Genomic DNA, 227,400 nt, shown 5'->3' with positions numbered 1-227,400 from the left:
GCGTGCGACGCTGCCCCATGCTCAAAGCACGCTGCGTGACGATTTGAATCTGCTAACTTGAACGCCAACCTCTCATTTGCCAAGGCTTAGGACAGGGTCCATACCAATGACATCTCCGCCAAAGGAATCACCCCATGTCAAAGCTCTATCCAAGTATTGATCCTGAGGGGCTGGTCGAGTACTCGGTGGTCTACACCGACCGCTCGCTCAATCACATGTCGCAGACATTTCAAGGCGTGATGAAGAACATTTCCAGGACCCTTAAACAGGTCTATAACGCCCAGGCTGTTGCAGTCGTGCCGGGCAGCGGTACATTCGGCATGGAATCGGTAGCGCGACAGTTTGCCACCGGCCAGCAGTGCCTGGTGGTCCGCAACGGTTGGTTCAGTTATCGCTGGAGCCAGATCCTTGAGATGGGCAACATCCCGGCGGCCACCACGGTGCTGAAAGCCCGACCGGTCGACACGGCTCGCCAGGCAGCCTACGCGCCCCCGCCTCTGGACGAAGTGCTGGCCGCCATTGAGGCGCACAGGCCGCAGATTGTCTTTGCCCCCCACGTTGAAACCTCATCCGGGATTATCCTGCCCGACGATTACTTGCGGGCCATTGGCGACGCCGTGCATGCAGTGGGTGGGCTGTTCGTGCTGGACTGCATCGCCTCAGGCACGCTGTGGGTTGATATGCAAAAGTGCGCAGTCGACCTGCTGATCAGCGCACCGCAAAAAGGCTGGAGCGCCTCCCCTTGCTGCGCGCTGGTGATGCTCAGTGCCTTGGCACTCGAGCGCATCGAGCAGACGCAGAGCAGCAGCTTTGCCTGCGACCTGAAAAAGTGGCTGCAGATCATGCAGGCCTACGAACAGGGCGGGCATGCTTACCATGCGACCATGCCCAGCGATGCTCTGGCGCGATTCAACGACGTGATGAACGAGATGCACGCCTACGGTTTCGACAAGCTCCGCGGTGAACAACAGGCCCTGGGCGATCGGGTGCGCGCCCTGTTGACCGGCAAAGGCATCAAAAGCGTGGCCGCAGCCGGCTTTCAGGCCCCCGGCGTCGTGGTGAGCTATACCGATGATGCCGACATCAAGAACGGTAAGAAATTTGCAGAACACGGCCTGCAGATAGCCGCCGGAGTGCCGTTGCAATGTGACGAACCGGCCGACTTCCAGACCTTCCGTATCGGTCTGTTCGGGCTCGAAAAACTGCACAATATCGAGCGCACGGTCAGCACCCTTGAACAGGCATTGGACGAAGTGATAGTGAACTAAGGCCTCCTCTTGGCTGCAGCGCGGCTGGGGCTGTCCGCTATGGGTCAATAGCAGTTATTCACATCTGGCGGCATTCGATCCATAGCTGCCAGTCGTGTCTGAGGTGATCTCTGTGGGAGCGGGTTTACCCGCGAACACGGGCGAAGCCCGTGCCATCCTCCGCGTTGCCTGCTTCGCGGGTAAACCCGCTCCCACAGGATTTTCGCCGGCCTCGGAAAATGAGCAAGCGCAGTACTGTCGCAGTGGCAGCTATGGGTTGATAGCAGCCGGTCGTTGAGGGCTGCTATCGAGCCATAGCGGTCCGCCGTGACCTTTAAACATGGCAGCCATGATGGGTGCGCGCTTTGCCTTTGCTCGGTTCTATAATCCGGATCAGCTAATCCAGATCACGCTTCGCATGAGGGAAACCTTTGTCTACAGACCCGCTATGTCTGATTTTCATACCTGCGCTCGTCACCCTGCTCAAGGCGGCGGAAGATCGCAAAGGCTCCCCGCTCAGCGAAGCGGAGGTGCTCGAGATTCGAGATAATGCCACCGCGATGGCAGTGCCCTTCAGTGCCGCCTTTGCGATGGAAAAAGAGCGGGGTTATGAAGACATCGTTCCAGAAAAGTGCTGGGAGGAATGGCTGCGAGTCCGCTCATCATTCTGATCACCATCGTTCACAGCAGAGCCTTGGGACAAGGAGATCAGTGTCTGCTATTTGCACCCAAAGTGGTCGGCGCCGCCCACTATCCCTTTTATTCTCACTGGCGAATACGGGCGTTTGCATGCGCCGAACGTAGCCCCCTCTCCCGTGAACGTGCCAGCCATCGCGTTGCCTGCATCAATCGTCCACAAGCCGTACTGGTCCTTTGCACAATCATAGGCCGCACCCGCATCGGTCAGCGGCGCCTTATCGAACGGCGCGGGGCTATTGATACAGAAGCTGAGCTCGATATCGAAATCGCAGACGTTGTAGAAACGGCTATCGCGATACACCACGCAGTTCGGCAAGGCATGGGCCTTGAGTGACGCAATCAGCTCATCCTGGCTCCCGGCACGGGCTGGCTCGGAGGATTGCCCGGAACGCATCGAGGCAGATTCTTGGGTATCGCTCGCCGCATAGGATTGATGGGTAGCAACTGCCGTTTCCTCACTGGCCACTGCAGGGCTCGCGGAGTAGGTGTCGGCCGATGCCTCCACGGCTGTGGCGAGACTTTCCATGTCGTCATCGTCCAAGGTGTTGCCCAAGGTGAAGACGTCCATGACAAGCATGAAGGGCAGGGTGGCAGTCATGAGCCCCACGCCTATGACATCACCGTCCTTGGCGGAGTCGGCGATCATCTCGCCGGTCTGCCCGGTGTGGGTGGAGCAGCCGGAAAGCGCCAGCAGGGCCATGATCGTCGCAGTTTTGCGCATGTGTGATTCCTGTAGGGACGGGAGAGTGGTTGCTGGGTTAATGGCTGCGCTTCCCCGGGCAGGGTTTGGCGCCGGTTCCGCGCTCAGGCTTTCCGGTGCTCTGTCCGCTTTTCGGGGGGTACATTTCAAGCAATCCAAGGCACGTATCCTGGTAAGCCATTGAACGGCCCCGGATACACTGCGATCTTCTCTAGCAGCATAGACTGAGCCAATAAATATTCACGATCGAACTCAGCCCGAATGCAACTTGAAACAGCGCTGAAAAGGCCACCCTGACGACGCGTGAAGGGTGGCCTGCCGCTTAGTGCGCCATGCCCAACTCGGCATCATCCAACAGCGCCTTGGCCAGTGCGCTCAGGTAGTGCGATGCCCACACCAGTTGCGGGTTGTCTTCCATCACGCCGGTGATGGTCAACTCCCGGACAACGCCGAGCAGTTCCGAGGCTTGCTCACGGGCATGTTGGCAAGGGATGCCGGGCTCGATGCAGAACAACGGTTGGGTCATGCCTTCGCCCTGGTAGAACCGGGTTTTGCCGACGGTGGTGTTGGGTGTGTTTTCTTCTGTGCTCATGGGGCACTCTCCCTGAAATCATCAGTGCCTGACCGGGCCCTATCGCGGGCAAGCCCGCTCCTACAGCGCGCGCGCGATGCCAATGCTTGCGCTGCCCCTGTAGGAGCGGGCTTGCCCGCGATTGGGCCCGAACAGACGACACATCACGTGGGCCTCAGTGCACCGGCCGCGGCGCTGCCGGCACCTGCACCTGGATCAACGCCGACTCGAGCAGCATGCGCAGCGTCTCAAGCTCATGCGTCACCGCCATCATCAGCACCGAAACGGGTGATCTGGGCTGCAGCATGATTGCCTGATGGGCGACGGTCTGCGCGCACAGCGCGTACTCGGTGGCCTGGAGGATTGTGTCTTCGAGGGAGTGAGGACTGTGGGGCGGATCGGGAACGATCTTCAGCATGACGATTTACCTTTAAGGTGCAATCACCTGCCTGCTGTCAAACAGAAGGGTGGCAGCTGTACGTGGGTTGACAGACCGGCGGAAATCGTAAAGTTCCGGCGCACGCAAGCGTGCCCGCACGTACAGCCGCCATAAAGGCGAGCCGCACACGATTTACCGTCACAGCCTGTCAAAGCTGTATCGTTGATGAGCAACGACCCGCCGAGACTAGAACCCAGCCAGAGCGACCGCAACGGAAAAAAGGCGGCAGAAGTATGTTTGGGAAATGGACTACAAGGAAGGGGGGAAATCTGATTTTTCAGCCGTCTGTTGGGCGTAGCCATACGTTCAGCCAAGCGGCACATATTCCGCTCAGCCCACTCTGATGAACTTCTTTTAGCAGGGCCACTTAACCGCGCATCTACGCGCGAGATGCCGCCATGCGAACTTTTCAAGACGTCCTTACCGATTCACAACGCCTCAAACTCAATGCGTTGGCCGTTTGGTACGGCATTTTAGACAACAGAAAATTGCGCATGAATGCGCCGGATGAATATCACGAGGATCTTCTTCGCCAAGCGGATGAAATGGACCGGCAAGGCATCATCACTTGGCAAGAGTGGCGTGATTTACGTATCCGTGCAGACGCCGCTTATTTGCGCGCAGTCGCCGGGGAGGATTATCGACCCCGCGTGCGTTGATAAATCACACGCCCGCCGCTTGTTTTCGTAGTAACGCCGCTTAATTGATCAGGGTGCGCTAATTAATGGGGCGCGTTATTACGGGATTAATTTAATTTCGCCTTTCGTCTGCCACTCGGCACGATCTCATCATCGCTTCGCTCCCACAATAACGCACGGCAGATAATAGTATTTACCGCGCTGTATTTGTCGTGGAGGCAACTATGTTTATTCATAACAAACGCTTGCAATATACCGTTCGCGTGGCCCAGCCCAATCCAGGCTTGGCCAACCTGCTGCTGGAACAGTTTGGCGGCGCTCAAGGAGAACTGGCTGCCGCAGGTCGATATTTCACCCAAGCCTTGGCCGAAGATGACCCGGGACGTAAAGACCTGCTCATGGATATCGCCACGGAGGAGTTGAGCCATCTCGAGATCGTCGGTTCGATCATCGTCATGCTCAACAAGGGGGCCAAGGGCCGCCTGGCTGAAGGGGTCGAAGAAGAGGGCGAGCTCTACCGTGCCATCAACGGCGCGGGCAACGACTCGCACATCACCAGCATTCTTTATGGTGCCGGCGCGCCGCTGACCAACTCGGCCGGGGTGCCTTGGAGCGCGGCCTATATCGATACCATCGGCGAGCCTACTGCCGACTTCCGTTCGAACATCGCTGCTGAAGCGCGGGCCAAGATCGTCTACGAGCGGTTGATGAATGTGACCGATGATGCCGGCGTCAGAGAGGCCTTGGGCTTTCTCATGACCCGTGAGATCGCCCACCAGCTGTCATTCGAAAAAGCGCTGCACGCCATCCAGCCAAACTTCCCGCAGGGCAAGCTGCCCGGCGTGCCCGAGTTCACCAACAAGTATTACAACATGTCCGGTGAGCCCAACGTGCGCGGCCCGTGGAACGAAGGCAGCGAGTGGGACTATGTCGAGGATCCCGCCCCAGCGGTGGACGGAGGTGATGGCAGCGCCTCGGTGACCCTGTCCCGGATGGAGTCCGAAGCCGTGGAGGCGATGAAACGGCGTACCACGTCTCAGCCAGACAGCAACCCGATTACCGGTGCCGACCTGGGTTCGGGGCTGGTGCAAGGCCGCGACAGCGAGTAGCCCACCATGCCCACTCCGGTAAAGCGTGACAAAGCCAAACAGGGCCTCGAACAGGTGTTGTGCGAGGCCCTGGCGGATTTTGAAATGGAGTCGCGCCTGGCGTGCAGGGCATTGCGGGTAAGAGCCGCATTGACCGTTTTCGGGGTCGGGACATTGCTTGCCAACGACTTGCCCGAGCCTTCGCGATCCTCCAGTGCCACTGGCAACACTCCTCCAAGGCGGACAGCCCAATGAATATTCAGGCGCAGCCTCAATCGATTTCTTCATCTCCCTTGGCCAATGCTCGTCCGCGCACGGCGGCGGCTCGTCCGACACTGTTGTGCCTGTCCCACCTACGCTGGGGCTTTGTCTACCAGCGACCGCAGCATGTGATGTCGCGGTTGCGCCACAGCTACGATGTCGTGTTTTTCGAGGAGCCGGTGTTCGGTAGCGTGGCCCTGCACCTGGACGTGTCTTCACCGGTCCGCGGTGTCCACGTGCTGGTCCCGCATTTGCCACACGGGCTGAGCCCGCAGCAGATCACAGCGGCCCAGCGCGAACTGCTCGATGGATACCTGGCCCGCCAACCCTTGAGCGAATTGCTGCTGTGGTACCTCACGCCCATGAGCCTGGTGTTCACCGACCACCTGCAGGCGCAGGTGACCGTCTTCGATTGCATGGATGAGCTGTCGGCCTTTCTTGGCGCACCGCCGGAACTGATCGACAACGAGCGACGCCTGATGGCCCGGGCGGATGTGGTGTTCACCGGGGGCTATAGCCTGTGGGAAGCCAAGCGACGCCAGCACGGCAATGCCCACGCGATGCCCAGCAGTGTCGATATCGAGCACTTCGCCGCGGCGCGCGAGGGTCTGCCGGAGCCGGCTGACCAGGCCTCGATCGGCCACCCGCGGCTGGGTTTCTTCGGGGTGATCGATGAGCGTTTCGACATCGAACTGGTGGCCGAGCTGGCGCGGCAGCAGCCGCAATGGCAGGTCGTGCTGATCGGGCCGGTGGTCAAGATCGACCCGGCGAGCTTGCCCCGCTACGCCAACATTCACTACTTGGGGGCGAAGTCATACGCGCAGTTGCCTGCCTACCTGTCTGGTTGGGAGGTGGCGTTGATGCCCTTTGCCCTCAACGCGTCCACCCGTTACATCAGCCCGACCAAGACCCCGGAGTACCTGGCCGGCGGGTGCCCGGTGGTGTCCACGCCCATCCGTGACGTGGTGAGCCGCTACGGCGACTGTGCAGTGGTCACCATCGCCGAGGACGCACCGGCGTTTATCGAGGCCGTGGAGTGCGCCCTGGCCGCCAAGGCCGACGGCCACGTGGCGGCGCACGCCGACGCGGCGCTGAAGGGCATGTCATGGGACGCCACCTGCAATGCCATGAAGGAGCAGGTCGAATGTTTCAGATCACGCTAGAGCGTCTGCAAACCACAGCCTGCGAGCCCTATGACTATCTGATCGTCGGCGCCGGTTTTGCCGGCAGCGTCATAGCCGAGCGGCTGGCCGCCGGGGCCGGCAAGCGCGTGCTGTTGATCGACCGTCGCGATCACGTCGGGGGCAACGCCTACGACCACCTCGACGCGGCGGGGGTGATGGTGCATCGCTATGGCCCCCATATCTTCCACACCAATGCCCAACGGATTGTCGATTACCTGTCGCGCTTCACCCAGTGGCGTGTCTATGAGCATCGCGTGCTGGCCCAGGTGGACGGGCATCTGTTGCCGATCCCGATCAACCTGGACACGCTCAACGGGCTGTTCGGCCTGTCGATGAACGAAGCCGAGGCCGAGACGTTTCTGGCCCAGCGCGCGGAGCCGGTGAGCATGATCCGCACCTCCGAGGACGTGGTAATCAACCAGATCGGCCGCGAGCTGTACGAAAAGTTCTTTCAGGGTTATACCCGCAAGCAATGGGGCCTGGACCCTTCACAACTGGACAAGTCGGTGACCGCCAGGGTGCCCACGCGAACCAACCGTGATGACCGGTACTTTACCGATAGCCTGCAGATGATGCCGCTGCACGGTTACACGGCGCTGTTCGAGCGGATGCTCGACCAACCGGGCATCGAGGTGCTGCTGGGGGTTGATTTCACCACGGTGCGTGAGCGCTCGCGCTTTCGCCACGTCATCTTCTGCGGTCCCATCGACGAGTACTTCGGCTTCTGCCTGGGGCGCTTGCCCTACCGATCATTGCGGTTCGCCCATGAGACCCTGCCGCAGTCACAGTTCCAGCCGGTGGCGGTGGTCAATTACCCGGACCCCACAGTGCCCTACACGCGGATTACCGAGTACAAACACCTGACCGGTCAGGTCCATCCCATGACCAGCATCAGCTACGAGTTCCCCTGCGCCGAGGGCGATCCGTACTACCCCATCCCACGCAAGGCCAACGCCGAGCTGTATCAGCGCTACAAGGCGCTGGCCGATGCCACGCCAGGAGTCACGTTTCTGGGCCGGCTGGGCACTTACAAGTACTACAACATGGACCAGGTGGTGGGGCAGGCGCTGGCGCTCTACCAGCGCATCGAGCAGGCGACGCTGGCTGAGGAGCAGGTCAGCGTGGCCGCCGGCAAATGACCGCCGAGAGCCCATTCCGCTCGTTTTTGATGGCTGGTTACGAATGCGCCAGCCAGCGCCGCGGTGACGGCCAGCGGGTCGATGTGCTCGCCAGCACCGGGCACGCTCGCTGGGCCCTACAGGATTACCAGGGCCTGGCGGCCTTGGGTATCGGCTGCGCCCGTGACGGTTTGCGCTGGCACCTGATCGAACCCCGTCCCGGGCATTACGACTGGAGCAGTTTCCTGCCGATGTTACGGGCGGCCCGGGCGTGCAATCTGCAGGTGATCTGGGACCTGGCGCATTACGGCTACCCGGACGGTGTCGACGTCTGGAGCCCGAGCTTCGTCGAACGCTTCGCGCGGTTTGCGGGGGCCGTGGCCCAAGTGATGGTGTCGGAAGGCGTGGCGGTGCCGTTTTTGTCGCCGATCAATGAGATATCGTTCTGGAGCTGGGCGGGCGGCCAGGTCGGCTACTTCAACCCTGGTGCCCACGGGCGCGGGCAAGAGCTCAAGCATCAATTGGTGCGGGCCAGCATCGCCGCCATCGACGCCGTACGCCGGCATGCGCCTCAGGCGCGGTTCGTCCAGTGCGATCCGTTGATCAATGTGCTCGCGGCTACGAGCAGGGCAGACGAAATCAAAGCAGCCGAGGCCTACAGGCTGTCCCAATTCGAAGCCTGGGACCTGCTGGCAGGGCGACAATGGCCGGGGCTGGGCGGAAGGGAAGAGTACCTGGACATTCTGGGCGTCAATTACTACCCACAGAACCAGTGGTTCCTCGATGGCGAGCGAGTGTGTCGCGGCGAACCGGGCTATCGGCCGCTGGTGGGCATGCTGGCCGAGGTCTGGTGGCGTTACAAGCGCCCGCTGCTACTGGCCGAAACCGGGGCGGAGGGTGATCAGCGGGTGCCGTGGCTGGCCTATGTGGCCGAGCAGCTGGCCTTTGCCCGGGCGCGGGGCATTGCAGTGCATGGGCTCTGCTGGTACCCCTTTTTGGATTATCCAGGCTGGGATGACGGCCGTTACTGCCCGGCGGGGGTGTTTGGCTACGCCGACGGGGAAGGGACCCGCGCGGCCTTTCATCCGCTGAGCCAGGCCATGCAAGCTTTGCAGGTTCCATAAGCCTAGGGGGGGGTGTGAATGCGCCGCGTATTTTTCGAAGGGCAGCTTTGGGTCGAAAGCGGTCACCATCAACTAATGAATTTGGCCATTTCCGATGTCCCCGCCCAACCGCTTTGCTCATACACCGGTTTGCCCGTCTCGGTGGCGTGCAAGACTGCGAAGGTGATGCCTCGGCGAGCGAACTCGGCGTCAGCAGCTTGCATCAAGGCCGACGCCAGGCCTCGGCGGCGGTAGGCCGGCTGGACGAACACATTCAACACGTACCCACGCTTGTCCAGGGTTGGGTGCGATGGATGGGGAGGCCAATCAATGCTCATCAGGCCAATGGCTGCGACCGGTTGATCGCCGTCCAGGAGTTTGAATCCGTAATACCGACCATCACCGAGCCGCTCCTCCAGCCAGGGGCGAAAGTGCTGAGTCATGAGCTGCAGGTTTTCAGGATCCCCACCCGCCTCAAGGAACATTTCCTGGCGATGCGCGCTGATCATTTCTGCGTCCGAAGGCCCAACAGGCCGACACTCCAGACCGGAAAACCCTACACATCCTTGTGATTCGCTCATCGTTTCTCCAGCGTCAGTAGCATCGGTCGAAAGTAAGCAGCCTATGGCACCTTCAGACGTCTTTGCAATGGCTTGGCCGTGACGGCGTAGGTGCCTGTTCATGTGTTATTTTGATTGAACTCACTGGCTAGCGACTCGAGTATTCATTGCATGGATGAGCTGCGCAGAATCGACCTCAACATGCTGGTAACGCTTCATGCGTTATTGGCTGAGAAACACGTCACGCGAGCCTCTGTCCGGCTGCATAAAAGCCAGCCTGCCGTCAGCCATGCACTCGGGTTGCTCAGAGCCCATTTCGACGATCCATTGCTCATTCGGCGAAACGGGGCGATGGTTTTGACGGCGAGGGCGCAAGCGCTGGCTCGGCCGCTCGAGGATGCCTTGGGCCATCTGAACTCGCTGCTGGGCGCCCCGGCATTCGAGCCAGCGACGGCGAAGGGCCGTTTTCGATTGTCGCTCTCGGACTATGCAGCAAAAATCCTTTTGCCCGCGCTGACCCGCAAGATCCGCAACGAGGCACCGGGTATTGATCTGGCTATCAGCCAGGCCAGTCGAGAAATGATGATTTCTCAGCTGTTGGACGGTGAAGTCGACCTGGCGCTGGGCCTCTTTCCCGAGGTTCCGCCTGCCATTGCGCTTCAGGATCTATTTTCAGAGGGCTTCATCAGCCTTGCTGATAAACAGGTACTGCCAGCGCAGGGTGGTCTGTCACTGGACGATTGGTTGTCGCGCCCGCATGTGATGCTCGCGCTGCGCCCCGATGCGAACGATGAGATCGAGCAGGCGTTGGCCAGTCGGGGGTTGAAGCGTCACATTGCCCTGGCATTGCCGCACTGGAGTGCGGCGGTTGAAGTGCTTGCGGGTACCGATCTGATTCTCACGGTTGCCAGCCGCGCAGTAGGCCCGATGCGTAAGCATAAATCGCTGCGCCAGTTCCAACCGCCCATTGATCTCCCGCGGTTCGCCTATCGACAAGCCTGGCACGCCAGGAAAGCGGGTGATGCCGCGCACCGCTGGCTGCGGGAAGCCGTGTTCGAGTGCGCTCAGCTCAGCTGACATCACGCTGAAGTTTTACGAAGTTCATCTTGTATCGCCTGCCTTGAGTCTGAACCGTTCCAGTTCTTCATGAGCGGGTAGGGCGTATTACTGACTGATCTGGCTAGCGCTGCTCGCAACTGTTGGCGTGCCAAGGCCCTGAACCAGCCACACACCCGCAAAGATGAGCACCACACCTGCCAGTCGCGTGAACGTGATCGGTTTGTTGGACAGCCCCATCAACCCGAAATGGTCAACCAGGACAGACGCCACGATCTGTCCCGCGACAACCAGCATCAGGAATCCGCTAGCCCCCAGCTGGGGCGTGATTGCCGTTGCGCTGCCGACATACACGGCGCCCAGAATGCCGCCGATCCATAACCACCAGGATCCCTGCAAGGCCTTGTGCACATCAGGCGCGGATACCCGCAGGACCAACAGGGCAATCACCACCACGACGGCGCTGACCATCAACGAGGTCAACGCCCCCCAAAGCGGGTGCCCCAAGGCCCGGCCCACTGCTGCGTTACTGGCGGCCTGGAAGGGCAGGATTGCGCCTGCCAGCAATGCGGTCCCCACCGGGACAAGTGCGAGCGCTACTGCCTTACTGAACATGGCATTCCCCTTTGGAGATGACTGATTTCGATAGGCAAATAGTCTCTAATCCACAGTGGCTATGGAAATCACATGTCTGCACATGCGTTATTCGTTTGCTGGATGACTGAGAGAACCGAGCCAGCAACTGGCCCGCAGGGCATCGATATTCGTCCGATGCAGCCAGGTAGATGAAGTACTGCTTGCCGAGTCGGCCTTCCGCTTTGCTGCTCGATGCACATTTTTCGGAGCGCGTCGTTTTCGTGAAGCGCTGACCGCTCGATAGCAGGAGAGCCTCCGGCTATTTCAGACCATCCCTAGGCAAAAACCGTTATCGAGCCGAAGACTACGGCCGCGACGAACATGACCAGGCAGGTACCAATACTCCACCCAATCGAGGCGCGTTGGTTATCCCCGTAGTCCACGTTGAGCAGGCCGCACAGTAGGTAGGTCGATGCAACCAACGGGCTCAGCAGGTGCACCGGCTGGCCAATCAACCCTGCGATGGCCATCTCTTTTCCATCAATCCCGTAGTGCGCGGCAGTCTCTGCCAGAATCGGCAGGATGCCGAAATAGAAAGCATCATTGGTCAGGATATAGGTGAATGGCATGCTGATGAAGGCGGTGAAGACCGACATGTAATGGCCGGTAGACTGAGGAATGATCTGCACCAGGCTGTCGGAAACAGCCTTGACCATCCCGGTGCCTGACATCACCCCGACAAAGATGCCCGCTGCAAAGATCAGCAAGGTGACCGACAGGACGCTCCCCGCATATTTGTCGATGACCTCCTTCTGCGCCTGCAAGGTGGGGTAGTTGATTAGCAGCCCGAGGCCGAAGGCGACCATGAACAGGATCGGCAGCGGCATGATGTTCAGCATCATCAAGGCAATCAAGGCGACGGTCAGCAGCGCACTGAAGCCAAAGCGCCAACCGGTGAGCTTGGACTGCTCCAGTTCTGCCAGCAACTGATGCAGATCGATCTGCGCTACGCCGAGCCGTTTACGCTCCTGGCGGCCCAGCACAGTCGCTGCCACCAGGACCCAAGCCAGCCCCGCCAGCATGATGGGCAGCATCTCCACGAACAGCTCGGTGATGTCCACATGCATGGCGCTGGCAGCGCGCGAGAACGGGCCTGCCCAAGGCAGGATGTTCATGACGCCGATCGTCAGCAACAGCACTGTCGCCATCACTTGTGGACGGATCCCGGTGCGCCGGTAGAGCGGCAATAGGGCGGCGGTGGTGATGATGTAGGTGGTGGCGCCGTCGCCATCCAGGCCAACGCAAATGCCCAGTACCGCAGTGCCCAGGACGATCTTCAGCGGGTCCCCTTTGACCATCCGAAGGACGGCTTCGATGAGTGGGTTGAACAGCCCGGCGTCGGTCATCATGCAGAAATAGAGGATCGCGAACGTCAACATGATGCCCGTTGGCGCGAGCATCTTGAGGCCATCAAACATCATCGGGCCGAGCTCGCCTGCATGACCGGCGACACAGGCAAACGCAATGGGTACGACGATCAATGCCACCAGCGGTGAGAGCCGCTTCGACATGATCAAGTACATGAAGCAAACGATCATCGTGTAGCTCAGGATCGTGATCATCAAGTCCCTCGTTTTATCTGTTTTATAGTGAAGACTTTTGCGCCCTCAACCTCTCGACGAGCGAACGCCTACGCGGTTGCGCATAGGTGTGCTGACGGGTTCAGTTCAGGTGTGTGAGAAGAGCGTTTTGCCTGCGTGAGGCAGGGTCACTTTCAGGATGTGGCCAGTGGCCGATTCGGTGATAAACAGTGTGCGGTTGTTTTCGCCGCCGAAGGCGAGGTTGGTAACGGTCTTGCCGGCAGTGCAGGCACGGATCCGGTACAGCGGCACGGCATGCGGATCAAAGACCCAGACGCAGCCATTGCCGGCATCGCAGACATACAGATTGCCCTCATCATCGAGCGCCATGCCATCCGCGCCGCTGACCCCGCCTGCCAGGGCGGTGAATACACCGACCTTGGTGGTGGCGCCGTCCTGCTGGATCGGCAGCCTCCAGACCGCATTGCCGCGCGTCATCGCTACCAGCAGGGCGTTCTCGTGCAGATCCATCACCAGGCCGTTCGGGCTTGGTCCGTTATCGATCAGGCAGTCCAACCGCTGCTGTTGCAGATCGTAGCGGAACACCCGACCGGACGGGTCATGCATGCCTGTCTGGCCCTGATCCGTGAAGTACAGATGCCCAGCCTGATCGAAGAACAGGTCGTTAACCCCCTTGAAGCCCTCGCTGCGGCGATGGGTCAGGAACGGCTCGATAGTCTTGCTCCGAGGGTCGAGCACGAGAATGCCGCGTTTGTAGTCGGCGACAAAGACTCGGCCATCCGCATGGATTTTCAACCCGTTTGGCCAGCCGTCGTACTCGACCACCAGCTCCCAGTGTCCCGCTGGGGAAATGCGGAAGATCCGACCGTACGGGATATCAGTCACGTAGAGATTTCCGGCGTTGTCGAACGACGGGCCTTCCAGGAAGCAACTGATGCGCTGGCCAGGTTTGTTGGCCCGCACCCAATCTGAGTCACCCTCGCGCCAGAATTTCTCCGGCATGCGGCTGAACACTTCGGTTTGCAGGTCCTGGGGAGGGGCGTACAGGCTCATTGGCTGCTCCAGCAAGGGGTGTAGCACTGCAACCATCTTAGGTGACGGCTGACCATGCAAGACACGATTTCTTGTAATCACCGTTCCATCTGATAGAACAGTGTTGCTTTGTGCGAAACACTTTTTCAAAGTTCATTGGCTGATGTCAAGCCGTATTCGCCCACAGGCATCGCTCGCGGCAAGGAATGTGATCGCAGACGTGCGGGGATTGACAGCATGAGAAATCGGCGCGAATACTATTAACAGAACGACATTCTGCCTGACAGAACAATCATAAGAATACGGATCTGTGCCACCTGATGGCCTGCCGCGTGAATGTTCCAAAGGCTCTCCAGCCGATGAGGAGAACCTCCAATGCACCACGGTCAAGATATCGATGTGTTAGTCAGTGAAGTCGCCCCCCGCGATGGCCTGCAAAGCATCAAGGCGACGATGCCGACCCCACTGAAACTGCGCTGGATCTCCGCCCTGGCCGATGCCGGCCTGCGTGAGATCGAAGTGGGATCATTCGTACCGGCCAAGCTGCTGCCACAGATGGCCGATTGCGCTGAGCTGGTTGCTCACGCACGGCAGATTTCCGGCCTGTTCGTCACCGCGTTGGTGCCAAACCTCAGAGGTGCCCAGGCAGCGTTCGAGGCTGGCGTGCAGAAGATCACCCTGCCGATCTCTGTCAGCGAGCCGCACTCCCTTGCCAATATCCGCAAGACCCACGCCCAGGTCTTTGAAGAGGTCCAGGCGGTCGTGGCACTGCGCAATGAGCGATTCCCGGGTGTCGAGATCGAGGCCGGCCTTTCCACGGTCTTCGGCTGCACCCTCCAGGGCGTGGTCACTGATGACCAGAGCCTGGCGATGGCCGTGAAAATGGCAGAGCTGGGCGTCGACGAAGTCGGGCTGGCCGATACGGTCGGTTACGCCAACCCTGCGCAGGTGCGTCGGGTATTCACTCGGCTGCGCAATGAGCTCGGAGCGCTGGCCGGGAGTGCCCACTTTCACAATACGCGCGGGCAGGGCTTGGCCAACGTCGTCGCCGCGCTCGAGGCAGGTGTGACTACCTTCGACGCTTCGCAGGGCGGCATTGGCGGCTGCCCCTACGCGCCGGGGGCATCAGGCAACATCGTCACCGAAGATCTGGTGTATCTCCTCGAATCCATGGGCCTGCGCACCGGCGTCGACATCGATCGCCTGGTGGCTGCGCGCGAGTGGTTGCGTCAGGGCCTTCCGGGCGAGGCCTTGTATGGCTTCATTCCCGATGCCGGCGTCGGTAAGAACTTCACCTACGCGAAGGAGGCAGTATGAGCCAGCCCGCGGAAAAAGCCCTGCCGCTTGCCGGCATCCGAGTGATCGAGTTCGTGCACATGGTCATGGGACCTACCTGCGGCCTGCTGCTTGCCGATCTGGGCGCCGAAGTGATCAAGGTAGAACCCGTTGCCGAAGGCGACAACACACGCCGTCTGATGGGGTCGGGCGCCGGTTATTGGCTCACCTACAACCGTAACAAGAAGAGCTTCGCGGTCGACATCAAATCAGAACAAGGCATGGCAGCGGTCAAGCAGCTGATCGCAACCGCCGATGTGGTCACCGAGAATTTTCGCCCAGGTGCCATGGAAAAACTGGGGCTGGGCTACGACCAGGTCAAAGCGATCAAACCCGACATCATCTACAGCTCGATGAAAGGCTTTTTGCCCGGTCCTTACGAACAACGCACCGCGCTCGATGAAGTGGTGCAAATGATGACCGGGCTTGCCTACATGACCGGCCCGGTTGGCCGTCCGCTGCGTGCAGGAGCCTCCGTCAACGACGTCATGGGCGGTATGTTCAGTGCGTTTTCGGTACTGGCTGCATTGCTCCAACGCAAAGACAGCGGCAAGGGCCAGTTCGTCCAGACCGGCCTGTTCGAGAACTCCGCGTTCCTGGTTGCCCAGCACATGATGCAGAAGGTCGTCACCGGTGCCGCCGCCGCACCGATGCCGAGCCGACTCTCTGCCTGGGCGATCTATGACGTGTTCGAAACGGCTGAAGAGGGCCAGCAGGTGTTCATGGGCGTGGTCAGTGACAGCCAGTGGGTCGCGTTCTGCACAACCTTCGATTTTCCCGAGTTCGCCCACGATCAAGCCCTGGCGCGCAACAACCAGCGTGTGCAGGCACGTGAACGGATCATGCCTATCGTGCGTGAACGCCTCCTGTCCATGAGCAAGCAAGCCGTGATGGCGCTGTGCGAAGCGGCCGGGCTGCCGTTCTCGCCCATTCAGCGTCCAGAAGACCTGTTCGATGATCGACACCTGAACGATTCCGGTGGGCTGACTGAACTGCTGCTCAGTAACGGTGAGACCACCAAGGTCCCGATGCTGCCATTCGAGATGGACGGGCAGCGCTTTGGTGCCCGACTGCCCGCGCCGGACCTAGGCAGTCATTCGCGCGAGCTGCTGTGCGAGCTGGGCTACGAGGGTGCTGCAATCGACGCCTTGGCATCCGCCGGGGTGATTCGAACCTGAGCGCTGCGCGCAAGGATGCCGCACATGAATGTGGGTAGCCGGCGCCCCTGGGCGTTGGCCAAGCATCGACTTTGACGACACCGTCTGGCCACAAATAAGAACAACATCGAGGAACCTGTCATGGCTAACGTCACGACTCCAGCAAGTACTGCCCCGCTGGCGCAACCCCTTGCGCTGTCCGAGTTGCAACAACGCGCGCTGCGCAAAGCGGCCTGGCGGCTGATCCCGCTGCTGGCTCTGGCCTACTTTTTCAACTACCTGGACCGTACCAGCGTTGGCTACGCTGCGCTGCAGATGACCGATCAGTTGGGCCTGACCGCGGCGCAGTTCGGGCTCGGTGCGGGGATCATGTTCGTCGGCTATTGCCTGTGCGAAGTGCCCAGCAACCTCGCCATGTACCGGTTTGGTGCCAGGCTCTGGATGGCTCGGATCATGATCACCTGGGGCCTGGCGGCAGCCGCCACGGCGTTTGTCGTCGGCCCGTACAGCTTCTATGTCATTCGCTTCATTCTCGGCGTTGCCGAGGCGGGCTTCTTCCCGGGGGTCATCTTCTTCCTGACGCTCTGGTTCCCGCTGCAGTACCGCACCCGGGTGCTGGCCTGGTTCACCGTAGCGACGCCGATTTCGTTTCTGGTCGGTGGCCCACTGTCCATCTGGCTGCTGCAGATGCACGGTACGCTTGGCCTGGCCGGTTGGCAGTGGATGTTCGTCATCGAGGGGCTTCCGGCATGCGTGCTCGGCCTGATCACCTTGAAGGTACTTGCCAACCGCCCCAGTGAGGCCAAGTGGCTCAGTGCTGATGAGCGCAGTGCCCTGGACGATCTGCTGGCCTCAGAGCAGGGCAAAGCCCAGAAGAGCCATGCCTTCAAGGCCGCGCTGAAAGACCCTCGCGTCTGGGTGCTCAGCTCCATTACCTTCAGCTTCACCATCGGTACCTACGGGATCGGTATCTGGCTGCCGCAGATGCTCAAGGCGCAGGGCGTTGAGTTGGGCATGATCGGGTGGGTTGCAGCCGTCCCTTACTTCTTCTCGACGATTGGCCTGCTGTTCTGGGCCAGGCATGTGGACCGGACCGGCAAAGGCATTCTGAACCTCGTGATTGCCTTGCTCCTGGCCGGCCTGGCGCTGCTGTTCGCACTGCAGATGAGTACCTTGGTGCCCGCCATGATCGGTATCACCCTGGCGCTGGTCGGCACCATTTCGGCGAAAACCATCTTCTATACGCTGCCTGCCAAATTCCTCAGCGGCCAGGCAGCTGCGGGGGGGATTGCCCTGATCAACTCGATTGGTGCGTTCGGCGGTTTCGTAGGGCCTTACCTGATGGGCTACCTGAAGGAAACCACCCACTCGTTTACCGCCGGGCTCATGGTAATGGGCTGTGTCCTGTTCTTCGCGGCCGCCATGGCGCTGGTGCTGAAATTGTTCATGCGAGAAGCTTGATCAGAACACTGTTCTGTTGCGCGAATAGCCAGGACTCTTTATTTTTGCAGGCAAGTAGCTCTGGTTGGCCTGCTTTCGAGCAGGCCTTTTTCACGCAACAGAAGTGACGCTATGCCAATCAACAGCACACAATCCACTGATGACGGCCCGCAGGAAGCAGCAGGGGGTGTTGCCGCTGTAGACCGCGCATTTGCGATTCTCGCGGCCTTCGACGCTAGCCGACCGAGCCTGCCCCTGGCAGAGCTGTCAAGGCGCACGGGGTTGTATAAAAGCACGATCCTGCGCCTGATGACGTCGCTGGAGCGTGCAGGCTTCGTCCGTCGTCTGGCGGATGGTCAGTTTGCTGTCGGCCACGAGCCCCTCCGGCTCGCCCAGCTCTACCAGGGCGCATTCAACCTGCGCGATGCGCTGATGCCAATCCTTGAGGCGTTGTCCCAGGAGTGCGCGGAAACCTCATCGTTTTATGTTCCGGAAGGGGCGAGCCGGGTGGTCTTGCTGCGAGTCGAGCCTAAACGCTCGGTACGGGTGTCCATTCATGAAGGCGACAGATTCCCCATCAATGCAGGTGCGTCGGGCAAAGTGCTTCGAGCGTTTGGCGCAGCGCAAGAGCCGTCCCTGCAATCGGTGCGCGAGCAGTGCTGGGCCGCCTCATTCGGCGAGCGCGACCCAGATACCGCAGCAATTTCCGTGCCCGTCTTCAGCGCAGGAAACGTACTGGTTGGCGCATTGACATTGTCCGGGCCAGCGGATCGATTCAACGCGGAACAAATCAAGCGCGTGCGCGCCACAGTGTTGCAAAAAGCGTCGCAGGCGACCGCTGCGTTAGGAGGCCGCACCGAAATTTTCCTCAGCGCGATCAATTCAGCAGAGACCAGTGGCGCATAACTGCGGCTGCCAGAATGGGGCCGATACCTAAAGTCCGGATTTTATGAGACAACTGAATGCCAGGGGCTGTTGGGCCGGAGGACAAACCTGTCATTCGTCGACCGGCCTAGACGACTGGTCTAATTTGCTCTAGGCTACGCCCACTATGAAGAAACCAGCCAACGAAATGCGCGAGCACATCCTCGATGTCGCCAGGGCGCTGATGACCCATAAGGGCTACACCGCGGTCGGCCTCAATGAAGTCTTGAGCACGGCCAATGTGCCCAAAGGGTCGTTCTACCATTACTTCAAATCCAAAGAAGAATTTGGCCAGGCATTGCTCGATGTGTACTTCGACGAGTACCTGTCACGCATCGAACCGATCCTCAAGCTGCAGGCCAATGGCGCGCAGAGCCTGCTGAAGTATTTTCAGTACTGGAGCGAAACCCAGCATGACGACGCCGTCGACAACAAATGCCTGGTAGTGAAGCTCGGCGCTGAGGTGTGCGATCTCTCTGAAGTCATGCGGCAGGTGCTTGAAACTGGCACCACGCGGATCATCACGCTGATCAGCGATAGCATCGAACGCGGTGTCAGCGATGGCAGCATCGTGACCCAAGACAGCCGGGCGCTGGCCGAATCGCTCTATCAACTGTGGCTCGGCGCCTCGTTGATGGCGAAAGTGAACCGCTCCACCCAGCCCTTTGCATCGGCATTCGCCATCACTAAAAGCCTGCTCGGTTGAGCGGCTTTTTTTTACCTGATTACTAGACGACCGGTCTACTTATCTGAGGTTCTCATGATCGACAACAGCACCCGTACCGACCTGTTCGAGCCCACCCGCCTGGGTGCGATCGAACTCAGCAATCGCATCGTCATGGCGCCGGTGACCCGCAGCCGTTACGCCGAAGACGGTATCCCCAACGAGTTGCACGCGACCTACTACGCCCAGCGCGCATCCGCCGGCCTGATCATCGCCGAAGCCACCAACATCTCCGCTCAGGGCCGCGGCTATGCGGCGACGCCCGGTATCTGGAACGAGCAGCAGACGGCGGGGTGGAAGACCGTCACCGACGCCGTGCACGCCAAAGGCGGCAAGATCGTCCTGCAACTGTGGCATGTCGGGCGCTTCTCCAGTGTCTTGCTGCAGCCGGACGGGCAGGCCCCGGTCGCGCCGTCGGCGATCAAGGCCGAGGGCAGCACCTACACCGCCGACGGTTTCGTCCCCGTGTCCACCCCGCGCGCGCTGGAAACGGCGGAAATCCCGTGCATCATCGAGCAATACCGGGTGGCCGCACGCAACGCCAAGCGGGCAGGGTTCGACGGTGTTGAAGTGCACTCTGCGAACAGCTACCTGCTCGACCAGTTCCTGCGCGACTCGACCAATCAGCGTAGCGACGCCTACGGCGGCTCGATCGAAAACCGCGCCCGCCTGACCCTGGAGGTCACCCGCGCGGTGATCGAGATCTGGGGCAGCGAGCGGGTGGGCATACGCCTCTCGCCGGTGACCCCGGACGCCGGCAACACGCCACCCGACAGCAACGTCATGGGCCTGTTCGGCTACCTGGTGCCGGAGCTGAACAAGCTCGACCTGGCGTATCTGCATTTCGTCGAAGGCGCCACGGCGACCAGCCGCGAGGTGCCTGCCGGGGTTGATATGGATGCCCTGAGCGGGCTGTTCACAGGGCCCTACATCGGTAACAACAACTACGACCTGGAAATGGCCATCGAGCGGCGTGGGCAAAACAAGATCGACGCCGTGGCTTTCGGCCGCCTGTTCATCGCCAACCCCGACCTGGTCGCGCGCCTGCGCCATGGCGCCGACCTGACGGTCGCTGAAAGAGAGACTTACTACGGCGGTGGCGCCAAAGGCTACCTCGACTGGCCGCAGGGCAACTACTGAACACCGTACGGCTGACTCACCCCCAACCACGCTTCTCCATGCTCACAACAGGAAACCACCAATGACCAAACCTACTTATGTGCAGGAATACACCGCCATCGTCGACGTGCTGAACCAGTACAACGAAGGCGGCAAACAGGCCAACAGCAGCATCATGAAACCGGCGTTCAGCGAGCAGGCGACCATTTTTGGTGTCGACGCTGACGCCAAGCTGGTAGGCGGCGCGATCCAAGGCCTGTTCGACACCATCGACGGTCCACTTTTCCGTCCTTCTCCTGAGGCCCAGGGGGTCATCGTCAGCATCGATATCGTCGGCACCGCCGCCAGCGCGCGTGTCGATACCAACGATATCTCGGGCTTCTGTTTCACCGACTTTTTCAACCTGCTGAAAGTTGAAAACCAGTGGACGGTGGTCAGCAAGATCTACCACACGCACGTTGCTGGGTAGTCTGCACGGTTTGCGCGGGCGCCGGCCGAGGCACTGCGTCAGCCGTTCACCTCGCCGGCATTGACGCGTTGTCAGGGTGTCGCTGATCCAGCAGCCGAACCATCAGGCAGGCATACAGCGTCACGCAGATGAACAGCCCCATGCGCACGGCAAATGCCGTATAGACGTCCTTGCCGGCACTGCTGTCCTGGACTGACTGGCCCAGCAGAATGATCAACGTGATCAGGCTGTTGAGCCAGAACCCCGGGCTTAACCGCGTCGGGCTCAGGCCATAGAGTTTGCGTGCCAGCACCAGCGCGAACAGCAGCATCCACAGGAAGAACATCCACAGGTGCACAAAGAGGCTCAGTGCACACCAGAACAACACCGCCAGCAGACCGCCTGACAGCGTCGAGCCGAGCAATTCACGCGCTGCATGGCGTGACGTGGTGGTGCAACTCTGCTGACCCAGGCTGGCGGCTTTCAAGATGATCGGCAGGTAACCTGCCGGATCGATCAGCGCCAGCACAAACGCCGGCAACACGATCAGCGCTGCTCGCAGCGCAACCCTGTCGATTGCCGCTGCAGGCAGGCGCGGGGCCGCGGTGTGGGGCGGCACGTTGGCAGGCTCGGGAAACAGCCAATGACTGACCGCCAGCACGATGACGGCGAGAAGCAAGCCTTTGATCAAGGCCACGATGATCATCATCGCCACGTCAAAATCAGCCAAGCCGGCCGAAGAAATCATGGTCAGGCCGATCACCAGAAACGTCACGATCAGGTTGCTGCTGCCGCGCAGGCCCGAGCGAAACACGAGGAACAGACACACGCCGATCAGCCCGATGGCGCTGAGCGGGTAGTAATGCAGGAGGGGCACCAGCAACAGGCCCGTCGCGGTGGTGAGCATGGCGGCCACGGCCAAGGTCAAGCCGGCCTTCACGTTCAGCGGGCGATTGAGCGCGGCAATCAGTAACACCGCAAACACCGGCGCAAAAAAAGCGATCGGCAACGCCAGCGCGAAACTGGCGGCCACGCACAAGGCGGTGCCCGTCGCCAGGCGCAGCGCCCGCTGCACCCGGGGGCTGCGCTCAATAGACATACGACAGCCAACTCATCAGCCTGACAAACAGGTGGCCCAGCAGATTCAGCGGGTTGCCTTGCGTCGGGAAGGCCATGACCTCGGCCTGGCCGCCGGCACGGATGGCGCGGCTGTCGCGCAGCCGCGCCATCGAGTCAGCGGAGAACTCGATGATCACCGGAAACCGCTGGGCTGGACGCAGCCAATCCCGGCTGTTCTGCACCGTTGGCAAGGTGCCCGGCGCGGCTGTCTGGCCCACGCTGACGCCGTAGCCGACACTGCGTACGCGCCCTTCGAACACTTCGCCGGGGACTGCATCCAGGACGATCGAGACCGGCGTATCGAGCTCGATCCGGCCGAGGTTGTTTTCGGTCATGTCCGCACTGATCCACACATCGTGGAGGGCGATCAGGGTCATGACCGGGCTGCCAACGGCCGCGAACTGCCCTGCATCGGTGCGCAGATCAGTGATCAAACCCGCCGAACGGGCGCGGATCTGCGTATTCGCCTGATCCAGTTCAGCTTTCGACAGGGCGGTGGCAGCGCTGCGCAGCAAGGCGTTGTTTTCCGCGCTGCCGCCCTCTTGCTCGCGCGCCCGCTGGACTTCGGCACGGGCAGCGGCGACCTGGCTCAGCGCCTGTTGATGGTTGGCGCGGGAAATTTCCAGCAGGCGTACGGAAATCGTCCCGGGGTCGTCACGGTACAAGCCTTCGAGGCGCTGGTTATCCTGCCGCGCCTTGAGCTGGTTGGCCTGCGCCGCGCGCAAATTGGCTTGTGCCGCGGCGATGCCGGCGGTGCTGGCGCCGATCTGCCGGCGGGTGGATTCAAGGTCTGCCCGCGCGCGGTCGACGGCGATCTGGTAGGGCTGCGGGTCCACTTCGAAGAGCACGTCACCCGCTTTCACGTCCTGGTTGTTACGCACGTTGACGCGGATGACCCGACCGGCCACTTCCGCCGCCACCGGGATGACGAAGGCGCCGACCCGAGCCTGTTGCGTATAAGGCGTGAAACGGTCGGCCAACAGGTACCAGAGCAGGCTCAGGGCAATGGCCAGCAACACCCACTTGATGCCTTTTGCGGCGGGGTCCGCAGTCGCCGCGGGTGGCTCGGGAGGCGGGGCGGCGGGTTGCGAGGCTTCACTCATGATTGATCACCTTTTCTCGGGTGTCGCTGCGGCGGGATCATCCAGCGACTCGCCCCAATCCGTGCGTTGTTCCATTTGCTGGCGAGTGGCTCGGTCGACGGTCGCTCGGGTGCTGTACCAACCGCCGCCCAGCGCTTTGTACAGGGCGATCAGATTACTCACGGCGTTGCTCCGGCTGACCAGGTAATTGTCCTGTTGCTGGAGCAATGCGCGTTGCGCGTCGAGCACCCGCTGGAAGTCCGAGTAGCCTTCACGATACTGAGCGCTGGCCAGCACCAGTGCGCGCTTGGCAGCGACCTCCGCCTCTCCCAGGATGGCCTCGCGCTCGAGGGATTTGAGCAGCCCATTGGCGGCGTCATCGGCTTCGCGTGCCGCTTGGCGAACCTTGTCCCGGTACGCTTCGATCAACTGTTGCAACCGCACGTCCTGGACGCGCACGTTGTTACGGATCTGGCCGTGGTCGAACAGGTTCCAGCGCAGGCTCGGGCCACCGACCAGGTCCAGGCTCCTGGGCGTGCCACTGAGCGTGTCGGTCGACCAGACGATGCTGCCGAGCAAGCTCAGCGAGGGGTAGAAATCGGATTCGGCGACTCCGATCAGTGCCGACTGGGACGCGACCTCGAGTTCAGCCGCGCGCACATCGGGCCTGCGCAGCAGCAGGTTGGCCGGTATGTCCTGCAGCACCGTGCGCTGCACCAGCGGGATCATCCCTTGGTTTTCGGCCAGCGGCGGCAGCGCACCGGGCGGCTGCCCGATCAACGCCGCCAGTGCATTGCGGGTCCGCAGGACCTGATCTTCAAAATCAGGAAGGGTACTGAGGGTGCCCAGGTATTGGGTTTTGGCTTGCTGCAGGTCGAGCTCTGCCTGCTGGCCACTGTTGAACAGCTTCTCGGTGATCTCGAAGTTGCGCTTTTGCTGTTGGGCGTTTTGCTGGGCCACGCGCAAACGGGCTTCGCTGGTCCGCAGTGCAAAGTAGGTTTCAGCCAGTTGAGCGTGCAGCAGCACCAGCACGTCCTGGTAATTGGCCTGGGTGGCGAAGTATCGGGCATCGGCTGATTCGATGGCGCGACTGAAACGCCCCCAGAAGTCCAGCTCCCAGCCAATGTCAAAGCCGGCACTGTATTGCCAGAAATGGCGATTCTGCGGATTACTGCCGCCGTATTGCCTTCGGTCGAAGTACACGCTGTCGGCGCTGGCTTGCTGCACTTGCGGGTAGCGCCCGCTTTGGGCGATACCCAGTTGGGCGCGTGCCTCGATTACGCGCAGACCGGCAATCTTCAGGTCGGCATTGTTGGCATCGGCCAGGGCGATCAGACGCTCGAGCAGCCGATCGTCGAACACTTGCCACCATTGAGCAAAATCCGGGGTTTGGGCGCGCTGGCTGGCGTGCTCGAGGGCAGGGGTGGTCCAGTGCTCGGGCCAGGCTTGCCGCGGTGATTGAAAGTCCGGCCCCAGGCGCACGCAGCCGCTCAAGCCGAGCAGCCCAAACACCAACAGTTGGCCCGAGCGCGTCAGGTGCATGGGGGGGTCCCATCAAGCAATATCACAGCAGCATAGACGCCCTGATCGGCCACAGACTGCTAAGCTCTCAGGCACCTTCGCACGTGCTACGACCCGTCATAAAGGGACAACGCCATGAATGCACCGCACACCGCGAGTTGGCGCTTCAAACTGGGCATCGCGATTATAGGCCTGATGCTGGGCTCCTGGCTGATGGTACCGGTCGCGGCGGCGCTCGACGTGCCGGGTTCAAAGATCGCTGCGCTCACCGGGGTGTTGTTTATCAGCAACAAAGTCCTGCTGATTCTCGTCATCGCGGTCATGGGCAAGGCAGGTTTCCAGCAGCTCAAGCGCAGCGTTTTCGGTTACGTGTCGGGGCTTGTGCCGGCGCTGGACAACGACGTGGGCCCGGTTCGGCATCGGATTGGCATCGTCATGTTCTGCTTGCCCTTGCTCTCTGCTTTTCTCGAGCCGTACATCGATACCTTTTGGCCCGGTCTGAGGCCAAACCTCTGGCAAGTTCAAGTGCTGGGTGATGTCATGTTGATTGGCAGTTTCTTCGTGCTCGGGGGGAATTTTTGGGAAAAGATCCACGCGCTTTTCATTCGCACCGCACGGGTCTCGGACGCCCGCACGCCCTGAGACCTGGTCCATCACCCGCTGGCATTAGCCAGCGGCGGAGCGCGACGCCCATTGTGGGTCAGGCTTTTCGCGCCCAGCTGGTAAAGATCACGTCGCCGATATAGATGCCAGGAGAGCTTGATCGCTCCAGGTCCAGGCGCGCTTGCAGTGTTTCGATTTCGACATCATCTGCACTCGCTACCCCCAGTGCAATGATCCGCGGCAAGCAGGCTCGAACAATGCTGCCCAGCCCTGAAGGCGTATCAGGGGTTTGTACCAGGCAGTCGGCCCGCACGGTTTCAACGGCGAGGCCTGCTCGGGTAAAAATGCGGTGCAGGTTGAAACCGATGTGCAGGTCGGCCCCTTCACGCGCAATCATTGCTTGTATCCAGGCCTGCGCTTTCTGATGCAGAGGGAAGGGGTCGAGGCAGGCGGGTGCCATCGTCGTGTCGTGTTCCTGAAAGGCAACGATGCCACGGGGCCGCAAAGACTTCGACAGCGCACGGACCGTTGCTACCGCATCCTGCTGATACATGAGGACGCGCCGACCGACGATGGCGTCAAACGTACCGAGAGTGTCCGGCAGCTCTAGCAGATCGCACTGCGCAAAGGTCAGGGCAGGGTGGTCTTGCGTTGCACTGCGCTGGCGGGCGAGGGCAATGGCGCGGGCGTCATGATCGACCCCGACGACCTCTCCGTCCCTCCCCACCAGGCCGCACAACAGCAAAGAAACCTCACCCGAACCGCAGCCCACGTCCAGGACGCGCATCCCTGGTACGATCCCCGCGTCGGTGAGCAAACGGGTGGTGACATCCGGTATCGTGTTCGACATTACACAGCCTCATTGAGCAGCATCTCATCCTTTGTCACCGCACGTTTAAAGGCGTCGCGGCTCATCAACTTTTCCGCGTAGGCGAGAAACGCCGGCCTGGGCGGCAAGGTTTGCAGGCCAAGCCCCCAGCCGATGTGCGAGCCGACATAGACGTCGGCAGCGGTGAAGCGCTCACCGGCAACGTACGGATGCGCCAGCACGGCGCGTTCGAGTTGATCCACGGTACGCGCGTAGCTTCCGTAACCCAAGAAAAACTCCTGATCCGCCGTCGGCTGGAAACCGGCGCGGTGGTTTGTCACCGCCTGCTCCAGAGGCCCCGCGGCAAAAAACAGGCAACGGTAATAGGCTGCCCGTTCCGCGGCCTCAGGCGCCAACCCAGCGTGGGGAAACGCCTCCGCCAGGTACGCACAGATGGCGGCGGTTTCTGTTATGGTTTGCCCGTTGTGCACCAGCGCAGGGACCTTTGCCATCGGGTTCACATCGCGGAAAAAGCCAACCCGTGGATCAGCAGGGTCGTCCATCGCCGGCACAGCCAGGGCCGCACCCCCCCAGCGGTCAGCCTCGCTGCTGGGCTGGTAATCCAGAATGACCGTGTCATACGGGCAGCCGATTTCTTCAAGCATCCAGCGCACCATGCGGCCGCGAGAGTTGGGGTTGGTATAGAACGTCATCGTCATCGGGAGCACCTTTGAGCTCAATTCGGTGCCGACAAGGGTAAGCGCGAAGCGGCATCCGGCCGTGGGCGGTTTACGCCAAAACACTAGCGAAGTGCGCCACCAACGCGGCGCTGCATCAGGCACTGCCGCGCACCGGCGGCGCGGAGTATCGACATGCCCCACCCCCAGACCGGCACCGAGCGGTGCAAGTTACCCCGAGCATTCTGGCAGGCGGTCGAGCAACTGGGGCTCAGTCCTTCGTCGATTCAACAACACGCTCGACTGCCCCGCGACCTTCATCTCAACGAAGCAGCCATGGTCAGTACGGGTGAGCTGTTCGCCGTCTGGAACGCCATCGAGGCGCTGTCTGCAGACCCGGCGTTCGCCATCAAGATGGTCCGCGACACGCCCACTGCCAAACACAAACTGGCGTTCCTGGCGGCGTTATATGCAGCCGACTTTCGCGATGGGCTGGCGAGGTTGTCGCGCTTCAAGCGCCTGTGCAGTCCCGACCGCCTTTGCGTGGACGAGCGCAACGGCACGGTGTCATTGACCATCCAGTGGCCCGCCGGCACCGGCCCGGAACCGTATCTTTCGGTGGAGGCCTGTTTTGCCTTGATACTCGAGCTAGGCCGCCGAGGCACCGGCAAACACCTGGTGCCCCTGGCGCTGCGCTTGAGACGCCCGCGGCAGACACTGGATACCCATGCGGGTTATTTCGGCTGCGCGATTCGCTACGGCGCAGCCCATGACCAGTTGATACTGAGCACGGCCGACATCGACCTGCCGTTCAATGGCCACAATCCGGAAGTGCTGCACTTCATGACCCCCGGCCTGACAGCCGCCGTACAAGAGATCGAAGCGCCCGTGGGGTTCCGGGAGCAGGTCATCGGCGTATTGAAGCGCGCGCTGGCAGGCGGGCGGCCGAGTGTGCAACAGCTCGCACGGACGCTGTTGCAGAGCGAGCGGACGTTGCAACGTCGCTTGGCGTCGCACGGTACAACGTTCAGCGAACTGCTCAACGAGGCCAGGCGCGAAGTGGGTTTTCAGCTGCTGGCTGATCAGTCCCTTGAACTCAAAGAGGTGGCGTATCTGCTCGGCTACCAGGACGTCACCTCTTATCACCGGGCTTTTCGGCAGTACGAGAAGGTGTCGCCCGGTGAGTGGCGACGGCTCAATGGCTGAGAGGGCTGGCAGCCCGCAAAGAAAAGTGTCCATCGTTGGCGGATTGGCGCTCAATCGGTTGCTGCTGCGGACCGCGCCGTGCTACAGCGCACATGAGCTTCTTGTCCCCGACGCGCTCGGGATCCTAACGTAACGCAGCATTTTTCCAGGACTGAAGATGCAGAACGAACTCAGCTTCACCGATGTAGTGCGCGAGATTCTTCGCCAGCGCCCGGAGGGACTAACACCCCAGCAGATCCGAGAGATCGTGAAGGTTGAATACCCCCAGCACGTCGGCACCGCAAGCCATCTCAAGAATGTCGCGGCAGGAAACTACAAGGACGTGGACCATGCGGTTCTGGCTCGAATTTATCTGGCTTGCAGAGGCGCATCAGACATCGCTGCAGATAAGAGTCGTAAACCTCACTTAATGACGCTCTTGGCGGACGCGGCCTCAGTCGAGATCAAGGACGATGAATTCATCGAGGGGGAAGACCTTGCCAAGTTGGAGGCGGATTGGCACGTTATACGTACTCTCTACCGGTCTCTATACCGCTGACCAGGTCGAGATAGTCAAGATTGGGATCACCACCGGCCCCGTAGACAAGCGCATCACCCAGCTCTATACGACCGGGGTGCCATTTCGCTTCACGGTCGTCAGTCAGCTGGAAACTACAAACTATTCAAAGCTGGAGCAGGCCTTGCACTGCTTGCTCGATAGGTACCGGATCAATAAATCCCGAGAGTTTTTTACCGCTCATTGCCTGAAGTTTCTGCCGGATCTAATCGCTATACACCGGCAAATCGAGGAGATGTGAGAAGGTCGGTTATTCCTGATAAAGCTGGCAGGTGCGTGGGTATCAATCCCGACGCTAAATCTGCGCTCCAGGAGTTCTGGTGCTTGGCATTACGTGATGCCGGGCCGCCCTCCGGGTCGTCAATCTGCTGCCAGCCTCTTAGACAAAGCACACGCTCTGGTTCGATCCTGCAGCTCGGCAGGCGGGCCGCAAGCACCGCTAGTGCTCCAACCAGCGGTCATAGATCAGCGGGAGCTGTTCACGCACCCAGTCGACAAACACCGCCACCTGGGGTGCCAGGTGAGACTTACTCGGGTACAGGACCGAGACGGGGCGAGCCTGAGGGCGGAACGGCTGCAGAATTTCGACCAGTGAGCCCTCCGCCAAAAAGCGATCGAGGGTAATCCCCGGCGCCTGAAGAATGCCGAATCCGGCAACCCCGCATTCCACGTAGGCGTTGGATTCGTTGACCGTGATGCCCTGTCGACTGATGTAGCTTTGTTCGCTACCGCCCTGCATGAACTGCCACGGCAGCGGGCGTTGGTTTTGACCGGACAAGAACGTGATGCCGGGGTGCGTATTCAAGTCCTCCAGCGTTTTCGGTTCACCGTGCTCTTGAAGGTAGCGGGGGGCTGCGCATGTCACCATCGTGGCCTGACCGATACGCCGAGCGATCAGGCTGGAGTCGGGCAGCTCACCAATGCGCAGTACGCAATCGACACCCTCGGCAACCAGATCAACCGTTCTGTCCGTGACGCCGAGTGCGAGTTCGACGGCCGGATAGCGCGCGGTAAAATCCTTCAGGCCCTGGATGAGCCCAGGCTGCGAAAATGCGGTCGGGATGTCGACGCGTAAACGCCCACGCAGTGTCGAGCCAGCGACACCAAACATCGACGTGGCCTCAGCGACATCACCCAGAATTGCACTCACACGCTGGTAGAAACGTTCGCCCTCGGACGTCAGCCGAACCGTGCGCGTGGTGCGCTGGAACAGCCGAACACCGAGTGAGGCTTCCAGCGCCTGGATGGCTCGGGTCACCTGCGGGCGGCCTATCTGCAGGGCGTCCGCGGCACGCGTGAAGCTGCCGAGATCGGCCACGCGGGCGAACACTTGCATGGATTGGAGTAGCTCCATAGCGCTCCCTTTCTACGCTGGTTTGTTTCAGTCTGCTGGGCATTGAGTTGTTTTATTGTTGCTTTCTAGCATAACAATCCTGTGCCTGGTCGGGCATTTATCGTGTCCTGTCCTTGAGCAAAACTGTCGCCAGTTGATTTGCTACCCCCCTGGAGATAGGCACATGAAAGCATGGCTTCTGCACGATTTCGGTCTCGACAATCTGGCACTCGGAGAAACACCCACCCCGGTACCCAAGGCAGGCGAACTGCTGGTCAAGATCGGCGCGGTATCGCTTAACTTCCGCGACAAAGCCATCGTCGAGGGGTTCTACGAACCGCACCTCGTGCCAAAGCCACTGATCCCGGTCAGCGATGCGTCGGGCACCGTGGTGGCAGTGGGTGATGGCGTAAGCCGGTACAAGCTGGGTGACCGCGTCAGCTCGCATTTGTACTCGCGCTGGATCGACGGCGAGCCGGGCCCGGACGAGCCTGCGTACTGCTTCGGCATGCCGCTGCCGGGTGGCTTGGCCGAATACATGATCATCCATGAAGACAGCGCGGTGCGTACGCCAGACAAGATGTCTGACGAAGAAGCCTCGACCTTGCCGATCGCCGCGCTGACAGCGTGGTACTCGCTGGTCGATTACGGCCAGATCCAACCCGGTCAGACGGTGCTGGTGCAAGGTACGGGGGGTGTCTCGATTTTCGCCGTGCAGCTTGCAACCGCCCTAGGCGCCAAGGTGATCGTCACCTCCAGCAGCGATGCCAACCTGGAGGCGGTGAAAAAGCTCGGGGCAGTGGCTGGGGTGAACTACCGAACCTTCCCGCGCTGGGAAGAAGAAGTGCTCAAGCTTACCGACGGCAAGGGTGTAGACCTGCTGCTGGATGTGGCCGGAGGGGAGGGCTTGAACCAGTCGATCCTGGCGACCAAAGCGGCCGGCAAGATCGCCCAGATCGGTTTTCTGACCGGGCAAGTGACAACGCTGGGCTTGATGCCGCTGATCTTCCGCCAGACCACGATCCGTGGCATCGCGGTAGCGCCTCGCTCGTCGTTCGATCGCATGAATGCCTTCTTGAACGAGCACCAGATTAGCCCGGTGATCGAGCAGGCCTATGCGTTCGAAGATGCGCAGCTGGCCTTCCAGCACTTGGCCCGTGGCGCGTTTGGCAAGGTGGTCATCAAGGTGTCGTGATCCGGGGCAATCAACCCTGCTCCAACACCGTCACACGGCCAAGGTGGTTGTCGATGAGTTGCGCGACAGCTTTGGCATGAGTACTGCCGAGGTCATGGCCGGCCTCGGCAAACACCTCCAGCCGGGTATCGGGTATCAGTTGCGCCAGCCGCTGACCCACCGAGATCGGGCTGATCGGGTCCGTGCCTCCCCACAACAGCAGGACCGGCAGTTGCAGTTCGTGCAAGCGCGCAGAAAGGTCGGTGCGATCGTCCAGGAACCAGCGTGGGAGGTTCGGGTTCTCTGATTCGAACGCCGCGCGCCAGTCCATGGCGCCCAACGCCGGGAGGTTCAAGCCGCCCGAGGTGACGGCGAGGACCAGGTGGGTGACCAGGTCGGGGCGCTCAAGTGCAATGTGTACTGCGACAACGCCGCCCATCGATTGCGCCACCAACGCCACGGGCCTGTCGATTTCTGCAATCGCGAGAGCGGCTAGATGCTCCAGGCGGGTGACATTCGGATCGGCTGGCGTATTGCCAAAACCGGGCCAGCCCATGTGTTGCACAGCCACTGACGTTTCGAGGGCTTCGGCGACCGGGTGCCAGAACTGGGTGTTGCCGGACGCACCGGGAAGGAAAAGAATCTTTTCGGGGGAAGTCGTCACGGCTCGGTCCTTGAGTCAGGGGTACAGCAACTTAGGATTATATGCAGTGCAAATGATGGCCGCTTAGGGTCAGCCCCTTCAAGGTGATTTGAAATTGCGCTTGGCGTGAGCTCGCCGGGGCCGCTGCGCAGCCCTTTCGCGACACAAGGCCGCTCCCACAGGACCGCGCAAGCCGTGAAGCCGACGCCGTAACTTGTGGGAGCGGCCTTGCCGGGGCGCCGGACCGGTCGGAAAGGGGCGCGCAGCGGCCCCAGCGAGCTCAAGCCAAAGATACATTCAGGACCAACCGAGGCCTCGAAAGGGATGCCACTTTTGGCCCAAGCGGACGAGCGCGACAGGTGCTTTCGGCCAGAGCCGTCACGGCGTGTTCACGGGAAAAACAGCGATTCATCCTGTTTCAGCTGATCTCGAGCGCGGTATGGCATATCCTTGCACCACGCAATCAATGTCGAAGCAGTGAATTTAACGATGGGTTTTGAACAACTAGCTGAGCTACGTGACCGTCTACGGGCGGAAAAAGAGCAGGTAAAGGCCGAAAGCGCCAAACCCCTGAAGCGTAAATCCGCCCCGCAGGCGAAGCCGCGGGACAAGGATCCGGCGGTGGATGCGATCTGGCCATTGCAGAAGCATTTTCCATTGGCCTTCCCGGTCAACCCGGCCCCCAAGGTGCCGCTCAAAGAGGGCATCTTCAAGGATGCCGAGCAACACCTTGAGCTGCTCGGGCTTACCCGTGAACAGCTCAAGCTGGGCATCTCTACCTGGTGCCGGGGCGCTCGCTACTGGGCAAGCATGGTGGAAGACGCGCCGCGCCTTGACTTGACTGGTCAGCCAGCTGGCATTGTGACCGCCGCCCAGGCGATTCATGCCAAGCAACAAGCCGCACGGCAACGCGGCCAAGACCGCCGCAACCGCGCGAAGGCGAAAGCGGCTGTCCCGGCCCCGGCCGCCGATACCACTGCGGAGCAGACCGCGGACTGATTTCAGTCCCGCTCTGCCGTGCTGTCCGCCTATTGGCGGCGCACGGTGCGCAGAGAACATCGGGGCCAGGCACACAACCTCGCCCCGTCGCACCGACTGAGAAACTACCCAGGGATGAAGCACATCAGGCATGCCCGTTGCCTGAGCACCATGGACCCAGAAGCATGAAAGCAGCCCGGATCGCCACACTACGGCCCATGATGCCCGTCGAATCACTTGCCAGCGTGATGGGCAAGAAGTGGTCATCACCTGACGGCTACGGCCGCGTACCCGGTACGCACACCCGAGGCTTTGGCGCGCAGATCGATGCCGCCGGCAGGCTTGGGAGGGTGAGTTTCTATCGGAACTTCCCAGCAACGGAGATGATTGAAGGCCTGCACATCGGCATGTCGCTGGCTGATGCCCTGGCTACACGCCCTGGCCTGCATCCGTTGCCCCACACCCCCGAACTCGGCGAATGGTCCGAGTACACTGAGGCAACGCGCGAAGGGTTCGTGCTCTTGGTGCGGATCCTCGACCAGCACATCGGCGCGCTGGAGATCAGCCAGCCGAACGCCCTTTACCCCGAGCCAGAAAAACTACTGGCCGACCCTCACCTGAAAACCGCCTACGACTTGCTCCGCGCCCCGCAATGCCTGCTACCCAAGACCGGTCGCGGCGAGCATTGGTCGGGCGGCTGGAGCCTGGGCCTGCCGCCAGGTATCACCCCGCACCAGTGGCCGCTGAGCGAGCGCCTCGGCTACCCGCTGCGCCATGCGTTCACGCTGCAACTGCCGCGCGAATACCGCACTCAAGGCGACGAGTACGTGGCACTCAGCGTGTTCGTGGACGATCAATTCGAGGAATTGCCATCCAGCGCCGCGATCGAGGCGTACTTCGCCAGCGAGCTGTCGGATCAGCCGCCAGGCGATGAAGCGTTTCTGCCCTTTTGGGAGCATCGGCGGGCGCGCCACCCGATGCGGTTTGACCTCACTGACCTCCTGGGTACGCAGTACGCAGCGATATGGCTGACCCAGGCGGAGTTCGAAGGGGCTATCTGCCCGGTGCCCAGGCTGGAGGGCAACCCCTTGCTGGGCCAGGCCCCTGCTTGGTTTGACCAGAGCTATGCCCAGTACCTGGCCTACGACAAAGTCCGCAACCCGGCGAGCCCCGCCTTTGACTGGCTGCCCGGTGATGGCCCGGCAGCGGGTCTCGACACAGCGTTCGCAATCCGCACGCAGGTTCGCGAAGGCGATCCAAACGTCGGCAAGCCACCCCGGGAGTATGAGGAAGACTGCAAGGACAGCGGCTACGTACCCGCCTTCAGCGGTGAGCAGAGTGAGGCGCTGACGCAGTTTGATGGCCGCAATCATCTGGGCGGCACGATGTTCCCGATACAGAACTATCCAGCGTTCGGCCCGTTCTACCTGGAGTTCGAGGAGCATTTTGGCGGGTTCAATTTCGGCAGCGGCAATGCGCAGTTGGACCTGGTCGAGATGAAACTGGACTGGGCGTGTGGCTGAGGGTGCTACCGCCATTGCTGGCGGTGGCCAGCTTGCGCCTCTCGAAACCGATCGATACGCCAAAAAAGAGGATGCCAAGCACTGCCAAGCCGGCGCCTACCCAGCCAGTGGAGGCCCAGCCAAGCCCGCTGGCGATGGACAGGCCGCCCAGCGTGGCACCCACGGCATTGGAGATATTGAAAGCGCTGTGATTCAGTGCCGCTGCGAGGGTCTGAGCCTCACCTGCGACATTCATCAATCGAACCTGAAGCGCAGGTACCAGCGCGAACCCACAGCCCACCATGAATAACACCACCAACATCCCGATCGTCGAAGACGCGAAGATCGAGAAGAGCGACAGGAAGATCACGTTCCAGATCATGATGGAGAAGATGGCGGGCACCAACGCTCGGTCTGCAAGCCAACCGCCGACCAGGTTGCCCACGATCATGCCCACGCCCCAAAGTGCCAACACCATGGGGACCTGGCCGGGCGCAAGCCCCGTGGCTTCAGTCAATGTGGGTGTGATGTAGCTGTACACCGAGAACATGCCGCCAAACCCGATTGATGCAGTGGCGAGGGTCAACCACAACTGGGGTTTTTTCAGCCCGCTCATTTCCGCTGCAGGGCTCGCCGATTCATCCTTGGGCATCGCCGGAATGAGCAACCAGAACAGCGCCATGACCAGCAAGCCTCCAATGGCGAGGGTTGCGAAGGCCCCGCGCCATCCGAAAAGCTGCCCAATCCACGTGGCAGCGGGCACCCCGATGACGTTTGCGGCTGCGAGCCCCGCCATGACATACCCGGCTGCTTGCGCCTTGCGGTGCTCAGCCACCAGGGTCGCCGCAACCAGGCAAGCGACCCCGTAGTAAGCACCGTGGGGCAGTCCAGCCAGGAAGCGTGCGGCCAACAGTGTCGTGTGATCCCACGCCACCGCACTCGCGCCGTAGCCAATACAGAACAGTGCGAGCAGAGCGATCAACAACGATTTTCGCGGCCACCTGGCGGCCAGGATCGCAATGAGCGGCGCCCCTGTCACCACACCGAGCGCATAGGCGGTGATGTAGCCGCCGGCAATCGGGATCGACACATCAGTGCTCGCTGCAAGACCAGGCAGCAAGCTCATCGAGGCGAACTCGCCCGTCCCGATGAAGAGCCCGCCGAATCCGAGAACAGTGATCGCCGTTGCGACGCCATGAGGTGCGTGAATGTGCTTGGCATCGTACGCAGTTGCAGAGGTATCTGCTGTTGAATGACTCGTCATTTCATACATCCCTTACAGGCTTGCGAGCGCAGCCCCGTCTCAATTGATAAAGAACCACGGTTGGAAACTCGTCAGGCAGCGCTTTTGACGCTGCATCGAGGGCTGACTTGTCCGCGATCAAAAAGCACTCCCAGCGCGCAGCACGATCTCCGTGATTTCCGAAGGCACGCCCAAGCGAATCGGAAATCCGTTCCAGAGCGCGGTACCGTTGCTCACATAGAGATGCATGTCTCCCACCTCATAGCGCCCGGAGACAAAGCCTTGGTTGGCAAATTTAGCGACTTGGCCGAGGCCGGAAATCATGCCGCCGTGGGTATGCCCGGAAAGCTGCAGGCTGACTCCGGCTTGAGCCGCTTGATGGGCGCCCATGGGCCGATGTTTGAGGAGCACAACTGGGGCACCTGGGGAGACACCTTCGAGTGCCCTGGAAAGGTTGGGTCCCTCTTGGCCGTAGGTGGGTGCTGACTCGTCTGTGGTACCTGCGACCACTAATGAGCCCGAGCCTTTGGTCAGCACGGCATGCTGATTTGTCAGTACGCGCATCCCAAGTTTTCGGAGTTCGGCAGCCCACGCTCGGCCGTCGAAGTAGTACTCGTGGTTTCCCGGTACAGCGATAACGCCCATCGGTGCACGGAGGCCGCTCAGCGGTGCCACATCCTTGCTTCTGGCCTCCACTGTCCCGTCAATCAGGTCTCCAGTGATCAGAACAACATCGGGGCTCAACGCATTGGTGCGAGCGACCACCTCGCTCACCCAGCCGGCCTGGAACAGACGACTGATGTGCAGATCGGTGAGATGAACGATCTTCAGGCCGTCCAGTGAAGGCGGCAGATCCTTGATCGTGAACTCCACCTGCCGCACGGCTGGCACTTGGACTGCCTGGTGGACCCCGATCGCAGCCAGGGCCATTGACAGCGACGCGATCATGGTCCGCGCACGGACACCGAACATGCGCCTGACCGGGGACCTGCACAGCAGTGAAAGCATCACCGATGCCAGGTCGACGATTGGCGTGAACACCAGGATGAACACGAACGTGCAGAACAGCCAACCGGCAACGAGCACTAGCGGTCGTGGGAACTCCGGCGAGAACATTGTCCCGTACACGCCGATCAGGATCAGGTGGTACTTGGACACCAACAGCAGAACGACTGCTAGCGCCGCTCGGCTCCAGCCACTGAGCGGCAGAGGCATGACAAAGCGCCACAGGACATAAAGGTAGGCGACGGCAAGATACGTATGGAACACCAGAAACTCTCTCTCGCGGCAGTGGACAGCCACACCGATTGTTGAATTAAATCGATGTTACACGCGCACAAGCCCGAGATTGATTAGCTTTATCCCATACACTGTTGAATTAGGCTCAACCATTGGAAGCCCCCATGCCTGCACTTCCTACGACCCGGCTGTCCCGCGCTGATCTCGCGGATCTGAACGCGTTTCTTGCGGTAGAGCGGCTTCGCAGCTTTACCCGAGCAGCGGTCGAACTAGGGATTACCACCTCCGCACTTAGCCACTCGATGCGCAATCTCGAGGCAAGATTGGGTGTGCGATTGCTCAACCGCACCAGTCGTACAGTCTCGCCAACCGACGCGGGTGCAGCGCTCGCCAAACGACTGACCGTAGGCTTTAGCGAAATCAGTGGCGCGTTGACGGCACTCGACAGGCACCGCGACCGTCCCTCCGGACGACTTCGGTTGAACGTACTGAGTGATGCTGCGCGGCTGCTGTTCACTCAGTATTTGCCCCGGTACCTGGAAGCGTATCCCGAGGTATCGGTGGAGGTGGCGGTCGACGACAAAATGGTAGACATCGTCTCAGCCGGCTTTGATGCTGGCATACGTTTTGGTGACACCATTGCGGAAGACTACATCGCCGTACGCATCAGCGAAGCGTTGCGATGGGTGGCAGTGGCGTCGCCTAAATACCTCAACGCGAACGCCAGAATTCTGGTTCCTGAAGACCTCAAAAGCCAGCAGTGCATCCAGATCCGCACAGGAAACGGAACTGTCTACCGCTGGGATTTTGAGAAAGACGGCGATCATCAATGCATTGATGTGCCAGGGCAGCTATGTGTGAACGAAACCACCTTTGGCATCGAAATGGCGCTGGCGGATTGCGGAATCACATATTGCCTGGAAGACCGTGTAAGGGGTTATCTGGATCGAGGTGAGTTGCAGGAGGTTTTGCCTGACTGGGCGCCCATGGAGCCGGCATTCCATATTTATTACCCGGGGCGCAGGCAAATGCCCCCCGGGCTTCGGGAGCTGATCGACCTGTTCAAGGCCGGCTTGCAGGCTTAATTGCTCAGAGACTGAAGGCGTGCGCTTTGGCTCAGCGCACCCTTGCCGTCAGTGTGCGCCGTCAACCGCGTGTGCGCCAGCCACCGCAATCGGATCATCGTGGGCACCCACCGGCGTGCTCACGCCCACCGCACCAATCACCTTGCCCTCCACCAGGATCGGCTGGCCGCCGGCCAGGGTGGTGACGTCCAGTGCCAGCAACGCCGGATGGCCATCGTTGACCCGGTTTTCAAAGTTCACGCTGGGGGCGCCGAACAGGGCCGAGGCCTTGGCCTTACGGATGGCAAGGTCGGCGCTGATGGCGGTGGCGCCGTCCATGCGGCGGACCACGATGGGGTAGCCGGCGTTGTCGACCACGGCGATCGAACCCACCCAGCCTTGTTGCTTGGCGTACTGATCGGCGGCCTGAGCGATGCGCTCGGCGGCGGCCAGGTCCAGTTGTTTGATCGAAGGCAGGGCAACCGAATCGGCGGCCTGGGCGGCACCGGCGACGCCCAGGGCGAGCACGGCGGACAGCAGGAATCGTACGGACATGAAGTTCTCCTGACGATTTAGCGAAAGCACCCGGCAAGCCGGGTGCGTGAGTGAAGGGTGTCAGCGCAGCTTGGCGACTTCCGCTGCGGTGACCTGTACCTGCGAATTACCAAACTGCTTGAACAGGAAGGTGCTCAAGGTCGCCAACTGGGCATCGCTCAGGTTGGCGAAGCCAGGCATGAACACCTCCTGGCCATCGACCTTGCGGTGCACGCCGCGCAGCAGTACCGACACCAGGTTGGTCGGCTCGACGGCGCCCAGCACGCTGTTGCCGAACAGCCGCGGGTATTCGCCCACGCCCTTGCCGGTGACCGCATGGCAGGTGGCGCAGTTGGCGTTGAACATCACTTCGGCGCCCAGCGCGTCGCTGTCCGGGTCGTACTGCGGATGGCTGGCGCGCAGCGCCGTGGTGCCGGTGTACGCCTGGCCCTGGCCGGTGCGGGCGGGTACAAGGCTCGGCGTGCCGGTGACGGGCAAGTCGCGCAGGTAGGCCACCATGGCGTGCAGGTCGGCATCGGGCAGGTGGTTCAGGCTGTTCTCCACCGCCTCGGCCATGGGCCCTGCGGCGTTGGCCTTGCCATGCACGGCACCGGTCTTGAGGTAGGTGAACAGCTCGGGATCACTCCAGGTGCCGATACCGCTCTGGCCACTGGTGATGTCGTAGGCCCTCCAGGTCACCAGGTTGCCACCGCCCAGGTTCGGATGGCTAAAGCCCTGGATGAAGTTGCGCGGGGTGTGGCATTCGCCACAGTGCTCCAGGCTCTGCACCAGGTACGCGCCGCGGTTCCATTCATCGCTCTTGCCGGCCACTGGCAGCTGGCGCCCGGACTGGAAGTTCATGACGTTCCAGAAGGCCATGGCCCAGCGCTGGTTGAACGGGAAGCCCATGGTGTTTTCTGGCGGCTTGCTGTCGATCGGCTTGATCGTGCGCAGGTAGGCGACCAGTGCCAGGGTGTCGTCGTCGGACATGCCGGTGTACGAGGTGTACGGCATGGCCGGGTACAGGCGCCTGCCGTGCTGGGAGATCCCGTTGCGCACCGAACCGACGATCTCGGCGTCGGTAAAGGTGCCGATGCCGTTGACCGGGTCCTGGGTGATGTTGGTCGAGTACAGCCTGCCGAACGGTGTGTCGAAGGCCATGCCGCCCGCATAGGGTTTGCTCGCCTCGGAGGTGTGGCAGGCCACGCAGTCCGAGGCCAGGGCCACGGCGCGGCCGCGTTCGATCAACGCCGCGCTGTCCTGCCCAGGCTTGGCCACCGGCATGTCGATCTTTGCTTGCTTCCAGATCACGCTGCCGGCGCCGATCGCCGCGGCGACCGCCACGGCAACGCCGCACCAGACCAGCGCCTTCAAGCGAGCGCGCGCCTTTGTCGATCCTGTTTTCATCAACATGCGTAGCCCCTCACAGCGAAGCCTGGATGATGCTGTCGGCGGCCAGCAGCGACAGCGCCACCCCGGTCAGCGTCGAGTTGACCAGCGCAGCGGTGGGCATCACGCCGGTGCCGCCGAAGTACAGGTTCGCGTGGTCGTGGGCCTGGGCCAGCTTGTTGCACACCGAGGTGTGCGGGTCGCTGCCCATGCTCAAGGTGCCGGTGATGTGCTGGCTGTTGGTGTACTGGCCGCGGTCGGAGTACTTCACTTCGCTGCCGCCGGAGGCCTTCACGCAGTCGGCGAACAGTTCGCGGCAGGTGTCGTAGCCACGGTGCACGTACTCGGGGAAGCGGTAGTGGATCTCCATCTTGGGGATGCCCCAGGCGTCCTTCTGGTCGCTCAGGACGATGCGGTTTTCCGGGTCCGGGAGCATTTCGAACATCGACTTGAGCAGCACGAAGCGTTCGCCATCGCGCTTGATCTTCTCGTTCAGTTCTTTGCCGTAGTAACCCTGGGCCAGGTACTTTTCGGTCAGGTAACGGGTCGGGTTGTCGTTGTGCACATCGATGCGCAGGGCAGAGCGCTCGCTGCGGAAAGCCCCGTCGCGGGTATTGTTGATGCTGCCCGGGCACATCGGGCCACGGCCGATGTACAGCGGCTCGTCGGCCAGGTACTCGACGGCGCTGGCCGGGTGGTCCATCAGGCGGCGGCCGACCTGGTCGGTGGCGTTGGCCACGCCATTGGGGTTGCGCTCATCCTTGGACATCAGCAGGATCTTGACGCTTTCCATGGCATTGGCGGTGAGCAGGAAGTGCTTGCCGGTGACCCGGTGGACTTCCTTGTTCTGGTCGATGAAGTGGGCGGCGACGATGCGGTTGCCTTCGCCGGTCTCGAGCTTGAACACCACGGCGTTGCTGATCAGGTTCAGGCCCAGCCCTTGGGCTCGGCGCACCGACATGCTGCCGTTGTACTGAGCGCCGATCGGGCAGATGGGCATGCAGTTGTTGTTGCCGCAGCAGGCCGGACGATCGTCGTAGGCGGTGCTATTGCGCGCTTGCGGGCCTGGCAGCAGCTCCAGGCCGACCGACTCGTAGCGCTGGCGCAGGCGCTCGAAGCCGTAGGGCAGCGGCAGGACGTCCATGGGGTACGGCATCGAGCGCGGCGAGCCGTAGTCACCCGCCAGCGCACCGCCGCCGGAGACGCCCATCTCGATCTCCGCTTCGCAGTAGTAGGGCTCGAGTTCGTCGTAGCTGATCGGCCAGTCGACCGATTGGCCATACAGGGTCTGCATGCGGAAGTCGTTGGGGATCAGCCGCCACGCCTGGCCCGCCCAGTGCCAGGTGGTGCCGCCCACGCCGCGGATGTACTGCGCGGTATACGGGGCAGGGCCCTTCTGGATGAGGTAACCGTTGTCGTGGGGGACGAAGTTCGGCTGAGGCGCCCAGGGCATCGTCGGGTACGGCGCCATGTGGTTGTTCTTGTACGCGCCGTTGCGGTAGTTGGAGACCAGCATGCCTTGGTCCAGCGGTGCGCCGGCCTCGAGCATCAGTACCGACAGGCCCTTGCGCAGCAGCTTGACGGCAGCGGCGCCGCCAGCGGCACCGGCGCCGATGATGACCACGTCGGCCGACAGGGGGGTGGAATTCGAATCAGGCATGGCGTTCGGTATCTTCTTGCAGGGCGTAGGCAGGAGGGTTGACCCAGAAATTCGGGCTTCCGGTGCAATAGCTCGGGGGCTCGACGAAGTCCGACACGGCCTGGTAGGCCGCCACGCTTTCGAAGGCCACGCACTCGCGCACGCCTTCAGCGTCCTCGACGGTGCCCAGGTACAGCGCGGTGTTCACCCGCAGGAACAGGCTTTTGAGATCCGGCGCTTTGCTGGCCAGCAATTGCAGTCGGTCGGCCGGGGCATTCACGGCGGACACTTCAGGCAGCGCTGCCAGCAACTGCTCGACCAGCGTGTCGAGGCCTGGCAGCGTCAGCTGAAGTTTCTGATGCACGATGTTGACCAGTTCGCGATCTACACCGATCTGGCCGGAGAGTTGGTCAGCCAGGGCTATGAATGGTGCCGGGGCAACAGGCACTTCGAGAGCGCCGCTGGCCGCCAGGGCCTTGGGCAGAAGTGTGGGTGCGCCCAACGTCAGCAGCATCACGCCAGCGCCGCTGGAGACAAAAAATTCTCGTCTACTAAGCATGGAAAGTTCCAGTGAATGGGAAGCTGCCCAGCTGGAACAGGCACAGGTCCCCCCCGCTGGGCGGCGGCACCGTAACACATGTAACTAAATGTGTAGTTAACTTTTTCGTCGGCTGAAAGTACCGATTTAGAGCGGTTTTATGGAGCGGCGTTAGACTTAAGGTGGGTGGTTTTTGATGAAGTAATCAGCTAGCGCGCAGACTTGATGAAGCGTCAAATGTGGCGCAAATGAGCGCTTCATTTCAGGGTTTTGACACCTGGCGGAGCACTGGCTCGGCCCCGCCTGAAATCCCGTAAACGTAGCGATACCGCGCTCTAGGCGCTGATTTTTCGAGAGACTGAAACCGCTCGCAGGGTAGCGATAAGCGGTGCGATGGCGTGCGCGTGGCGGACAGCACAAACCTTCCATGCTGTGCGTCCAGGGTGGCCGTCATCAGGCTGCTGGGCATCGGAGCTGACGCGCTGGGTGCGTTCGATAACCGCCCGGTTTCTCGATCTTGCCACCCATTCAGTGCGCGCGTCAGCTCAACGCAACGCCGGTTGAGCCGTATATGCTTAGCGCACTTTCGGAGTCATTTTTTCAACGCGACACTGTTCACCACCAGGGGGCACAGTGCCTGGATCTTCTTGAAGTCTTCCTGCGCTTGCGCTTTCTGGCTCCCGTCAGCCGTTGTCATGCAACTGATCAGGAAGGCCTTGTCAGACGTATAAAATGCATTGAGACGGCCAGCGTGATAGAACGTCTTGCCACCCCGTTCAGTGCTGGTCGTATAGTCCAGCCAGTAGCCTGGCAGCGACTCGACCGATTGCACGCCGCCAGCGGTGACTACGCTTCCAGACGGGGCTACCGTGCCGAGTTGGCCCGCGTCGATCATCCCCTTGATCTCCTCCTGCGTAACCTTGGCCTCGGCGTTGTGGACTTCGAGGGTAATCATCTGCTGCCCGTAGCCCGCCATGCTTTGCCATTTCTGGACGATATGTGCAGGCTCGACTTCAGCCGCGCCCCACGAGGCGGGGAGCGCCACGGCCAGGTTCAAGCCGAGGGCTTTGGGGTGCCCCTGGGTATTGAACCGTTGAAGCCGGTCAGCCGAGAACTCAGCGGCGGGCTGACCCTTGTAGGTGGTCGCCAGCAAGTACGGGAGGATAGTGCCGTCTAGCTTGCCTTTCGCTCGGTTGTTCACTTCGGCGATAAATTCGACAGCCTCGTCATAGGGCATGGAGGCGGACATGATCTGGTCGTGCGTGCTGGACTTAATTTTAGCGGCCACCTGCCGAAACGTGTCGCCGCCCACGCCGGCGGTCAACTCCCCGCTCAGTTGATCCATGATCGTCGCACCGTAGGCGCTGGCGAAATTAAGCTGTGCGTCTCTGATGGGTGCCTGTAACGCGGGGTACAGCTGGGCTATGCGTTCCAGTGCGTAGTCTTGACCGAGCAGATAACCGTAGCTGCGGATGAGCCCGCGCATGGCGGCTTCACTTCGACCAAAGCTGAAGTCCGCCAGTGCAGGAGAAGAGAGGGCCAACACCGACACGCTGATCAGTGACGTTGCACACGGGCGAAGCTTGAGCATAAAAATCCGTTTTCAAAAGAAGCTGACATTTCAACCGGAGCAGCCCGTAGAGCAAGGCTACGGACAGCGCGGTAGCAGGGCGTTTGAGGTAAAAACGGCAAAAAATAGCATCAAAATGCCACCCATGAAACCCTGAGCAGGTTTGAATTACGCAGCGGTCTAAGCGGGGATGGCGCTATCTACCTCAGCACCCGAACTGGAGCGTTGAATGAGAATGTACGACGCTGGAAGGCGAAGAAGCACCTCCCGAATTGGAGGATGAGCTTGATGCAGGGATTGCTGATGTCACAAAAGCAACCGGTCATTCGTGACAGTCAGACTGGGTCTTAGGCCCCACGGTGTGTCCGGCGCCGAGCGGCCCATTTGGAGCGGGGCGTCAAGATGGCCAGGGCGACCGCCACGATGAAGAGCGCTGGCACGTCCCCTGCCAAGTGACCCATCTGCCCCGGCTGGGTGATTGCCTGGAGGGCCATGATTCCTCCATGTACGGCACTAGACCACACGGTGAACCAGATCAGGCTCAGATTGGCCAATGGATCACGCGCGGCCAGGATCAGAAAAACCCCAAGTGTGGCGTAGATGCCCACGATCATCATCGGGTAGTCCGAGTGACCGGCGTGCCAGGCCCAGCCAGACGGCCAGTACAACATAAGTGGGTAGAGGGCAAGGCACGCGAGGCCAGCCGCAACCAGAACGACGCGCAGAAACCTGAGGCGATCGGATACGGTCATGGCCGGCTCATCGTTGGGTCTGACTCCAAATTGCCCCGAGTGGGATGCTCTCGCTGAAGAGCTCTAGACATTACGGACGCCAAGCAATGCTGCTCACCGACCGTGGCAAGGCGGGTGACCATTGCAAGAAAGGCGAGGAACTTATCCTGGCAAGCCCTTGTACGGCCCTGGATACACTGCGATCTTCTGTAGCAGCATAGACTGAGTCAGCACACCCCAAGGACACCTATGAAATACGACGATGCAAGTTGGCACTATGGCAACGACTTTCCAGCGGGTCAGCCACAGGAAAATGGCGGAACCCACATCGCGCTTTTTCTTAGATGGTGCTTTATCAAAGGCTGGGCGGGCGAGTTTTACATCGAGGAAGAGCCTGAAGCCCTCGCGCGCGTGATCAGTGGCGAGCTCTCCGCCACCGAGTTTTTATTCAGCTATTGCGATGGCAAACTCACGGACGATGACCTGAGCGATGAAGGGAACGTGTTCGCGCAGCAGTACTACGGGAAGGATGGGCTGTACCTTCAAGACTACGCCGACCACTTCCAGAGCCTGATGTATGTTGCGCCAGAGTCCGCGCACGACTTTGACACGTTCTGCGCAATGCTGGACGCGCGCTTTGAAAGCGGCATCCTGGTAACGACGCAGCTGTGATTTTCAAATCGCGGCGCTGGCCTCCCACAGGGTTGTGCAATGCTGATGAAATCTGGTGGTATGCATGACGTCAGCAAACACGCCCTGTACGCGCAATGGACAAGGACTTCATCATGACCGCAACCCTACGCCTGGCCTCGCCCAGCGATATCGATCTGCTGTTCGACATCCGCACCAGCGTTCAGCAAAACCATCTTTCGCGTGAGCAGATGCAGGCGATGGGGATCACTCCAGCCGCCATCGGCGACGCCATCCGCGCAGCGCCCTGCGTGTGGATCGCCGAACTGCAGGGTGAAGCCGCCGGGTTTGCCATGGTCGACATCGACGACGGCGAGCTCTTTGCGCTGTTCGTGCGTCCGCACCTCGAGGGGAAAGGGGTAGGGCGGTTGCTCTTGCAGCAGGCAGAGGAATCTCTGTTCCAGCGGCATGAGACCATTCACCTGACCACCGATGCCGATGAGGCCATGCGCGCGGTCGGCTTCTATCGGCGTCATGGGTGGGCATGGGCCGGAGCGGTCGATGATCGTGATGCGCGATTTGAAAAACGTCGGGTAACCAGATGACCGTGTGCATGGAGATTCGACTGACGACAGCAGACGACTGGCTGCGCTTGAAGCACGTCCGGCTTGCCGCACTCAGGGACTCACCAACAGCCTTTGGCGTGAGTTACGAGGCGGCCTCTGGTTACACCGACGAGGCGTGGAAAGTGCGCGCCTCATCGACGGGCACGGCATTCTGGCTGGCAATCCTCGATGGCCAAGCGGTTGGGATGATCGGGGCTGCAGTCAGCGACGCGGGGCGCTTCAATCTGATCGGCCTGTGGGTCGAGCCCGCGGCACGAGGCTGCGGTGCGGCGGCTGGCCTGGTCGAGTCGGTCAAGGCACGCGCGCTGGAGAGTGGCCATGACCGCGTTTTCCTGGATGTCTCACCCGAGAATGTGGACGCTGTGAGGCTCTACCAGAAGCATGGGTTTTCGTTCTTGGATGAATGGGAAAACCTGCAGAGTCATCCGCATATCAGGGTGCAAACGATGGTTTGGCGGGTTTGATGGCTACCGCGTTCTGGTTGAGTGGGCTCGAGCGCCGGAAGTGGCCAAATCCATTACAAATACATCGCAATCACGCTGTGAGGACGTTTCTTTCACTCAATTTTCACGCTGCCCTGTAGAGACTGAAGCCATCCCTACGTGATAGACCTTGGCCCGCCTAGCAGCGGGCTTTCTTTTGCCCGTAACTCGGGCTTAGACCCAGCCCTTTCAAGGTCTTTGTATTTTCCTGAATCTGTCCTTGGCTTGAGCTCGCCGGGGCCGCTGCGCAGCCCTTTCCGACCGGTCCGGCGCCCCGGCAAGGCCGCTCCCACTTGGACGGCGCCTTGCAGTAATTTGTCGCGTGTTGAGCAAAAAATTGGCACCACGCCCTCCTGTGGGAGCGGCCTTGTGTCGCGAAAGGGGCGCGCAGCGGCCCCAGCGAGCTCACGCCACGCGCAATTTCAGAACACCTTGAAAGGGATGGGCCTTCGACCCAACGCTGACCGGATCACACCTCTGAAGGGATCCCACTACCTGCGTGAAACAAGACCACAGATCAAGAGGCTTAGCCGCAGTGCTTGCGGCTGGCAGTCAAATGCAGAGCCCCGGCGCAGCATTGACGCCCTCTAGCGTCGCAAATGAAATGTCTTTTGCCGTGAGCAGAAAATCAATCATGTAAGGCACTTCGAGCATGTCGCTGCGAACCGCCGCGAACAGCGTAGCCTGCAACCCGTTCTCCCCCAGGCGCTTGGCGATGACATAGCCACGCGAGGTGTACTCATGCACGGCCCAGTTGGGCAGGCAGCAAACACCGCGACCGCTGGCCACGAGCTGCATCATCATGACGGTCATTTCCGAGGTGCGCACCTGAGCCGGCTCGATGTCGGCCGGATCGAGGAAGCGGGTGAAGATATCCAGGCGGTTTCGTTCGATCGGGTAAGTGATCAGGGTCTGACTGGCGAGGTCGGCGGGTTCCATAAACGGCTTGTCACGCAGCGTATGATGCTTGTCGATGGCCAGCAGGGCCTCGTAACCGAACAGCGGCACGTAGGTGATCCCCGGCAGGCTTACCGGGTCGGAGGTCACCACCAGGTCGAGGTCGCCGCGCTCCAGGGCGGGCAGTGGGGCGAACGACAACCCGGACGCCAGGTCCAGTTCCACCTCCGGCCAGTTGCTGCGGAACTCATCCACCGAAGGCATCAACCACTGGTAACAGCTGTGGCACTCGATGGCGATGTGCAGCCGATCGGCCGTGCCGCCCGCCAGTTTGCTCAGGTTGCGCTCCGTGGTGCGGATCAGCGGCAGCACCTGGTCGGCCAACTGCAGCAGCTTGAGGCCAGCAGTGGTGAAGCGCACTGGCTTGGACTTGCGCACGAACACGGGCATGCCCACGCGATGTTCCAGCTCGCGAAACTGGTGCGACAGCGCCGACTGGGTCAGGTGCAGGGACTCGGCGGCGTCGGGCAGGCTGTCCGTTTCGCGCAGGGCATGGAGTGTACGTAGGTGTCTCAAGTCGATCATGAGAAGTCGGCCAACGCTCAAGCCGCGCGATGCGCGGCGACAAGCGCGAAGGCTCGACAGCGGTAACTGGGAAGTGACATGAAAAATCCTGACGTTTGCCGGCCGTTAACGGGCCGAGAGTTCTCTGCGGACGATATCTGCGCCTGCACTCAGGGCGCTAAGCTTGCCTCTGGCTACCTCACGCGGTAAGGGCGCCATGCCGCAGTTGGTGCACGGGTAGAGCTTGTCGGCCTCTACGAATTGCAGGGCTTTTCGCAGGGTGTTGGCCACTTCCTCGGGGGTTTCGATAGTGTGGGTGGCCACGTCGATGGCCCCGACCATCACCTTCTTGCCGCGGATGAGTTCGATGAGGTCCATGGGGACGTGCGAGTTGTGACATTCCAGCGAGACGATATCGATACTGGATTGCTGCAGCTTGGGGAACGCCTCTTCATACTGCCGCCACTCTGACCCCAAGGTCTTTTTCCAATCGGTATTGGCCTTGATGCCGTAGCCATAGCAGATATGCACGGCCGTTTCGCACTTGAGCCCTTCAATGGCCCGCTCCAGGGTGGCTACCCCCCAATCGTTTACCTCGTCGAAGAAGACATTGAAGGCCGGTTCGTCGAACTGGATGATGTCGACACCGGCAGCTTCGAGTTCGCGGGCTTCCTGATTGAGGATCCTGGCGAATTCCCATGCCAGTTTTTCGCGGCTTTTATAGTGGCTGTCGTACAGCGTATCGATCATCGTCATCGGGCCAGGCAGCGCCCATTTGATGGGTTGCGTGGTCTGCTGGCGCAAGAACCTGGCGTCTTCGACGAACACCGGCTTTTGCCGGCTGACAGCGCCCACCACCGTCGGTACGCTCGCCTCATAGCGATCACGAATTCGGACGGTCTCACGCTTCTCGAAATCAACGCCGCTGAGGTGCTCGATAAACGTGGTGACGAAGTGTTGGCGGGTTTGTTCACCATCGCTGACGATATCGATGCCGGCGTGCTGTTGTTCCTGCAGTGCCAGCCGTAATGCATCGTGCTTGCCTTCGATCAATTCATCACCGTGCAACTTCCAGGGCGACCAAAGTGTTTCGGGCTGAGCAAGCCAGGCGGGTTTGGGCAAGCTGCCGGCAGTTGAAGTGGGTAGCAGTTTTTTCATGGGGGATGGCCTTGTGTATTAGGAAGATCAGCGCGCGTGGTTGGACGACCACTGTTCAAGCTTGGCGTGATAGGGCTTGATGAAATGCTCTTCGGCAAATCGTCCTTGTTCAATGGCCAGGCGACTCCGTTCTTCGCGGTCATACACAATGCGTGTCAATGAATAGTCCTGGTGCTTCAAACTGGGCTGATAGGATCTTCCTGCGGCAGAGTTGGCATTGTAGATTTCAGGGCGGTAGATCTTCTGGAAGGTGTCCATGGTGCTGACGGTGCTGATCAGCTCAAGGTTGGTGTAGTCAGCCAACAAATCACCGGTGAAATAAAACGCCAACGGCGCCGCGCTGTTCGGCGGCATGAAATAACGCACCTTCAAGCCCATCTTGTTGAAGTAGGCGTCCGTCAGCGAGTATTCATTTTGCTGGTACTCGATGCCCAATACCGGGTGCTGGTTTTCTGTCCGGTGGTAGGTCTTGCTGCTCGACACGCTGAGGCAGATGACCGGCGGCTTGTTGAAGTGCTGCTGGTAGGCGCTTGAGTTGACGAAACACTTGAACAGCTTTCCGTGCAGCTCGCCAAAGCCCTCTGGCGTGCTGAATGCCGGCTGGTGCTGGTTGTGCCCGAGCAGCAGCACGCTGAAGTCATAATCGCGAACGTAGGAAGAAAAGTTGTTTCCGACCATGCCATCAATGCGTTCATGGGTATGTTGGTCGATCACCGTGGTTTTCAATATTTCAATCAACGGCAGGGGCGTACCGCTGTGTTCCCCCTCTAGCGTCATCTCGGCCGTGATGATGTCGAGCTGAACCGAGTAACGGTCGCCGCGGGGATTGTCCCAGTGCGCCAACGCATTGAAGCGGTTGTCGATCATGCTCAAGGTGTTGCGCAAATTCTCTTGGCGGCTGCTGCCCCTCGCCAAGTTGGCAAAGTTGGTGGTGGTGCGGGTGTTTTCCGAGGGGCGATAGTGTTCATCGAAACGTATGCGCTTGATGGCAAATGTAAATTCAGTGCTCATTGTGATGAGGTGCCCTAATGCCTGATAGTTTACAGCGTCATGTGATTGTCGAGTGCTCGATGTATCCGTGTTTGCGCTGTTATTGGCAGGCATTCTAGGGCGCGCCCTTTCGTGGACCCTAATGAATTGATTTCGCAAAATCGTTAGTCATCTTCATGACGGCCGTGATAAACCTGCCTGCCTCTGCACCGCTGGCTAATACGTAAGGAAACACGCCATGTACGCACTACTGATCCTCGACATGCAGGTCGGCCTTGTCCACGGCCCGGAAAAACCCTGGCGCGGTGAAGCACTGATCGACACCTTGAATGGCCTGATGGCTAACGCTCGCGAGGCCGGCGCGCCGATTTTTCTGGCGCGTCACTTTGGCCCCGTCGGCTCGCCCATCGAGCCCGGCAGCCCGCTGACCGCGTTGATCGAAGAGCTGAAGCTCAACGGCGAGGAAGTGATCTTCGAAAAGACCCGACCCAATGCCTTCGCCCAGACCAGCCTTGCAGCGCAGCTACGCGATCGCGGTTGCGAGGGCGTGGTCATCACCGGCATGAAGACCCAGTACTGCGTCGACAGCACCACCCGCGCAGCGCGCGACGCAGGCTTCGAGACGGTGTTGATCGCCGACGGCCACACCACCTCGGATACCCCGCTACTCGATGCCGGGGCGGTCGTGGCCCATCACAATGCGACCTTGGCAGGCCCGTTCTGCCGGCTCGTTGAAGCCAAGGACTGGGCGTTCTGATGGCGTAGGCTGATCGACCCCAGCCGAGGCGATCAGCCTTGTGATCAAGCCGGTCACTGATAGCGAGACACGGGTTTGCTCAGCCCAAGATGCTCGCGCAAGGTACTCCCCGCATACTCCCGCCTGAACAAACCACGGCGCTGCAGCTCCGGCACCACCTTGTCGAGAAACCGCTCGGCACCGCCCGGCATGTACGGCGGCATGATCACGAAGCCATCCGCGCCTTGCTCCTCGAACCATTGCTCGATCTGGTCCGCGACCGTCTTCGGCGAGCCGATCATCTTGGCAAACGCCAGGCTCGATGCATACCAACGCCCCAGTTGCTCGAGCGTCCAGCCCGCCTCGATGGCATTGCCGATCACTACGTCGAAGCGGCCCTTGCTCCCGCGAATCTGCGCCCGGATATCCGGCACCCGCGCGTTGGGGTCATGCTGTGAAAGGTCATAGTTCATGCTCGCCGACATGAACGCCAAGCCACTGACCGGCAAGATCAGTTCGTCCAGCTCAGCCGCCAGGTCCTGCGCCTGCTGATCACTGTCAGCCACGATCGGATATAGCCCCGGCAACACCTTCACGGCATCTGCCGGCCGCCCAGCCGCGACCACCTGGCCCTTGAACTGCTTGTAGAACGCCTGGGCCTTTGCCAGCGTCGACTGCACGGGGAAAATCACCTCTGCATTGCGCGCTGCCAGCGACTGAAATGCGTCCGACACCCCAGCCTGGATCAGCACCGGATGCCCCTGCGGCGGGCGCGGCAGGTTGAGCGGCCCGCGCACCTTGAACCAGTCGCCTTGATGGTCCGCGTAGTGCAACCGGCTGGCGTCGACATAGCGCCCCGAGGCCTTGTCCGCCAGCACCGCGTCGTCCTCCCAGGTGTCCCACAAGCCGCGCACCACATCGAGAAACTCCGCCGCCTTGGTGTAGCGCTCGGCATGCCCCAGGTGCTGGTCGAAGCCAAAGTTGCGCGCCTCGCCGTCATTCACCGAGGTCACGGCGTTCCAGGCCGCGCGTCCTGCGCTGAAGTGATCGAGCGTGGCCAGCTGCCGGGCGACATGGTACGGCTGGTGATAGCTGGTCGAGACCGTCGCGCCCAAGCCGATGCGCTGGGTCAGGACGCTCAATGCCGAGAGCAACGCCAACGGCTCGGGCGAGCCGGTAGGGCGCCAGGTCACCGCCGTATCGAAGTTGCCACCGTGGATATCGTCCAGGGCCAGCTTGTCGGCGACAAACAGCATATCCAGCTTGGCCGCCTCGGCATGCTCGGCCAGGCGCTGGTAATAGCGGATGTCCAGCGCATTGCCACCCTGCGTCAGAGGGTGACGCCACCCGGCCAGGTGCGATCCGGCATGGCTGACGAACAGCGCAAGGTGCAGTTGCCGCGGCATCAGCCAACCCGCCCTGAACGCACGCGATGGGGGATGTCACCGCTGGCGGCCAGCAGCGCATCGACGGCGTCGATGATCGGCTGCGCTTCGGTCCGTACCAGCCAGTCGGGGCTGACCTGGGCGTAGTGCACCCGGCGATCGCGGCCAATCACCAGCACGGTCGGCTGCGGCAGCTCCCAGGTGCCGGTACCGGTGACCTCGCCAATGCCCGGGCCTTTGGCCAGTGAGGCCTGGCGCGAGGCGTCGTCGAAGCTGTAGAGGATGCCCAGGTGGCGGCCGAGGGCATTGTTGCGGTCACTGGCCACTTGCAACGTCAGCTGGTGACGGTCTCGGATCTCCACCAGCCGCCCGGCCACCTGCGGGCTCAGCGCCACCAGCGGCACGCCGCGCTTGCGCAGGGCCGGTTGCAGGTTGCGCTCGTAGTAGGGCAGGGCGATGTTGCAGGCCGGGCAGCCGGCGAAGCGGAAGAACACCAGCACGGCCGGGCCGTTGTCGATCAGCTCATCAAGGCCGAGCAGGCCGCCTTCGACGGTCTTCAGTTCGAACGCCGGCAGCAGGTCGCCGACCTTGACGAAGTGGCGCTGCGGGGCCTCGTCGACCAAGCGCTGGCGCTGGTCGATATTGACTTGCAGGGCGGCCGGGTCCCAGCTGCGCAGGCGTTCCGCGTGCAGGTCGGCGAGCAGTTGGTTGAGGGATTCTGGGTGTGGCTGCGGGTGCTCGCTCATCGGTGGACTCCTCGGGGCTGATCAACGTGCAGGCTCATCGTGAGGCCTGCGAAGGGGTGCTGGCGGCGCCTTGGGCACGGGCGGCGTTGAAGCTTTTGTCGAAGCCGTTGGAGACGTCTACCGGGCGGCTGAGCACGCCTTCTTCACGGTAGATATCGGCGGTCTCCTGCAGGTTGGCGATCACCGCGTCGGTGATGTCCACGCGCTGGAAGTCAGTGTTGCTGGCCGAGGTCAGGTGCACCTCCAGCGGCAGCCCGGTGACCTTGGCCTGCGCTTGCGCATACTCGCGCGGGTGGCCGTTGGCCCAGCGATAGGCGCGCTCGATGCGCTTGACGAAGTCTTCCAGTTGCGGCCGTTTGGCCTCTATCGCCTGGGCCGTCGCGGCGAGGTACAGGTTGTTGGTCAGCAGGTCGTCACCCCGGCGCAGCACGCGGGCGCCGTTCTGGGTGATGGCGATGGTGGTGTACGGGTCCCAGGTCGACCAGGCGTCGGCATTGCCGCTTTCCAGGGCGCTGCGCGCATCGGTGGGCAGCAGGTTGACGAAGGTCACGTCCGAGGTGCGCAGGCCGACATCGCGCAGGGCCTTGATCACCAGAAAGTGGCCGATCGAGCCGCGGTTGGTGACGATGCGCTTGCCCTTGAGGTCGGCGGCGCTGTGCAGCGGGGAGTCCTTGGGCACCAGAATCGACGTCGAGAAGCGGCCGTCGGCGTGGGTAATACTGATCACCTTGAGCGGCGCACCGGCACCCAGGGCGAACACATACGGGGCATCGCCCAGGCCACCGACGTCCACTGCGCCGGCGTTTAGTGCTTCGCCCAAGGGGGCGGCAGCAGGGAATTCCGAAAAGTCGAGGGTGTAAGGGACGTCAGTCAGCTCGCCGGCGGCTTGCAGCAGCAGCTTGATGCCGGACTTCTGATTGGCGACGCGAAGCGGCTCGAGTGGCGCGGCACTGGCGAGGCCGGCGAACAGCAGGTTGCTGCCAAGGACCAGGGCGAGGATGGATCGCTGGGGCATGGAGGTACTCCTGGAGAGGTCGTGGTTGACGGCCTCCGCCAGGAATGGGGTCGGTTGCTAGTGAACTTAGCGTTATGAAGAGGGCTTGTGAAAGGCTTTATGGTTCTAAGCTAATTATGTGATTTGTATATTTATTGCGCTTTTCTGAATGCGCTAAGCGCATAGTGTGCCGTCAGCGGCGATAGTACCGGTGGTCGGCTTCATAGCGGTGGCGCATGGCGCGATCATGCCGGCGTTCCCAGTCCCGACGGCGTTCCATTTCGCGATGGTGCTGTTCACGGCGCCATTGTTCACGGCGCCAGTTGTCACGCCGCCAGTCGTCTCGGCGATCGTGCCAATGGCGGTCGTCGCGGTCGTCATGGGCAAGCAATGGCCCGGACGGTACACCGCTGCTGGCCAGGCTCGGCCATGGACTCTCGGCAACCTCGGCCGCCGCCGGCGCGGGCGCTGCCTGGGTTGCACTGACAGGCTTCATCTGTGCGGCGGATGCCGCGCCCATGGCCATGAACGCGAACAGGCCCAGCAGGAGGCTGCGTTGGACATTGAAATTCATGAGCGAAGACATCTCCTGGTCAACGATTGGACATGCGCTGGGGTAGGTTTCAGGACGCGCCTGACAGGTCCTCCCTGCGTATCCAGATAGACCGGTTAATAGGCAAAAGTTCTATCGGCGCCCGGATAAATAGCAAACAGCTCCAAGCTGCCATAGTGGCTCTTTCACCTGCCGCCCGGCTAAGATGACGCATCTCCCGTCCAGGGTCAGCCCGGGTTATCCCATGCAACAGTCACCTCCAGACGAAACCATCCGCGCGGCGCTGCAGAAGTCCCATGCCAGGCTGCGCAAGCAGCATGAACTGGTGGTCGAGTTCGGCGTGCGGTCGCTCAAGCTGTCCGATCTCGATGAGCTGCTGACCCTGGCCTGCTCAACCGTGGCCAGCGGTATGCAGACCCGCTTCGCCAAGGTGCTGACCCCCGTTGTCGATGAGGGCGACTTCCTCTTGTCGCATGGCGTGGGCTGGGATGACTCCGACATTGGCAGCGCCCGGGTGGGCGGCGATGAGGCCAGCCCGGCGGGTTTTGCTATTTCTACTTACCGGCCGGTGCTGTCCAATCACCTGGGCCAGGAGCACCGCTTCAGAACCCCCTCGCTGCTCAAGAAGTACGGCATCGAGCGGGCGATCAACGTGCCCATTCGGGGGGCGTCAATACCCTTCGGCGTGCTCGAAGCCGACAGTAGCGACGGTGATGACTTCATCGAGAGCGACCTGGTATTCATGGAAGGAATCGCCAACGTCATTTCCATGTCGGTCGAGCGTCTGGCGGCCGGCGCTGATGCGCACAAGCCCAATCCCTACTCAGAGAGCGTGCTCAACGCCAGTCCGGATTGCGTCAAGATCCTCTCGGCCAGCGGCGACATCGAGTTCATGAACGAAGCCGGGATGTGCCTGATGCACATCGGCGACCTGGCGCTGGTGCAAGGCAAACGCTGGTCGCGGCTCTGGCCCGAGGTGTCCACGGCGGTGGTGACGGAGGCCATCGACAAGGTTGGGTGCGGTGAATCCACCCGCTTCGAAGCGTTGTGCCCGACCGCGCAAGGTGAGCCGAAGTGGTGGGACGTCACCGTGGCGCCGATCTTCGCCGCCGACGGCAGTGTCGAGAAGATCATCGCGGTTTCTCGGGACATCACCGAGCGGCATCATCATGAAGCGCAGTTGCGCTCGCTGATCGATGCGCAGCACAGCAAACTCAGCGAAAGTGATTTCCACCTCGAAGAAATCCACCACCGGGTCAAGAACAGCCTGCACCTGGTCAATACCCTGCTGTTGCTGCAGGCCAACCTGGCGGCGGATGAGGCGGTCAAGCTGCAGCTCGAGACGGCCGCCGGGCGGGTAGTGACCATCGCCAGCGTGCACGAGCGGCTTTACCAGAATGCCGCTACCCAGGAGGTCCGCGCCTGTGATTATCTCGCCGCCCTGTTGGGCGACCTCGGTAAAGCGTTGGCCGACCGCACCATCCTCCTCGACGCAGACCCCTTCATCCTGCCGCCCGAGCGCATGGCCCCGCTGGGCCTGGTCATCTCCGAGCTGATCACCAACGCCCTCAAGTATGGCAAGGGGACCATTGGCGTCAGCGTCAAAGACGCGTTGGACCACGCGCTGATCACCGTGACCGATGAAGGTGACGGCTTCCCCGAGACCTATCCCACGCCCAGTGGCACCGGGCTGGGCATGCGCCTGGTCAAGAGCTATTCCGGCTACGGCAGCACGGCCATTACCGTCGATCGCCAGGTCGAAAAAAGCACGATCCGGGTCCGTTTCAAGCTGTGATCCACCCGCCGCGCCCATGCGTCGTGCCCCGTTGCCTGGCGCCCCCTGTATACCCCGCGCAAGCCATTGGTGCGGGGCCTATCGGTCACCGATCCAGCTGACTGAACTCCCGGCATCTGCGCTACGTCCCCCGAATGAATGACACACGATTCGGCACCTGCCGGGTCTTCATCATCGAGGAACACGACCATGGAACAGCGCGATCAAAGCCAGGGTTCGGCGCCGAACAGCACCCAGGATCATCTGCACGCCCTTACCGACGAAGCCGGTGCCCTGCTGGGGGAGGCCAAGACCCAAGGCACCGAGCACTTTGAGCACTACCGCGACACCGCAGCCGACCAGCTCGACTCGTTGAAGGAAGGGGCTCGCTCCGCCGCGTCGGCGTTGCAGGGCAACGATACCCTGGGGGTGTCCCACTACCTGAGCGAGGCGGCCGAGCACATCGGCAGCTTTGCCGAGCGCATGCGCCACGAGAGCGCCGAAGACCTGTTGCGGCGCGGCTCGCGGCTGGCACAGGACAACCCCGGGTTGTTCCTGGCGGGGAGTGTGGCGATCGGTTTCGCCTTGTCGCGCTTCCTGCGGGCCAGCGCCAACCACGCGCCGGCCGCTTCGGCGTCAGCGGCCCCCACGCCGGAGTTCGGTGCCAGCGCGCCCTACCAGAGCACACCGCCCAGCCCCGACCGCGCCAGTGACGTGTCGACCCACAAGCCCTACACCCCGGTCGACTCGGTCGGCATGGGCGGCGGCACGCCGGTTGGCGGCAGCCCATTCGAGCGTGACCCGCTCAAAGGAGGTGAGTGATGAACAAGGACCCTCTCCAAGTGACGCCTGCGCTGCACACACCGGCTGAAGATCCGGTCGGCGTCGGCGGCCTGCTGCGCCAATTGATGCGAGAAGTGCCCGAGCTGTTCAGCAAGGAGCTGGCGCTGGCCAAGGCGGAATTGCAGCACAACCTCACGGCCTTGAAGGCCGGCACTGCCGCCGTGGCGGCGGGCGCCATCGTGCTGCTGGCGGGGTTCATCATCTTGCTGCTGGCGGCGGTGTATGGCCTGTCGATGTTCGTCGAGCCCTGGCTGGCGGCAGTGATCGTCGGCGGGGTAACGGTGGTCATCGGCATGATCATGCTGCAGTCCGGCAAGAAGCAGTTCGACCCTGCGCAGCTGACACCCGATCGCACGCTGCATGCCATGCAGCAGGACAAGGACGCGTTGAAGAGGAAACTGCCATGAGTACCTCCTTTGAACATGACACCCACAAGGACCCCGACCTGCTCGAGCAGGAGATCAACGCCAAGCGTGAACACATCAGTGACCTGGTCGATGCCTTGGAGCAACGCCTGAGCCCGGGCCAGCTGATGGATCAGCTGCTGGCCTACAGCAAGGGCAATGGGGGCGAGTTCCTGCATAACCTGGGCACCACCCTGAAAAACAATCCTGTGCCCGCGACCTTGACGGTGCTAGGCCTGGCCTGGCTGGGCCTCAACCAGAATCGGCCGTTCAACCCAGGGCCGGCAACCGCTGGGCCTGGCATCGGGGAAAAACTCGGCGAGGCGGTGGACAGCGTCAAAGGCGCCTTCGCCCATGCTGGCGAAGCGCTGCACGATGCTGGCCACAGCGTGCGCACCCAGGCGCATGACCTGCGTGAGCGGGCCGGCGAGCTCGGGCACGGTGCCCGTGACTCGCTGGAGGGCTCTGCTGACAGCCTGCGCGGCGGCGCCCGGCAGATCGGCGCTCAGGCCTCGGCGCTGAAAGGGCAGTTCGATCATCTGCTCAAAGAGCAACCGCTGGTCCTCGCCGCATTGGGCATCGCACTGGGCGCAGCGCTGGGCGCGGCGTTGCCCGGCACGCAGAAGGAAGATGAGTTGCTCGGGGCCAGCAGTGACCGCTTGACCGACACCTTGAAGGCCAAGGGTGAGGAGGCCAAGCAGGCGATCACCGAGACTGTTCGGCAGTCGACTGCAAAGCCGGCGCCGGAGGGGACGCACCGGGCAGGGGAGAGTGATCCTTCTGCGGGGTTGGTGTTGCCGTCGTAGGTAAGCGCGGCATATAGCCTGAATCGGCTGGGGCGGCGAGACAGCCCCAGCCGGCTCACGCCAGCCGCAGCCGCATCAGCTTGGCCGCTTGCCGGACGCGTAGCGCTCGAGCAGCGGTTGAACGCTCAGGCCATGCACGACAATGCTCAACGCCACCACCGATAACGTCAGGTTGGTACTCGAGGCCGCGACCGCCGGCATCAGGTCGTGGTTGAGCGAGTAGAACAGGTAGTACAGGCTGCCGATGCCACGGATCCCGAACCAGCCCAGCAAGCCGCGCTGGCGCATGTCCAGCAGCCGTCGCCAGGGCACCATGAGGATGCTCAGCGGACGAATGAACACAAACAGCGCCCCGGCCACGATCAGTGCGCGCCAGTCCCAGTGCTCGAGCAGCACCACGCCTAGCAGGGTCACCAGAAACACTTCCATCGCCCGCTCCACCAGGCCGCCAAACGACAGCATGTCGCCGAGCATGATGCCCGCCGCGACCTGGGTGTCTTCCAGCGTTGTCACATCGCCTTTGACGGCATGCTCGGGCGCCACGTGCTGGTGGCCGACCACCGGCTGCACCAGGTGTTCGGCGGGTTTATGCGAGCGGGTACTGGTGTGCACTTCGGCTTGCCGCAAACCCAGGCCTGCGGCAAATACCGCGAGAAACCCATAGCCATGGATCAGCTCGGCCACCACGTAGGCCATGGCGATCAGGGCCAGGGTCAGGTAGTCGTTGGGCGAGACGGTGCTGTCGTCGTGCTGGATACGCAGGTACAGGGTCAACTTGCCCAGGCCGCGGCCCATCCAGTAGCCGCACAGCAGGCCCGCCGGCACCGCCCAGAGCACGTCCTGCAACAGCCAGTCAGTGAACCACGGGGTGCCGCTGGCCTGATTCTGCAGCAACAGGCCGAGGATCACGAAAGGGAAGGCCACGCCATCGTTCAGGCCCGCTTCCCCCGACAGGCTGAAGCGCACCCGGTCATAGTCCTGGGCGTCGCTGACCTGCACCAGGGTGGCCAGCACCGGATCGGTGGGCGCCAGAATGGCCCCGATCAGCACCGACACGCCCCAGCCCATGTTCAGGCCGTAGTGCAGCAGCAGGCTGACCCCGCCGATGCACAGCAGCATCACCGGCCCGGCCAGGCAGAACGCCACCCGCCAGCTGTGGCTGCTCAGCGGCAGGCGCAGCTTGAGGCCGCTGACAAACAGCGAAAACAGCACGGCGACTTCGGTGAGGTGCTCCATCCAGCCGCTCGCCTGGGCCAGGTCCAGTTGCAGCAGCCCCAACCCTGCAGGGCCAAGCGCAACTCCCAGGCCCAGGCAGACCACCGAGGTGGTGACCGGTATCCAGCGCAGGTAGGACGAGGTCAGCGCCAGCAGCAGCAAGACGGCACCGAGCATGGCGACCCAGACGATGAAGCTCATGTGCGGCCGCCTCTGAATCATACGGTTGTGGGTCTTAGATTCAGACTCTCGGCAACCTTGACGCGTTCCTTTGTCTTACCTGGCGCAAAGAAGCTCGGATTTAAAAGTCATAGCGCAGATTGAGCGTTGCGTTTCTAGGCGCCCCATAGTGCCCATAGTTGCCCGCCAGGCCCGCGTAGTAATGCTTGTCGAAGAGATTTTCAAGATTCAGCGTCGCCGCGAGATTTGCGTTGAGCTTATAGCGCGCCATGAGGCTGGCGACGGCGTAGTCGTCCTGAACGATGCGGGTGTTGTAGCTGGTCTTCATCGACTGCTGCGCGTTCCAGTTGACCCCGCCGCCGACGGTCAGGCGGTCCCACTCGGCGGGCAGGCGATAGGTCGTCCACAGGCGGAAGGTGTCCAGCGGCAATTGTGGGGTCAGACGCGTGCCGCTGGCATCTTCGGTGCGCGAATGGCTGTAACCGGTATGCACGTTCCAGCCCGGCAGTACTTCGCCCGCCAGCTCGAGATCGATACCTTTGGTTTTGGCACCGCTGACCGCGCGGTAGGCATTGTCGGTGCTGCCGGACACCAGGAAAAGTCCATCCCGTTCCGCCAGGTTGTCCCGTTTGATCAGGTAGACCGCCGCGCTGCTGTTCAGGCGGCCTTCCAGGAACTCACCCTTCCAGCCCATCTCGTAGTTCAGGCCCACGACCGGGTCGAGTACCTTGCCGGTGCGATCGCGAGCAGTCTGCGGTTTGAAGATGTCGGTGTAGCTGGCGTAGATCGATTGTTCCGCTGTCAGGTCATACACCAGGCCGGCATAAGGCGTGACTTCGCCGCGCTCGTGCAGGGCCGACGGGCTGCTCCTGCCGCCGGGGGTGAGTACTACCTGGATGGAGTCATACCGGTAGTTGGTACCGCGAGCCCCGAGGATCAGGTGCAGATCGTCGGTGAAGTTGAGCCGGGTAGCCAGGAAGTAACCGGTCTGGCGAATGAACACGTCGTAGTCCAGCAGGGGCGAGTAGCTGCTGGGCTCGCTGATGCGGTTGTCCCAGGTATAGAAATTGAAATTGGCGGGGCCGGCGGTACCGGTGAAGTGGTTGTTTTCGTAGTCCAGATAGTCGAACCCGGCGATGACCTCGTGCGACTGACCAAGCAGCTCGAACGGCCCCTGCAAGGTAACGTTGAGGCCTTTCTGCACTTGGTGGGCAGACACCTGCAGCAAGTCAGCCATCGCGCTGCCAGTCGCCTGGTCGAGGGTGGAAACGCCGGCGCCGGTCCGGTAAAACGCCGACAGCGAGTCCCGGTCGACGTCCATGTAGTTAGCGGCCAGCTTCAGTTGCCAGCCGTTTGCGAGTTCCTGGTCCAGGCCCAGCGAGTAGTTCTTGGTGGTCAGGTCTTCATACATCCAGCGCGGGCCGGAACTGGTCGAACGGGAAAAATCGGTGGCCGCGCCGTTGCTGAAAAACAGCGGAACACCGGGCGCGCCATCGGCATCGTACGTCTGGTAGTCGACGCCAAGGCGCAGGGTAGTGGTGTCGCTCAGGTCTGCTTCGAGTACCCCATACAGCAGGTCGCGCTCCTGTTTGTACCAGTCCATGAAGCTGTGGTTGGTCTGTTTGGCGGCGACCATTCGGCCACGCAGTTTGCCGCTGTCGATCAGTGGGCCGGAGACGTCCGCCTCGGCGCGGTAGTAGTCCCAGGAGCCGATCCCAGCCTGAACGTAGGACTGGAACTCGCGCGTCGGCCGCTTGCGCACCAGGTTGACCACGCCATTGGGCTCACCCGCGCCGGTCATCAGGCCGGTGGCGCCGCGGACGATTTCCACGCGGTCGAACAGGGCCATGTCGAGCAGGGTGCTGGGCATGTTGCGGGTCAGGTATTCCTGGGTGGTGTTGACGCCGTCGAGTTGGTAGGTGCTGATCTCAGAGCCACGCGAGTAGATATGAAAGCGCTCGCCGCCGTCCTGGGACATGGTGATACCCGGGTTCTGCTTGAGCACATCGGTCACGCTTGCGAGGTGCTGGTCGTCCATCTGCTGACGGGTGATGACACTGATGCTCTGTGGCGTTTCGCGAACCGAAAGGTTCATGCGGGTTGCAGTACTGGTCACGCCGGTGGTGTAGGAACCGGTGCCTTCGGTGGTCGCTCCCAGGCCGTGGGCATCGACGCGGGTCGCGTCGAGGGCGAGGGCCTCGCCACGCGGTGCGCTTTCCAGGGTCAGCACGCCTGGGCCGGTGCGGCGCCAGACGATGCCTGTGCCTTGCAGCAATTGGTCAAGCGCCTGGGGCAGGGTGTAGCGACCTCGCAAAGCGGGGGCCGAGTGGTGCTCGAAGACCTGGTCGTTGGTGTATAGCAACTGCTGGCCGGTGGCGATCGACAGCGCCGTCAGGCTTCGGGGCAATGCACTGGCAGGCAGGTCGAGTGAGTACTGCCGTTGATTGCTGGTGACCGCACTCGCCGCCGGCTCGGCTGCGTGCGCGAAGAGCGGTGCTCCCAGCAGAAACACATAGCTGATGGCCGCAGCCTTCACGTAGCGGTCTGTCGACAGCCGTTCAGTGGCAATAACACCCATTCCCCGGTACTCCCTTTCCATCGTGTCGTGCGCAAATGCAATTCATTCACGTTCGCATGGATAACGAAGCATGGTTGGGGTTACCCCCAGTGGCTGAGCAAATATTTTTCGCTTTGAATTCGTATTGGCTGTTCTGGGCCTGCTTTGCAGCCCTTCGCGGGCAAGCCCGCTCCTACAAGTATTGCGCTGACCCTGAGAGCGGCGCGCTTCCTGTAGGAGCGGGCTTGCCCGCGAAGGGCCGCAAACCGGCCCCAGGATCTGGAGTAGCCAGGGCTGTTTGTGCCTCAGCGCAGCAGCACCACACCCAAGCCGATTTCCTGCACCTCCACACCCAAGGTGTCATGCAACGCCCGCAACGCCGCGCCGCGTTCGCGGGTGCTGAACACCCCGGAAACCGGCAGCTCGGCCAATGCCGGGTTACGAATGAAAATGTACCCGGGGTGATAGCGTTCCAGCTCGCTAATAACCGCCTTGAGCGGCGTGCGGTAGAACACCAGTTGGCCCTGGCGCCAGGCGTCCACCGTCTGCGCATCGAACGCGTCAGGCGGCGTCAGGCCATCGGCCAGCAGTCTGCTCTGCTGCCCAGGTTCGAGTACCGCGACCTGGCCGGCGCCGCTCAGCTCGACGCGCCCTTCGAGCAGGCTCACGGTGGCCTGTTGCGCTTGCAGGCGAACGTTGAAGCGGGTGCCGGTGACTTTCACCTGGCCAAACGGCACGCTGACGATGAAGGGCCGGTTCGGATCTTTGTGCACCGCGAACCAGGCTTCGCCGCGGATCAACCGAACCGTGCGCCGACCCTCACTGAAGTCCACATCGATGGCGCTGTGGGTGTTGAGTTCGACGCGGCTGCCATCGGCCAGCTCGACGCTGCGACGTTCGCCCACGGCGGTGTGATAGTCGCTGCCCAGACCGTCCAGTGCGTCTTGCTGCCAGAGCGCACCGAGGGTCACGCTCGCAACCAGGCAGGCGGCCAGCGCCAGTTGCTTGAAGCGCCGGTGTGCGCCATGGCGGCTGTGCCAGCGGGCCTGTTGTTCGGCGCGCACACGGGCCACCGGCATCGCCAGTTGCCCCCATAACTGCAGCGTCTCGGCCCAGGCGTGGGCGTGTAGAGGGTCGGCGGCGAGCCAGCGGCGATGGGCATCACGCAGCGCGTCATCGGCGTCGGCTTCGCGCAGCCGCACATGCCACAGTGAGGCTTGTTCGTAGAGGGCTTCGGGGATTTCGGCGCGCTGATTCATAGGCGGCCTCTGGGTGACGATGGGCAAGGCATCATGGCGCTCCTCGCGCATCGGTCAGGCGCTGGCGGCAATGCTGCATCGCCTTGGCGATGTGCTTCTCGACGGTGCTGACGCTGATGTTCAGGCGCTCGGCGATCTCCCGGGCGCTCAGCTCTTCACCGCGGTAGAGCAGAAACACCGCCCGGCACTTTTCCGGCAGGTCGCGCACGGCATCCGCCAACAGTTGCATCTCTTGCTGCACGACGGCTGCCTCGTCCGGCGTGGTCAGTGGGCACTGGCTGGCCTCTAGGTCGGCGTCGTCGCTGAAGTAACGGCCATGCATCTGTTCGTGGCGCTGCTTGTCGAGCAACAGGTTGCTGGCGGTGCGGTAGATATAACCCAGCGGGTTGTCCGGCAGCTTGGCGGCATGTCGGGCGACCCGCAGCCAGGTTTCCTGGACGAGGTCCGCCGCCGTGGAGGCGGAGCCGGTCTTGCGCTGCAGGTAGCTTTTGATCTCTTCGTAGTGAGTCTCGACGAGTCGAGTCAGCGGAAGACGTTCGCGGGGGGCCATGATCGGAACTGGACGGTCGCTTGGGAAGTGCGCCGAACTGTATAGAAGTCGATATTGATTCTCAACTACGGGTTGCAGTGTTGTGCGCCAAAGCAGCACGCCGGCGTGCGACGCGGTATTCTCTAGCGCCAGGCGTTAACCGTGCCAATTGCCTGACGATGCTGAGGCCATTGATGAGTCAAGACACCCCGCACTATCCCTCCGGCAGCCAGGCCGCCAGCGCGCAGCAGGAGCCCGAGGCGTTCCCCACCGACGCGGCCGAGCGCTTGCAGTTGGCGCTGGACGCCGGGGCCATCATCGGTACCTGGGTCTGGGACATCCCCAACGACTGCGTCAGGGCCGACGCGCGGTTTGCCCGCTCGTTCGGGCTGCCGGCCGATCAGTGCATGGCGGGTATCAGCCTGGAGCGGGCGTTCTCGTCGATCTATCCGCAAGACCGCGAGCGGGTCGCTGGCGACATTGCCCAGGCCATGGCGCGCGGTGGGGCCTTCCGCTGTGAGTACCGGGTGCGGCAGGACGACGGCGGCTACCGCTGGGTCGAGGCCAACGGCCGTGCCGAGCTGAACAGCGAAGGCCGCGCCGTGCGCTTCCCCGGTGTGCTGATGGACATCGAGTCGCGCCGCGTTGCCGAAGCCGAGCGCGACCGCATGTCGGCCTTGCTGCGCACCTTTGCCGCCGCCGTGCCCGGGGTGGTGTATGCCAAGGACCTCGAGGGGCGGATGCTGGTGGCCAACCAGGGCACCACGCAACTGATCGGCAAGCCCCCCGAATTCTACCTGGGCAAGACGGACCTGGAGTTTCTCGAGGACAAGGCCCAGGCGCGCCAGGTCATGGCCACCGATCAGCGGATCATGCATGGCGGCAAGGCCGAGCAGATCGAAGAGCAGGTCGACATGCCGGATGGCTCGGCGACCATCTGGCTGTCGGTGAAGGCGCCGCTGCTCAGTGACAGCGGGGAGGTCATGGGGCTGATTGGCTCGTCCATCGATGTAACGGCACGGAAAAACGCCGAATCGGCGCTGGTCGAGTTCAACCACACCCTGGAGGCGCGCATCAGCGACGCCATTGCCGAGCGTGAAGCGGCCGAGGCGGCGCTGCGCCAGGCCCAGAAGATGGAAGCCGTGGGGCAGTTGACCGGCGGCATCGCGCATGACTTCAACAACCTGCTGGCGGGGATCACCGGCAGCCTTGATCTGATCAGGCTGCGCTTGAACCAGGGGCGCGTGGCCGACATCGAGCGCTACCTGGCGGTTGCCCATAGCGCGGCCCAGCGTGCCGCCGCCTTGACCCACCGCCTGCTGGCGTTTTCGCGCCGGCAGACGCTGGTGCCGGTGGCCACCGATGTGAATGCCTTGATCAGTGGCATGGAAGAGCTGATCCAGCGTTCGGTAGGGCCGTCGATCGATGTGCAGGTCGAGCTCACCGGTGGTTCCAGCACCTGCCTGATCGACCCCGCACAGTTGGAGAATGCCCTGCTCAATCTGTCCATCAATGCCCGTGACGCGTTACCGGGGGGTGGCAGGATCCTGATCACGACGTCCAATCATCAGCTCGAGCCTGGGCCCGAGCTTGATCCAGAGCTGAGCCCAGGGGCGTACCTGACCATCTGCGTCGCGGATAACGGCGTGGGCATGAGCGCTGAGACCGTGGGCAAGGCCTTTGAGCCGTTTTTCACCACCAAGCCGGTAGGCGCCGGTACCGGGCTGGGCTTGTCGATGATCTACGGTTTTGCCAAGCAGTCGGGCGGCCAGGTGAAGCTCCAGTCCTCGCCCGGCGACGGCACCCGCGTGTACCTGCAGTTACCCAGCCATGCTGTCGCGGCGCCAGCGCCCGGGCAACAGCTGGCGAAGGCCGAGGTGCCGTTGGCGGCGTCGGGCGAGACCGTGCTGGTGGTCGATGACGAGTCGTCGGTGCGCATGTTCGTCAGCGAGACGCTGAGCTGCCTGGGCTATGTCGTGGTCGAGGCGGCGGACAGCCTGGCCGGGCTGCAACTGCTGCGCTCGGATACACGTATCGACCTGCTGGTCACCGACATCGGCCTGCCGGGTCCGATGGATGGCCGACAGATGGCCGAGGCGGGGCGCCTGTCGCGGCCGGGGCTGCCGGTAGTGTTCATGACCGGCTATGCGCAGCCGCTGCCGCACGAACCGCTGCCGCCGTCGACGGCGATGCTGACCAAGCCGTTTGCCCTGGAGTCGCTGGCGTTGCAGGTCAATGCGCTGCTCAGCGCCGCTGTGGCCAGCCGGCAAGACTGACGCCATCGCGGGACAAGCCCCAATGCCAGGCAGTTAAGGCTTCACCGCCTGGCCTGGGGCTGCTTTGCAGCCCTTCGCGGCGGTCCGGCGTCCCGGTAAACCCGCTCCCACAGGGCCCCGCGCCGTTCTAGAGGTAAGCGCTTTCCCTGTGGGAGCGGGTTTACCCGCGAAGGGTCGCAAAGCGGCCCCAGCCTCTCAGGCACCCACTACAGGTACGGTCAGAAGCTGTACTTGAAGCTGGTCATCACATTGCGCGGTGCGCCGTACACGCCATACAGCCCCGACTGGCTGTAGTACTCGCGATCGAACACGTTATTAAGGTTGACCGAGGCACTGAGGTGCTGGTTGATGTCATAGCGGGCCATCAGGTTGGTGACCGCATAGCTGCCCTGGCTGAACGTGTGCAGGTCGGCGCCGACTTTGCTCTGCCAGTTCACCCCGCCGCCCACGGTGAGCTTGTCCAGCGGCCCGTGCAGGCGGTAGCTGGTGAAGGTCTTGAAGCTGTTGCGCGGCAGGTTGGTGTTGATGCGCTGGTCGTCGGCATCTGTGGTCACCGAATACGCATAACCGGCCGAAGCCTGCCAGCCTTCGGCGAGCTCGCCGTTGAGCTCCAGCTCGATACCCTTGGAGGTGGTGTCCTGTTCGGCGCTGTAGACGTTGTCGTGTTGCCAGATCGCCAGGTTGTCCTGCTCGAGCTTGAACACCGCCAGGCTCGAGTTGAGCTTGCCGTCGAGGTGGCTGCCCTTGAGGCCGATCTCGTAGCCGACGCCTTGCATCGGGTCGAGCGGTTGGTTGGCTTCGTCGGTGACCCACGACGCTTGCGGGTTGAAGATCTTGGTGTAGCTCGCGTACACCGACCAGGTCTGGTCGAGGTCGTAGACCACCCCGGCGTAGGGGATGAACACACCGCTCTCTTTACGCTTGACCTGGGTTTCTGCGCCACCGTAAGGGCGGTCCGAGGTGTCGCGTTTCCAGTCGATGACGCGGCTGCCGAGAATAAGGCTGAGGTCGTCGGTGACGCTGAAGCGCGAGGTCAGGTAGGCCGCGTACTGGTCTTCGTCGATCGACGACTTGCCGCTCTCGGTGAAGGCCGCCTTGGCCGAGTCGCCATCCCAGTCGAACAGGTTGTCGATGGCGCCCGCCGGCGAGCCTGCGTAGTCGTAGCGCCAACCGCCCCAGCTCGGGGTGCTCTCCTGGTACTGCGACAGGGTCACACCGGTGATCAGCTCATGCTCGCGCCCGAACAGGCCGAACGGGCCAGTGACGTACACATCGAGATTGTCCTGGCGCGGAGTGCCGGAGAAGCGCACTGGCAGCTGGGTCAGGCCGCTGCCATCGGGGTTGAGATCGCCCATGGCAAAGTTGAACACTTCGTCGAACTTGTTTTCGGCGTGGGTCAGCTCGACCTTGCCGCTCCAGCCGTTGCCCAGTTGCTGCTCGATCGAGGTGAAGAAGCTGGTCTGCTCGTGGTCGTTGTACGACCAGTCTGGCGCGGCGTTCAGGGAGCGGCTGAGGTTGGTGCGCTGGCCAGTGCTGAAGCGCGTGGGCAGGCCGGAGCGCAGCGGCGAGTCGACATCGCTGCGCAGGTAGCTGAAGCCCATGGTCAGCAGGGTGTCTTCGCTGAGGTCGAATTCGGTGATGCCGTAGATCAGCTGCGACTGCTGGTTGTAGCGGTCGATCCAGGCTTTTTCGGTCTTGTAGTCGGCGACGAAACGCCCGCGCACGTTACCGGACTCGGTCAGCGGCCCGGACACGTCAAAGCCCGTGCCGTAGCGGTCCCAGGTGCCTGCTTCGCCGGTGATGCTGGCCTGCGCTTCGGCGGTGGGGCGTTTGCGGATCAGGTTGATGGTCGCCGACGGGTTACCCATGCCGCTGATCAGGCCGGTGGCGCCGCGCACCACTTCGACCCGGTCGTACATGGCCATGCTCTGCGAGTAGTTGTCGAGGCGGGTGCTGGTCGGCACGCCGTCGACCTCGTAGTTCTGGATGGCGAAGCCGCGCGACCAGTAGGCATCGGTCTCCGCGCCGAGGCCATCGCGGATGACGATGATGCCGGGGGTGGCTTCGAGCGCGTCGGTGAGGGTGGTCAGGCGCTGGTCATCCAGGCGCTGGCGGGTCATCACCGTCATCGACTGCGGGGTTTCTTGGGGCGTCAGGTTCAGGCGCGTCGAGCTGCTCGACGAATAGGTGGTGTAGAGCCCGGTGCCTTCGGTGGTCGAGCCCGGCGCCTTGCCGGAAATCGACACCGCGCCCAGCTCCATGGCCGTGCTGTTGCTGGCCTGCAACGAGTAGTTGCCGTTGGCGCTGCGGCTGGCTTGCAGGCCGGTGCCGGCGAGCAGGATGGCCAGGCCCTGGTCGACGTCGAAGTGACCCTGCAGGCCCGAGGTGCTGCGCCCTTCGGTCAGCGACGTGGGGTAAGACAAGAGGATATGTGCGGCCTGGCCGAAGCGGGTCAGGGCAGGCGCCAGCGGCCCGGCAGGGATGTCGAAGTCCTGCTGGGCCTGCTCGGCGGCGGTGGCCCAGGTCGGCAGCATCAGCAGCGGCGCACCCGCGCCCATGCAGGCGATGCCTTGCACCACGGCGACGGCGAGTTTGTGCTTGACCGAAAGGTGCCAGCCCTGGCGTTTGCGAGCGGTGAGATTCACGCGTTTTTCCCCATTGCAGTAAGTGTCTGGGGGTTAAGTCTCGCGAGAAACCAAATCGGACCACCCATGCGCAACTTTTTTTCAGCGTCAGGCCAGCCGCGGTTTCAGGGTCACCCAGTAGCGGGTGAAGTGCTGCACATCGAGCTGCAAGGTGTCGGCGACAGCAAGAAGGATTTTTTCGGTATTGTCCAAGGGGAAGGTGCCCGACACGCGCAGGTCGGCCACGGCCGGGTCGCAGGCCAGGTGACCGCGGCGGTAGCGGCCCAGCTCATCGAGGAACTCCGCCAGGCGCTGGCCCTGGGCAACCAGCATGCCCTGGCTCCAGGCTGGCGGCGCAAGTGCCACGGGCTGCCGGGCGGTGATCTGCTGGCGGCTGAAGCTGGCTTGCTCGCCAGCGTTCAAGGTGACGGGCTGATGGGCGAACAGGGCAGGGCTGATCATCAGCTCACCCTGGTAGACGCTCACCTGGGTAAGCCCGGCCCGCTGCCGCACGCTGAACTGCGCCAAGGCCGATTCGAGCCGGCCCTGGGCCGTTTCGACCGACAGCAAACGGCCATCGGCGAGGGTGTCGCGGGTGACCAGTATCTCGCCCCGCAGCAGCGTGATGCGTCGGCTGTCACGCGCGAAGGCGACGTTGATGGCGCTGTCGGTGTTGAGCTCGACCTGGATATCGGCGGCCAGCGCCAAGCGCCGCTGCTCACCGACGCGGCTGTGGTAGTCGGCGCTCCAGTCCTGCACCAGCGCGCTGTCTTTGAGGTACCAGGCGCCGGCACCCGCCGCCAGCAACACGCTCAACTGCTTAAGTGCGGTGCGCCGCGACGCGCCTGGGTGCAGCGCCGCGCGGGCGAGGGTGCGCTGGCCGGGGCCGCGCATTTCACCCATGCGCTGGGCGAAGACCTCGGCGCGTCGCCAGGCGTGTTCGTGCATCGGGTGGGCCTGGCGCCAGCTCATCCAGGCGGCAAACGTGGCGTCGCTGACATCCTGCTCTTGCAGTTCGAGCAGCCAGTGCATGGCCTGTTCGGCTACCTCGGCGGAGATCGAAGCGGGGCTGGCGGCGGTCATGCCAGGTCCAGGCTGTCATCGAGCATGATGCACAGAGCTCCGGCCTTGCCGATGTAGCGCTTCACCGTGGTGATCGACACGTTGAGCCGCTCGGCGATTTCCCCATGCCCCAGACCCTCCAGCTGCGACAGCAGAAACGCCTCGCGCACCGGCCGCTCGAGGCCTTCGAGGATCGTGTCGAGGGCGATCAGGGTTTCCAGCAGGATGGCCTGGGTTTCCAGGCTGGGCGCGACCTGCTCGGGCATTGCCGCGAGTGCCTCGAGGTAGGCACGCTCGAGTTTCTGCCGGCGGTAGTGGTTGCACAGTACGCTCTGCGCCACCTTGGCCAGAAAGGTCCGCGGCGCATGCAGGTGCGGCACCTGCTCCTTGGCCAGCAGCCGCATGAAGGTGTCCTGCGCCAGGTCCGCTGCGCTCTGCGAGCAGTTGAGCCGGTGCCGGAGCCAGGTCTTCAGCCAGCCGTGCTGCTGGCGGTAGAGCAGGGCCACATCACAGAAGCTGCTGTCAGGGGATGGGAGCATGGTGGGAGGGCGCCAGATGAGTCGATATCGCAAACGATAATACTTATCATATATACAGGCCGGGTATGCCTGCAATATGCGCGTGTCGGGCGCTGCGTTATGATCCGCGCCCGTGAAGGAGGAGCCCCATGGCCAAAGACATCGACAACCCCTGCGTCTCGCTGTGCCAGCTCAACAGCGAGCTGTGCGTGAGCTGTGGCCGCACCCGCGAGGAAATCCGCAAATGGCGGGGCATGAAGCGGCCGGAAAAGATGGCCACCGTGCAGCGCGCGGCAACGCGGATGAAAGCCATCGTCAAGAAGAACGCCAAGCGCCAGACGGGGGAGTGAGGGGCGCCATCAGCGCAGGTAGGTCGGCATGCTCCATGCCCCGTACCTGAACCCGCGGCAGCGGTTGTAGCCATTGCGGTAGCTCAGCACGAAACGCATCCCGTCCCACACCCAGTAAGAATGCAGCTGGCAATCCCCCAGCGCCCGCCGCAGCTGCCATGAGCTGATCTGCGCGTAGCGCCGGTCGAACTGGGTGCCGGCCTCGGTCACCAGTTGCGCCAGGTACGGCGGCCGGTCCTCGACCACCCAGAACCCCGTGGCGGTGTTGAAGCTGTTGGCCGAGCACTGCGTACTGACCACCAGCCGATGTTCGTCGAGCCGCTCGATCGTCAAGGGCTTGGCGCTGTTCCCTGCCTCAAGATCAGGGCAGGGGTGCAGGGTATTGACGGTTTTGGCCAGCGCCTGGCGCAACGCTGGGTCATCCGCCAACTGGGCATCGCCCGGGCGGTTTTCCACCAAGGGCGGATGCTCGACCGCCGGTGGACGAGGGCGGGGCCGGGGGACCCACTCCTCATTCTCGTCGCCCTTTCTGATCGCCGCCCCCGGCGTGCCGAGGCGCTCCTGCAGTTCGTCCATCTTGATCAGTACGGCGGCGGCGCCCGCATCGGACAAGGTCCGTGAGCTGCCCTGGCGATCGACAAAGGTGATCTCGGCGCTGCCGGACAACCTGCCCATCAGTGCCTCGACCTGGTCCTCGGAGAGCGAGAAGCTGGTGTCGCCATCTTGGTTCAGCTCGCCCAGGTCGGCGCCGTCGATCATCAGCCTGACCGGCACCACCGGCGGCTCGGCCTTGATGTCGGCGTACAGCAGATAGCCACTGATCGGCGCATCGGGGCCCGCCTCGCGTTGCAAGGCCAGGCTGACGCCATCGATGCCGTCGCCCGGCGAGTAGCCCATGGCCAGGCATTCATCGGTCTTGTTGCAGGCCAGGTCCCAGTCCTTGTGCGAGAACTGCAAGCCCTCGTCAGGCACCTGGGCGTGGCCAAGCGCGCTCATGGCCAGCAGTGGCCAGAACAGAAAATGCGGTTTCATCGACGTCCTTGTAATGCCCATGGAGCGGTTGCTCAAGCGACCTGCATCACTGCTCGGCAGTGCCCGTCGTGTCCTGTGCGGACTCGGCGGCGAGCTTCTCGCGATCCGCCTTGCAGATGTACTTGGGCTTGCTCTTGGGCGCCAGCTTGGCGCTGGCCTTTTTGGCGTTGGCTTTCAGCAACTGATTGATTTTCTTACGACGATTCACGTTTCTCTCCGCTTGCAAAGGTCCAGTCGGCGCGAACAACAGCAACCTTCACCCGATCCGCCAAGATACCAGTGTTGTCGGCAGTCTCCAATTGCTCGGCGCCCGGCATCGACGTTACACTTGCTAATAATTCCTATTAGCAAGCAGGGCTACGCTCTCCATGAATGCTCCTCCCAGCGCTCCTGTTCCGGGTTCTACCCTGGAGGACCTGTACCGTGCCAACCACGGCTGGATGCAGCGATGGCTGCAGCGCAAGCTGGGCAATGCCAGCGACGCTGCGGAGCTGGCCCAGGACGTTTTCGTCAGCCTGCTGAGCACGCCACGGGTGTTCAACGATGCCGAGCATGCACGTGCCTACCTGGGGCGGATGTCGCGCAGTGCCTGCGTGGACTTCTGGCGCCGCCGGCGGATCGAGCAGGCCTACCTCGAGGTGCTGGCCGCGCAGCCCGAGCACCAGGTGCCGTCGCTCGAGCATCAGGCGATCATCCTGGAAACCCTCGGCCAGTTGCAGGCGATGCTCGAACGCATGCCCAAGCGCGTGGCGGAGGCGTTTTGCCTGGCGCAACTGCAGGGCATGAAGCAGCGCGAGATCGCCGAGCAACTGGGCGTCAGCGAGCGCAGCGTCAACAAGTACCTGGCCCAGGCGATGTACCAGTGCCTGCTGCTGGAAGTCGAGCTGGATGTGTCGCTGACATGAGCAAGGCGCCCCTCGACCACCGCGTGTTGCAGGCGGCCGCCAGCTGGTTTGCGCGCCTGCATGCCGCGCCGGATGACGCCGCAACCCAGGCCAAGTGGACGGCCTGGCTGGCAGCGGACGCCCAGCATCGGCTGGCCTGGCGCTATGTCGAGGGGATCAACCAGCGGTTCGGCAACCTCGACCGTGACGCTGACCAGGCGCATCAGGTGTTGAGCAGCCTGCGTCGCGATCAGCAGTCGCGCAGAGCCCTGCTTGGCAGCCTGGGCGTGGCCGGTGTTGGCAGCCTGTTGGCCTGGGCCGGCTGGCGCCAGGGCTGGGTGGCCTCGCCGCAGGCCTGGTTCGCCACCTATCGCACCGGCCTGGGCGAGGTCCGGCCGCTGACCCTGGCCGATGGCAGCCGGCTGTGGCTGAACGGCGGGACGGCGCTGGACGTGCAGTTCGACGACCGCCTGCGCGCGTTGCGCTTGTACCGCGGCGAGCTGCTGATCGAGACCGGCGCCGATGCGCGGCCACTGCAGGTGGTGACCCGTGCCGGCCGCATGCAGCCACTGGGCACGCGCTTCAGCGTGCGTGACCAGGGGTTGCAGACCACCTTGAGCGTGTTTGCCGGGGCGGTGCAGGCCACCTGCGCTGACAGTGGCCGGCGGGTGCGGGTAGAGGCGGGGCAGGCGATGCGTTTCGACGCCCGGCACAGTGCGCCCGTGCAGCCCGCCCAAGCCCAGCGCCAGGACTGGAGCCGCGGCGTGCTGGTGGCCGAGGACATGCCGCTGGGGCAACTGGTGGAGGTGCTCGGTGACTACCGCCGTGGTCACCTGGGCATCGACCCCGCAGTGGCCAGCTTGCGCGCAGTCGGCACCTACCCGCTGCTCGACACTGAGCGCACCCTGGCGATGCTCGAGCGCGCACTGCCGATCCGGGTGGTGCGCACCTTGCCGTGGTGGGTGACGATCGAGGCCCGCTGAAAAAAATCTGCACACAGGCTTCCGGTTTTGCCGCGCTCGTTCGCTGGGTGGGATGACGCTACTTCATCCGCCCTCGGAAAGGATTCATTCATGCTCGTTCGCGATCGCGCTTTCTCGCGCCGCCACCCCCTCGCCCTGGCCATCGTAGTGGCCCTCGCCAGCCAGGCTACGCTTGCCCAGGCAGACAGCGCCGCTGTCGCCGCCCAGCAACAGACCCTGGAGGTTGCGGCGGGGCCGCTGGCCCGTCAGTTGAACCTGCTGGCCAGTCAGGCCGGCATTCTCATTGGCGGCGATGCTGCGCTGACGGCCAACAAGCAAGGCCAGGCGGTGCATGCCTCGAGCGTCGAGCAGGCGTTGGCGCAGATGCTCGCCGGCACGGGCGTCGAGGCGGTGCGCACCGGCGAGCGAGAATTCCAGCTGATCGCGCAGGCCGACGCCTCGGCCAGCGCTCTCACCCTGGGCAGCACCACCATCAGCGGACAAGGCCTGGCCGACGTGAGCGAGGGTACGCATTCGTACGCGACGGGGCGCTCGTCCACCGCTACCAAGCTGCCCATGACCCTGCGTGAAACGCCGCAATCGGTGACCGTCGTCACCCGCCAGCGCATGGACGACCAGAACCTCAAGAACCTCGACGACGTGATGAACAACGCCACCGGCGTGATGGTGGTGAAGAACGGCGGCGAGCGCTCGCTGTACCAGGCGCGTGGGCAGCTGGTCGACACCCTGCAGATCGACGGCGTGCCGACCAACATCAGCAACGCCTACTCGATGGATGCCATCTCCAAGCCCACTACCGACATTTATGACCGGGTCGAGATCGTGCGTGGCGCCACCGGCCTGATGGAAGGCGCCGGCACCCCTTCGGCGTCGATCAACCTGATCCGCAAGCGCCCGACCGCCGAGCCGCAGGCGTTGATCGAGACCTCGGTCGGCTCGTGGGACGACTACAAGACCATGGTCGACCTGTCGTCGCCGCTGAACGAGGCCGGCACCCTGCGCGGCCGCTCGGTGATCGCCTACAACAATGCCAACAGTTACCTGGACACCGCGCAAAAGGAAAACCAGCTATTCTACGGCATTCTCGAGGCTGACCTGAGCGAGTCGACCCTGGCGACCTTCGGCTTCAGCTACCAGAAGGAGCGCAACTCCGGCTACGACTGGTCCGGCCTGCCGATCCACACCAACGGCGAGTTCTACCCACTGTCGCGGTCGACCTCGCTGACCGGCGACTGGAACCACCTGGACAAACGCAACACCAGCGTGTTCGGCGACATCCAGCACACCTTCGCCAATGACTGGAAGTCCGTGGTGGCGGTCAACCAGATGTGGTCCAAGGCGGACTTCCTAGGCAACTACACCTGGCCGGCGGGGGCCACCGACCAGTTCACCCTGAACCCGCGGCACTTTCGCTACGACGACACCCAGACCAGCATCGACGGCTACGCCTCTGGCCCGATGCAACTGTTCGGTCGCCAGCACGAGCTGATCCTCGGCGGCAACTGGCGCAAGGATGACTTCGACTACCATGGCGGGCGCGACGCCGGTTACCGCTACGTCGTCGACATGAACAACCTGGGGGCGTTCGACCCACCCAAGCCGACCGGCCTGAACGTCAACCAGTGGAAGTACAACCGCACCCAGGAGCAGAAGGGCGTGTACGTCGCGGGCCGCTTCAGCCTGACCGACTCGACCAAGGTGATCCTCGGCAGCCGGCTGAGCTGGGTCAGCTATGACGACCTGAACTTCGTCACCAGCGCCCTCAAGCCGCACTATTCCAAGAGCGGCGAGGTCACGCCTTACGCGGGCCTGGTCCAGGACCTGAACGAGCACTTCACCGCGTACGCCAGCTACACCGAGATCTTCAAGCCGCAGAGCAACCAGGCCCTTGATGGCTCGACGCTCGCGCCGATGACCGGCAGCAACTACGAGATCGGCCTCAAGGGCGAGTTCTTCGACAAGCGTCTGCAGGGCTCGGTCGCCGTGTACCAGGCAGACCAGACCGGTCGCCCGGAGCAGATCGCCTGCGCCCAGGCGTGGTCGTGCTACCGCGCTTCCGACAAAGTGCGCAACCGCGGTTTCGAGTTGGAGCTCAACGGTGAGCTCACCCCAGACTGGAACCTCTCGGCCGGCTACACCTACAACCAGTCCAAGTACGCCGGGGGTGTGCAGAAGGGTGAGAACTTCAACAGCGCATCGCCCCGGCACATGTTCAAGCTCGCCACCGATTACCGCTTGCCGGGTAGTCTGAATCACTTGCGGGTGGGGGGCAGCTTTTATGCCCAGAGCACCATGGTCCAGACCGAGTACGGCAAGGACTACAAGATCCAGCAGGACGCCTACCACCTGACCAACCTGCACGCGATCTATGAGATCAACAAGAACCTCGAGGTGCAGTACAACCTGGAAAACGTGTTCGACAAGAAGTACTACCAGACCTTGGGTAACCCCAACTACTGGAGCTTCTATGGTGAGCCGCGCAACTTCAACCTGGCGTTGCGCGCGAAGTTCTGAGCGGGTAGGGCGGGGTTTTTTGGGGGGCTTCGTGGGTTGTTGGGATAGTCGCCGGTGGTGGCGCGTTTCGATTGTTGGGCTTATCCGTTCGCTGTAGTGCGGCCACTGACCCCTTCCGCTTTTACAGCGGGTCACTTTTTTTCTTGGAAAAAAGTAACCAAAAACCGCTTGCTCCTACATCAGTCCCGCTCGAAGCGGGATTCCCTCACTCCGGCCTTGCTCCCGCGAGGACCTCCGTTCGGCCTCCTGAAGTCGCGGTAGATCAAGATCAACCGCCAGGTCAAGGGCCAGATCAAGATCAAGGGCCAGGGCAACGGCTGGCGAATCGCTGCGCTCTCGCGGGTTTATAAGGGCGGCACAGCGCGTCAGCGCCAGAATGTGCATTGGCAGTGCCGGCCTCTTCGCGGGTAAACCCGCTCCCACAGGTTATCTGCTGACTGTAAGGCCACTGCGGTCCCTGTGGGAGCGGGTTTACCCGCGAAGAGGCCAAGCTATCCACCACAAATGTCACTGTCGAAGATAACGCCAGTCCAGGCACCACCCGTAACTTGGCGACCTCAGGAGGCCGGAGTGAGGGAACCCGCAGCGCAGCGGAGGGCCGTATGTGGGAGCCGGCGGTTTTTGGTTACTTTTTTCCAAGAAAAAAAGTGACCCGCCGTAAGGGCGGAAGGGGCCATAAGCGCCAGCAAATCGAATGGATAAGCCCACAATCTGCCAGCCCAAGCCCAAAACCATCTGCCCGCCAATCAGTGAACAACCAAAAAAAAGAGGCCCCGAAGAGCCTCCACGAGGAAACCTGAACCCGCGCTTACGCCGTCTCGATCTTGCGCGGGGCCATGAAGTACATCCAGACCAGCGCGATGAAGTACATCATCGGGATCATGGTGAACAACACCGCATAGTTGTTATGGGTCGCCGTCAGCACGCTGCCGACGATCTGCGTCATGAACATCCCGCCAATCGCCGCGCACATGCTGCCGAAGCCAAACACCGTACTCACCAGGTGCTTGGGCGTGTAGTCCATCACCAGACTCCAGATGTTCGCCGTCCAGGCCTGGTGCGCGCCAACCGCCACGGCGATGGCCAGCACCGCGACCCACAGGCCGCTCGCATGCGCGGCGAAAATCACGCTGAGCATGGTGCAGGCAAAGATCAGCATCGACACCAGCCGCGCGGTGGTAGCGCGCACGCCACGGCCGATCAGCCAGGACGACAGGATGCCGCCGCCGATGCTGCCGAAGTCCGCGGTCAGCCAGATCAGCATCAGCGGGATGCCCATCTGGGTCACGCTGATACCCAGGTCGTACTGCTGGTTGAGAAACGGCGGCAGCCAGTACAGGTAGAACCAGAACACCGGCGCGGTGATCGAGTACGCCACCGCGAAGGCCCAGGTCCCGCGCCTGCGCAGGATGCGGCTGAAGGGCACGCGGGTGGCCTCCGGCTCAACGTCTTGCTGGATGTAGTCGAGCTCGCTCTGGCGGACCCGCGGGTGGTCTTCAGGGTTGAAGTACGTCAGGCCCCAGAAGATTACCCAGACCAGGCCCAGGCTACCCATGGCGATGAACGCTGCCTGCCAGCCCCAGGCCGCCAGGATCATCGGCAGCAGTGCCGGCGTGAGCATCGCGCCGACGTTGGTGCCGGCATTGAACAAACCGGTGGCGATCGCCCGTTCGCCGGCTGGGAACCACAGCCGCGTGGTCTTCACGCACGCCGGGTAGTTGGCCGCCTCGGTCAGGCCGAGGATGAACCGGCAGACCATGAACCCGGCCGCCGACGTGGCCAGGCCGTGGGCACCGGTGGCCAGGCTCCAGAGCAGCACCGCGACGAAGAACGCGCGTTTGACGCCCACCCGGTCGATCAACCGGCCTTGCAACAGGAAGCCGATGGCGTAGCCGACCTGGAACCAGAAGTTGATGTTGGCGTAGTCCATCGCCGTCCAGCTCATCTCCTTGGCCAGCATCGGCTGCATGATGCCAAGGGCGGCGCGGTCGATGTAGTTCAGGGTGGTGGCAAAGAACACCAGGGCGAGCATGCCCCAGCGGGTCTTGCCGACGGCGAAGGCGCCGCGCACTTTGTCGCCGATGGAGCTGTGAGCAATACGGGGTGACGCGGTGTTGCGCGTGGGATCGGTCATATCGAATTCATTTCTTGAAATTGTCGTGAACTGCGGGTGTTGCAAGGTCGCGGTCAATGCCCAAGGCAGTCAGGCTCCGCAAGCGCCGTGAATGGTGCGCAGTCAATCACGGACCGTCAATTCGAGAGTGGGGCTAACGTGCGATCACCGAACACAAGCGCCCCGTGCTGGCCTCGTGGCAGCACTGCGCCGGTTGGCGTTTCGAATGCGCGGCCAACCATTAAAGCGCGAGAGGGGGGCGCCGATATCAAACCATCGACCCCTCCAGGAACTAAAGGTGATGAAACGTATGTAGTGCTGCTGAGCCTGCTCGCCCTGCTGTCGACGAACGTGCTGGCGGCCAAGCTGACCACCGTCGAAGACATCGAGCAGGTCGAAGGATTGATGAACTGCGCAACCCCGGCATCGGCCAAACTGTTGGCTCAAGCATGGACGCAGGGCGGCTACGAGGCAGCCGACGACTTCATTGTCGAACACCGCGACAGTTGCTCATCCGTTCCCCCACGCGAAGCCCTGACCTATTTGATCGACCTCTCAACCGCCCAGGATGGGATCGTCAAACTCGATGCCGAAACGTTACCAACGTCCGTGTGGGTGCCACTCAAGTCGATCATGGCAGACCTCTATGCGAAATTCGGCCAGGACACCGGCGCCGCCACGGATTTTCTGGAAATCGAACTGTTCACGCCCGTCGACGGCCTGTACCTGAGCCGCGGTGTCGTGGACCGCAAGACCGATGTCCTGCAATTCGTCTACCTGCATGGTGGGCGGGTTGATATCCTCTGGTACGACCCGCAAACCAACAAGATCCTGCTGACGCACGAGGCCGAGAACTCCAGCTATGACCCGTCCAGCGGGACGCTGCTGATGGACCAGGCCGGCACCAGCAAACGCTTGACCTACACCTTGAGCGACCGCCACGAGCCGTTGCGGCTGCGGACCAACGATCATCCAGAGATGGGCAAATTCATTCCCACCACCAGCCTGGACCGTTTCAACAACGCGATGCTGCTCCAGACGTTCCCCGCGTCGATCGAGCATCCGATGGCCCGGACCTTGAGGCTGTTCACCCTGACGGCGAACTCCGAGTTGCACCGCTAGGCGCGTTGGAGTGTCGGGCTTGTTCATTGCGGCGTCGTGATCCGGCCGTTATTTTTCGGCGAGTTCAAGCCACGGCGCCATGCCCGCAACGTGCAGGTGTTTTTGCTTGAGGGGCACGAACGGCGTGTCCAGGGTGCCCAGTGCCACTGAAATCCAGTCGGCAAATTCGCCTTCGCTGCGCGACCAGAACAGGGTTGCGCCGCAGTGCTGGCAGAACTCGCGCAGCACCGACTCGGAAGACCGGTACGCCTTGATCTCAGAGCGGCCGTCAACTATCCGCAGAGCGCTGCGTGGGACGCTGGCATAAGAGGCGAAGAGTGCGCCATGGCCTTTGCGGCAATGGCTGCAGTGGCAGTGGCTGACTGCCTTGGGGCTGCTCAGCAGCTCGTACCTGACGGCCGCACACAGGCAGCTCCCTTGATACGTCTCTGTCACACGCCGCTCCATCCGTGAAAAGCCCACAGCTTAACCACCCGGCTGCCATCGGTCGACTGAGCGCCAAGGCGGGCGCTGGCTACAGGCCCTTCAGTGCATAAGCCCCCGCATTCAGCTGGGCAGTCAGAAACTCCAGGCACACATTGATTTTCACCGAGCCCGCGGCGCGTACGCTGGTCACCGCCGAGACGTTCGCCGGTTGCTGATAGGCCGGCAGCACCCGCACCAGCTTGCCCTCGGCGATGCTCGTGGCGACGTCCCAGGTGGAGGCCATGATGATGCCGAAGCCCTCATGCGCCCAGCCGTGCACCACCTCACTGTGATTGGACGCCATGGGCCCGGTCACCTTGACGGTTTCCAGGCCATTGCCGCCGTGCAGCCGCCACACGCCGAAACGCTGCTCGCGTTCACGAAACAGCAGGCAGTCGTGCAGGGTCAGCTCGGCCAGGGTGGCCGGCTGCCCGCGTTCGGCCAGGTAGCTCGGGGCAGCGCAGAGGATCCGCTGGCTGTCGGCGATGCGCCGGGCGATCAGGTTCTGCTCGTTGACCTCACCGACGCGGATGTCGATGTCGAAGTTCTCGGCGATCAGGTCGGTGCGGCGGTCGAGCAGCTCCAGCCAGACTTCGAGCTTGGGGTAGCGCTTGCGCAGCAAGGCCAGGATCGGCGCGATGTGAAAGCGCCCCAGACGATGGCTGGCGCTGATCCGCAAGGTGCCGCGGGGCTCGAGCCGATCACCCAGCGAGGTTTCCAGCATGCCGTTGACGTTGTCGAGGATGGTCTTGGCCCAGACCAGCATCGCCTCGCCCTCGGAGGTGATCGAGACGCGGCGGGTGGTGCGGTTGAACAGCTTGCAGCCCAGAGTCTCTTCCAGTGCCGCAACGCGCTTGCTGACGTGGGCGGGGGAGATCCCCAGCTCGGCACCTGCGGCAATGAAGCTGGCGCGTTTGGCGATGGTCGAGAACAGCAGCAAGTCGCGCAAGAACGGGTCATTGTTCACTACGGGAGAATTCTGATTTTCCATGCTGGCTGATTATGGTCTTTCGCGTTGATAGTAGGCTGGATCCTAGCAGATCGTGTCGTGCCGTCGATGGCTCGACCCGCACATAAAAACAACGCTCGCGAAGATCAGACCATGCGAAAAATCAGCATTGCCGTGGCCGGCGCCGGACTTATCGGCCGGCGTCACATCGAACTCCTGCAAGCCAACCCCGCGTGCGAGCTCGCCGCCATCATCGACCCGCTGCTGGTGCCGGCCGACTACCTGGCTGGGCTGGGCGTAACGCAGTATCCCGACCTCCAGCGCTATTTCGCCGAGCACCGGCCCGACGGCATCATCCTCGCGACACCCAATGCGCTGCACGTCGAACAGACCCTGCAATGCATCGAGGCAGGCGTTGCCGCGCTGATCGAGAAACCGGTCGCGCACAGCGTCGAAGCGGGCAAGCGCCTGCTGGCCATTGCCGAGGCGGCCAACGCCAAGCTGCTGGTAGGCCATCACCGCGCGCACAGCCCGATCCTGGCCAAGGCCCGGGAGCTGGTCAGTGAAGGCGTGCTGGGTGATCTGGTGGCGGTGCAGGGCAGTGCGTTGTTCTACAAGCCGGATGACTATTTTGATGGCGCACTCTGGCGACGGCAGGCGGGCGGTGGGCCGATCCTGATCAACATGATTCACGAAATCGGCAACCTGCGTGCTCTGTGCGGCGAGATCGTCGCGGTGCAGGCCATGCAGTCCAACGCGGCGCGGGGCTTCGCGGTCGAGGACACGGTGTGCATCGGGCTGCGCTTTGCAAACGGCGCCTTGGGTTCATTCCTGCTCTCCGACACCGCGGGCTGTGCGCGCAGTTGGGAGCAGACCTCACAGGAGAACGCCGACTATCCCTGGTATGACGACGAAGACTGCTACGTGATCTCCGGCAAGAACGGCACGTTGTCGGTGCCGACCCTGCGCCTGAAGAGCTACCCCGACGCCAGCCAGCGTTCGTGGTGGAAGCCGTTTCGAACCGCCACCGCAGAGGTCGTTCGGCAAGACCCGCTGGCGCTTCAGCTGGTGCATTTCTGCAACCTGATCCAGGGCAAGGAGGCCCCGCGGGTGACCGTTCGCGATGGCCTGCTCAACCTGATCATCACCGAAGCGATCGCCGAAGCGGCGCGCACCGGGCGCATCGTCGAGATCGACCCACTGTGAGCTGAGCCGTTGCGGCAGTTGAAGGCAGCTTGCGCCTGCTAATTGTGAATGATTATCATAAGCTGATTATCAAGCCGCAGACGCAGGCCAGTCGCCCATGGGACCCTCAAGCTCTTTCGACCTGGATGTCGAAACCCTCTACACCCGGCATCACAGCTGGTTGAAGCGGTGGTTGCACAAGCGTCTGGGCGAGGCGGCGGATGCCGATGACCTGGCCCAGGACACCTTCGTGCGGATCCTCCGCGCGAGGCGTCCGGTCAACGACCTGCACCGCCCGTTGGCCTACCTCGCGACCATCGCCAACAGCCTGCTGGTCAACCGCTGGCGACGCCTGGCGGTCGAGCGCGCGTATGCCGAGGTGCTGGCAGCGCAGCCGGAGCAGTACGAGATTTCCGCCGAGGCCCGGCACCTGCTGATCGAAACCCTGACCCAGCTGGACGAGCTGCTGCATGCGCTGTCGCCGCGGGTGCGGGAGATCTTCCTGCTGTCGCAGCTCGATGGCCTGACCTACAAACAGATTGCCGCGCAGCTGTCGCTGAGTGTCGATCAGGTCCAGCGTGCCATGCTCAAGGCGCTCGACCGCTGCTACGCCAGCCAGTTCGAGTAATGCCCATGCCACCTGGAGCCGCCCCGGCCGAACCTGTTCATCCCGCCATCCGCCAGCAGGCGCTCGCCTGGTATTCGTTGACCCTGTCCGGCGACATCACCGCCGAGCAACTGCAGCAGCTGGAACGCTGGCGCCAGGCCGACAGCGAGCACGAGCGCGCCTGGCAGCGCATGGCCGGCTTGCCGGAGCTGATCCACAGCAACGCCGCGCTGTTGCGCGACCCGCTGGCCAGGGCCGCCTTGCAGCAGACGCGGTATGTCAGCGGCGATCGCCGGCAACTGTTGAAGCTGCTGGCGGGCGTGAGCGTGCTCGGTGCGGTCGGCTGGCAGGGCAGGGACAGCCAATGGTTGCAAGGCAGCCTGGCAGACCTGCGCACCGCGACCGGCGAGCGGCGCCGAGAGGTGCTCGCCGATGGCACTCAGCTGTGGCTCAACACGGCCACGGCAGTGGACATCGCGTTCACCGCCGGCGAACGGCGGATCTCCCTGCGCTACGGTGAAATCAACGTGCTGACCGCCGCCGATTCGGCCAGGCGGCCGCTGCTGGTGCAAACCACCGACGCCGACCTGCGCCCACTGGGCACGCGCTTCACCGTGCGCTGTGGCGACGGCTGCGTGGGCACGCGGGTGTCGGTCAGCAGTGGCCGCGTGGCTGCGAGGCTGCGCCAAGGCCCTGCTGCGCATGTGGTCGAAGCCGGTCAGCAGGCGCTGCTCGAACCCGGTTCACTTTCGGTTGACCCTCGCGCGCCGCTGGACGATGCCTGGGTCGACGGCCTGGTCATCGCGCAAGCCACGCGGCTGGGCGAACTGGTGACCCAACTGGCGCGCTACCGCCCGGGCATTCTGCGCTGCGATCCACGCATCGCCGACTTGCGCGTGACCGGCTCGTACCCACTGACGGACAACGAACGCATCCTCGCGTTGCTCGAAGGCAGCCTGCCGCTCAGCATCCAGCGGCGGACGCGTTACTGGGTGACGCTGGTACCTCGATCCATGGGTTGAAAAATATTTTCAGCCCGGTCGCAGATTTTCATTTCTCGATTGGCCCCTGGACATACCCCGCTCATCACGCGGGCCCTTGGCCCTTTCGGAAGTTTGCCATGACCCACCGTATGACCCCGCTGGCGCGAGCCATTCACCTGGCGTTCGCCACCGGCCTGACCTTCGGCAGCCTCGTCGCTGGCGGCGCCGCGCAGGCGCAGGACGCGAGCGTCGCTCGCGCCAGCATCATCCGTTTCGACGTCGCCGCCGGCCCGCTGGACCAGGCCCTGAGCCAGTTCGGCCGGCAATCGGGTATTCCCCTGTCGATCGATGCCAGCCTGACCGCCGGCAAGTCCAGCCAGGGCGTGCAGGGCAGCTTTGCGATGGAGCAAGGGCTTGCACAGGTGCTGGCGGGTACCGGTTTGCGCGTGGCCCGCACAGACACCGGCAACTACCTGCTGATACCGGCTGCCGAGGAGAGTGGCGCGCTGGAGCTGGACGCGACGTCGATCAACTCGCGGCTGGACGGTGATCGCACGGAGGGGACGGGCTCGTATACCACCTCCCAACGCACCAGCACCGCGACCAAGCTGGGCTTGAGCGTCAAGCAAATCCCGCAGTCGGTCAGCGTCATTACCCGCCAACGGATGGATGATCAGAAGCTCTCCACGGTTTCCGAAGTGCTGGAAGCGACGGTCGGCGTCAGCACGTTCAACCAGGGTATCGGCACGGACCTCGACCAGCCCTACGCGCGAGGTTTTCTGATCTCCAACTACCTGGTCGATGGCCTGCCGCGTACCTCATCGAAGATGTACAGCCTCAACTCATCCACGGCGTTGTACGACCGGGTCGAGGTGGTACGCGGGGCCACCGGACTGATGAGCGGCATGGGCAGCCCGGGTGCGGCGATAAACCTGATCCGCAAGCGGCCTACCGCCCAGGCACAGGCCAGCCTCACTGCCCAGGCGGGGAGTTGGGATCACTATGGTTTCGGCGCAGACCTCTCTGGGCCGCTGAATGAGTCGGGGACCCTTCGCAGCAGGCTGGTGGTTGATCATCAGGACAGCAACAGTTGGTTGGACCGTTACCAGAACCACTCCAGCGTCGCCTACAGCGTGACCGAGTTCGACCTTGACGAGCAGACCTTGTTGAGCGTCGGCTTTACCCATCAGCGCAACGACAACGAAGCACCGATGCGCAGCGGAGTGCCGCTGTTTTACCAGGACAACTACCGCAGCGGGGCAAGGATCAACCTGCCACGTTCTTACAATAATGCCCCGGACTGGAGCTACTACGACACCCAGCAAAGCAGCGTTTTCACGGCATTGGAGCATCGTTTCGACGGTGGTTGGAACGCCAAGGTCGAGCTTAGCCATTCACGCTCCGAGCAGGACGCAATCTCCTACTACCAGTACGGGGCCATCGACGCGCAGACCGGGTTGGGGAGCAGCATCGCGCCTGCAAAGTGGCAACAAACCGACAAACAGAACAGCCTGGATGCCTCTCTGACCGGCCCCTTTGAACTGCTGGGCCGTGAGCATGAGCTGGTCGCGGGCGTGGCGCTGTCACGCATCGACAGCAAGTCGAACAACTACAACTGGCTGTACGCGTGGAACAGCAGCTACGACGGCACGCTCGGCAACATCTGGACCTGGGACGGCAGTGGCGCCAACCGCCCGGTGTTTGACCGAACAGGCAAGACCGACACTGAAGAAACCCAGTACAGCGCCTACCTGACGTCGCGTTTCAACCTGACCGATTCAACGCATCTGATTACCGGCTCGCGGGTGATCGACTGGAAGCGCACAGCCGAGTCCACCTCGTCGGCCGGCGTGCGCAGCACGCAGGAGCGCAAGGAAAACGGCGTGGTGGTGCCCTTTGCGGGCCTGGTCTATGACCTCGACGAGACGTGGTCGGTGTATGGCAGCTACACCCAGATTTTCAACCCGCAAAGCGCGACGGCGCGCGACATCAATAACCAGCCGCTCGATCCCGAGGAGGGCAATGCCTACGAACTGGGGGTCAAAGCCGGTTTCGATGAGGGGCGACTCAACGCCAGCATGGCGCTGTTCAGGATCGAGCAGGACAATGTGGCCGAATACGACGGCACCATCAGTGCCTATCGCATGCTGCAGGGCATCACCACCAACGGCGTCGAACTCGAGCTCAACGGTGAACTGAGTGAAGGCTGGAACATTGCTGGCGGCTATGCCTACAGCGTCAGTGAAGACGCCCAGCACGACCGGGCAATGAGTCGTATCCCCCGGCACAACGTCAAAGGCTTCACCACCTACCGACTGTCCGGGGCGCTGGACAAGGTAACTGTTGGCGCAGGCTTCAACTGGAAGAGCCGGTATGGCTACGAAGGCGACGGGTATCCCATGCAGGGCAGCTTCATGCTGGTCAGCGCCATGACCCGCTATGACTTCAGCAAACAGCTGTCGGCGACGCTCAATGTGAGTAACCTGTTGGACAAGAAGTATTATGCCTCGATCACTGAAAACGGCGTTTATGGCGAGCCAAGGAATGCCGTGTTGTCGTTGAAATACGCGTTCTGACCCACCACTGAGCCAGAACGCGTACGCAACGAATACCTTCAACTCAAGGATGCGACATCCATGCAACTGTCCACTTCCAGCCTGAGCGAGCGCTTGCACGATCGCCGCTTCACCGTAGCCAACAACGCCCAGGGCCTGTCCGGGACAGGCACGGTGTTTCACTATCGTGTTGAGGGCGATGCGATTTCAGGCACCTACCAGGGCGGGCGGATCCGCATCGGCAGCCAAGTCGGTCGGGTGACCGGTCCGGACACCCTCGAACTCCTGTATCAATGCCTGACCACCGAGGGCGAGATGCTCGCCGGCTGGTCGCGTGGCACGGTCGGGGTCGATGACCACGGACGCACCACGCTGGCGTTCGTCTGGGGCTGGTTGTCGGGTGCGACGGGCGGGGGAGAGTCCAGCTACGTCGAACTGCTCGAGTAGCGACCAGGCTCATCGCCGCTTTCGCGCCCGGGCCTTGCGGATCATCCGATCCAGCTCTGCGATCAGTTCATCAGCGTCAAGTGCGTGCCATTCACCGCAGTCCGCCGCGATGATCATCTCGGCGAACGCGGGGCTGCACTCCGTGGGCTGCTCGGTGAGTGCCGTCAGCACCCAGACCCCGGTGATTTCCTGGCCTGCGAGCAGGCCTTTGTTCTGCAGCGACAGCAGTGTGGAAAAGAACTGGCTGTCGGTGAGCCAGGGATACGCGAGCGTTACCTCGCGGCGCATTGCCGGTGCAGCAATGCCACCTGTGGCCAGCTGCAGGACCAGGTTGTCGAGTGCGGTCAGATCGGTCATGGGATGCTCATGTGCAAAGGCGTCGAAGGGGCTGCAAGCCGATAAGCGCTCAGGCGCCCAGGTCGTAGCCACGCATGAACAGGCTGTTCTCCAGGGCCAGGCGGATGTCCATCGGCGGCTCGACCAGGCGCAACGGGCTGTCAGTGCTTCGCGCCAGCTCCGCCACCTGGTTCAGCACCCAACTGGCGCGCAGGTTCCAGCGTGCGTGGTGGGTGCCGGCTCGCAGGCGCTTGAAGTGCAGGCTGCCCGTGCTCGGGTTGCGGCGCTTGGGGGCCACGGCGCCCTGGCCTTCCTTCGCCGCCGCCCAGGGGAAACACAAACCTGCGGGCACTGCCGTCAGGCGATGTGCTTTGCAGTACTCGACCACCAATGCACCCAGGCCTGCCGCGACCCGGCTGTCATAGATGCAGATGCCAGGGCAGAGCAGTGCATAGACCTTGGTCATCCCCGAGTTGAAGCGCAGGTTTTTCGAGCGCAGCACCGGGGCGTTTTCGTCACCCGCCAGGAGTGCCGACTTGACCGCGTGAAGCGTGCCGCCAAGGCCGCGCTGGTTGGCCTTGAGCCAATCCACGTTGTGCGCGGTGACACCGCCCCAGGCCATGACATCGATGCAGGCGCGCAGCAGCAAACGGTCATCGCTACCTGCGGCGATGAGGTCTTGGCGCAACGCGCCGAGCGCGGTTGCGTTGGCGGCGGCACAGGCGCCTGGGTTGTAGCCCAGGCGGGGGTTGCCCGGGAAGTTCCAGTGGTAGGACTGATAGGCATCGAACAGGCCGTCGCACGACCACTCGACGCCGCTGCGGCGGTCGACATACGCGTGCTTGAACAAGGTCTGCGAATCGAGCTCGGCGGCCAGCCAGGTGACGAAAGTAGAAACGTGCGGAAGGCTTGCATAGGCGTGTTGAGTGGTCATCGGATGCTCCAGTAGGTTGGCGCTGTAGGGGAAGATTGCGTGCCAACGAGCAAAGGGTATCTACTGGTAGAGCCACTTTTTGTCCTTATCGAAATCGTACGGGAGTTTTTTACCTTGGCCGGCTCCAAATACACCGCACCCGACCGCGAGCGGCGCCGCAAAGCCTTGCGCATGCTCCTCCAGGACGCTGCCACGCCGCAGCGCACTGAGCAGCTTCATCAGGAGCTCGAGCGACAGTTCGGCGGGTTTTCGATCAGAACCACTCGGCGCGACCTTGTCGCCATGTCCAAACGCCCCAGGCTGGTCAAATCGGTTGAAAAGCCCGAGCATGCCAAGTCGCTGCTGTGGGAAGGCGGGCAGGGCAGTATCGACCTGTCGTTGTCGCCCATTGAGTGCCTGACGCTGACGGCGATCTTCCAGCATGCCGACCGGTTTGGCTTTCGTGCTGACACCGAGGACCTGACCAGGCTGCGCGGCTATGTGGCGTCGGAGTTGTACAAGCACGCCCGACGCGACCTGGTCGCCGAGGGGCGAATCACCACCGGCACCCGCTTCACCGTGCTGCGCCCCGGTGCCTATGACGAGGCGCACCTGCGCCTGATTCAGCAAGCGCTGATCGATGGCAACAGCAGCCTCGACGTCTTGTACCGGCCACGTGACGCAGGTGCCGCTGAAACCTGTGGCTATCGGCTCAAGCCGCTTGCGCTGTCCTACCAGGATTCGAATATCTACCTCAGCGCGCTGGTCACCGAAGAGCACTGGCCCGATGGGCTACAGCCGCCTGCTGACGCGCCCCGTGGCAAGTACTCCAGCAATGGACCGGGGCAGACCTGTGTGTTGATGCTGCACCGGATGCTCGATGTGCAGACGTGCTGGCAGACGATTGCCGAGCCGGTTGGCTACGACGTGCATGCGCAAGGCGTGCAGAAAGACCTCATGACCATTCACAGTGACGGGCCGATAGACCTCGAGCTGCGCCTGAGTGACAACCTGCACAATCGCCTGAGCGAAAACCCTCTGGCGCAGGGGCAGGTGATCATCCAGCAGCCCGAAGGCTGGTTGCTCAGGTGCCAGATCGCCGATACCCAGGGGTTGCGCTTGTTCCTGCTGAGCAATGCGGGCGATATCCAGGTGCTTGCCCCGCCGCAGTTGAGGGCGCACGTACGGGGTGTGTTGCAGCAGGCGCTGGCGCAATACGCTGATGGCGAGGGCCGCTAGCGGCGCCAGTGCAAGGCACCCTCAACGCCGCACGACAGACACCCGATAGCGGGTAGCCCTCACCACCCGCACCGGCAAGGTCGCGCTCAGCGCCTGCTCGGCATGGCGCGGCTCAAAAATGCTCGGATTCATTATCAGTTCATGACGCGGTGTGATCGTTGTGCAGTTTTTCTTCTGCGCGCGGATCGCCGCGACGGATTGACGCAACAGCTCATCAAGAATACATTGTGTATACACACATAATTCAATGTGAAGTCAGGATGACTGGCTGCGCTGATCCGTCCCACTCTCTGGAATGAGTTGATTCAAATGGCAGTTTCAAGAAGAAATGTCCTCATCGGCGCCGGCGTGACCGCCGGCGTAGTCGCCGCCGGTGGCTCTGCCGCATTGCTCTCCGATGGCACCCCGAAAGATCCAGCTTCGTTGCTGCGCATCGGCTCCCTGCCTGCCGACGACGCCTCACCGGGCTGGTTCCACACCAGCCGCGTGCGTCAGCCCAAGGCACCGTTGATCGGCGATGAGCAGGCCCCTTGGGTCGTGGTCGGTGCAGGCTTCACCGGCTTGGCGGCCGCACGCCAACTGGCGCTGAACTTCCCCAATGACAAGGTCATCCTGGTCGAGGCGCAGCAGGTCGGTTTCGGCACTTCGGGCCGTAACGCCGGCTTCCTCATCGATGTGCCGCATGACATCGGCGCACCGGACTACATCGGCGACCAGGCCAACGCGCGTAACGTGCTGGCGCTGAACCAGCGCGGCCAAGGCATCCTTCGTGACCTGGTCGAGCAGCACAACATCGTCGACGCGCAACTGCGCCACTCGGGCAAGTACCAGGCGGCAGTCGAGGACAAAGGCATTGCGGTGCTCAACGCCTACCGCGGCGGCCTGGAAAAACTCGGCCAGCCGTGCCACCTGATCGAAGGTTCGGAGCTGCGCGACCACCTCGGCACATCGTTCTACCGCAAGGCGCTGTACACCCCGAACACCATCCTGGTGCAACCGTCGGCGCTGGTGAAAGGCCTGGCCGATTCGCTGCCAGAAAACGTCAAGCTGTACGAAGACACCCCGATCACCGCGGTCGATTACGGCGTCAAGACCGTGCTGCACCACGCTACCGGGCGCATCACCGCCGACAAGCTGATCCTCGCCAACAACGCCTTCGGCTCGTACTTCGGCTTCCTCCAGGGCCGCATGCTGCCGATCTTCACCTACGGCAGCCTGACCCGCCCGCTGACCGCCGCCGAACAGGCGAGCATCGGCGGCAAGGACTTCTGGGGTGTGATCCCCGCCGACCCGTTCGGCACCACCCTGCGCCGCACCCACGACAACCGCATCCTGGTGCGCAACAGCTTCAGCTTCAACCCGGACGGCCGGGCCAAGCAGAACTACCCCGAGAAGGTTCGCCCGGCGCATCGCCTGTCGTTCGAACGGCGCTTCCCGGAGCTGGCCAACGTGCCGTTCGAGCACACCTGGGGCGGTGGCCTGGCCATGACCCGCAATGGCGCCGGCTTCTTCGGTGAGCTGCGCGAAAACGTCTACGGGGCGCTGGGCTGTAACGGCCTGGGCACCGTGCGTGGCACCGCGACCGGCACGCTGCTGGCCAACCTGCTGGCGGGCAAGCGCGAGAACCTCACCGACTACCTGCTGGCCGCGCCCAAGCCAAGCTGGAATCCGCCGCAGCCAATGCTGTCGATCGGCGTCAACTTCACCTTGCGCACCGGTCAGGCCAAGGCTGGCATCGAAGCCTGAGGCAGCGAGCCTGCTTGAACTTCGTGTCAAGCGTCGACAGCACGGCGTTGCCCGTGCTGTCGGCTCATCGGCGGATCACGTGGCCAGGGCAGATCGGCCAAGACTTCCAACGGAAAAGTCCGGATAATGGCCGCCATTTCGTTTTGCTACTTGGCATGGTAATCCCGCATGGAAATCAAGGTTAATTTTCTCGACAACCTTCGGCTTGAGGCCAAGTTCGATGATTTCACGGTGGTGGCCGATCAACCCATCCGCTACAAAGGCGATGGTTCGGCCCCGGGCCCGTTCGATTACTTCCTGGCTTCGTCGGCGCTGTGTGCGGCTTACTTCGTAAAGTTGTACTGCGAAACACGCAATATCCCCACCGACAATATTCGCCTGTCGCAGAACAACATCGTCGACCCGGAAAACCGCTACAACCAGATTTTCAAGATCCAGGTCGAGTTGCCGGCGGACATCTCGGCCAAGGACCGCCAGGGCATCCTGCGTTCGATCGACCGCTGCACGGTGAAGAAGGTCGTGCAGACCGGGCCGGAGTTCGTCATCGAAGAGGTGGAAAACCTCGATGCCGACGCCCAGGCCTTGCTCATGCTCGACAGCGACACCCAGGCCAGCACCTACATTGCCGGCAAGGACCTGCCGCTGGAGCAGACCATCGCCAACATGTCCGGCATCCTCGCCGGCCTGGGCATGAAGATCGAGATCGCCTCGTGGCGCAACATCGTGCCTAACGTGTGGTCGCTGCATGTGCGCGACGCGCACTCGCCGATGTGCTTCACCAACGGCAAGGGCGCGACCAAGGAAGGCGCACTGGCGTCGGCGCTGGGCGAGTTCATCGAGCGGCTCAATTGCAACTTCTTCTACAACGACCAGTTCTGGGGCGAGGACATCGCCAATGCCGAGTTCGTCCACTACCCGAACGAGCGCTGGTTCAAGCCAGGCCCCAAGGACGCGCTGCCGGCCGAGATCCTCGACGAATACTGCCTGGAGATCTACAACCCGGACGGCGAACTGCGCGGCTCGCACCTGTACGACACCAACTCGGGCAATGTGAAGCGCGGCATCTGCGCGCTGCCGTTCGTTCGCCAGTCGGACGGCGAGGTGGTGTACTTCCCCTCCAACCTGATCGAGAACCTCTACCTGAGCAACGGCATGAGCGCCGGCAACACCCTGGCCGAAGCCCAGGTACAGTGCCTGTCGGAAATCTTCGAGCGTGCGGTCAAGCGCGAAATCCTCGAAGGCGAGCTGGCCCTGCCGGATGTCCCGCAGGAGGTGCTGGCCAAGTACCCGGCCATTGTTGCCGGCATCGAGGGCCTGGAAGCGCAGGGCTTCCCGGTGCTGGTCAAGGACGCGTCGCTCGGCGGTGAGTTCCCGGTGATGTGCGTGACCTTGATGAACCCGCGCACCGGGGGCGTGTTCGCCTCGTTCGGCGCCCACCCAAGCTTTGAGGTGGCGCTGGAGCGCAGCCTTACCGAGCTGCTCCAGGGTCGCAGCTTCGAAGGCCTCAACGACTTGCCCCAGCCGACCTTCGAAAGCCACGCGGTGACCGAGCCGAACAACTTCGTCGAGCACTTCATCGACTCCAGCGGTGTGGTCTCGTGGCGCTTCTTCAGTGCCAAGGCCGACTTCGAATTCGTCGAGTGGGACTTCACCCACGACGGCGCGGACGCCAACGAAGCCGAAGCCGCCACCTTGTTCGGCATCCTCGAGGACCTCGGCAAGGAAGTGTACATGGCGGTCTACGACCAGCTGGGCGCCAACGCCTGCCGTATCCTGGTGCCGGATTACTCCGAGATCTACCCGGTCGAGGACCTGATCTGGGACAACACCAACAAGGCCCTGCTGTTCCGCGAAGACATCCTCAACCTGCACCGCCTCGACGACCGCAGCCTCAGGGCGTTGGTCAAGCGCCTGGACAACTGTGAGGTCGACGAATACACCACCATCACCACCCTGATCGGCGTCGAGTTCGATGACAACACGGCCTGGGGCCAGTTGACCATCCTCGAGCTCAAGCTGCTGGTCAAGCTGGCCTTGAAGCGCTTCGAAGAGGCCAAGGAGCTGGTCGAGGCGTTCCTCCAGTTCAACGACAACACGGTCGAGCGTGGCTTGTTCTACCAGGCCTTGAACGTGGTGCTGGAAGTGGTGCTGGACGACGAGCTGGAGATGGAAGACTACGAGGTCAACTTCCGCCGCATGTTCGGCAACCCGCGGATGGATGCGGTGCTGGGCTCGGTGGAGGGTAGCGTGCGCTTCCATGGCTTGACGCCGACCAGCATGAAGCTCGAAGGCCTGGACCGCCACCAGCGGCTGGTCGACAGCTACAAGAAGCTGCACGCGGCGCGGGCCAGGTTCGCCGGCTGATCACGGCGCCTGTTGGCTCAGAAGAAGCTGCGCTGGGCCTTGAGGGTGACCATGCTTTCGCAATTGCTGTTGATCCCGGCGTAGGCATCGCAGCCGCCGCCGCTGAGGTCGGAATTGCTGTAGATGAGGTTGAGGTCCATGCCAAGCCAAGGGCGTGACAGCTCCAGCGACCAGTCGTTGAAGCTGTCGACCTGGCTGCCGTCGCCGATGGTGTAGGGCGTGCCCAAGCGGTGGTGGGCGACCTTGACGGTCAGCTCGGCCTCGAGCAGCGGCAGTTGGCCGAGGTTGGCGAACAGGGTACCGGTGCGGTTGTCGGGGTTGTCGTTGAAGGCGCCGCCCAGGCGACTGCCGAGCAGCGACAGGCCGCCGTACAGGGCGTAGCTGTCGTTGCCGGCGAGGTTGGGGTAGCTGTAGTGGATCATCCCCACCTCGTAGCCGAGGCTGTTGTCGAAGCGTTGCTTGTAGCCCAGGTAGTTGTCCAGGCGCAGCGTCGAATCGGGCGACAGGCCCATGCTTGGCGCGTATTGACCGACGTACCAGCCACTGGAATGGCTGAGGTCGAGGCCGCCATGAAACGAGCCGACCGCGCTCGGCGAGATCAGCCCCTGGGCCATGCTGCGCGAAGGCGTAGTGCCGAGCTTGAAGTCGAAATCGCCGAGTTGGCGCTGTATCTGCTGGGCCGACAGCAGGGGGCTGAAGAGGCTGGCTGCCCCCAACAGCAATAGCGGCCTGATCATGATCACCGTCCTGGAAAGCCCGCTCTAGAGCGCTAGAGGATACCTGCCTCGGTCGGTTTGGGGGGTACCGTTGGTCAGGCTTGATCGCCTGGGGCCGCCGCCGGCCCCAGGTTTTTCAGTGCCCGACCTACCAGCGGTAGGTGACCGAACCGATCACACTGCGCTCATCGCCGTAGCGGCAGGTGGTGTTGCAGAACAGGTACTTGCGGTCGAACAGGTTCTGCGCCTTGGCCTGCACCTGCCAATGGGCATCGACGTCGTAGCTGACCAGCGCGTCCACCAGGGTGTAGGCGGGGATCTTGCCGTCGTACGCGCTTGGCGTGGTGCGCGTGGTGCCGGTATAGCGGGCGCCCGCGCCAAGGCGTACCTGGTCCAGGCCCAGCGCGCTCAGCCGGTAGCTGGCCCACAGGCTGGCGCTGTGATACGGCACGCCTTCGATGCGCTTGCCGACATTGCTCGCGGTCTGGTCCTCGAGCACGTGGGTGTCGGTATAGGCATAGCCCAGGCTCAACTCGAGCGCGTCCGTGAGGTTGCCCTTGGCTTCCAGCTCAAGGCCCTTGGAGCGAGTCTTGCCGTACTGCACGTAGGTGTTGGTCAGGGTGTCGAGGCTCAGCGAGTTGTCCTGGTCCAACTGGTAGACCGCAGCACTGAACAGCGCTTCGGTGCCCGGCGGCTGGTAGCGCAGGCCGATTTCATACTGCTCGCCTTCGAGCGGCGCAAAGGCATTGCCAAAGGCCGGGTTGCTGACGCTGGCCGGCTGGAACGATTGGCTGTAGCTGACATACGGCGCCAGGCCGTTGTCGGCGAGGTAGACCAGGCCGATGCGGCCGGTGGCTTTCTTGTCGCTGCGGGTGGCGCGGGCGCCGCTGGCAAAGGTGGTGGTGACGCTGTCTGCCCAGTCCTGACGGCCGCCGAGCAACAGTACCCATGTGTCGTCGAAGGTGATCTGGTCCTGCAGGTAGACCCCCATCTGCCGGCTGTGCAGGTCGGAGCCTGAGTCTGCCGCGGTGTTGGCGCCGACCCCGGTGTGCTGCGGGTTGGCCAGGTCCAGTGGTGGCGCCAGCTGGGCGAAGGTTGCACTGATGTAGCGGTGCGAGTCGTAGGTCTTGTGGTAGTAATCCACGCCCAGCAGCAGGTCATGCTGCACCCGGCCCTGGTCGAAGGTCAGGTTGAGGTTGGTGTCGCTGGTCCAGCCGGTCGAGCGTTCTTCACGGGCGCTGTAACGGCGCAACAGTTGGCTGCCGCTCAGCGACACCGGGATCAGGTAGTTCCAGTCGGTGTTGGCCTGGAAGTAGCGCAGGCTGTTGTGCAGGCTCAACTGGTCGTTGAAGCGGTGCTCGAACAGATAACCCAGGGTGTCCATGCGGTTGTTGAAGTGATCGTAGCCCGGCTCGCCGACGAACTGGTTGCGGCCGATCTTGTAGCCAGCGCCGCTGCCGTAGCTGCTCAGCTGGTAGCTCATCGGCGGGGAAAACCCGGTGTAGGTGTCCTGGTGGCTGGCCAGCAGCGTCAGCGAGGTGTCGTCGTCGGGGCGCCAGGTCACGGCCGGGGCGATGTAGCGACGGTCGTCATCGACATGATCGACCTGGGTGCTGCTGTCGCGCCACAGGCCGGTGAGGCGGTAGCTGAACTGGCCCTGGTCGTCGAGCGGGCCAGCGAGGTCGAAGGTGTACTGGCGGCGATCATAGTTGCCCACTTCGACGCCGATTTCGTGCAACGGGGTGGCCGTGGGGCGCTTGCTCACGGTGTTGATCAGGCCGCCTGGCGAGAGTTGGCCGTACAGCACCGAAGACGCCCCCTTGAGCACCTCCACGCGCTCAAGGCCGTACGCCTCGACACTGCCGTCATACGGGTTGGACTGCAGTTTCATGCCATCGCGCAGGATGCCTCCGGTGCCTGCGCCGACATTGAAGCCCCGCAACGTGTAGTCGTCGGCGGCGCGGCTGAAACTGTTCGGTTGGCTGGTGAACCCCGGGGTGTACTTGAGCGCGTCGGAGAGGTTGTCGCTCTTGCGGTCATTCAGTTCGTCACGGGTCACGACAGAGATCGACTGCGGGATCTTTACCAGTTCGGTACGGGTCTTGGTCCCGGCGCTGCTGCTGCGGGCCAGGTAGCCGTCCTGCTGATCCTGCGCCAGCTGGCGGTTGGCGTCGATGCTGGTGGCGTCCAGGGTCAGGCCCGCGCCACTGGCCGCCGCTTGCACACTCAGCGCGCCGCTGGCGGTCACCAGCAGGCTCAGGCCAGTGCCCTCCAGGCTCTGGCGCAAGGCCTCGCGCGCACTGAGCCGGCCCTGCACGGCGGGCGCTCGACGGCCTTCGACGTCGGCCGGAATGAACAGCACCTGGCGGCCGCTCACCTGGCCGATGGCAATCAAACTATCGGCCAGCGGGCCGGCGGCCAGGTTGTAGTCGTGCACGGACTCGGCCGCCACGGCCGAAACGCTGGCCAGGCACGCACTGACCATCAGCGGGAACAGGGTATTTGGATGCATGAAGAACTCGACAAGGTGCTCAGCGGGGCGCGCGTAATGCGCGGTTCTGCCTGGTATGTGACGCGAGCCCGGTTTTTTTTCAGGGGCGCCTGAAAAAATAATCAAGCGAGGTCGATGCGGGTCCACAGGCCCAGGTAGTGATCGACGCGCAGCGGCAGCACATCCTTCAGCGCCGCCAGCGCGGCGAGGCTGTCATCCAGGCTGAACACTCCGGAAATACGCAGCTGCGCAGCCCTCGGCGAAACGCGCAAAACGCCGTGGTGGTAGGGCCTGAGGTGGTCGATGACATCCCCCAGCGTCTGGTCATGCACTTCGAGCAGGCCTTGGGTCCAGCTCCGCTCGTTGGTGTGCCGGGGCGCAATCGCCTGCCAGGCATTGCCGTCGAAGGCCAGCCCCTGGCCGGCGGCGAGGGTCTGGCGATGCTGCGGGGTGCGCAACTCCAGCTCACCGTGCAGGGCCCACAGCTGGGCCTGGTTGCCCTGGCGCGCCATCAGGCACGTGCCGCCCTCGAGCCAGGCTTCACCCCACGGGCAGCTGAGCACGAACAGTCGCTGCGGCTCGCGGTGCACCTCGGCCAGCACCGCGCCACGCAGCAGTTGCACGCGCCGCTGCTGGCTACCAAAGGTCATGTCCACCGCGCTCTCGGCGTTGAGCAGCAGGCGCGAGCCGTCGTCGAGCCGGAATGTTCGGCGTTGTGCCGTGGTGGTGCGCAGGTCGGCGCCCCAGCGCGTGTGCAGCGGGCCGCCGGGCAGCGTCAGCAGTTGCCCGCCGACGGCCAGTGCGCCCAGGCCCAGGGCGCCGCGCAGCAAGCGCCGACGGCTGTGCTCGACACTGCGCAAGGCGTGCGTGGTCGCCTGCTTGTGGGCGAGCGGGGCGAAGGTCCGGTGCAAGTGCTGTTGCAGTGACAGCCAGGCTTCGCGGTGGCTGCCATCGGCCTCGAGCCAGGCTTGCAGCTGCTGCTGCGCCGTGGCGTCGAAGCTGCCCGAGGCTTTGCGCGCGTGCCACTCGATGGCCTCGGCCACCGCCGTAGGCAAACGGCTCAAGACGCCGCCCGGTAGCAGGCGGTGAGCCCTTGCACTACATACTGGTGGACCCGCGTGACGGAAACCCCCAGCTCGTTGGCGATCTGTGCATAGGTCAGGCCGTCGAGCTGGCTGTAGAGAAACGCGGCGCGGGCCTTGGAGGAGAGGCCGTCGAGCAGTCGGTCGATTTCCATCAGTGCTTCCATTACCAGCCAGTGCTCCTGCGGCGAGGGCGCGCAGGGCTCGGGTTCGGCGGCCAGTGCCTCCAGGTAGGCCCGCTCGATATCGCTGCGCCGCCAGCGGGCGAAGATCAGGCGCTTGCCGATGGTGCTCAACAGCGCCCGCGGTTCACGAATGCTCTGCGGGTCGGGCATCGCCACGACCTGGGCGAAGGTCTCGGCCGCCAGGTCGGCGGCGTCTTCGCGGCAACTCAGGCGCAGCCGCAGGCGTTCGAGCAGCCAGCCGTGATGGTCGCCGAACAGGCGGTGCAAGACCTGGCGACGGGATTCGGGAGTGGAGGGGTGACTGACCATCACGACGCGGGGCCTTGGTGAATGACACGTATTCTCAATGGTGGCGATGTTGTGCCGGTATTGCAAGGTTGGCGCCCTCAAACCGTAATATCAGCTGGCCATATTGGGCGACTTTGATTAACCACCCTGGTCGCCCACATGCTCTTCACTCCCCATCGCCTGGCCCTCTGCGTCGCGCTTGCCAGCGCCGCCCTGGCACCTGCCGCACTGGCCAAGAACTACCTGATCGACAGCGCCACCGGCGACACCCTCGAGCTGAAAAAAACCGACACCCTCCAAGTGACCGCCGCAGGCAGCATCGTCGCCACGGCTGACGACGCAGTGATCCTGCCCAAGCACACCAGCGCTGCCACGCTCAGCGTCGACAACGCCGGCACGCTGCGCTCCACCGCTGGCCGTGGCATCGACAGCAAGGATGACGGCGAAGACATCAGTCACTACCGGATCACCAACCGCCAGGGTGCGCTGATCCAGGGCAGCAACGACGGCCTGCGCTTGCAGACCAACCCCAGCGCAGGCGGCACGCTGCTGATCGACAACGCCGGCACCCTCGAGTCCAGTGTCGACGGCCAAGCCATCGACCTCGAGACCCTCGACAACCCGCTGTTCACCACCACCCTGGTCAACCAGGCCAGCGGGGTGATCCACGCGGTTGGCAACGACGCGATCAAGACCGGCTCCAACGCGACCGTTACCAACTACGGGCTGATCTACACCGACACCGCCCCGCAGGATGCCGACGGCCTGGACCAGAAATACGACGGCATCAAGATTGGCGAGTCCACCGGCGTCACCGTGTACAACCACGGCACCATCAGCGCCGACCGCCACGGCATCGACCTGAAGACCGATGCCACGCTCTACAACTACGCCGGCGGGACCATCACCGGCCGTAACGGCTCGGGCTTCGGTTCCGACGGCAGCGGTACCGTGTACAACGACGGCGTCATTACCGGGGCGATCGCCGACGGCAAGCTCAACGGTGATGGCGACGGTGTCGATATCGACCTGATCGGGCATATCTACAACAGCGGCACCATCCAGGGGCTGGGCGCCAAGGGCGTAGACAGTGGCGGCCGGCCGAACAACAGCGAAGGCATCGCCATGGGCGGTGGCACTGTGGTCAACACCGCGAGCGGGGTGATCCGCAGCGTCGACAATGCCATCCTGGTCGACGACGGGGCCGAAGGCGCCGGGGTGGCGGCGACCAGCATCGACAACGCCGGGCGCATCGAAGGCGAGGGTGGGTTCGGTATCAAGCTGATCGGCGACTATGCCGACAGCGTGATCAACCGCGGGCTGATCGCCGGGGGCAATGGTTTGGCGCTGAGCATGGGCGGCGGCGATGACACCCTTGTGGTCGCCACCGGCGGGGTGTTCAACGGGCTGGTCGACGGCGGCGATGGCGTCGACCGGGTGGTCCTCGAGGGCGTCGGCAGCTTCGGCAACAGCGCCAACTTCGAGACCCTGCAGGTGGCCGCAGGCCACTGGACGCTGACCAGCAACGGCGACTTCAGCCAAGGCGGAGAGGTCAGCGACGGCGCCACCCTGATCAACCAGGGCAGCATCCTCGGCGCCTTGCGGGTGGCGCAGGGCGGCACCTACGCCGGCGGCGGCATGGTCGGCGGCCTGGACGTCGAGGGCACGTTGCTGACCAATACCGGGCTGGGCGTGGCCACGGTCAATGGCGATCTCAATCTCGCCAGCGGCGCAACGCTGGTCTATGGCGTCAACGCCGATGGCAGCAGTGCGCCTATCAGCGTCACCGGCAGTGCCAACCTCAACGGCGCCACCTTGCGCGTGCAGCCTACGCCAGGCGAATACCCCTGGCAGAGCCGCTACACCGTGTTGACGGCGGGCGCGGTGACCGGCAGCTTCGCCCAGGTCAGCAGTGACTATGCCTTCCTTACCCCGACACTGACCTACGCGGATACCTCGGTGGCCTTGGGCTACGACCGCAACGACGTGGCCTTCGGCGACTACGCGCGCAGCGGCAATGGCAGTGCCGTGGCCCGCAGCCTGGCCAGCCTGGGCCAGAGCGGCACGCTGTACAACGCGCTACTCGGCACCTCCAGCGCCACCGCAGGCCAGGCCATCGAACAGTTGGCGGGTAGCAGCAGCGCCAACCTTGCAGCCGCCACGTTGAGCGCCAGCGCCCAGGTCGGCGCGACCATGCTCGGTGCCATGCAGTCGATGGGCAGCACAGCGGGCCTGTTGGTGGGCCTGGAGGGGGCCGAAGGGCCTGTGTTGGCCGCCACCGGGGTACCGCCGGCGGCGCGCAACCTCAACGACCCGGACGCACAGGGGCGGTTGTGGCTGCAGGCGCTCGGCAGCTACGGCAAGGTCGACGCCAGCCACGCCAGCGACAGCCTCGAGCAGCGCACCGGCGGCGCGGTGCTGGGGCTGGACTGGGCGTTGCCGGGGGAGTGGCGCCTCGGGGTATTGGGTGGCTACTCGCGCACCCGCCTGGACGCCAGCGGCCTGGACGGCAAGGTCGGCAGCTGGCATGCCGGCGTGTACGCCCTGCGCCAAAGCGGCCCATTGGCCGTGCGCCTCGGTGCGGCGTACAGCCGCCATGACGGCGACAGCACCCGGCGGGTCAGCTTCGACACCTTCAACGAGCGCCTCAAGGGCACCTACGATGCCGACAGCCAGCAGGCGTTCGTCGAGCTGGGTTATGCGCTGGGCAGTGGCCGCTTGAGCGCCGAGCCGTTCGCCAACCTCGGTTACCAGCGCTACCACCGCGACAGCTACCGCGAAAGCGGCGGTGATGCTGCCCTGGCCGTGGACGCCGATACCCAGGACAATTTTTCCAGCACCTTCGGCACGCGCCTGGCGTACCTGGGCCAACTGGGCAATGGCATGAGCCTGACCCCACGCGCAAGCCTGGGCTGGCGCCACACCTATGGCACGCTGGATACCCAGACACGCCAGGCGTTTCTGGCCGGCGGCGATGCCTTCAGCGTCGAGGGCAGTGCCCTGGACCGCGACAGCCTGCTGGTCGAGGCAGGGCTGGACCTGGGCCTCAGCGCGCGGCAGTCGGTGGGGCTGGGGTACAGCGCAGAGCTGGGCAGCAACAGCCGCAACCATGCGCTGATGGGGCAGTGGCAGATGAAGTTCTAGGCCTGCCTTCAGGGTAAGGGGCCGCGGTGCGGCCCTTTCGCAGCAAGGTGGCGCGCTGATCCGAGTGAACTAACCGGCGCGCCCCAGGCTCCTTGTCTTGCACACCCTGCGCGCAAGGAGCCGCGCAGCGCACCCTCCCGGATCGTTGAATGAAAAGGAGCCGCCGTGACCGTTAACCATCCAACCCTCTACCGCTGCACGCCAGGGCCGCTGCATGCGACCTTGCTGGCGGGTACCGTGCCACTGTTTCTCGGCGGCTTGCTGAGCGACATCGCCTACTTCAAGAGCTACCAGATCCAGTGGAGCAACTTCGCCGCGTGGCTGATCGCCGGCGGCCTGCTGTTCTGTGGGCTGGCGCTGCTGTTTGCGCTGGTCAACCTGATCCGCGCCGAGCGCAAGCGCGGGCACCCGCTGCTGTATTTCGGGCTGCTGCTGGTGACCTGGGGGCTCGGCCTGGTCAACGCCTTCGAACACGCCAAGGACGCCTGGGCGGTGATGCCGTCCGGCCTGGTGCTGTCGGTGATCGTCACCCTGCTGGCCATGATCGCGACCTGGGTCGGCCTGACCAACCTGCGATCGGGAGGTGTGCAATGAGCCGGCTACCCGCACTGAGCGTCTTGAGCATGGCACTGTTGTTGAGCGCTTGCGGTGGCGAAGGCGATGCCAAGCAAACCTACGGCGCCGAGCCGAAACTGCCCGACCCGCAACGCGGGCTGCTGCCAAGCATGAAGATCGCCGAGCCGTCGGCCTGGGGCGAGCAGAAACCCACCGTGCCGCAGGGCTACAGCGTCACGGCGATTGCGACTGATCTGCGGATCCCGCGGCAGACCCTGGTCTTGCCCAACGGCGACATCATCGTTGCCGAAGGCCGAGGGGGGAGCGCCGCCAAGCTCAAGCCCAAGGACGTCATCGCCAGTTCGATCAAGGCCAAGGGCAACACCCAGGTCAAGGGTGGCAATCGCCTGACCTTGCTGCGCGACGCCGATGGCGACGGCCAGTACGAGCTGAAGACGGTGTTTGCCGAAAACCTCAATGCGCCCTACGGCCTGGCCTTCGCTGACGGCAAGCTGTACGTGGCCAACCAGGATGCGCTGGTGCGTTTCGACTACGCCGAGGGCCAGACCAAGGCCAGCGGCGCGCCGGTCAAGCTCACTGACCTGCCCGCCGAGATCAACCATCACTGGACCAAGTCGCTGACGCTGAGCGCCGATGGGCGCTTCCTGTATGTCGGCATTGGCTCCAACAGCAACATCACCGAGCGCGGCATGGAGGCCGAGATCGACCGCGCCATGGTCTGGCAGATCGATGCCCAGACCGGCGCGCACAAGCCCTATGCGACCGGCCTGCGCAACCCCACGGCGTTGACCGTGCAGCCGGAGACCGGGCAGTTGTGGGCGGTGGTCAACGAACGCGACGAGCTTGGGCCAGACCTGGTCCCTGATTACCTGACGTCGGTGAAGGAGGGCGGGTTCTATGGCTGGCCATACAGCTATTGGGGCCAGAACGTCGATTCACGGGCACAGCCGCAGAACCCGCAGAAGGTGGCCAGCGCGATCAAGCCGGATTACAGCCTTGGCTCGCATGTGGCGGCGTTGGGCGTCGACTTTTCGGTCGCGGCGATGGGGGAGCAGTTTGCCAATGGGGTTTTCGTGGGCGAGCACGGCAGTTGGAATCGGCCTGATCCGGTGGGCTACAAGGTCGTCTTCGTGCCGTTCAGCGGGGGGAGACCGGCGGGCGAGCCGATTGATTTTGCCACGGGCTTCCGGGGTGACGACGGCAAGACTCGGGGGCGGCCGGTGGGGGTTACGGTGGATCCGCGTGGGGCGTTGATCATTGCCGATGACCTGGCCAATACCGTGTGGCGGGTGACGCGCAATCGGTAGAGCTACTGGGCCTTATCGCGGGGCACGTCGCCTCGCGATAAGGCCCTGCGGTTAGTGCAACCTGTTCCGGGCGATCTCGATGTCGTCCATGAAAGAGGGCTGAAGGTGTTAGCTTTGGACCGTATCATGGCCGCCAGGCGCTAGCCACAGGCTTCTCGGGCGCCCTCAAGATCGAGCGCCGCCCGCGCGGCGCTCGATCTTGAGGGCGCCCGAGAAGCCTGTGGCTAGCACTTCGCGATGCGCCGCGCGAATCCCCAAAGCCCCGCCAAATCCTGTGCCCAGCGCACCCCCACCACGCAAATTTCATTTAGTGGTGAATTTTTTCGTATCCCTTTGTATCTGATCCCTTAGAACCCTGGCCACCAAAACGATGGCAGCCAGGTCGAGGACACGTCAGATACCGAGTGACAGCTATGAAATCACGCAAGAAAAGCGTCAAGCCGATCGGCCTGAAAGACATCACCATCGTCGACGATGCCAAGATGCGCAAGGCGATCACCGCGGCGGCGCTGGGCAATGCCATGGAATGGTTCGACTTTGGCGTCTACGGCTTCGTCGCCTATGTACTGGGCAAGGTGTTCTTCCCCGGCGCCGACCCCAGCGTGCAGATGATCGCCGCGCTGGGCACGTTCTCTGTGCCGTTCCTGATCCGGCCGCTGGGCGGGCTGTTCTTCGGCGCCCTCGGTGACCGTTACGGGCGCCAGAAGGTGCTCGCCGCCACCATCGTCATCATGTCGCTGAGCACCTTTGCCATCGGCCTGATCCCGTCCTATGCCTCGATCGGCATCTGGGCACCCATCCTGCTGTTGCTGTGCAAGATGGCCCAGGGCTTCTCGGTCGGTGGCGAATACACCGGCGCCTCGATCTTCGTCGCCGAGTACGCGCCAGACCGCAAGCGCGGCTTCCTCGGCAGCTGGCTGGACTTCGGCTCGATTGCCGGTTTCGTCTTCGGCGCGGGCCTGGTGGTGTGCATCTCGGCCACCGTCGGCGAGGAGAAGTTCCTCGAGTGGGGCTGGCGCCTGCCGTTCCTGCTGGCCTTGCCGCTGGGCATCATCGGCCTCTACCTGCGCCACGCGCTGGAAGAGACGCCTGCCTTCCAGCAGCATGTCGAAAAGCTCGAACAGGGTGATCGCGAAGGCCTGGCGTCGGGCCCCAAGGTGTCCTTCAAGGAAGTCGCCACCCAGCACTGGCGCAGCCTGCTGACCTGCATCGGCGTGGTCATCGCGACCAACGTCACCTATTACATGCTGCTCACCTACATGCCCAGCTACCTCTCGCACAACCTGCACTACAGCGAAAGCCGCGGCGTGCTGATCATCATCGCGATCATGGTCGGCATGCTCTTCGTGCAACCGGTCATCGGATTGTTGAGCGACAAGTTCGGCCGCCGGCCATTCATCATCTGCGGCAGCGTCGGCCTGCTGATCATGGCCATACCGGCCTTCATGATGATCAACAGTGGCGTGCTCGGGGTGATCTTTGCCGGCCTGCTGGTACTGGCGATCCTGCTCAACTTCTTCATCGGCGTGATGGCCTCGACGCTGCCGGCGATGTTCCCGACCCATATCCGCTACAGCGCGCTGGCCAGTGCCTTCAACATTTCCGTGCTGATCGCCGGCCTGACCCCGACCATCGCCGCCTGGCTGGTGGAAAGCACCAATGACCTGTACATGCCGGCCTACTACCTGATGGTCATCGCCCTGATCGGCCTGGTAACCGGCGTGACCATGAAGGAAACCGCCAACCAGCCCCTGCGCGGCGCGGCCCCGGCAGCGTCGGACCTGGAAGAGGCGCGCGAGCTGCTGCAGGAGCACCATGACAATATCGAGCACAAGATCGAGGATATCGACCAGCAGATCGCCGAGCTGGAAGCCAAACGTCAGCATTTGGTACAACAACATCCGCGCATCGATTAGCGCCCGAGCGAGCAAGTCGGATCAGGCTGTGAGAGGATGGGCGGCAAACCATGTGTCTGGCAGAACAGGACCCAGAATTAAACCTGATGAAGACTCCAAAACGGATAGAACCGCTGATTGAAGACGGGCTCGTCGACGAAGTGCTACGGCCCCTGATGAGCGGTAAGGAAGCAGCGGTCTACGTGGTGCGCTGCGGTACCCAGGTGCGCTGCGCCAAGGTCTACAAAGAGGCCAACAAACGCAGTTTCCGCCAGGCTGCCGAGTACCAGGAAGGGCGCAAGGTGCGCAACAGCCGTCAGGCCCGGGCCATGGCCAAGGGCTCCAAGTACGGCCGCAAGGAAGCCGAGGATGCCTGGCAGAACGCCGAAGTGGCGGCGTTGTTCCGCCTGGCCGGCGCGGGCGTGAGGGTGCCCAAGCCGTTCGACTTCCAGGACGGTGTGCTGCTGATGGAACTGGTCGTGGACGAGGACGGCAACGCCGCGCCGCGCCTGAACGACGTCCACCTGGAGCCGGAGCAGGCGCGCGAGTACCACGCGTTCGTGATTCGCCAGATCGTGCTGATGCTCTGCGCCGGCCTGGTGCATGGCGACCTGTCGGAGTTCAACGTGCTGCTCGGCCCGGACGGCCCGGTAATCATCGACCTGCCGCAGGCGGTGGATGCGGCGGCGAACAACCATGCGTTCAGCATGCTCGATCGCGACGTGGCGAACATGAGCGGGTATTTCGGCCGCTTTGCCCCTGAGCTCAGGGAGACCCGCTATGCGCGGGAGATGTGGTCGCTGTTCGAGGCCGGTGAGCTGTTGCCGGATACGCCGTTGACCGGCGAGTTCATGGATGACGACCACGACGCCGATGTTGGCGGGGTGTTGCGCGAGATCGAAGCGGCGCGTATCGACGATGAACGTCGGCGTGCGGCGCGTGATGATCTGGAGCGTGGCCCGGTCAAAGGCGAAGAGCCGCCTCCGCCTTGGATGCAGTAAGGCTTCTGCCGATGTTCGCTTGACATCCTGGGGCCGCTTCGCGGCCCTTTCGCGACACAAGGCCGCTCCCACAAGTACGGCGGGGTGTCTGGGGGAGATAGCCCAGCATTCAAGGCCGCGGCTTAGGACAGGATTTAGCAACGCCGCCTAAGCCTGTGGAAGCGGCCTTGTGTCGCGAAAGGGGCGCAAAGCGCCCCCAACAATCGCGAAGTCGCCACTGTTACAACGGTCAACTACCAGGACCCCGGGTGGTCGCAGACCGCACGGTCGACAGCCACATCAAGAACCTGCTTCCGCAAGCTGACCCTGCTGACCCTCAGAGCATGCCCAACTGCACATGGGTCTCGCGCAGCCGCGCCGGGGTCACGTCGAACTCGCGCTTGAACCAGTGGATCATGTGCGAGCTGTCGGTAAAGCCGCACTCATAGGCGATCTGGGTGATCGAGCGGCTGCTGTTGAGCACCATCCAATGCGCCGCCTTCAGCCGCAGCCGGCGCCAGTAGTCGGCGGGGGTGGCGCGCAGGTGTTTCTTGAACAGCCGGGTCAGCTCACGCTCGGTGGCCCCGACCTGGCTGGCCAGGACCGCGATGGTGCAGGTCTCGAACAGTCGCTGGCGCATCAAACCCACCGCATTCACCACCCGCGCATCCAGGCAGCGCAGGGCGTTGCCGGAGTCGTCGCGCAGCGCCTGCATCTGGTCCAGGCCGCGGTTCGACAGCACATAGTGCAGCACCTTGTCCGCCCGTGAGCGGCCGCAATGCTCGGCCACCAGGTGGGTCGCCAGGTTGATCGCGGCCAGGCCCCCCGGGCAGGTAATGAAGCCACCGTCGGTGACCACCGGTACATCCGTGACGGTGATGACCTTCGGGTGCACCTGCTTGAACGCGGCCTCCATGGAAAACTGCACCGCGCAGCGGCGGCCGTCGAGCAGCCCCAGCTCGGCCAGGACGAATGTCCCGGTGCACAGCCCGATCACCGGCACATCGGCGCGCACCGCCTGGCGAATGTAGTCGTACAGCTCGGGCGGAAACGGCCGCTGGGTCTGCACGATGCCGCCGTGCACGACGATGTAGTCGTACTCGGTCGGGTCGCCGAACTGGCGGGTGGGCAGTACCGGAAAACCGCAGCTGGAGATGATCGGCGCATCGTCATGCGACAGCAATTCCCAGGCGCAGTAGATCTTGCGGCTGAAATCGCGCTCGTCCGCCGCCAGCCGCAAGCAGTCGACGAAGCAGCCGAGCGACAGAAAGGTGAAGTCGGGCGTCGCGACGATGCCCACCTTGAGCGGAGTGACGGCATCCGGTGGCGGTTTCAGGGGTTCGAGAAACGAATAATCGGCACGCATGGGGCGGGTCACTCCGTCGGGTATTTTCGTACCGCGTTTTGACCGAATCCTACAATCGCACGCTGTCATTTGTCACTAGAGTGGCTCTGTCGCAAAGGCAGATCCAGCGCGTACAACGTCACCCACTCACGTCAACAGATTCAAGTAAATCTAATAAAAACAATAGGTTGCAGTATCGAACACCTGCCTCTAAAAATACAAAGGGTGTAGCACATGGTGCAAACAATACTGAAAAGTGTGGTCACTGACGGCCTCCCCGAGCGTCAGCGCAACAATGTCCTGGTGGATATCCAGGGCCTGGGCAAAGACTACGGTGACACCACCGTTCTCAACGACATCAACCTCAGCGTCAACAAAGGCGAAGTAATCGCCATCATCGGCCCCAGCGGCTCGGGCAAGAGCACCTTGCTGCGTTGCGTCAACCTCCTTGATCCACCCACCCGCGGCACCTTGCGCGTCGGCGACACCTGCATCGATGCCAGCCAGGTCATCAGCAGCCGGCAGACCCTGGAACTGCGCCGGCCGATCGGCATGGTGTTCCAGTCATTCAACCTGTTCCCGCACCTGTCGGTGCTGCGCAACGTGAGCATCGCCCAGGAGCGGGTGCTCAAACGCGATCGCAAGCAGGCCGATGAAGTCTCGCGTCAGTTGCTCGACCGTGTCGGCCTGCTGAACAAGGCCGACCAGTACCCCTCGCGCTGTTCCGGTGGGCAGCAGCAACGTATCGCCATCGCCCGTGCACTGGCCCTGGAACCGAGCCTGATGCTGTTCGACGAGCCGACCTCGGCACTCGACCCGGAGCTCGGCCTGGAAGTGCTCAACGTCATGCAGGAGTTGGCCACCCAAGGCATGACGATGATCGTCGTGACCCATGAGATGCACTTCGCCGAGAGCGTCTCCGACCGGGTGCTGATCATGGCCGATGGCCGGGTCATCGAAGAGGGCCGCAGCCAGCAAGTCATGCGCAAGCCGCAGAGCGAACGCGCGCAACGTTTCCTCAGCGCGGTGATGAACCGATGACCGGCGACATGCTCCTCGCCATCCTTGGCGGCATCCAGTGGACGGTGCTGCTCACCCTGACCTCGCTGGCGATCGGCGTGCTGCTCGGCGCCGGGCTGTGTGCCATGCGCACCTCGGGCATCCGCCTGCTCGACCTGACCGCCTGTGGGCTGATCCTCGGCTTGCGTGCGGTGCCGCCGATCGTCTGGCTGTTCCTGATCTTCTTCGGTGTCGGCAGCGGCATCGTCCAGGTCAGCGCATTCCAGGCAGCCGCTGTCGGGCTGGGGCTGATCACAGCGGCGAACATGGCCGAGATCTTCCGTGGCGCGCTGGCGGCGGTGCATCGCGGTCAATGGGAAGCGGCCCGGGCGCTGAGCCTGCCGGCGCGTTGGCGGATGCTCGACGTCATCGCCCCGCAGTTGCTGCGGGTGTCCTTGCCGTCGATCGCCAGCTACGCCATCGGCCTGCTCAAGGACACCGCGATCGCCTCGACCCTCGGCGTGCCGGAGATCGCCTTCCAGGCGACCCACGTCTCGCAGATGACCTTCCAGGGCCTGGCGACCTTCGCTTTTGCCGGCTGCCTGTACATCGCCCTGAGCATTCCGGTGGCCTGGGCCAGCCGCTGGGCCGATCAACGCATGCGCTCGAGGGTGGCACGATGAACGAGACCTTTGCCTTCTGGCAGCAGACGCTGCCGTCACTGTTGGATGGCTTCTATCTGTCGTTGCAGGTCACCGGCGCATCGCTGCTGCTGGGCATCCCGCTGGGTCTGCTGCTGGCCCTGGGGTTGCGCAGCCGGCAACTGCTGTTGAGGGCGCCGTTGCTGGCGTTGATCGAAGTCGGCCGGGGTGCCTCGGTGATCGTCCTGCTGCAGTTCGTCTACTTCGGCATGCCGACGGCCGGGTTCACCTTCAGCGCCTTCGTCTCGGTGACCATCGCCTTTACCTGGTGCACGGCGGCCTACACCAGCGAGATCCTCCGCGCGGGGATGGAAGCGGTACCGCAAGGCCAGCGTGAGGCCGCCCAGGCACTGCGCCTGAATGGCCTCGACACGCTGCGCCTGATCATCCTGCCGCAGGGCCTGCCGATCTCGATTCCGGCATTGCTCGGCTTCGCCATCCTGATGCTCCAGGCCTCGTCACTGGCCTTCGTGGTGGCGCTGCCAGAGGTGATGAGCAAGGCCCAACTGGTGGGCTCCAACACCTTCCAGTACATGCCGATCTTCATCCTGGTCGCCTTGATGTTCGCCGCCATCTGCATCCCCGCCACCGTTGTGGTGGGGCACCTCGAGCGGCGCCTCAGCCGCCATTTCTGATCCCACGAACGGAGTGACACCCATGCGTATCATCAGCCAGTTTCGTCTCGCCCTGTTCAGCACCGCGTGCCTGCTCGCAGGCCATGCCCTTGGCGCCGAAAGCTGCACGCCGAGCGCGCAGTTCAAGACCATCAAGCCCGGCAGCCTCACCGTTGCCGTCTACAACTACCCGCCGTTCACTACCGTGGCCGGCCCCAACGACATCGGCGGCGTCGACACCGACGTGGTGCGCGAGATCGCCCGGCGCAATTGCCTGACCGTGGTGCCGGTGATCGTCGACCCCTCGGCGGTGATCCAGAACGTGCTCAGCCAGAAGGTCGACCTGGGCATCGGTGACTGGTTCCGCACCGCCGAGCGGGCCAAGGTGCTGGGCATGTCGTGGCCGCTGTACGTCGACCAGATGGCGTTCTACTCGCGTGAGGGCTTCAGCGAAGTCGGCCAGCTCAACGGCAAGCGCGTCGGCGCGGTCTCGGGCTTTCTCTATGCCGGGCAGATCCAGGCCAGCCTGGACAGCCAGGTGGTGCTCTACCCCAATCCGGTCGGCCTGGCCCAGGACCTCGCCGCAGGCCGTCTCGACGTTGCCGTGGACAGCTACGGCACGGGCAAGTACGCCCAGAGCAAGGGCGCCTACCAGGGCATCCAGATCGAGATCGCCAAGCCTGACGCACGGGTGCCGGTGTCGGTCGAGCCCGCGCAGATCGCCTTGCTCTACCACATGAACAAGCCCGAGCTCGGCGCCGCCCTGGACGCGGCAATCAGGCAGCTGCATGCCGAAGGCAAGATCGCCGAGATCCTGCAGAGCAACGGTTTGGCCGCCAGCGGCGCCGACACCGGCGAACCGCGCCTGATCAAGTAAGTCACCCACCGCCCTGTACACACCGCAAAAGGACTGAAAACCCATGGCTCGCAATGTCTTCTTCTGCATCGATTCCCATGCTTGCGCCAACCCGGTTCGCGTCGTCGCCGGGGGTGGCCCGCTGTTGCCCAACGTGCCCATGGCCGAAAAGCGCATGCTGTTTCTTGAGAAACACGATTGGGTGCGCCATGCGCTGATGTTCGAACCGCGTGGCCATGACGCCATGTCCGGCTCCATCCTGTACCCGTCGCACCGCGAGGACTGCGATGTCGGCGTGCTGTTCATCGAGGTCAGCGGCTGCCTGCCGATGTGTGGCGCGGGCACGGTCGGCACGGTCACCGTGGCCATCGAAGAAGGGCTGGTGGTGCCCAAGGTGGAGGGCCGCCTGGCCCTGGAGACGCCGGCTGGGCGGGTCGATATCGAGTACAAGAAGAACGGCGCGTTCGTCGAGGAAGTGCGCCTGTTCAACGTCAACAGCTACCTGCATGACCAGGACATCGAACTCGAGGTGCCTGGCATCGGCACACTGACCGTCGACCTGTCGTACGGCGGCAACTACTACATCATCGTCGAGCCGCAGGACAACTACCCCGGCCTGGACGGGCTCAAGGCCGATGACCTGGTGCGCATGAGCCACGCGGTGCGCGAGGCGGCGCAGAAGAAGCTCAACCCGGTGCATCCCGAAGACGAGCGGATCCGTGGGGTCAAGCATGTGATGTGGTGCGACAAGCCCAAGTCGCCGGGCGCCAGTGCGCGTAACGCGGTGTTCTACGGCGACAAGGCCATCGACCGTTCGCCGTGCGGCACCGGCTCATCGGCGCGGGTGGCCCAGTTGGTGGCGCGTGGGCGGTTGGCGATTGGCGAGACCTTCATCCATGAAAGCATCACCGGCACCACCTTCAACTGCCGGGCGGAGGAGGCCACCCAGGTCGGCCGCTACCCGGCGGTGCGGCCGAGTGTGGCGGGCTGGGCGCGGGTGATCGGCTACAACACGATCATCGTCGATGACCGTGATCCGCTGGCGCATGGCTTTCAGATTGCCTGAGGCATGACGGCTGACGGGTGACTGCAGCGGCCTGTACGCCGGCGCAGTCACCCTCGTGTCACATCCCAGGAGCTGACTGGCGCGCTTGCCCATCGAGCCAGTATTTCGTACGCAAGAGGCCGGGCGCGGCGGCATTTGCGGCCTTTCGTCTGCGCGGATGAATATAAATAGGATTAGCTCGATCGTGGGTGAGTCTCAGATGTACACACAGATTCATCTGTGTCACTCAACGAGGTAGACCATCATGGCTGGTAATCAAGGCAATAAAGGTGGCGACATGGGCAAAGGCGCCCAAGGCAATCAAGGCGATCACGCCCAGGACCAGGACAAGGCGTCCCAGGCTGGACGCCAAGGTGGCCAGATGTCCGAAGGTGGCATGGCCAATGATCCGCAGCGCAAGCCCGACATGGACAAGCAAGGCGGGCAGAAGTCTGGTGGTGACTGGGCCAAGGACACCGATCGTGCTGGCGAAGCCGGTCGTCAAGGTGGCCAAGGCCAAGGGGCAGGCGGCGGTATGGCCGACGACCCTGCGCAAACCACCCAGCGTGATCGCGATGCGGGCCAGCACGGCACTGCCGACCGCAACATGCGAAAAGACGACGAGCGTTAATCTGCCAAGGCATCGACCGGGGCGCTGCGCGCTCCGGTCGACTCGACTGGATGAGACCTCTTGGCAGGCTGGCCCGCTCCTGCGGGGTGTGTGTCGGGTACAGTTGATGTGCCCGACAGGGGCCCCGCAGGGGCTGGCCAGCCTGCCAAGAGGCGCTTTCTGACGCGCGGGATCAGTCCTCTTGCTGGCCGGTCGGCGTACGCAGCGGCAAGTAAGGCAGCAACCGCTCGGTCTCCCTCCTCACCACTTCATAGCACTCACAACTGAGCGCCTCGAGCCGCTTCCTGTCGAGCACCTTGATGTGCCCACGGCTGTACTCGATGATCCCCAGCCGCTGCAGCTTGCCTGCCGCATCGGTAACCCCCTCGCGACGTACCCCGAGCATGTTGGCGATCAGCTCCTGGGTCATGCGCACGTGGTCGCTCTGCAGCCGGTCGAGCGACAGCAGCAGCCAGCGACAGAGTTGCTGGTCGATCGAGTGATGGCGATTGCACACCGCGGTCTGGGCCATCTGGGTAATCAGCGCCTGGGTGTAGCGCAGCATCAATACCAACAGTTCGCCATGGCGATTGAACTCGTCCTTCAAACGCTGCCCGGGCAGGCGATAGGCATGCCCGGCGCTTTGCACGATGGCCCGGCTGGGTGTGCTTTCACCGCCCATGAACACGGCAATGCCGACCAGGCCTTCGTTGCCCACCACCGAGATCTCGGCCGACGCGCCGTTTTCCATCACGTACAGCAGTGAAATGATCGAGTCGGTCGGGAAGTAGACATGGCGCAGGGCATCGCCGGACTCATACAGCGCTTTGCCCAAGGGCAGGGTCACCAGCTCGAGGTCGCCCTTCAGGCGCTCGAACGCCTGCTCGGGCAACGCGGCCAGCAGATGATTGTGGCGCGGCGTCAATGGCATGGTTCTCCCACCCTGACGGGTGCATTGGCTAGGTTGAACAAGCCTAGCTCAAGCGGCTCGGCCGGCGCTACGGTTCCACGGGCAGGGTGGACCGGTGGCACTGGGCAAGCACCTGGTGCACCTGGCCATCATCGACCAGGTGCAGGACGCCGCCGGCCAGCGGCTGGCCATCCAGGCTCAGGTGCAGCTCGCCAGCCTCGCTGTCGCTGCGCACTTCGATCCGGTACTGGCTGCTGCCAACGCGATAAAACAGGGTGTAGCCCGGCCAGTCAGCGGGCAGCAGCGGCTTGATGCGCAAGGTGTCGCCGGTGCGTTGCAGGCCCAGCAGGCTCTCGACGATCAGGCGGTACATCCAGCCGGCGGACCCGGTGTACCAGCTCCAGCCACCCCGGCCGGCATGCGGCGCCACGGCGTAGACATCGGCGGCCATCACATACGGCTCGACCTTGTAGGTGTCGATCAGGGCGTTGCAGCCTTGGCGCACCGGGTTGATCAGGTGCAGCAGCTCCCAGGCCCTGGCCCGGTCGCCCAGCTGGGCGAAGGCCATGCTCGCCCAGATCGCGGCGTGGGTGTACTGGCCGCCGTTTTCACGCACGCCGGGCACGTAGCCTTTGATGTAGCCAGGGTCGAGGCTGCCCTGGTCAAAGGCCGGGTCGAGCAATTGCACGATGCCGATGTCGCGGCGCACCAGCAGCCGGTCGACGGCGCCCATGGCGGTGCGCACGCGCTCTGGCGAGCCGACCCCGGAGAGTACCGCCCAGCTCTGCGCCAGCGAGTCGATGCGGCACTCCTGATTGCTTGCCGAGCCCAGCACCTGGCCATCGTCGAACCAGGCGCGGCGGTACCAGCCACCGTCCCACGCGTGGGCCTCGAGGTTGCGTTCCAGGGCGGCGGCGCGCGTGGCGCACTGCTCGGCGAAGGCGCTGTCGCCCCGGCGCTGGGCGACGCGGGCGAAGGCTTGCAGGACCTGGTGGCCGAAAAATCCCAGCCACACGCTCTCGCCCAGGCCATGCTCGCCGACGCGGTTCATGCCGTCGTTCCAGTCGCCGCTGCCCATCAGCGGCAAGCCGTGCACGCCGCACGGCAAGGCCCGCTCCAGGGCGCGCTGACAATGCTGGTAGAGGCTCTCGACCCGCGTGGCTCGGGCCGGCAGGTCGTAGTAGGACTCTTCGCCGGCGTTCAGTGGGCGGCCTTCGAGATAGCCCACCGGCTCGTCCAGTACGCTCAGGTCGGCGCATACCTCGAGGTAACGGGCAGTCGCCAGTGGCAGCCACAGCAGGTCGTCGGAGCAACGGGTCCGCACGCCGCGTTGCAACGGTGGGTGCCACCAGTGCTGCACGTCGCCCTCCAGGTATTGATGGGCGGCGCAGGTCAGCAGGTGCTGGCGCGCCGCCGCCGGGGCGGCATGCAGCATGGCCATGCTGTCTTGCAACTGATCGCGAAAACCAAAGGCGCCGCCCGACTGATAGAAGCCGCTGCGGGCCCAGAAGCGACAGGCGATGACCTGGTACATCAACCAGCCGTTGGCCAGCACATCGAGCGCCGGCTCCGGCGTTTCGATGCGCACGCTGCCCAAGGTCTGGCGCCAGTAGGTCTGCACCTTGTCCAGTTCGCCCAGGGCGGCGCGCAGCCCCCGGTAGTGCAAGACCCGCTGGGTCGCCGCCGCAGCGTCGGCCTCAGCACCCAGGCGGAACACCAGCTCGCGGCTTTCGCCCGGGGCCAGCAGCAGGCTGACCTGCAGCGCTGCGCACGGGTCCAGGCCGCCGCCGGTCCTCCCCGACAAGCGTGCCTGACGCAGCCCGGCAGGCGCTTGCAGGTGCCCGTTGCGGCCGAGAAACTCACTGCGGTCACAGGTGAGGCTGAGGGCGGGTACGTCGCAATCGAGGTAGGCCACATGCCCGGAAAACTCGATCGAAAAGGCATTGCGAGCAAACAGCGCACCACTGATCGGGTCGGTCTCGCTGACCACGTGCATCGCCGTTTTGCTGCGCAGGTCACCCAGCACCCATTCGACGAACGCGGTGGCGCTCAGGCGCCGCGGCCGGTCCGAGGTGTTGTGCAGGGTGAGCCGGGAGAATTTGACCGCGGCGTCCAGCGCGACATACACCCAGAGCTCGCTGCTGAAGTCCTCTTCGACATACTCGAAGACGCTGTAGCCAAAGCCATGGCGGGTGCGGTAACTGCCCGGGCCGGGACAGGGTTGCGGGGTGGGCGACCAGACGTCGCCGCTGTCTTCGTCGCGCAGGTACAGGGCCTCGCCGCCAGGGTCGCGGACCGGGTCGTTGTGCCACGGCGTCAGGCGATACTCATGGGCGTTGTCGCGCCAGGTGTAGGCGCTGCCGGATTCCGAGATGACCGTGCCGAACTGCGCATTGGCCAACACGTTGACCCAGGGCGCCGGGGTCGCCTGGCCGGGCAGGATGGGCATGACGTACTCGCAGCCGTCGGCGCTGAAACCGCCATAGCGATTGTCCAGCAGCAACGCCGCCTGGGCCGGCGGCGCAGCGGGGTGGGGCAGGCTGGTCGGCACCACCGGCGTGGCGACGAAGACCGCCGGAGCAGGCGGCCCGCGCCGCCGGTGCAGCTGTTCGGCGAGGCTGCCATGGCTGTCGCTGAGCACCAGCCGGGCCACCGCCAGCAGCAGGGTGCGGTCTTCTTCACTGAGTTGCTGCGCCGGGCGCACGAAGATCCCGCCAGAGCGGTCGAGCAAGGCGGCCTCGCTGCCGGAGGCGACGATGCCCATGATCAGGTCCTGCAGCTGCTGGCGATAACCGGCCTGGTCCTCGTTCCAGATCACCAGGTCCAGCGCCAGGCCCTTCTGCCGCCAATAGGCATGCGCGTGGACCATCTGTTTGACCAGCTGGATATTGGCCGGGTCGGCGATCTGCACCAGCACGATCGGCAGGTCGCCGGAGATGCCCTGGCCCCATAGCCCGGACTGGTTACGCCGGTTGCTGACCAGCAGCGCGCTGCTGGCGCGCAGTGTCGCGTGGGCATAAATCACCGAGGCGGCCATCTGCTCGAACAGCCGGGCATCGGCCAGTGAGCCATTGAGCTGGCGCAACAACACCTGGCTGTGCGGCCAGGCCAGGTCGAAGACCCGATCGGCCAGGTGGCGGTCGCGGTACTTGGTGATCAGTTGCAGGCAGGCTTCGCGGCTGCCCGCCATGCCGGTGGCCAGGTCGATGGTCGCACTCTGGCCAGGCTCCAGGCTGATCCGGCAGCGAATCGCGACGATCGGGTCGAGCACCGCCCCCGCGCTGCCGGACAACGCTGCTACATCGGCCTGCAAGGCTGCCGGATCGCGCAGGCTGCGGCCGCGGCCGATGAAGCGGGCGCGGTCGGTCTCGTAGGAAATCGCCTCGACATCCACCCCGTGCACGGCCAGCACGTGGCACAGCCACGGCGCGGCTTCCTGTTGTGAGCGCGGCCTGCGTGTGCAGACGATGGCCTGCAGCGGGCGGATCAGCTCGGTCTGCACGAACAGCTTGCTGAACGCCGGGTGCAGCGCGTCGCTGATGGCCGGTGCCAGCACCACCTCGGCGTAGCTGGTCAGCTCCAGGCTGCGCCGCTGCGGTGCATGGTTGGTCAGGTGCAAGCGCCGCAGTTCGATGTCGTCCTCGGGCGACACGGCGATTTCGCTGTGGCAGTCGAACTCCAGTTCGCGCACGCGAAACTCGGCCCGGCCATCGCTGAAGATCACCTCCTGGCTGTGCGGCAGGTGCAGGGTCGGCTGGTAGCTGGTGGACCAGAAACGGCCGCTGTCGACATCCCGCAGGTAGCAATAACTGCCCAGGCTGTCGCCACTGATGTCTTCGCTCCAGCGGGTCATGGCCAGGTCGTTGCAGCGGCTGTAGCCACTGCCGGCGCTGTTGACCATGACATGGTAACGGCCGTTGGACAGCAGTTGCACGGCGGGGTAGCGGCGGTTCGGGTCGCTGAACACCCGCAGGCGCGATCCGCTGGCGCTGCCGGTGTCGTCCAGGTCGGGGGTTTGCGAGGTGTGCAGGTATTGCGCGGCGGTTTTCGGCACGCGCTCCTGCAATAGCAGCATGCTCGCCTGAAACTGTGGGTCGGCGGCAAAGCGGCGCTGCATGGGTTTGTCCAGCAGCAGTGAGGTCAGGGCGAGAAAGCTCATGCCCTGGTGGTGCGCCATGAACGAGCGGATGACCACGGCGGCTTGCCCCGGTGGCAGGCGGGCCTCGGTGTAGTCGACCGCTTCGTACAGGCCGAAGCGCCCGGCCAACCCCGCCTGGGCCAGCCGTTGCAGGTTGCGGCAGACGGCGGCAGGGGCGACCATCAGTGCCAGGGTACTGGCATAGGGCGCCACCACGCGATCCTCGCCCAGGCCACGTTTGAGCCCCAGGCCCGGCACGCCAAAGGCCCGGTATTGGTAGTTGAAGTGGCTGTCGAGGGCGTTGTACGCCGACTCCGAGACGCCCCACGGCAGGCCCGCATGCTTGCCATGGTCGATCTGCCGGGTGACGGCGGCCTGGCAGGTCTGGTCGAGCAGGGTGCCTTCATAGCTGGGCATCACCAGCATCGGCATCAGGTACTCGAACATCGAGCCGGACCACGACAGCAGCACCGGCACCCCGGCATTGCTGGTCAGCAGGCGGCCCAAGGCCAGCCAGCTTTCCTGCGGGGCCTGGCCCTGGGCGATGGCGACGAAGTTGGTCAGGCGCATCTCCGAGGCCAGCAGGTCGTAGAACGATGCGTCAGGGCGGTGCTCGGTGGCGTTGTAGCCGATCGTGAAGAGGTCACGCTGGCGGTCGTAGAGAAAGCTGAAATCCATGTTCGCCAGGCCGCTGATGTGCTTGGCCAGCTGCGCTGCCATGGCGATCCGCTGTCGTGCCAGGGCCTGCACGGCGGCGACGGCAGGCTGGGCGGCGGGCGGCCAATCGGCGAGTTCGAGGTCGGCCAGCGCGCGCCAGCTGCTCGGCGCCGGCACGGCAGGGTCGTGGCCTGCCGGCAGGGCGAAGCGTTGCAGCTCGGCGGCCATGTCCAGGCACTGCGCCTGCAGCGCCGCCAGCCAGAAGCCACAGTCACTGTCGGCTTCGCTCGCGGGCAGCGCCGTCGCAGGGTCGGCCAGGCCGTGCAGCACCTGCGCCAGCTGGGCGTGCAGGTCGAGCGCAGGGGCCTGTTCACGCACGGCGCGCAGCGCGTCGGTGCTGCGGCCTGCGCTGTCGAACGCGGCAATCAGCAGGTCGAGGGTGTCCAGCAGGCCATGGCTCACACGGCGGTCGAGCAGCGGCGCATCGGGCAGCCCCAGCAGGCCGGGGCGCAAGGTCAACAACAGGCCTGCCAGGTTGCCACTGTCGACGGTCGATACATACAGCGGCGCCAACGGCTGCAGGGTGCGGGTGTCGTACCAGTTGTAGAAGTGGCCTTTATAGCGCTCCAGGCGGCTCAGGCTGTCGAGCATCAGCGTCAGCCGCTCGAGCAGGCGCGCGCCGCTCAGGTAGCCAAAGTCGTGGGCCGCCAGGTGCGCGAGCAGGGCCATGCCGATGTTGGTCGGCGAGGTGCGGTGGGCGACATTGGGGTAGGGCGGCTCCTGGACATTGTCCGGCGGCAGCCAGTTGTCCTGCGCGCTGACGTACTGGTCGAAGAACGCCCAGTTGCTGCGGGCCAGACGCTGCAAGAACGCACGCTCTTCGGGGGTGGGGACGAACACGGTGCGGCTGCGGCTGCGGCTGAGCCACCAGGCCAGCCCCGGGCCAAGCAGCCACAGCGCAAGGATCGGCGCGGCGACCAGCAGCGCCTGCGGTTGCAGCAGCAAGGCCGCCGCCAGCAGCAGGCTGAGGACGGGCGCGATCCATTGCTCCCGGTAGAGGCCGTAGAGCGTGTTGACGCTGGCCCGGGCGTCCTCCCGCGACGGGTTCCATTGCAGCAGTCGACGGCGGCTGACCGCTAGCCGCCAGAGCGTGCGGGTGATGGCATCGAGGCTGTAGAAGGCCTCGAACGGCAGCCAGGCCAAGCCCAGGGCGCAGCGTACGAAGTGCCCGGACGAGGCGCGCATGGCGGCCTGCAGGTGTTGCCCGAGGGGCACGTCCGGGGTGTTGCGCAGCAGCTCCAGGAGGGTGTCCAGCAGCGGTCGGGTCAGCAGCAGGACCAGCACCGCCAGGGTCCACAAGGCCGGCGCCGAAGAGGCGAGCCAGCCCCACAGCAAGACGCTGAGAAACGCCGCCGGTTCCAGGCTGCGGCGCAGGTTATCGGCGACCTTCCAGCGTGACAGCGCGCTGAGGCTATGGCGCGTGGCGTTGCCGGTGCGGGTCCATGGCAGCAGCCACGGCAGCAGTTGCCAATCACCGCGGATCCAGCGGTGCCGGCGCTTGACGTCGGCGCTGTAGTGGCGCGGGTACTCCTCGTACAGCTGGACATCGCTGAGCAGGCCGGCGTGCGCGTAGCAGCCCTCGATCAAGTCATGGCTGAGCACGCGGTTGTCGGCAAAGCAGCCGTCCAGGGCCTGCTCGAAGGCGTCCACGGCATAGATACCCTTGCCGATGAACGAGCCACTCAGGAACAGGTCCTGGTACACATCGGACACCGCCTGGGTATACGGGTCCACCCCGGCATCGCTGCCAAACAGCCGGGCGTAGGCCGAGCGCGCGGCGCTGGGCAGGCTGATGCCCACCCGCGGCTGGAGGATCGCGTAGCCCGCGCGGATGCGCCCGCTGTGGGCATCGAAGCGCGGCTGGTTGAGCGGGTGCTGCATCGCGCCGATAAACTGGCTGGCCGCGTTGCGCGGCAGCTGGGTGTCGGTGTCCAGGGTAATGACGTAGCGCACGCTGGCGAGTTGGGCGACATCGCCGACGATCAGCAGGAAGTGCTCGCGGCCGTGGCCACGCAGCAAGGCGTTGAGGGCCATCAGCTTGCCGCGTTTGCGCTCATAGCCCATCCACAGGCGGTCGTTGGCATTCCACGACCTCGGCCGATGCAACAGAAAGAAGCGCTCGCCGCCCGGCGTCGGGTACTTGCAGTTCAAGCCTTCGATGGCCTCAGTGGCCAGCGCCAGCAAGGCCTCATCCTGCGGCAGGGTCTGCTGCTGAGCATCGAGAAAGTCGGTCAGCAAGGCGAAGTGCAGGTGCGCGTCGCGGTTGGCCAGAAACCGCACTTCCAGGCCTTCGACCAGCTCCTCGACATCGTCGGTGCTGGCCAGCAGGCTCGGCACTACTACCAGGGTACGGGCCTCGGCCGGGATGCCGTGCTTGTAGTCCAGCCGGGGCAGAAAGGACGGTTTGACGGTGAGTGTCACCAGCCAGTTGATCAGGCCGATGGCCAGGCGGCTGGTCATCAGCAGGATCGGCGCGGCGAGCAACGCCAGTACCCAGTACGGCCAACCCTGGTGGTGAATGGCGTCCAGGAACACCCAGGCAAACAGCCCGGTGAGCAGCGCCGAGGGCACCAGGTAGAACGCCAGGGGTGCCCGGTGCAGCAGCCGCTGCCAGCGTTCGCCAAGGCCGATGCGCGCCGCCAGCCGCTGCTCCAGCAGCGCCAGGCCTGGGCCCAGCAGATAAAAGCCGACGTGCTCGCTGGGCTCGCCGGCGCGGGTTGCAGGTGCCTGCGCCAGGTCGATGGCCATGCGCGCCACCGCGTCTTCGCTGAACAGGCTGTGCCGCGCCAGGCGTTCGATGACGTGGCGGTAATGGTCACGGCTGGCAAAATCCATCGCCGGGTAGACCCCGGCCGGGTCCTCGCCGAGGATCCGTTCGACGTGGCTCAGCTGCTCGACGAACGCACGCCAGTCGGTGGTCGACAGCAGGCGCAGGCTGCCAATGCTGTTGCTGATCGAGACCTGGTCGATGGCCTGCTGCTGGGCATCCAGTTGCACATGGCGCTCGATGGTCAGGGCCGACTCGCTGAGCATCTGTTCGATCCACGCCAACGGCTGGGTCAGCGTGGCGCTCTGGCCGTGCAGCCGGCGCGCCAGCTCGGCGACGAACGCCGGGCTGAGCGGCGGCCCTGAGCGGACCATGTCGGCCACCACCAGCACCACGCTCTTGGTATCGCGCTCGGCCATCTCGCTGAGGCGGTCGGCCCAGCTGTTGGCCAGGTCACGGTCGGCCCAGTTGGCCATGACCCGGGCGGCCACCCGGCGCAGGTTTTCGATCAGCGCCAGGCGCAGCATGATGGGGATCGCCCACAGCTCGCCGAGGGTCAGCGGGGTGACCCGCTGGTAGGCTTCGACAAAGCGGCTGAGGCTGTCGCTGTCGACCCGCCCGTCGCCATGGGAGATGGTCTCCAGGGCAATATCGTAGACCCGTGGCAGGCCGCTCGAGGGGCCGTTGTCGAGGCGCGGCAACTGCCGGCTGTAGCCGCGCGGCAAGTGACTGTTGGCGAGGCGGATATGCGCTTCGACCAGGTAGAAGTTGTCCAGCAGCCACTGCGCGGCGGGCATGTCCCGGCGTGACGAGGCGAGCGTCCCGGCGAGGGCCGCGCAGCTGCTGGAGAGGGTCTGCTCGTTGGCGGTCAGGCGGGCGAGCAAGGCATCGTCGGCGGGCAGTTTGCTCAGTCGGTGCTGTCGGGCGAGGATTGTGCCGTATTCGGCCATCTGCTCGCTGCTGAACAGCTCCGAGCGCAACAGGCTCTCGTAGCTGAACGCACGCGGCGCAGCGGCCCATCGACGCAGGGTCGAGGGCAAGCGTCGGAGCATGCTGATCGCGCCAAGCCAGGGATTATCCATGGGGGTCCTTGCTGATACAGGTTCAGTCGCTAGCGCTGATTTTCACGCGTTGCGGGTGTGGGGTCTGTTCGGTAGCGAACAGACCCGCCAGGCCATCGCGCCCACCCTGACTAGACGTTTTCTGACAGGCCGTCGCCGGCTCCCGAGGTAGCTCATGGCACATCTACAGCAAGACCCCTGCGTGTCGAGCGCTGGCTACCGGCTCGGCGAGGCGGGCGCTGAGCACCGGGCGTTGCTGGCCGAGCAGATGCTCGGCATCGTCAGCCATGACCTGCGCAACCCGCTGTTGGCGATCAGGATGGCCGCCGGAATTCTCGCGCGTCGGGCGCAGGAGCCCCGCACCACGCAATTGCTCGCCCAGATCATTCAGTCGACCCAACGCGCCGAGCGGTTGGCGGCTGACCTGCAGGACTTCTGCCAGGTGCGCGGCGGCCGCGGCCTGGCCATCCTGCCGGTGCCGGGCGACTTTCAGCAGGCGGTGGCGAGCTGCCTGGACGAACTCAGGCTGAGCTTTGCCAACGTCACCCTGCGGCATGTCCGCCTCGGTGAGGGGCGGGTGGCCTTCGACCATGATCGGCTTTGCCAACTGATCGGCAACCTGGTCGGCAACGCTGTCGCCTATGGCCACCCCGGCGCGCCGGTGACGGTCACTGCGCACATCGGGGTCGCCAGCGCCAGCGTGTCGGTGCACAACCTGGGCATGCCGATTACCCACGCGCACATCAGCGAGCTGTTCGAGCCGATGGTCCGCGGCTACAGCCAGAACGTCGCCTTACGCAGCGTCGGGTTGGGTTTGTTCATCGTTCGGCAGATCGCCAGGGCGCATCATGGCGAGGTCACGGTGCACTCCTCGTGGCGCGCCGGCACGACCTTCAGCGTGGTCTTCCCGCGCAACTGCAGCTGACCCGCGCGCGGCGAGCGCGCCCTCAATCCTTGCACTTGGCCATCACCACCTGGCAGCTGGCGGGCGTACCGCCGGAGCGGCCGGCGTAACGTATGCACCCCTCCATGGATTTTTTGCGCGCTATGCTCAGGGTATCGCCCCAGGCCAGGCCGCCTTCACCGCTGCTCGGCACCGCCTTGGCGAAGCAGTTCGAGCCACTGGTGACAGGCGTGGCGTGGCGGGTGCTGGAGGTTTTGCCTGCGCAGCCGGCAGTGAGTGCCAGGCAGCCGGCGAGCAGGGTCGGGAGGAGCCATGTGCTGCGGGTCATACCGGTGCCCCTGTCTCGTCTGTGACGTGGTTCTCATTTAAGTCTAGCCCGTTACGGCTGATCCGAAACGCTGCCGGGCAAGAGTCGTGTGCTGTCAGGCCTGGCCTCTTCGCGGGGCAAGCCCGCTCCCACAGGGACCGCGCAAATCTGCAGAACAGCGCCATCCCGGTGGGAGCGGGCTTGCCCCGCGAAGAGGCCGGCCCCGACACCGCAAACCTTCGAGGGAATAGCCGTACATGCTGGTCGTCGAGCAATTGCACAAGTCATTCACCACTGCCCAGGGCCCACTGCCGGTTTTGCAGGGTGTCGACTTGCGCCTCGCCCGCGGCGCCAGCCTGGCGTTGATGGGTGAGTCCGGCAGCGGCAAGAGTACCTTGCTGCACCTGGTCGCCGGCCTCGATGGCGCCGACAGCGGCCACATCCTGATCGACGGCCAGGCGCTCGATGGCCGCTCCGAAGCCGCCCTGGCCCGCTGGCGCCGTGAGGGCATCGGCCTGGTGTTCCAGCAGTACAACCTCATCAGCAGCCTCGACGTCGCCGCCAACCTGGCCTTCCAGGCACACCTGGCCGGGCGCCACGACGCCGCCTGGTGTGCGCACCTGGCCGAACGGCTGGGGCTGACGCCCTTGTTGCAGCGCTACCCCGAGCAGCTCTCCGGCGGGCAGCAGCAACGCGTGGCGATCGGCCGGGCGCTGGCAGGGCGGCCGGCGCTGGTGCTGGCCGACGAGCCCACCGGCAGCCTCGATGAAGCCAGCAGCGATGAAGTGTTGCGCCTGATGCTGCAACTGGTCAGCGAGGCGGGCAGCAGCCTGTTGATGGTGACCCACAGCCGGCGGCTGGCCGAGCGCCTGCAACAGCGCTGCTTTTTGCGCGGCGGTCGCGTGCTGGTCGAGCAGGGCTGATGGGCGTGTTGTCGAGGACCTTGCAGGCGCTGCTCAGCCATTGGTGCCGACACCGCCTGCAGTGCTTCAGCGTGTTCACCGGGTTGTGGCTGGCCACCGCGCTGTGGACCGGCGTACAGGCCCTGAATAGCCAGGCGCGCAGTGACTATGCACGGGCTAGCGCGGTGCTTGCAGGCCCGGCGCAGGCGCAACTGGTGGCGCAGGTCGGCGAGCGCTTCGATCAGTCGGTTTACCTGCAGTTGCGGCGGCTGGGTTGGCAGGTCACGCCGGTGCTCGAAGGGCGCCTGCGGCTGGCCGCTGCGCAGCCGCTGACGGTGCGCCTGATCGGCATCGAGCCGTTGAGCCTGCCGGCGTCGACCTCCGTGGCCGGCGTCGCCAGCGAGGCGTTCGACCTGGGGGCGTTCATCGGCAATCCGGGGCAAACCTGGGTGGGCCCCGACACCTTGCGCCAGCTGGGTTTGCAGGCTGGCCAGCAGGCGCACGGCAGTGATGGCCAGGCCCTCCCGCCGCTGGCCCTCCAAGCAGAGCTTGCGCCCGGCGTGGTGGTGGTCGATATCGGCCAGGCACAACGCTTGCTGCAGGCGCCCGGGCAACTGTCACGGCTGCTCCTGGGCGATGCCAGCAAGCCGTTGCCCGCCGCGATCGCCCAGCAGGTAAGGCTGCAAGCGGCCAGCGACGACGGTGACCTGCAGCGCCTCACCGAGAGTTTTCACCTCAACCTGACGGCACTGGGCCTGCTGGCGTTCGTCGTCGGCCTGTTCATCGCCCACGCTGCCATCGGCCTGGCCCTGGAGCAACGCCGTGGCCTGATCCGCACCCTGCGCGCCTGTGGTGTCAGCTTGCACGTGCTGCTCGCCGGCCTGGCGCTGGAGTTGGGGGTGTTCGCCATCGTCGGCGGGCTGGCGGGTGTCGCCAGCGGCTACCTGCTGGCCAGCCTGCTGCTGCCCGATTTTGCCGCGAGCGTGCGCGGCTTGTACGGCGCGCAGGTCGCCGGGCAGTTGAGCCTGGCGCCGCAGTGGTGGCTGGCAGGCGTCGGCGTCAGTCTGCTCGGTGCAGCGCTGGCGGGCGTCAGCAGCGTGTTGCGCGCCGCGCGCCTGCCGTTGCTGGCCCTGGCGCAAGCGCAGGCCTGGCGCCTGGCGCAGGGCCCTTGGTTACGCCGGCAGGCGATTGCCGCCGGCGTGCTGACACTGGTCGCGCTGGGCTGCTGGCGTTGGGGCAGCAGCCTGCCGAGCGCCTTTGCCCTGCTCGCGGCGCTGCTGCTGGCGGCGGCGTTGCTGTTGCCGGCGTTACTCGACGCAGCGCTTGCGGGGCTGGCGCGGCGGTGCCGGCGGCCGTTGGCGCAATGGTTCATCGCCGACAGTCGCCAGCAGTTGCCGGCGCTGAGCCTGGCGCTGATGGCGCTGTTGCTCGCGCTGGCGGCCAGTGTCGGCGTCGGCAGCATGACCGAGGGCTTTCGCCGGACCTTCACCGGCTGGCTCGACCAACGCCTGTCGGCCGACCTCTACCTGACCCCACGCGACACCGCGCAGGCCCTGCAGATCAGCGACTGGTTGGCACGCCAGCCGGGTGTAGTCGCCGTGCTGCCGAGCTGGCGCACGGAGTGGCGCTTGCAGCAGTGGCCGGCGCAAGTACAAGGGATCGACGATCATCCCTATTACCACGTGCACTGGCCGCTCCTGCAGCAGAGCCCGGATGCCTGGGCGCAACTGGCCAGCGGCGGCGCGCTGATGCTCAGTGAACAACTGGCACGGCGCCTGCGGCTGACGCTGGGCGACAGCCTGCCACTGCCCGCACCGTCCACCCAGCAGATGAAGGTGGTCGGTATCTACGCCGATTACGGCAACCCCAAGGGCCATGTGCTGGTCAATGCCGACTGGCTGCGCGCTCACTGGCCGCAGGCGACACTCGGCAATCTCGGCCTGAACGTCGCCCCTGAACGGCTTGCCGCGCTGAAGCAGGCGGTGCAGCAGCGCTTCGACCTGGAGGACAGCCGGGTGGTCGAGCAGGCGACCTTGAAAGGGTGGTCGAACGAAGTCTTCAGCCGCACGTTTGCCGCCACCGCCGCACTCAACAGCCTGACCCTGGGCGTCGCTGGCGTGGCGCTGTTCATCAGCCTGCTGACCCTGGGCCAGAGCCGGCTGGGCCAACTGGCACCGCTGTGGGCCCTGGGTGTAGCGCGCCGGCGGTTGATCTGGCTGTCGCTCGGGCAAACCTTGCTGCTGAGCACGTTCACGGTGCTGCTGGCGATCCCGTTGGGGCTGCTGCTGGCCTGGTGCCTGGTGGCGGTGGTCAACGTGCAGGCGTTTGGCTGGCGCTTGCCGCTGTATGTCTTCCCCGACCAGCTGCTGCGGTTGGCCGTGCTCGGCCTGCTGACCAGCGTGCTCGCCAGCGCCTGGCCGTTGTGGCAGTTGGCGCGTCGCCAGCCAAGCGACTTACTGAGGCAGTTTGCCGATGAAACCTGAACGGTGGATGTTGCTCGGCTGTCTGTGGCTGGTCGGCTGTGACGCGCCCAAGCCCGAGCCCAAGAGCTTTGCCGGCTTGGGCCAGGAGGCCGCGGCCTTCAGGCAGGTCACGCCCGGCCCGGTGCTGGTGTTTCCGCGTGATCACGGCGCGCACGATGGTTTTCGCATCGAGTGGTGGTACGTCACCGCCAACTTGCAGGATGCCCAGGGCCGCGACTGGGGCGCGCAGTGGACGCTGTTCCGCTCGGCGTTGCGCCCTGGGCCGGAAACCCCCGGCTGGAGCAGCCCGAACCTGTGGATGGGGCACGCGGCGTTGACCGGCCCGGGTGGCCATCAGGTGAGTGAGACCCTGGCCCGTGGGGGTGTCGGCCAAGCGGGGGTCGAGGCCGAGCCGTTTCATGCCTGGATCGATGACTGGTCGCTGCGCGGGCGCGACGGCATCGGCCAGTTGCAGATGACGGCGAAGGGGAAGGGGTTTGCCTATGACCTGCAACTGGTCAGCCAGGGGCCGCTGGTGCTGCACGGGGCCCAGGGCTACAGCGAAAAGTCTGGCAAGGGGCAGGCGTCCTATTACTACAGCCAGCCGTTCTATCGGGTCAGCGGTGAGGTCGAGCGGGACGGGCAGCGGGTGGCGGTCAGTGGCCAGGCGTGGCTGGACCGTGAGTGGAGCAGCCAGCCGTTGGCGGCGGGGCAGTCGGGCTGGGACTGGTTTTCGTTGCACCTGGAGGGTGGCGCCAAGGTGATGTTGTTCCAGGTGCGCGAGGCCGAGGGGGCGCCGTATCGGGCGGGCACCTGGATTAGCGCCCAGGGGCAGGTGCAGGCGTTGCAGGGGGCGCAGATTGCGCTCCAGGTGCTGGCGACGACCCGCCAGGCGAATGGCAAGCAGGTGCCGACGCGCTGGCGGGTGCGGTTGCCGGGGCAGGGGGTGGATGTGCAGGTCGAGGCGCTGGAGAGCAAGGCGTGGATGGCGACGCGGTTTCCGTACTGGGAGGGGCCGGTGCGGGTCAGTGGCAGTGTGGCGGGTAAGGGGTATCTGGAGATGACCGGGTATTAGCCTGCCCTGTGGGTGACTGGACTAGCGCTGGGGCCGCTTTGCGCCCCTATCGCGACACAAGGCCGCTCCCACATGTTGCACCTACCTTGAGGCATGCGCTGTACCTGTGGGAGCGGCCTTGTGTCGCGAAAGGGCTGCACAGCAGCCCCAGGGCCCGCGGCAGCTACACAGGTACCAGCACCCCTTCGCGATCGAGGTGATAGCGCTGCAGGTCGCGCGCCAGGGTCAACTGCCCGCTGTAATGCGCCATAGCTTCCTCACGCACGTCGCTGATCGACGGACTGCGCTGCGGGTTGTCCTGATAGCGCGCACTGAAATGCGTCAACACCAGGTTCGGTACCCCCGCCGCCTCGGCGAACCGCGCTACCGCCGCCGCCGTGCTGTGGCCGAAGCTCGACTGGCTGCGCGCCAGCACCGCCTCGGTATAGGTCGCCTCGTGCACCAGCACATCGGCCCCCTTGGCCACGTCCGCGAGCAACTGCGGTGAGTCGTTGTCGCCACAGACGATAATCCGCCGCGCCGGCCGCGAAGGCCGCAGGTACTCCCGCGCTTCGATTCGCCGCCCGCCATGCTCTACCGCCTGCCCGTGGGCCAGTTCGCCCCACAGCGGCCCACGGGGTATGCCGTCGGCCTGCAGCTTGTCGATGTCCAGCCGTGGCTCAGGGTTGAGCTCGGCAAACACGAAGGCATAACTGGGCACCCGGTGCGATAGCTCGCGGGTACTCACCTCGACCTGGCCACTGCGCCAGTGCGTGAGCGTTTCCACCGCGTGCAGGTGCAGCGCGAAGGGCAGGTAGGTCTGGCTGACGGCGAGGGTCTGGCGGACCCAGTCGTGCAGGGCCAGCGGCATGACCAGCTCGAGCGGCTCGCTGCGCCCGGACATGCCGGCGCTGGCCAGCAAGCCCGGCAAGCCATAACAGTGGTCGCCGTGCACATGGGTGATGAAGATCGCGCGCAGGTCGCGCATCGACAGCGGGGTGCGCAGCAGTTGATGTTGTGTGCCTTCGCCGCAATCGACCAGGTACCAGCCTTTGCCAGAGGCTTCGATCACGGCGGTGGCGCTGACATTGCGGGCCTTGGTGGGCACCCCGGAAGAGGTGCCCAGAAACTGCAGGTCCATTGCAGGATCCTCTACGCTGAAAGCGCCATGTTACCTGCTCGCTCAACCGCCGCCGACCACCATCGAGGTAAACGGTGCGACGTAGGCCTGCAGGGTCACCAGGCAACCGACCAGAATCGCCAGGATCACCGAGTGGAAGAACACATAGCGCAGGATCTCGCCCTCATGCCCGTACCAGCGGGTGGCCGTCGACGCCACCACGATCGACTGGGCATCGACCATCTTGCCCATCACCCCACCTGAACTATTGGCGGCGGCCATCAGCACCGGGCTCAGGCCCAGTTGCTCGGCGGTCACCCGCTGCAGCCCGCCGAACAGGACGTTGGAGGCCGTGTCGGAGCCGGTCAGCGCCACCCCCAGCCAGCCGAGCAGGGTGCCAAACATCGGGTAGAAGATGCCGGTCGCGGCGAACGCCAGGCCCATGGTCGCGTCCAGCCCCGAGTACCGCGTGAGAAAGCCCAGCGCGAGCATCGCGACGATGGTGATCAGCGAGTAGCGCACCACCCAGATCGTGCGCAGGTACTGCCTGGCCAGGGCCAGCGGCGAATAGCCCATCAGCAGCCCGCCGAGCACCGCCGCGAGGAGGATGCCGCTGCCGGTGGAAGTCAGCCAGGTGAACTTGTACACCGCGTCTTCTTTTTTCGGCGCCGGCACTACCGGCGGCACTTTCTCGATCTGTTGGTGAATGGTGTCGAAGGTGATCGCCGGGGCGAAGATCGGGTTGGCCTCGCGCAGGGGCTTGCCCTGCGGGTCGAGCATCACCGCGCCGGTGGCCGGGTCGAGTGCCTGGCGGGTGTCGAACAGGTTCTTGAAGCTGGCGGTGCCCCAGGCGAAGACGAACACGGTGAGGATGATCCACGGCATCCAGGCGCGCCGTACCGTGCGCCGGTCGGCCTGGCCGAACGCCAGGGTATCGGCGGCGGGCGCATTCGGGTCGGCGTCGACCTTGGAGTTGTCGACCCGCCCGCTGAGCGCCGCCGAGGTGTGCACCGTGGCGGGCTTCCAGACGCGCAGGAAGCCCGTCAGGCAGGCCATCGAGATCAGCGCGGCGATCACGTCCACCAGCATTGGCCCGTGGAAGTTCGACACCAGGAACTGCGGTATGGCAAAGCTGACCCCGGCGACCAGGATCGCCGGCCACACTTCGAGCATCTTGCGCCAGCCGGCGAACGCCCAGATCAACCAGAAGGGCACGATCACCGAGAAGAACGGCAGCTGCCGGCCGACCATCATCGACAGCTCCATCTCGTCCAGGCCGGTGACCTTGGCCAGGGTGATGATCGGCGTGCCCAGCGCGCCAAAGGCGACGGGCGCGGTGTTGGCGATCAGCGCCAGGCCCGAGGCGGCCAGTGGCGAGAAGCCCAGGCCGATGAGGATCGCCCCGGTCACCGCCACGGGTGTGCCAAAGCCCGCCGCACCCTCGAAGAACGCGCCAAAGCAGAAGGCGATCAGCAACAGTTGCAGGCGGCGGTCGTCGGTGATGCGCGCGAGCGAGTCCTGCAGCACCTTGAACGAGCCGTTTTCGGTGGTCAGCCGATGCAGGAAGATGATGTTGAGGACGATCCAGCCGATGGGCAGCAGGCCGTTGGCCGCGCCGTACAGCGCCGCAGACCCGGCCATGCCGGCCGGCATGTCGAAGGCCAGCACCGAGATCAGCAAGGCCGACGCCAGGGCGAGCAGGGCGGCGATGTGCGCTTTGATATGGAAGAACGCCAGCGCCGCGAGCATCACCACGACGGGGACTGCGGCGAGGAGGGTGGAGAGCCAGGGGCTCCCGAACGGGTCGTAGATCTGCTGCCAAACCATCTGCCACCTCACATTGTTGTTATCGAGGTTTTGCGGGGGATGTGCGTTCGGCACTGCATGGACGCCACGTGCAGTATAGGAAGGTTTTTATGCCATCGTCGTACCATCGCGGGGCTTGCCCTGATGCCAGTCAGTCAAGAAGCTGGGGCCGCTACGCAGGCCTTTCCGACCGGTCCGGCGCCTCGGCAAGGCCGCTCCCGCGCCGACAGTGTGATGCCCATGTTTTTGGAGTGTGTTCGGTGTAGATGCGTTGGGCTTTGGGGGCTTATCCATTTGATTTGGTGACGCTTATGGCCCCTTCCGCCCTTACGGCGGGTCACTTTTTTTCTTGGAAAAAAGTAACCAAAAACCGCCGGCTCCCACATACGGCCCTCCGCTTCGCTGCGGGTTCCCTCACTCCGGTCTTGCTCCCGCGTGGACCGGGCTGTACGGGCCTTCCTGGCCCGCAGCCCTTGCCGGCCTTCCTGGCCGTCACCTCGCTCCGCAAGACCTCCGTTCGGCCTCCTGAGGTCGCCAAGTTAGGGGTGGCGCCTGCGCTGGCGTTATCTTCGACAGTGGCATTTGTGGTGGATATTCGGGCCCTTTCGCGGGGCAAGCCCGCTCCCACAGGATCTCCGATGACCGAACGAGCGACTCTATCCTGTGGGAGCGGACTTGCCCCGCGAAGAGGCCGGGACTGCCAATGCAAATTCTGGCGCTGACGCGCTGTACGCCCTTATAAACCCGCGAGAGCGCAGCGATTCGCCAGCCGTTGCCCTGGCCCTTGATCTTGATCTGGCCCTTGATCTGGCTTGTGATCTTGATCTACTGCGACTTCAGGAGGCCGAACGGAGGTCTTGCGAAGTGAGGTGACGGCCATGGATGGCCGGCAAGCGCCGCGGGCCAGGAAGGCCCGTCCGGCGCGGTCCTCACGGGAGCAAGGCCGGAGTGAGGGAACCCGTAGCGCAGCGAAGGGCCGGATGTAGGAGCAAGCGGTTTTTGGTTACTTTTTTCCAAGAAAAAAAGTGACCCGCCGTAAGGGCGGAAGGGGCCAGTGGCCGCCCCACATCAACCGGATAAGCTCGATAATCGACACGCCCCTCGATGGCTGTCTGCAATCCTTAAGGCTTGTCAGCCCCCCGCCACACCAGCTCCTTGGTGTCATAGCCTTGCTCGCGGGCGATGGTCAGCAGCTTGTCGCGTGTCTCCTGGCTGACCTCCGGCGTGCGCGACAGCATCCACAGGTACTCGCGGTTCGGGTGCCCGACCAGCGCCACGCTGTAGTCCTGGTCGTGGTACAGCACCCAGTACTCGCCCTTGGTCATGTCCGGCGCCAGGCGGCTGAACCAGTTGTCGAAGCGCACCCACAGCTTGTCGGTCTTGCCCGGCTGCTGGGCTTCGGCAATGCCTTGGGCCTGATTGAGCTGGCCGTCCTTTTCCTGGCAGCGGTTGTCGACGTCGATCCGGCCGTCGTCGCGCAAGGTGTAACGGGCCTCGGACTGCACGCAGTTGCGCTGGAAGAACATCGGCAGCCGGGCCAGCTCGTACCAGGTGCCCTGGTAGCGCTGCAGGTCGACCTGCATGGTGGTGGGCGGTTTCTGATCGTCGTTGGAGCTGGCACAACCGACCAGTGCCAGGGTGAGGCACGAAAGCAGCAACGTGGTACGCATGAGCATGGCAAACCTCCTGGAAGGGCGCGCTGAAGGCGCACCTGAACATTCGATACGGGGACGCTGAAAAAGTTGTGCAGCTTAGCTGTTTGGCCACTTCTCGAGCAGGATGGATACAAATTTTTCCGCGGCCGGCGACAACGATGCACCGCGTCGATACACCAGCCCCAGCGTGCGGGTCACCTCCGGCTCGCTCAACGGCACGCTGACCAGGGTCGGGTGATCGGCGCCCGGCATCGCCAGGCTGGGCATCGCCGACACCCCCAGGCCCGCTTCGACCATGCCCAGCGAGGTCGACAGGTGCTGCACCTCGTAGAACCACTTGGGTCGCCAGCTGAGCCCCGACAGGGCATGGTCGAGGAGCATGCGATTACCGCTCAGGCGGCCCACGCCGATCAGCCGGTATTCGGCAAGCTCGGTCCAGGTCACCGAGGCGCGGCTGGCCAGCTCGTGGTCGCGGCGACAGGCCAGGACGAACTTCTCCTGCACCAACGGCACGAACTCGATGTCCGGGTGTTGGCCGCTCATCATGTTGATGCCGAAATCCGCTTCGCCCCGCAGCACGGCTTCGAGCCCGTCGTTGGCGCTGAGGTCGAGCAGGCGGATGCGGATCTTCGGGTACTGCTCGTTGTACAGGCGGATCACCGACGGCAGGAAATAGAACGCCGCCGTCGGAATGCAGGCGAGGGTGACCTGGCCGGTCTGGCGTTCGGCCAGCTCGCGGATGCTCAGGATCGAGTCCTCGAAGTCATCCAGCAGGCGCCGCGCCTTGGGCAGGAAGTCGCGGCCGACACTGGTCAGGCTGACCCGTCGGGTGGTGCGTTCGAGCAGCGGCGTGCCCAAGCCCTCTTCGAGCTTCTTGATGCGCCTGCTCAATGCCGGTTGCGACAGGTGCAGCACGTCGGCAGCTTCGTGGAAGCTGCCAAGTTCGGCGATTTTCACGAAAGATCTGATGTCTTGAAGCTCATATTCCATGACGATTCTCTTTCAGCAAGCCGCTAGGATATTCATGTGTTGAACGCAATAATAGCTACGATCTTTGCATTGGATTGATTTATCCGCGCCTGTCACTCTTGTTTTCAACACATCAATTACTCCAATTGATCAACAAGAGTCAGTAGTCATGCAACGTATTCCTTGTGTGCTGATGCGCGGCGGTACCTCCAAAGGCCCGTTCTTCCATGCCTGGGACCTGCCTTCCAATGTGGTCGAACGCGATGAGATGCTGATCAACCTGATGGGCTCCGGCCATGAGCTGGAAATCGACGGTATCGGTGGCGGCAGCCCGCAAACCAGCAAGGTGGCGATCATCAGCCCCTCGCTGGACGCCGACGCCGACGTCGACTACCTGTTCGTCCAGGTCATGGTCGCCCAGCGCCGGGTCGACACCGCGCCCAACTGCGGCAACATGCTCTGCGCGGTGGGCCCGTTCGCCATCGAGCAGGGCCTGGTCAAGGCCAGCGACGGCAAGACCCTGGTGCGCATCCGCAATCTCAACACCAACACCTTCGTCAATTCGCTGGTCGAGACCCCAGGCGGCATCGTCCGCTACGAAGGCCGCACCGCGATCGACGGGGTGCCTGGCATCGCGGCGCCGGTGCACCTGACCTTTCTCGATGCCGTGGGCAGCAAGACCGGCAAGTTGTTCCCCACCGGCCAGGCGCGCGATGTGATCGATGGCGTCGCGCTGACCTGCATCGACATGGCCATGCCGATGATGATCGTCGAGGCCAGCCAACTGGGCGTCAGCGGCAGCGAAAGCCCTGCTGAACTGGATGCCGACAGCCGCTTGCTGCAGCGTCTCGAAGCCCTGCGGATCAAGGCCGGCCAGGCCATGGGGCTGGGCGATGTCAGCGGCATGGTCATCCCCAAGCCGGTACTGATCTCGCCGCCGCGCTTCGACGGCACCCTGCAGGTGCGCTATTTCATGCCGCACAGCTGCCACCGGGCGCTGGCGATCACCGGTGCCATCGGCCTGGCAACCGCCTGCGTCAGCCCCGGCACCGTGGCCATGGACCTGCTGGGCGAAGGTGCGCAGGGCTTGACTGAAGTGCGCCTGGAACACCCCAGCGGCGGCATCGAGGTGGCACTGACCCGCAGCGGCGCCGACGGCAAGACCCTGCAGGCCTCGGTGGTACGCACCGCGCGCCGGCTGTTCTCAGGTTTCGTCTACGCGCCCACCGTGCGCCGGCGCGCCGGTTGACGGGCTCGGCGGCCTAGCCAGGGCCGACGTACACTCCCACTCACAATAAAAACAAGAGACCCAGATCATGCTCGCACTCCTCGGCCTGATCATGGTGGTGACGTTCACCTACCTGATCATGAGTAAACGCCTGTCGCCGATCGTCGCCCTGACCGTGGTGCCAATCGTCTTTGCCGTCATTGGCGGGTTTGCCCCGGACACCGGCAAGATGATGCTCGACGGCCTGAAAATGGTTGCGCCGTCCGCCGCCCTGTTGCTCTTCGCCATCCTTTTCTTCGGCCTGATGATCGATGCCGGGCTGTTCGACCCGTTGATCCGCAAGATCCTCAAACGGGTCAACGGCGACCCGATCAAGATCGCCATCGGCACCGCGCTGCTGTCGTTGCTGGTGGCGCTCGATGGCGATGGCACCACCACCTACATGATCACCTGCGCGGCGATGCTGCCGCTTTACAAGCGCATCGGCATGAACCCGATGATCCTGGCGACCGTGTCGATGCTCTCGCTGAGCATCATGAGCGGCCTCAGCCCGTGGGGCGGACCGGCCACCCGAGCCATCGCCGCGCTGGGCCTGGACGCCAGCCACTACTTCATCCCGATGCTGCCGACGATGATCGGCGGTGCCGCCTGGGTGGTGTTCACGGCGTTCTTGCTGGGCCGTGCCGAGCGCAAGCGGATCGGCAACATCAAGCTCGAGTCCGGCGGCGGCAACTGCTACATCAAGGCGATCCTTGAAGACACGCCGCACAAGCGCCCGCGCCTGGCCTACGTCAACCTGCTGCTGGTGATCGCGGTGATGGTCGCGCTGGTCATGGGCGTGATGCATGCGGCGATCCTGTTCATGATCGGCTTCGTCGCTGCTCTGATGATCAACTACCCGCAGCTGGACGTGCAGAAAGAGCGCATCCTGGCCCACTCCGGCAACGCCATGACCGTGGTACTGCTGGTATTTGCCGCGGGGATCTTCGCCGGCATCTTCTCTGGCACGAAGATGGTCGATGCGCTGGCGCAGGCCCTGGTCGACTGGATTCCGCCGTCCTGGGGGCACTGGTTCCCGCTGGTGGTGGCGATCACCAGCATGCCGCTGACGTTCGTCCTGTCCAATGACGCCTACTACTTCGGCGTGGTGCCGATCCTGGCCAACGCAGCGGCGGCCTATGGCATCGACCCGGTGGAAATCGCCCGCGCGTCGGTGCTTGGCCAGCCGGTGCACCTGATGAGCCCGCTGGTGGCCTCGACCCTACTGCTGGTGGGCATGGTCGACCGCGATATCGGCGACTTCCAGAAAGCCACGGTGAAGTGGGCAGTGCTTACGTCACTGGTGATCACTGCCCTGGCACTCGCCACCGGCGCCCTGTCGTTCTTCGTCTGACCCCGGCTGGCGGGCCGCTGCCTGGCGCCCGCGCTACTCCTCAAAAACAATAAAAGAGTCTACCCACATGCCTCCAGTCTCTCTGCGTGCGGCCGCTTGCGGCCTGCTCTGCGGCGGCCTGCCGGTGGCCGGCGCTGCCGGTTTCATCGACGACAGCACGCTCAAGCTGCAACTGCGCAACGTCTACTTCAACGAGAACTTTCGCGACGAGCAGGGCATGAGCGCCCGCGCTGCGGCCACCGCCAAGAGCGAGCGGACCGAATGGGCGCAGGGGTTTCTGCTCGACTACCAGTCGGGCTTTACCCAGGGCACCCTCGGGCTTGGCGTGGACGCCCTGGGGCTGGTCGGGGTCAAGCTCGATTCTGGCCGTGGCCGCAGCGGTACCGGCCTGATGCCGGTGCATGATGACGGGCGCGCGGCGGATCAGTTCGCCAGTGCCGGGGTGACCGCCAAGGCTCGTCTGGGGCGGACCGTGGTCAAGCATGGCAGCTTGCTGCCAAAGAACCCGGTGCTGGTCTACAACGACGCGCGGTTGCTGCCGCAGACCTACCAAGGCACCCAGCTGGTGAGCAGTGACATCGACGGCCTGACCCTCAGCGCCGGGCACCTGGATCGCTTCAAGCAACGCGACTCCACTGACAGCAGCGGCCTGTACCTGGACGGCTATAGCGGCAACGAATCGGATGATTTCAGCTATGCGGGCGCCGAATATGGGCTCAGCAAGCAGCTGCGCCTGAGCTACTTCCATGGCCAGCTGGAGCACTTCTACCGGCAGGATTTCGCCGGTATCCAGCATGACTTGCCGTGGGCGGGTGGGGTGCTGAGCAGCGACGTGCGTTATTTCCGCAGCCACGACAGCGGCTCGGCCTACGCCGGGCGGATCGACAACCACATGCTCAGCGGGCAGGTGGCCTACGCCCATAGCGGCCACACCGTCGGCGCCGGCTACCAGGTGCTCAACGGTGAGGCGGGGTTGCCCTACGTCAGTGGGGCGAGCGTGTATTCGTTCAGCAACGTCGGCATCGGCAAGTTCATCGAGGAGGAAGAGAAGACCTGGATGGCCAGCTACGCCTACAACTTCGCCGCGGCCGGGGTGCCGGGGCTGACGTTCATGACACGCTACCTGAGTGGCGACAACGGGCGTTCGGGGAGTGCCGGGTTGAGCGAGTGGGAGCGCGATGTCGAGCTGGCTTACGTGGTGCAGTCGGGGACGTTCAAGGGCTTGGGGGTGAAAGCGCGCAACTATGTCTACCGAGCGGACTATGCCCGTGGGCGCGACAGCAACCGGTTGTACCTGACCTATGACATCGCCTTGTGGTGAGCGCAGGCGTGAGGTGTCAGGCGCGCGTCAGTCGAATGATCTGCCGCGCGCAGTAGGCGCCCGTCAGGATCACCCCGAACAACCGCAACGTCTGCATCGCCAGTACCAGCCCGACATCGGCATGGGTCTCCACCGCAATGATCGCCATCGCGTCCAGCCCACCCGGGCTGGTTGCCAGGTACATCGACAGGAAGTCGCTGCCGGTCGCCCGCGCCAACAGCCAGGCACACCCCGCGCACAACACGATCAGCGCCACGGCGCCAATGATCATGGTCGGCAGCCGGCGCCACACATAGCGCACGGTCGGCCGGTCGAAACGCAAGCCGATGTAGCAGCCAATCGCGCCATAGGCGAAGGCCAGCAGCCAGGCGGGCAGGGTGATCACCAGCACACCGCCCAGTTGCAGCACGGCGCCGAGCATCAGTGGTACCAGCAGGGCACCGGCCGGGAGCTTGCTGCCGAGGATCACCCCGAGCAGCACCACCGCCAGGCTCAGCAGCAGCTGGCCCAGCTGCATACCCTGCGGGCCGGCGGCCGCGCTGGCCGCCGCGCCGCCTGTGCCGGTGGCACCGAGCAGGTGGCTGACCAGGGCGCCGATCATCACCACGCAAACCACCCGCACGTACTGCATGGTGGCCACGACACGCGCATCGGCGCCGTGCTCTTCGGCCATCGACACCATCGCCGACGCCGCGCCTGGCGCGGTGCCCCAGGCGGCAGTGGTGGCAGCAATGCCGCCAAAGCGCACCGTGGCCAGGCCGACGATCGCGCTCAGCGCGACCGTCAGTGCGGTCGCCAGCAGCATCACGTGCCATGACTGGCCAAGCGCGGCCAGCACGCTCCAGGTCACCGAATGGGCCACCATCAACCCGACACACCCCTGGCCGAAGCGGAACACCGGCTTGGGCAGTTGCAAGCCAGCGCCGCAGACGCCAAAGGCAATCGCCACCAGCATCGGCCCGAGGAACAACCCCGCAGGCACTGCCAAGGCGTGCAACAGCTGACCTGCGCCGCCAGCACAGGCGATCAGCGCCAACCAGCGGCCGAGTTGCGAGGGTGAGGGCATAGGTGAGCCGGGCATCTGCAAGGTGATCAATCTCCTGAAACCCACTGAACATCAGTGGACGGAGAAAATTATCGACGGCGCAATCGATCAAGTCTATTTTCTACTTTCGATGAATCTATAACTGAAATTCATGAATCATGGACCTTCGCGACCTCAACTACTTTGAAACCATCGCCGAGCTCGGCCACCTTGGGCGCGCCGCCGAGAAGCTCAATCGCAGCCAGCCGGCCCTGAGTAAAAGCATCCAGCGCCTGGAAGAGTCGCTCGGCACGCGGTTGTTCCAGCGTGATGGCCGGCGGATCAAACTGACCGACGTCGGCGAGCTGCTGCTCGAACGTGGCCGGCAACTGCAGCTGAGCATTGCCGAGACTGAACGCGAAGTGCGCGACTTCGCCGGGGGCCTGATCGGCAACATCCGCCTGGGCTGCGCCGCGAGCATGGCCGAGTACCTGCTGCCGCAGCTCACCGAAGCGTTGCTGGCGCGTGCGCCGCAGCTGACCTTGCAGTTGTCGATTGCCCAGGACGATGTGCTGCGCGAGTCGCTGCGCTCGGGGCGCCTGGATGCGATCATCTGCCCCTTGATCGTCGATGACCCACGCTTTCGCAGCTACCCGATCCTCGAGGACGAGGCGGTGGTGGTCGCCAGTGCCGACCACCCGCTGTTCGCCTCGCCGGTCACCTTGAAGGGCCTTTGCCAGTACCGCTGGGTGTTGCCCGCGACCAGCGTGACGTCCAGGCGCTGGATCGACAACGTGTTCATCGCGCGCCACTTGCCGGCGCCGCAGGTGCAGATCGAGACCAACAGCATCCCGATGCTGCCGCGCCTGATTGCCCGTACCGGGCTGTTGAGTTTCGTCGCCCGCGAGACCCTCGAGCATGGCCACGGCATGTCACGCCTGCGCGAGGTACCGCTGGCGGAAACCACCATGAGCCGCACGGTGGCGGTGTCCATTCGGGCCGAGGGGTATTTGCCGCCAGCGGCCGCGGCCATGGTCGAGCTGCTGCAGAAAAAGGGCCGCAGCTTCTTGCGCGAGGATTGATCGGTGCGCGGGTCGGCTCAGGCTTGAGCGGTCCACACCGCCAGTTCGTAGCCATCGGGGTCGATGAAGTGGAAGCGGCTGCCGCCGGGGAAGGTAAAGGTCTCGCGGCTGATGGTCGCGCCGGCGGCCTTGAGCCGGCGCTGGGTTTCATCGAGGTCGTGGGCATAGAGGATCACCAACGGTCCGCCCGGGCGCACCGCTTCGCCGGTGGTGAAGCCGCCGGTCAGGCGACCATCGCTGAACTCGGTGTAGCTCGGGCCATAGTCGACGAAGCTCCAGCCGAATGCGCTTCCGTAGAAGGCTTTGCTGCGCGCGATGTCGCTGACGTTGAATTCGATATTGTCGATCTGACGGTCGTTACCGCGAATACTCATGGACGCTTCCTTGCTGGGTGGAGGCTTCTAGCATGCTGCGCGCGCGGTGCGCTGTCCATGAGCAATCAGATGACTTTTACCGCCCGGCCGATGAACTGGATAGGCCCCGTCGGTTTGCCGGTCGACGAACCGCCTGGGTTTTCCAGCGTCAGCTCGAACAGCTGGTTGGGTTGCAGCGGCGGCAGTTTGTCCAGTGGCACGGAGATCTTCTGCCCCGGCTCGACCAGGCCGAGTGAGACCGGGCCCTGCCAGTCGTCGGCCTTGGTCCAGAACTGCAGGGCCTTGTCGTCTGGAATGCTCGACTGGCCGAGGGGTATCAGCTCGACCTCGCGTGGGCTGCTGGCCTGGATCACCCAGCCAGGCGCGCGGTCCTGCGGCGCCACCAGCACCACCAGGTAGCTAGTCTCGGTGGGCGCACCGGTGCCTGTCAGCAAGGCCAGCGCCATCACCAGGCTGGCCGCCAGCCCGGCGCCTGCCAGCCCGCGCCACAGGGGCAGCAGGTCCCACCAGGAACGGGAGGGGGTGCGCGTCGGGGCCGGTGCGGGGGCTTCGAGGTGGTCCAGGCTGCGCCCGATGCGTTGCCACAAGTACGTAGAGGGTTGCTGCGGTTCGGCCAGCGCGGTCAGCTCCAGCAGCCGCTGCTCCCAGGCATCCACGGCGCCACGCAGCGCGGCATCGTGGGCCAGGCGCTGTTCGACTGCGCTGCGTTGTTCGGCCGGCAGCGTGCCCAGCACGTATTCGCTGGCCAAGCTGTCCAGGTCATCGTCTTGGTCATTGTTCATCCCATGCACTCCCGCAAGGCGGCCAGGCTGCGCTTGATCCAGGCCTTCACGGTGCCCAGCGGGGTGTCCAGTTTGCGGGCTATTTCGGCGTGGCTGCAGCCGTCGACGTAGGCGTGCAGGATGCAATTGCGCCGGGCCGGCTCCAACTGTTCGAGGCACAGGTAGACCCGGGCTGAATGGGCGTGCAGATCGAAGCTGTGCATGGCGTGCTCGGGGTCGTGGGCGTGATGCGCGTCCTGCAGATGGGATTCGTCCTGCTCGCTGATCGCCACTTCGCGCGCACCATCGCGGACAAAATTCAACGCCAGGTGGCGGGTAATGCTGTAGATCCAGCCACGCGCCGAGCCCCTGGTCGGGTCGAAGCTGCCGGCCCGGGTCCAGATCCGCACAAAGGCGTCATGCACGATATCTTCAGCCACCGCCCGTTCGCGGGCGATGCGCCAGGCGACGCCGAGCAGTCGCGCGCTTTCCTGGTGGTACAGGTCGCGCAAGGCTTGCCGGTCGCCCTGGGCGCAGGCCTCCAGGCATCGTTGGTAATCAAAGGCGATTTCGGGCAATGACAAAGTCTGTTCAGCCGTCGGCAAGGGGTCATTCCCCGGCCGGCTGGCCGGGGTTTGTCGAACAGCGTAGACGACTTTGCCCGCCGTCACAGGCCTGAACGCCGGGTTATTTGGCGGACCAGAAGATGTAGTCGGCCTGGTATTTGACGATCTGTTTTTCGCCTTTGTTCGAGGCGGCGCACTGGCTGCTCGGGGCGACGCCGCCTTTGGTGGCGACCCGTTGGATGTAGCTCACGCCTTGCATGGCGCCCTGGCCGTCGGCGGGGTTGGCCTTGACCAGCTGATAGGGCAGGTCGCCTTTGTTGGCGGGGGCGACTGCCAGCTGGGTACCGCTGACCTTGGAGCCGTCCTTGGCCTGCCAGGTGGCGGGTGGGCCGAAGTAGCTGCCGACTGCTTTGCCGCTGCGGTCGTTGAGCACGGCCTTGGGCCCGACGAAGAACCACTCGGTCTGGCCGGCGGCGTCGGCTTTGTCGCGGCATTCATAGGTGATCTCGCCGACGCCGACGGCTTCCATCATGACTTTGTTGCCATCGGGGACCTTGACGGCGTCGGGCAGGGTCGACTGGGCGTGGGCGGTCTGCAGGGCCAGTGACAGGGTGCCGATGGCCAGGGTGGCGGTGATCAGGCGCAGGGTGGGTTTGCCATTCATGGTGGTTCTCCTGGTGAGTAGCGCGGTGGCAGCGAGTGGCTGCTACAGGTACTACACGCCAGGTTGTGGTTTGGATGCAGGGAGGGAGAAATATTTTTTGCTGGGATTTCGGGCTTTCGGGCTTGGGGGCTTATCCGTTTTGTGTGGTGCGGCCACTGGCCCCTTCCGCCCTTACGGCGGGTCACTTTTTTTCTTGGAAAAAAGTAACCAAAAACCGCTTGCTCCTGCATCCGGCCCTCCGCTGCGCTGCGGGTTCCCTCACTCCGGTCTTGCTCCCGTGAGGACCGCGCCGGACGGGCCTTCCTGGCCCGCGGCGCTTGCCGGCCATCCATGGCCGTCACCTCACTCCGCAAGACCTCCGTTCGGCCTCCTGAAGTCGCGGTAGATCAATATCACAAGCCAGATCAAAGGCCAGATCAAGGGCCAGGGCAATGGCTGGCGAATCGCTGCGCTCTCGCGGGTTTATAAGGGCAGTACAGCGCGTCAGCGCCAGAATGTGCATTGGCAGTCCCGGCCCCATCGCGGGCAAGCCCGCTCCTACAGGTCGGCGCGGTCGTTGTAGGAGCGGGCTTGCCCGCGATGATCATATATCCACCACAAATGTCACTATCGAAGATAACGCCAGCGCAGGCACCACCCCTAACTTGGCGACCTCAGGAGGCCGAACGGAGGTCCTCGCGGGAGCAAGGCCGGAGTGAGGGAACCCGCAGCGCAGCGGAGGGCCGTATGTGGGAGCCGGCGGTTTTTGGTTACTTTTTTCCAAGAAAAATCTATGGTCACCCCATTTTTTGCAATACTGATTAACGGATGAAATGGGTGGCTTGCTTAAATCTATCCGGCGTCTATTGGGCTCTAATCCCGCGCCACGATGAGTATTCGCACCTGACGATCCTAAAAAAGTGAGCGGCTTCTGTGAGCCAAATTTTCTTCCAGGATCACCGTCAGGCCGATCGGCCGTTTATTTCATCTGTTGTCAGCTATCGCAAAACCTGGTGGTAAAACACTTGCAAAACGGTGCTGTACTGCGGGGTCAGGCGTTGGTGACGTCTGGCTCCGCTTCATATTGCGTGTGCCGAGTGGTGATTGCCCACGCGATACGTGCGAGTTTGTTGGCCAACGCACAGGCCACCACATTGGAGTGTCGCCGCATTGACAGCGACCTCACCCATTCGGCCAAGGGACCTTTTTGGTGCTCCAGGCGCAGCATGTACACCCGGGCGCATTGCACCAACAAGCGCCGTAGATTCTTGTCGCCGCGCTTGCTGATTCCTAGCAGGTTGGGCTTGCCGCCGGTACTGAACTGTTTGGGTACCAAACCGACGGATGCCGCAAAATCCCGACTACAGCTGTATTGCTGACCGTCGCCCATCTGTACGGCCAGCAGGCTGGCGGTGATCGGGCCAACACACGGGATGCTCAACAAACGGCTTCCGAGATCATCGTCAGCCAGCTGGCTTTCCAGCTCCTTGTCCAACACCTTGATTTGCTCTTCCAGATAGACGAAATGGTCGTGCTGGCGCTGCAGCAAAGCGATGAGGCGCACAGGCAGGTCGTGTTCCTCAAGGATCGAGGCTAGCCGTTTGACGACTGCCAGCCCGGTCGGCAGGCTGATGCCGAACTCGAGCAAGAATCCATGCATCTGGTTCACCGTCTTGGTGCGGTCGCGGATCAGCGATTCACGAATCCGGTGTGAGACTGAAAGCGTCTGCTGCTCCACAGTCTTGGCCGCGACGAAACGCATCGTTGGCCGAGAAGCGGCTTCGCAGATCGCTCGAGCGTCGACAAAATCGTTCTTGTTACTTTTGACGAAAGGTCGCACGAACTGAGGGGAAATCAGCTTGGCATCGTGCCCCGCAGCTTTCAGTTCACGCGCCAGGTAATGCGCTCCAGCGCAGGCTTCCATCACCACGGTGCATACCGGATGGTTGGAGAAAAAGCGCATTAATTGCTGTCGTGAGCACTTCTTGCGTAGCACTTCCCGGCCGGACCTATCCTGAGCATGCAGGTGGAAGGTGTGCTTGCCGATGTCGATGCCGACTAATGCCACTTCGCTCATGGTGATGATCTCCGGAGATAAAAACACCCTGCGCAAGCCTAGCCTGCGCAGAGTGCCGGGGTGACCATCTCATTAAGTGACCCGCCGTAAGGGCGGAAGGGGCCATATGCGCCACCACATCAAACGGATAAGCCCCAAAAAACCCAACGTATCTACACCGAACACACACAAAAAAGCGGAACCGCAAGGGCCCCGCTTCTTCTTGTCGCTTGCAGCTTACCGCTTGACGCTTATTGAGCGAGTTTGTAAGCGATGATGTAGTCACCCATCTTGGTGCCCAGCGAGCCATGCCCGCCGGCGGTCACCAGCACATACTGCTTGCCGTCCTTGCCGGTGTAGGTCATCGGCGTGGCCTGGCCGCCCGCAGGCAGGCGGGCCTTCCACAGCTCGGCGCCGTTGTGCACGTCATAGGCACGCAGGTATTGGTCGAGGGTGCCACTGAGGAAGCCCACGCCACCGGCCGTCACCATCGAACCGCCCATGCTCGGCACACCCACCGGCAGGCCGATCGGTATCGGCGTGCTGTCGCGGGTGGTGCCGTTCTTGTGTTTCCACACGACCTTGTTGGTGAACAGGTCGATGGCCGCCACATAGCCCCAGGCCGGCGCCTGGCACGGCACGCCCAGCGGCGACATGAACGGGTGCATGGTCACCGCGTACGGTGCGCCGGTGTTCGGCTGCACGCCGCTGGTCTCGCTTTCGCGCTTGCTGCCGGCGGCAACCTGCTCGCGCGGCACCATCTTCGACACGAAGGCCATGTAGTTCGGCGAGGTGAACATCAGTTGGCGCACCGGGTCGATCGACACACTGCCCCAGTTGAACACGCCGACGTTACCCGGGTAGATCAGGCTGCCCTGTTCCGACGGCGGGGTGTACTGGCCTTCATAGCGCAACTCGCGGAACTGGATGCGGCAGAGCATCTGGTCGAACGGCGTGGCGCCCCACATGGCCTGTTCGGTCAGGTCCGGGCCAAGCAGGTTGAGGTCCGAGCGGGCCTGGGTCGGCGCGGTCCGGTCACCCTTGACCGCGCCCTGCGGGGTCGGGATCTCGCGGATCGGCACGATCGGGGTGCCGTCGCGGCGGTCGAGCACGTACAGGCTGCCCTGCTTGGTCGGCACGATGACCGCAGGCTTGATGCCGTCATCGGTCTTCAGGTGCATCAGGGTTGGCTGGCTGCCGACGTCCATGTCCCACAGGTCGTGGTGGGTGAACTGGTAGTTCCAGCGCGCCTTGCCGGTGGCCAGGTCCAGCGCGACGATGCCGGCGCTGTACTTCTCGGCGCCCGGGGTGCGGTCAGCGCCCCACTGGTCCGGGGTCTGGTTGCCCAGCGGCAGGTAGATCATGCCGAGGTCTTCATCGACGCTGGCGATCGACCACATGTTGGCCGAGTTGCGGCTGTAGGTCTTGCCGGGTGCCAGCGGCTTGGTGTCGTCCGGGTTGTTGCTGTCCCAGTTCCACACCAGGCGGCCGTCGTGCACGTCATAGGCGCGGATCACCCCGGACGGCTCGTTGGTCGACTCGTTGTCGGTGACATGGCCGCCGATGATCACCAGGTCACGGGTGATCGCTGCCGGCGAGGTGGAGTAGTAGCCACCGGCGGTGAACGGCCCGATGCCGGTAGTGAGGTCGATCACGCCCTGGTTGGCGAAGCCCTCACAGACTTTGCCGTTGTCGGCGTTGATGGCGATCAGGCGGGCGTCGGCGGTCGGCAGGTAGAGGCGCCGCGGGCAGGCCTGGGCAACCACTTGGCCTGCGTCGGAGACTTTCGGCGCAGGGCTGCCGTCACGGCTGACATAGCGATTTTCGTCATAGTAGGAAACGCCGCGGCAGGTCATGTGGGCAAAGCCCTTGAACGTGCCGACCGGGCTCTTCACCTGCGGATCGAAGCGCCAGATCTCGGCGCCGGTGTCCGGGTCGAGGGCCAGCAGCTTGCTGTGCGCGGTGCACGCATAGAGCATGCCGTTGACCTTCAACGGGGTGTTCTGGTTGGTCAGCTCGACCGGGTCGTTGTCGGTCGGCAGGTCACCGGTGCGGATGCGCCAGGCTTCTTCCAGGCGATAAGCGTTCTGCGGGGTGATCTCGCGCAGCGGCGAGTAGCGATCACCGTGCTCGGTACGCCCGTAGGCCTGCCATTCGCCGTCCGGCATGGACGGTGCGGCGCTGCCCATTTCGCTGCTGTCGCGGTTCAGTTCGCCGCGGATCTCGCCCGGGTGGGTGAACTGGCTGGCGATGGCGGTGGCGCCCGAGGCGACCACGGCGACGCTGAGCAGGGCGGTGTTGAGCGTAGTGGCCGGGCCGATCAGCGGGCGTCGCGCCCATGGCAGCAGCAGGACCACGCCGATGGCGAACCAGATGGCCAGGCGTGGCACCAGTTGCCACCAGTCCAGGCCGACTTCCCACAGCGCCCAGGCGGTGCTGGCGAGCAGCACCAGGCCGTACAGACCGAGGGCGATGCGCCGCTTGGCCAGCAGCAGGCCGCCGGACACGGCAAAGCCCAGGCCGGCGATCAGGTAATACAGCGATCCACCCAGCTGGCTCAGCTTGATGCCGCCCGCCAAGAGGGCCAGGCCCATCAGCAACAGCAGCACGCCCAGAAGGCGCGGTAGCCAGCGGGTTCCGTTCTTGGCACCGTCAGTGCTCATCGTAGGTACTCCGTTAGGTCAAAGGTTGGGGTCAGAAAGTGCTTTGGATCTTCAGGCCGCCGATCAACGCGTCGTCGACCTGCGACACCCCGCCCGGATGGCGGATGTACTGCAGGTTGGGGCGCACGGTGAGCCAGTCGGCCAGGTGGATGCCGTAATAGAGTTCGGCGCTGTACTCGGTGTCCTGCACGGGCAGGAAGCCTGGGTTTGCGTAGTCGTCGAGGCCCGCCGCCTGGTTGGCCAGGCGGGCGTTCTTGCGGTAGCCGGGGTTGACGTGCACGCGAGCGAGGGCGAAACCGATGTCGTCCTTGGCGCGGGCATCGAACGGCCCCTTGTAAACCACACCTGCCTGAACATAGTTGTCGATGGCATTGGTCTTCTTGTCGTGCAACGTGGCGTTGGCGAACAGGCTGAGGCCGCGCGACTGGTCGGACGCCAGCGCGGTCACCTGCTGCTGGGCACCGAGCCAGAAGCCGTGCTTGCTGGCGCTGCTGCGGTAGGCGGCGCCACTGAGGGCGGCCGGCTGGCCGTGGCTGTCCTTCAACACGTCCTGTGCCTTGGCATTACTGTAGTAGTAGCCGGCCCGATATTCCCCTGCAAGGCCATTGACCCGTGGGCTCCAGACCAGTTCGATCGGCATCACCGCGCCCTGGGTGCCGCTGCCGCTGAGCTTGAAGCCGTTGCCCGTCTCGAGGTTGGAGGGGTTCTGCTCGTAGGCGCCGACCTGGGCGTAGAGGCTGTCGCTGAGGTTGTAGCGCACGCGCAGGGCCCATTGGCTGACCGGCCAGTTGTACCAGATGCCGCCGACCCAGTTGCCCACCTGGGAGCCGCAGAACGCCAGGTTCTGGAAGTCGCAGGGGAAGCTGTTGAAGTCTTCGCCCTCGCCGAAGCGGCCGACTTTGACGTCCAGGGCGCCGTCGAAGTACTTCTGCTTGATCCACAGCTGGGTCAGCCGCCAGGTCTGGCCGCGGCCCCAGACTTCCTGGGCCGAGGTGAAGCCGCCGACCCGCGGGTCGTTGATCCGGTCGTTGCTGATGTTCTGGCCGTGGCGTTCGGTGACCGTCAGCTGCACTTCGGTGGCGTTCCAGCCAAGGATCTTTTCCAGGTCCAGGTGGCTGCCAAAGGTGAACTGGTCGCTGTAGCGCGCGGTGCGGTCGTGGTCGTAGCCGCCGTGCAGGTTGCTGCCCATCTCGCCGGTGTAGCCAAGGGTGAAGTCGTAGCCTTTTTCCAGCAGTTCGGTGCGGGTGCCGCCCCAGTCGCCGAGCATCCACGGCGAGTCGGCGGCGAACAGCTCGCTGGCCCCGGTGATGGGCGACAGGCCGCCAATCAGGGCGGCCAAGGCAAGGCTTGAGTAACGGGTATTCGGCAGCAGGAGCATGAGATAGCGCTATCTTTGAATTATTGAAAAAAACGCAAGCGCATCGAAGAGCGGGCTCTTCAACGGAGATGGCAACGTTAGGTGCGAATGAAGCGATTCAGCTTGCGGCGGGAGGATATAGGGGAAGTTGTAAGAAAAAAAGACAAATTGTCGCAGGGCATTGTTGTCGGTGTTGTAACAATGACGATGAAAGGGGCGCAAGAACGCCCCCAGCGGTCCTCAGAATGTGGTCCGCAGCCCCACCTCGACACTGCGCCCCGGGGCGGGTGCGATGTCGCGCAGGATCGAGCTGGCATAGCGCACGGTCTGGTCGGTCAGGTTCTCACCCCGGACAAACGCCAGCCACTGGCTCTGACCCACCTCGAAGCGATAGCCCACGCTCGCGCCCAGGGTGGTGTAGCCATCGGTGCCGCTCTCGTTCGACGCGGTCCGTCGCTGCGACGCCGCATGCTGCACGTCCACCCGCGCCTGCCAGCGCTCCAGCTCCCACAGCAAGCCACTGTTCAGGCGCAGCGGGGCGATGCGTGGCAGTGGCTCGCCACTGTCGAGGTTCTTGGCGCGGGTGTAGTCACCCGACAGCTCCAGGGCAAAGCTGCCGTAGCGGTTCTTCAGCAGCTGCCAGCGGTCCTGGGCTTCGATGCCATAGAAGCGCGCACGCACGCCCTGGTAAACGTATTCAGGGATCTCGCCATGATCGTGGTCATGGTCGTGATCTTCTTCCTCGTGGTCATGGTCATGCCCCTCGCGCAGGTTACCGCTGCCGATCAGGCCGATGTAGTTACGGAAGTGGCTGTAGAACACCCCGACACTGCCCTTGTGCGTGCCGTTGTCGAAGCGCAGCGCCAGGTCGCCGGAGATGGCCTTTTCCTTGTTCAGGTTCGGGTCGCCCACCTCGTACGCGCCGGTAGCCACGTGCGCGCCGTTGGCATACAGCTCGTAGAAGGTCGGGGCCCGCTCGGTGTAGCCGAGGTTGGCGGCCAGCGACCAGACCGGATCGAGCTGGTACACCGCGCCGGACGACAGGCTGGCGGCGTTGAAGCTGCTGGCGCTGTCGGCGCCGGCAAAGTCTTCGTTGCCCTTGGCGTCCGGGTCTACCCGGGTGTGCTCGAGGCGTGCGCCGAAGCTCAGGTTGAGGCGCTCGGTGGCCTGCCACTGCTCGAGCATGAACAGCGCCAGGCTGTCGGTATCGGTGTGCGGGACGAAGGCTTCTTCGCCCAGGGCGGAGAATTCGTTACGGCTGACCTGAGCGCCGATCACCCCCTCCAGCGGCCCGATCGGCTGGTGGCGGGCCTCGATGCGCGCCTCATAGCCCTTGTTCTTGAAGGTGGTGTGGACCTCGCCGCTTTCGATCTCGCGGTGCTGGTAGTCGGTGTAGCCGGCGTCGACCTTGACCGAGCTGAACGGCCCCTCGAGGTCGCGCAGCTCCGAGGCGAAGGCGTAGTGGTCCTGCTGCATGTCGAGGCGCACGCCGGATTCGGCCACCGAGCCGTAGTTGCTGTCGTAGCGGCTGTAAGACAGGCCGGCGTAGCCATGATCCCAGTGGTAGGAACCGCCGACGGCACCGCCGTCCTGGCGCCCGTCACTGTTTTCCAGGCGGTGGCGGCTGCCCGGCGCGTCGGCGTCGCGCACCTTTGAACTGCGCGCGTAGCCGGGGATGCGCAGGTCGTTGAACTGGCGGCTGTTGGCGTCCAGGTGGAGGGCGAAGACGCCATTGCCCGCTTCCAGCTTGCCGGCGCTGCTGCGGGTGGTGTCGGCGCCGCCGTAGCGCAGTTCGCCGGCGCCCTGGATCCCCTCGATCGGCGTGTCGGGGATGCGGTTGTCGAAGGTATTGACCACCCCACCGATGGCGTTGCCGCCGTATAGGAGCGCCGCCGGGCCACGGACGATCTCGACCCGTTCGACCGTGACCGGATCCAGCGGTACCGCGTGGTCATAGGACAGCGACGAGGCGTCCAGTGCACCGACGCCGTTGCGCAGAATGCGAATGCGGTCGCCGTCCAGGCCTCGAATCACCGGGCGGCTGGCGCCGGGGCCGAACCAGGTGGAGGCGACGCCGGGCTGCTTGTTGAGGGTCTCGCCGAGGCTGCCGTGCTGCTGTTGCAGCAGGGCGTCGCCTTCGAGCACGGTGCTCGGCGCGGCCAGTTGGGTGTTGCCGAGCGGGTTGGCGGTGATCACCTGAGGTTGCAGTTCAACGGCGTGGCTGGGGGCGGAGGCGAGCCACAGCGCGGCGGCGAGGGGGGAGAGGCGCAGGGGTGAGGACAGCATGGGAAGGTGACGTTCCTTGGCAAGGTATTAGTATGGTTACAATATAACATTACTAGTATGGCTTCTGGCCAGAGGATTTTTGGTGGTGCTGCTGGCCTCTTCGCGGGGCAAGTCGCATCGGCGCACCGCCGCTCCCACAGGATTTGCGCTGACCCCAGAATTCGAGCATTGCAGGACCCCTGTGGGAGCGGGCTTGCCCCGCGAAGAGGCCGGCCCTGCTGACAAAGGCATCGAATCGACCGCAAGGCCCTCTACACTCGTGTAATGTGCGCATCTTTTCATCGCGGGAGCACTGGCATGAGCACGGCCAACCACAACGCGCTGCACGGCAAGACCCTGGAGCAGATCCTCACCGAGCTGGTCGCGCACTACCAATGGCAGGGCCTGGCCGAGCGCATCGACATCCGTTGCTTCAAGAGTGATCCGTCGATCAAGTCGAGCCTGGCGTTTCTGCGCAAGACCCCGTGGGCGCGGGAAAAAGTCGAGTTTCTCTACATCAAGCTGCAGCGCAAAGGCTGAATGCCACGCCATCCCTGGCTGACCCTGGCGGCAGTGCTCGGCTGGGCCGGGCTGACCGTGCAGGTCTACCTGGTGCTGATTGCGCGCTGGCAGGAGCAGGCCAGCCTGGTCGGCGGCCTGATCAACGTCTTCGGTTTTTTCACGGTGTTGACCAACACCCTGGTCGCCACGGTGTTGAGCCAGGCGGCGTTCGGCCGTGAGTCGGCGGCCAGGCGCTGGTTTCTGTCGCCGGCGGTCAGTGGCGGGATAGCGGCCAGCATCGCCTTGGTGGCGGTGGCCTACAGCCTGCTGCTGCGCCACTTGTGGCACCCGCAGGGGTGGCAGTGGCTGGCGGACGAGTTGCTCCACGACGTGATGCCGCTGCTGTTCGTCCTGTACTGGTGGCGGGTGGTGCCCAAGGGCAGCCTGCGCGTCCATCACCTGGGGCTGTGGAGCCTGTACCCGGCGGGGTATTTTGCCTATGCCCTGTGGCGCGGGCATGAGATTGGCGTGTACCCGTACCCGTTCATCGACGTGGCCAGCCTGGGGTATGGGCAGGTGATGCTCAATGCCCTGGCAGTGCTGGTCGGGTTCTGGGTGATCGGCCTGGTGTTGCTGATGCTGGATCGCTGGCAGGGTAGGTGGGGTAACTGAGGTGTGTCAGCCACGGCCTCTTCGCGGGTAAACCCGCTCCCACAGGGTTGGTGAGGTTCACACCATTTTTTGATCGACTCAAAAACCTGTGGGAGCGGGCTTGCCCGCGATGAGGCCAGCACCGGCTCGGCACATTACTCGTCGTCAGCGCTACCGTCTTCACGCCAGTAAGCCGCAGCCTTCAGCGCATCCTCCTGCACGCCCTTCTCCAGCAACAGTGCCTTGGCCTGGCGGGTCAGCGCTTTCTCCAGCGCGACCCAGCTGTAGAGCTTGCCAGCCGGCAGGCTCAGACGCTTGACCAGGGCCAGCAGGTCTTCGTCCTGGCGGCGCACCCAGATCACTTCCACCTGGGCCTTGCTCGGCAGTGGCTGGCGCTCCTGTTCGTCTTCGACCTGGATGATCGCCAGCACCTGGCGACCCGCCGGCAACTCGTCGAGGCGGCGGGCGATGGCCGGGATCGCGGTCTCGTCACCGATCAGCAGGTAGCTGTCGAAAATGTCCGGCACCACCAGCGACGCGCGCGGCCCGGCGATGTTCAGGGTATGCCCCGGCGTGGCCTGCGCCGCCCAGGTCGAGGCCGGGCCGTCACCGTGCAGGACGAAGTCGATGTCCAGCTCGCCCGCCGCCAGGTCGAAACGCCGTGGCGTGTACTCGCGCATGGTCGGCCGTACGCCGCCGTCGCGGCCCAGGTTGCGCGCATCGATGGCGGCCTGCTGCTGCGGCGTGACGCCAAACAGCAACTTGATGTGGTCATCGCTGCCCAGGCTGACAAAGCCTTCCAGCTCAGGCCCACCGAGGGTGATGCGGCGCATGCGCGGGGTCAGCTCGGTGACCCGCACGACCTGCAGGCGGCGCTGTTTGATTTCATGGTTGACGCGGTGGATGGTGTCGCTCATGGGGTGGTCTCCGTAACGCGATCGGCCGGGCCGGTGGCGATGGCCTTGGCGGTGTCGTTGAGCAGGTTGCGCACCCGCTCGATTTCTTCAGGGCTCCAGCGCCCGCTGTGCATGTGCAGGGCGTGGCGCAGGTTGCCCACGGCTTCATGGATTTCAGGCGGGCGGTCGTGGCCGCGCAGGGCGCGCTTGCTGACTTCGATGCGCATGCGTACGCCATCGAGGGCGACGGCCTGTTCGCGCAAGGCGTCGCGGCCGGCGTCGGTGATCAGGTAGAGGCGCTTGCTGCCCTGGATCTGGCCGCTGATCAGCTCGGCTTCCTCGAGGAAGTTGAGGGTCGGGTAGATGACCCCAGGGCTTGGGCTGTAGCTGCCGTCGAACAGGCTTTCGATCTGGCGGATCAGGTCGTAGCCGTGGCCGGGCTGTTCGGCGAGCATGGCCAGCAGCAGCAATTTCAGGTCGCCGGGGGCGAACACCCGAGGGCCGCGTTCACCGCGGCCGGGTCGGCGTTCGAAAGGGTCGTGGTCTCGCATGGGAGGGCTCCGTCTTTGACGATATATCGTTAGATATTACTCAAGATATATCTTAAGACAAGCCTTGGATAGTGATGATTATCATCTACATTTTCGATGATGACGCCGAATCGCTCACCTGTGCCAGCCCCGGCGCCTTGCATTCGGTCGAACTGCCCGGCTCAAGATACGGCATGAGAATCGGCGCCATGCCCTTGAGCACCTGTACCGGCAGCGCCGAAGTAAAGGTGAACGCCTCCGCCGTGCGCCCTGGGACGAACGCCGTCAGGGTGCCGAAGTGGTTGTCGCCAAGGAAGAACACGAAGGTTGCGGTGCGGTTCAGCGAGCGCGAGCCGATCAACCGCCCGCCGGCACCGAAACTCTCGATGCGGTTGTCGCCGGTGCCGGTCTTGCCGCCCATCACCAGCGGGGTGCCGTCGTGCAGCTTGAAACTGCCCGAGATGCGCCGCGCGGTACCGGCGTCGACCACCTGCGACATCGCGCCCTTGAGCGCCCGCGCGACTTCCACCGGGAGGATCCGCTGGCCGCGGTCGGGGTCGCTGATCAGCTGGGTTTCGTACGGCGTGTTGGCCGCAAAGTGCAGGGTATCGATGCGCAGGGTCGGCAGGCGCACGCCATCGTTCTGGATGATCCCGACCAGCTCCGAGAGCGCCGCAGGGCGGTCTCCGGAGCTGCCGATGGCGGTGGCCAGCGACGGCACCAGATGGTCGAACGGGTAGCCGACACGCTTCCAGCGCTGATGAATATCGAGAAACGCCTCGATCTCGACCATGGTCCGGATGCGGCTGTCGCGCGCGCCCTGGTGGCGGCTCTTGAACAGCCAGCCATACACCTCCTGGCGCTCGAAGCGGCTGGCGTTGACCATCTCGGTGAGGGTCGCGCCGGGGTGTTTCAGCAGGTAGCCGAGCAGCCACAGGTCGAGGGGGTGGACCTTGGCGATATAGCCCTGGTCGGGCAGGTCGTACTTGCCTGGGCCGTAGCCGTCGTACATCTCCGACAGGCGCCCATCAGTGAGCTTGGCCATGGCTTGCTTGTCGCCCTTGCTGTGCGCACGCACAAAGGCGTTGAAGGTTTCCTGGCCGGCCTCGGGGAACAGGTAGCGGTGCACCGCGGCGAGCCGCTGCGGGGTCACGCGCATGCTGTCGAGGAAGGTGTCGAGGCGCTGCTGCGAGGTCTTGCGCTGGTACTTCTTCCAGAAGCGCATCAGGTAGTTGGTGCCTTCGCGGTCGGCGAAGCGCGCCAGGTACTCCTGGCGGCGCGGGTCGCCGTCGTCCTTGAGCAGCATGGCGCGGTTGAACGGCTGCTGGTAGGTGACGTAGCGGACAATGTCGCGCATCAGGCGAATGAACGGCAGGTTGATCGACTCGCGCAGGGCGTCCTTGAGGGTCGGGTTGCGGCTGTTGTCTTCCTTGCGGAAGTTGTTGAACACATGCATGCCACCGCCGGTGAAAAACGCCTCGCCGGTGTTGGCCGAGTACTTGCGCTCCAGAGCGGCGTCGAGCATGGCGTCCAGGCTCTGGTTCTTGCTGTTGAGCATCAGCCACTCGAGCGACCACTGGGTGATCCGGTCGAGCTCGGCGACTGGCTCTTTCTTCAGCTCTGCCGCCGGTTTGCCGGCGTACTTGTCGTGCAGCTCGGCGATGATTTCCAGGTAGGTGGTGAGCACCCGCAACTTGGCGGTCGAGCCCAGCTCCAGCTTGCTCCCCTCGTTGATGTCGAACGCCTGGTCGGTGCTATCGGTCTGCACCCGCACCCGCGAGCCGTCTTCGGTGCGCTCGAACAGGGTAAAGCTGTAGCGCACCTGGTCGGTGGTCTTGGTGGTCAGCAGGCGCTCGCCGATCAGGCCGATCTGCGCGGCGAAGGCCGGGTCGGAGAGGTTTTTCAGGTACTGGCTGACCTGGGTCTGCAAGTCGGCCTGCAAGGTGCTGGTGGCCGACAGGTCAAGGCGGTCGAGGTCGTACAGCGGGCGGTTGAGCATCCCCGCCAGACGGTTACGCGCCAGGCTGATGCCTTTGTTGGTGACGATCGGGACGATGGTCGGCTGCGCCACCCAGTCGCGGTAGATGGCCTTGCTCGCCAGCGCCGCGTCGGCCAGTGGCCGGGCGATGATGTTGGCGGCGGCAAGCACGCGGATGTGCGAGTCAGTCAGTTCGGCCAGCTCGACGCGGCCCTTGGACAGGTAATGCGAGGGCCGTCGCTGGGCGATCATCAACGACAGCACCTGGCGCAGGGCCAGGCCACGGGTCGCCATGCTCTGCTCATCGCTGGCGGTCGAGGTCAGTGCCTGGTTGACCTGGTCGAAGTCGGCGCCGTACCAGACCCGCAGGCCTTCGGCCATGCCGTGCACTTCGCCGTGCCCGGGCACCGCCGACAGCGGCACGCTGTTGAGGTAGTCACGCACGATGCGCTGGCGCGACTCGGTGGTGTCGGGCCCGCCCTGGTAGGCGCGCACGCTGGCGGCGAACATCTGGCGCAGTTTCTCTGCGCCGGACACGGTCAGGCCGTCCGGCGAGTGCCGGTATTTTTCCAGCTGCGTGGCCAGGGTGCTGCCGCCCGCCGACTGGCCGGGCAGGGCGAAGTACTTGGCCACCTGGCTATAGGCCGCCTTGGCGAAGCGCGGCCAGTCCACCGCCGGGTTGTTGCGCGGGTCGTGGGGGTCGAGCAGGTCACGGTTCTCGATGAACAGCAGGCTGTTGACGATCACCGGCGGGATCGCCGCAAAGTTCGGATACAAGTGTTGCGGGTAGTTGTACTGGTAGAGCATGTCGCCACGGCAGTCGGTGATCGACAGGCCGGCCTGGATTTTCTCCACATAGGGCACGGAAAGGCCGTGATCGACGTAGTTCATCAGCGCCGGCGAGAACTGCACCTGCTGGCTGATCAGGTAGTCGCGCTTGAGCAGCCGCGGGAGGAATTCGCCAATGGCGCTGTAGCCCAGGCGTTTGTCGAACGGGCCTTCGCCGGGGTAGACGATGGCGTCGCTCGGGCCGGCTTCGAGGGTATAGCTGAGGGTGCTGGCGAGGCGGCTGAATTCGCGGGATTGCAGGTTGGACGTCTGCATCTCGTCATACACGGCAAAGCCGATGGCGATGATCGCCACCAGCACGATGAGAAAGATCAACCGCCACCAAAGCCGGCGCTGGCGAGGGGTTTTGGGCGCCGGAGCATCAGCCAGATTTTCTTCAGGTGCTTCCTTTCTTGTGGGTTCCGATTGCCACAGTGCGCCCATAGTCTTCAATCCGGCCAAGTAATTTCGTGTTGCTTGTCTGAAGCTTAGACGTTGACCGGATTTGGTGAAAAATTTGTGGGAAGAGTCGGAAAATTTGGTGAGGGGATGGAGTGGGCTGGCGTTTGAGCCCAGCCAGACTCACGCCATGCGCCAGCCCGTCCTCAAGCCGCAACCTCACTATGCGGTTCAAAGCTATCCGCTCGGGCCAGCTGCCACATCCGCGAATAGAATTGCCCATCGACCTCTCCAGTCAACAACTCCCCTGGCTTGAGAAACACATGCATCTGCGAGAACAACTTGATCTCGGTCGCCGAAATCCGCCGCACCAGGTGCTTGGCATCCAGCTGCGCAGGGTGATCCAGCCCGGCCGCAGCCAGCATTTCAGCCAGCGCTCGCAAGGTGTTGTGGTGGAAATGCAGTACGCGCTGAGCTTTGTCCGGCACCACCAGCGCACGCTGGCGCAGGGGGTCCTGGGTCGCCACGCCGGTCGGGCACTTGTTGGTGTGGCAGCTCTGCGACTGAATGCAACCAATGGCAAACATGAACCCGCGCGCCGAGTTGGCCCAGTCGGCGCCAATCGCCAGCACGCTGGCAATGTCGAACGCACTGACGATCTTGCCGCTGGCGCCGAGCTTGATCTTGTCGCGCAGGTTCAGCCCGACCAGGGTGTTGTGCACGAACAGCAAGCCTTCGCGCAGCGGCACGCCGATATGGTCGGTGAACTCCACCGGCGCTGCGCCGGTGCCGCCTTCCTTGCCGTCGACGACGATGAAGTCAGGCAGGATGCCGGTCTCGAGCATGGCCTTGGCGATGCCCATGAACTCCCACGGATGCCCGAGGCAGAACTTGAAACCGACCGGCTTGCCGCCAGACAACTCGCGCAGTTGGGCAATGAACTGCATCATTTCGATCGGCGTGGAAAACGCGCTGTGGCGCGACGGCGAGATGCAGTCCTCGCCCATCAGGATGCCGCGTGTTTCGGCGATCTCCTCGGTCACCTTGTGCTTGGGCAGGATGCCGCCATGGCCGGGCTTGGCGCCCTGGCTCATCTTGATCTCGATCATCCGTACCTGCGGGTTGCGCGCCTGTTCGGCGAAGCGCTGCGGGTCGAAGCGCCCGTCCGCGGTGCGGCAGCCAAAATAGCCGCTGCCCAGTTCCCAGGTGAGGTCGCCGCCGTGTTCGCGGTGGTACGGGCTGATGCTGCCCTCGCCGGTGTCGTGGGCAAAGTTGCCGAGCTTGGCACCCTGGTTGAGGGCGCGGATGGCGTTGGCGCTGAGCGAGCCGAAGCTCATCGCCGAGATGTTGAAGATCGACGCCGAATAGGGCTGGCTGCACTGCGGGCCGCCGACGATCACCCGGAAGCTTGCCGGGTCGGCCAGTGGTGCCGGGCGCATGGAGTGGCCGATGAACTCGAAGCCCGACTGATACACATCGATCAGGGTGCCGAAGGGTTTGTCTGCCGCTTCGTTCTTGGCCCGGGCGTAGACCAGCGAACGTTGTGCGCGGGAGAAGGGCAGGGCATCGCTGTCGGCTTCCAGCAGGTACTGGCGGATCTCCGGGCGGATCGCCTCGACCAGGTAGCGGATGTTGCCCAGGATCGGGTAGTTGCGCCGCACTGCGTGGCGTTTCTGCAGCAGGTCGAACAGGCCGATCAGGCTGAGCACGGCAGTGGTCAGGGTAAACGGCCAGAGCCATTCGTGGTGCAGCAGTGGCAGGCTGGCCAGGGTGAACAGGACGCATGCGGCAAAAAAGGCATAGCGACTGAGAAGTGACAGGCTCATACGGAATCCTTGCGATGGCTCGGTCAGGCTCAGGGCCTGGGGCAAACCCCGACCATAGCCTCATCGGGCGGCGCATGGCCAGCCTTGAGCGGCTCGCGGAAAATGAAAAATGGGGTATCAAAAACCATTCGCTTTTAGTATGTTATAAAGTATCACTTAGCGAGCGAGGTCTTTGCCATGAAACCTGATATTCATCCTGCCTACCGTACGGTGCTGTTCCATGACACGGCGGCCGATGTGTACTTCCTGATCGGTTCGACGGTGGAGACCGACCGTACCCAGCAGCACAGCGACGGTCAGAGCTACCCGTATGTGGCCCTGGATGTGTCGAGTGCGTCGCACCCGGTGTATACCGGCCAGCAGCGCAAGACGACCGTCGAAGGGCGGGTCGCTGGGTTCAACAAGCGCTTTGCCGGGTTTGCGGGCAAGGCTGGGAAATAGGCCTGGTTCAAGTGGTCTCATCAGCTTTTTCCAGGTGGCTTAAATTGCGCTTGGCGTGAGCTCGCCGGGGCCGCTACGCGACCCTTTCGCGACACAAGGCCGCTCCCACAGTGTCCGCGCATGCCCTGTGAATATGGGCATGACGCGGTCGGCGTGGGAGCGGCCTTGTGTCGCGAAAGGGCTGCGCAGCGGCCCCGGCATTCTTGAGTGAACAGCATTGCGGCGGTCCCCGCGATGAGGCCATCAGCCGCGCAGCAGTTTCTGCCGCCAGGCAGCCTGCTCGGCCGCCGCCTCAACCAGGAACACATACTTCCCGGCCACCCGCGCCGCCACCGCCACGCCATCCCGGTACAGCACCCGGTTACCACTCACCGCAGGCACCTTGGCCCCCGGCAGCAGGGTGCCGACCAGGTTCAGCGGATCACTGGCACTGACCATCACCAGTTCCCCGTCCAGCGCCCTGCGCCTGACCTGACGCAACAGCCCCACCGCCTCCGGCAAGGCAAACTGCTCGCCCGCCAGCCCGGCGATAAACCGCCCGCCGCGGATCTCCCCGCGCGCTTCCAGCCGGTGATAGCAGCGCAACAACTCTCGCCAAGGGGGCAAGGCATCGCTTTCGCGCTCCAGCAAGCGCCAGCAGATAACCCCATAGCGGCGCAGCAATGTCCGGGCAATCTGTTCCAGGCGTTGGTCACTGTCAGGCTCGACATCGCTGCGCCTGAGCAATGCCCAGCGCCCGGCATGGGCCATGCTGGTCGACATCGGCGGGTGCCCCCGGCGGCTGCCGCGCACTGAGCGCTTCGCCGCCGGCGTGATCAGGCTGCGCAAGCCGGTAAAGCTGTCGGCGCCGACCAGCCCCGAACCGACCAGCGCCTGCAAAGCCGTTTCCAGTTCGCTGGGCAGCAGGTGTGCTTCATGGCCCAGCTCATCGAAAAACAGCGCGCCGTGCGCCTTCAAGGCGTCATGCACGCGTTGCGCCCGCGGCCCCAGCTCGCTCGGTTCGGGCGTGGCCGTCAGGCTGCGCCAGATCGCCAATTGCTCACGCGGTAGCAGCACCAGCGGTGTGCTCGCCAGGGTACTGCTCGATACCGTCGAGGCCAGCCGGCTCCAGGCCCACTGCCCGCTGCGGCAGGCGTCGTCCAGCCAGTGCGGGCTGTAGTCGTTGATCCGCGCCGGTAGCACGTCCGCTTCCCACGCACCTGCGGCACTCGGGAACCCCTGCAACTGGCCCAGCACGGCGTTGATCGCCTCCGGCCCGCGCAGCCGCTCGGCGTGCGCCAGATGCTGCCAGTCAAACAGAAAACGCATGAAATCCTGCAGGCTGACCGGCTCGATCTCGCGCCGCAAACGCTTGACCGTGTAGCGGTGAATGCGTGCGAGCAGGTGCCGTTCGCACCACTGCAGCGCCGCTGCGCCGGGGGTGAAGTGCCCGCGCAGCACATAGCCTTGCTGTTCCAGACGGGCCAGTGCCTGCTCGATCTCGGCGTGGGGCAAACCGAGCGGTGCGGCAATCTGCGCCAGGGTCTGCGGGCCAAAGCCGCTGAGGCGGCTGCGCAGCAACTCGGTCAGCGCGGCCTCGGGGCCGAGCGCTTGGTCAAAGCCAGGCAGTACGGTCAGCGCGGGAGCGAGGCGGGCCTGGGGATACAGCGCCTGCAACAGGTTGAGCCGCTCGCGGGCCAGCCACAGCGGCTCGCCGGGCGAATCCAGGCAGGTGCTGCGCCCGGCCTTGGCCAGCGCTTGCAGCAGCTCCTCCCAGCCTGGGTTGTGTTGCACTTCGGCCTGGCTGATGACCCCCAGGCTCATCAGCGCTTCATGCATTTCGTCACTGCTGGTCGGCTGTGGCCAGGCCTCGTCCTGCACCGCGGCGATGGCCTCGAGGTCCAGTGCACCGAGGTCATCGCCACTGTGCACCTCGTTCCAGCGCCGGCTGAGCACGGCCTGGGTACGCCGTTCTTCCAGTGGTGCATCGTCGAGAAAGGCATACGGGCGGGCGTTGAGGATGGCCGCGGCCAGCGGTGAAGGCGCCGGCAGGTCGCGGCTGAGCAGACGCACCTCGCCGCTTTCCATGCGCCGCAGCAGCGCCAGCCAGCCGTCGCTGTCCATGGCCTCATGCAGGCAGTCTTCGAGGGTCTGCTCGACCAGCGGGTGATCGGGGATCTGCCGCTCGCCGACGATGTTCTCCAGGCAGGCGATCTGGTCGGGGAACACCGCGGCCACCAGGTCTTCGCTTTTCATTCGCTGGATCTGCGGGGCGACCTTGCGCCCGCCGACAAAGCGCGGCAATGCCAGGGCCACGGCGGCGTTCCAGCGCCAGCGCACGCCGAACAGCGGCGCGTCGAGCACGGCCTGGATGAGGATCGGCTCGGCCGTCTTGCTCGACAGGTAACGCCACACCTCGTCGAGTTCGAAGCTGTGGCTGGTCGACAGCGACAGGACGATCGCGTCCTCGCTGGCTGCCGCTTGCAGCTCGAAGTTGAAGGTGCGGCAGAAGCGCTTGCGCAGGGCCAGGCCCCAGGCGCGGTTGATGCGGCTGCCGTAGGGCGAGTGGATGACCAGTTGGGTGCCGCCGGACTCGTCGAAAAAGCGCTCCAGCACCAGGGTCTGTTGCGAGGGCAGGGCACCGAGCACCTGCCAGGTGCGGGTCAGGTAATCGAGTAGTTGGCTGACGCAGTCCTCGCTCAACTGATAGGCGTCTTGCAGCCATTGCCGCACCGGCTCGGGGTCACCGTCGCTGGCCTGCAGTTGCTGGTCGATGCGCGATTGCAGCCGGGCGACCGCAGCGGACAGTTCATCGCTGCGCCCGGGCGCTTCACCGAGCCAGAACGGAATGGTCGGCGGCAGGCCCTGGGCATCCTCGACCCGCACCCGACCGGGCTCGACCCGCACGATGCGGTAGGAGGCATTGCCCAACTGGAAGATGTCGCCAGCGATGCTCTCTACTGCGAAGTCTTCGTTGACGCTGCCGATGTTCAGCGCCTGGGGTTCGAGCAGCACCGCATAGTCGGCGTTCTCCGGGATCGTGCCGCCGCTGGTCAGCGCGGTCAGCTGGCTGCCTCGACGCCCGCGCAACATGCCGCTGACGGCGTCGCGGTGGACATAGGCGCCGCGCACGCCCAGGCGGCCGTTGTAGCCCTCGGCGAGCAGCCGCAGCAGCGCCTGGTAATGGCCCTGGTCGAGGTCGGCGAACGGCGTGGCCTGGCGCAGGCACGCGAACAAGGCCTGCTCGGACCACGGCTGGTTGCTGACCTCGGCGACGATCTGCTGGGCGACCACATCCAGCGGCGCCTTGGGGATATGCAGCTCATCGAGCTCGCCTCGGCGTACGCAGTCGAGCAGCGCCACGCACTCGATCAGGTCGTCGCGCGAGGTGGCGAACAGGCGGCCCTTGGGGATGCCGTCGACCTGGTGGCCAGAGCGGCCGACGCGTTGCAGGAACGCCGCGATCGAACCGGGTGACTCGATCTGGCAGACCAGCTCGACGTCGCCGATGTCGATGCCCAGCTCCAGCGAAGCAGTGGCCACCAGCACCTGCAATTCGCCGCCCTTCAGGCGTTGTTCGGCGAGCAACCGATGTTCCTTGGCCAGGCTGCCGTGGTGCGCGGCCACGCCCTCCTTGCCCAGGCGATCGCCGAGGTGGCGAGTGAGGCGTTCGGCCAGCCGCCGGGTGTTGACGAACACCAGCGTGGTGCGGTGCTGGCGGGCCAGCTCGGCCAGGCGGTCGTAGACCAGGCCCCAGACATCGGTGGCCATCACCGCGCCGAGCGGCACCGGCGGTACTTCGATGGCCAGGTCACGCTCCCGCGCGTGGCCGACATCGACGATCGCACAGGGGCGCTGAGTGCCCACCAGGAACTGTGCGACGCGGGCCACCGGGCGCTGGGTGGCGGACAGGCCGATCCGCCGCAGCGGCCTGGCGCACAACGCTTGCAGGCGTTCGAGGGTCAGCGCCAGGTGGCAGCCGCGCTTGTTGCCGGCGACGGCGTGGATCTCGTCGACGATGACCGTGTGCACCTGGGCCAGGCCAGCGCGGCCAGAGGCGGAACCGAGCAGCACATAGAGCGATTCCGGGGTGGTGACGAGGATGTGCGGGGCCAGCTTGCGCATCGCTGCGCGGTCTTTTTGCGGGGTATCGCCGGTGCGCACGGCGGTGGTGATGTGGGGCGCCTTCAGGCCTTGGTCTTCGAGGGCCTGGCGGATGCCTTCGAGCGGTGCCTGCAGGTTCAGGCGGATATCGTTGGACAGCGCTTTGAGCGGAGAAACGTAGATCACCTGGGTCTGCGCGGGCAGCTCGCCGTTGCCCTCCAGGCCCTGGCGGAACAGTTCGTCGAGCACCGCCAGGAAGGCGCTCAAGGTCTTGCCCGAGCCGGTCGGCGCGGCCAGCAGCATCGACTGCCCCGCATGGATCAGCGGCCAGGCGCGGGCTTGGGCATCGGTCACCGTGGCGAAATGCTGGCGGAACCAGCGGCCGACAGCGGGGTGGAACAGGTCCAATGCCGGGTGGTGCAGGGCAGGGAGGTTCATGCACTGGTTATGGCGTGCGTAGGCGAGGTTGGCAAGGGGCCGTTCGTCTGCCAGTGCCGGCCTATCGCGGGGCAAGCCCACGGTCGCGGTGGAGGTTGATCTGCGTGGGAGCTGGCTTGCCCCGCGACAGGGCCGGCCCGGCCATCGCGAACATCAGGTATCCTCGCCACCTTTGCGTGCCCGAGAGCCCCCCATGACCAAGACCATCCGCATCGCCGCCGCCCTGCTGATCGACCCTCAGGGTCGCACCCTGCTGGTACGCAAGCGCGGTACCCAGGCCTTCATGCAGCCCGGCGGCAAGATCGACGCCGGCGAGTCGCCGCAGCAGGCGCTGGTGCGTGAGCTGGAAGAAGAACTGGGCCTGCGGCTCGACCCGAGCCAGGCCGAGTACCTCGGTCAGTTCAGCGCCCCGGCCGCCAACGAGCCCGGCTTTGAAGTGCACGCCGAGCTGTTTCGCATCGACACCGCCGACACCGTGGCACCGGCGGCGGAAATCGAAGAAGTGCACTGGCTCAGTGCTGACCAGACGCCAACGCTGGAGCTGGCACCGCTCACCCGTGACCTGATCCTGCCGCTCTACCGCGAGCTGATCAACGCACCGCGCTGACCCCGTCGAGGGTCGCGAACGAGGTGTCCTTGGCGGTCAGCAGGAAGTCGCGCATGTACGGCGCATCGAGCATGTCGGTGCGCACCGCCGCATAGAGCGTGGCAAACAGCCCTTTCTCGCCCAGGCGCTTGCCCTTCACATAGCCGCGCGAGCTGTACTCGTGCAGCGCCCAGTGCGGCATGCCGCAGACGCCACGGCCGCTGGCCACCAGCTGCATCATCATCACCGTCAGCTCCGAGGTGCGCACGGCGGCCGGCTCGATGTCGGCTGGCTCCAGGAAGCGGGTGAAGATATCCAGGCGATCACGCTCGACCGGGTAGGTGATCAGGGTCTGGTCGAGCAGGTCCTGCGGCACGACGTAGGGCTTGCTCGCCAGCGCGTGCTGGTTGGCCACGGCCAGCATCGCCTCGTAGGTGAACAGCGGCACGTAGGTGATGCCGGACAGGTCCAGCGGGTCGGAGGTCACCACCAGGTCCAGGTCGCCGCGGGCCAGTGCCGGCAACGGGGCGAAGGCGAAGCCCGAGGCCAGGTCCAGCTCGACTTCTGGCCAGGCATCGCGGAACTGGTCGATGGTCGGCATCAGCCACTGGAAGCAGCTGTGGCACTCGATGGCCATGTGCAGGCGGCCCGCGGTACCGCCGGCCAGGCGGGCGATGTCACGCTCGGCGCCGCGCAGCAGTGGCAGGGTGGCGTCGGCCAGTTGCAACAGGCGCAGGCCCGCGCTGGTGAAGCGGATCGGCTTGGTCTTGCGCACGAACAGCGGCAGGCCGAGGCGCTCTTCAAGCTCCTTGAACTGGTGAGACAGTGCCGACTGGGTCAGGTGCAGGCGCTCGGCGGCCTCGACCAGGCTGTCGGACTCGCGCAGGGCATGAAGGGTTTTCAGGTGGCGGATTTCCAGCACAACGAACTCCGGGGGAGAGACAAGCCAGGGAACAGGATGTGTTGAGTTTCGCTCATGTTGGCGGTCCCTGTCGACTTCAGCCTGCGTGACCACTGGGCAGTGTTCATCAAACTGTCACTGAACTGTGGCAGCGCGCTTGAATGAATTTCATCAGACTCGCGCTCTACTGGGGATCTGCATTCTGGTGTTTCTGTCATGCGGGCTTTGCTGCTTTTTTTCTTCTTGTTATTGAACGTGCCGGGTGCCCTGGCGACCCAGCGCTGCGACGCGCAGGTGCCGGTGCAACGGGCCGAGCTGGGTCAGGTCAGCCTGGTTTACCAGAGTGTCGGCTCACCGACCGACCCGGCCCTGTTGCTGGTGATGGGCATTGGCGGGCAACTGATCCATTGGCCCGACGATGTGGTCGAGGCGCTGTGCCGACAAGGCTTCCGGGTGATTCGCTACGACAACCGCGATGTTGGCCTGTCGCGCTGGAACCAGCTGCCGCCGTCGGCCAACCTGACCCTCGAGCTGTTGCGCTACAAGCTCGGGCTGACGGTGGCGGCGCCGTATACCTTGACCGACATGGCCGACGATGGCCTGCGCCTGATGGATGCGCTCAAGGTCGAGCAGTTTCATGTGCTGGGGGTGAGCATGGGCGGGATGATCGCCCAGCACCTGGCGGCTATTGCGCCTGAGCGGGTGCGCAGCCTGACCTTGGTGATGTCCAGTTCCGGTGCTGCTGGGCTGCCGGCGCCGAGCCCGGCGCTGATCCAGTTGCTGGCGCGGCGCAGTGCGCCGAACCGCGAAGTGGCGATCGAGCAGCAGGCCGACCTGCTGGCGGCACTGGGCAGCCCGCGGGTGCACGATGAGCGTGCGGTGTTGTTGCAGCAGGCGGCGTTGGCCTATGACCGGGCGTTCAATCCGGAGGGGGCCAAGCGGCAGATCATGGCGATCCTGGCCGAACCTAGCCGGGTCGAGTTGCTGAACCAGTTGCGGGTGCCGACGCTGGTGGTGCATGGCACGGCTGATCCGTTGTTGCCGGTGATGCACGGGGTGCACCTGGCGGCGCATATCCAGGGCAGCCAGTTACGGCTGATTCCGGGGTTGGCGCATCGCTTTCAGGAGCCGTTCAAGGCGCCGTTGCTGGGGGCGGTGTTGCCCTACCTGAAGGCGCGCCGGCAAGACCTGAGTCATTTGGCTCGGCTTTGATCCTGCGTCGCTCTTTTCGCGGGTGAACCCGCTCCCACAGGATTGACGCTGACCTCATGGTTCACGCGGTCCCTGTGGGAGCGGGCTTGCCCGCGAAAAGGGCGACGCGGTGCTGCTCAGTGCAGCCGCACCCAGACGCTCACGAGCACCGTCGCCGCCATCAGCCAGGCCACCGTGGCCAGGGCCAGCGAGGCCTCCAGGCGCATCCGGTCGACCAGCACGTACAACGTCGCCAGGTAGACGAAATACGGGATGATCGACCACATGCCGAACAGGATCGTGGTCTTCAGGTCCTCCAGCGAGCGCCCCTTGCCGACGATGTAATGGGCGATCAGGGCAAAGGTCGGAAACAGCGGCACCAGCCCGGCAATGTAGTAATTGCGGGTCTTCGACAGCATCGCCAGGAGTACCACCACGCCCGCACCCAGGGCGGCTTTGAATACCAGGTCCACAGTGTTCATCCAGGTTGAGGTTGACGTCAGCCGAGGCCGTATTTCTTCACTTTGTCGAACAGCGTGGTCTTGGCCATGCCCAGCTCCAGGCTGGCCTGGCTGAGGTTGCCGCCGGTGCGCTGCAGGGCATCGCTGAGCAGGTTGCGCTCGAACGCCTCGACCGCTTCGGCAAAGCCCAACCCTTGGCTGGCACCACTGCTGCCGGCTTTCTTGAACGCCGGCAAGCCGAGCGCGTGACGCTCAGCGACGTTGCGCAGCTCGCGCACGTTGCCCGGCCAGTCGTGGGCCATCAGGCGCGACAGGGTCTGGCTGTCCAGCTCTGGCACTTCGCGGTCGAAGCGCAGCGCCGACTGCTGCAGGAAATGCTCGAACAGCTGAAGGATGTCTTCGCGGCGCTCACGCAACGGCGGCAGTTCCAGGGTCACCACGTTCAGCCGGTAATACAGGTCGCTGCGGAACTGGCCGCTCTGGCCCATGGCGTCGAGGTCGGACTTGGTCGCGGCGATCACCCGGCAGTCGACCGGGATGCTCTGGTTCGAGCCGAGCCGCTCCAGGGTGCGCTCCTGCAGCACGCGCAGCAGCTTGATCTGCAGGTTCAGCGGCATGCTCTCGACTTCGTCGAGGAACAGCGTGCCGCCATTGGCGTGCTCGATCTTGCCGATGCGGCGTTTGCCGGCGCCGGTAAAGGCGTTGGCTTCATGGCCAAAGATCTCGCTTTCGAACAGGTTCTCGGGCAGGCCGCCGCAGTTGAGTGCCACGAACGGCTGACCCTGGCGCCGGCTGAAGTCGTGCAGGCAGCGCGCGACCAGCTCCTTGCCGGTGCCGGTCTCGCCTTCGATGAGCACATTGGCCGAGGTATCGGCGACGTTGGCGATCAGCTCGCGCAGGTTATGCATGGCCGGCGAGCGGCCGATGATGCGCCCCTCGAGGGTGCTCTGGCTGGCCAGCTGGCGGCGCAGGGTGAACACCTCGCGGGCCAGGCCGCGCTGCTCGAGCGCGCGGCGCACTACCTCCACCAGGCGCTCGGGCGAAAACGGCTTCTCCATGAAGTCGTAGGCGCCGTTACGCATCGCCCCGACCGCCATGTCGATGTCGCCGTGGCCGGTGATCAATACCACCGGCAGGCTGCGGTCGCGGGCCTTGAGGCGGCTGAGCAGCTCCAGGCCGTCGATGCCTGGCAGGCGGATATCGCTGACGACGATACCGGCAAAGTCATCGCCGATGCGCTCCAGGGCCAGCTCGGCACTGCCCACGCCCTCGCAGGCGATGTCTTCCAGGGCCAGTGCCTGTTGGCAGCCGAGCAACACATGGGGGTCGTCCTCGACGATCAGGACGGTTAAGGGTGCTGGGTTCATAGGTACCCTTTGCTCATGGCAGCTCTGCCGATTCGGTGGGTGCGTCGAGCAGCGGCAAGGCCAGAACGAAGGCCGTGCCGCCGCTGGCGGGGTGCTCGACGCTCAGTGAGCCTTTGGCGGCGGCGGCCAGGCTCGCCGACAGGGTCAGGCCCAGGCCCAGGCCATGCTCGCCCGGTTTGGTGGTGAAAAACGGTTCGAACAGGTGCTTGCGCGTCTCGGCATCGATGCCGTGGCCATTGTCGCGGACCCGCAGGCGGTATTTGTCACCGTGCAGCTCACCTTCCAGCCACAGCTGTGGCGATGGCAGGTTGGCCATGGCGTCGAGGGCATTGCCGATCAGGTTGACCAGGATCTGCTCCAGGCGCGTCTGGTCGATGGCCAGGTGCTGGTCGTCATAGTGATTGTGCAACTGCAGGTGGCAGCCGGCAATACGGTTGCCGAGTACCTGCAGGCTGGCCTCCACTGCCTTGGCCAGCGAGGCCTGGCCGCGGTCGTCGCCGCGTCGGGCGAACGAGCGCAGGCTGGCGGTGATGCGGCCCATGCGGTCGATCAGCTCGTTCATGGTGCGCAGGTTGGTGCTGGCGGTGTCCAGCGCGCCGCGTTCGAGGAAGCGCACGGTGTTGCCCGACAAGGTGCGCAGCGCCGCCAGCGGTTGATTGAGCTCATGCGCGATGCTCGTCGACATCTGGCCGATGGCCGCCAGCTTGCCGGCCTGGACCAGCTCGTCCTGGGCATGGCGCAGGGTCTGCTCGGCATGCCGGCGCTCGCGGATCTGGCCCTTGAGGCGTTCGTTGCTGGCGCGCAGGTCGGCGGTACGCTCGCCAATGCGCCGTTCGAGGTGGCTGTTGGCTTCTTCCAGCGCTTCACGGGCCGCCAGGCGGGTGGCGATCACCTTGCGCCGCTCGTTCCAGGCGATCCCCAGAATCGCCAGCAAGGCGAACGCCACGGCGACCAGCACACCCTGCACCATGGCCTCGCGGCGCAGGTCCTGCAGTGGGGTGAGCAGGGTGAAATGCCAGGGCGTGTCGGCCAGGCGGCGGGTCTGCGCCAGGTAGGCCACTTCATGTGGCTTGCCCTGGGCGGTCTCGCTGTTGGCCGGGAAGGTCAGCTTCTCGACGCCTTCGGTGAGGGTTTCGCGTGCCAAGGGTTGCAGCTCGTTCAGCGGCCACCAGTAGTACTGCAGGCTGCGCGCCAGGCGTTCCTTGGTCTGCGGGCTGAGTGGGCGAACGGCCTTGAGCCGCCGGGCCGGGTCGCTGGAGAGGATGATGATGCCATTCTCGTCACTGACGAAGGCCTCCAGGCGGGCCCGTTGCCAGCGCTCTTCGAGGGTGTCGAGGCGCACCTTGATCACCGCCACGCCAATGATCTTGCCGTGCTCTTCCAGGCCATGGGCGAGGTAATAGCCGGCTTCACCGGTGGTGCTCCCGATGCCGTAGAAGCGCCCCGGCTGACCGCGCACGGCATCCTGGAAGTAGGCGCGGAACGACAGGTCTTCACCGAGGAACGAGTCGGCATCGCGCCAGTTGCTGGTGGCCTGCACCCGGCCGCTGGTGTCGAGCACGAAGATCGCCCGGCTGCGGCTGCGGCGGTTCAGGCCTTCGAGGTATTCATTGACGGTCTGCCGGGCGCCGCCGTCGGAGTCGGTCAGCAGGTGCGAGACGCTGTCTTCCAGCTCGAGCAGGCTCGGCAGGTAGGTGTACTTGCTGATTTCGCTCTCGACCGTGCGCGCATGCAGCTCGAGTTGGCGTTCACCGTTCTCGCTGAGGGCGCGGACGCCGTTGCTGTCGCTGATCAGAAAGCCGACCAGGCCCAGGCCGACCATCAGCAGGATGATCAGGGGCGGCAGCAGCAATTGGCGGATCAGGCGGGATTTCACGGCGGGCTGGGCAGGACGCAGGAGCGAGGAGTCGCATTTCATCACAGTGGCCTTGTCACGACCAGCACCCGCTGCCCGGTGGGGTACCGGACAACGGCTGCTGCGGCCGACTTAGTGTTGCAGGATCTTGCTGAGGAAGTGCTGGGTGCGTTGGTCGCGGGCGGTCTGGTCGCCGAAGAACTCTTCCTTGGTGCAGTCTTCGATGATGTTGCCCTTGTCCATGAAGATCACCCGGTTGGCCACTTTGCGGGCGAAGCCCATCTCGTGGGTCACGCACATCATGGTCATGCCTTCGTGGGCCAGCTGGACCATCACGTCGAGGACCTCGCTGACCATTTCCGGGTCGAGCGCCGAGGTCGGTTCGTCGAACAGCATCACGATCGGGTCCATCGACAGCGCACGGGCGATGGCCACACGCTGCTGCTGGCCGCCGGAAAGCTGGCCAGGGTGCTTGTGCGCATGGGCCGACAGGCCAACCCGCTCAAGCAGGGCGAGGCCCTTCTTGGTGGCTTCTTCCTTGCTCCGGCCCAGTACCTTGATCTGCGCGATGGTCAGGTTCTCGGTAATGGTCAGGTGCGGGAACAGCTCGAAGTGCTGGAACACCATGCCCACCCGCGAACGCAGCTTGGGCAGGTTGGTCTTCGGGTCGGAGATCGACGTGCCGTCGACCACGATGTCGCCTTTCTGGAACGGCTCGAGGGCGTTGACGCATTTGATCAGGGTCGATTTGCCCGAGCCGGACGGGCCGCAGACCACCACCACTTCACCCTTTTTGACATCGGTGGTGCAGTCGGTGAGCACCTGGAAGTCGCCGTACCACTTGTTGACGTTCTTGATGGAAATCATACGGTGATCCTTTTTTGCAGGCGCTTGACCAGCCATGAAGCGGAGAAGCTGACGAGGAAGTAGACGAGACCGGCGAAGACCAGGAACTCGTGCGAGCGTCCGATGATATCGCCGTTGGCGCGTGCCGAGTTGAGGAAGTCGACCAGGCCCACGGTGTACACCAATGACGTGTCCTGGAACAGGATGATGCTCTGTTGCAGCAGCAACGGGGTCATCTTGCGAAACGCCTGGGGCAGGATGATCAGGCGCATGGTCTGGCCATAGGTCATGCCCAGCGCTTGCGCAGCGCCCATCTGGCCCTTGGCGATCGACTGCACGCCGGCCCGCACGATCTCGCAGAAGTACGCCGCCTCGAACATCATGAACGCGACCACGCACGAGGTGAACGCGCCGATCGGCGTGTCTTCGCCGGTGATCCAGCGCAGCACGAACGGCACCGCCAGGTAGAACCAGGTGATCACCAGCAGCAGCGGGATCGAGCGGAAGTAGTTGACGTAGGCACCGGCCACGTTCGACATCAGCTTGTTCGACGACAGCCGCATGAGCGCCAGGATGGTGCCCAGGGCAATGCCGCCGACGACGCCCATGACCATCAGTTGCAGGGTCATGACCATGCCGTTCCACAGGCCTGGCAGGGCCGGGATGATCCCGGAGAAGTCCCATTCCATTACTTACCTCCCACGGAAATCAGGCCCGGTACGGCGACTTTCTTCTCGACCATGCGCATCAGCAGCATCAGGCCCATGTTCAGGGTGAAGTAGATCAGCGTGGCCAGGGTAAAGGCTTCGAACAGGTTGGCGGAAAATTCGGCGGTCTGCTTGGTCTGCGCGAGCAGTTCCATGAGGCCGATCAGCGACGCTACCGAGGAGTTCTTGAAGACGTTGAGGAACTCGGAAGTGAGCGGCGGGATGATGATCCGGTAGGCTTGCGGCAGCAGCACGTTGTTGTAGATCTGCGCCAGGCTGAAGCCCATGGCCCGGGCGGCGGCTTCCTGGCCGCGCGGCAGCGCCTGGATACCGGTACGCACCTGTTCGCAGACCCGCGCCGCGGTAAACAGGCCCAGGCAGATGACCACGCTGATCAGCGCCGAGGTGGTCGGGTTGAGGTCTTGCTTGAACCACTCCTGCAGGCCTTCGGGCAGCAGGTCGGGGACCAGGAAGTACCAGATGAACAGCTGCACCAGCAGCGGTACGTTGCGGAACAGCTCTACGTAAGCGGTGGCGATGCCCGACACCAGGCGGTTCGGCACGGTGCGCATGACGCCGAGCAGCGAGCCCAGCAGCAAGGCGATGATCCAGGCGGTGATGGCGATGGCGATGGTCCAGCCCAGACCGGTGATGTACCAGTCCAGGTAGGTTTCGCTACCGACGCCGGTGGACTTGAAGAATACGCCCCAGTCCCAGTTGTAATTCATCGGGATTTCCCCTCAGACGGTTGTTTCACGGGCACCTTCGAACATCCGGGGGCGGTAGCCGCCCTCGGATGAAAGGTTAGACACTAACGGGTGGCCTGCAGGGTTAATTCATGCTCGGGTTGAGCACCAGGCCACGATTTGCGGCGTCAGGACTTCTTGTCGTCCGCGGCTTTGTCGGTTGGGTTGGCGAACAGTGCCTTGAGCTCGTCGCTCATCGGGAACGCCAGGTTCAGGCCTTTCGGTGGGATCGGCTGGGAGAACCATTTGTCGTAGATCTTGTTGATCTCGCCCGACTTGTACAGCGCGACGATGGCGTCATCGACGGCCTTCTTGAAGACCGGGTCGTCCTTGCGCACCATGCAGCCGTAGATCTCGTAGGACTGCGGGGTGCCGGTGATGACCCAGTCGGTCGGCTTCTTGGCCTTGGCCATTTCGCCGGCGAGCAGGGCGTCGTCCATCATGAACGCGACGGCGCGGTTGCCTTCGAGCATGTTGAAGGCTTCACCGTGGTCCTTGGCGGAAATCACGTTCATGCCCATCTGCTTGTCGGCGTTCATTGCCTTGAGGATGCGCTCGGAGGTGGTGCCGGCGGTGGTCACCACGTTCTTGCCCTTGAGGTCGGCGAAGTCTTTGTAGGCCGGCTGACCGTCCTTGGCCTTGGTCAGCAGGCGGGTACCCACTTCGAAGATGCCGACCGAGAAGCTGACCTGCTGCTGGCGCTCGACGTTGTTGGTGGTGGAGCCGCATTCGACGTCGACGGTGCCGTTCTGCACCAGCGGAATACGGGTCTGCGAGGTGACCAGGTTGTACTTGACGTTGAGGTTCGGCAGCGCCAGGTCCTTTTTCAGGGCCTCGACGATGGCGACTTGAATGTCATGGGAGTAACCGACCGGTTTACCCGAGCCGTCAGCGAAGTAGGAAAACGGAATGGAGGAGTCGCGGTGGCCCAGGGTGATGGTGCCCGACTCCTTGATCTTCTTCAGGGTGCCGGTCAGCTCTTCGGCCATGACTGGCGAAGCGATCACAGCGGCCGCGATGGCGGCGCCCAGCAATTGACGAACGATACGCATCAAATTTTCCTCGACATGTTTGTTTTTTTTATGGAGCCGTTGGCGGACTCTTTCGTTCAACGAATTCAGCTACGAGCGCTGTGCATTCGGCTTCCAAGTGTAGAGCATGACTCGTGCCAAGCCCTGACAATGATCATAACGGCGCGAATTTGCTGGGGATTAACCTTTTTTTACGGTTGCCCGCACGAATGATTCGTTCGTGGTTCCGAACGCGTGTGATTGCACTGTTCGGAAATCCGAATGAATGGCCCTGGCGTTGCCTGCAGGGGGCAGACGTAATTACCGCCGATGGCGAGGCGCGGCGTGGTCTTTTCGGGTTTTCTTCGACAGGACGTACCCATGACCACCGCTGTAACGACCGGCACCCCGCCGGACTCCATCGATGCCCTGATCGCCAGGCGCTTGCCCGACTGGCTGACCGCCGCCTCGCTCGACCGCCTGCGTGCGCTGCACCTTGCCTTGCGAAAACAGCAGGAGGATGCCGAGCGGGTACGTCAATTGCTCGCGCCGATCCCTGCCCCGCAGGATTTTGCCAGCGAACAGCTGCAACACGCCCTGTTGCGCGACTACCGGCTGACCTTCGATGTGCGCAAGGCGCGCCTGCGCAGGGTAGACCAGGTGATTCTGTCGCTGCCCGTGCCCCATACCCCGTCACCCAACATCACGCGGGTATCGACCCAGTCTCTGCTGGCGACCGCGCTGCACAATTTGACCCTGGACGAAACGCGGCCAGGGTATTTCACCCAGTGGTCGGTGGAGGACGCTGCAGGTGACACGCAGGCCCTGTCGTTCGAGGAGTTTGCCGCGCTGTGCCGCAACCTCGACATCGGTGGCCGTTACCAGGCAGGCCTGCGCGCCCAGCTGCTGCCGGCTGACAGCCAGCAGCGCCGCGAGATCGAGCGGCTGATGGAGCAGGCGCTGCGTTCGGAACTGGAGAGCGCGGTGCGGCTGGCACAGCTGCGCGGTGAGATCGACGAACGCAGCTACCTGCAGATGCTCCGGGTGATTTCGCTGAAACCGATTGTGCCTGCGGATACCTCGGTGCTGACCTATCGCCAGCTGTACCTGCTGGGCAAGCGCATCCACGGGGTCGTGGTCATCGAAACGCGCGAACCCGGTGAGGCCTACCTGCAAGGCCTGATCGTCTGGATACCCGGCGACCCGCAGCAGCCCCTTCAGGAATACCCGTCCTGGTGGGCGTTCTATCAGGCACTCGGCTTGCGCCTGCGTGACCCGCACTACGCACGCTTCTTCGAGCGGTTTATCGCTGAGCGTGATCGCGCGGCCTTCTTCGCGGCCTGGCGCCAGTTGCACGCGGACACCGCCCCCGGGGCAGCGCTCACGCTGGATGGCCGCGACCGTACCCTCGGCGGGCCGCTGTTCGCGTATCTGCGCGGGTTGCGCATCGACAAGATGCTCGATGACGCCAGGGTCCTCGCAGTCCCGACCGGGGATGAAGATGCCAAGACACGCCGCGCGCGGCTCGAGGGCTACCAGAGCGCCGGCCTGACGCTGCTCAACCTGGCCGGTCTGTTCGTGCCGGTGCTGGGTGAGGTGATGCTGGCAGTGGCTGCCGGTCAACTCGCCAATGAAGTCTATGAGGGCTATGAAGATTGGCAGTTGGGTGATCGGCATGCGGCGCTCGGCCATCTCTTCGGCGTCGCCGAGAGCCTGCTGCTGGGTGCCGCCGTCGGCGGCGCGGCGGCGGGGGCGGGGCATGTACTGGAACGGCTTGCCTTCGTCGATGAGCTGACGCCCATGGTTACCGAAGCGGGCCAGCTCAAGCTGTGTTCGGCCGACCTGGCGGCCTATCGGGTCGCGCACCAGGATGCCGCCATCGGCGAGCGCGTTCAGCATCAGGGCCTTTGGCAGTTGCGCCTGCACGAGGGCAGTTTCGTCCTGGCGGGTTACAAGGAAGGCGACAATCTGCATATCAGCCATCCCCGCCGTGGCGAGGCCTATCAGCCGATGCTCGAGCATAACGGCCAAGGCGGCTGGCGGCATGCCCTGGAGCGCCCGCAGGAGTGGCAAGGGCGTGCCCTGTTGTTACGCCGCTTGGGTTCGGGCCTGGCCGACTTGACCGAGGAGCAGGTCCAGATCGTCCTCGACTGCACGGGGTTCGACGCACTGCGCCTGCGTCGGCTGCATCTGGAAAACGCCCCGGCCCCTGCTCGGCTGCTGGATGCGGTGGACCGTTGCCGGCTCCACGGGCAGTTTGCCGACCTGCGCGGTGAGGCGTTCGAAGCGCTGCTGGCGGCTTCGCAGCCCGCCGAGGAGGTGGCTGATGCGCTGCTCAGGCGCGACTTTCCGGGGTTGTCGGTACGCGCCGCACAAGCCCTTGTCGAGCACGTCGACAGCCGCCAGGTCGAGCGCATGCTGGCCAGTCAGCGGGTACCCCTGGCGTTGGCGGAACGTGCCCGCTGGCACTTGCGCGACAGCCGGCTCGATCGCGCGTGCGCCGGCTTGCGCCAAGCGCCTGCCGCCAACGCCGACACCGAGCGGTTGGCCCTGGGCCTGGTCGATCATGTGGCGCCCTGGGCCGAGTCGCTGCGCATCGAGCTTCGCGCTGACAGCCCGCAAGGTCCGCTGCAGATGCAGATCGGTGCGCCCGCCGCAGACGAGGTGGTGCGGATCGTCAGGGGCACTGCGGGTTATACCGTGCACACTGCTTCAGGGCAGTTGCTGGCGGGCGCCACCGCGCACGACAGCCTGGTCCGGGCGCTCCTGCTGAGCCTGCGCGATGGCCAGAAACAGCTGCTGGGCGACGCCGAACTCAGCGAACAGCAACTCAGTGACGTCCTGGCCAGCCAGGCCCGGGATGACCGAGAGCTGGCGGCCAGGTTGATCGGCCAGGCACCGATTGCCGGCGGGGTACGCCCTCCGGTACGCCTGGGCGATGGGCGCCTGGGTTATCCGCTCAGCGGGCGCGGCGAGAGCCATGGCCAGGCCAGCCGTCGCGGGATCGGGCAGATCTTCCCGACCCTGGACGCTGCGCAGTTGCAGCAGTACCTGCTCGACCTGATCAACCGCAGGGTTGATCCATGGGCGCATTACCTGGAACTCGACGGTCAGTTGCGCAGCCTGCGCCGGGTGCTGCGCAACTGGCGCGTGGAACAGGCCGGGGTGCTCGATCTGATCAGGCGGGGCCGCGTGGCGACCGCGATTCGCCGCTGCTGGCGGCGTAAAACGGGCCTGCTCGACGATGGCAGCCATGCGCTGGAGATCCGCGGCGAGGCGGTTGGCAGCCTGCCGAGGATCCCGGATGACCTGAGCTTTGGCCACGTGACGCAGTTGACCTTGCGCGATATGGACCTGTCCGAGATCGACGCGCATTTCCTTGCCCGCTTCCCGCAACTGACCGAGCTCGACCTGCGTGACAATCGGCTGATGGCGCTGCCGGAAGGCTTGGAGCGATTGACCGCGCTGCGGGTTTTGCGCCTGGACAACAACCAGATCATCCTGACCGCGGCCGACAATCGCCGGCTGCGGGCGCTGGTCAGCCTGCAACGGCTCGAACTCAACGACAACCCCTTGCGTGCCGCCCCCGACGTCAGTCGGCTGATCCACCTGCGCAGCGTGGGGTTGCGTGCGACAGGCCTCGAACGCTTGCCGGCACGGGTCCAGCAACTGCCTTGGCGGGGGATCGCCGACCTGCGGGACAATCAGATCCGCCAGGTCAACCGTGACATAGAAGGGTTGCGGCTGCGCCTGAACCGCGTGTCGCTGCATGACAATCCTCTGGATGCGGCCAGCCAGCGCTACCTGGATGACCACCCGCGGCAGTCTTCGGCGACCGGGCATCCCCTGCAGGGCACGTCGTCCTACCGCCACGCGGCGCTGCAGGAAGCTGAGCGCTCGCACTGGCTGGCAGGCTCGCAGGGGGCTCAGCGGGTCGAACGCGAGACACAATGGCGCAACCTGTCATTTGAGCCCAACGTGAATGTGTTCTTCCGGTTCCTGCGGGACCTTGCCCATTCACCGGACTTCATCGCCCGGCCGCTGTATTACCGCGAACGGGTCTGGAGCATCATCGAGGCCTGTGAACAGAACACCGAGTTGCGCGCCCAGCTGTTCGAACTGCTAGGCGGCACTGCGAGTTGCGAGGACCGCTTGCTGTGGCTGTTCAGCCAGATGGAATTGCGCGTGCTGATTCACCGGCAGACCGCCAGTGTCTCCCAGGTGCACAGTGAGGTGGTGCTGATGGGCCTGGGACGTTCGCTGTTCCGCCTGGACCGGCTGGACCAGATCGCCGCCCGGCGGATCCAGGCGATCCGTGCAGCGCATCGGGATGTCGACGATATCGAGGTCTACCTGGCCTTCAGGGTTCGCCTGGCCGGGCAACTGAGGCTGCCCGCACAGCCCGTCAACCTGCACTTCGAGGCGTTTTCCGGGCTGACGCCTGCCGATTACAACAACGCCCGCATCGAAGTGCTCAGGGCCGAGAGCAATGACAGCCTGGCCCAGGCGTTGGCCGCTCAGGAGTTTTGGCAGGAGCACCTGCGGGTGAGTTACAACCGCCGCTTTACCGCCCTGGTGGACGTCCAGCGGGCCGCCCTGGAGCGCTATGAAGCGCAAGTGGAGGCTGGCGAGATCACCGAGCAGGCCTACCTGCAAGGCTGCGCGGAGCTGGCCAGTCAGCTCCATGAGCAGGAGCGCGCGCTGATCCGGTCGCTGACGGACGAAGCCTACACGCGTTGGCCGGTCTGAGCCTGCAGAGGACGGCGGCGCGTCAGCGTCGCCGTCCGCTCGGCAGCATCAGGCCGCCTCGACGCCTTTGCGGGTCGGCTCGGCCTGCTCCAGGTAGTCCTTCAGGGCCTGCTGTTCGGCAGCGCTGGTGAACAGCCCAAGCTTGGTCCGGCGCCAGAGGATATCGTCGGCGCCGTGGGCCCATTCTTCACTGCGCAGGTAGTCGACTTCACGGGTGAACAGACCTCCGCCGATGGCCTGGCCGAGGTCGTCCGGGCCTTGCACGCCTTCCAGCAGGCGCCAGACACGGGTGCCATAGGTCAGCGCCCAGCGTTTGGCGATATCCCCCGCGAGCCAGCCGTGACGGGCCAGCAGCGTATCGACCAGGGCCTGCGCGGTGCTCATGTCTTCGCCGCCGGGCAGTGGCGCACTGGCGGTCCAGCTGCCGCGCATCTGGGTGAAGTACGGCTTGAGTTCGGCCATCGCCGACTCGGCCAGCTTGCGGTAGGTGGTCAGCTTGCCGCCGAACACCGACAGCAGCGGAGCCTGGGCGTCGCCGGCCGACAACGCCAGGGTGTAGTCGCGGGTCACCGCGGAGGGGTTGTCGGACTCGTCGTTGCACAGCGGGCGCACACCGGAGTAGGTGTGCAGGATGTCGGCGCGGCTCAGTTGCTGCTTGAAGTGGGCATTGACCACCTTGAGCAGGTAGTCGGTCTCGGTGTCAGTGATCGCCACCTTGGCCGGGTCGCCGCTGTATTCCCGGTCGGTGGTGCCGATCAGGGTGAAGCGCTCCAGGTAGGGGATGGCGAAGACGATGCGCTGGTCTTCGTTCTGCAGGATGTAGGCGTGCTCGCCTTCGTACAGCCGCGGCACGATCAGGTGGCTGCCCTGGATCAGGCGGATGCCGTACGGCGCCTCGAGCTTGAGGTCGTCCTTGATGAAGCTGGCCACCCACGGGCCGGCGGCGTTGACCAGTGCCCGTGCGCGGATGCTGCGCACGCTGCCGTCGGCCTGCTGCAACTCGACCTGCCACAGGCCGTCGACGCGTTCGGCGCGCAGGCAGCGGGTGCGGGTGAGGATATCGGCACCGAGTTCACGGGCGGCCATTGCGTTGAGTACCACCAGGCGCGCGTCATCGACGGCGCAGTCGGCGTATTCGAAGCCGCGGGTGATGCTGGCCTGGAGCGGATTGCCCGAGCCAAAGCGCAGGCTGCGCGACGCCCCGAGGCGCTTGCGCTTGCCCAGGTGATCGTAGAGGAACAGGCCCGCGCGGATCATCCACGCCGGGCGCAGGTGCGGGCGGTGCGGCAGCACGAAGCGCATCGGCTTGACGATATGCGGCGCCTTGGCCAGCAACACTTCGCGTTCGGCCAGGGCCTCGCGCACCAGGCGGAATTCGTAGTGCTCGAGGTAGCGCAGGCCGCCGTGGATCAGCTTGCTGCTGGCCGAGGAGGTGTGCTGGGCCAAGTCGTCCTTTTCGCAAAGGAACACCTTCAGGCCACGCCCGGCAGCGTCAGCGGCAATGCCCACACCGTTGATACCACCGCCGATCACGGCGAGGTCGTAGCAGTCGGCGAGGGTGGGCTGGGACGAAACGGGCTGGGACACGGGCAAGGCCTCCTGAAGGCTGTTCACATCGAATATGAACATCAATGTTCGTTTCCGAAAATACTAGCGCAACAGAACGCCCATCGCCAGTCAGTCCTTATAGAAAAAACTGATCAGATGACCCTAAAGTGAACATTAGTGAACATTTGCGACGAACGTAGGGGCTGCGTGGCAGCCCCAAGGCAAGACGGCACCTGCGATCGGCTTTACACCACTTCGAGCCGCACCTTGTGCTGGGCCAGCAGTTGGCTCAGTTCAGGCGTGGGCGCCAGGTCGGTCACCAGGCAGTCGACCAGGTTGATCGAGCCCAGCCGGACCATGGCGTTGCGGCCGTACTTGCTCGAGTCGGCGGCGAGGATCACCTGGCGGGCATTGGCGATGATCGCCTGGGAAACGCGGACTTCCTGGTAGTCGAAGTCGAGCAGGCTGCCGTCTTCATCGATGCCGCTGATGCCGACCAGGGCAAAGTCGACCTTGAACTGGTTGATGAAGTCGACGCTGGCCTGGCCGACCACGCCGCCGTCGCGGCGCACGGTGCCACCGGCCACCAGCACTTCGAAGTCATCCTTGGCGCTGAGGATCGAGGCCACGTGCAGGTTGTTGGTGATGACCTTGAGGTGGTTGTGGTTGAGCAGCGCGCGGGCGATGGATTCGGTGGTGGTACCGATGTTGATGAACACCGACGCGTGGTCGGGGATCTGCCGCGCCACGCCTTCGGCGATGCGCTGCTTTTCATCGCGCATCTGGTCGGCGCGCATGGCGTAGGCGGTGTTCTCGATGCTCGAGTCGTAGGCCGCACCACCGTGGTAGCGACGGAGCAGGTTGATCTCGGCGAGCTGGTTGATGTCGCGGCGGATGGTTTGCGGGGTGACGACGAACAACTGCGCCATTTCTTCGATACTGACGTAGCCGCGTTCGCGCACCAGTTCGAGGATTTGTTGTTGGCGGGGGGGCAGATTCATGGGCGGTCCTTTGGGGCTGCCGGACAAATGCTGCAATGATGCCGCAGGACGGGTGTGACCACCAGTACAGCAAGCATGCGGCCTTATCGCGGGGTTGCCCCGCGATAAGGCCGTGAGGGCTCACTCAGGCGTCGTGGTCTTCCCAGTCACGGGTGCGCTCGACCGCTTTCTTCCAGCCGGCGTACAACTTCTCTTTCTGCACATCGTCCAGCTGCGGGCTGAACTCGCGCTCGATGATCGCCTTGTCGCGCAGTTCGTCCAGGCTGCTCCAGAAGCCGCACGCCAGGCCTGCCAGGTAGGCCGCGCCCAACGCCGTGGTTTCGCGCATCTTCGGCCGCTCGACGCAGGTGCCGAGGATGTCGGCCTGGAACTGCATGAGGAAGTTGTTGGCCACCGCACCGCCGTCCACCCGCAGCTCGCTGAGGCGCTGGCCGCAGTCTTGCTGCATGGCGTCGAGCACGTCACGGGTCTGGTAGGCGATCGACTCCAGCGCCGCGCGGATGATGTGGTCGACCTTGACCCCACGGGTCAGGCCGAACAGCGCACCGCGTGCGTACGGGTCCCAGTACGGCGCGCCAAGGCCGGTGAAGGCCGGCACCAGGTACACGCCGTTGCTGTCCTTGACCTTGCTGGCGAAGTATTCGGTGTCGAGGGCGTCGTTGACGATCTTGAGTTCATCGCGCAGCCACTGCACGGTCGAGCCGCCGTTGAACACGGCGCCTTCCAGGGCATACGCGACTTCGCCGCGCGGGCCGCAGGCGATGGTGGTGAGCAGGCCATGGGAGGAGGTCACCGCCTTGTCGCCGGTGTTCATCAGCAGGAAGCAGCCGGTGCCGTAGGTGTTCTTGGCCTGGCCCGGCTCGACGCACATCTGGCCGAACAGCGCCGACTGCTGGTCGCCGGCGATACCGGCGATGGCGATACCGCTCTTGGTATGGCCGTAGACCTCGGACGAGGAGCGCACCTGCGGCAGCATCTGGCGCGGCACACCGAGCAGTTGCAGGAGTTTTTCGTCCCACTCCAGGGTGTGGATGTTGAACATCAGGGTGCGCGAAGCGTTGGTGTAGTCGGTGACATGCACCTTGCCGCCGGAGAACTTCCAGATCAGCCAGGTATCGACGGTGCCGAACAGCAGTTCGCCACGCTCGGCACGCTCACGCAGACCTTCGACGTTGTCGAGGATCCACTTGAGCTTGGTGCCGGAGAAGTACGGGTCGGTGACCAGGCCGGTGGTTTCGCGAATGTAGGCCTCGTGGCCATCGCGCTTGAGCTGGGCGCAGATCTCGGTGCTGCGGCGGCACTGCCAGACCACGGCGTTGTAAACCGGGCGGCCGGTTTCCTTGTCCCACACCACGGTGGTTTCGCGCTGGTTGGTGATGCCGATCGCGGCCACCTGGGCATGGCTGATGCCTGCCTGGGCCAGCGCCTCGACCATGGTCGCGCTCTGCGTGGCGAAGATTTCCATCGGGTCGTGTTCGACCCAGCCGGCCTGCGGGTAGTGCTGGGCGAACTCGCGCTGGGAGGTGCCGACCACGTTGGCGTCGCGGTCGAAGATGATGGCCCGCGAGCTCGTGGTGCCCTGGTCCAGGGCGATGATGTAGTTCTTGTCCTGGGTGTCTGTCATGTCGGTGGCCTTGCACAAAATAGGGGAGAGGTCAGGGCTGGCCGGGCGCTGGGCCCGGCATCGGCGTCAGTCAACCGATTCAGGAAACCTGAACATCGCGCTGAGGATTATCGTCTGTTTGCAGGTTCGCCGCAGGCACCGTTGGCAGGTTGCGCGCGATCAGCCCGCGATACACCGCCGCGCCCAGGCAGGCGCCGAGGATCGGGGCGACTATCGGCACCAGGAAATACGGAATGTCGCGCCCGCCGGTGAAGGCGATCTCGCCCCAGCCGGCCAAAAAGGTCATCAGCTTGGGCCCGAAGTCGCGGGCAGGGTTCATCGCAAACGCGGTGAGCGGGCCCATGGCGCTGCCGATCACGGCGATCAGCAGGCCGATCAGCAGCGGCGCCATGGCCCCGCGCGGCAGGCCATTGTTGTCGTCGGTCAAGGCCATGATCACCGCCATGAGGATCGCGGTGATGATCAGCTCGACGAGAAACGCCTGGCCGATCGAGATCGCCGGGTGGGGGTAGGTGGAGAACACCGAGGCCAGCTCCAGGCTGGCTTCGCTGCCCCGCAGCAGGGCGTGGGCCTGTTCGAAATCGAAGAACAGGTTGCTGTACAGGGTGTAGACCAGCGCCGCGCCGCAGAACGCACCGCAGACCTGGGCGAGGATGTAGAACGGCAGCTTGCGCTTGTCGAAGCCGGCGAACAGGCTCAGGGCAATGCTCACGGCCGGGTTCAGGTGCGCGCCGGACACGCCGGCTGTGAGGTAGATCGCCATGCTCACGCCGACCCCCCAGATGATGCTGATTTCCCACAGGCCAAAGCTGGCGCCTGCGACCTTGAGCGCGGCGACACAGCCGGTACCGAAAAAGATCAGCAATGCCGTGCCGAGAAACTCGGCCATGCATTGCCCAGAAAGCGTGGGTTCGCGTAGTGCAGTCGTCATTATGACCTCGATTCTTGTTGTTGTGAGGCGCGGGGCGCTCGACAGCAAGGCCCAGGGTCGTCCGCATTGGCCCCGGGCAGATAAGCGAAAGCGCACTTTAAAAGTGCACCATTTATTCAGAAACGAAAAAATATAGGCAAGAAACGCTCATGTCAAAGGTCGAAAGTGAACGGTCAGCCATAATCTGACCAGCAACTTCGACTTTGACCACTCGGACAGGTACGGCGGATCCTGAGGCAGGCTGGCTGGCGCGCGGGTTTTGACCTAAAGTAGCCGGCGACCCGTCCCTGCTCGGAGCCCCCGCATGACCCCCGCTCTCGATCTGCTGAAGAAGGCCCGCGCCGAACACCGCGTGCTCAGCTACGAACACGACCCCAAGTCGGCCTCTTACGGCCTGGAAGCGGCCGAGAAGCTTGGGCTTGAGCCAATGCGCGTGTTCAAGACGCTGCTCGCCAGCACTGAAAAGGGTGAATTGCTGGTGGCGGTGGTGCCGGTGGTCGGCACGCTGGACCTGAAGGCGCTGGCGCAAGCGGCGGCGGTCAAGAAGTGCGAGATGGCCGACCCGGCGGCGGCGCAGCGGGCCACGGGCTACCTGGTCGGGGGCATCAGCCCGCTGGGCCAGAAGAAGCGCTTGCGCACCTTTATCGATCAGTCAGCGCAACAGTTCGAAACGATTCATGTGAGCGCAGGGCGGCGGGGCTTGGAGGTGGAGCTGGCGGCGGCGGTGCTGGCGGAGCATACCCAAGGCCAGTTCGCCGAGATTGGGCGGGGCTAGTTAGACTGCTGGGGCCGCAAAGCAGCCCCGGCAATCATCAGGTCGCCGAGCTGTAGCGGCGAACCCCATTCTCTTGACGCGGCAGTTGCGCCGCGACACTGCCTGGCACCGCGAACAGCACCAGGTGATCGGCCTTTACCGCAATCCCGACATCCTGGCCGACCTGATGGTCGATATGACTGGCGAAGATCGCCTCAAGCTGGCTACCGGTCGCCAGCTGCAGGCGATAGAGGGTCGAAGCCCCCAGGAAGCTCTTGCCGACGATGGTCGCGCGCAGCTCGCTGTCCGGCGCGTGGATGATGTCGTCCGGGCGCAACAGCACGTCCACCGAACTGCCAGGGGCCATGATATAGGCCCGATCACCGCGCAACTCACCCAGCTCGGTATTGACCGCTTCGTGGCTGCTCATCTGCCCGCGGATGAAATAACCCTGGCCGATGAAGCTCGCCACGAACGGCGTCTGCGGCTCGTGGTAGAGGTTGTAGGGGGTGTCCCACTGCTCCAGGCGGCCTTCCTTGAACACCCCGACATGGTCGCTGACGGCAAACGCTTCTTCCTGGTCATGGGTGACCAGGATGGCGCTGGTGCCACGGCTCTTGAGGATGTCGCGCACCTCATGGCTGAGGCGTCGGCGCAGCTCGACGTCGAGGTTGGAGAACGGCTCGTCGAGCAGCAGCAATTGCGGCTCGGGGGCCAGCGCACGGGCCAGGGCAACGCGTTGCTGCTGGCCACCGGACAGCTCGTGCGGGTAGCGCCCGCCGAGGCCGCCGAGCTTGACCAGCTCGAGCATCTCGTCGACCACTTCGGCCTGGCGCGGGTGCTTGCTGATGCCGAAGGCGATGTTCTGCGCCACGGTCAGGTGCGGGAACAGCGCATAGTCCTGGAACACCATGCCGATCCGGCGTTTTTCCGGCGACAGGGTGAAGCCGGCGCGCGAGATGACCTCGCCCGCCAGCTGGATCTCGCCGTCATGCACCGGCTCGAAGCCGGCGATGGCACGCAGGGTGGTGGTCTTGCCGCAACCCGAGGACCCCAGCAGGCAACCGATGTCGCCTGCATTGAGGTGCAGATTGAGGTTCTGGACGATGCGCTGGTCACCGTAGCCGCAGGCCAGGTTGCGCAGGTTGAGCAGTAGCGGTTGACTCATGCGTGGTGGTAAGCCGGTTCGACAAGGAATTCGAGAAGGGCCTTCTGCGCATGCAAGCGGTTTTCAGCCTGGTCCCAGGCGACCGAACGGGGGTCGTCGAGCAGGTCCTGGCTGATTTCCTCGCCACGGTGGGCGGGCAGGCAGTGCATGAACAGGGCGTCGGGTGCCGCCAGGTCGAGCAATTCGCGGGTGACCTGGTAAGGCGCGAAATGCGCTAGGCGCCGTGCAGTTTCCTCTTCTTGACCCATGGAAGTCCAGACATCGGTGGTCACCAGGTGCGCGCCGGCAACGGCCTGCTTGGGATCACGCACGATCTGCACGCGCTCGCCGGCCAGGGCCAGGAAGCGTGGATCAGGCTCGTAGCCCTCGGGGCAGGCGATGCGCAGCTGGAAGTCGAACTGCTGGGCCGCCTCGATGTAGGAGTTGCACATGTTGTAGCCATCGCCGATCCAGGCCACGGTCTTGCCCTGGATCGAGCCACGGTGCTCGAGGAAGGTCTGCATGTCGGCCAGCAACTGGCACGGGTGCGACTCGTCGGACAGGCCGTTGATCACCGGTACCCGCGAATGCGCGGCAAACTCGGTGAGGATGCTGTGGTGATGGGTACGGATCATCACCGCATCGAGCATGCGCGACATGACGATGGCGCTGTCGGCAATCGGCTCGCCGCGGCCCAGTTGGGTGTCGCGTGGCGAGAGGAAGATGGCCTGGCCGCCGAGCTGGATCATGCCGGCTTCGAACGACAGGCGGGTACGGGTCGAGGACTTTTCGAAGATCATCCCGAGTACGCGGTTCTTCAGCGGCTCGAACAGCACGCCGCGACTACGCAGGTCCTTCAGCTCGATGCCGCGACGGATCACGCCGAGCAATTCGTCAGCAGTGAAATCCATCAGGGAGAGAAAGTGCCTAGCGCTCATGAGTGACTACCTTATCTGCAACGGTTTGCAGGTCGACCGTAGGGTTTAATTGACAACGGGAGTGACCTGCGGCGTAAGCCGCACGGGGCGGACGAAATAGGGGAAAGGCGCAATACTATAATTAAATGTCGCCTGAAACCAAGAGGGCAAACCACGTCTCTGTATCAACGGGTGTCGTAAGCCACTGGTCTTGTACTGTTTTTTATTTACTACAGCGGTTGTACACGGCTCGCAGGGGCGTTGGCAAACCCCCGGTCGCGAATCGTCCGCCTGATGTCGGGTAATTCATGGCGCGAAGCCCAGTGGCCTGTGCCTGGGGGCTGGCGCATAGTCGAAGCTCCCGAACACCTGGCAGAGGCGGCCATGTCCACGACCCTGCATCACCGAGCCTGTCACCTGTGCGAGGCCATCTGCGGCCTGAACATCGAAGTGGTCCATGAAGCCGACGGCCGGGCACGCATCGCCTCGATCAAGGGCGACCCGCAAGACCCGTTCAGCCGTGGCCATGTCTGCCCCAAGGCGGTCGCGCTGCAGGACATCCAGGACGACCCCGATCGGCTGCGCCAGCCGCACCGGCGGGTCGGCGAGCAGTGGCAGCCGATTGGCTGGGACGAGGCGTTCGCCCTGGCGGCGGACAAGCTCTGGAGCGTCCAGCAGGCCCACGGGCGCAATGCGGTGGCGGTGTACCAGGGCAACCCCAGCGTGCACAACTATGGGCTGATGACCCACAGCAACTATTTCCTTGGCCTGCTCAAGACCCGCAACCGCTTTTCCGCCACCTCGGTGGACCAGCTGCCCCAGCACCTGACCAGCTACCTGATGTACGGCCACGGCCTGCTGTTGCCGATCCCGGACATCGACCACACCGACTTCATGCTGATCCTGGGTGGCAATCCGCTCGCCTCGAACGGCAGCATCATGACCGTGCCAGACGTCGAAAAGCGCCTCAAGGCCCTGCGCGCGCGGGGCGGGCGGCTGGTGGTGATCGACCCGCGGCGCAGTGAAACCGCCGCCATGGCCGACCAGCACCTGTTCATCCGCCCGGGCGGCGATGCTGCGTTGCTCTGCGCCATGCTCAACACCCTGTTCGACGAGGGCCTGGCCAAGGGCTCGCACCTGCCGGTGAATGGCCTGGAGCAGGTGCGGGCCGCCATCGCGCCGTTCAGCGCCGAACGCATGAGCCCGCAGTGTGGCGTAGCGGCAGAAGACATCCGCCAGCTGGCCCGGCAGTTTGCCGCCGCCGAGCGCGCCGTCTGCTACGGGCGCATGGGCGTCTCGACCCAGGCCTTCGGCAGCCTCTGCCATTGGCTGGTGCAACTGCTCAACCTGGTCACCGGCAACCTCGACCGCGAGGGCGGGGCGCTGTGCACCGAGCCTGCCGTCGACCTGGTGGCAACGACCTCGGGTGGGCATTTCAATGCCTGGCAGAGCCGCGTGTCGGGCTTGCCGGAGTACGCCGGCGAGCTGCCGGTGGCGGCCCTGGCCGAAGAGCTGCTGCAGCCGGGGCAAGGGCAGGTGCGGGCGCTGGTGACCGTGGCGGGTAACCCGGTGCTGTCGACGCCCAATGGCCGGCAGCTGGAGCAGGGCCTGCAGGGGCTGGAGTTCATGCTCAGCATCGACCTGTACATCAATGAAACCACCCGCCATGCCGACCTGATCCTGCCGTCCACCTCGGCCCTGGAAAACGATCACTACGACACCACGTTCAATTTGCTGGCGGTGCGCAATGTCACGCGCTTCAACCGGGCGATCCTGGCCAAGCCCAAGGGCGCGCTGCATGACTGGGAGATTTTCGTCGGCTTGGCGCACGCCTTTGCCCAGCGCGCGCAGCTGGAGCTGAAGCCCACCGTGGCGCCCGCGCAGATGATCGACCTGGCCTTGCGCAACGGCGCTTATGGCCAGGCGTCGCCCTGGCGGTTGTCGCTGGAGACGCTCGACGGGCATCCCCACGGGCTGGACCTCGGCCCGTTGCGGCCCAACCTGGCCGCACGCCTGCGCACCCCTGGCCAGGCAATCGAAGCGGCGCCGCAGGTGCTCCTCGATGACCTGCGCCGGCTGGCCGAACAGGCACCGCCGATTGCCGGGGAATTACTCTTGATCGGCCGCCGGCATGTGCGCAGCAACAACTCCTGGATGCACAACTTCCATCGGTTGGTGAAGGGCAAGCCACGGCACCAGTTGCTGATGCACCCGGCGGACCTGCAGCAGCGTCAGCTGACCGATGGCCAATGGGTCCGGATCCGCTCGCGCACCGGGGTAGTCGAGGTGCAGGTGCAGGCCAGCGAAGACATGATGCCCGGCGTGGTCAGCCTGCCGCATGGCTATGGGCATGGGCGCCAGGGCGCGCGCTTGCAGATCGCCGATGCCCAGCCTGGGGTGAGTGCCAATGACCTCACCGATGAGCACCTGCGCGATGCCGTGTCGGGCAATGCGGCGTTGAATGGGGTGCCGGTGCACGTAGAGGCGGCCTGAAGCGACGTGTTGCTCATGCCGCCCTCTCCGACCGGTCCGGCGCCCCGGCAAGGCCGCTTCCACGCCGACCGCGTGATGCCCATGTTTTTACGTGTGTTCGGTGTAGAGGCGTTGGGCTTTTTGGGGCTTATCCATTCGATGTGGTGGTGCTGATGGCCCCTTCCGCCCTTACGGCGGGTCACTTTTTTTCTTGGAAAAAAGTAACCAAAAACCGCCGGCTCCCACATCCGGCCCTCCGCTGCGCTGCGGGTTCCCTCACTCCGGCCTTGCTCCCGCGAGGACCGGGCTGGACGGGCCTTCCTGGCCCGCAGCCCTTGCCGGCCATCCATGGCCGTCACCTCGCTCCGCAAGACCTCCGTTCGGCCTCCTGAGGTCGCCAAGTTAGGGGTGGCGCCTGGGCTGGCTTTATCTTCGATAGTGGCAATGGTGGTGGATAGCTTGGCCTCTTCGCGGGTTTACCCGCGAAGAGGCCGGCACTGCCAATACAAATTCTGGCGCTGACGCGCTGTACCGCCCTTATAAACAAGCGAGAGCGCAGCGATTCGCCAGCCGTTGCCCTGGCCCTTGATCTGGCCTTTGATCTGGCTCGTGATCTTGATCTACCGCGACTTCAGGAGGCCGAACGGAGGTCTTGCGAAGCGAGGTGACGGCCAGGAAGGCCGGCAAGGGCTGCGGGCCAGGAAGGCCCGTACAGCCCGGTCCTCGCGGGAGCAAGACCGGAGTGAGGGAACCCGCAGCGCAGCGAAGGGCCGGATGTAGGAGCCAAGACCTTTTGGTTACTTTTGGCTGGGCCGGCACACCGGGCGTTTGCCAAAAGTGACCCGCCGTAAAGGCGGAAGGGGCCGGCAGCCGCGTCACAACGATCGGATATGCTCGATAATCGAAACGCACCAACGCCAGCACCCACAACCAAGAAATATCAGGCCCCCTGCGCCTCAGCAGCCTCATGCGCCTGACGCAGGCGCTCACGGCTGTTGGCCAGGTGCATGCGCATGGCCATCTTCGCCCCTTCGCTATCCCGCCGCGCAATCGCCTCGTAGATCGCCTCATGCTCATGGCTCAACCGGCTCATGTAATGCGCCTGGTCATCATGCGCCAACCGCGCCGAATTCAACCGCGTGCGCGGGATGATGCTGGTCCCCAGGTGGTTGATGATGTCGGCAAAGTAGTGGTTGCCACTGGCCTGAGCGATGCGCAGGTGGAACTGGAAGTCCGCCGACACCGCATCGGACGCATGCGCAACGCCCTCGTTGAGCTCGTCCAGCGCCGCACGCATGCCCGCCAGCTGCTCATCATCACGTCGCTGCGCGGCAAGCCCCGCCGACTCGATTTCCAGCGCGATGCGCAACTCCAGTACCGAGAGCACCTCGCGCAGGGTCACCACGGTCGCCGGATCGATGCGGAAACCACCGCCCGCCGGCGCATCCAGCACAAACGTGCCGATGCCGTGACGGGTCTCTACCTGGCCGGCCGCCTGCAGCCGGGAGATCGCCTCACGCACCACGGTGCGGCTGACGCCTTCCTCGCCCATGATCTGCGACTCGGTCGGCAACTTGTCGCCCGGCTTGAGCTGACCGCTACGGATCCGTTCGGTCAGCACCGCGACCAGTTCCTGGGCCAGACTGCGCGGCTTGCGCCGCGCCTTTGGCTGTACCTGCTGCTCTGTCATTGCCTTGTGTTTCACCTTGAAAGACAAGCGTCATGATAGCGCAAGCAGTTGTACGATCACATACATCCGCTACGGTTTTTGTCAAAGCGCCGCGGTCGGTGAGCCCACCCGAGCCCGGGCGTAGCCTGGCATTCGCCTGTAACACGCTTTGACGGCAAATTGCTGGCCCCCAAGTCTTTTGCGCGAAGGCAAACTTCGTTTCCCTTCATAAGCTTAGGACAGCATCATGCGGGTTTTTCTAGCAACCATGGCCGGCTGCCTGCTGGCCACGCTCGCCGTTGGCGCCCAGGCCCGGGCACTGAGCCAGAACGATCGCCATGTCTGTGGCTGGGGCGCGCAGATTGCCGCCGAGGCGCAGCAGGCCAAGCTCTCCGGGGTCAACCTGTACGCCACGCGCAAGCGCCTGCAGGCACGCAAGTTCGCCAAGCCGTGGATGCGCATGACCGCCTTCGGGATCACCGAACAGACCTACAACAGCCGCTCGCGGCTGAAGCCCGCAGCGATCAAGCAGACCTACTACGAGCAGTGTGTGCAGCATGCTGCAGCCAAGCGATAAATACTTTAATAACAGTCAGTTATCAAACTAATTGAATTTTATTTAGAGATTAACTCGTGCATCGCGCGAGCCCTCCAGAAGCGGGCCGGGCCGCTTCTACAGGGTCCCACCCAGCCTTCATCCGGCCCGTGGTACGCCTATGCTTGCATACACCCGTTCCCGGAGCCCAACCATGTCCTCCCCCGAAACCACCCTGTTGCACAGCTGGCAGCACAACGCCGAGGCCTGGATCGAGGCCGTCCGCACGGGGGCCATCGAAAGCCGACGTCAGGTCACCGACCAGGCGATCCTGCTGGCGATCCTCGGCCGCCAACCGGACCGCGTCCTGGACCTCGGTTGCGGCGAGGGCTGGCTGTTGCGCGCCCTGGAAGACCGTGGCATCGAGGCCACCGGCGTGGACGGCGATGCAACGCTGGTGGAGGCCGCCCGGGCAGCAGGTTCGCGCCAGGTCCAGCTGGCCAGCTACGCGCAACTGGCAGCGGCCCAGGTGAATATTGGCAAGGGCTATGACCTGATCTGCGCCAACTTCGCTCTGCTCCACCAGGACATCATCCCCCTGCTCGGCGCCCTGCACGGGCTGCTGGCCCCGGGCGGTGCGCTGCTGCTCCAGACCTTGCACCCCTGGAGCACGGCCGATGGCGACTACCAGGATGGCTGGCGGGAAGAAACCTTTGCCGGTTTTGCCGGGCAATGGCAGCCGATGCCGTGGTACTTCCGCACCTTGTCCAGTTGGCTCACCGCGCTGGACATGGCCGGGTTCAGGCTGACCAGCCTGCAAGAGCCACAGCACCCGCAAAGCGCCGTACCCCAGTCCTTGCTGATGATCGCCGAAGCGCAGGTTTGAGCGTTACAACGTCAGCGCTGGAAAGACGCCCCGAGCGGTTGCTCTGACGCCCCGCTTGCCGCTAGCCTGCGTACCCTCCTGCAGCAGACGGACCCTGCCCCCATGCAACCGCGCGACGTCACCGCCTATTCATTCCTGGCCATCGCCTGGGGCTTTTCCTTCCTGGTGGTGCTCAAGGTGGTCCACGCGTTCGGCTGGGTCGGCGCCGTCAGCCTGCGCGCGCTGATCGCCGGGGGCACCTTGGCGCTGCTCGCCGCCGCGCTGGGCCGCCGTCTGCGCCTGCGGCCCCTGCTGAAACCGCTGGTGATCGTCGGCGCGACCACGGTGGCGGGCCAGTTGATCGGCCTGTCCTACTCGACGCCGCGCATCGGCACGGCCATGGCGGCGATCTTCGTCGCCAGCATCCCGTTGTTCTCGATGATCATCGGACGCGTCTGGGGCCTGGAGAAGATCACCCTGACAGGGCTAGTGGGCCTGTTGCTGGGCTTCGTCGGCATCATCATGCTGATCGGCTTTCCGGCCCAGGCGGTTACCGAGGGGTTTGTCCACGGCTGCCTCGCGGCGCTGTTTGGCTGCCTGTGCGCGGCCTTTGGCAGCAATTACGCCAGCCTGCACCTGCGCGGGCAGGACCCTTGGACGGTGACCGGCGGCGCGTTTCTCGCCGGTGGCCTGCTGACTTTGCCCCTGCTCTGGGTGGTGCCGGTGCCGAGCCTGCCGCTCCTGAGCGACTGGCTTTACCTGCTGCTCAGCGGCGCGGTGATGAGCGCCACCACCTACGTGCTGTATTTCGGCCTGGTGGCGCGGATTGGCGCGACCCGCGCGATCAGCGTCGAGTTCGTGGTGACGCTGGTGGCGGTGCTGGTGGGGGCGCTGTTTCTCGGGGAGACGCTGAGCACCTTGCAGGTACTCGGCGGCCTGGTGATCCTGGTTGGCTGCATGCTCGGCCTGGGCCTGCTGCCAGGCCGCTCGCGGCGTCTGCCGAGCTGATCAGCAGGCTAGCGCGGCTCGACCTGGGCCGTCTGCGGCTCGGCAGGCGGGGTCAGTTGCAAGACCCGATTACGGCCGCCTTCGGCCAGCAGATACCCGCCCTTGCCATCGGCGACGATTGCCTGCGGGGCCTTGAGGAAGGTCAGCATGGTATGCCGCTGGCCCTCCCCGTCGATGCGCAGCAAACGCGCACGATGGGTAGAGTCTTCGCTGATCCACAGGCCGCGCTGATCGCACATCAGAAAGGTCGGGTTGCGCAGGTTGTCGACCACGATCGGGTCCTGGCCGTCATCGCTGAGCGCGCGGATGCGCCCCTCGGCTTTCTCGGTGTAGAGCAGACGGCCATCGTTGCAGCGGGTCAGGCCTTCGGTTTCGCTGAGGCCTGAGCGCAACACATCGAGCTGGCCGGTGTGCCAGTGGTACCGCATCAGGCGGCCATTGCCGCGGCGGTCTTCGATGGCATACAGGTAGTCGCCGTCATTCCACAGGCCTTGCACGCTCTCCCCCTCGAACAGCGGCGTGACCTGGCCATCGCGCTGCAGGCTGACCGGCGCCCGGCCGCCCTCCTGGCTGAAGACCCAGCCGCCCTCGACGGCGACCATGCCATCAGGCTTGGACAAGCCCTCGACCAGCACCACCCGGTCGCCTTGCGCGGTGATCTTGAGAATGCTGCCGCGGCCGTCGTCCAGCTCGCGACTGACCAGCAGGCTGCCGTCGGCCAGCGGCAGCAGCGAGGCGGCCTTGGCGATCGACGTGTGCAACACCTTGACCTGCCAGCCCTGGCTGGCCTGGACGGGATAGAAGCTCTGCCAGGCGAAAAAGCCCAGCGCGCCGACCACCACCGCGGCGGTCGTGCCCAACAGGATTCGGACACCCCGCATGCGTAAAACCTGCACCATCCAATGACTCCTCTGAGTGGCGGCGATCCTAGCAAGAGGATGTGAAAAAAATGTCGTGGATGGCTGTCGGCCATCACGCGGCAATCACACAAAAGGATATAAAAAGAACAAAACATTCTAACCAAATGGAATTAAAAAATTGAAAGCACTGCGCCATCTCCTTACGCTGGATCCCACCATTCCAGTCCTGCTCCAGGAGCGCTCCCCGTGCCTAAACGTGCCTTCTCCCCCCTTCGTCGCCTGCTCCTCGGCGGCCTCCTGGCCAGCGTTGCCAGCGCCCTGCTGCCGTGGTCGAACGCCATTGCCGAGGATGCCAAGACCCTGCGCATCGGTTACCAGAAGTTCAACAGTGTGAACATCCTCAAGGGCAGCGGCGCGCTGGAGAAAGCCCTCGCCCAGCAAGGGGTGAAAGTCAGCTGGCACGAGTTTGCCGCCGGCCCGCAGTTGCTCGAAGCCCTGAGCACCGGCGCCATCGACCTCGGCCACGCCGCCGACGCGCCGTCGGTGTTCGCCCAGGCCGCCGGCAAGCCGGTGGTCTACCTGGCCGCCGAACAACCCTACCCACGCGGCATCGGCCTGGTGGTGCGCGAGCAGGACCACATCGCCAGCGTGCAGGACCTCAAGGGCAAGCGCGTCGCCACCGGACGTGGCTGGAACGCCCAGTACCTGCTGGCCGTGGCGCTGCAGCAAGCCGGCCTGAGCTATCAGGACATCACCCCCGCCTACGTCAACAATGCCGCCGACGCGGTGGCCGCACTGCAGTCGGGCAGCGTCCAGGCCTCGACCCTGTGGGACCCGTTCCTCGCCGCCGCCGAAGCCCAGCCAGGCCTGAAAAACCTGCGCGATGGCAGCGGCCTGACCAACAACCGCACCTTCTACCTCTCTACCGCCAGCTTTGCCGACCAGCACCGCGAGTGGCTCAAGACCTTCTTCAGCGAGCTGTCCAAGGTCAGCCAGTGGGCCAACGCGAAGCCGGCCGAAGTGGCCAGCCTGCTCGCGCCGCAACTGGGCATCAACGCCAGCGTGCTGGAAGTGGCCAGCGAACGCCGCAACTACAACGCCGTGGCCATCACCCCGCAGATCGTCGCCGAGCAGCAGAAGCTGGCCGACACCTTCCAGGGCCTTGGGCTGATCCCGCACAAGCTCAGCGTGGCTGACGCCGTCTACCCGACCGCCGTGCTGCCCTGACCCACGCCCTGAGCCCAAGGATGCCCCGCATGCCGCGCCCGATCCGCTTCAACGCCTTCAGCATGAACGCCGCCAGCCACCAGTCCCCCGGCCTCTGGCGCCACCCGCGCAACACCAGCGTGGCGTTCAATCGCCTGGACTACTGGACCGACCTGGCGCGCCTGCTCGAACGCGGCCTGTTCGACGCCCTGTTCATCGCCGACGTGCTGGGCATCTACGACGTCTACCAGGGCGGCCCTGACGCAGCCCTGCGCGGCGGCGTGCAGGTGCCGGTCAACGACCCGCTGCTGCTGGTCCCGGCGATGGCCGGGGTAACCGAGCACCTGGGCTTTGGCGTGACCTTTTCACTCACCTATGAACACCCGTATCCGTTCGCCCGGCGCATGTCGACCCTCGACCACCTGAGCAACGGGCGGGTCGGCTGGAACATCGTCACCGGCTACCTGGACAGCGCCGCGCGCAACCTCGGCCTGGACCACCAGCTCGGCCACGACCAGCGTTATGACCTGGCCGACGAGTACCTCGAGGTGCTCTACAAGCTCTGGGAAAAAAGCTGGGACGACGACGCGGTGCTGCTCGAACGTGACAGCGGGCGCTACATCGAGCCGTCGCGGGTGCACCCGATCAAGCATGCCGGCAAGCACTTCCAGGTGCCCGGCATGCACCTGTGCCAACCGTCACCGCAGCGCACCCCGGTGCTGTTCCAGGCCGGCGCCTCGGCGCGGGGCCAAGCGTTTGCCGCGCAACACGCCGAGTGCGTGTTCATCAGCGGCCCGTCGCCTGCGGTGCTGCGCCGCTATGCCGACGGCGTGCGCCAGGCCAGCGAGGCAGCCGGACGTGGCCGCGACGAGGTGTTGATCTACGCCCAGGCGCTGCTGATCGTCGGTGACACAAGCGAGGAGGCCGAAGCACGGTTTGCCGAATACCGCCGCTATGCCGACCTCGACGCGGCGCTGGCCCTGCTCTCTGGCTGGACCGGCATCGACTTTGCCGGCCTCGACCCGGAGGCGCCGATCGAATACGTCGAGAACGACGCCGGCCGCGCGGCGCTGGCAGCCTTTACCGCCGCCGACCCGAACCGTCGCTGGAGCGTGCGCGAGGCCGCCGAGTTCGTCGGCCTGGGCGGGCGTGGGCCGGTACTGGTGGGCTCGGCGAGTGACATCGCCGACCAGTTGGAGGTATGGCTCGACCAGACCGGCATCGACGGTTTCAACCTGACCTACGCCGTGCAACCGGACGACCTGCGCAACGTCGTCGAGCTGCTGGTGCCCGAGCTGCAACGGCGTGGCCGCTATCCCCAGGCCTATGAGGACGGCACCTTGCGCCACAAGTTGTTCGGCCAGGGCGATCGCTTGCCCGAGCAGCACGCCGGGCGCCAGGTTCGCATTCAGTAAGTAAATACCGGGTATTTCAACATTTAATTTGTGGATGGCCGTGCACGGACCCTATCCTGTCCGTGCATCCCCTGCGGCGCACCGGCCGGTGCGGTTTCCGGCACGGGGAGAGAACAACAAGTCGAGACTGTCCATGTCGAATCATTCCTACTTCGCCCCCCACGGTGGGCACCCGGCTCAAACCGAGCTGCTGACTGACCGTGCCATGTTCACCGAAGCCTATGCCGTCATCCCCAAGGGCGTGATGCGTGACATCGTCACCAGCCACCTGCCGTTCTGGGACAAGATGCGCATGTGGGTCATCGCCCGCCCGCTGACCGGTTTCGCCGAGACCTTCTCGCAGTACATCGTCGAAGTCGCCCCGGAAGGCGGCAGCGAGCGTCCTGAGATGGACGCCAACGCCGAAGCCGTGCTGTTCGTGGTCGAGGGTGAACTCGACATCACCCTGGAAGGCAACAACCACACCCTGAGCCCAGGCGGCTATGCCTTTATTGCCCCGGGCGCCGACTGGAGCCTGCGCAACCGCAGCCAGGCCAACGTCACCTTCCACTGGCTGCGCAAGCACTACCAGAAGGTCGAAGGCCTGGACCTGCCGCAATCGTTCGTCACCCACCGCGACAAGGCTCAGGTCATCGAGATGCCGGGCACCGACGGCGCCTGGAAGACCACCCGCTTCGTCGACATGGCCGACATGCGCCACGACATGCACGTCAACATCGTCACCTTCCAGCCGGGCGGCGTGATCCCGTTCGCTGAAACCCACGTCATGGAACACGGCCTGTATGTGCTGGAAGGCAAGGCGGTGTACCGCCTCAACCAGGACTGGGTCGAGGTCGAGGCCGGCGACTTCATGTGGCTGCGCGCGTTCTGCCCACAGGCTTGCTACTCCGGCGGCCCGGGCCCGTTCAGCTACCTGCTGTACAAGGACGTCAACCGCCACGTGCACCTGACCCTCAACCCTAAGCGTTGAGCCCAGGCTGATGTTCGCGAGCCCGCCTTGATGGCGGGCTTTGCGTTTCTGGCCATACTGGATTGATCTCCTCGTTCAGCGACCCTGCCCATGCCCCCTGCCCGCCTGCTGGTTGCCTTGCTGTTGCTGCTGCCGCTGAGCGTGCGCGCGGACGGTGACTGGCGTCTGGCGCATAAGGAGGACGGCATCGATGTCTACCTGAGCGGGGTCGAGCGTTCGGCGTACCAGCGGTTTCGTGGGGTGACTCGGATCAAGGCCAGCGTGCGGACGCTGGTGGACTTGCAGGAGAACCTGCGGGTGGCGTGCAAATGGCTGTACGCGTGTGCCGAGATGCGGCTGCTGGAGGTCGAGGGCGACAGTACCTGGGTGTACCTGACTACCGATCTGCCGTGGCCTGCGCAGGCGCGTGACATGGTGCTGAGGGTGCGCAGTGAGCGGCTGGGCGATGGCACGCTGGTGCGTCATCTGAGTGCCGAGCCGGGGAGGCTGGCGGTGGTGCCGGGGTTGATTCGGGTCAGGCGGTTGCAGGGGCAGTGGGTCATGCGGCCGCTGGGGGAGCGGGAGACTGAGGTGACCTATGAGCTGCAGGCTGATCCGGCGGGGGATGTGCCGGGGTGGTTGGCTAATCGGTTTGTGGTGGATGCGCCGGTGGTGACGCTGAAGACCTTGCGGGCGGTGGCTGAGCGGCAGCCTTGAGGTTGGGTTGGGTTCGCGAGCTTATCCGATTGATGTGGGGCGGCCACTGGCCCCTTCCGCCCTTACGGCGGGTCACTTTTTTTCTTGGAAAAAAGTAACCAAAAACCGTTTGCTCCTACATACGGCCCTTCGCTGCGCTACGGGTTCCCTCACTCCGGTCTTGCTCCCGCGAGGACCGCGCCGGACGGGCCTTCCTGGCCCGCGGCGCTTGCCGGCCATCCATGGCCGTCACCTCGCTTCGCAAGACCTCCGTTCGGCCTCCTGAAGTCGCAGTAGATCAAGATCACCAGCCAGATCAACAGCCAGATCAACATCTGGATCAAGTACGGATCAACTGCGGATCAACTGACGGATCAAGATCGAGCGCGGGGGCATAGACGGCCTGTAGGAGCGGGCTTGCCCGCGATGGGGGCCGAGTTTTCTACGTATCTGGGTCGCTTTTTGGTGGGGATCTGTGCATTGAGCTTTGGGCGGGAAGTCTAATAATCAGGGCTTCTTTGCCTGGATGATGAACGCATTATGGAAGACGTTAACTGCTCGATACGCGCGCTCGGGAATAGTCATGTGGAGGGCGTGCTGGGCGCTTCACCTCGTTGGAGCCACCCATGAGTACCCACATCCGCAACCGACGACTGACGGTACCGCAGTTGGTGGCCATGAAGGGGCGGCAGAAGATCGTTTCGCTGACGGCGTACTCCAGCGCGATCGCCAGGGTGATCGACCCTTTGGTCGACTTCATTCTCGTCGGTGACTCGACCGCGATGGTGGGCTACGGTCGGGCATCCACCCTTGGCATGCGCCTGGACGAGACCATCGCCCATACCCGCGCGGTGGTCGACAGCACGCGGCTGGCCTGCGTGATTGCCGACATGCCGTTTGGTAGCTACCAGGAATCCCATGAGCAGGCGTTTCGCAATTGCGCCCAGGTGCTTGCGCTCACCGGCTGTGACGCCGTCAAGCTGGAGGCTAACCAGGCGCTGGCCAGTACTGTGGAGTTCCTCGTTGCACGGGGTATACCGGTGATGGCGCATATCGGCCTGATGCCGCAATTCGTCAATGTCATGGGCGGCTACAAGGCTCAAGGGCTGTGTGCCGAGAGCAGCGCTGCGCTGCGCGCCGATGCCCGCGCCACCTTGCAGGCGGGCGCCTTTGGCCTGTTGCTCGAAGGGGTGGCCGAGCCGGTGGCCCGGGCCATCACCGAGGCCACCGACAAGCCCACCATCGGTATCGGCGCCTCGCCGGCCTGCGATGGCCAGATACTGGTCACCGAGGACGTGCTGGGGCTTGGAGGGGAGCACGTGCCGCGCTTCGTCAAGCAATATGCCGATGTCGCACAGGTTATCAGCGAGGCCTGCGCACGCTTTGGCGAGGAGGTACGCGATGGCACCTTCCCCGAGATGCGCCACTGTTACGGGGTTTGAGCTTCGGCCTGGATCGCCTTGACCAACTGTTGCAACGCCTGGGGGATGTCCTTTCTCCAGTCCAGCGTATAGCTCAGACGCAAGTGGCTGCGCCAAAGGCCACGCAGGCTGAAGATCTCCCCGGGGGCAATCACGATGCGCTGGGCCAGCAGGCGCTCGAAGACCCGGCGCATGTCTACCGGCCGGGTCGCTTCCAGCCATAACCCTGCCCCACCCTGCGCCGCGACGATGCGCAGGCAGCCCTGGCCATGGGCCTCCAGCAGCGCCTGCAGGTGCTGCATACGCGCGTGCAATGTGGCCCGCAGCTTGCGCACATGCTGCTCGACCCGCCGCGAGGTGAACAACTTGGCGATGGCCTTCTGGCGGATCGGCGACAGGCGAAAGGCGCGCTCCAGAAACAATCGCTGCAACGGCTCGGTGTGCCGCTGGCAGAGCAGGTAGCCATACGGCGCTTCCGCGCCCATCACCTTGTCGAACGTCGCGAACACCAGCAGCCGATCAGGGTCGGCATAGTCACGATAGCGCGGCACCGAGTCGTCGAAACAGAGCTCGCCGTAGCCATCGTTCTCGAACAACCACACATCACCTTCAGCCAGCCAGGCGCAGATCTGCTGCTTGTCAGCGGCCGGCATCACACCGCCCTGCGGCACGTTGGTCGCCGACGACAGCACCGCCAAACGCACGGGCGCGGTGCTCAGCACCTGCTGAAGCTGTGGCAGGTCGAAACGGCCGTCCTCGCCCAGGGGCATTTCGATGATGGTCATGCGTGCGGCCTGCAGCTGCCTGAGCACCGCCCAGTTGCAAGGGGACTCGACCAACGCCACCTCGCCTTCCAGGCCAAGGGCGCGAAGCGACAGCTCGAGCACACTGCGCAGGTCCGCGCCGATGAACACATGCTCGGCCTGCCAGTAACGCTGCGCCGGGCGGGTGTAACGGTCGGCCAGCACACTGCGCAGTTCGGGTTCGCCAAAGGGCTGGTAGAGCGGCGTGGGGGAACGCGGGTATTGGCGCGCCAGCTCGCGCTCGATCATCAGCAAGGGTTGCTCCAGTGACAGCAGCATCGCCGGGGCGTCACTGCTCAAGGCCAGCATGCCAGGCTGGCGAGCACTGGCGAACACCGTGTCGAGCAAGCTCGACAAGCGCTCTGCGGGTGGAGAATGGGCGCTGACGCGGGTGAAATAGCCAAGCTTGGGGCGCGCATACACCCGTCCTTGGTCTTCGAGCAGCGAATACGCGTACTTGGTGCTCGATACGGAGACGCCCAACCGCTGGGCAAGCTGGCGCAACGAAGGCAAGCGCTGCTCCACGTCGCCAGGCGCTGCCTCGATACGGTCGAGCAGGTAACGGTAGACGGCCTGGTAGGTGTAGCCAGGTTTGTTGTTGGTAGTGGCATCCATAGGCACGCGTCACTCGTGAAAACCAGCGCATTGACCCGTGCATCGAAGACTGAGCGCAGGTCATGTTCAACGAGGCACCGAGACTAGAGGCCTGCCCGCGTGGGCGCAACGCCAAGACGCTAGCCGCAGCAACGATTTTTTGAACAATGGCCATCGGCAAGCTTCAAACAGGTGATATCCGCCCCCTTTAACAGGAGCCGCCGATGGACCCGCCGCATTGCGCAGGTTTGCGCCAGCAGCCATGAAGAGCCGCTACAAGGCGTCCAGCGCCTGCCTCGAGCTGGATTTCGTCCGCGACACGTTTCTCGGGCCAGTGGCCCAGCGCGTCGAATGCCATGTCCAGCTCGCTGCCATCACGCTGCGCGGCTGCCCTGCACTGCGCCTGCACGTGTCCCCGCCGCTGCCGGCCAAGCTCGAGCGCGCCCACAGTGTCGCGTTTACCTGGGATGGCCGCAGTTATCGCGGTGTGGTCCGCGACCACGGCACCTGCGGCGATGGCGGGCTCAACCTGCTGCTCGAGCTGCAATGAAGCGATCGATGGCGGCGAAATAAGCTGAACCCACCGCCAACCGCGCTTCTCCATTGAAAAGAGGCCTTCGGCCTCGAGGAGAACGCCATGAACAGCCCCTTGCTCAAGCTTTTCATCCACCCTGCCGACGCCTGGCTGGATATCCGCCATGCCGAAGAAGCCCACCCACAACACTACCTGCCGCGCCTGCTGGCGATGGCGTTGATCCCGGCGCTGTGCCTGTTCGTCGGCACCACCCAGTTCGGCTGGAGCCTGGCAGGGGAAGAACGCGTGCGCCTGAGCCTGGCCAGCGCAGCGCAACTGTCCGGCCTGCTGTATGCGACCACGGTGGCAGGGGTCATGCTCATGGGGGTGATGATTCGCTGGATGTCGCGCGGCTTCGATGCGCAACCCACGCTTAGCCAGTCCATCGGCTTTGCCGCCTATTGCGCCACACCCTGGTTCGTCGCCGGCGTCGTGGGCCTGGTACCGATGCGCTGGCTGGCCGTCTGCGCGCTGGGGGTCGCCTCAGCCTATGCGACGGTGCTGCTGTACGGCGGGCTGCAGACCTTCCTGCGCCTGCGCAAGGAGCAGGCGATGTTGTTCGCGACCTGCGTGTGGGGCGTGGGCCTGCTGCTGATGGTGACCATCCTGGTGTCGATGATCCTGTTCTGGTCGAACGGTTTGATGCCGGAATACGTGCGCCCGGCCAGCCTTGGCTAACCGGGCACCGCTAAGGCAAGCAAGGCACCGGCGATCAGGCGATCGCCCTTGCTGCGCTGACGTGATGCGCCAGGCGCTGCTCTGCGCGCAACTGAGCGACCAGCCCGACCAGGTCACGGCAGCTGTTCAGGCTGTCGATCGGCACATCGGTCAGGGTCACGCAATCCATCAGGCTTTGCCCTTCGCCCAGACGAATCGTCAGGTTGGCGCCATCTGGGCAACTCACCTCGCACCGATCAGGCAGGCAGGCCTGTTCGATGATCTGCCGCATTTCCAGCATCGAAACACCAATCAACGACATGGTACGACCCTCTCTTGTCAGGATGGCCTGTTATGTGTGATACCGCCGTCTGGGGCGAGAAGCCAATTGATATTGCGCATGCCGCAGCGCTGGCCCATTCGCCAAGGCAATCTACGCGCAAACAGTCCTCTAGCACCTTAGTGGAAGATCATGGGCATGCCCCGACCGTTCGGTCGGCGCCCGGACTGATGCGACAGGCGGTCCGAACTACAGGCTGGCAAGCCGGGAGCGCCTGCACGTCAGTGACGTGCGCCCTCCTCGCTGCCAGTCATCTGGCCGAAGCGGCCGGCATGGAAATCGTCGAACGACTCGGCGATTTCAGCCTGGCTGTTCATCACGAACGGGCCATAACCGACGATAGGCTCGTCGATCGGTTCGCCACTGAGCACCAGCAGCACGGCATCGTCCAGCGCCTCCACCTGCACCTGCTCACCCGCGCGGTCGAGCAGCACCAGGCTGGCGGGCCCGGCGTCACGCTCAGCGTTGACCCGCACGTTGCCCTGCAGCACCACCAACGCGGCGTTACGGCCCTCGGCGACCGGCAGTTGCAGGTTGGCGCCGGCGTTCAATTTCAGGTCCCAGACGTCCATCGCGGTAAAGGTCCGCGCGGGGCCAGCGTGGCCCTGGTAGGAGCCCGCGATCACCCGCAGGGTCCCAGCCTCATCGGCCAGCGGCAGCACCGGGATGTCGTTCGCCAGCAAGGTCTGATAACCGGCGGCGGCACGTTTGTCACGGGCCGGCAGGTTCACCCACAGCTGGACCATCTCCAGCGTCCCACCGCTGCGGGCGAAGGCCGGCGAATGAAACTCTTCATGGATGATGCCATTGGCTGCAGTCATCCACTGCACGTCACCGGGGCCGATCAGCCCGCCCGCGCCCGTGGAGTCGCGGTGTTCCAGCTCGCCCTGGTAGACGATGGTGACGGTCTCGAAGCCGCGGTGCGGGTGCTGGCCGACGCCACGGCGGGCGCCGGTCGGGGTGAATTCATGTGGCCCGGCGTAGTCCAGCAGCAGGAACGGGCTGATGTGCTTGGCCAGGTGGTCATAGGTGAACAGGCTACGCACCGGGAAGCCGTCGCCTACCCAGTGCGCATTGGGGTTCTGGTGGATACCCAGGATCTTTTTCATGAGAAGTCTCCTCTCTTGGCTGGGTATCACCTTACCTATGGTGTCAATGTTGCGGTAGAGGGGGTAAATGGCACTGTTTGTTCCATCCATAGAACGCCGCCGGCGAACGCTAGCGTTCGATCTCCAGCCCCAGGCTCTCACGCAGGGTGGTGCCTTCATAGGCCGTCCGGTAGACCCCACGCGCCTGCAACAGGGGCACCACTTCTGTGGTGAAGCGCTTGAACTGCTCGGGATGGCCCAGGTAGATGTTGTAGCCATCCAGCGCCCGCGCCTCGAACCACTCGGTCATCTTCGCCGCCACCGTTTCAGCCGAGCCGACAAACGCGCCCGGACGCAGCTGACGGCCGAACTCGACCGCCTGGCGCAAGCTGAAGCCCTGCTCCCGTGCCTGGTCGGCAATCCGTTTGGCATTGGTGAAGAAGCTGCTGCGCGCAGCCTCCAGGCTCTCCTGCGGGAATGGCGCATCGAGGTCGTACTGGCTGAAGTCATGCCAGCCGAAATTGCGCCCGAACTCCTTCAGCGCCAGCTCGAAGCTGTGGTCGAGCTGGTGGTAATGCCGCTCGATCTCGCGCGCCTGCTCGTCGGTATCGCCGACGTAGATTTCCGCCCCCGGCAACACCAGCAACTGCTCGGGGTCGCGCCCCAGCCGCTCGGCGCGGCCTTTGACGTCGCGGTAGAACGCCTGGCCCTGCTCGATGCTCGCGGCATGGGTGAAGATCACGTCGGCCGTGGCCGCACCCAGCGCACGGCCCTGTTCGGAGTCGCCGGCCTGGAAGATCACCGGCTGGCCCTGCGGTGAGCGCTGGATGTTCAGCGGCCCGACCACCGAAAAATGCTCGCCCTTGTGCTCCAGCGCATGCAGCTTGGCCGGGTCGAGGAAGCGGCCCGTGGCGCGGTCCCGCGGGAACGCATCGGCCTCGTAGGAGTGCCACAACCCCTGCACCACCTTCACGTGCTCCTCGGCGCGGGCGTAGCGGGTGTCGTAGTCGTAGTGCTCGTCACGCCCGTAGTTACCGGCCGTGCCGGCGTCGCCGCTGGTGACCACGTTCCAGCCGGCGCGGCCCTTGCTGATCAGGTCCAGCGAAGCCAGCCGCCGGGCGACGTTGTAGGGTTCGTTATACGAGGTGGTCAGGGTGCCGACCAGGCCGATATGACGCGTGCTCACGGCCAGCGCCGAGAGCAGGGTCAGCGGCTCCAGCCGGTTGAGGTAATGCGACGGCGAACCGGGGGTGATGAACTGGCTGTCGACGATGAACATCAGGTCGAACAGCGCCGCCTCGGCCTGCCGGGCGATGTCGAGGTACCAGTCGATATTGACGCTGGCGTCGGCCGGCAGCTGCGGGTCGAGCCACAGGTTGTGCCGGCCTGGGCCGCCACAACCCATGGTCAGGGCGCCCAGTTTGATCTGTCGGTTGTTCATGTGCGAACGGCTCCTGCAATGTGCTTCGATGTGCCCGGGCGCAATGCGCTCACGGCGTGACCTGGGCCGTTGCCGGCTGCAGCGCGGCGGCGAACGAGGTGTCGAACAGGCTGGCGGCAGGATAGGACTTGATCAGGCCGAGGCCGGCGAAGAAGTCCACGGTCTTCTGTGCATCGGCGATCACCTGCGGGTTGAGCGCGGCGACATCGGTGCGCGCGCGGGCGAACCAGACGCGGGCAATGTCGGCGTCGGCGCGGGTGCGCTTGGCCCAGGCGTCAGCGTAGGCCTCGGTGTTGGCCGGATCGTTGAGGGTCCAGTCACGGGCCTTTTTCAGGCGCTGGAGAAAGTCGTTGATCTGCGCGCGCTTGTCGTCCACCGCCTTGCTGTTGGCCACCACGAAACTCTGCGCCGGGATCAGCCCCTCTGCCGTGGCCAGCACCCGCGCACCCTGGCGCTCTTGCTGGGTGACATAGGGCTCCCAGGTGGCGATCACGTCCACCGAGCCGCCATCCAGTGCATGCGAGGCGTCCAGTGCGCTGAGGTAACGCAGCTCCAGCGCGTCACGCGGCACCTTGGCTTTGTCCAGCGCGGCGAACAGCAACTGCTGGCTCCACGAGCCCTTCCAGATCGCCGCGCGCTTGCCGCGCAGGTCTTCGAGGCTATGAATGTCGGAGTCCTTGCGCGCCAGGATGGCCACCCCGCCAAGGTTCTGCCGGGTGACCGCAATCACCTTGATCGGCGCGCCGAGGGCGCCGAGAAACAGCGGCGGCGCATCGCCGAGCAGGCCGATGTCGAGGCTGCCGACGTTGAGCGCCTCGGCGACCGGGGAGCCGGCGGTGAATTGCTTCCACTCGAGAGTATAAGGCAGGTCGTCGAGGACCCCGGCGGCTTCCATCACTGCACGGGTATTGAAGCTCTGGTCACCGACCACCAGGGTCTGCGCCGCAGCGGCGGCAAAGCTCAGGGAGCCGGCCAGCACGCCGGCGGCCAATTGTTTGATGTAGCGCACGTTCGTCTCCAGATGCCCACTTGGGGCACATCAGGCCGATCCGCACGTGCGGTCTCGTCGCAAAAAAGGGGTTGAAGCTCAGGGGTTGCACGCGACGACTTGGGCGCGGTCAACGGGATCAGTTCGCGGCATTGCTCATGCCTTTTGAATCTAAATAAATCAATGCTTATAAGCTAACGATTTGAGCAAGGCCTGTGAAATTCGTTTTAGGCATAACCTAATGCCTACGACGGGCGTCGATTTGAAAACAGAACGAGATCCGTGTAAATGCATTATTTGCATATTAGCTTATGCTGATTTTGCATTTTGAGAATATACAAGCAGTTGCTAGGGTGGTCATCAACCGTTAGCCCGAGCCTGAACCATGAGCCAACCTTTACGCCTGGAGCGCCTGCGCCACTTCATCGGCGCGCTGTCCGACCTGGTCGAGCAACACCCCGACGAAGCCACCCTGCTCGACCGTGGCCAGGGCCTGCTGCGCAGCCTGGTCGCCCACGATGACTGGTTGCCCGACGTGCTCGCCCAGCCCGACCCCAACCGCTACCAGCAGTACCTGCTGCACTGCGACTCGCAGCAGCGCTTCTCGGTGGTCAGCTTTGTCTGGGGCCCCGGCCAGCGCACACCGATCCACGACCACCGGGTCTGGGGCCTGATCGGCATGTTGCGCGGCGCCGAGTACTCACAGGGCTTCGAGCGCAATGCCGAGGGTGTTCTGCTGCCCGCCGGCGAGCCGGTGCGCCTCGAGCCAGGCCATGTGGAAGCGGTGTCACCGCGCATTGGCGATGTGCACCAGGTCAGCAACGCCTTCGACGACCAGGTGTCGATCAGCATTCACGTCTACGGCGCCAACATCGGTGCGGTCAAGCGCGCCGTGTTTACCGAAGATGGCACCGAAAAGCCGTTCATTTCCGGCTACTCCAATACCCTTCTGCCCAATATCTGGGACTTGTCCAAAGAGAATCCTGCCCCATGAGCACAGTCACTACCCGTCGTTTTCAGGATATCCGCAGTGCCTTGCTCGCCCAGGAAGAGCTGGCCCTGATCGATGTGCGCGAGGAAGACCCGTTCGCCCAGGCCCACCCGCTGTTCGCCGCGAATATCCCGCTGTCGAAGCTGGAGCTGGAAATCTTCGCCCGCGTACCGCGCCGCGACACCCGCGTCACGGTCTACGATGACGGTGAAGGCCTGGCCAGTGTCGCCGCCGAGCGCCTGCTGGCGCTGGGGTACAGCGATGTGGCGTTGCTTGAAGGTGGCCTGGCCGGTTGGCGCGAGGCCGGCGGCGAGCTGTTCCGCGACGTCAACGTACCGAGCAAGGCCTTTGGCGAACTGGTCGAAAGCGTGCGCCACACGCCGTCGCTGGCAGCCGAAGAGGTCCAGGCGCTGCTCGATGCCAAGGCCGATGTGGTGGTGCTCGATGCGCGCCGCTTCGATGAATACCAGACCATGAGCATCCCCGGCGGGATCAGCGTACCGGGCGCAGAACTGGTGCTGCGCGTGGCCGAACTGGCGCCCGACCCGAGCACCCAGGTCATCGTCAACTGTGCCGGCCGCACCCGCAGCATCATCGGCACCCAATCGCTGGTCAACGCCGGCATCAAGAACCCGGTGGCGGCGCTGCGCAATGGCACCATCGGCTGGACCCTGGCCGGCCAGCAGCTTGCTCACGGCCAGCAGCAGCGCTTTGCCGAAGTGTCTGACAGCACCCGTGAAAACGCCGCACAGCAGGCCCGCCAAGTGGCTGACCAGGCCGGCGTGCTGCGCCTGGACCGCGAGGGCCTGGGTGCCTGGCAGGCGGAAACCGCCCGCACCACCTACCTGTTCGATGTACGCACGCCCGAGGAATACCTCGCAGGCCACCTGCCGGGTAGCCGCTCGGTGCCTGGCGGTCAGCTGGTGCAGGAAACCGACCATGTCGCCAGTGTGCGCGGGGCGCGGATCGTCCTGGTCGATGACGACGGCGTGCGCGCCAATATGAGCGCGTCCTGGCTGGCCCAGCTGGGCTGGCAGGTGGCCGTGTTGGACGGCGTATCGGCGAGCGACTTCAGTGAGCACGGCGAGTGGCAGGCGCCCTTGCCTGCCCTGCCGCAGGTCACCGAAATCGGCGTACAGCAACTGCAGGCCTGGCTCGACGAAGCCGGCACGGTGGTGCTCGACTTCACCGCCAGTGCCAACTACGTCAAGCGCCACATCCCCGGCGCGCACTGGGCGATTCGTGCACAGTTGCCGGCCGCGCTGGAACACCTGCCGGTGGCCGAGCGCTATGTGCTGACCTGTGGCAGCAGCCTGTTGGCACGCTTTGCCGCGGTCGACCTGCAGGCGCTGACGCGCAAGCCGGTGTACCTGCTCGAAGGCGGCACCGCACGCTGGATCGCCGCGGACCTGCCGCTGGAGAGCGGCGAAACGCACCTTGCCGCGCCGCGTACCGACCGTTACCGTCGGCCGTACGAAGGCACCGATAACCCGCGCGAAGCGATGCAGGGCTACCTGGACTGGGAGTTCGGTCTGATTGCCCAGCTGGAGCGCGATGGCACCCACGGGTTCCGGGTCCTGCAAGGCTGAGCAGGCGCTGCGCCGCGCCTGTCACGGCCAGGCCGGTGTGTATCGGGGCGGCCATGCAGCCCCGATACCTCACGTGCGCACACCCAGGGCGGGGGTAGCACCCGCACACCGTTCAGGGCTTACTCAAACTCGATATTGGCCATGATACAGTCGTCTCCCACATGCTTGTAGCCAGACACACAGGGCATCCCCACGATGGGGACAATGCCCCGTGTCTGGAAGCGCGGCGGTGCCGCAGGCGCACTGGTGTCAGCCTCCATAGCCGGCTCCGCGGCATCGCGTTGCATGGGCCTCATGGTGTCCGATTGCTGGGCTTGTGCCAGGCCAGCGAAGGCAAACAGTGCAGCTAGCAGGATGGTTTTCATGGTTGTGTCTCCCTTGAGTGGCGGCTGCTCAATCCGCCTTCGATAGAGCCCGACCCACACTACCCACTGTCCAGGCTGGAAAGCGGCTGGAACAGCTGCCTGCGGTCCTCGCACTACCGGTGGGTCAGAACCCCACAGTCGCCGACACCAGCCAGGTCCTTGGCGTGGACAAGGTCAGGCCGGTCGCCGTGCCCTCTGGCACATTGGCCGAAGCCCAATACGCGGTGTCCAGCACGTTCTCGACGCTGGCACGCAGGGTCACGTCCTTGCCACCCAGCTTCAGCGCATAGCGTGCACCCAGGTCATAGCGCTGCCAGGCATCGGCCTTCTGCTGGTTGGCCGCGTCCAGGTACTGGCTACCGGTATGGATCGCCCGGGCGCTCAGGGTCAGCCCTTGAACCACAGGCAGGTCCCACTCCACCCCCAGGTTGGCGTTGACGATCGGCGCACCGATGGCACGATTGCCATCAAAGCGCCCGTCCGCGGTGCGCGTCTGTTCGGCGTCCAGCAACATCGCCCCGCCAAGCACCCGCACGCCTGCCAGCGGTTCGCCGAACAGGTTCAGCTCCACGCCCTGGTTGCGCTGCTCACCGTCGGCGCGCAGGTTGTTCTGGGCGTCGGTGTAGTACGACGGTTTGTCGATGCGGAACACGCTGAGCGTGGCACTGAAGCTGCCCAGGTCGTACTTGGCGCCGGCCTCGACCTGTTTGCTGCGATACGGCGCAAACACCTTGTTGGCGTTGGCCGCGGTTTCTGGCGCGACCTGGCCCTGGGTCAGGCCTTCCATGTAGTTGAAGTACAGCGACAGCCGCTCGCTGGTGCGCCAGACCAGGCCCAGTGCTGGCGAGGTGGCGCGCTCGTCGTAGACCTGGTCGGCCTCGCCCGGCGCCGAACTGTCGACCTCGACCCGCTGCAACCGCGCGCCGAGCGTCAACAGCACGCTGTCGTCGGCAAAGCTCAAGGTGTCGGCCACGGCCAGGCTGGAGAGCACGCTCTCGGTGTGGGTGGGGGTGTCGGGCTGGGTCGGCGTACCCGGCGGCGCCAGCGCCAGCGGATCGTAGAGGTTGCTGATGCCGTTGGCGTAGCGCGCGCCGCTGTTGTCGAAGGTCATGTCGAAGCGGTTGAGGCTGACGTTGAGGGTGTGCCCCACCGCGCCGGTGCTGAACCAGCTGCGGGCACCAATGGTAGCCGTGCGCACCTCCTCCTCGCGCTGGAAGGCACGCGGGCTGACGGTGAAACGCCCGCTGTCGTTGGCCACCACCACCGCGTGCCGGAGGAAGTCATAGTCGCCCTTGCGCGCACCGACCGCGCCGTAGACCATCCAGCTGTCACTCAGGTCGTATTCGCCGCGCAAGGCGCCAAAGGTGTCCTTGGCCCGGGAATAGGTCCAGGGCTGGGCAAAGTTGTGCTGCACATCTTCTGCGTCCGGCACTTTTACGCCCGCCGCAAGCCCCACCCGCTCCATGGGCGCATCGACATCGCGCGCCTGATGGCCGACATCCAGCGACAGCCGGGTACGCTCGCCGCGCAGGTCCAGGCCCAGCACCGAGGCCTCGCGCTCTACACGCTGGTGGTCCCACTCGGTATCGCCAGCCTGGCGCACGCCGTTGAAGCGCAGGCCAAAGCGCTGCTCAGGGCCAAACCTGCGGCCAATGTCGACATGCCCACCGCCCTGCCCGGCCGAGGCATACAGCGCGGTGAACTCGGTGATCGGCGCATCGGTGGCGCGCTTGGGCTCGATGTTCACCCCGCCGCCGACGCTGCCGTTGGGGGCCAGGCCGCCGAGCAAGGCGCCCGGCCCCTTGAGGATATCGACCCGCTCGACCATCTCCATGTCGATCGAATAGGTCGGCAGCACGCCATACAGGCCGCCGTAGGCGACGTCGCTGTTGTACAGGCTGAAACCGCGCACCGAAAACTGCTCGAAGCGCCCGCCGGAGGGGTTGGTGGTGCGCACTGAGGGGTCGTTGGCCACGGCGTCGGCCAAGGTCCTGGCCTGCTGGTTCTGCAGCACCTCGCGGGTGTACGAAGTCATGTTGAACGGCGTTTCCATGTAGTCGCGCTCACCCAGCATGCCCAGCTTGCCACGCCGCGCCACTTGCCCGCCGGCATAGACGTCGCTGCCGCCCCCTGCGCCCTGGCCATTGATGGTGGTGCTCGGCAGCACATGTGCCGGGTCATCCTGCTCGGCTTCGCGCAACAGCGTGTAGCTGCCGCGCCCCGCAGGCTGCAGCACCAGCCCGGAGCCGCGGAGCAAGGCATTGAAGCCCTCCTCGACGGCGAACTCGCCGCTCAGCCCGGCGCTGCTGCGGCCGGCCACCAACTGCGGGTCCAGCGACAGGCTGACCCCGGCCTCGCCGGCAAAGCGGGTCAAGGCGGCGCTCAGGCTGCCGGCCGGGACCTGATAGCTGCGCCGTGGCGCGTCCTCGGCCCAGCCGGTGCCGGGCAGCCCCAGCGCCAGCAGCAGGCCGGCGCGCAGCAGTTGGACCGAAAGGGGGCGAAGCTTGGGGGTGGACGACATCCGCAGCACTCTTGTTTTGGGTAGGAATGCAACGAATGACAAGCGAGCCGGACAAAGGGGACAGCACTCAGGCAATATTTTTGCGCGGCGTCAGGGCGACCCAGTAGCGCGTGCGGTAGTGCACCTGCAACGGCAGGCTGGCGGCCAGCAGCGCGAGGATCCGGTCACTGTCGTCGAGCTGGAAGGTGCCGGTCACCGCCAGCCGTTCCAGCGCCGGGTCCCAGCGCACCAGCCCGGGGCGGTAGCGGTCGAGTTCACGAAGGAAGTCGCCCAAGGGTTGGTTGTCGACGATCAGCAGGCCCTGCCGCCAGCCCGGCAGCTGCGCATCGAAGCGTTGCAGCGCGCCGCTTGCGCCAGCCGAGATCAATACGCGCTGGCCCGCCTGCAAGGTCAATGCACCGCCCTGCAGCGGGCGCAGGCTGACCTCGCCTTCCGTGACGGAAACCAGGCAGCCCTGCGCCAGCGTGCGCACACAGAAGCTCGCACGCGTTGCCAGCACCCGGCCTTGCGAGGTCTGCACCTGCAGCGGCGCAACGCTGTCGAGGGCGATCTCGCCCTCGAGCAATCGCACCTGGTGGCGCCCTTCGCGGATGTCGAGGTCTACCGCGCTGGCGGTGTTGAGTTGCAGGCGACTGCCATCGGCCAGCTGGATCGCCCGGCGCTCGCCGGTGGCGGTGCGCAAGTCGGCGCGCCAGCGTTGCATGGGCAGTTGCTGATAGCCGAGCCAGGCGAGCGGCGCCAGGGTGCCCAGCGCCAGCGCCTGGCCAAGCAGCTTGCGCCGCTGCGGATCGGGCCGGTCGAGGCAGGCCACGGCCAACGGCGCGGGGACACCGGCAAAGCGCTGGCGCAGTGTTTCGGCCTTTTGCCACAGCGCTTCATGGGCACTGCTGCGGGCACGCCAACTGGCCAGTGCCGCAGCGCGTTCAGCATCCAGCTCGCCGGCGTCCTGCAGCGCCAGCCACTGCGCGGCCTCACGGGCAAGCTGGCGCGCCTGGCGATCGACCTGGGCGCTCACAGTTCCACCAGCAGGCAGTGTTCGTAGGCCTTGGCCATGTAGCGTTTGACGGTGCGCTCGCTCACGTTCAGGCGTGCGCCGATGGTGGCGTAGTCGATGCCTTCCAGCTGCGACCAGAGAAACGCCTGGCGCACCGGCCGTGGCAGGCCGTCGAGCAACTCATCCAGCGCGTACAGGGTTTCCAGCAGCAGCCAGCGTTGCTCGGGCGATGGCGCGACCTGCTCGGGCAGATTAGCCAAGGCGTCCAGGTAGGCACGTTCGAGGCTGCGGCGTTGGTAGTGGTTGATCAGCAGGCGTTTGCCCACCGTCAGCAGGTAGGCGCGCGGTTCGCGCAGACTGGGCAAGCTGTGCGTCTGCTGGGCAGCGAGTACGCGGACGAAGGTGTCCTGGGCCAGGTCGGCGGCCTCCCAGCGGTCGCCCAGGCGACGGCTGAGCCAGCTTTCAAGCCAGCTGCGGTGGTCACGGTAGAGGGTGCTGAGGCAGGCTTCGGGTGCCGCGGCGGAGTCAGGCATTCGGAGGCACGCTGGGGCTGGCGATATGAATGAGAGTGATTCTAATTGCTTCTTGTGCCAGCGCCAATAGCCTGCTTTGAACAGTCACGCCCTCATCGCGGGTAAACCCGCGCCTACAGGGATAGCGCAAATCCTCAGAACAGCGCTATCCCTGTAGGAGCGGGTTTACCCGCGATAGGGCCTGCAGCAACAGCCGATCACTCAGCCCTTAACCACGAACCCCCAACATCCCACGCTCGACGATAAAGTCGATCACCGCCTGCAAGCCATCGCCCTTCTTCAGGTTGCTGAAGGTCCACGGCCGCTCCGGACGCATACGCTGGGTATCCCGCTCCATCACCTCGAGCGAGGCTCCCACGTACGGCGCCAGGTCGGTCTTGTTGATCACCAGGAAGTCCGACTTGGTAATGCCCGGGCCACCCTTGCGCGGGATCTTCTCGCCCTCGGCCACGTCGATCACGTAGATGGTCAGGTCGGCCAACTCCGGGCTGAACGTGGCACTGAGGTTGTCGCCACCGCTCTCGACGAAGATCACCTCGAGGTTGCCGAACTTGCGCGCCAGGCCTTCGACCGCCGCGAGGTTCATCGAAGCATCCTCGCGGATCGCCGTGTGCGGGCAGCCGCCGGTTTCCACGCCGACGATCCGGTCGGGTTCCAGGGCGCCTGCCTCGGTGAGGATGCGCTGGTCTTCCTTGGTATAGATGTCGTTGGTCACCACGGCGATTTCATAGTGATCGCGCATGGCCTTGCACAGGGCTTCGAGCAGCGCGGTCTTGCCGGAGCCGACCGGGCCGCCGACACCGACGCGCAGGGGTTGCTGATAGCTTTGCATGTTGGCAGTCCTCAAGAACGGAACAAACGGGTGTATTGGGTTTCGTGACGCGACGAGGCAATCGCCAGCAGCGGCAGGCCGCCACCGAGTTGCTCATCGTCCAGATTCAAGGCGTGATCGAGTACCGCCGGCAATGCCTCGCCGAGGTCGCGCAGCACGGTCTGGGCCGCCTGCTGGCCGAACGGCACCAGCTTGACCCCGGCCATCACCGCGCCCTCGAGCCAGGCAAAACCGAGGCCCAGGGCGAGCTGGCGCAACGGGATCGACCAGTGCGCGCCAAGCCAGGCCATACCGCCCAGCTGGCTGAGCTCCAGGTTCGGCCGCCAGGCCGGGTCCTGCCCCAGCTGCCAGCCGTCAAGGATGCGTGCCAGGGCATAGCCGCGCTGGCGCTCTTCAAGGCGCAGCTCGGCGGTCTCGCGGTTGGCCAGGAGAAACCTGCTCCAGCGCTCGAACGCTTCGGCATCGTTGGCCTGGCAAGCGCGGTACAGCCGCGCCAGCACGGGCCAGTCGAGGTAACCGAGGGTGTCGTGCAACTGCTCGCGCTGCCACTCGCAGAACCCTGCGGTGGTGGTCACCCAGCCGGCTTCGACCGCCCATTCCAGGCCTTGCGAATAGGTGAAGCCGCCGACTGGCAAGCCCGGGCTCGCCAGCTGCAGCACGCGCAGCAGCGCCAGGTCGCTGCTCATCAGCCGACCAGCACGACAGCGGCGCCGGCCAGCAGGCCGCCACCGAAGGCTTTTTGCAGGCCGCTGTGGCGACGCAGCAGGCAGCCCACGGCAAAGCCCGCCGCCAGCAGCAGGCCGCTGACCGTGACGAAGCCGGCGCTGAACAGCCAGAACGCGCTTGGCGTGGCCTCCACGCCATGCGCCCAGCCATGGAACAGCGCGAACACCGGCATGGCCAGCGCCAGCAACAGCTGACGGCCCGGGACCAGCAAGGCGGCGGCAGCGACCAGCAGCGAGCCGAGGATCATGGCTTCCATGCCCAGCACATCACCGAACAGATGGCCCAGCACGGCACCGCCGAACATCGCCGCCAGGGTCGCCAACGGCAAGGCCAGGGTGCGACCGGTCAGGGCCGCGAGCACGCCGGTGCCGAGCAGCATCAGCAAGTGATCGAGCCCGGTCAGCGGGTGCAACAGGCCATCGTGCAGCGGGTTGGCGTCGTGGCCGGGGTGGGCGAAAGCCGGTAACGCGACCAGCAGCAGGACCAGGGCAAGGGTCTTTTTCATCAAGGCTTCCTCAGGAATGGGCGGGCAAACGCACGAACGGATGGTCGTTGCCGTGGCTATGGCTGTGGCTATGGCTATGCGGGGCGCTCTGGTAGGCGCCCGCTTCGGGCTCGAACGGCGCCTGCTCGGTGTCCACCGTGAGGCCCAGGCCGCGCAGCATGTCGTCCAGCACATAGTCGTGCTGGTAGCGCAGCAGGCCGGCTTCGATCTGCAACGGGACGTGGCGGTTGCCCAGGTGGTAAGCGGCACGCGCCAGCAGCAGCGGGTCGGCGCAACGCACCGTGGACACCTTCTCCGGTGCAGCCAGCACGCGCACCAGCTGAGTGCCTTGGGCGTCGGCGAGCAGTTCGCCCCCGCGCAGCAGGTGACCGCGTTCGAGCATCAGGCCGGCGTCACGGCCGTCGTCGAGGGTCACCCGCAGGCGGCTCTTGATACGGCTGTCGACATCCAGGGTGACAGTGCCGGTGACAGCGCCGTCGACGGCTTCGGCCTCGGTGACGCGGCGGGTCAGGACAATCATGCTTGCTCCTTCAGAACAGGAAATAACGCTGGGCCAGCGGCAGTTCGCGGGCCGGTTCGCAGACCAGCAGTTCGCCGTCGGCACGCACCTGGTAGGTTTGCGCGTCGACCTCGATCTGCGGCTGCAGGGTGTTGTGGACCATGTCGGCCTTGCGCACCTGGCGACAGCCATGGGCGACGCCGATCAGGCTGCGCAGGTTGAGTTGCTCGGCCAGGCCGCGGTCCATGGCCGCCTGCGACAGGAAAGTCATCCGCGTGGCATGCCGGGCGGCGCCCAGCGCGCCGAACATCGGCCGGTAGTGGACCGGTTGCGGGGTCGGAATCGAGCCGTTGATGTCGCCCATCGGTGCGGTGACGATCATCCCGCCCTTGATCACCAGTGCCGGCTTGACGGCAAAGAACGCCGGCGCCCAGAGCACCAGGTCGGCCAGCTTGCCGACCTCGACCGAGCCCACTTCATGGGCGATGCCGTGGGTCAGTGCCGGGTTGAGGGTGTACTTGGCGATGTAGCGCTTGACCCGGAAGTTGTCGCTGTAGTCGGTGTCCGGCGCCAGCGGGCCGCGGCGCAGCTTCATCTGGTGAGCCACTTGCCAGGTGCGCAGCACCACTTCACCGACCCGGCCCATGGCCTGCGAGTCGGACGAGGTCATGGCGAAGGCGCCCATGTCGTGGAGGATGTCTTCGGCGGCGATCGTCTCGCGACGGATGCGCGACTCGGCAAAGGCGACGTCCTCGGCGATGCTCGGGTCCAGGTGGTGGCAGACCATGAGCATGTCGAGGTGCTCGTCGACGGTGTTGATGGTGTACGGCAGGGTCGGGTTGGTCGACGACGGCAGCACGTTGGCCTGGCCAGCCGCACGGATGATGTCCGGCGCGTGGCCGCCACCCGCCCCTTCGGTGTGGAAGGTGTGGATGGTCCGGTCGCCGATCGCCGCCAGGGTGTCTTCGATGCAGCCCGACTCGTTGAGGGTGTCGGTGTGGATCGCCACCTGGATGTCCATCTCCTCGGCCACGCCCAGGCAGCAGTCGATCGCCGCCGGGGTCGAACCCCAGTCCTCATGCAGCTTGAGGCCGACCGCGCCGGCGGCGATCTGCTCGCGCAGCGCTTCCGGGCGCGAGGCATTGCCCTTGCCCAGCAGGCCGATGTTGATCGGCAGGCTGTCGGCCGCCTGGAGCATGCGCGCCAGGTACCAGGGGCCGGGCGTGCAAGTGGTGGCGTTGGTGCCGGTGGCCGGGCCGGTGCCGCCACCGATAAAGGTGGTGACGCCGCTGGTCAGCGCTTCTTCGACCTGCTGCGGGCAGATGAAGTGGATGTGCGAGTCGACCCCGCCGGCGGTGACGATCTTGCCCTCGGCGGCGATCACTTCGGTACCTGGCCCGACCGGTACGGTCACGCCCGGCTGGACGTCGGGGTTGCCGGCCTTGCCGATGGCGGCGATGCGCCCGTGCTTGACGCCGATGTCGGCCTTGACGATGCCCCAGTGGTCGATGATCAGGGCATTGGTCAGGACCAGGTCCATGGCCTCGTCCGCGAGCATCTGGCCCTGGCCCATGCCATCGCGGATCACCTTGCCGCCGCCGAACTTGACCTCTTCACCGTAGACCGTGAAGTCCTTTTCCACCGCGACCCACAGGGCCGTGTCGGCCAGGCGTACGCGGTCGCCGACGGTGGGGCCGAACATGTCGGCGTAGGCCCGACGCGAAATCCGGCTCATAGCCTGGCCTCCAGCGGACCCATCACCTTGCCCTGGAAGCCATACACCTCACGCTTGCCGGCGTAGGCCACCAGGTGCACGGTGCGCGACTGACCGGGCTCGAAGCGCACGGCGGTGCCGGCGGGGATGTCCAGGCGAAAGCCGAGGGCCGGCTCGCGCTCGAACACCAGCGCATCGTTGACTTCATAGAAGTGGTAATGCGAGCCGACCTGCACCGGTCGATCGCCATGATTGGCCACGGTGACGCTGACGGTCGCGCGGCCGACGTTGAGTTCGATATCGCCGGCGGCGACCTGGATTTCTCCGGGGATCATGCGGGGCTCCTCAGACGATAGGGTCATGGACGGTCACCAGCTTGGTGCCATCGGGAAAGGTCGCTTCGACCTGGACGTCATGGATCATCTCCGGCACGCCGTCCATCACCTGCTCGCGGCTGAGCACTTCGCGGCCCAGGCTCATCAGCTCGGCCACGCTGCGACCGTCGCGGGCGCCCTCCATCACCGTGGCACTGATCAGCGCCACCGCTTCCGGGTAGTTGAGCTTGAGGCCACGGCCCAGGCGGCGCTCGGCGAGCAGCGCAGCGGTGAACAGCAGCAGTTTGTCTTTCTCTCTCGGGGTCAGCTCCACGGCGTCTCTCTCAGGTGGCCCAGATGCGCGGCGGGCAGGGCGCCAGGCCGAGCACGGCCGGGCGCAGCACATGCCAGAGGCGCTGCAAGGTGTGTTGAAGGTGTTGGTTGTCATGATCGAGCAGGCGGATCACCAGCAATTCACCGAGCAGGGTCGCGCCGGCAGGGTTGCGCAGTTCGTCCAGCAGGCCACGCACCTGCTCGAGCAGGGCCGGGTCGGCGGGGGCGGCGCAGAAGGTCGCCAGCAGCGGGTGACCGCCCAGCTTGTCCAGGCGCCCGCCTTCGATGCGCAGGCGCTCGTGAAGGCCCGGGTCGTTCGGCAGCTCGATGCGCAGGCGGCTGTCGAGGGCGCCTTGGCTGAAGCGCTCGTTCATCACCGGCCGGCCCAGGCACAGCGTCTCCCAGGCCAGCAGCCGAGCGCCCGGCTCGAGGCTGAAGCGGCTGTCGAGGCTGGCCCGCGCACCGGAAAAGAAGATGCTGTCTTGCGGCAGCCACTCCAGGGTGCTGCCGGCGGCCAGGTGAAAGCGCTGCTGCAGGCGCGCGGTCGGGCCGATGCTGCGGTAGAACTTGCTGGCACCGGGCATGGTCAGCAGCGCATGGCTGCCCGGCTCCAGGTGAATGTCCAGCTCAAGACGGTCACCGGCGACGATGCCTCCCGGCGGGTGCAGGATGTAGACATGGCACGGCGCGCCTTCCGGGTAGAACGGCCGCTGCACCAAAAGAGGTCCGAAATGCCGGCGCGCACCAAGGCGGGTCACGCCGTCGCGCTGGACGAAGCGCAATTGCAGGTGGGCACTCCACCCCGCGTCGTCGTCCTGCTGTTCGAGTTGTTGCGCCAAAGACATCCTGAGGCCCCTGAAATCCGTGGCCTGACGGCCGTCTGGTGGTCGCGCCGCCCTGCTTGCAGCCGGGCGGCCTGACCACTTGATCAATATCTGCTGACTGGATATTGCAGGTTGTGGGCCAACTGGGCAGGTGAACGATGATGAAACCGCTCTGGCAAGGGGCACACACGCTGCACACGCACAACCAGGGGGCGGCCCCGAGCCCCGTTTCAGTGCTTGCGACACCGGCGAGAACGCGCCGGCCCAGATGCGCTAAAGTGCAGCTTCTTTTATTCAGGCCAAGGAAGCCCCATGCACCTCGCCCCTGCCATTCCGATCCTGCGCATCTTCTCGGTGGACAAAGCCAAAGAGTTCTACCTGGACTTCCTCGGCTTCACGCTCGACTGGGAGCACCGTTTTTCGCCGGACCTGCCGCTGTATGCGCAGATCCACCGCGACGGGCTGATCCTGCACCTCTCCGAGCACCACGGCGACGCCTGCCCAGGCTCGACCGTGTTCGCCCGCACCGCAGACTTGCTGGCGCTGGAGCGCGAACTGCTGGACAAACAGTACGGCTACGCCCGCCCCCAGGCCGAACGCGTCGACTGGGGCCTGCAGATGCAGATCCGTGACCCGTTCGGCAACCTGTTGCGCTTCTGCCAGCAGATCGACGACGAGGCCGCCCAGTGACAGCCTTGAGCCGGCGCGACCTCGCCCGCCTGGAGCGCGAACTGGTGGTGTGCCTGACCGAAGCCTGCGAAACCGCCAAGGCCGAAATCGTCGGTTTCAGTTGGCTGACCCACCGGCTGGACCCGGATAACTTCCCCGCCAGCCTGCGAATCACCTGGGTCTTCGAGCGCGAAGCGGAAAAACACGCCGCCGTCGCCAGCGCGGCTAAGGCGCGCATGCTCGCCCTCAGCGCACAGGCCCTCGATGAAGCCGGGGTGCGCCTGGATCACACGGCGTGGCATGTGCGCTTCGACAGTGAAGAGGCCTGCAACCGCAGCCACGGTGGCGACTGGGGCAAGCGCCTGCAGGGCCGTTGAGCCGAGCGGGCTTTACCCGCCTGGCTGCGTCCGCTAGGCTGGCCCCTCTCCTTTCACGAGGTATTCGTCCAATGCGCCATTGATGCCGCCGTCACCTCGACGGCCAGTCTTCAGCCCCCAGCTTCACCCTGGGGATGTCGCGGCATGAGTGGAGTTGTGCATGACGAATACGTCGATCCTGACGCTGGACAGCGTCGCCCTGGCCTTGCCCGATGGCCGCCAGCTGTTTACCGATATCACCGGCTCTTTCGACCTGCGCCGCACCGGCCTGGTCGGGCGCAATGGCGTGGGCAAGAGCCTGCTCGCGCAAATCCTGGCGGGGCTGCGCGAGCCGAGCAGCGGCCGTTGCCTGAGCCACGGCCGCGTGCACTACCTGCCGCAACAACTGTTCAACCGTGACACCACCCTGGCAGCCCTCGCCCAGGTGAGCGAAGTGCTCACGGCCCTGCAGCGCATCGAGGCAGGCAGCGCCGACCCTGAGGACTTCGAGGCGGTCGGCGAGCGCTGGGATATCCGCGAGCAACTGCGCACGCAACTCGATCGCCATGGCCTGGCACAGATCGACCTGCAACGCCCGGCCGCCAGCCTAAGTGGCGGCCAGGCGATGCGGGTGGCCTTGATCGGCGCCCTGCTCAGCCAGGCCGACTACCTGATTCTCGACGAACCCAGCAACCACCTCGACCTCGACGCCAGGCGCCAGCTGGTGGCGCTGCTCGATGAATGGGACAAAGGCCTGCTGGTGATCAGCCATGACCGCGACCTGCTCGGGCACCTGCAGCGCATTGTCGAACTGACGCCGCAAGGCCTGCACAGCTATGGCGGCGACTATGCCTTCTACGCGCAAGCCAAGGCCGAGCAGCAACAGCGCGCGCAGCACGACCTGTCGCGCCTGCAGCTCGAACGTCAACGCCAGCAGCGTGACCTGCAGCAGCAGCGGGAAAACCTGGAGCGCCATCACGCCCGCGCCGGGCGCCACGCCAAGCAGGCCAACCAGGCAAAGATCCTGCTGGACCGCCAGCAGCAACGCAGCCAGGCCACGGCGGGCAAACAGCGGCGCGACCAAGGCGCGGCACGGGAGGCGCTGTCTGATCAGTTGCGTCAGGCGGCCAGCCAGGTCGAGCAGGCCAGCCCGGTCATCCTCCACGCGCCCACCTCACAGCGCCACCCGGGTCGCGAGGTGCTGGCACTGCATGACCTGCAACTGCCCCGAGGCGAGCCTGCACCGCTGAACCTGCGCCTGTGCAGCGGCGAGCGGGTGGCCCTGACCGGCGCCAACGGTGCGGGCAAGTCGACCTTGCTGCAGGTGCTCTGCGGCGCACAGCCGCCAGCGGCTGGCAGCTTCACGCTGACCGGTGAAGCGGTGTTGCTCGACCAGCACTGCAGCGCGCTGCCGGCCGAGCAAAGCACCCTCGCCCACCTGCGCCAGGCCAACCCAGGCCTGGAGCAGAGCATTCTGCGTACCCGGCTTGCGCAACTGGGGCTGGATGCCCTGCGGATCGAGTTGCCCAGTGCGATGCTCAGCGGCGGCGAACGGTTGAAGGCCGCGCTGGCGGCAGTGTTGTACCGCGAGCGGGCGGTTGACCTGCTATTGCTCGACGAACCCAGCAATCACCTTGACCTGCCCTCGCTCGACGCCCTGGAGCGCATGCTCGGGGCGTTTCGCGGCGGGCTGCTGGTGGTGTCGCATGATGTGGTTTTTCTTGGACGCTTGCAGCTGAGCGGTTATCTGCGTCTGGGCTGAGGCCTTGAGGCTGCTTTGCAGCCCTCTGGCGACGCAAGGCCGCCAGCCCTGTAGCGGGACGTAGCGACCCCGCCTGGCTCAATACTGATACTGCACGCTGGCCATGAAGTTGCGTGGCGCGGCGTAAACGCTCCAGTTGTCGACATAGCTGTAATAGTGCTTGTCGAACAGGTTGTTGACGTTCACTGAGGCGCTGAGGTGATCGTCGATCTGGTAGCGTGCCATCAGGCTGGCGACCGCATAGCTGCCTTGCGTCACGCCATGCAGGTCCTGGCCGTTCTTGCTCTGCCAGTTGACCCCACCGCCCACCGTCATGCGCTCCAGCGCACCGGGCAAGCGGTAGCTGGTGAAGGTCTTCAGGCTGTGTCGGGGCACTTGGGTGACGATACGTTCGTCATCTTCATCGGTACTGACGCTGTACGCATACCCCAGCGACGCCTGCCACCCTTCCGCCAGCTGGCCGCTGAGCTCCATCTCGACGCCCTGGGTGGTAGTGCCTTGCTCGGCGCGGTAGTAGTTGTCTTGCACATACACCGCCAGGTTGTCTTGCTCGAGCCTGAACAGCGCCAGGCTGGCGTTGAGCTTGTCGTCGTTGAAGCTGCCCTTGACGCCTACCTCGTAGCCGGTGCCCTCTTGCGGCTCGAGCGGCTTGCCGCCTTCATCCTCGATGCCATAGGCCTGCGGGTTGAAGATCTTGGTGTAGCTGGCGTACAGCGACCAGTTGCGGTCCAGGTCGTAGACCAGGCCGGTGTATGGCAGGAATACCCCGTTGCGGCTCTCCTGGTCTTGGCTGTTGCTGTCCGGGTCGTCGTAGTAGAGCACCTCGTTGGTACGCTTCCAGTCGGTCACCCGGCCACCGAGGATGAGGTGGGTCGCATCGCTGAGCTGGAAGCGACCGGTCAGGTAAGCGGCGTACTGTTTTTCTTCGATGTAGGTCTTGCCGATGGTGCTGGTGTCGGGGCGTGTGCCCGCGCCATCCCAGGCGAAGATGTTGTCGATGGTGCCGACATAGCCGGTCCAGGGGCCGAACCAGCCGCCATGGTTCGGGGTGTTTTCACGGTAATGAGACAGGCTTACCCCCGCGATCAGCTCGTGCTCGCGGCCAAACAGGCTGAGGGGCCCTGTCAGGTAGGCATCGAGGTTGTCCTGGCGGGGTTTGCCAGACCAGCGATTGGGGTACAGGTAGGCCCCGGCGCCGCTCTGGCGATCGATCTCACCGTTCATGTAGTTGATCAGTTCGTCATAGTCGTTCTGCGAGTGGCCGACCTCCAGCTTGCCGCTCCAGCCATTGTCGAACTGATGCTCCAGCGAGGCGAACAGGTTGCTCAGGGCGCGGTTGTTGTAGGCCCACTCTGGTGCGCTGTTGGCCGAGCGACTGAAGTGGGTGTCACTGCCATCGCTGAAGCGCGACTGGAAGCCGGTGCGCAATGGGCGGTCGACCTGGTTGTCGACATAGCTCATGCCAACGGTCAACAGGGTCGACTCGCTCAGGTCGAACTCGGTAATGCCATAGATCAGTTGGCTCTGGCTCTCGAGGTGGTCGATCCACGCGTGCTGTTGCTTGTAATCGAGCACCAGGCGCCCGCGCACATTGCCGCTGTCGGTCAGCGGCCCCGAGACGTCCATGCCCAGGCCGTAGCGATCCCAACTGCCGGCTTCGCTGGTAGCGCTGAGCTGCGGTTCATAGGTGGGCCGCTTGCGGATCAGGTTGACCGTCGCCGACGGCGTACCCGAGCCGCTGATCAGGCCGGTGGCGCCGCGCACGACTTCGACCCGGTCGTACATCGCGGTGTTCTGGGTCGTCACGTCCAGCCGCGAGGCGGTGGGCATGCCATCGATTTCGAAGTTGTTGATCTGGAAACCGCGCGACCAGTAGGTGTCGTTTTCCGCGCCCACACCAACCCGGGAAACCCAGACGCCGGTGGTGGCTTCCATCACCTCGGTCAGGCCGGTCAGCTTCTGGTCATCCATGCGCTGACGGGTGATCACGCTCAGCGACTGGGGGGTTTCCTTGGGCGACAGGTTGAGCCGGGTCGAACTGCTCGAGGCGTAGGTGGTATACAGGCCGGTGCCTTCGGTGGTCGAGCCGGGAGCCTTGCCAGAGATGCTCGTGGCACTGAGTTCAAGGCCCTGCGCTGGCGTGCTGACCTCCAGCAGGTAGTTGTTGGCGGCGACGTTCACCGCGTGCAGGCCGTTGCCAGACAACAGCAGCGCAAAGCCCTGCTCAAGGTCATAGCTGCCCTGCAAGCCAGTGCTTTGCAGGCCGTCGGTGAGGCGGCTGTCGAACGACACCACGACCCCGGAATCGGCGGCGAAGCGGCTCAGCACCTCGCCCAGCGGGCCGCCGGGGATCTGATAGAAATGCTGCTCCTGGGCGGCCAGGGCCTGGCTCGGCAGAACTGCCAGCAGCCCACCAGGCATCAACAGGCTGGCGCTGAGCAGGGCTGAAAGTGGCGTGCGTTGCAAGCGAGGGCTGAGACGGGTGAAACGGTGCATGCTGACTCCTTGTGGCAGAACCGAAAGTGCGCGTGTGCAAAGGAGTCGCGCAAGCCTGGGCAAATCGACAATGGCTGTTGAGATTTTTTCAGGCCGATGGCAGTCGCCTGATGCAAGGCGCTCGCTGGGGCAACGCCAGGCAGGATCAGGGGCGCGCGACCACGCGGACCCAGTACCGGGTATGCCGACGCACCTCGATCGGCAATGCCCGGGCCAATGCAACCAGGGCCTGCTCTGGGTCATCCAGCGGAAAACTGCCCGAGACCCGCAACCCTGCCACCTGCGGCGCACACCCCAGATAGCCGGGGCGGTAGCGGCCCAGCTCGGCCAGCACCCGTTCCAGCGGCCAGCCATCGATGACCAGCCGTCCGTTGGCCCATTCGCCCTCCCCTAGCGCGAGTTTGTGTTGCTCCAGCACTTCACGGCTGTTGCAGCGCATGCCCTGCCCCGCCTCGATGCGCACCGCCTGCCCGGCCAGTTGCGGCTGGACCGCTACGGCGTGCTCAAGCACGCTCAGTTGGGTAATCCCCAGATGCTGCCGGACCACGAAACGCGTGCCCAGCGCCTGCAACCGGGCCTGGCCGGTAGTGACGAAGAACGGCCGCGGATCGGCTGCGGTTTCGATCATGATCTCGCCGGCGAGCAACACCAGGCCACGCTGGCTGGCATCAAAACCGAGGTTGACCGCACTGTCGCTGTTGAGGGTCAGCTGACTGCCGTCTGGCAGTTCCAGCCGTCTGCGCTCGCCGCTGGCAGTGCGCTGGTCGGCCAGCCAGACCGGCGCCTGACGATAACCGCTCCAGGCCAGGGCGCTGCCGCCGACACCGAGCAACAGCAGGCCGAGCAGTTGCCTGCGGTCCACCCGAGCGCCTCCGGCACGGGTCAGCACACGCCCGGCCATCTGCCCATCGACACCGCCAAGCTGGGCCTGCAACAGCTCCACCCGCTGCCAAGCCCAGGCATTCACTGCACTGTGCTGCCGCCAGGCCTGCCATTGCCGGTATGACTGCGGCTCGTCGTCACTCGCCTGGCGACGCGCTAGCCAGTCAGCCGCCTCACTCAGCGCCTGACGCTGCTCGGCACTGATCACAGCTCCTGTTCCAAGGCGAACAGCAGGCAGTGCTCGGTGGCCCGGGCGATGTACTTGGTCACCGAACTGACGCTCACACCCAGCTCTGCGGCGATCAGCTTGTAGCCCAGGCCCTGCAGCTGCGCCATCAGAAACGCTCGCTTGGCTTTCTCGCCCAGGCCATCGAGCATGCGGTCGATGGCCTGCAAGGTCTCGATCAGAATCAACCGCTCTTGAGGGGATGGCACTTCAGCCTCGGGCCATTCGGCCAGTTCCCGCAGATAGGCCTGCTCCACCGCACGCCGGCGGAAGCTGTCGACCATTACCCGCCGGGCAATGGTCACCAGAAAGTGCCTGGGCTGGTCGAGCGGAGCGTTCAGGCGCTGCGCGCGCTCGGCCTGGAGCAACCTGACGAAGGTGTCCTGGGCAAGGTCTGCGGCCTGGTGCGAACAGCCCAGGCGCGCGCGCAGCCAGCCGACCAACCACCGGTGGTGATCGCCATAAAGCGTGCCGACGAGAGGCGCAGGGGCCAGCGATGCGAGTGGAAGAGTCATGAACTTATACGCGTTTGAGAATCAGTCGCAATTTAACCGAGGCGGGCACTCTCGGCAATCGCTGTTGCTGCAGGGGGCGGAATCTATGACTGGGCGTTTCCGATCCGCGACGGATGTATTATCGTGGCGAGGTGCGCAATTAACAGCAGCCTGAGCGATCGGGCATCTGCAAGACAAACGAGGGTGTCATGAGTAACGAGATTAACTGGGACAAGCTTGGCTTCGACTACATCAAGACCGACAAGCGCTACCTGTCCGTGTTTCGCGACGGCGAGTGGGACAAGGGCACCCTGACCGAAGACAACGTGCTGCACATCAGCGAAGGCTCGACCGCTCTGCACTACGGCCAGCAATGCTTCGAAGGCATGAAGGCCTACCGTTGCAAGGACGGCAGCATCAACCTGTTCCGCCCCGACCAGAACGCCCTGCGCATGCAGCGCAGCTGCGACCGTCTGCTGATGCCGCGCGTGCCGACCGAACAGTTCATCGAAGCCTGCAAACAAGTGGTCAAGGCCAACGAGCGCTTCGTCCCGCCGCACGGCAAGGGTGCGCTGTACCTGCGTCCGTTCGTGATCGGCGTGGGTGACAACATCGGCGTGCGCACCGCACCGGAGTTCATCTTCTCGATCTTCGCCATCCCGGTTGGCTCGTACTTCAAGGGCGGCATGACCCCGCACAAGTTCCTGATCTCCGACTACGACCGCGCCGCCCCACAGGGCACGGGCGCCGCCAAGGTCGGTGGCAACTACGCGGCCAGCCTGCAGCCAGGCTACGAGGCGAAGAAAGCCGGCTTTGCCGACTGCATCTACCTCGACCCGCTGACCCACCAGAAAATCGAGGAAGTCGGTTCGGCGAACTTCTTCGGCATTACCGCCAACAACGAGTTCGTCACGCCGAAGTCGGCCTCGGTGCTGCCGGGCATCACCCGCCTGTCGCTGATGGAACTGGCCGAATCGCGCCTGGGCATGAAGGTCATCGAAGGCGACGTCGAGATCAACAACCTCGAGCGCTTCATCGAAGCGGGCGCCTGCGGCACTGCCGCGGTGATCACCCCGATCGGTGGCATCCAGTACAACGGCAAGCTGCACGTGTTCCACAGCGAGAGCGAAGTCGGCCCGGTGACCCAGAAGCTCTACAACGAGCTGACCGGCATCCAGAGCGGTGACGTCGAAGCGCCGGCAGGCTGGATCGTCAAGGTCGCCTGATCGCGCTTCACCCCTCGCGGGGCAAGCCTTCTCCCACGCCTGTTACAACAGGATGCACGTGGGCAGCGGGCTTGCCCCGCGCTGCATTTGCGCGCAGATGAATTTTTCTTAAATCGCCGTTTGTCTATTCTTTGGCACAATCAAGCCTCCATTCGCCGCCCAGGAACCAGCATGACCCGCGTACTGACCATCGAAGACGACGCCGTCACCGCCCAGGAAATCGTCGCCGAACTGTCCAGCCACGGTCTTGAGGTGGAGTGGGCCGACAACGGCCGTGAAGGCCTGTCCAAGGCGATTGCCGGGGGTTATGACCTGATCACCCTGGACCGCATGCTGCCGGAGGTCGATGGCCTGACCATCGTCACCACCCTGCGCAACCTCAAGATCGCCACGCCGATCCTGATGATCAGCGCCCTGTCGGATGTCGACGAGCGGGTCCGCGGCCTGCGCGCCGGCGGTGACGACTACCTGACCAAGCCGTTTGCCTCGGACGAGATGGCCGCCCGCGTCGAGGTATTGTTACGCCGCAACAGCGTGCCGATGACCCAGACCCGCCTGCAGGTCGCCGACCTCGAGCTGGACCTGATCAGCCACGAAGCCCGCCGCGGCGAGCAGACCCTCAACCTGCTGCCCACCGAATACAAGCTGCTCGAATACCTGATGCGCCACGCCGGCCAGGTGATCACCCGGATGATGATCTTCGAGGAAGTCTGGGGTTATCACTTCGACCCGGGCACCAACCTGATCGATGTGCACATCGGCCGCCTGCGCAAGAAGATCGACTCGCCCGGCCAGTCGCCGCTGATCCGTACCGTACGGGGCTCGGGCTATGCCATTGCTGAACCCGTCTAAGGGCTGGAGCTCGTCGACCAGCCGCCTGCTGGCACTGTACAGCTTTCTCTTCGTGGCCTGGAGCAGCATCCTCATGGGGGTGTTGTACTTCGAGGTCTCCAGCTACCTGAACAAGCTCACCCGCCACTCCATGCTGCAACGCCAGCACCTGTTCGCGCACATGAGCGGCAAGCAGCTGGATGACGCCCTGATCGCCAGCCAGGCCTTCGAAGAGCGCAGTTTCGATGCCTACGGCCTGTTCGATGCCCAGCTCAACCCGCTGGGTGGGCGTATCCGCGCGATCCCGCCGGAGCTCGGCCTGGACGGCAAGGTGCATGAGCTCAAGCACTGCCTCGACAGTGAAGACCCGCGCATGCTCAGCGACAGCTGCGATGCGGTGGCGATCAAGGTCCAGGACGGTCGCTGGCTGGTGTTGCTGCGCGACAACGGCTCGCTGTTCGTGGTCACGCGGATCATTCTCGATGCCTTGCTGTGGGGCATTTCCCTGACCCTGATCCCTGGCTTTGCCGGCTGGTACCTGCTGCGTCGGCGCCCGCTCAAGCGTATTCGCGCGGTGCAGGCCAGCGCCGAGCTGATCGTCGCCGGCGACCTTACCCACCGCCTGCCGCTGTCGGCCCGCCGCGATGAGCTGGACATGCTCGCGGCCATCGTCAATGCCATGCTCGACCGGATCGAGCGGCTGATGCATGAGGTCAAGGGCGTCTGCGACAATATTGCCCATGACCTGCGCACGCCGCTGACCCGCTTGCGCGCGCAGCTGTACCGGATCCGTCAGCAGAGCGGTGATGATTCGGCGCAGGCCGAGGCGCTCGACCAAGCGATTGGCGAAACCGACACGTTGATGGCGCGTTTTCGGGGGTTGCTGCGGATCAGCGAACTGGAAGATCGCCAGCGGCGTGCCGGGTTCGTCCAGCTCGACCCGCAGGCGTTGCTGGTGGAGTTGCATGATTTCTACCTGCCATTGGCAGAGGACGGCAGCATTCACCTGGAGCTCAAGCAGCCCGCACAACTGGCGGCGCTGCATGGCGACCGTGAGCTGTTGTTCGAGGCACTGGCGAATCTGGTAGGCAACGCGATCAAGTTCACCCCTGAGGGTGGCCGGGTGAGGATCGTTGCGAGCCAGGATGGCGCAGGGGTGCACGTGGCGATCGAGGACAGCGGGCCGGGGATCCCCGAGCAGGAGCGCACCGCAGTGCTCAAGCGCTTCTATCGCAGTGACGAAGGTCATCGCCACCCGGGGTTTGGCCTGGGGCTGTCGATCGTTGCGGCGATCGTCGACCTGCATGGGTTTGGTTTGGATATTGGCGAGAGTGAGCTGGGCGGGGCCAGGTTGGTCTTGCATTGTCCACTGGCGGGGTAAAAAGAGGTTCTTCAGGGATTATTGGGATAGTTGCCGGGGGTGGCGCGTTTCGGGTGTCGGGCTTATCCGGTGGGTGTGGTGCGGCCACTGGCCCCTTCCGCCCAACGGCGGGTCACTTAATGAGATGGTCACCCCGGCACTCTGCGCAGGCTAGGCTTGCGCAGGGTGTTTTTATCTCCGGAGATCATCACCATGAGCGAAGTGGCATTAGTCGGCATCGACATCGGCAAGCACACCTTCCACCTGCATGCTCAGGATAGGTCCGGCCGGGAAGTGCTACGCAAGAAGTGCTCACGACAGCAATTAATGCGCTTTTTCTCCAACCATCCGGTATGCACCGTGGTGATGGAAGCCTGCGCTGGAGCGCATTACCTGGCGCGTGAACTGAAAGCTGCGGGGCACGATGCCAAGCTGATTTCCCCTCAGTTCGTGCGACCTTTCGTCAAAAGTAACAAGAACGATTTTGTCGACGCTCAAGCGATCTGCGAAGCCGCTTCTCGGCCAACGATGCGTTTCGTCGCGGCCAAGACTGTGGAGCAGCAGACGCTTTCAGTCTCACACCGGATTCGTGAATCGCTGATCCGCGACCGCACCAAGACGGTGAACCAGATGCATGGATTCTTGCTCGAGTTCGGCATCAGCCTGCCGACCGGGCTGGCAGTCGTCAAACGGCTAGCCTCGATCCTTGAGGAACACGACCTGCCTGTGCGCCTCATCGCTTTGCTGCAGCGCCAGCACGAC

Annotated in this window: 196 protein-coding genes and 1 pseudogene; 91 read left to right on the top strand and 106 right to left on the bottom strand. The window is 64.3% G+C overall.

Annotated elements, in window-relative coordinates; translation table 11 throughout:
- Positions 1-134 precede the first annotated feature (134 nt).
- Entirely contained in the window at positions 135-1,268 is a 1,134-nt protein-coding gene (locus CCOS865_RS06715; RefSeq protein WP_119139112.1) for an aminotransferase class V-fold PLP-dependent enzyme, read from the top strand.
- Between the two features lie 410 nt (positions 1,269-1,678).
- Positions 1,679-1,918: a hypothetical protein gene (locus tag CCOS865_RS06710; protein WP_119139110.1), complete on the top strand. Its 240-nt coding sequence runs from the start codon at positions 1,679-1,681 to the stop codon at positions 1,916-1,918.
- 47 nt (positions 1,919-1,965) lie between these two features.
- Here CCOS865_RS06710 and CCOS865_RS06705 read toward each other — a convergent pair whose 3' ends face one another.
- The 3 genes from CCOS865_RS06705 to CCOS865_RS06695 all read right to left on the bottom strand — a co-directional run bounded on the left by CCOS865_RS06705 (position 1,966) and on the right by CCOS865_RS06695 (position 3,635).
- Positions 1,966-2,667 (bottom strand): hypothetical protein, encoded by a 702-nt coding sequence (locus tag CCOS865_RS06705; protein ID WP_119139108.1) that lies wholly within the window; start codon positions 2,665-2,667, stop codon positions 1,966-1,968.
- Between the two features lie 301 nt (positions 2,668-2,968).
- Positions 2,969-3,238 (bottom strand): DUF3077 domain-containing protein, encoded by a 270-nt coding sequence (locus CCOS865_RS06700; protein WP_119139106.1) that lies wholly within the window; start codon positions 3,236-3,238, stop codon positions 2,969-2,971.
- Between the two features lie 154 nt (positions 3,239-3,392).
- The gene (locus CCOS865_RS06695; RefSeq protein WP_119139104.1) at positions 3,393-3,635 is read right to left on the bottom strand and encodes a hypothetical protein; all 243 of its coding nucleotides are present in this window, start codon (positions 3,633-3,635) and stop codon (positions 3,393-3,395) included.
- A gap of 419 nt (positions 3,636-4,054) precedes the next feature.
- On the opposite strand from CCOS865_RS06695, the gene CCOS865_RS06690 reads away from it, so the two are divergent.
- The 5 genes from CCOS865_RS06690 to CCOS865_RS06670 all read left to right on the top strand — a co-directional run bounded on the left by CCOS865_RS06690 (position 4,055) and on the right by CCOS865_RS06670 (position 9,069).
- Positions 4,055-4,315 (top strand): hypothetical protein, encoded by a 261-nt coding sequence (locus CCOS865_RS06690; RefSeq protein ID WP_119139102.1) that lies wholly within the window; start codon positions 4,055-4,057, stop codon positions 4,313-4,315.
- A gap of 203 nt (positions 4,316-4,518) precedes the next feature.
- Positions 4,519-5,403 carry a manganese catalase family protein gene (locus CCOS865_RS06685; protein WP_119139100.1) on the top strand — a complete coding sequence of 295 codons (885 nt, stop codon included), beginning with the start codon at positions 4,519-4,521 and terminating at the stop codon, positions 5,401-5,403.
- Between the two features lie 230 nt (positions 5,404-5,633).
- Positions 5,634-6,806, top strand: a complete 1,173-nt coding sequence (locus tag CCOS865_RS06680) for a glycosyltransferase family 1 protein (protein WP_119139098.1) — start codon at positions 5,634-5,636, stop codon at positions 6,804-6,806.
- Positions 6,788-7,966, top strand: a complete 1,179-nt coding sequence (gene glf, locus CCOS865_RS06675) for a UDP-galactopyranose mutase (RefSeq protein WP_119139096.1) — start codon at positions 6,788-6,790, stop codon at positions 7,964-7,966. Before CCOS865_RS06680 ends, glf begins: the two co-directional genes overlap by 19 nt.
- A 29-nt stretch (positions 7,967-7,995) precedes the next feature.
- A complete protein-coding gene (locus CCOS865_RS06670) occupies positions 7,996-9,069 on the top strand; it encodes a glycoside hydrolase family 1 protein (RefSeq protein WP_244216066.1) in 1,074 nt (357 codons plus the stop codon).
- A gap of 68 nt (positions 9,070-9,137) precedes the next feature.
- Here the strand turns inward: CCOS865_RS06670 and CCOS865_RS06665 are convergent, their stop codons facing one another.
- Positions 9,138-9,629: a GNAT family N-acetyltransferase gene (locus tag CCOS865_RS06665; protein WP_119139092.1), complete on the bottom strand. Its 492-nt coding sequence runs from the start codon at positions 9,627-9,629 to the stop codon at positions 9,138-9,140.
- 150 nt (positions 9,630-9,779) lie between these two features.
- Between CCOS865_RS06665 and CCOS865_RS06660 the strand changes: the two genes are divergently transcribed.
- Entirely contained in the window at positions 9,780-10,685 is a 906-nt protein-coding gene (locus CCOS865_RS06660; protein ID WP_119139090.1) for a LysR family transcriptional regulator, read from the top strand.
- Positions 10,686-10,772: 87 nt separating this feature from the next.
- On the opposite strand, the gene CCOS865_RS06655 is transcribed toward CCOS865_RS06660, so the two are convergent.
- The 4 genes and pseudogenes from CCOS865_RS06655 to CCOS865_RS06645 form a co-directional block, all read right to left on the bottom strand.
- Positions 10,773-11,279 carry a DMT family transporter gene (locus CCOS865_RS06655; RefSeq protein WP_119139088.1) on the bottom strand — a complete coding sequence of 169 codons (507 nt, stop codon included), beginning with the start codon at positions 11,277-11,279 and terminating at the stop codon, positions 10,773-10,775.
- 52 nt (positions 11,280-11,331) lie between these two features.
- Positions 11,332-11,493: pseudogene (locus tag CCOS865_RS28665) on the bottom strand (IS5/IS1182 family transposase); the annotation flags it as partial.
- Positions 11,494-11,575: 82 nt separating this feature from the next.
- Positions 11,576-12,862, bottom strand: coding sequence for a CitMHS family transporter (locus CCOS865_RS06650; RefSeq protein WP_119139085.1), 1,287 nt, complete (start codon positions 12,860-12,862; stop codon positions 11,576-11,578).
- Between the two features lie 105 nt (positions 12,863-12,967).
- A complete protein-coding gene (locus CCOS865_RS06645) occupies positions 12,968-13,894 on the bottom strand; it encodes an SMP-30/gluconolactonase/LRE family protein (protein ID WP_119139083.1) in 927 nt (308 codons plus the stop codon).
- 354 nt (positions 13,895-14,248) lie between these two features.
- Between CCOS865_RS06645 and CCOS865_RS06640 the strand changes: the two genes are divergently transcribed.
- From CCOS865_RS06640 to CCOS865_RS06610, 7 genes are all read left to right on the top strand, one after another.
- Positions 14,249-15,190: a hydroxymethylglutaryl-CoA lyase gene (locus CCOS865_RS06640; protein ID WP_119139081.1), complete on the top strand. Its 942-nt coding sequence runs from the start codon at positions 14,249-14,251 to the stop codon at positions 15,188-15,190.
- Entirely contained in the window at positions 15,187-16,386 is a 1,200-nt protein-coding gene (locus tag CCOS865_RS06635; protein ID WP_119139079.1) for a CaiB/BaiF CoA transferase family protein, read from the top strand. Before CCOS865_RS06640 ends, CCOS865_RS06635 begins: the two co-directional genes overlap by 4 nt.
- A gap of 120 nt (positions 16,387-16,506) precedes the next feature.
- Entirely contained in the window at positions 16,507-17,826 is a 1,320-nt protein-coding gene (locus CCOS865_RS06630) for an MFS transporter (RefSeq protein ID WP_119139077.1), read from the top strand.
- Positions 17,827-17,937: 111 nt separating this feature from the next.
- On the top strand, positions 17,938-18,711 hold the full coding sequence (locus CCOS865_RS06625) for an IclR family transcriptional regulator (protein WP_119139075.1): 774 nt from the start codon (positions 17,938-17,940) through the stop codon (positions 18,709-18,711).
- Positions 18,712-18,856: 145 nt separating this feature from the next.
- A complete protein-coding gene (locus CCOS865_RS06620) occupies positions 18,857-19,435 on the top strand; it encodes a TetR/AcrR family transcriptional regulator (RefSeq protein WP_119139074.1) in 579 nt (192 codons plus the stop codon).
- A gap of 54 nt (positions 19,436-19,489) precedes the next feature.
- Positions 19,490-20,593: an alkene reductase gene (locus CCOS865_RS06615; RefSeq protein WP_119139072.1), complete on the top strand. Its 1,104-nt coding sequence runs from the start codon at positions 19,490-19,492 to the stop codon at positions 20,591-20,593.
- Positions 20,594-20,654: 61 nt separating this feature from the next.
- The gene (locus CCOS865_RS06610; protein ID WP_119139070.1) at positions 20,655-21,041 is read left to right on the top strand and encodes a nuclear transport factor 2 family protein; all 387 of its coding nucleotides are present in this window, start codon (positions 20,655-20,657) and stop codon (positions 21,039-21,041) included.
- 46 nt (positions 21,042-21,087) lie between these two features.
- Here CCOS865_RS06610 and CCOS865_RS06605 read toward each other — a convergent pair whose 3' ends face one another.
- From CCOS865_RS06605 to CCOS865_RS06595, 3 genes are read right to left on the bottom strand one after another with little or no spacing between them, the layout of a single operon-like run.
- Positions 21,088-22,119, bottom strand: a complete 1,032-nt coding sequence (locus CCOS865_RS06605) for a DUF2955 domain-containing protein (RefSeq protein ID WP_119139068.1) — start codon at positions 22,117-22,119, stop codon at positions 21,088-21,090.
- Positions 22,109-23,242, bottom strand: coding sequence for an HlyD family secretion protein (locus CCOS865_RS06600; RefSeq protein ID WP_119139067.1), 1,134 nt, complete (start codon positions 23,240-23,242; stop codon positions 22,109-22,111). Before CCOS865_RS06600 ends, CCOS865_RS06605 begins: the two co-directional genes overlap by 11 nt.
- 6 nt (positions 23,243-23,248) lie before the next feature.
- Complete coding sequence (locus tag CCOS865_RS06595; RefSeq protein ID WP_119139065.1) at positions 23,249-24,763, bottom strand: efflux transporter outer membrane subunit; 1,515 nt, start codon at positions 24,761-24,763, stop codon at positions 23,249-23,251.
- Between the two features lie 114 nt (positions 24,764-24,877).
- Between CCOS865_RS06595 and CCOS865_RS06590 the strand changes: the two genes are divergently transcribed.
- Positions 24,878-25,384 carry a transporter suffix domain-containing protein gene (locus CCOS865_RS06590; RefSeq protein ID WP_119139063.1) on the top strand — a complete coding sequence of 169 codons (507 nt, stop codon included), beginning with the start codon at positions 24,878-24,880 and terminating at the stop codon, positions 25,382-25,384.
- A gap of 58 nt (positions 25,385-25,442) precedes the next feature.
- Here the strand turns inward: CCOS865_RS06590 and CCOS865_RS06585 are convergent, their stop codons facing one another.
- Together CCOS865_RS06585 and CCOS865_RS06580 are read right to left on the bottom strand one after the other, a co-directional pair.
- A complete protein-coding gene (locus CCOS865_RS06585; RefSeq protein WP_119139061.1) occupies positions 25,443-26,195 on the bottom strand; it encodes a methyltransferase domain-containing protein in 753 nt (250 codons plus the stop codon).
- Entirely contained in the window at positions 26,195-26,872 is a 678-nt protein-coding gene (locus CCOS865_RS06580) for a glutathione S-transferase family protein (RefSeq protein ID WP_208644504.1), read from the bottom strand. Before CCOS865_RS06580 ends, CCOS865_RS06585 begins: the two co-directional genes overlap by 1 nt.
- Before the next feature lie 153 nt (positions 26,873-27,025).
- Between CCOS865_RS06580 and CCOS865_RS06575 the strand changes: the two genes are divergently transcribed.
- From CCOS865_RS06575 to CCOS865_RS28660, 3 genes are all read left to right on the top strand, one after another.
- Positions 27,026-28,036, top strand: a complete 1,011-nt coding sequence (locus CCOS865_RS06575; RefSeq protein ID WP_119139058.1) for an AraC family transcriptional regulator — start codon at positions 27,026-27,028, stop codon at positions 28,034-28,036.
- A gap of 157 nt (positions 28,037-28,193) precedes the next feature.
- A complete protein-coding gene (locus CCOS865_RS28290; RefSeq protein WP_208644503.1) occupies positions 28,194-28,574 on the top strand; it encodes a hypothetical protein in 381 nt (126 codons plus the stop codon).
- Positions 28,489-28,833 carry a GIY-YIG nuclease family protein gene (locus CCOS865_RS28660; RefSeq protein ID WP_415842604.1) on the top strand — a complete coding sequence of 115 codons (345 nt, stop codon included), beginning with the start codon at positions 28,489-28,491 and terminating at the stop codon, positions 28,831-28,833. Before CCOS865_RS28290 ends, CCOS865_RS28660 begins: the two co-directional genes overlap by 86 nt.
- Before the next feature lie 198 nt (positions 28,834-29,031).
- Here the strand turns inward: CCOS865_RS28660 and CCOS865_RS06565 are convergent, their stop codons facing one another.
- Entirely contained in the window at positions 29,032-29,946 is a 915-nt protein-coding gene (locus CCOS865_RS06565) for a LysR family transcriptional regulator (protein WP_208644501.1), read from the bottom strand.
- A gap of 163 nt (positions 29,947-30,109) precedes the next feature.
- On the opposite strand from CCOS865_RS06565, the gene CCOS865_RS06560 reads away from it, so the two are divergent.
- Entirely contained in the window at positions 30,110-31,120 is a 1,011-nt protein-coding gene (locus tag CCOS865_RS06560) for a zinc-dependent alcohol dehydrogenase family protein (protein ID WP_119139056.1), read from the top strand.
- A 10-nt stretch (positions 31,121-31,130) separates the two neighbouring features.
- Here CCOS865_RS06560 and CCOS865_RS06555 read toward each other — a convergent pair whose 3' ends face one another.
- Positions 31,131-31,763 (bottom strand): alpha/beta fold hydrolase, encoded by a 633-nt coding sequence (locus tag CCOS865_RS06555; RefSeq protein ID WP_119139054.1) that lies wholly within the window; start codon positions 31,761-31,763, stop codon positions 31,131-31,133.
- 468 nt (positions 31,764-32,231) lie between these two features.
- Here CCOS865_RS06555 and CCOS865_RS06550 point away from each other — a divergent pair, with 468 nt between their 5' ends.
- On the top strand, positions 32,232-32,741 hold the full coding sequence (locus CCOS865_RS06550; protein ID WP_119139052.1) for a ProQ/FinO family protein: 510 nt from the start codon (positions 32,232-32,234) through the stop codon (positions 32,739-32,741).
- 137 nt (positions 32,742-32,878) lie between these two features.
- On the top strand, positions 32,879-34,243 hold the full coding sequence (locus CCOS865_RS06545) for a DUF7256 domain-containing protein (protein ID WP_147406492.1): 1,365 nt from the start codon (positions 32,879-32,881) through the stop codon (positions 34,241-34,243).
- On the opposite strand, the gene CCOS865_RS06540 is transcribed toward CCOS865_RS06545, so the two are convergent.
- Together CCOS865_RS06540 and CCOS865_RS06535 are read right to left on the bottom strand one after the other, a co-directional pair.
- Entirely contained in the window at positions 34,176-35,486 is a 1,311-nt protein-coding gene (locus CCOS865_RS06540) for an MFS transporter (protein ID WP_119139200.1), read from the bottom strand. The genes CCOS865_RS06545 and CCOS865_RS06540 overlap by 68 nt on opposite strands.
- Before the next feature lie 117 nt (positions 35,487-35,603).
- On the bottom strand, positions 35,604-36,734 hold the full coding sequence (locus tag CCOS865_RS06535) for a metallophosphoesterase (RefSeq protein ID WP_119139048.1): 1,131 nt from the start codon (positions 36,732-36,734) through the stop codon (positions 35,604-35,606).
- A 134-nt stretch (positions 36,735-36,868) separates the two neighbouring features.
- On the opposite strand from CCOS865_RS06535, the gene CCOS865_RS06530 reads away from it, so the two are divergent.
- Complete coding sequence (locus CCOS865_RS06530) at positions 36,869-37,789, top strand: LysR family transcriptional regulator (protein WP_119139046.1); 921 nt, start codon at positions 36,869-36,871, stop codon at positions 37,787-37,789.
- Between the two features lie 48 nt (positions 37,790-37,837).
- Here CCOS865_RS06530 and CCOS865_RS06525 read toward each other — a convergent pair whose 3' ends face one another.
- The 6 genes from CCOS865_RS06525 to CCOS865_RS06500 form a co-directional block, all read right to left on the bottom strand.
- Positions 37,838-38,323, bottom strand: a complete 486-nt coding sequence (locus CCOS865_RS06525; RefSeq protein ID WP_119139044.1) for a GlcG/HbpS family heme-binding protein — start codon at positions 38,321-38,323, stop codon at positions 37,838-37,840.
- Between the two features lie 60 nt (positions 38,324-38,383).
- A complete protein-coding gene (locus tag CCOS865_RS06520) occupies positions 38,384-39,676 on the bottom strand; it encodes a cytochrome c (protein ID WP_167469021.1) in 1,293 nt (430 codons plus the stop codon).
- Between the two features lie 49 nt (positions 39,677-39,725).
- On the bottom strand, positions 39,726-41,351 hold the full coding sequence (locus CCOS865_RS06515; protein ID WP_119139040.1) for a GMC family oxidoreductase: 1,626 nt from the start codon (positions 41,349-41,351) through the stop codon (positions 39,726-39,728).
- Complete coding sequence (locus CCOS865_RS06510) at positions 41,344-41,889, bottom strand: sugar dehydrogenase complex small subunit (RefSeq protein WP_119139038.1); 546 nt, start codon at positions 41,887-41,889, stop codon at positions 41,344-41,346. Before CCOS865_RS06510 ends, CCOS865_RS06515 begins: the two co-directional genes overlap by 8 nt.
- Before the next feature lie 571 nt (positions 41,890-42,460).
- On the bottom strand, positions 42,461-43,459 hold the full coding sequence (locus CCOS865_RS06505) for a hypothetical protein (RefSeq protein WP_147406491.1): 999 nt from the start codon (positions 43,457-43,459) through the stop codon (positions 42,461-42,463).
- Positions 43,460-43,785: 326 nt separating this feature from the next.
- Positions 43,786-44,190, bottom strand: coding sequence for a DUF6632 domain-containing protein (locus tag CCOS865_RS06500; protein ID WP_119139034.1), 405 nt, complete (start codon positions 44,188-44,190; stop codon positions 43,786-43,788).
- A 228-nt stretch (positions 44,191-44,418) separates the two neighbouring features.
- Here CCOS865_RS06500 and CCOS865_RS06495 point away from each other — a divergent pair, with 228 nt between their 5' ends.
- The 3 genes from CCOS865_RS06495 to CCOS865_RS06485 all read left to right on the top strand — a co-directional run bounded on the left by CCOS865_RS06495 (position 44,419) and on the right by CCOS865_RS06485 (position 45,889).
- Entirely contained in the window at positions 44,419-44,841 is a 423-nt protein-coding gene (locus CCOS865_RS06495; RefSeq protein WP_119139032.1) for a DUF7832 domain-containing protein, read from the top strand.
- Positions 44,842-44,954: 113 nt separating this feature from the next.
- Positions 44,955-45,404, top strand: coding sequence for a GNAT family N-acetyltransferase (locus CCOS865_RS06490; RefSeq protein WP_119139198.1), 450 nt, complete (start codon positions 44,955-44,957; stop codon positions 45,402-45,404).
- 8 nt (positions 45,405-45,412) lie between these two features.
- Positions 45,413-45,889 (top strand): GNAT family N-acetyltransferase, encoded by a 477-nt coding sequence (locus CCOS865_RS06485; RefSeq protein WP_208644500.1) that lies wholly within the window; start codon positions 45,413-45,415, stop codon positions 45,887-45,889.
- Between the two features lie 570 nt (positions 45,890-46,459).
- Here CCOS865_RS06485 and CCOS865_RS06480 read toward each other — a convergent pair.
- The 3 genes from CCOS865_RS06480 to CCOS865_RS06470 form a co-directional block, all read right to left on the bottom strand.
- Complete coding sequence (locus CCOS865_RS06480) at positions 46,460-47,389, bottom strand: LysR family transcriptional regulator (protein ID WP_119139030.1); 930 nt, start codon at positions 47,387-47,389, stop codon at positions 46,460-46,462.
- A gap of 105 nt (positions 47,390-47,494) precedes the next feature.
- On the bottom strand, positions 47,495-48,526 hold the full coding sequence (locus CCOS865_RS06475) for a methionine synthase (RefSeq protein WP_119139028.1): 1,032 nt from the start codon (positions 48,524-48,526) through the stop codon (positions 47,495-47,497).
- 27 nt (positions 48,527-48,553) lie between these two features.
- Positions 48,554-49,537, bottom strand: coding sequence for a DUF1852 domain-containing protein (locus tag CCOS865_RS06470; RefSeq protein WP_119139026.1), 984 nt, complete (start codon positions 49,535-49,537; stop codon positions 48,554-48,556).
- 217 nt (positions 49,538-49,754) lie between these two features.
- Between CCOS865_RS06470 and CCOS865_RS06465 the strand changes: the two genes are divergently transcribed.
- Positions 49,755-50,273, top strand: coding sequence for a cysteine hydrolase family protein (locus tag CCOS865_RS06465; protein ID WP_119139024.1), 519 nt, complete (start codon positions 49,755-49,757; stop codon positions 50,271-50,273).
- A gap of 53 nt (positions 50,274-50,326) precedes the next feature.
- Here the strand turns inward: CCOS865_RS06465 and CCOS865_RS06460 are convergent, their stop codons facing one another.
- The 4 genes from CCOS865_RS06460 to CCOS865_RS06445 form a co-directional block, all read right to left on the bottom strand.
- The gene (locus CCOS865_RS06460; RefSeq protein ID WP_208644499.1) at positions 50,327-51,658 is read right to left on the bottom strand and encodes an LLM class flavin-dependent oxidoreductase; all 1,332 of its coding nucleotides are present in this window, start codon (positions 51,656-51,658) and stop codon (positions 50,327-50,329) included.
- On the bottom strand, positions 51,658-52,383 hold the full coding sequence (locus tag CCOS865_RS06455; RefSeq protein ID WP_119139022.1) for a peroxiredoxin-like family protein: 726 nt from the start codon (positions 52,381-52,383) through the stop codon (positions 51,658-51,660). Before CCOS865_RS06455 ends, CCOS865_RS06460 begins: the two co-directional genes overlap by 1 nt.
- A gap of 34 nt (positions 52,384-52,417) precedes the next feature.
- Positions 52,418-53,398 carry an ABC transporter substrate-binding protein gene (locus tag CCOS865_RS06450; RefSeq protein ID WP_119139020.1) on the bottom strand — a complete coding sequence of 327 codons (981 nt, stop codon included), beginning with the start codon at positions 53,396-53,398 and terminating at the stop codon, positions 52,418-52,420.
- A gap of 172 nt (positions 53,399-53,570) precedes the next feature.
- Entirely contained in the window at positions 53,571-53,951 is a 381-nt protein-coding gene (locus CCOS865_RS06445; RefSeq protein ID WP_119139018.1) for a hypothetical protein, read from the bottom strand.
- A gap of 223 nt (positions 53,952-54,174) precedes the next feature.
- Here CCOS865_RS06445 and CCOS865_RS06440 point away from each other — a divergent pair, with 223 nt between their 5' ends.
- The 4 genes from CCOS865_RS06440 to CCOS865_RS06425 all read left to right on the top strand — a co-directional run bounded on the left by CCOS865_RS06440 (position 54,175) and on the right by CCOS865_RS06425 (position 57,757).
- A complete protein-coding gene (locus CCOS865_RS06440; protein ID WP_119139017.1) occupies positions 54,175-55,725 on the top strand; it encodes a sensor histidine kinase in 1,551 nt (516 codons plus the stop codon).
- 189 nt (positions 55,726-55,914) lie between these two features.
- Positions 55,915-56,526, top strand: a complete 612-nt coding sequence (locus CCOS865_RS06435) for a hypothetical protein (RefSeq protein WP_119139015.1) — start codon at positions 55,915-55,917, stop codon at positions 56,524-56,526.
- Complete coding sequence (locus CCOS865_RS06430; RefSeq protein WP_119139013.1) at positions 56,526-56,954, top strand: phage holin family protein; 429 nt, start codon at positions 56,526-56,528, stop codon at positions 56,952-56,954. Before CCOS865_RS06435 ends, CCOS865_RS06430 begins: the two co-directional genes overlap by 1 nt.
- Entirely contained in the window at positions 56,951-57,757 is an 807-nt protein-coding gene (locus tag CCOS865_RS06425; RefSeq protein ID WP_119139011.1) for a DUF3618 domain-containing protein, read from the top strand. Before CCOS865_RS06430 ends, CCOS865_RS06425 begins: the two co-directional genes overlap by 4 nt.
- A gap of 75 nt (positions 57,758-57,832) precedes the next feature.
- Here CCOS865_RS06425 and CCOS865_RS06420 read toward each other — a convergent pair whose 3' ends face one another.
- The 4 genes from CCOS865_RS06420 to CCOS865_RS06400 all read right to left on the bottom strand — a co-directional run bounded on the left by CCOS865_RS06420 (position 57,833) and on the right by CCOS865_RS06400 (position 63,518).
- The gene (locus CCOS865_RS06420; RefSeq protein WP_119139009.1) at positions 57,833-59,173 is read right to left on the bottom strand and encodes a cation:proton antiporter; all 1,341 of its coding nucleotides are present in this window, start codon (positions 59,171-59,173) and stop codon (positions 57,833-57,835) included.
- Between the two features lie 100 nt (positions 59,174-59,273).
- Positions 59,274-61,730: a TonB-dependent siderophore receptor gene (locus CCOS865_RS06415; protein ID WP_119139007.1), complete on the bottom strand. Its 2,457-nt coding sequence runs from the start codon at positions 61,728-61,730 to the stop codon at positions 59,274-59,276.
- Positions 61,731-62,014: 284 nt separating this feature from the next.
- Positions 62,015-62,968, bottom strand: coding sequence for a FecR family protein (locus CCOS865_RS06405; RefSeq protein WP_167469020.1), 954 nt, complete (start codon positions 62,966-62,968; stop codon positions 62,015-62,017).
- Between the two features lie 31 nt (positions 62,969-62,999).
- Positions 63,000-63,518, bottom strand: a complete 519-nt coding sequence (locus CCOS865_RS06400; RefSeq protein WP_119139003.1) for an RNA polymerase sigma factor — start codon at positions 63,516-63,518, stop codon at positions 63,000-63,002.
- Between the two features lie 173 nt (positions 63,519-63,691).
- On the opposite strand from CCOS865_RS06400, the gene CCOS865_RS06395 reads away from it, so the two are divergent.
- Entirely contained in the window at positions 63,692-65,773 is a 2,082-nt protein-coding gene (locus CCOS865_RS06395) for a hybrid sensor histidine kinase/response regulator (RefSeq protein WP_119139001.1), read from the top strand.
- A gap of 218 nt (positions 65,774-65,991) precedes the next feature.
- On the opposite strand, the gene CCOS865_RS06390 is transcribed toward CCOS865_RS06395, so the two are convergent.
- From CCOS865_RS06390 to CCOS865_RS06380, 3 genes are all read right to left on the bottom strand, one after another.
- Positions 65,992-68,331, bottom strand: coding sequence for a TonB-dependent siderophore receptor (locus tag CCOS865_RS06390; RefSeq protein ID WP_208644507.1), 2,340 nt, complete (start codon positions 68,329-68,331; stop codon positions 65,992-65,994).
- 174 nt (positions 68,332-68,505) lie between these two features.
- Positions 68,506-69,480: a FecR domain-containing protein gene (locus CCOS865_RS06385; protein ID WP_119138999.1), complete on the bottom strand. Its 975-nt coding sequence runs from the start codon at positions 69,478-69,480 to the stop codon at positions 68,506-68,508.
- Positions 69,477-69,998 (bottom strand): sigma-70 family RNA polymerase sigma factor, encoded by a 522-nt coding sequence (locus CCOS865_RS06380; protein WP_119138997.1) that lies wholly within the window; start codon positions 69,996-69,998, stop codon positions 69,477-69,479. The genes CCOS865_RS06385 and CCOS865_RS06380 overlap by 4 nt, the downstream gene beginning before the upstream one ends.
- 128 nt (positions 69,999-70,126) lie before the next feature.
- Here CCOS865_RS06380 and CCOS865_RS06375 point away from each other — a divergent pair, with 128 nt between their 5' ends.
- Positions 70,127-70,327, top strand: a complete 201-nt coding sequence (locus CCOS865_RS06375; protein WP_119138995.1) for a DUF1289 domain-containing protein — start codon at positions 70,127-70,129, stop codon at positions 70,325-70,327.
- A gap of 9 nt (positions 70,328-70,336) precedes the next feature.
- Here CCOS865_RS06375 and CCOS865_RS06370 read toward each other — a convergent pair whose 3' ends face one another.
- Both CCOS865_RS06370 and CCOS865_RS06365 read right to left on the bottom strand, forming a co-directional pair.
- Positions 70,337-71,359: a DUF1176 domain-containing protein gene (locus tag CCOS865_RS06370; protein ID WP_167469019.1), complete on the bottom strand. Its 1,023-nt coding sequence runs from the start codon at positions 71,357-71,359 to the stop codon at positions 70,337-70,339.
- A gap of 46 nt (positions 71,360-71,405) precedes the next feature.
- The gene (locus CCOS865_RS06365) at positions 71,406-71,567 is read right to left on the bottom strand and encodes a DUF2986 domain-containing protein (RefSeq protein ID WP_119138991.1); all 162 of its coding nucleotides are present in this window, start codon (positions 71,565-71,567) and stop codon (positions 71,406-71,408) included.
- A gap of 160 nt (positions 71,568-71,727) precedes the next feature.
- On the opposite strand from CCOS865_RS06365, the gene CCOS865_RS06360 reads away from it, so the two are divergent.
- The 3 genes from CCOS865_RS06360 to CCOS865_RS06350 all read left to right on the top strand — a co-directional run bounded on the left by CCOS865_RS06360 (position 71,728) and on the right by CCOS865_RS06350 (position 75,740).
- The gene (locus CCOS865_RS06360) at positions 71,728-72,264 is read left to right on the top strand and encodes a sigma-70 family RNA polymerase sigma factor (protein WP_119138989.1); all 537 of its coding nucleotides are present in this window, start codon (positions 71,728-71,730) and stop codon (positions 72,262-72,264) included.
- Positions 72,261-73,226, top strand: coding sequence for a FecR domain-containing protein (locus CCOS865_RS06355; protein WP_119138987.1), 966 nt, complete (start codon positions 72,261-72,263; stop codon positions 73,224-73,226). Before CCOS865_RS06360 ends, CCOS865_RS06355 begins: the two co-directional genes overlap by 4 nt.
- A gap of 90 nt (positions 73,227-73,316) precedes the next feature.
- Entirely contained in the window at positions 73,317-75,740 is a 2,424-nt protein-coding gene (locus CCOS865_RS06350) for a TonB-dependent siderophore receptor (protein ID WP_119138985.1), read from the top strand.
- A gap of 808 nt (positions 75,741-76,548) precedes the next feature.
- Here CCOS865_RS06350 and CCOS865_RS06345 read toward each other — a convergent pair.
- A complete protein-coding gene (locus CCOS865_RS06345) occupies positions 76,549-77,874 on the bottom strand; it encodes an MFS transporter (protein ID WP_119138983.1) in 1,326 nt (441 codons plus the stop codon).
- 294 nt (positions 77,875-78,168) lie between these two features.
- Between CCOS865_RS06345 and CCOS865_RS06340 the strand changes: the two genes are divergently transcribed.
- Entirely contained in the window at positions 78,169-78,975 is an 807-nt protein-coding gene (locus CCOS865_RS06340; RefSeq protein ID WP_119138981.1) for a hypothetical protein, read from the top strand.
- Between the two features lie 48 nt (positions 78,976-79,023).
- Here the strand turns inward: CCOS865_RS06340 and CCOS865_RS06335 are convergent, their stop codons facing one another.
- A complete protein-coding gene (locus tag CCOS865_RS06335; RefSeq protein WP_119138979.1) occupies positions 79,024-79,410 on the bottom strand; it encodes a GFA family protein in 387 nt (128 codons plus the stop codon).
- Positions 79,411-79,489: 79 nt separating this feature from the next.
- Entirely contained in the window at positions 79,490-80,431 is a 942-nt protein-coding gene (locus CCOS865_RS06330) for a LysR family transcriptional regulator (protein ID WP_119138977.1), read from the bottom strand.
- A 111-nt stretch (positions 80,432-80,542) separates the two neighbouring features.
- On the opposite strand from CCOS865_RS06330, the gene CCOS865_RS06325 reads away from it, so the two are divergent.
- The 5 genes from CCOS865_RS06325 (at position 80,543) to CCOS865_RS06305 (ending at position 86,166) form a co-directional block, all read left to right on the top strand.
- A complete protein-coding gene (locus CCOS865_RS06325; RefSeq protein WP_119138975.1) occupies positions 80,543-81,595 on the top strand; it encodes a Gfo/Idh/MocA family protein in 1,053 nt (350 codons plus the stop codon).
- A 97-nt stretch (positions 81,596-81,692) separates the two neighbouring features.
- The gene (locus tag CCOS865_RS06320; RefSeq protein ID WP_119138973.1) at positions 81,693-82,202 is read left to right on the top strand and encodes a sigma-70 family RNA polymerase sigma factor; all 510 of its coding nucleotides are present in this window, start codon (positions 81,693-81,695) and stop codon (positions 82,200-82,202) included.
- 5 nt (positions 82,203-82,207) lie between these two features.
- Complete coding sequence (locus CCOS865_RS06315; protein ID WP_119139190.1) at positions 82,208-83,203, top strand: FecR domain-containing protein; 996 nt, start codon at positions 82,208-82,210, stop codon at positions 83,201-83,203.
- Between the two features lie 98 nt (positions 83,204-83,301).
- Positions 83,302-85,740, top strand: coding sequence for a TonB-dependent siderophore receptor (locus CCOS865_RS06310; protein WP_119138971.1), 2,439 nt, complete (start codon positions 83,302-83,304; stop codon positions 85,738-85,740).
- 60 nt (positions 85,741-85,800) lie between these two features.
- Entirely contained in the window at positions 85,801-86,166 is a 366-nt protein-coding gene (locus CCOS865_RS06305) for an avidin-fold protein (RefSeq protein ID WP_119138969.1), read from the top strand.
- Between the two features lie 9 nt (positions 86,167-86,175).
- On the opposite strand, the gene CCOS865_RS06300 is transcribed toward CCOS865_RS06305, so the two are convergent.
- Together CCOS865_RS06300 and CCOS865_RS06295 are read right to left on the bottom strand one after the other, a co-directional pair.
- Positions 86,176-86,523, bottom strand: a complete 348-nt coding sequence (locus tag CCOS865_RS06300) for a hypothetical protein (protein ID WP_119138967.1) — start codon at positions 86,521-86,523, stop codon at positions 86,176-86,178.
- 49 nt (positions 86,524-86,572) lie between these two features.
- On the bottom strand, positions 86,573-87,436 hold the full coding sequence (locus CCOS865_RS06295; protein WP_119138965.1) for a hypothetical protein: 864 nt from the start codon (positions 87,434-87,436) through the stop codon (positions 86,573-86,575).
- Positions 87,437-87,550: 114 nt separating this feature from the next.
- Between CCOS865_RS06295 and CCOS865_RS06290 the strand changes: the two genes are divergently transcribed.
- From CCOS865_RS06290 to CCOS865_RS06280, 3 genes are all read left to right on the top strand, one after another.
- Complete coding sequence (locus tag CCOS865_RS06290; protein ID WP_244216065.1) at positions 87,551-88,654, top strand: helix-turn-helix transcriptional regulator; 1,104 nt, start codon at positions 87,551-87,553, stop codon at positions 88,652-88,654.
- Positions 88,655-89,077: 423 nt separating this feature from the next.
- Positions 89,078-90,400, top strand: coding sequence for an NAD(P)/FAD-dependent oxidoreductase (locus CCOS865_RS06285; RefSeq protein ID WP_208644505.1), 1,323 nt, complete (start codon positions 89,078-89,080; stop codon positions 90,398-90,400).
- Positions 90,401-90,568: 168 nt separating this feature from the next.
- Positions 90,569-92,764, top strand: a complete 2,196-nt coding sequence (locus CCOS865_RS06280) for an OsmC domain/YcaO domain-containing protein (RefSeq protein ID WP_119138961.1) — start codon at positions 90,569-90,571, stop codon at positions 92,762-92,764.
- 17 nt (positions 92,765-92,781) lie between these two features.
- Here CCOS865_RS06280 and CCOS865_RS06275 read toward each other — a convergent pair whose 3' ends face one another.
- The 4 genes from CCOS865_RS06275 to CCOS865_RS06260 all read right to left on the bottom strand — a co-directional run bounded on the left by CCOS865_RS06275 (position 92,782) and on the right by CCOS865_RS06260 (position 97,547).
- A complete protein-coding gene (locus CCOS865_RS06275) occupies positions 92,782-93,501 on the bottom strand; it encodes a TorF family putative porin (RefSeq protein WP_119138959.1) in 720 nt (239 codons plus the stop codon).
- Positions 93,502-93,628: 127 nt separating this feature from the next.
- Positions 93,629-95,992 carry a TonB-dependent siderophore receptor gene (locus CCOS865_RS06270; RefSeq protein ID WP_119138957.1) on the bottom strand — a complete coding sequence of 788 codons (2,364 nt, stop codon included), beginning with the start codon at positions 95,990-95,992 and terminating at the stop codon, positions 93,629-93,631.
- A 101-nt stretch (positions 95,993-96,093) separates the two neighbouring features.
- A complete protein-coding gene (locus tag CCOS865_RS06265; RefSeq protein WP_244216064.1) occupies positions 96,094-97,035 on the bottom strand; it encodes a FecR domain-containing protein in 942 nt (313 codons plus the stop codon).
- Complete coding sequence (locus tag CCOS865_RS06260) at positions 97,032-97,547, bottom strand: sigma-70 family RNA polymerase sigma factor (protein WP_119138953.1); 516 nt, start codon at positions 97,545-97,547, stop codon at positions 97,032-97,034. Before CCOS865_RS06260 ends, CCOS865_RS06265 begins: the two co-directional genes overlap by 4 nt.
- A gap of 138 nt (positions 97,548-97,685) precedes the next feature.
- Here CCOS865_RS06260 and CCOS865_RS06255 point away from each other — a divergent pair, with 138 nt between their 5' ends.
- From CCOS865_RS06255 to CCOS865_RS06235, 5 genes are all read left to right on the top strand, one after another.
- Positions 97,686-100,670, top strand: a complete 2,985-nt coding sequence (locus CCOS865_RS06255; protein WP_119138951.1) for an autotransporter outer membrane beta-barrel domain-containing protein — start codon at positions 97,686-97,688, stop codon at positions 100,668-100,670.
- Between the two features lie 165 nt (positions 100,671-100,835).
- On the top strand, positions 100,836-101,264 hold the full coding sequence (locus CCOS865_RS06250) for a DUF2231 domain-containing protein (RefSeq protein WP_119138949.1): 429 nt from the start codon (positions 100,836-100,838) through the stop codon (positions 101,262-101,264).
- Positions 101,261-102,553: a PQQ-dependent sugar dehydrogenase gene (locus CCOS865_RS06245; protein ID WP_119138947.1), complete on the top strand. Its 1,293-nt coding sequence runs from the start codon at positions 101,261-101,263 to the stop codon at positions 102,551-102,553. Before CCOS865_RS06250 ends, CCOS865_RS06245 begins: the two co-directional genes overlap by 4 nt.
- A 413-nt stretch (positions 102,554-102,966) precedes the next feature.
- Positions 102,967-104,469: a glycine betaine/L-proline transporter ProP gene (proP, locus tag CCOS865_RS06240; RefSeq protein WP_119138945.1), complete on the top strand. Its 1,503-nt coding sequence runs from the start codon at positions 102,967-102,969 to the stop codon at positions 104,467-104,469.
- An 86-nt stretch (positions 104,470-104,555) separates the two neighbouring features.
- Positions 104,556-105,449 carry a PA4780 family RIO1-like protein kinase gene (locus CCOS865_RS06235; protein ID WP_119138943.1) on the top strand — a complete coding sequence of 298 codons (894 nt, stop codon included), beginning with the start codon at positions 104,556-104,558 and terminating at the stop codon, positions 105,447-105,449.
- A gap of 316 nt (positions 105,450-105,765) precedes the next feature.
- Here CCOS865_RS06235 and CCOS865_RS06230 read toward each other — a convergent pair whose 3' ends face one another.
- Positions 105,766-106,794 (bottom strand): GlxA family transcriptional regulator, encoded by a 1,029-nt coding sequence (locus CCOS865_RS06230; RefSeq protein WP_119138941.1) that lies wholly within the window; start codon positions 106,792-106,794, stop codon positions 105,766-105,768.
- A gap of 213 nt (positions 106,795-107,007) precedes the next feature.
- On the opposite strand from CCOS865_RS06230, the gene CCOS865_RS06225 reads away from it, so the two are divergent.
- The 6 genes from CCOS865_RS06225 to CCOS865_RS06200 all read left to right on the top strand — a co-directional run bounded on the left by CCOS865_RS06225 (position 107,008) and on the right by CCOS865_RS06200 (position 111,619).
- Entirely contained in the window at positions 107,008-107,814 is an 807-nt protein-coding gene (locus tag CCOS865_RS06225) for an amino acid ABC transporter ATP-binding protein (protein WP_119138939.1), read from the top strand.
- Between the two features lie 8 nt (positions 107,815-107,822).
- Positions 107,823-108,455, top strand: a complete 633-nt coding sequence (locus CCOS865_RS06220; RefSeq protein WP_244216063.1) for an amino acid ABC transporter permease — start codon at positions 107,823-107,825, stop codon at positions 108,453-108,455.
- Complete coding sequence (locus CCOS865_RS06215; RefSeq protein ID WP_119138935.1) at positions 108,452-109,108, top strand: amino acid ABC transporter permease; 657 nt, start codon at positions 108,452-108,454, stop codon at positions 109,106-109,108. The genes CCOS865_RS06220 and CCOS865_RS06215 overlap by 4 nt, the downstream gene beginning before the upstream one ends.
- A gap of 22 nt (positions 109,109-109,130) precedes the next feature.
- Complete coding sequence (locus CCOS865_RS06210) at positions 109,131-109,964, top strand: substrate-binding periplasmic protein (protein ID WP_119138933.1); 834 nt, start codon at positions 109,131-109,133, stop codon at positions 109,962-109,964.
- A gap of 43 nt (positions 109,965-110,007) precedes the next feature.
- Positions 110,008-111,009, top strand: a complete 1,002-nt coding sequence (locus CCOS865_RS06205) for a 4-hydroxyproline epimerase (RefSeq protein ID WP_119138931.1) — start codon at positions 110,008-110,010, stop codon at positions 111,007-111,009.
- Positions 111,010-111,253: 244 nt separating this feature from the next.
- A complete protein-coding gene (locus CCOS865_RS06200; RefSeq protein WP_208644498.1) occupies positions 111,254-111,619 on the top strand; it encodes a con-10 family general stress protein in 366 nt (121 codons plus the stop codon).
- Positions 111,620-111,791: 172 nt separating this feature from the next.
- Here the strand turns inward: CCOS865_RS06200 and CCOS865_RS06195 are convergent, their stop codons facing one another.
- Positions 111,792-112,529, bottom strand: coding sequence for a Crp/Fnr family transcriptional regulator (locus tag CCOS865_RS06195; RefSeq protein ID WP_119138927.1), 738 nt, complete (start codon positions 112,527-112,529; stop codon positions 111,792-111,794).
- 67 nt (positions 112,530-112,596) lie between these two features.
- A complete protein-coding gene (locus CCOS865_RS06190) occupies positions 112,597-121,212 on the bottom strand; it encodes a glycoside hydrolase family 94 protein (protein ID WP_119138925.1) in 8,616 nt (2,871 codons plus the stop codon).
- Positions 121,213-121,366: 154 nt separating this feature from the next.
- On the opposite strand from CCOS865_RS06190, the gene CCOS865_RS06185 reads away from it, so the two are divergent.
- The gene (locus tag CCOS865_RS06185) at positions 121,367-122,116 is read left to right on the top strand and encodes a sensor histidine kinase (RefSeq protein ID WP_119138923.1); all 750 of its coding nucleotides are present in this window, start codon (positions 121,367-121,369) and stop codon (positions 122,114-122,116) included.
- A 22-nt stretch (positions 122,117-122,138) separates the two neighbouring features.
- On the opposite strand, the gene CCOS865_RS06180 is transcribed toward CCOS865_RS06185, so the two are convergent.
- Complete coding sequence (locus tag CCOS865_RS06180; protein ID WP_119138921.1) at positions 122,139-122,423, bottom strand: hypothetical protein; 285 nt, start codon at positions 122,421-122,423, stop codon at positions 122,139-122,141.
- A gap of 236 nt (positions 122,424-122,659) precedes the next feature.
- Between CCOS865_RS06180 and CCOS865_RS06175 the strand changes: the two genes are divergently transcribed.
- The 3 genes from CCOS865_RS06175 to CCOS865_RS06165 are packed head-to-tail and all read left to right on the top strand — an operon-like array spanning position 122,660 to position 126,841.
- Entirely contained in the window at positions 122,660-123,325 is a 666-nt protein-coding gene (locus CCOS865_RS06175) for an ABC transporter ATP-binding protein (RefSeq protein WP_119138919.1), read from the top strand.
- Positions 123,325-125,787, top strand: a complete 2,463-nt coding sequence (locus CCOS865_RS06170) for an ABC transporter permease (protein ID WP_119138917.1) — start codon at positions 123,325-123,327, stop codon at positions 125,785-125,787. The genes CCOS865_RS06175 and CCOS865_RS06170 overlap by 1 nt, the downstream gene beginning before the upstream one ends.
- A complete protein-coding gene (locus tag CCOS865_RS06165; protein ID WP_119138915.1) occupies positions 125,777-126,841 on the top strand; it encodes a lipocalin-like domain-containing protein in 1,065 nt (354 codons plus the stop codon). The genes CCOS865_RS06170 and CCOS865_RS06165 overlap by 11 nt, the downstream gene beginning before the upstream one ends.
- 163 nt (positions 126,842-127,004) lie before the next feature.
- Here the strand turns inward: CCOS865_RS06165 and CCOS865_RS06160 are convergent, their stop codons facing one another.
- The 4 genes from CCOS865_RS06160 to CCOS865_RS06140 all read right to left on the bottom strand — a co-directional run bounded on the left by CCOS865_RS06160 (position 127,005) and on the right by CCOS865_RS06140 (position 132,391).
- Entirely contained in the window at positions 127,005-127,961 is a 957-nt protein-coding gene (locus CCOS865_RS06160) for a ribonuclease Z (RefSeq protein ID WP_119138913.1), read from the bottom strand.
- Positions 127,962-128,003: 42 nt separating this feature from the next.
- Positions 128,004-129,767 carry an L-lactate permease gene (locus CCOS865_RS06155; RefSeq protein WP_119138911.1) on the bottom strand — a complete coding sequence of 588 codons (1,764 nt, stop codon included), beginning with the start codon at positions 129,765-129,767 and terminating at the stop codon, positions 128,004-128,006.
- Positions 129,768-130,867: 1,100 nt separating this feature from the next.
- Positions 130,868-131,422, bottom strand: coding sequence for a lipocalin family protein (locus CCOS865_RS06145; protein WP_119138909.1), 555 nt, complete (start codon positions 131,420-131,422; stop codon positions 130,868-130,870).
- 75 nt (positions 131,423-131,497) lie between these two features.
- Complete coding sequence (locus tag CCOS865_RS06140; RefSeq protein ID WP_119138907.1) at positions 131,498-132,391, bottom strand: LysR family transcriptional regulator; 894 nt, start codon at positions 132,389-132,391, stop codon at positions 131,498-131,500.
- A 148-nt stretch (positions 132,392-132,539) separates the two neighbouring features.
- Between CCOS865_RS06140 and CCOS865_RS06135 the strand changes: the two genes are divergently transcribed.
- The 3 genes from CCOS865_RS06135 to CCOS865_RS06125 all read left to right on the top strand — a co-directional run bounded on the left by CCOS865_RS06135 (position 132,540) and on the right by CCOS865_RS06125 (position 136,312).
- Entirely contained in the window at positions 132,540-133,619 is a 1,080-nt protein-coding gene (locus CCOS865_RS06135; RefSeq protein WP_119138905.1) for a 4-oxalomesaconate tautomerase, read from the top strand.
- A 67-nt stretch (positions 133,620-133,686) separates the two neighbouring features.
- Positions 133,687-134,991 carry a CitMHS family transporter gene (locus CCOS865_RS06130; protein ID WP_119138903.1) on the top strand — a complete coding sequence of 435 codons (1,305 nt, stop codon included), beginning with the start codon at positions 133,687-133,689 and terminating at the stop codon, positions 134,989-134,991.
- A 67-nt stretch (positions 134,992-135,058) separates the two neighbouring features.
- Complete coding sequence (locus tag CCOS865_RS06125; RefSeq protein WP_119138901.1) at positions 135,059-136,312, top strand: OprD family porin; 1,254 nt, start codon at positions 135,059-135,061, stop codon at positions 136,310-136,312.
- A 16-nt stretch (positions 136,313-136,328) separates the two neighbouring features.
- Here CCOS865_RS06125 and CCOS865_RS06120 read toward each other — a convergent pair whose 3' ends face one another.
- The gene (locus CCOS865_RS06120; RefSeq protein WP_244216062.1) at positions 136,329-137,378 is read right to left on the bottom strand and encodes an AbrB family transcriptional regulator; all 1,050 of its coding nucleotides are present in this window, start codon (positions 137,376-137,378) and stop codon (positions 136,329-136,331) included.
- A 137-nt stretch (positions 137,379-137,515) separates the two neighbouring features.
- Between CCOS865_RS06120 and CCOS865_RS06115 the strand changes: the two genes are divergently transcribed.
- Positions 137,516-138,418: a LysR family transcriptional regulator gene (locus tag CCOS865_RS06115; protein WP_119138899.1), complete on the top strand. Its 903-nt coding sequence runs from the start codon at positions 137,516-137,518 to the stop codon at positions 138,416-138,418.
- A gap of 17 nt (positions 138,419-138,435) precedes the next feature.
- Here the strand turns inward: CCOS865_RS06115 and CCOS865_RS06110 are convergent, their stop codons facing one another.
- From CCOS865_RS06110 to CCOS865_RS06075, 8 genes are all read right to left on the bottom strand, one after another.
- Complete coding sequence (locus CCOS865_RS06110; RefSeq protein WP_119138897.1) at positions 138,436-138,792, bottom strand: VOC family protein; 357 nt, start codon at positions 138,790-138,792, stop codon at positions 138,436-138,438.
- Positions 138,793-138,857: 65 nt separating this feature from the next.
- Positions 138,858-139,574, bottom strand: coding sequence for an anti-sigma factor (locus CCOS865_RS06105; RefSeq protein ID WP_119138895.1), 717 nt, complete (start codon positions 139,572-139,574; stop codon positions 138,858-138,860).
- Positions 139,571-140,131 carry a sigma-70 family RNA polymerase sigma factor gene (locus CCOS865_RS06100; protein ID WP_119138893.1) on the bottom strand — a complete coding sequence of 187 codons (561 nt, stop codon included), beginning with the start codon at positions 140,129-140,131 and terminating at the stop codon, positions 139,571-139,573. The genes CCOS865_RS06105 and CCOS865_RS06100 overlap by 4 nt, the downstream gene beginning before the upstream one ends.
- Positions 140,132-140,240: 109 nt before the next feature.
- On the bottom strand, positions 140,241-140,783 hold the full coding sequence (locus tag CCOS865_RS06095) for a DUF3455 domain-containing protein (RefSeq protein ID WP_119138891.1): 543 nt from the start codon (positions 140,781-140,783) through the stop codon (positions 140,241-140,243).
- Positions 140,784-141,813: 1,030 nt separating this feature from the next.
- Positions 141,814-142,839: an IS110 family RNA-guided transposase gene (locus CCOS865_RS06090; RefSeq protein WP_119139184.1), complete on the bottom strand. Its 1,026-nt coding sequence runs from the start codon at positions 142,837-142,839 to the stop codon at positions 141,814-141,816.
- 230 nt (positions 142,840-143,069) lie between these two features.
- Positions 143,070-145,481, bottom strand: coding sequence for a glucose/quinate/shikimate family membrane-bound PQQ-dependent dehydrogenase (locus CCOS865_RS06085; RefSeq protein WP_119138889.1), 2,412 nt, complete (start codon positions 145,479-145,481; stop codon positions 143,070-143,072).
- Between the two features lie 31 nt (positions 145,482-145,512).
- The gene (locus CCOS865_RS06080; RefSeq protein WP_119138887.1) at positions 145,513-146,859 is read right to left on the bottom strand and encodes a carbohydrate porin; all 1,347 of its coding nucleotides are present in this window, start codon (positions 146,857-146,859) and stop codon (positions 145,513-145,515) included.
- Between the two features lie 219 nt (positions 146,860-147,078).
- The gene (locus tag CCOS865_RS06075) at positions 147,079-149,124 is read right to left on the bottom strand and encodes a TonB-dependent receptor (protein ID WP_119138885.1); all 2,046 of its coding nucleotides are present in this window, start codon (positions 149,122-149,124) and stop codon (positions 147,079-147,081) included.
- Between the two features lie 297 nt (positions 149,125-149,421).
- On the opposite strand from CCOS865_RS06075, the gene CCOS865_RS06070 reads away from it, so the two are divergent.
- Together CCOS865_RS06070 and CCOS865_RS06065 are read left to right on the top strand one after the other, a co-directional pair.
- Positions 149,422-149,643 carry a VF530 family protein gene (locus tag CCOS865_RS06070; RefSeq protein ID WP_119138883.1) on the top strand — a complete coding sequence of 74 codons (222 nt, stop codon included), beginning with the start codon at positions 149,422-149,424 and terminating at the stop codon, positions 149,641-149,643.
- Positions 149,644-150,276 (top strand): Pr6Pr family membrane protein, encoded by a 633-nt coding sequence (locus tag CCOS865_RS06065; RefSeq protein ID WP_119138881.1) that lies wholly within the window; start codon positions 149,644-149,646, stop codon positions 150,274-150,276.
- Between the two features lie 134 nt (positions 150,277-150,410).
- Here CCOS865_RS06065 and CCOS865_RS06060 read toward each other — a convergent pair whose 3' ends face one another.
- The 4 genes from CCOS865_RS06060 to CCOS865_RS06045 all read right to left on the bottom strand — a co-directional run bounded on the left by CCOS865_RS06060 (position 150,411) and on the right by CCOS865_RS06045 (position 156,712).
- Positions 150,411-151,172, bottom strand: coding sequence for a siderophore-interacting protein (locus tag CCOS865_RS06060; protein WP_119138879.1), 762 nt, complete (start codon positions 151,170-151,172; stop codon positions 150,411-150,413).
- On the bottom strand, positions 151,169-151,702 hold the full coding sequence (locus CCOS865_RS06055; protein ID WP_119138877.1) for a PadR family transcriptional regulator: 534 nt from the start codon (positions 151,700-151,702) through the stop codon (positions 151,169-151,171). Before CCOS865_RS06055 ends, CCOS865_RS06060 begins: the two co-directional genes overlap by 4 nt.
- An 85-nt stretch (positions 151,703-151,787) precedes the next feature.
- Complete coding sequence (locus CCOS865_RS06050; RefSeq protein ID WP_119138875.1) at positions 151,788-154,931, bottom strand: transglycosylase domain-containing protein; 3,144 nt, start codon at positions 154,929-154,931, stop codon at positions 151,788-151,790.
- A gap of 161 nt (positions 154,932-155,092) precedes the next feature.
- Positions 155,093-156,712 carry an FMN-binding glutamate synthase family protein gene (locus tag CCOS865_RS06045; protein ID WP_119138873.1) on the bottom strand — a complete coding sequence of 540 codons (1,620 nt, stop codon included), beginning with the start codon at positions 156,710-156,712 and terminating at the stop codon, positions 155,093-155,095.
- A gap of 177 nt (positions 156,713-156,889) precedes the next feature.
- Between CCOS865_RS06045 and CCOS865_RS06040 the strand changes: the two genes are divergently transcribed.
- The gene (locus CCOS865_RS06040; RefSeq protein WP_119138871.1) at positions 156,890-157,153 is read left to right on the top strand and encodes a type B 50S ribosomal protein L31; all 264 of its coding nucleotides are present in this window, start codon (positions 156,890-156,892) and stop codon (positions 157,151-157,153) included.
- Between the two features lie 243 nt (positions 157,154-157,396).
- Here the strand turns inward: CCOS865_RS06040 and CCOS865_RS06035 are convergent, their stop codons facing one another.
- Positions 157,397-161,674, bottom strand: coding sequence for an Lhr family helicase (locus CCOS865_RS06035; RefSeq protein ID WP_119138869.1), 4,278 nt, complete (start codon positions 161,672-161,674; stop codon positions 157,397-157,399).
- Between the two features lie 193 nt (positions 161,675-161,867).
- Between CCOS865_RS06035 and CCOS865_RS06030 the strand changes: the two genes are divergently transcribed.
- The gene (locus CCOS865_RS06030) at positions 161,868-162,281 is read left to right on the top strand and encodes an NUDIX hydrolase (RefSeq protein WP_119138867.1); all 414 of its coding nucleotides are present in this window, start codon (positions 161,868-161,870) and stop codon (positions 162,279-162,281) included.
- Here the strand turns inward: CCOS865_RS06030 and metR are convergent.
- Positions 162,265-163,182 (bottom strand): transcriptional regulator MetR, encoded by a 918-nt coding sequence (gene metR / locus CCOS865_RS06025; protein ID WP_119138865.1) that lies wholly within the window; start codon positions 163,180-163,182, stop codon positions 162,265-162,267. The genes CCOS865_RS06030 and metR overlap by 17 nt on opposite strands.
- 195 nt (positions 163,183-163,377) lie before the next feature.
- On the opposite strand from metR, the gene CCOS865_RS06020 reads away from it, so the two are divergent.
- Positions 163,378-164,373: an alpha/beta fold hydrolase gene (locus tag CCOS865_RS06020; protein ID WP_119138863.1), complete on the top strand. Its 996-nt coding sequence runs from the start codon at positions 163,378-163,380 to the stop codon at positions 164,371-164,373.
- A 116-nt stretch (positions 164,374-164,489) separates the two neighbouring features.
- Here CCOS865_RS06020 and CCOS865_RS06010 read toward each other — a convergent pair whose 3' ends face one another.
- From CCOS865_RS06010 to CCOS865_RS05980, 7 genes are all read right to left on the bottom strand, one after another.
- Positions 164,490-164,834, bottom strand: a complete 345-nt coding sequence (locus CCOS865_RS06010; protein ID WP_167469018.1) for a GlpM family protein — start codon at positions 164,832-164,834, stop codon at positions 164,490-164,492.
- Between the two features lie 17 nt (positions 164,835-164,851).
- Positions 164,852-166,180, bottom strand: coding sequence for a two-component response regulator AauR (gene aauR / locus CCOS865_RS06005; protein ID WP_119138859.1), 1,329 nt, complete (start codon positions 166,178-166,180; stop codon positions 164,852-164,854).
- A 13-nt stretch (positions 166,181-166,193) separates the two neighbouring features.
- Positions 166,194-168,098, bottom strand: coding sequence for a two-component sensor histidine kinase AauS (gene aauS, locus CCOS865_RS06000; protein WP_119138857.1), 1,905 nt, complete (start codon positions 168,096-168,098; stop codon positions 166,194-166,196).
- Positions 168,099-168,167: 69 nt separating this feature from the next.
- Positions 168,168-168,902, bottom strand: coding sequence for an amino acid ABC transporter ATP-binding protein (locus tag CCOS865_RS05995; RefSeq protein ID WP_119138855.1), 735 nt, complete (start codon positions 168,900-168,902; stop codon positions 168,168-168,170).
- Positions 168,899-169,570, bottom strand: coding sequence for an amino acid ABC transporter permease (locus CCOS865_RS05990; RefSeq protein WP_119138853.1), 672 nt, complete (start codon positions 169,568-169,570; stop codon positions 168,899-168,901). Before CCOS865_RS05990 ends, CCOS865_RS05995 begins: the two co-directional genes overlap by 4 nt.
- Positions 169,570-170,316, bottom strand: a complete 747-nt coding sequence (locus CCOS865_RS05985; protein ID WP_119138851.1) for an amino acid ABC transporter permease — start codon at positions 170,314-170,316, stop codon at positions 169,570-169,572. Before CCOS865_RS05985 ends, CCOS865_RS05990 begins: the two co-directional genes overlap by 1 nt.
- Positions 170,317-170,462: 146 nt before the next feature.
- Positions 170,463-171,386 carry a glutamate/aspartate ABC transporter substrate-binding protein gene (locus tag CCOS865_RS05980; protein ID WP_119138849.1) on the bottom strand — a complete coding sequence of 308 codons (924 nt, stop codon included), beginning with the start codon at positions 171,384-171,386 and terminating at the stop codon, positions 170,463-170,465.
- A 339-nt stretch (positions 171,387-171,725) separates the two neighbouring features.
- On the opposite strand from CCOS865_RS05980, the gene CCOS865_RS05975 reads away from it, so the two are divergent.
- Positions 171,726-176,093: an NEL-type E3 ubiquitin ligase domain-containing protein gene (locus CCOS865_RS05975; protein WP_119138847.1), complete on the top strand. Its 4,368-nt coding sequence runs from the start codon at positions 171,726-171,728 to the stop codon at positions 176,091-176,093.
- A gap of 48 nt (positions 176,094-176,141) precedes the next feature.
- Here CCOS865_RS05975 and glpD read toward each other — a convergent pair whose 3' ends face one another.
- From glpD to CCOS865_RS05955, 4 genes are all read right to left on the bottom strand, one after another.
- The gene (gene glpD, locus CCOS865_RS05970; RefSeq protein ID WP_208644497.1) at positions 176,142-177,680 is read right to left on the bottom strand and encodes a glycerol-3-phosphate dehydrogenase; all 1,539 of its coding nucleotides are present in this window, start codon (positions 177,678-177,680) and stop codon (positions 176,142-176,144) included.
- Positions 177,681-177,886: 206 nt separating this feature from the next.
- Positions 177,887-178,642: a DeoR family transcriptional regulator gene (locus tag CCOS865_RS05965; RefSeq protein ID WP_119138843.1), complete on the bottom strand. Its 756-nt coding sequence runs from the start codon at positions 178,640-178,642 to the stop codon at positions 177,887-177,889.
- A gap of 124 nt (positions 178,643-178,766) precedes the next feature.
- Positions 178,767-180,266 (bottom strand): glycerol kinase GlpK, encoded by a 1,500-nt coding sequence (glpK, locus tag CCOS865_RS05960; protein WP_119138841.1) that lies wholly within the window; start codon positions 180,264-180,266, stop codon positions 178,767-178,769.
- 79 nt (positions 180,267-180,345) lie between these two features.
- Complete coding sequence (locus CCOS865_RS05955) at positions 180,346-181,197, bottom strand: MIP/aquaporin family protein (RefSeq protein WP_119138839.1); 852 nt, start codon at positions 181,195-181,197, stop codon at positions 180,346-180,348.
- Positions 181,198-181,501: 304 nt separating this feature from the next.
- Between CCOS865_RS05955 and ybaK the strand changes: the two genes are divergently transcribed.
- Complete coding sequence (gene ybaK / locus CCOS865_RS05950; protein WP_119138837.1) at positions 181,502-181,972, top strand: Cys-tRNA(Pro) deacylase; 471 nt, start codon at positions 181,502-181,504, stop codon at positions 181,970-181,972.
- A 37-nt stretch (positions 181,973-182,009) separates the two neighbouring features.
- On the opposite strand, the gene CCOS865_RS05945 is transcribed toward ybaK, so the two are convergent.
- Together CCOS865_RS05945 and argF are read right to left on the bottom strand one after the other, a co-directional pair.
- Complete coding sequence (locus CCOS865_RS05945) at positions 182,010-183,119, bottom strand: ABC transporter ATP-binding protein (protein WP_119138835.1); 1,110 nt, start codon at positions 183,117-183,119, stop codon at positions 182,010-182,012.
- A complete protein-coding gene (gene argF / locus CCOS865_RS05940) occupies positions 183,116-184,036 on the bottom strand; it encodes an ornithine carbamoyltransferase (RefSeq protein ID WP_119138833.1) in 921 nt (306 codons plus the stop codon). Before argF ends, CCOS865_RS05945 begins: the two co-directional genes overlap by 4 nt.
- A 363-nt stretch (positions 184,037-184,399) precedes the next feature.
- On the opposite strand from argF, the gene CCOS865_RS05935 reads away from it, so the two are divergent.
- Entirely contained in the window at positions 184,400-186,508 is a 2,109-nt protein-coding gene (locus CCOS865_RS05935; RefSeq protein WP_119138831.1) for a molybdopterin oxidoreductase family protein, read from the top strand.
- Positions 186,509-187,427: 919 nt separating this feature from the next.
- On the opposite strand, the gene CCOS865_RS05930 is transcribed toward CCOS865_RS05935, so the two are convergent.
- Positions 187,428-188,177 (bottom strand): FadR/GntR family transcriptional regulator, encoded by a 750-nt coding sequence (locus tag CCOS865_RS05930; protein WP_119138829.1) that lies wholly within the window; start codon positions 188,175-188,177, stop codon positions 187,428-187,430.
- 226 nt (positions 188,178-188,403) lie between these two features.
- On the opposite strand from CCOS865_RS05930, the gene CCOS865_RS05925 reads away from it, so the two are divergent.
- The 3 genes from CCOS865_RS05925 to CCOS865_RS05915 all read left to right on the top strand — a co-directional run bounded on the left by CCOS865_RS05925 (position 188,404) and on the right by CCOS865_RS05915 (position 190,564).
- Positions 188,404-188,733 carry a hypothetical protein gene (locus CCOS865_RS05925; protein ID WP_119138827.1) on the top strand — a complete coding sequence of 110 codons (330 nt, stop codon included), beginning with the start codon at positions 188,404-188,406 and terminating at the stop codon, positions 188,731-188,733.
- A gap of 172 nt (positions 188,734-188,905) precedes the next feature.
- On the top strand, positions 188,906-189,577 hold the full coding sequence (locus CCOS865_RS05920; RefSeq protein WP_119138825.1) for a class I SAM-dependent methyltransferase: 672 nt from the start codon (positions 188,906-188,908) through the stop codon (positions 189,575-189,577).
- 102 nt (positions 189,578-189,679) lie between these two features.
- On the top strand, positions 189,680-190,564 hold the full coding sequence (locus CCOS865_RS05915) for a DMT family transporter (protein WP_119138823.1): 885 nt from the start codon (positions 189,680-189,682) through the stop codon (positions 190,562-190,564).
- 8 nt (positions 190,565-190,572) lie between these two features.
- Here the strand turns inward: CCOS865_RS05915 and CCOS865_RS05910 are convergent, their stop codons facing one another.
- Positions 190,573-191,463 carry an NHL repeat-containing protein gene (locus tag CCOS865_RS05910; protein WP_119138821.1) on the bottom strand — a complete coding sequence of 297 codons (891 nt, stop codon included), beginning with the start codon at positions 191,461-191,463 and terminating at the stop codon, positions 190,573-190,575.
- Between the two features lie 207 nt (positions 191,464-191,670).
- On the opposite strand from CCOS865_RS05910, the gene CCOS865_RS05905 reads away from it, so the two are divergent.
- The 5 genes from CCOS865_RS05905 (at position 191,671) to panB (ending at position 197,132) form a co-directional block, all read left to right on the top strand.
- On the top strand, positions 191,671-192,651 hold the full coding sequence (locus tag CCOS865_RS05905) for an aliphatic sulfonate ABC transporter substrate-binding protein (RefSeq protein ID WP_119138819.1): 981 nt from the start codon (positions 191,671-191,673) through the stop codon (positions 192,649-192,651).
- A 29-nt stretch (positions 192,652-192,680) separates the two neighbouring features.
- A complete protein-coding gene (locus CCOS865_RS05900; protein ID WP_119138817.1) occupies positions 192,681-194,045 on the top strand; it encodes an LLM class flavin-dependent oxidoreductase in 1,365 nt (454 codons plus the stop codon).
- Positions 194,046-194,178: 133 nt separating this feature from the next.
- On the top strand, positions 194,179-195,015 hold the full coding sequence (locus tag CCOS865_RS05895) for a bifunctional allantoicase/(S)-ureidoglycine aminohydrolase (protein ID WP_119138815.1): 837 nt from the start codon (positions 194,179-194,181) through the stop codon (positions 195,013-195,015).
- A 90-nt stretch (positions 195,016-195,105) separates the two neighbouring features.
- Entirely contained in the window at positions 195,106-195,711 is a 606-nt protein-coding gene (locus CCOS865_RS05890; RefSeq protein ID WP_119138813.1) for an START domain-containing protein, read from the top strand.
- Positions 195,712-196,316: 605 nt separating this feature from the next.
- Positions 196,317-197,132: a 3-methyl-2-oxobutanoate hydroxymethyltransferase gene (gene panB, locus CCOS865_RS05885; RefSeq protein WP_119138811.1), complete on the top strand. Its 816-nt coding sequence runs from the start codon at positions 196,317-196,319 to the stop codon at positions 197,130-197,132.
- On the opposite strand, the gene CCOS865_RS05880 is transcribed toward panB, so the two are convergent.
- The gene (locus tag CCOS865_RS05880) at positions 197,120-198,529 is read right to left on the bottom strand and encodes an aminotransferase-like domain-containing protein (protein ID WP_119138809.1); all 1,410 of its coding nucleotides are present in this window, start codon (positions 198,527-198,529) and stop codon (positions 197,120-197,122) included. The two genes, panB and CCOS865_RS05880, sit on opposite strands and share 13 nt — an antisense overlap.
- Positions 198,530-198,770: 241 nt before the next feature.
- On the opposite strand from CCOS865_RS05880, the gene CCOS865_RS05875 reads away from it, so the two are divergent.
- The gene (locus tag CCOS865_RS05875) at positions 198,771-199,058 is read left to right on the top strand and encodes a hypothetical protein (RefSeq protein ID WP_119138807.1); all 288 of its coding nucleotides are present in this window, start codon (positions 198,771-198,773) and stop codon (positions 199,056-199,058) included.
- A gap of 87 nt (positions 199,059-199,145) precedes the next feature.
- Positions 199,146-199,760, top strand: coding sequence for a Yip1 family protein (locus CCOS865_RS05870; protein WP_119138805.1), 615 nt, complete (start codon positions 199,146-199,148; stop codon positions 199,758-199,760).
- Between the two features lie 34 nt (positions 199,761-199,794).
- Here CCOS865_RS05870 and CCOS865_RS05865 read toward each other — a convergent pair whose 3' ends face one another.
- The 4 genes from CCOS865_RS05865 to CCOS865_RS05850 all read right to left on the bottom strand — a co-directional run bounded on the left by CCOS865_RS05865 (position 199,795) and on the right by CCOS865_RS05850 (position 203,617).
- Positions 199,795-200,061 (bottom strand): DUF1652 domain-containing protein, encoded by a 267-nt coding sequence (locus CCOS865_RS05865; protein ID WP_119138797.1) that lies wholly within the window; start codon positions 200,059-200,061, stop codon positions 199,795-199,797.
- A gap of 239 nt (positions 200,062-200,300) precedes the next feature.
- On the bottom strand, positions 200,301-201,188 hold the full coding sequence (locus tag CCOS865_RS05860; protein WP_119138795.1) for a pirin family protein: 888 nt from the start codon (positions 201,186-201,188) through the stop codon (positions 200,301-200,303).
- A gap of 109 nt (positions 201,189-201,297) precedes the next feature.
- The gene (locus CCOS865_RS05855; protein ID WP_119138793.1) at positions 201,298-202,608 is read right to left on the bottom strand and encodes an LLM class flavin-dependent oxidoreductase; all 1,311 of its coding nucleotides are present in this window, start codon (positions 202,606-202,608) and stop codon (positions 201,298-201,300) included.
- Positions 202,609-202,657: 49 nt separating this feature from the next.
- The gene (locus CCOS865_RS05850) at positions 202,658-203,617 is read right to left on the bottom strand and encodes an ABC transporter substrate-binding protein (protein WP_119138791.1); all 960 of its coding nucleotides are present in this window, start codon (positions 203,615-203,617) and stop codon (positions 202,658-202,660) included.
- A gap of 364 nt (positions 203,618-203,981) precedes the next feature.
- Here CCOS865_RS05850 and CCOS865_RS05845 point away from each other — a divergent pair, with 364 nt between their 5' ends.
- Complete coding sequence (locus CCOS865_RS05845; protein ID WP_119138789.1) at positions 203,982-204,590, top strand: cysteine dioxygenase family protein; 609 nt, start codon at positions 203,982-203,984, stop codon at positions 204,588-204,590.
- Complete coding sequence (locus tag CCOS865_RS05840) at positions 204,587-206,176, top strand: rhodanese-related sulfurtransferase (protein WP_119138787.1); 1,590 nt, start codon at positions 204,587-204,589, stop codon at positions 206,174-206,176. Before CCOS865_RS05845 ends, CCOS865_RS05840 begins: the two co-directional genes overlap by 4 nt.
- A gap of 119 nt (positions 206,177-206,295) precedes the next feature.
- On the opposite strand, the gene CCOS865_RS05835 is transcribed toward CCOS865_RS05840, so the two are convergent.
- The 12 genes from CCOS865_RS05835 to CCOS865_RS05780 form a co-directional block, all read right to left on the bottom strand.
- Entirely contained in the window at positions 206,296-206,541 is a 246-nt protein-coding gene (locus CCOS865_RS05835; RefSeq protein WP_119138785.1) for a hypothetical protein, read from the bottom strand.
- 124 nt (positions 206,542-206,665) lie between these two features.
- Positions 206,666-209,062, bottom strand: a complete 2,397-nt coding sequence (locus CCOS865_RS05830) for a TonB-dependent receptor (RefSeq protein WP_119138783.1) — start codon at positions 209,060-209,062, stop codon at positions 206,666-206,668.
- A 67-nt stretch (positions 209,063-209,129) separates the two neighbouring features.
- Positions 209,130-210,077, bottom strand: coding sequence for a FecR domain-containing protein (locus tag CCOS865_RS05825; RefSeq protein WP_119138781.1), 948 nt, complete (start codon positions 210,075-210,077; stop codon positions 209,130-209,132).
- Complete coding sequence (locus CCOS865_RS05820) at positions 210,074-210,589, bottom strand: sigma-70 family RNA polymerase sigma factor (RefSeq protein WP_119138779.1); 516 nt, start codon at positions 210,587-210,589, stop codon at positions 210,074-210,076. The genes CCOS865_RS05825 and CCOS865_RS05820 overlap by 4 nt, the downstream gene beginning before the upstream one ends.
- A 208-nt stretch (positions 210,590-210,797) precedes the next feature.
- Positions 210,798-211,421, bottom strand: a complete 624-nt coding sequence (gene ureG, locus CCOS865_RS05815; RefSeq protein WP_119138777.1) for an urease accessory protein UreG — start codon at positions 211,419-211,421, stop codon at positions 210,798-210,800.
- A gap of 11 nt (positions 211,422-211,432) precedes the next feature.
- Positions 211,433-212,107: an urease accessory protein UreF gene (locus CCOS865_RS05810; RefSeq protein ID WP_119138774.1), complete on the bottom strand. Its 675-nt coding sequence runs from the start codon at positions 212,105-212,107 to the stop codon at positions 211,433-211,435.
- Positions 212,107-212,652 carry a HupE/UreJ family protein gene (locus CCOS865_RS05805; protein WP_119138772.1) on the bottom strand — a complete coding sequence of 182 codons (546 nt, stop codon included), beginning with the start codon at positions 212,650-212,652 and terminating at the stop codon, positions 212,107-212,109. The genes CCOS865_RS05810 and CCOS865_RS05805 overlap by 1 nt, the downstream gene beginning before the upstream one ends.
- Positions 212,653-212,662: 10 nt before the next feature.
- Complete coding sequence (gene ureE, locus CCOS865_RS05800; RefSeq protein ID WP_119138770.1) at positions 212,663-213,172, bottom strand: urease accessory protein UreE; 510 nt, start codon at positions 213,170-213,172, stop codon at positions 212,663-212,665.
- Positions 213,173-213,182: 10 nt separating this feature from the next.
- A complete protein-coding gene (gene ureC, locus CCOS865_RS05795; RefSeq protein WP_119138768.1) occupies positions 213,183-214,886 on the bottom strand; it encodes an urease subunit alpha in 1,704 nt (567 codons plus the stop codon).
- Positions 214,883-215,200: an urease subunit beta gene (locus CCOS865_RS05790; protein ID WP_119138766.1), complete on the bottom strand. Its 318-nt coding sequence runs from the start codon at positions 215,198-215,200 to the stop codon at positions 214,883-214,885. Before CCOS865_RS05790 ends, ureC begins: the two co-directional genes overlap by 4 nt.
- Positions 215,201-215,210: 10 nt before the next feature.
- Positions 215,211-215,513: an urease subunit gamma gene (locus CCOS865_RS05785; protein WP_119138764.1), complete on the bottom strand. Its 303-nt coding sequence runs from the start codon at positions 215,511-215,513 to the stop codon at positions 215,211-215,213.
- Positions 215,514-215,523: 10 nt separating this feature from the next.
- Positions 215,524-216,357, bottom strand: a complete 834-nt coding sequence (locus CCOS865_RS05780) for an urease accessory protein UreD (RefSeq protein WP_119138762.1) — start codon at positions 216,355-216,357, stop codon at positions 215,524-215,526.
- Between the two features lie 291 nt (positions 216,358-216,648).
- Here CCOS865_RS05780 and CCOS865_RS05775 point away from each other — a divergent pair, with 291 nt between their 5' ends.
- The 3 genes from CCOS865_RS05775 to CCOS865_RS05765 all read left to right on the top strand — a co-directional run bounded on the left by CCOS865_RS05775 (position 216,649) and on the right by CCOS865_RS05765 (position 219,123).
- Positions 216,649-217,026 (top strand): glyoxalase superfamily protein, encoded by a 378-nt coding sequence (locus CCOS865_RS05775; RefSeq protein ID WP_119138760.1) that lies wholly within the window; start codon positions 216,649-216,651, stop codon positions 217,024-217,026.
- The gene (locus CCOS865_RS05770; RefSeq protein ID WP_119138759.1) at positions 217,023-217,382 is read left to right on the top strand and encodes a hypothetical protein; all 360 of its coding nucleotides are present in this window, start codon (positions 217,023-217,025) and stop codon (positions 217,380-217,382) included. The genes CCOS865_RS05775 and CCOS865_RS05770 overlap by 4 nt, the downstream gene beginning before the upstream one ends.
- A gap of 160 nt (positions 217,383-217,542) precedes the next feature.
- Complete coding sequence (locus CCOS865_RS05765; RefSeq protein WP_119138757.1) at positions 217,543-219,123, top strand: ABC-F family ATP-binding cassette domain-containing protein; 1,581 nt, start codon at positions 217,543-217,545, stop codon at positions 219,121-219,123.
- Positions 219,124-219,201: 78 nt separating this feature from the next.
- On the opposite strand, the gene CCOS865_RS05760 is transcribed toward CCOS865_RS05765, so the two are convergent.
- From CCOS865_RS05760 to CCOS865_RS05750, 3 genes are all read right to left on the bottom strand, one after another.
- Positions 219,202-221,619: a TonB-dependent siderophore receptor gene (locus CCOS865_RS05760; RefSeq protein WP_119138755.1), complete on the bottom strand. Its 2,418-nt coding sequence runs from the start codon at positions 221,617-221,619 to the stop codon at positions 219,202-219,204.
- A 145-nt stretch (positions 221,620-221,764) separates the two neighbouring features.
- On the bottom strand, positions 221,765-222,709 hold the full coding sequence (locus tag CCOS865_RS05755) for a FecR domain-containing protein (RefSeq protein ID WP_119138753.1): 945 nt from the start codon (positions 222,707-222,709) through the stop codon (positions 221,765-221,767).
- Positions 222,706-223,242 (bottom strand): sigma-70 family RNA polymerase sigma factor, encoded by a 537-nt coding sequence (locus CCOS865_RS05750; RefSeq protein ID WP_119138751.1) that lies wholly within the window; start codon positions 223,240-223,242, stop codon positions 222,706-222,708. The genes CCOS865_RS05755 and CCOS865_RS05750 overlap by 4 nt, the downstream gene beginning before the upstream one ends.
- Before the next feature lie 188 nt (positions 223,243-223,430).
- On the opposite strand from CCOS865_RS05750, the gene CCOS865_RS05745 reads away from it, so the two are divergent.
- The 4 genes from CCOS865_RS05745 to CCOS865_RS05730 all read left to right on the top strand — a co-directional run.
- Positions 223,431-224,447, top strand: coding sequence for a branched-chain amino acid aminotransferase (locus CCOS865_RS05745; RefSeq protein WP_119138748.1), 1,017 nt, complete (start codon positions 223,431-223,433; stop codon positions 224,445-224,447).
- 171 nt (positions 224,448-224,618) lie between these two features.
- On the top strand, positions 224,619-225,299 hold the full coding sequence (locus CCOS865_RS05740; protein ID WP_119138746.1) for a response regulator transcription factor: 681 nt from the start codon (positions 224,619-224,621) through the stop codon (positions 225,297-225,299).
- Positions 225,277-226,659: a sensor histidine kinase gene (locus tag CCOS865_RS05735; RefSeq protein ID WP_119138744.1), complete on the top strand. Its 1,383-nt coding sequence runs from the start codon at positions 225,277-225,279 to the stop codon at positions 226,657-226,659. Before CCOS865_RS05740 ends, CCOS865_RS05735 begins: the two co-directional genes overlap by 23 nt.
- Before the next feature lie 192 nt (positions 226,660-226,851).
- Positions 226,852-227,400: IS110 family RNA-guided transposase (locus CCOS865_RS05730; RefSeq protein WP_119138742.1), on the top strand; the 549-nt coding region annotated here is incomplete at its 3' end.

It is taken from the genome of Pseudomonas reidholzensis (genome assembly GCF_900536025.1).
Taxonomy (GTDB): Bacteria; Pseudomonadota; Gammaproteobacteria; order Pseudomonadales; family Pseudomonadaceae; genus Aquipseudomonas; species Aquipseudomonas reidholzensis.
This window is presented reverse-complemented; position numbering and strand designations above follow the sequence as displayed.

What these genes read in the sequence shown, in the direction of transcription:
- CCOS865_RS06665 (WP_119139092.1), bottom strand. Translation starts at nt 9,629, where the DNA reads ATGAGCGAATCACAAGGATGTGTAGGGTTTTCCGGTCTGGAGTGTCGG.
- CCOS865_RS06640 (WP_119139081.1), top strand. Translation starts at nt 14,249, where the DNA reads ATGCACCACGGTCAAGATATCGATGTGTTAGTCAGTGAAGTCGCCCCC.
- CCOS865_RS06270 (WP_119138957.1), bottom strand. Translation starts at nt 95,992, where the DNA reads ATGCATCCAAATACCCTGTTCCCGCTGATGGTCAGTGCGTGCCTGGCC.
- CCOS865_RS05735 (WP_119138744.1), top strand. Translation starts at nt 225,277, where the DNA reads ATGCCATTGCTGAACCCGTCTAAGGGCTGGAGCTCGTCGACCAGCCGC.
- CCOS865_RS06260 (WP_119138953.1), bottom strand. Translation starts at nt 97,547, where the DNA reads ATGGTCAGTCACCCCTCCACTCCCGAATCCCGTCGCCAGGTCTTGCAC.
- proP (WP_119138945.1), top strand. Translation starts at nt 102,967, where the DNA reads ATGAAATCACGCAAGAAAAGCGTCAAGCCGATCGGCCTGAAAGACATC.
- CCOS865_RS06145 (WP_119138909.1), bottom strand. Translation starts at nt 131,422, where the DNA reads ATGCTCATGCGTACCACGTTGCTGCTTTCGTGCCTCACCCTGGCACTG.
- CCOS865_RS06320 (WP_119138973.1), top strand. Translation starts at nt 81,693, where the DNA reads ATGGGACCCTCAAGCTCTTTCGACCTGGATGTCGAAACCCTCTACACC.
- CCOS865_RS05855 (WP_119138793.1), bottom strand. Translation starts at nt 202,608, where the DNA reads ATGAACAACCGACAGATCAAACTGGGCGCCCTGACCATGGGTTGTGGC.
- panB (WP_119138811.1), top strand. Translation starts at nt 196,317, where the DNA reads ATGAGTACCCACATCCGCAACCGACGACTGACGGTACCGCAGTTGGTG.
- CCOS865_RS06075 (WP_119138885.1), bottom strand. Translation starts at nt 149,124, where the DNA reads ATGCTGTCCTCACCCCTGCGCCTCTCCCCCCTCGCCGCCGCGCTGTGG.
- argF (WP_119138833.1), bottom strand. Translation starts at nt 184,036, where the DNA reads ATGAGCGCTAGGCACTTTCTCTCCCTGATGGATTTCACTGCTGACGAA.
- CCOS865_RS05765 (WP_119138757.1), top strand. Translation starts at nt 217,543, where the DNA reads ATGACGAATACGTCGATCCTGACGCTGGACAGCGTCGCCCTGGCCTTG.
- CCOS865_RS06220 (WP_244216063.1), top strand. Translation starts at nt 107,823, where the DNA reads ATGCTCCTCGCCATCCTTGGCGGCATCCAGTGGACGGTGCTGCTCACC.
- CCOS865_RS06495 (WP_119139032.1), top strand. Translation starts at nt 44,419, where the DNA reads ATGAAATACGACGATGCAAGTTGGCACTATGGCAACGACTTTCCAGCG.
- CCOS865_RS06400 (WP_119139003.1), bottom strand. Translation starts at nt 63,518, where the DNA reads ATGGCCCCCCGCGAACGTCTTCCGCTGACTCGACTCGTCGAGACTCAC.
- CCOS865_RS06165 (WP_119138915.1), top strand. Translation starts at nt 125,777, where the DNA reads ATGAAACCTGAACGGTGGATGTTGCTCGGCTGTCTGTGGCTGGTCGGC.
- CCOS865_RS06040 (WP_119138871.1), top strand. Translation starts at nt 156,890, where the DNA reads ATGAAACCTGATATTCATCCTGCCTACCGTACGGTGCTGTTCCATGAC.
- CCOS865_RS06230 (WP_119138941.1), bottom strand. Translation starts at nt 106,794, where the DNA reads ATGCGTGCCGATTATTCGTTTCTCGAACCCCTGAAACCGCCACCGGAT.
- CCOS865_RS06375 (WP_119138995.1), top strand. Translation starts at nt 70,127, where the DNA reads ATGGCCAAAGACATCGACAACCCCTGCGTCTCGCTGTGCCAGCTCAAC.
- CCOS865_RS05920 (WP_119138825.1), top strand. Translation starts at nt 188,906, where the DNA reads ATGTCCTCCCCCGAAACCACCCTGTTGCACAGCTGGCAGCACAACGCC.
- CCOS865_RS28290 (WP_208644503.1), top strand. Translation starts at nt 28,194, where the DNA reads ATGCAGAACGAACTCAGCTTCACCGATGTAGTGCGCGAGATTCTTCGC.
- CCOS865_RS06695 (WP_119139104.1), bottom strand. Translation starts at nt 3,635, where the DNA reads ATGCTGAAGATCGTTCCCGATCCGCCCCACAGTCCTCACTCCCTCGAA.
- CCOS865_RS06170 (WP_119138917.1), top strand. Translation starts at nt 123,325, where the DNA reads ATGGGCGTGTTGTCGAGGACCTTGCAGGCGCTGCTCAGCCATTGGTGC.
- CCOS865_RS06470 (WP_119139026.1), bottom strand. Translation starts at nt 49,537, where the DNA reads ATGAGCACTGAATTTACATTTGCCATCAAGCGCATACGTTTCGATGAA.
- CCOS865_RS06600 (WP_119139067.1), bottom strand. Translation starts at nt 23,242, where the DNA reads ATGAGTGAAGCCTCGCAACCCGCCGCCCCGCCTCCCGAGCCACCCGCG.
- CCOS865_RS05890 (WP_119138813.1), top strand. Translation starts at nt 195,106, where the DNA reads ATGCCCCCTGCCCGCCTGCTGGTTGCCTTGCTGTTGCTGCTGCCGCTG.
- CCOS865_RS06700 (WP_119139106.1), bottom strand. Translation starts at nt 3,238, where the DNA reads ATGAGCACAGAAGAAAACACACCCAACACCACCGTCGGCAAAACCCGG.
- CCOS865_RS06325 (WP_119138975.1), top strand. Translation starts at nt 80,543, where the DNA reads ATGCGAAAAATCAGCATTGCCGTGGCCGGCGCCGGACTTATCGGCCGG.
- CCOS865_RS06060 (WP_119138879.1), bottom strand. Translation starts at nt 151,172, where the DNA reads ATGAGCGACACCATCCACCGCGTCAACCATGAAATCAAACAGCGCCGC.
- CCOS865_RS06070 (WP_119138883.1), top strand. Translation starts at nt 149,422, where the DNA reads ATGAGCACGGCCAACCACAACGCGCTGCACGGCAAGACCCTGGAGCAG.
- CCOS865_RS28660 (WP_415842604.1), top strand. Translation starts at nt 28,489, where the DNA reads ATGAATTCATCGAGGGGGAAGACCTTGCCAAGTTGGAGGCGGATTGGC.
- CCOS865_RS05740 (WP_119138746.1), top strand. Translation starts at nt 224,619, where the DNA reads ATGACCCGCGTACTGACCATCGAAGACGACGCCGTCACCGCCCAGGAA.
- CCOS865_RS06010 (WP_167469018.1), bottom strand. Translation starts at nt 164,834, where the DNA reads ATGAACACTGTGGACCTGGTATTCAAAGCCGCCCTGGGTGCGGGCGTG.
- CCOS865_RS05910 (WP_119138821.1), bottom strand. Translation starts at nt 191,463, where the DNA reads ATGGTGCAGGTTTTACGCATGCGGGGTGTCCGAATCCTGTTGGGCACG.
- ureE (WP_119138770.1), bottom strand. Translation starts at nt 213,172, where the DNA reads ATGATTGTCCTGACCCGCCGCGTCACCGAGGCCGAAGCCGTCGACGGC.
- CCOS865_RS06685 (WP_119139100.1), top strand. Translation starts at nt 4,519, where the DNA reads ATGTTTATTCATAACAAACGCTTGCAATATACCGTTCGCGTGGCCCAG.
- CCOS865_RS06455 (WP_119139022.1), bottom strand. Translation starts at nt 52,383, where the DNA reads ATGAGCGAGCACCCGCAGCCACACCCAGAATCCCTCAACCAACTGCTC.
- CCOS865_RS05945 (WP_119138835.1), bottom strand. Translation starts at nt 183,119, where the DNA reads ATGAGTCAACCGCTACTGCTCAACCTGCGCAACCTGGCCTGCGGCTAC.
- CCOS865_RS06625 (WP_119139075.1), top strand. Translation starts at nt 17,938, where the DNA reads ATGCCAATCAACAGCACACAATCCACTGATGACGGCCCGCAGGAAGCA.
- CCOS865_RS06245 (WP_119138947.1), top strand. Translation starts at nt 101,261, where the DNA reads ATGAGCCGGCTACCCGCACTGAGCGTCTTGAGCATGGCACTGTTGTTG.
- CCOS865_RS06530 (WP_119139046.1), top strand. Translation starts at nt 36,869, where the DNA reads ATGCCTGCACTTCCTACGACCCGGCTGTCCCGCGCTGATCTCGCGGAT.
- CCOS865_RS05980 (WP_119138849.1), bottom strand. Translation starts at nt 171,386, where the DNA reads ATGCGTATCGTTCGTCAATTGCTGGGCGCCGCCATCGCGGCCGCTGTG.
- CCOS865_RS06500 (WP_119139034.1), bottom strand. Translation starts at nt 44,190, where the DNA reads ATGACCGTATCCGATCGCCTCAGGTTTCTGCGCGTCGTTCTGGTTGCG.
- CCOS865_RS06405 (WP_167469020.1), bottom strand. Translation starts at nt 62,968, where the DNA reads ATGAATCAGCGCGCCGAAATCCCCGAAGCCCTCTACGAACAAGCCTCA.
- CCOS865_RS06175 (WP_119138919.1), top strand. Translation starts at nt 122,660, where the DNA reads ATGCTGGTCGTCGAGCAATTGCACAAGTCATTCACCACTGCCCAGGGC.
- CCOS865_RS06045 (WP_119138873.1), bottom strand. Translation starts at nt 156,712, where the DNA reads ATGAGCCTGTCACTTCTCAGTCGCTATGCCTTTTTTGCCGCATGCGTC.
- CCOS865_RS06475 (WP_119139028.1), bottom strand. Translation starts at nt 48,526, where the DNA reads ATGAAAAAACTGCTACCCACTTCAACTGCCGGCAGCTTGCCCAAACCC.
- CCOS865_RS05995 (WP_119138855.1), bottom strand. Translation starts at nt 168,902, where the DNA reads ATGATTTCCATCAAGAACGTCAACAAGTGGTACGGCGACTTCCAGGTG.
- CCOS865_RS06125 (WP_119138901.1), top strand. Translation starts at nt 135,059, where the DNA reads ATGCCTCCAGTCTCTCTGCGTGCGGCCGCTTGCGGCCTGCTCTGCGGC.
- CCOS865_RS06450 (WP_119139020.1), bottom strand. Translation starts at nt 53,398, where the DNA reads ATGCCCCAGCGATCCATCCTCGCCCTGGTCCTTGGCAGCAACCTGCTG.
- CCOS865_RS06715 (WP_119139112.1), top strand. Translation starts at nt 135, where the DNA reads ATGTCAAAGCTCTATCCAAGTATTGATCCTGAGGGGCTGGTCGAGTAC.
- CCOS865_RS06345 (WP_119138983.1), bottom strand. Translation starts at nt 77,874, where the DNA reads ATGACCGATCCCACGCGCAACACCGCGTCACCCCGTATTGCTCACAGC.
- CCOS865_RS05845 (WP_119138789.1), top strand. Translation starts at nt 203,982, where the DNA reads ATGAGCCAACCTTTACGCCTGGAGCGCCTGCGCCACTTCATCGGCGCG.
- CCOS865_RS06210 (WP_119138933.1), top strand. Translation starts at nt 109,131, where the DNA reads ATGCGTATCATCAGCCAGTTTCGTCTCGCCCTGTTCAGCACCGCGTGC.
- glpK (WP_119138841.1), bottom strand. Translation starts at nt 180,266, where the DNA reads ATGACAGACACCCAGGACAAGAACTACATCATCGCCCTGGACCAGGGC.
- CCOS865_RS06705 (WP_119139108.1), bottom strand. Translation starts at nt 2,667, where the DNA reads ATGCGCAAAACTGCGACGATCATGGCCCTGCTGGCGCTTTCCGGCTGC.
- CCOS865_RS06055 (WP_119138877.1), bottom strand. Translation starts at nt 151,702, where the DNA reads ATGCGAGACCACGACCCTTTCGAACGCCGACCCGGCCGCGGTGAACGC.
- CCOS865_RS06030 (WP_119138867.1), top strand. Translation starts at nt 161,868, where the DNA reads ATGACCAAGACCATCCGCATCGCCGCCGCCCTGCTGATCGACCCTCAG.
- CCOS865_RS06360 (WP_119138989.1), top strand. Translation starts at nt 71,728, where the DNA reads ATGAATGCTCCTCCCAGCGCTCCTGTTCCGGGTTCTACCCTGGAGGAC.
- aauR (WP_119138859.1), bottom strand. Translation starts at nt 166,180, where the DNA reads ATGAACCCAGCACCCTTAACCGTCCTGATCGTCGAGGACGACCCCCAT.
- CCOS865_RS06550 (WP_119139052.1), top strand. Translation starts at nt 32,232, where the DNA reads ATGGGTTTTGAACAACTAGCTGAGCTACGTGACCGTCTACGGGCGGAA.
- CCOS865_RS06575 (WP_119139058.1), top strand. Translation starts at nt 27,026, where the DNA reads ATGCCCCACCCCCAGACCGGCACCGAGCGGTGCAAGTTACCCCGAGCA.
- CCOS865_RS05880 (WP_119138809.1), bottom strand. Translation starts at nt 198,529, where the DNA reads ATGGATGCCACTACCAACAACAAACCTGGCTACACCTACCAGGCCGTC.
- CCOS865_RS06515 (WP_119139040.1), bottom strand. Translation starts at nt 41,351, where the DNA reads ATGCCTGATTCGAATTCCACCCCCCTGTCGGCCGACGTGGTCATCATC.
- CCOS865_RS05935 (WP_119138831.1), top strand. Translation starts at nt 184,400, where the DNA reads ATGTCCACGACCCTGCATCACCGAGCCTGTCACCTGTGCGAGGCCATC.
- CCOS865_RS06605 (WP_119139068.1), bottom strand. Translation starts at nt 22,119, where the DNA reads ATGTCTATTGAGCGCAGCCCCCGGGTGCAGCGGGCGCTGCGCCTGGCG.
- CCOS865_RS05805 (WP_119138772.1), bottom strand. Translation starts at nt 212,652, where the DNA reads ATGAAAAAGACCCTTGCCCTGGTCCTGCTGCTGGTCGCGTTACCGGCT.
- CCOS865_RS05870 (WP_119138805.1), top strand. Translation starts at nt 199,146, where the DNA reads ATGAACAGCCCCTTGCTCAAGCTTTTCATCCACCCTGCCGACGCCTGG.
- glf (WP_119139096.1), top strand. Translation starts at nt 6,788, where the DNA reads ATGTTTCAGATCACGCTAGAGCGTCTGCAAACCACAGCCTGCGAGCCC.
- CCOS865_RS06440 (WP_119139017.1), top strand. Translation starts at nt 54,175, where the DNA reads ATGCAACAGTCACCTCCAGACGAAACCATCCGCGCGGCGCTGCAGAAG.
- CCOS865_RS06115 (WP_119138899.1), top strand. Translation starts at nt 137,516, where the DNA reads ATGGACCTTCGCGACCTCAACTACTTTGAAACCATCGCCGAGCTCGGC.
- CCOS865_RS06660 (WP_119139090.1), top strand. Translation starts at nt 9,780, where the DNA reads ATGGATGAGCTGCGCAGAATCGACCTCAACATGCTGGTAACGCTTCAT.
- CCOS865_RS06085 (WP_119138889.1), bottom strand. Translation starts at nt 145,481, where the DNA reads ATGAGCACTGACGGTGCCAAGAACGGAACCCGCTGGCTACCGCGCCTT.
- CCOS865_RS06255 (WP_119138951.1), top strand. Translation starts at nt 97,686, where the DNA reads ATGCTCTTCACTCCCCATCGCCTGGCCCTCTGCGTCGCGCTTGCCAGC.
- CCOS865_RS05830 (WP_119138783.1), bottom strand. Translation starts at nt 209,062, where the DNA reads ATGTCGTCCACCCCCAAGCTTCGCCCCCTTTCGGTCCAACTGCTGCGC.
- CCOS865_RS05760 (WP_119138755.1), bottom strand. Translation starts at nt 221,619, where the DNA reads ATGCACCGTTTCACCCGTCTCAGCCCTCGCTTGCAACGCACGCCACTT.
- CCOS865_RS06065 (WP_119138881.1), top strand. Translation starts at nt 149,644, where the DNA reads ATGCCACGCCATCCCTGGCTGACCCTGGCGGCAGTGCTCGGCTGGGCC.
- CCOS865_RS06390 (WP_208644507.1), bottom strand. Translation starts at nt 68,331, where the DNA reads ATGGGCGCGGGTGCGCCGCTGCTGATGCTGCCGACCTGGGCCACCGCC.
- CCOS865_RS06385 (WP_119138999.1), bottom strand. Translation starts at nt 69,480, where the DNA reads ATGACCGCCGCCAGCCCCGCTTCGATCTCCGCCGAGGTAGCCGAACAG.
- CCOS865_RS06050 (WP_119138875.1), bottom strand. Translation starts at nt 154,931, where the DNA reads ATGGGCGCACTGTGGCAATCGGAACCCACAAGAAAGGAAGCACCTGAA.
- ureC (WP_119138768.1), bottom strand. Translation starts at nt 214,886, where the DNA reads ATGAGCCGGATTTCGCGTCGGGCCTACGCCGACATGTTCGGCCCCACC.
- CCOS865_RS06620 (WP_119139074.1), top strand. Translation starts at nt 18,857, where the DNA reads ATGAAGAAACCAGCCAACGAAATGCGCGAGCACATCCTCGATGTCGCC.
- CCOS865_RS06510 (WP_119139038.1), bottom strand. Translation starts at nt 41,889, where the DNA reads ATGCTTAGTAGACGAGAATTTTTTGTCTCCAGCGGCGCTGGCGTGATG.
- CCOS865_RS06305 (WP_119138969.1), top strand. Translation starts at nt 85,801, where the DNA reads ATGCAACTGTCCACTTCCAGCCTGAGCGAGCGCTTGCACGATCGCCGC.
- CCOS865_RS06525 (WP_119139044.1), bottom strand. Translation starts at nt 38,323, where the DNA reads ATGTCCGTACGATTCCTGCTGTCCGCCGTGCTCGCCCTGGGCGTCGCC.
- CCOS865_RS06650 (WP_119139085.1), bottom strand. Translation starts at nt 12,862, where the DNA reads ATGATCACGATCCTGAGCTACACGATGATCGTTTGCTTCATGTACTTG.
- CCOS865_RS06380 (WP_119138997.1), bottom strand. Translation starts at nt 69,998, where the DNA reads ATGCTCCCATCCCCTGACAGCAGCTTCTGTGATGTGGCCCTGCTCTAC.
- CCOS865_RS06435 (WP_119139015.1), top strand. Translation starts at nt 55,915, where the DNA reads ATGGAACAGCGCGATCAAAGCCAGGGTTCGGCGCCGAACAGCACCCAG.
- CCOS865_RS06430 (WP_119139013.1), top strand. Translation starts at nt 56,526, where the DNA reads ATGAACAAGGACCCTCTCCAAGTGACGCCTGCGCTGCACACACCGGCT.
- CCOS865_RS06180 (WP_119138921.1), bottom strand. Translation starts at nt 122,423, where the DNA reads ATGACCCGCAGCACATGGCTCCTCCCGACCCTGCTCGCCGGCTGCCTG.
- CCOS865_RS05810 (WP_119138774.1), bottom strand. Translation starts at nt 212,107, where the DNA reads ATGAGCAGCGACCTGGCGCTGCTGCGCGTGCTGCAGCTGGCGAGCCCG.
- CCOS865_RS06635 (WP_119139079.1), top strand. Translation starts at nt 15,187, where the DNA reads ATGAGCCAGCCCGCGGAAAAAGCCCTGCCGCTTGCCGGCATCCGAGTG.
- CCOS865_RS06560 (WP_119139056.1), top strand. Translation starts at nt 30,110, where the DNA reads ATGAAAGCATGGCTTCTGCACGATTTCGGTCTCGACAATCTGGCACTC.
- CCOS865_RS05975 (WP_119138847.1), top strand. Translation starts at nt 171,726, where the DNA reads ATGACCACCGCTGTAACGACCGGCACCCCGCCGGACTCCATCGATGCC.
- CCOS865_RS05840 (WP_119138787.1), top strand. Translation starts at nt 204,587, where the DNA reads ATGAGCACAGTCACTACCCGTCGTTTTCAGGATATCCGCAGTGCCTTG.
- CCOS865_RS06465 (WP_119139024.1), top strand. Translation starts at nt 49,755, where the DNA reads ATGTACGCACTACTGATCCTCGACATGCAGGTCGGCCTTGTCCACGGC.
- CCOS865_RS06580 (WP_208644504.1), bottom strand. Translation starts at nt 26,872, where the DNA reads ATGACGATGACGTTCTATACCAACCCCAACTCTCGCGGCCGCATGGTG.
- CCOS865_RS05820 (WP_119138779.1), bottom strand. Translation starts at nt 210,589, where the DNA reads ATGCCTGACTCCGCCGCGGCACCCGAAGCCTGCCTCAGCACCCTCTAC.
- CCOS865_RS06155 (WP_119138911.1), bottom strand. Translation starts at nt 129,767, where the DNA reads ATGGTTTGGCAGCAGATCTACGACCCGTTCGGGAGCCCCTGGCTCTCC.
- CCOS865_RS06670 (WP_244216066.1), top strand. Translation starts at nt 7,996, where the DNA reads ATGGCTGGTTACGAATGCGCCAGCCAGCGCCGCGGTGACGGCCAGCGG.
- CCOS865_RS05965 (WP_119138843.1), bottom strand. Translation starts at nt 178,642, where the DNA reads ATGAATCTGCCCCCCCGCCAACAACAAATCCTCGAACTGGTGCGCGAA.
- CCOS865_RS05860 (WP_119138795.1), bottom strand. Translation starts at nt 201,188, where the DNA reads ATGAAAAAGATCCTGGGTATCCACCAGAACCCCAATGCGCACTGGGTA.
- CCOS865_RS06105 (WP_119138895.1), bottom strand. Translation starts at nt 139,574, where the DNA reads ATGAACAATGACCAAGACGATGACCTGGACAGCTTGGCCAGCGAATAC.
- CCOS865_RS06445 (WP_119139018.1), bottom strand. Translation starts at nt 53,951, where the DNA reads ATGAATTTCAATGTCCAACGCAGCCTCCTGCTGGGCCTGTTCGCGTTC.
- CCOS865_RS06680 (WP_119139098.1), top strand. Translation starts at nt 5,634, where the DNA reads ATGAATATTCAGGCGCAGCCTCAATCGATTTCTTCATCTCCCTTGGCC.
- CCOS865_RS06395 (WP_119139001.1), top strand. Translation starts at nt 63,692, where the DNA reads ATGAGTCAAGACACCCCGCACTATCCCTCCGGCAGCCAGGCCGCCAGC.
- CCOS865_RS05925 (WP_119138827.1), top strand. Translation starts at nt 188,404, where the DNA reads ATGCGGGTTTTTCTAGCAACCATGGCCGGCTGCCTGCTGGCCACGCTC.
- CCOS865_RS06315 (WP_119139190.1), top strand. Translation starts at nt 82,208, where the DNA reads ATGCCACCTGGAGCCGCCCCGGCCGAACCTGTTCATCCCGCCATCCGC.
- CCOS865_RS06415 (WP_119139007.1), bottom strand. Translation starts at nt 61,730, where the DNA reads ATGGGTGTTATTGCCACTGAACGGCTGTCGACAGACCGCTACGTGAAG.
- CCOS865_RS06330 (WP_119138977.1), bottom strand. Translation starts at nt 80,431, where the DNA reads ATGGAAAATCAGAATTCTCCCGTAGTGAACAATGACCCGTTCTTGCGC.
- CCOS865_RS06565 (WP_208644501.1), bottom strand. Translation starts at nt 29,946, where the DNA reads ATGGAGCTACTCCAATCCATGCAAGTGTTCGCCCGCGTGGCCGATCTC.
- CCOS865_RS06300 (WP_119138967.1), bottom strand. Translation starts at nt 86,523, where the DNA reads ATGACCGATCTGACCGCACTCGACAACCTGGTCCTGCAGCTGGCCACA.
- CCOS865_RS06480 (WP_119139030.1), bottom strand. Translation starts at nt 47,389, where the DNA reads ATGATCGACTTGAGACACCTACGTACACTCCATGCCCTGCGCGAAACG.
- CCOS865_RS06690 (WP_119139102.1), top strand. Translation starts at nt 4,055, where the DNA reads ATGCGAACTTTTCAAGACGTCCTTACCGATTCACAACGCCTCAAACTC.
- CCOS865_RS06090 (WP_119139184.1), bottom strand. Translation starts at nt 142,839, where the DNA reads ATGAGCGAAGTGGCATTAGTCGGCATCGACATCGGCAAGCACACCTTC.
- CCOS865_RS06095 (WP_119138891.1), bottom strand. Translation starts at nt 140,783, where the DNA reads ATGAATGGCAAACCCACCCTGCGCCTGATCACCGCCACCCTGGCCATC.
- CCOS865_RS06080 (WP_119138887.1), bottom strand. Translation starts at nt 146,859, where the DNA reads ATGCTCCTGCTGCCGAATACCCGTTACTCAAGCCTTGCCTTGGCCGCC.
- CCOS865_RS06215 (WP_119138935.1), top strand. Translation starts at nt 108,452, where the DNA reads ATGAACGAGACCTTTGCCTTCTGGCAGCAGACGCTGCCGTCACTGTTG.
- CCOS865_RS06120 (WP_244216062.1), bottom strand. Translation starts at nt 137,378, where the DNA reads ATGCCCTCACCCTCGCAACTCGGCCGCTGGTTGGCGCTGATCGCCTGT.
- CCOS865_RS06020 (WP_119138863.1), top strand. Translation starts at nt 163,378, where the DNA reads ATGCGGGCTTTGCTGCTTTTTTTCTTCTTGTTATTGAACGTGCCGGGT.
- CCOS865_RS06160 (WP_119138913.1), bottom strand. Translation starts at nt 127,961, where the DNA reads ATGGACCTGCAGTTTCTGGGCACCTCTTCCGGGGTGCCCACCAAGGCC.
- CCOS865_RS06195 (WP_119138927.1), bottom strand. Translation starts at nt 112,529, where the DNA reads ATGCCATTGACGCCGCGCCACAATCATCTGCTGGCCGCGTTGCCCGAG.
- CCOS865_RS05955 (WP_119138839.1), bottom strand. Translation starts at nt 181,197, where the DNA reads ATGACGACTGCACTACGCGAACCCACGCTTTCTGGGCAATGCATGGCC.
- CCOS865_RS06420 (WP_119139009.1), bottom strand. Translation starts at nt 59,173, where the DNA reads ATGAGCTTCATCGTCTGGGTCGCCATGCTCGGTGCCGTCTTGCTGCTG.
- CCOS865_RS06630 (WP_119139077.1), top strand. Translation starts at nt 16,507, where the DNA reads ATGGCTAACGTCACGACTCCAGCAAGTACTGCCCCGCTGGCGCAACCC.
- CCOS865_RS06190 (WP_119138925.1), bottom strand. Translation starts at nt 121,212, where the DNA reads ATGGATAATCCCTGGCTTGGCGCGATCAGCATGCTCCGACGCTTGCCC.
- CCOS865_RS06655 (WP_119139088.1), bottom strand. Translation starts at nt 11,279, where the DNA reads ATGTTCAGTAAGGCAGTAGCGCTCGCACTTGTCCCGGTGGGGACCGCA.
- CCOS865_RS05990 (WP_119138853.1), bottom strand. Translation starts at nt 169,570, where the DNA reads ATGGAATGGGACTTCTCCGGGATCATCCCGGCCCTGCCAGGCCTGTGG.
- CCOS865_RS06540 (WP_119139200.1), bottom strand. Translation starts at nt 35,486, where the DNA reads ATGACGAGTCATTCAACAGCAGATACCTCTGCAACTGCGTACGATGCC.
- CCOS865_RS06355 (WP_119138987.1), top strand. Translation starts at nt 72,261, where the DNA reads ATGAGCAAGGCGCCCCTCGACCACCGCGTGTTGCAGGCGGCCGCCAGC.
- CCOS865_RS06460 (WP_208644499.1), bottom strand. Translation starts at nt 51,658, where the DNA reads ATGCCGCGGCAACTGCACCTTGCGCTGTTCGTCAGCCATGCCGGATCG.
- CCOS865_RS06280 (WP_119138961.1), top strand. Translation starts at nt 90,569, where the DNA reads ATGGAAATCAAGGTTAATTTTCTCGACAACCTTCGGCTTGAGGCCAAG.
- CCOS865_RS05750 (WP_119138751.1), bottom strand. Translation starts at nt 223,242, where the DNA reads ATGACTCTTCCACTCGCATCGCTGGCCCCTGCGCCTCTCGTCGGCACG.
- CCOS865_RS06235 (WP_119138943.1), top strand. Translation starts at nt 104,556, where the DNA reads ATGAAGACTCCAAAACGGATAGAACCGCTGATTGAAGACGGGCTCGTC.
- CCOS865_RS05985 (WP_119138851.1), bottom strand. Translation starts at nt 170,316, where the DNA reads ATGAATTACAACTGGGACTGGGGCGTATTCTTCAAGTCCACCGGCGTC.
- CCOS865_RS05835 (WP_119138785.1), bottom strand. Translation starts at nt 206,541, where the DNA reads ATGAAAACCATCCTGCTAGCTGCACTGTTTGCCTTCGCTGGCCTGGCA.
- CCOS865_RS06135 (WP_119138905.1), top strand. Translation starts at nt 132,540, where the DNA reads ATGCAACGTATTCCTTGTGTGCTGATGCGCGGCGGTACCTCCAAAGGC.
- CCOS865_RS05915 (WP_119138823.1), top strand. Translation starts at nt 189,680, where the DNA reads ATGCAACCGCGCGACGTCACCGCCTATTCATTCCTGGCCATCGCCTGG.
- CCOS865_RS06140 (WP_119138907.1), bottom strand. Translation starts at nt 132,391, where the DNA reads ATGGAATATGAGCTTCAAGACATCAGATCTTTCGTGAAAATCGCCGAA.
- CCOS865_RS06610 (WP_119139070.1), top strand. Translation starts at nt 20,655, where the DNA reads ATGACCAAACCTACTTATGTGCAGGAATACACCGCCATCGTCGACGTG.
- CCOS865_RS05900 (WP_119138817.1), top strand. Translation starts at nt 192,681, where the DNA reads ATGCCGCGCCCGATCCGCTTCAACGCCTTCAGCATGAACGCCGCCAGC.
- ureG (WP_119138777.1), bottom strand. Translation starts at nt 211,421, where the DNA reads ATGCAAAGCTATCAGCAACCCCTGCGCGTCGGTGTCGGCGGCCCGGTC.
- CCOS865_RS06350 (WP_119138985.1), top strand. Translation starts at nt 73,317, where the DNA reads ATGCTCGTTCGCGATCGCGCTTTCTCGCGCCGCCACCCCCTCGCCCTG.
- CCOS865_RS05875 (WP_119138807.1), top strand. Translation starts at nt 198,771, where the DNA reads ATGAAGAGCCGCTACAAGGCGTCCAGCGCCTGCCTCGAGCTGGATTTC.
- CCOS865_RS06425 (WP_119139011.1), top strand. Translation starts at nt 56,951, where the DNA reads ATGAGTACCTCCTTTGAACATGACACCCACAAGGACCCCGACCTGCTC.
- CCOS865_RS06130 (WP_119138903.1), top strand. Translation starts at nt 133,687, where the DNA reads ATGCTCGCACTCCTCGGCCTGATCATGGTGGTGACGTTCACCTACCTG.
- CCOS865_RS06205 (WP_119138931.1), top strand. Translation starts at nt 110,008, where the DNA reads ATGGCTCGCAATGTCTTCTTCTGCATCGATTCCCATGCTTGCGCCAAC.
- CCOS865_RS06595 (WP_119139065.1), bottom strand. Translation starts at nt 24,763, where the DNA reads ATGCACCTGACGCGCTCGGGCCAACTGTTGGTGTTTGGGCTGCTCGGC.
- CCOS865_RS05930 (WP_119138829.1), bottom strand. Translation starts at nt 188,177, where the DNA reads ATGACAGAGCAGCAGGTACAGCCAAAGGCGCGGCGCAAGCCGCGCAGT.
- CCOS865_RS06485 (WP_208644500.1), top strand. Translation starts at nt 45,413, where the DNA reads ATGGAGATTCGACTGACGACAGCAGACGACTGGCTGCGCTTGAAGCAC.
- CCOS865_RS06645 (WP_119139083.1), bottom strand. Translation starts at nt 13,894, where the DNA reads ATGAGCCTGTACGCCCCTCCCCAGGACCTGCAAACCGAAGTGTTCAGC.
- CCOS865_RS05895 (WP_119138815.1), top strand. Translation starts at nt 194,179, where the DNA reads ATGTCGAATCATTCCTACTTCGCCCCCCACGGTGGGCACCCGGCTCAA.
- CCOS865_RS06590 (WP_119139063.1), top strand. Translation starts at nt 24,878, where the DNA reads ATGAATGCACCGCACACCGCGAGTTGGCGCTTCAAACTGGGCATCGCG.
- CCOS865_RS05780 (WP_119138762.1), bottom strand. Translation starts at nt 216,357, where the DNA reads ATGTCTTTGGCGCAACAACTCGAACAGCAGGACGACGACGCGGGGTGG.
- CCOS865_RS05865 (WP_119138797.1), bottom strand. Translation starts at nt 200,061, where the DNA reads ATGTCGTTGATTGGTGTTTCGATGCTGGAAATGCGGCAGATCATCGAA.
- CCOS865_RS06615 (WP_119139072.1), top strand. Translation starts at nt 19,490, where the DNA reads ATGATCGACAACAGCACCCGTACCGACCTGTTCGAGCCCACCCGCCTG.
- aauS (WP_119138857.1), bottom strand. Translation starts at nt 168,098, where the DNA reads ATGAAATGCGACTCCTCGCTCCTGCGTCCTGCCCAGCCCGCCGTGAAA.
- CCOS865_RS05775 (WP_119138760.1), top strand. Translation starts at nt 216,649, where the DNA reads ATGCACCTCGCCCCTGCCATTCCGATCCTGCGCATCTTCTCGGTGGAC.
- CCOS865_RS06310 (WP_119138971.1), top strand. Translation starts at nt 83,302, where the DNA reads ATGACCCACCGTATGACCCCGCTGGCGCGAGCCATTCACCTGGCGTTC.
- CCOS865_RS05790 (WP_119138766.1), bottom strand. Translation starts at nt 215,200, where the DNA reads ATGATCCCCGGAGAAATCCAGGTCGCCGCCGGCGATATCGAACTCAAC.
- CCOS865_RS05745 (WP_119138748.1), top strand. Translation starts at nt 223,431, where the DNA reads ATGAGTAACGAGATTAACTGGGACAAGCTTGGCTTCGACTACATCAAG.
- CCOS865_RS06295 (WP_119138965.1), bottom strand. Translation starts at nt 87,436, where the DNA reads ATGACCACTCAACACGCCTATGCAAGCCTTCCGCACGTTTCTACTTTC.
- CCOS865_RS06275 (WP_119138959.1), bottom strand. Translation starts at nt 93,501, where the DNA reads ATGATCAGGCCGCTATTGCTGTTGGGGGCAGCCAGCCTCTTCAGCCCC.
- ybaK (WP_119138837.1), top strand. Translation starts at nt 181,502, where the DNA reads ATGACCCCCGCTCTCGATCTGCTGAAGAAGGCCCGCGCCGAACACCGC.
- CCOS865_RS06200 (WP_208644498.1), top strand. Translation starts at nt 111,254, where the DNA reads ATGGCTGGTAATCAAGGCAATAAAGGTGGCGACATGGGCAAAGGCGCC.
- CCOS865_RS06505 (WP_147406491.1), bottom strand. Translation starts at nt 43,459, where the DNA reads ATGCTCAAGCTTCGCCCGTGTGCAACGTCACTGATCAGCGTGTCGGTG.
- CCOS865_RS06370 (WP_167469019.1), bottom strand. Translation starts at nt 71,359, where the DNA reads ATGAAACCGCATTTTCTGTTCTGGCCACTGCTGGCCATGAGCGCGCTT.
- CCOS865_RS06490 (WP_119139198.1), top strand. Translation starts at nt 44,955, where the DNA reads ATGACCGCAACCCTACGCCTGGCCTCGCCCAGCGATATCGATCTGCTG.
- CCOS865_RS06585 (WP_119139061.1), bottom strand. Translation starts at nt 26,195, where the DNA reads ATGTCGAACACGATACCGGATGTCACCACCCGTTTGCTCACCGACGCG.
- CCOS865_RS06185 (WP_119138923.1), top strand. Translation starts at nt 121,367, where the DNA reads ATGGCACATCTACAGCAAGACCCCTGCGTGTCGAGCGCTGGCTACCGG.
- CCOS865_RS06035 (WP_119138869.1), bottom strand. Translation starts at nt 161,674, where the DNA reads ATGAACCTCCCTGCCCTGCACCACCCGGCATTGGACCTGTTCCACCCC.
- CCOS865_RS06225 (WP_119138939.1), top strand. Translation starts at nt 107,008, where the DNA reads ATGGTGCAAACAATACTGAAAAGTGTGGTCACTGACGGCCTCCCCGAG.
- CCOS865_RS06110 (WP_119138897.1), bottom strand. Translation starts at nt 138,792, where the DNA reads ATGAGTATTCGCGGTAACGACCGTCAGATCGACAATATCGAATTCAAC.